Raw genomic sequence first — 230,686 nt, 5'->3', positions numbered from 1 at the left:
GTTTTCCATACCCAAAAGCAGGCTAATCAAAAATAAAAGTGTCCACATGGCGCAAGGATTAAATCCGTCCAAAGCCCCCATAATTATAGTTAAAATAGGTAGAGAAAAATTCACCGCATTGACCTCACCCAATAACGGTAATTTTATTAATTTATCTTTATTTTCTTGGCTAGGCGGCTCTTGCACGATTGGCGCTTCGATCGAATTTTTTATAGCTACATTTTCATTTTTGATTGGCTCGTGATTTTTATTTTCTTGAACTGCCGGCTGTTGAGGTTTAATAACCTTAATCCCGACAATAGCGGCGACTGAGTCTTGACATGATGCGACGGAACATTCTTTTACCCGCTGTTCTATCTGGCCGGAGGTTATGCCATTAGCAAACCCAACAAACTGTTTATCGCCGATAACCAAAAACGGCACGCCGCCGATACTGACGCCAAGCTTATCGGCTGTTTGTTGCAACAACAAAGCGTTATTTTTGTTGTTATAGATTTCATATTCATAGATTTGCAAGTTGGGATAATCATTTTTTAAATCATTAAATAAATACCGTCTCTCTTCAGCGCAATGGGGGCAACCGTCTCCGTAGAAAAAATAAGCGTTGATTGGAAAATTACTAGCAGAAACAACTTGTGTTGATACAACCAAACCTAACAAAAATATCACGATTATCTTTTTAAATGTTAATTTCATAATTTATTTTTCCTTGTTCTGATTGATAGTTTCGATCAATTTATTTTTATCTACTTCACCGTCTAAACGTAGAAATTCTTTACCATCTTTATCTAAAAAAACGAAAACCGGCAAAACATCAGTAATGTTGTACTTTTTAATGATTTCCTTGTCTTGGTCAAAATCATAATATTCAGTGCAAAGCCAAGGATTTTCTGCTTCAATCTGCTGCCACCTCGGCTTCATGACAAGACATCCCGCACACCATACTGCTCCAAATTTTAGCACTTTCATATTTTTATTTCTTATTAATTATTTTATCAGCTATTAATAAAAAATTCTTTGTGGTATCTGATTTTTTATTTATGACAATTGGACGACCACTGTCACTGGAAATAACTATTTCCGGATCAAGAGGAATGCGTCCCAAAAATGGTATTTTATATTTTTTAGCAATTTTTTCTCCACCACCTTTTTTGAATAAATTGATGACTTTATTGCAATGAGGGCATTGCAAACCGCTCATATTTTCAATCAGACCATAAATTTTTAATTTAAGTTTTTTGGCAAAATTTATCGCTTTCTTGGAATCAAGTAATGAGACGTCTTGAGGCGTAGTGACTATAATCGCTCCTGATTTTGGCAATAATTGAGCGATTGATAATGGTTCGTCCCCGGTACCTGGAGGGGCGTCAACTATCAGCCAATCAAGGTCGCCCCAACTTACTTCCTTGACAAATTTTTCAATAATTTTCATTTTTGCCGGACCACGCCAAATTATCGGAGTATCTTTTTGGGGTATAAAATAAGCAATGGAAATTAATGATAAATTTTTGCTCACTTCAATAGGCAAGATAAAATCTTCTCCGTAAGAGAAAACCGCTTTTTCCTGCACACCTAGCATTAAGGCCAAATTTGGACCGTGAATATCAGCATCAAGTAAACCGACCTTTAATCCTTTCTGGACAAAAGACATGGCCAGGTTTGTGGCTATGGTCGATTTGCCGACGCCACCTTTGCCGGAAAAAATCAATAAAGTGTTTTTTATTTTACCCGGCATGCTTTTAATGATTAATTAATTTGATTAAATACATCATTAATATACCCAGAAGAAAAACAAGAAATGTACCCATGGACTTACTTATGTTCGTCTCCTTCCTTATTTCCGGCATCAGATCGGAAGCGGCAATGTAAACGAAACCACCGGCCGCAAACGGTAGGAGATAAGGCAAGATATTCTGCAAGTGGGAAAAAGAAAAATATCCCGCTATACCGCCCAATACCACCGTGAGAGCGACGAGGTAGTTAAGGGTCAAAGCTTTTTTGTTGTTAAATCCGGCATGGATCAAAACGCCGTAATCGCCGATTTCCTGCGGTATTTCGTGAATAGCTACAGCTAATGTCGTCGCCATACCTAAACTAAAATCAACCATGAAGGTACTGGCGATTATCAGTCCGTCGATAAAATTATGAATGGCGTCACCGATTAAATTCATATGACCGAAAGTATGAACTGGGCAATCAGCTTTATGGCAATGTCGCCAGTGGAGTAGTTTTTCTATCAGAAAAAAGACGGCAAAAGAAATTAAAAAAATGGCAAACAATGTATCCGTCCTTATTTCTTCCGAGGCTTCAGGCATTAGATGCAAAAAAGCGCCGCCCATCAACGCTCCGGCGGACAGAGCAACCAGAAACATTGTAATTTTTGACAAAATATCTTTTTTCAAAAAAATAAACAATACCGCCACCCAGACACAGAGAGTAATGATAAATGTCGCGATAATTATTGTTAATAGCGTGAGCATATTATTGATGTTTAATTATTTTAATCGCCTTGCCGTTAATCAGGGCATCGGCAATTTTCCCATAAGCAGAATAGAGTATCCGCTGATAAGTGCTGGTCGAGGTATGCATTTTCTCGGCCGCCGCCTGTTGATCCATATCCTCAATATGGCGTAACCGATACGCCTCAATTTCTTCGAGCGAAAGTTCTATAACCTGCAGATTCCGCATCGGCACGCCTTGCGGTTTAAAATAGCTTATATCGGGTTCGAATTTTATTCCTTTACATAGACAACGTTGTGGTCTTGGCATAAATATTGAAAAATTATATTAAACTTGATATTCTTGGCTATAAGAGAAGGTTGCCCGGCCCCCTGTCTTACGACAGAAGGCCGGATTCCACACCTTCTCTTATTTTTGATCCTTAAGGGCCGCCTTTTCAGCTTTTACCGCTTCCAATTCTTCTGTCAGCATCTTTTCTTCCTCTTCTAATGATTGAAGCTGATTCTTAGGAGAACGAAAAAATCTCCCAAAACCCCAACCTCGCCCTTGACCTCGACCTCGACCGCACCAACCCATTCTCATTCCGCCACCGCAAGGACCCATTCCTCGACCAGTACCGGCGCCTTGGCCCACAGGACCTGTTCCGTCCATTCTTGGCATATGTTTTTTTGTTAAATTTAATAATCTTTGGCAATACGACCTTTGATTAATATTACCTATTATGAGTATATACCCATAACCATATATCTGTCAAACAGTTATCAACAACCAAAAAATCATCTAAATTACAGGTGATTTTTTAGTCTATCTAGTTATCAAGGCCAAAGGGCACTCGGGTCTAGAACCACGAGATACCCATCGGGTCTCGATACTTTTTTTCTTTGGTGAGCCGTGTCGGTCTGACACCACCAAATAGCAATCTTTAAGGGCTTCTTCGAGGGTCAATTTAGAGTGGTTAGAGACCCCCTTGGGGTAGGGGGGGTGTTTTAAGGGGATAAATTAAAAACTACTCAATATAGCCTAATTTACGCAACGCCTCTTCACCACGTTGGCTTAAAGCCATAGTGTTACCATTAAAATTTACATAAACTGCCATCCCTGGATGTTTTTCTGAATCAGGATGTTTTGATATATCACGGGCTTCAGTCCTGTCCCCCAAAGTAATCGCGTGTTTAAGTGGCTGTAATGTGCCAGAACCAATATTCCGTTGTATACTTTCTGCATTCTGGACATTGCCCCAAAAATCTTTAATTGCTTGCTCTGCCTCCTCGGGTGACTTAAAAAATATATTATAGATATAGCCATTTCCAATTGGAATTTTTTGAACTTCAAAGTTTTGCAAAGGAGGCATCTCTGACCTTTCTACGTTAGACATATTTTTTATTATAATATTTAGTACATTAATATCATAACAAAAAACCACCTAAATTCAATAGGTAGCTTTTTGTTCCAGGAAATCTAAGGATATTTCAATCCGTCCGAGTCTTATCTGAAGGTCCTAAGGACTCCTTTGTGAGGATACCCTTCAGCATCTCTCGAACAGCTCATCGGTATATGACGGCAAAGAGAATCGAACCCTTTCGGGTCGCCCCTAAGCGGTCATCTAATTTTAGCTAATATTTTTAGAGGATTTTATCTAGACCTAAAATTGCTTGACTGGTTATAAATAATCTACTATAATCTCATATAGTAAATACATAAGATTAACATATTTCAACTATATGAATAATTTTGAAAAGCGGATTAAAAACTTGTCATCTGATATTTGGCTACTCCTAAATCAAATTAATGAACTAAAAGGTCAGTGGATCGGCGGGGCGCAATTAAACCCTCAAGCACTAGGACGACTAAAACGTTCAGTTTTGGTTACTTCAACAGGCGCATCTACTAGAATTGAAGGAGCAAGGCTGACTGACAATGAAATTGAAAAACTGATGCGCGGGCTATCTTTGCAAAAATTGGCTGACCGAGATAAGCAGGAAGTCCAGGGCTACTACGAACTGTTGGATAATGTCTTTAGCTCTTGGAACAGTATCCCCTTTACTGAAAGTACTATTAAGCACTTACACAAGGAATTATTAAAGTATGCGGATAAGGATGAACGGCATCGAGGGAAATATAAAGCGATTGAGAATCAAGTGGAAATACTTGATGAAAGCGGAAAAACTATCAGCGTTTTGTTTGCTCCGACTCCGGCGTATTTAACGCCCAAGGCAATGCAAGAATTAATGAATTGGACCAACGAAGCTCTTGTTTTGCAGACAACCCATCCTTTACTGATAATCAGTAATTTTGTAGTTGAGTTTTTAAAAATCCACCCTTTCCAAGATGGCAATGGTCGGCTTTCTAGGATACTGGCCAATCTCTTGATGCTGAAATACGGCTATGCTTATATGCCTTATGTTTCGCATGAAAAATTGATTGAAGATAATAAGGCTGACTATTATCTGGCATTACGCCAAAGCCAAAAAACCTTTGGAGCAGCTAGGGAAGATATTTCGGTCTGGACAAAATTTTTCCTAAATATTTTACTGACTCAAGCTAAACAAGCTATAGATCTACTATCTGCAGAAAATATTAAAAAACTGTTATCGCCAAAACAGTTAGCGGTTTGGCGTTGTCTGGAATCGGGTGAAGAAATAACACCGGGAGAAATTGCCAAAGCGACCAAAGTGGCTAGGCCGACCGTTTCTCAAGCATTAGACAAACTATTACAACTGAAAAAAATAGAGCGGCTAGGGCAAGGTCGAACGACGAGGTACAAAAAAGTTTAGTTGCCAGAATAAAAAAGCCGGGAAATTTATTCTCGGTCTTTTTTATATAATAATTAACCCCCGCGGGAGATCGAGCCCCAATCACCAGAATGAGAACTCTGCATCCTAATCATTAGACGATGAGGTCTTAATAAAATCAAAGAATAACCAACCATAATTTACCTAAAAATGCACCAAAAGTCGCCTCCCAAACGTATTAATATATATGGAAATACGGTCGAGATGTGAAATATTTTTATACCTAGGTATCATTTTAATTTAAAAAACAACTTTCAAAAATTATGACTAAAAGAAAAACTCTAATTTTTTTGACGCTAGCGGGGATCTTAGCCGTCAGTGTCTTGACCGTAAATTTCACTCTGGCCGATACGGCGAATTCCGATCAAAATTTCGAACCACCCCAAGGAAAAGATCAAGCGCATCCCGCGCCCGGTGTTACCGGCACAGTGGCAGACATTAGCGGCACTACTATTACCTTGACCGGCAAGCAAGGATTTGGCGAGAACGCCACTGATGTTACTTACACCGTGGATGCCAGTAGCTCTACGGTGAAAAAAATATCTGCTCCTACCACTGACTCTAACACTAACGTCTCTAAGCCAACGGAAACCACTATCTCCGTTTCTGATATCCAAGTTGGTGACACCTTAATGATTACCGGCACTGTTTCCGGAACGACTGTTACGGCGACTGCCATTATGGATGGCAAAATGGGCGACCAAGGGCCAGGGATGAATGATAAACCCAATAACCGATCTAACACAAATACAGATTCTATAGCAAGCAATAAAAAATCAGAAAATAAAACTGTAGGAACGGCAAATTCAAACGGCTCAAGCAATTCAAACCCAAACAAAAAAGACAATAAGCAGTCGCGCGGCATCACTGGCACCGTCACAGCAATCAACGACACTACCATTACTCTAACTGGCAAGCAAGAATTTGGTGAGAACGCCACTGATGTTACTTACACCGTGGATACTAGTAGTGCTACCATAACTGAGGGTGTTGGTTCTAATGCTAAAACTTTAAGTATTTCTGATATTAACGTCGGCGATACTTTAAAAGTAGCTGGAACCATCTCCGACCAAACCATCACTGCTGCTTCTATCTCTAAGGGCATAAAATTACTTAACGACAACCAAGAACAGCCTGGCCTAAATGGTAGAAGCAATAATCAAGGTGATCATTCACAGTCAACTGGTTTCTTGTCTAAATTTTTCTCTTCAATTAGTAACTTTTTTAGCAGACTATTTAGTTTTGGTAAATAGTAAAAGGTCGAAATTAAAATAAACTAAAGGTCGAATTAACAAAAAAATAATCAAGCAAGCGAATTATGAAACACAAAAAATCACTGTTCATCCTAACCATTCTAGCTTTAACTCTTTTAACTCTAAGCGGAGCAAATTACGCCTTAGCTAGAACTAATACTGCCTCAGACGTCGGCCAACCTGGCCACGGACCAAACAAACCGATGGGTGAAAAAAGTCCAGATCGAAATCAACATCGGCCAGGTGTTATGGGTAAGATTTCCGCTATCAGCGGTACCACCATCACCATTACCGGTAAACAAGGTTTTGGTCCAGATGCCACCGAAGTTACTTACACCGTTGACACTTCCGGCACCACTGTGAAAGAAATGACTCGGGGCGAGGCTGGTGAAAAACCAACTGAAACCACCCTAGCCGTTTCCGATTTGAAAGTTGATGACATGATTATGGTGCACGGCGAAGTTGATGGTACGAATGTAACTGCCGCCGAGATCATGGTCGGCCAACCTGGCCACGGACCGATGAGAGGAGATAATAATTTTGACGGACCCGGCCCGATGGACGGATCAAACACCAATATTAATTCTTAAAAGTATGTCTGTCTAACAAAACTCCCTGGAGTATCTTCCAAGGGAGTTTTGGTTTCTAAATGAAAAATTTCAATCCTTCCGAGTCTCATCTGAAGGGATACCCTTTAACATCTCCCTGCCTACCGGCAGGCAGGTCGAACAGCTCATCGGTACATGACGCTACGGGGAATCGAACCCCGATTACCAGGATGAGAACCTGGCGTCCTAACCATTAGACGATAGCGCCATAATTTTACTAAACTTCTCCTTTAACTTTCTCCTGCCAGCCGCCGACTTCCAATATTTTTCTCTTTTTCTAGCTAGCTCTAAAGTTTCAACCCGCTCTAAAATATAAACCTTGGATATTTTAAATTTCCTCGTTGTTTTGGTTTTGCCATATTTATGATCGGCGATTCTCTTTTTTAAATCATCAGTAAAACCAACATAGGTTTTATTATTGTCAAAATCAATTAACCAATAAATTATATACATCATAGAGAACCTGGCGTCCCCGCCTCGCCTCGGCTTCGCCATCGGCGAGTCGAGGCGGGCTAACCATTAGACGATAGCGCCATAATTTTACTAAACTTCTCCTTTAACTTTCTCCTGCCAGCCGCCGACTTCCAATATTTTTCTCTTTTTCTAGCTAGCTCTAAAGTTTCAACCCGCTCTAAAATATAAACCTTGGATATTTTAAATTTCCTCGTTGTTTTGGTTTTGCCATATTTATGATCGGCGATTCTCTTTTTTAAATCATCAGTAAAACCAACATAGGTTTTATTATTGTCAAAATCAATTAACCAATAAATTATATACATCATAGAGAACCTGGCGTCCCCGCCTCGCCTCGGCTTCGCCATCGGCGAGTCGAGGCGGGCTAACCATTAGACGATGAGGCCGGAAAACAATTACGAATTATCCTCCCACCCTCCTCCCTGCCTAGCCAGCAACTCTTTGGCGCGCAGTGGCTCAGCCATCAGTTCTTTAACTATTTTTTCCATTCGCATACCTTGCGACCCTTTAACTAAAATCAAATCTCCCTGCTCAATCCGGTCCTGCAAAAATTTACCAGCTTCTGCAGAATTGTCAAATGTATAAACCCGATCTTCGGACATCCCCGCGCCAATAGCTGCATTAGCTACTTGCAGTGAACGCTCGCCCACTGTCAGTAAATAATCAATACCAAGTTCAGCCACTTTGCGTCCCACTTCCAAATGGGCGCGTTCAGTATAACTGCCTAGCTCCAACATGTCGCCCAAGACAGCATATTTGCGCCTAGCTTGCGGCAATTGCACTTTAGCCAGCACTTCTAACGCCGCTATCGCCGGCTTTGGCGAAGAATTATAAGTATCATCAATAATCAAAGTATATTTAATGCCGTCAATCAGATTCATCCTACCTTTTGGCGGACGATACTGCCCCAGACTTTCGGCAATGCGGACCAGATTCAAACCAAAAGCGACACCGACGGCGATTGCTGCGAGCGCCGCATTGACCGAATGTTTACCAACTACCGCCGGCAAAAACACTGGCACCACGTTGCCGTCGTATGATACTTTAAAACTAATACCGCGAATCGCTTCTACACCGTCTTTCCGCGAAATATTTTGACCGGATATTTTTTCTTCGTAGCCCTGCACTTCGGCACCTGCTTCAAAACCATAGGTAATCACTTTGCCAGCACGAAGTCCGTTTGCCATACCGCGCACCAGCTCATCGTCGTAGTTCAAAACTGCAATGCCGTTTTTATCCAAACTTTTTACCATAACGCTTTTTTCCTTAGCGATATTTTCCAAATCACCGAAAAATTCAATATGTACCGGAGCCACTCCAGTCACCACCCCGACATAACATTTTACAAAATCAGTCAGATATTTGATATCACCCGGATGATCGGCGCCCATTTCTAATACCAATACCGCTGGATAACTCTTATCGCGCCAAAATAAAAGCCTGGTCGCCCTACCAAAAACCAGCAACCATTTAAAAATATTTCTACCGCCGGTCTCAGTGCCGATAACAGTTAACGGTACGCCAAATTCGTTATTATAATTTTTATCGTTTTGTCTGGCACTAAACTCTGACGACAAAACCGTATAAATTGCTTCTTTACAAGAAGTCTTGCCGATACTGCCGGTAATACCGACTACCTGCGGCTTGTATCTCAATAAAATCCGCCGGGCAAAAAAACGTAAGATTTTTTGAATAAGTTTTTTCATATGAATTGGCTCTATTATATGAAATTAGCTAATTTTAAGCAAGTCAAAAATAGAATCAAATTAAAATTGACAAAAACCTACTTTATGTTAAGTTATAATATCTGAACGTTGACAAAAACAAAAAACCACAGGAGGTTTTAAAAAATGAGCAATTCCGCAGTAAGAAATCTCGCAGCAACTCCACCGGATATTTCAGCAAGCGACGTGGTACCTGATTCGTTTGAAAAATTGCAGACCGAATCTATCGCGCACCTGGCAAATCTGGACGAGAACGAACTGAACGGAGTAGATCTGACGGAAGAAGAAAAAAATATCCTAAAAGAAGGCAGCGTTGACTGCCCGGTGTGCAAAAAAGGAAAAATTCACGGCCGCTATCTTTTCTGCAAGATATTAACGCTTCTTGGCTTTCTGCTCACAACCGGAGTCTTTTCCCACTTTGAACTGCAGCAAATCATGTCTTCAAGCGACCAGTTTATTGCTACTGTTTTTTTTGGATTACTCGGTGGGTTAGCTGGATTATTGTTAGGACTTGGTCTTGATGAACACATTATCTCAAACAAAACACGCCTCGCCCACCGAATCTTAAAGCGAGAAAAAATACAAAAAGTTTTCGGTTCGGAAAAACCGATTGCCGTTTACGTCAAGAAAAAGATCGACGAACTGAAAAATCATTATCTCGGAGCGAACTCCACTTACAAAAAATTAGCAGATGAAACCGATCGCTTAGATCTGGAAATCGAAAAACTGCTAACCCGGCTAAAAAGCTTCGAGATAAAAAAATTCAACCGACAAGAAAACAGTCTATGCGGTTCGCGGATAGCCGAGCTGCAAAAAATAAAACGAGAAAATGACGAGAGCATAGAACTGCTTTCTCGCTGGAAACAAATCGTGGAAGGAAGGATTAACGAAATTGAAGCGAGGGCGAGCCAATACTATGAAAAAATCAGCGAGTTTGAAGCGCTACGCCTCGCCGACATGACCATCAGTAAAGAACGAAAAACCTCCGCTCAGGTTTTCGCGTTCATCATCGAGGAAACCAGAAACTTTCACACCAGCATTATGAATTTCGAGCAAGATCTGCGGATGCTGACCGCCGAAGCGGAAGTCAAAAAAGCCCTGGAAAAAATGTCTTTGACCGAAGAAAATCTAGGCAAAAATGTCGACATTATCAATCAAACGGTCACTGGAATTACTTCTCGCTTAGTTTCTTGATTCAACACCAAACCCCGTACCAACATGGAACGGGGTTTTTAGTTTAAAAAAATAGTTTTATACGTTTCCTATTCTCAATTTACAATCATTATTCCCCTGTCCTCTCCGCCTTCACTTCATAATAATTCAAAATAAATTTGGCGATTTCCGCAAAAGTCGGCGCCGCGGTACTATCCGCGTATTTCGCCGCCGTCGGATAATCCAGGCGAATCAAACCGACAAAAACAGGATTACTCACCGGACCAAAACCGATAAAAGTATGAATGGTTCTCGCGCCATAACCACCGGAGCTTGAAGCCACTTCTGCCGTACCGGTTTTTCCAGCCAAATAATAAGCTGGCACCCTGGCTCGAGGCGTATGCCCGGCTTCCAAAACCTGCACCATCATACCGGAAAGTAAACTGGCAGTCCGAGGGGTGATTACCCGACGTAATTCTTGCGGCTCATACTTTGTTACATTGCCCGAACTGTCAATTATTTTTTCTACAATATATGGCTTCATCATCTTGCCGCCATTAGCTATGGTCGAATAAGAATTAACCATTTGTAACGGCGTTGCCATAATACCCTGACCAAAAGAAGCGGTGGCGGGATAAATATCGCCTTTTTTGTTTAGTGAAGAAATATCTCCCGCCATTTCTCCTTTCAAAGTAATCCCGGTCAAATCGCCAAATCCGAATTTGCGAACATAATCACGAAAAGTATCGTAGCCGGTTTGGCGCATCGCCCAAATCGCTCCGGTGTTAAGTGACCATTTAAGAACATCGACCATTGTTTGTACGCCATGAGCTTTCAAGTCGGAATTTTTTATGGAATAAGAACCGATTTTTGCTTCACCAGTGTCTTCATAGGTGGTTTCCGGTTCTATTTTGCCAGCATCAAGCGCTGCTGCCATAGTAATAATTTTAAAAACCGACCCCGGTTCATAAGCCGAAAAAATCGCCGGATTAGTATAAACATTTGACCCTTTCACTTCACTGTAAGCGTTCGGATCAAAATCCGGACTACCACACATGGCTAATATCGCCCCGGTTTTAGGGTTCATAAATATTGCCGACCCGCCTTCAGCGTCATATTTTTCCACTGCTTCGTTAAGCTTCTGACAAGCGACATTTTGGATAGCATCGTCAATTGTCAAAACTATACTACTGCCGTTTACCGCTTTTTTAAAATTTTGCTCGCCAACACCGATGATTGTGCCTTGAGCATCTCGCTCCGAATGCCGCCAGCCATATTCGCCCCGCAGTTCTTCGTTGAAATATCCTTCAATACCGTATTGTCCTTCTAGCTTGTCATCAACCCAGCCGACAAACCCCAAAACATTACTACTGATATTTTTTTGCGGATAGTAACGCAGACTTTCTTTTTCCCATTTGATACCCGGCAAACCAAGCGCTTCTATTTTTTTTATTTTATCTTCGGTAACGCGATGCACCAACGGCTCGTAAGGATCATTAATTTTGGATAGTTGTGTAATAATCCGCTGCACCACGTCTTGCGGCAGATCTAAAACTTCGTTCATTTTGTTCGCTGTTTGCTCGGAGTTTTCCACCGCAAAAGTTTGACCGTATATCAAATAAAATTCCTGATTGATAGCTAAGGGGGAAAAATCAGCCCCCTGATTTTTGGTGTTTTGAGCGTAAATAATTCCTCTTTCCGGAGCGATATCCTGATAGATGTCGTGCTGCATTGCGGCAAGCTCCGCAAAATCGTCATACTTTATCACCTGCAACCAAAAAAGCCGACCAACAATTATCACGACAATAAAAACAAAAGTCAGCCAGAGAAATTTTATCCTGCCTGAATGAAAGAAATAAGTTGGCTTATTACTGATAATCCTTCGCACAATATAAAAATAAAGAAATTGGAAATTGGAAATTTTTGTAGCTGTAAACTTCTAATTTCTAATTTTCGCATTTATTATTCTCCAAACATACTGGCTTTGATTTCGTCCCAATCGCTAGTGGCATCGTTCCATTTATAAACCTGTAATTTATGAATAAAATCATCCTGCGAATAAACATAATCGACGGCAACACCGGCGCCGACACGTCGCGATGTCGTGGTTTTTTTATCAATCACCGCCGGTCGGGTAATAAAATCAAGGCGAATCTTACCCATTGGTCCGGTAAAACTCAAACGTTCAAAATCTCCTGGACCAAAGTCCAGCTCGCCGTTTTCTTCCTTAATATCAGAAAACTTATCTTTCAACTCCCCTTTTAGTTTTTCCCAACGTTCTGGAGACATAGGCAAAAAGTTAAAATTAAAAAAATAATACCAACTGCCAATTTCTAAAAAAACGTCCCCACCTTATCACTGCTGACCATCCTATTGCGATAAGTTTCTTCGGAAATGATTCCTCTATTGTACAAATTCTTCAACGCCGCGTTGGTTGTAACCATGCCGTCGATTTTGCCTGTTTGGATTACCGACGGTATTTGAGCGATTTTGTTATGACGAATTAGATTAGCAATCGCCGGCGTGTTAATCATAATTTCTCTAACCACCGTTACTTTGCCATCGATCGTCGGCACCAGCTGCTGAGTTACCACCGCTCTCAACGATGCCGCCAGTTGAACCAGGATTTGTTTCTGTCGAAAAGTGTCAAAAGAATCGATAATTCTTTCCATGGTTTCCGCCGCCGAATTGGTGTGCAAAGTAGAAAAAACTAAATGTCCGGTTTCGGCCGCGGTAAGCGCCGCCGCCATTGTTTCCGGATCACGCATTTCACCGACCAAAATAACATTGGGGTCTTGGCGCAAAACACGTTTGAGACCGGCGTGAAAAGACTTGGTGTCACGACCGATCTCACGCTGTTCCACTACGCTTTGCAGTGTCGGATAGATAAACTCAATCGGGTCCTCCAAAGTAATAATATGACACCGGCGTTCTTGGTTAATAATATTAATCATTGAAGCCAGGGTAGTGGACTTACCACAACCAGTAGGACCGGTAACTAAAATAAAACCTTGTTGTAAATGTGTCAGCTCGTAAAGAGTCGGCTCAAGATTGATTTCTTCCGGCGTCGGAATAACCGTCGGGATCAAACGCGCAGCCAGACCGATTTGCCCGCTTTGATAATGAAGATTGATACGAAAACGAGCTTCCTTTAATTCGTAAGCATAATCAAGCTCCCAGTCTTCTTCGAATTTCTCTATCTGTTCTTTGGTAAGCATTTTATAAACCTCAGCCATCAGCTCTTTATTATCCAAAAGACCGTCTTCTTTATCGATTCGCTCCAACTGACCATAAATTCGAATAGTTGGCGCGTCGCTAGATACTAGGTGGACATCCGAAGCGCCCCGCTCTATTGCCTTGCTGAGATAATAATCTACGCTTTGCATATTTTTGTTTTATTTTTAGAGTATTTGACAACTTTATTTTACCACAAAATTGAATAAAAGAAAAAACCGCGGGGTTATTCCGCGGTTTATACATGTTTCCTGTCAGGACGACCCAGCCAGACGGCCGACGCCGAGAGCAATCGGCTTGCCGGTCCGCTGGTGGAAGAACACAAGTTCTTCACGACCGTTGCCGGCGTCCACCCAACGTTCGCTATGAATATCAACGCCCTTGGGTAAAAATCGCCGCCGCTTTCAGCCTTTTTTGTCCCGACGACGCGGCTGACGGACCGAACGGTGCGCCGGAGAGTCAATACCGAAATACTCTTCTTCCATTTCCTTCATTCTCGAAAAACCTCCGTCTAAAAAACCGTGAATGTGACCTCAAACCGGTAGTCACCATCCCAGATGATGTCAATACCAACCACACCGTGCCAGGCGACCTTGAGCTCTTCGAACCGCTGTTCGAATTCATTGAGGTCGGTGTAGCCGTAAATGACGCCATCGTATTCGCGTCGATACTTACGACTGGATAACCCGTACTCGAGCAGATTTTCGATCACCGTCTCGCCGGCTTCCGCCAGCCACACGCTGAAACTCTGGGGAACGGCTGCTTTCAGCAGTGCCGCCAGCTCCTGCTCGCGTCTCTTAATCTCAGCCATTCGCCCTTCCTTCCACGTCCTGAAAGCCGAGATTGCCCCTTTTTCCAGATCATTACCCATCAGATTTCTCCTTTGTTTATTATATTATGTCAAACAACCAATGATTCCTCATTAATTTTATATAATAGCATATTTACACTATTTGTCAACATACCCCTTGACCTATCCCCAAACATCCTTTATAATTTAGCCAATAAATACTGCCTTCTGGGGCAGTTTTAAAAACCCTTAATTTTAAACGATTTAGCCCTTATGTCTAACAAAATTGTTGATTATTTCAAAGAATCAAAAGCCGAACTGAAAAAAGTTGCTTGGCCGACTAAAAAAGAAACTACCAAGCACACCCTGCTAGTAATCGGCATTAGCCTGGGTTTAGCTGCCATACTTGGCGCGCTCGACTATATTTTTTCCATTGGGTTTGAAAACATTATTAATCGTTAATTTTTTTTAAAACTAAGCCAGCAACTGCCAAAAGTTGACAGCTGCGTGCCGAAAACCATTTAATATGCCAAAACAAACATTAGATCTTGGTCGACGTTGGTACGTCATCCATACTTACTCCGGTTACGAAGAAAATGTTGCCGAAAATTTGAAACAAAGAATTGCCTCCATGGGAATGGATGATAAAATTTTTAACGTTTTAATCCCCACCGAAAAGAAGATTAAAATCAAAAACGGCAAAAGAAAAGTTGTTGAAGAAAAGATTTTTCCCGGATATGTCATGGTTGAAATGATTGTTACCGACGACTCTTGGTATGTTGTCCGCAATACACCAAGCGTTACCGGTTTTATCGGTTCCGGCACCATTCCCACCCCTATTTCCAAAAAAGAAATTGAATCGCTTAAAAAAAGAATGGGGGTCGAGGAGCCAACATACAAAATCGACCTTTCTTTGGGACAACCGATTCGTATTGTCGATGGACCGTTCAAAAACTTTGAAGGTCGAGTTTCTGAAATTGACGAAACCAGGGGTAAGGTAAAAGCCTTAGTATCAATGTTTGGTCGCGAAACGCCGGTAGAACTGGATTTTCTACAAGTTAAAAAAATATAAATAAACAGTAATTAGTAGCTAGGTTCCAAAAGCTTCTACCTAACCACTAAAGACTAACTACTATCTAATATGGCAAAAAAGATAAAAACAATAATCAAGCTACAAATAACCGGCGGTGCCGCCAATCCAGCGCCTCCAGTCGGTCCGGCTCTTGGTCAACATGGTCTTAATATTGGTGAATTTTGCTCCAAATTCAATGAAGCCACCAAACAAATGTCAGGCGATGTCATTCCTTGCGAAATAACTGTTTTTGAAGATCGCACTTACACTTTTATTCTCAAAACTCCGCCAGCTGCCGAGCTGCTTAAAAAAGCCGCGGGAATCAGCAAGGGATCGGGAAAACCGCTGCAGGAAAAAGTCGGTAGTGTTACCAAAAACCAAATACGAGAAATTGCTGAGAAAAAAATGCCCGACCTCAACGCTAATGACATTGACGCGGCTATGAAAATCATCGAAGGCACCGCTCGCCAAATGGGCATCACGGTCACACAATAAAAAACCTATCTTTTACTAACGTGGGAGTCCCGCGATGCGAGACGCTAGCACCACCTAAAAAATATTAATATGAAAAAACACGGAAAGCGTTATCAAGAAATCTTATCCCAGATCGACAAAACTAAAACTTACTCCCTGACCGAAGCCTTGGATTTGGTTTTATCCAGTGGCAAAGAAAAGTTCGATTCCAGTGTCGAGGTTCATCTTAACCTTGGTATTGATCCTAAAAAAAGCGACCAGCAACTCCGCAGTACTATCACCCTGCCTCACGGCACCGGCAAAACCAAAAAGATCGCCGCTTTTGTCCCGTCAGACAAGGAAGCTGACGCTCGCACCGCTGGCGCCGATATAGTTGGCGGCGAAGAACTGATCGCCGAAATCAAAAAGACGGAAAAAACTGATTTTGATGTCGCCATTGCCACTCCGGATATGATGCCAAAACTAGCCGCTATTGCCAAAATTCTCGGCACTCGAGGCTTGATGCCATCGCCAAAAAACGAAACTATTACCACTAATATCAAAAAAACAGTCGAGGAATTGAAAAAAGGGAAAATTACCTTCAAAAACGATGCTACTTCTAATATCCACCAAATAATCGGCAAAGTCTCTTTTGGCAAGGAAAAGCTGACTGAAAACTTCAACGCCTTTATCGAGTCGGTAAAAAAAGCCAAACCATCATCGTCTAAAGGTACTTACATAAAAAGTATTACTGTTTGCACAGCTATGGGTCCCGGCATTCGTATCAATGCCGCTTAAAACAACTTCTATAACCGATCTATAACTAAAAAATCCGCCGCAAAAGCGGATTTTTTAGTTATCCCCTTTCCCCGCCCGTTTCGTTCTGATAAAATAAACTAACTAGGAGGCTATAAACTAATCTCTTTTTTTATGTCAGAAAACACTTATACGCGACCATCATGGGATGAATACTTTATGGGTATTGCCCGCGCGGCGGCAGCTCGTGCTACTTGTGATCGAGGTAGAAGCGGTTGTTGCATTGCGAGAAACAAACAACTTTTGGTCACCGGCTATGTGGGTTCACCCTCTGGCTGCGATCACTGCGACGAAGTCGGTCACGAATTTCACGTCGTTCGTCATCCCGACGGTCATGAAAGTCAACATTGCATCCGCACTACTCACGCCGAACAAAATGCTATCTGCCAAGCAGCCCGTCTAGGCATCTCTTTAGAAAACGGCACTCTTTATTGTAAAATGACTCCTTGTTACACCTGCGCCAAAATGATTATTAATTCCGGTATCAAACGCGTGGTGTGCGAATTTGACTATCATGCCGGCGAACGTAGTAAAGATATTTTTTCCCAAGCTGGAGTGATTTATGAATTATTAAGTTCAGAAATGGTTCACTACGATAACATGTAAAATATGGCAAAAAAAATAATATTAGGTTTTGTCGGTGAGATGGTCAGCGGCAAAGGCACCGCCTGCAAATATCTAAAAGAAAAATACAACGCTCCGTCTTATCGTTTCTCAACCATCCTGCGAGATGTTTTAGATCGCCTATATCTTGAGATCAACCGTAAAAACATGCAAAATCTCTCGATGATCTTGCGGCAAAATTTTAACGAAAATATTTTTGCCAAAGTTATAGCTGAAGACGTAAAAAATGATCCAGCACAAATTATTACCGTCGACGGCGTTCGCCGTCTGGCCGATATAAGCTATCTCAAAGAAATTCCCGGATTTTACCTCATCTACCTAACGGCTGATGAAAAAATCCGCTACCAAAGAATTATTGACCGTGGCGAAAACACCGATGATAAAAACAAAACCTTTGCTGAGTTTCAAGTTGAACAACACGCCGAAGCCGAAAACGAAATCGGCCCCACTGGTCAAACCGCTAATCTTACCATCACCAACAACGGCACTCTAGCAGAATTGCAAGAACAAATCGAAAAGATATTAAAAAAAATCAATGAAAGTTAAAATAAAGAGAATCGAAAAAGATTTGCCACTACCCGACTATCAAACTCCCGGGTCGGTAGCTTTTGATTTATATAGCAGGACAGCCATGACTATACCTGCTAAAACCGTCTCCGTGATTCCCACCAACTTAATCATCGAAACACCTCCCGGCTATATGCTAGCAATAGTTCCTCGTTCCAGCACACCGAAAAGAAAAGGTCTACTAATTCCCCACGGCCTGGGTATAGTTGATCAAGACTATTGCGGTGAAAAAGACGAGATTCTTTTGCAAGTCTATAATTTCACGGACAATAAAGTAACGATTGACCGAGGCGAACGCATCGGGCAAGCCGTTTTTATCCGTATCGATAAAACCGAATGGGAAGAAACTGATCAAATGCAAAGCAACAGTCGCGGTGGCTACGGCTCAACCGGAAAATAAAATCGGTCCGGGATCCCAAGTCCAGAGCCCACAGTCCACAGTCCAGAGTAAAAATTATTTCTTAATTTCTGTCCCTTCGGGACATCTCCCGAAGGGAGACAATTTCTCAATTTCCTTATTTATTAGCATTCCTAGTTCCTAGATCCTAGTTCCCAACTCCTAATTCCTAGCCCCAATTTTATGTCTAATGTCCGCCGTATCTACACTCTTAGCCACGAACTTATGCCCGAAGTCCGCGCCGTGACTTTCGCCAAATGTTCACGTAGTCCAGAGTCTTTTGACGAAATTGCTAAAGAGCTAACCGAAGCCAAATCAGCGGAATTTCATGAAAAGTGGGTAGTCGGCTATGGCCATTCCTCTGTTGCCGAACATGCCTTCCTTTCCATTGCCATGGAAAACGTTTCTATTATTGCCACCAAAATCATCGAGGATTGCCGTCTCGCTTCTTTCACTGAAAAATCTACTCGCTATCAAATCTTTACCCGCGACCGATGTTATTACCCGGAAAACATAATGAACTCGGAATTTGCCGATTTATACAAAAATACTATCAATCTGCTTTTTGATACTTACGAAAAAATCATGGGTCCGTTAGGCGAGTTTATTAAAAATAAATATCCGCCAACTCCAGAACAAGGCGAAAAAATTTATGCCAGTGTTTGCAAATCTCGTACCTGCGATAACGCCCGTTACTTACTGCCGGCCGGTACACTAACTAATCTTGGCATGACAGTGAACGCCAGAACGCTCGAACACTTGATAGTCAAACTACTTTCTCATCCACTCCAGGAAATGAATAATATTGGCGAAGATATAAAAAATGCCGGCATTGCCGAAGTGCCGACATTGATCAAATTCGCCGATATTAACGAATACCAAAAAGCTACCGGCAAATCCCTGAAAAATATCGCTTCTGAAATATTTAATAGAAAACAAATCCAACCAACCGAAGAACCGGTAAATATCGTCGACTACGACACCGACGCTGAGAATAAACTGATTGCCGCCCTGCTTTACCGCTTCTCAGACATTCCCTATCAGCAAATAATCGAACAAGTAAAGCAAATGACAACGAATCAAAAAGAAAAAATCATCGACGAGGCGCTGAATCGCCGTGCTACCTTTGACGCGCCCTTACGTGAATTTGAACACATCTATTATACTTTTGACATCCTAATGGACTACGGTGCTTTCCGCGACGTCCAACGTCACCGTATGTGCACGCAAACTAACCAATTAGTCACCGCTGTTCACGGCTACGAAACTCCGGACGAAATTGTCGAGGCTGGATTTGGCGATGATTACAAAAAAGCCATGGATGCCGCTGCTGACGCTTACCAAAAAATCAGTACCAAGTTTCCTTTTGAAGCCGGATACTTGGTACCGCTAGCTTTTCGCCATCGGACGCTATTTACCTGGAACTTACGCGAACTACATCATTTTATCTCTCTACGTAGCGGCAAAAAAGGCCACGCTTCATACAGACGTATTGCTCAGCTCTGCTGGCAAAAATTGAACAGCGTCCAACCACTGCTAGCCAAATACATCCGCGTTGACATGGATCAAACCGGTATTTCCTGGGCAGCCACTATGGATCGTAAAGATTTTGTCTTCAATCCATACGCCGCTCGTCAAAACAACGAAAAAAAATCAGAATAATTTAAAAAAATATGGTTGGAAAATTAATAGTCATCGATGGCACTGACGGTTCAGGCAAAGCCACTCAGACGGAAATATTGGTTAATCGACTAAAAACCGACGGTTATAACGTTGAAGTAACCGACTTTCCGCGCTACGGCCAAAAATCAGCCGGATTGGTCGAAGAATATCTTAATGGTAAATATGGCGGAACAAATGATGTTGATCCAAAAGTAGCTTCTATTTTCTACGCTACCGACAGATATGCTGCTAGTTTTGATATGCGTCGATGGTTGGCTGAAGGAAAAATTATTGTTTCCAACCGCTACGTAGCGGCAAATATGGGTCATCAAGGAGCAAAATTTATTGATGCCCAAAAAAGAAAAGAATATCTCGACTGGTTGTATAACCTAGAATACGAAATTTTTAAAATACCAAAACCAGACATCAATATTATTCTCCATGTTGCCGCGGAAATATCCCAAAAAATGGTTGACGGCAAAGGACGACGTGAATACATCGGAGAAAAAAAACGCGACATCCATGAAAATGACATCAACCATCTAAAAGCTGCCGAACAAACTTATCTGGATATTGGAAAAAATTACCCAGGATTTGCTCTAATCGAATGCGTTGAAAATGGACAAATAATGACTAAAGAAAAAATTGCTGAGCTGGTTTGGCAAGAGGTCAAAAAAATAATTTAATAATTACTTACGAAAAAAGTCGGTTGCCAACAGACAATTTTTTTGATTTATTTCAAAATATTGGACTAAAAATCTTCTTCCCCGCGCGTTTTATTTATGCTAAAATTAAATAACTATGAAATATTTGCCTACAATTGGTCTGGAAATCCACTTCCACCTCAAAACCAAATCAAAAATGTTTTGTTCTTGCGCCAACGTCGATCTGGATGAGCCGAATAAAAATATCTGCCCGGTCTGCACCGCTCAACCCGGAGCCATGCCGGTAATCAATAAACAAGCAATTGAACGGACTGCCCTAGTTGGTTTAGCCTTAAACTGCAAGCTGGCATCAAAGTTTAATTTTGAAAGAAAAAACTACTTTTATCCGGATTTACCAAAAGGCTACCAAATCACTTCGACTGCCAATCCTCCGTGTCTAGGCGGATATCTTGTCATCAATGAAAAAAAAATCCGTATCAATCATATTCATCTCGAAGAAGATACTGGCTCGCTCAAACACAGTAGTGACAAGACATCCAGTCTGGTTGACCTCAACCGTGCCGGCGCGCCACTAGTAGAGCTCGTCACCGAACCGGATATGGAAAGTGGTCCGGAAACCAAAATGTTCTGCCAAGAGTTACAGCTGATTTTACGTACCCTAAACGTAGCTGACGCCGACATGGAAAAAGGTCAGATGCGCTGCGAAGTAAATATTTCCGTCCGACCAGAAAAAACTAAAAAACTTGGCACTAAAGTAGAAATAAAAAATCTTAATTCTTTCCGTACCGTCGAAAGATCTATAGATTATGAAATCAAACGTCAAACCGAGCTACTAGAAAAAGGTGAAAAAATAATCCAAGAAACTCGAGGTTGGGATGAGGCTAAACAACGGACCGTGTCTCAACGCCGTAAAGAAGAAAGCCATGATTACCGATACTTCCCCGAGCCAGATCTGCCGCCAATCACCTTTGACCAAAGCTTTTACGAAAATATAACGGCACAACTGCCAGAGCTACCGGTCAAAAAGCGCGAACGTTTTATTTTAGAATATGGTTTTAGTCATGAAGATGCAAAATTAATCACCGCCGATAAACATTTAGCTTCTTTTACTGAAAACACCGTCTCCGAATTGCGCGAATGGCTTAGCTCACTGGAAGGAGTCGAAGGAACCGACGAAGAAATTTGGAGTACAAACAAGAAAAAAATGACAAAGTTAGTTGGCGGTTGGGTTACCTCTGAACTTTTCAAACTAACCAATGAATCCAAGTCTGATTTTTCTAATCTAAAAATCACTCCGGAAAATTTTGCCGAGTTTATCACTTTGATTTACCAAAACAAGGTCAACTCTTCCTCTGCTCAAAAAATACTAAAAATCATGTTTAATACTGGTGGCGATCCCAGCCATATCATGGACGAACAAGATCTGTCGCAAAACGACAATGTTGATGAACTAAACGCGGTAATTGATAAAATTATAGAAAATAACCCTGAACAGGTACAACAATATCAAAGCGGCAAAAGCAGCGTTTTCCAGTATTTCGTTGGTCTGGCAATGAAAGAAACCAAAGGCAAAGCCAATCCTGAAACCGTACAAAAACTACTAAAAGAAAAATTAAGCTAAAAACTAAAATCTAAAATAACGCTTCGCCAAACGACGAAGCGTTATTTTTTGCTATTTTTTGCCTAAAAGTAAATCGTTATACGAAACCGCTATTTTTTTATATTTATCCAAACCAAGCATCTTAATAACCTTCTTATGTTCCTTTTGCGCAGCAGAATTACTTTGCCACAAAACAGTCTCTAGCTCCAGATATTTACCTAGCCCTGACACCTGATCAAAATGTATTCTCGTGTGCTCGTGAAGCCACAAATTCCTTTTCTTTTTTACCGTCACCCTTATCCCCAAAATCCTAGACAAAGCCTTTTTAAACAACATCGCCTGGTCTTTATTTAGATTAAATATTTCATAACTGGAAAGTTTTGAGCTCTTCTTATCGGAACGGAAATAATTTATCAGTTCAAAAACTTTGCCATTTATTTCTCGTAATTTTAGTCTGCCGGAAGCAACATTAAAATAAGTATCAGTTTGATATAAAACACTAATCTCTTTTACTCCGGCCGCTCTGGCAGAGCGCTTAACTCTGGCAAAGTCATTGAGCTTTAATTTTAATTCTATGTTTTTCATTTTAATTTAAAAATTCACTAACCGTTTTTTTAATTTTATCGTAATCATTGGTCCAAATAATATCTTTATCACGTTTAAACCAGATTATTTGCCTTTTGGAAAAATTTTTTATTTCTTGGGCGAGCCCCGCCACCATTTCCTGATAGCCAACTTTCTTTTGCAAATATCTTGCTAGCCATTTATATTCCAAACCGAATGCCTCCAGTCGCTTCCAACTAACACCATTTTTATGCAAACGCCTTACTTCACCGATCATATTTTCTTTTTCTAGCCTGTCTTCAAGTCTTTTATCGATTCGCCGAAAGATCACTTCACGTGGGTAAATAAGACCAATCTTCAAAAAATCATAAGGTGGTTTATTTTTACCCTCAACTTCAGATTTAGTTTTCCCCGTTTCATAAAATATTTCTAACGCCCTTTGCACACGCCGTCGATTTTTTTTATCAATAATTTTATACGTCTTAGGGTCAATCTTCTTTAATCGCACCAAAAGTTGTTTCAAGGTTAATGGTTCGAGACTTCGCCTCACTTTTTTACTTTTTACTTTCGACCTTTCACTTAATACATAACCTTCTGTAATTGCGCTAATATATAATCCTGTCCCGCCAACAATCATTGGTATCTTGCCTCGCTGCAAAATATCTTCAATCGCAGCATAACCCAATTTTTGAAATTTAGCCACGTTAAATTCGGTATTAGGACCAACCACGTCAATCAGATGGTAAGTAATTTTTCCCACCCTGTGCCCACTGCTTACCACCCTGTACTCTTTTAAATCCTTCCCCGTTCCCACATCCATACCTTTATACACTTGTCTTGAATCAGCCGAGATTATTTCGCCGTTAAATTTTTTGGCTAATTTAACACCAATCCTGGTTTTTCCAGATGATGTTGGACCCAAAACCACAATTATTTTTTTATCCACATTATTCATACTAGCTAAAAAAGATTAAATATTGTATTATAATAAACGTGGCGAAGTATTTCGCTGCAACGACAACGACGAATCTCTGTCCAACGAACCAGGTTCAGAGGGAACGCTTTTAGCGGGGTAACGGTTAAGTGGCAGTGCATTTCACACCAACAAGACCGTGTGTGGAATCGGTCACTCTATCCCAATAATCGTGTTTTGCTAGAAATCAATCTAGCTAATGTCCCAAAAGCTTCCCTTTACAAAACTTCAAACCGCGCCTCACCCATCTGGTCTGGCGCGCGCCCCCACAAAGGACCTTGATTACAAAGGTCCTTTATCTTTTTATCAAAATTTCTTCACGTCTCCACGATAACTTTTATTAATCTGCATTCTTTTTACCTGACCGGCTAGTGTACCGGATTTTTTATTAAATTTTTTAGCCTTCAGGCTCTTTTTCTCCCTTTTTTCGGCTTTTAGCTTTTTGCCATTCATAAAAAATTATTTTACTAAATGACCGCGCAAAATCCAAGTAAGCGTTTCATCTATTTTTACATCAACAATTTTACCAATCAGGTTTTTGTCACTGGAGAATTCTACTCTCTTCATCTCCGAACTATTACCACAATATCTACCTTTACTAAAACCGTCCACCAAGACCGAAACTACATTGCCTTTATATTTTTTATTTTTTTGTAAAGTATTTTTTTCCATCAATTTTTGCACCTCCAGCCAACGTCTTTTTTTCTCCGTCAGAGAAACATTATCTTTCATCTTTGCCGCCACCGTACCGGGACGAGCAGAGTATCGTGCCGGATAAGCAATGTCAAAATCAGCCTGACGATAAACCTTGAGAGTATTCAAAAATTGTTTTTTTGTCTCACCAGGAAAACCAACAATAATGTCCGTACCAAGAGCAATGCCTGGACACTTCCTGTTTATTTTTTTGATCAAGCCTAAATAATATTTTGCCGTATAGTGACGGTTCATCTGACGTAAAACATGATCGTCTCCAGACTGTAAAGGCAAATGCAAATAATTCACCATTTTTGGTAGCGCCAAAGCATCAATCACTTCGTCAGTCATATCTTTGGGGTGCGGTGCGGTAAAAAATATTCTTTCAGCTCCTTTTATCTTATCAATCTCCCAAAGTAATGCGGCAAAATTATGACGATAGGGATTTTTTTTGGAAAAATTCTTTTTATCCTTGGGCTGATAAGCATTCACGTTTTGTCCCAGCAAAGTTATTTCCAAAAATCCTTTTTTAGCCAGCTGCCTAATTTCGGTCAAAACATCGCGTAAAGACCGACTGCGTTCTCGACCACGGACATATGGCACCGCGCAATAAGCACAAAAATTGTTACAGCCCGTCATTATTGGTACAAAGGCCGAAAAATCACTATGATGATGCGGCATAATATCTAAATAATCATCGTACTCTCCTTTTATACTATTTTTTTTCAAACCGTATTTTTTCTTTACCGCCAATTTTACCTTGCTATATTCCCCAATACCGACAACAACGTCGTACTTACTTTCCAGTTCTTTGCGATCCGGCGGCAAAATACAACCAGTTAAAATCGTTAATATTTTACTATTTTTCTTTTGCCACTTTTTCCATTTACGCGCAAAGCCAAAAGAGCGATCTACTGGCGCACGTCTCACCGAACAAGTGTTTACCACTAAAATGTTGGCCTTAGCTTCACTATCGGTGGCAACACATCCTATTTTTTCAAAAAAACCAGCCATTCTTTCCGAATCGCTTTTATTCATCTGACAACCAAGTGTGACTATATAAAATTTAGGTTTCATAGGTAAGGTATACGGGGATAAGTATACAGTATACAGGAAATATACTTAGCCCCTGCATACCGTATACTGCTTCCTGCATACCAATTACTTCGAATTGATAAACTCGTTCATCAAATTATCATTTATAACCGAATCGCTCTTTTCTAATTCATTTTTTAGTTGCTCACGACTTTTTTCTAGTACCTGCTCAATAATAGATTTGGTGCTAGACACTGTCTTTTGCTCTAATTGCTTCAAGGTATCCAGATTGTAAGCGCGTTGTTCAACACTGCCAGTCCCCGCTGCCTCGGTCAAACTTTGTTCGATGGCTTTTGGATCCTGCATTAACGAAACTAAAGTAGCTAACCAGTTAGCCGAATCATCAATAACGCTACGAATCTCATTTTTTACTGAGTCTTGTAATCCACTTTTATCCTCCAATTTTTTTAGTATATATTCTCGACTCAACTCATCACTGGTATTTTTGCTAAGTAGCTCATTTACTTGGTCATTTTTTTTCAATTCTTCTTTGGCCTTAATTAGTCCAGCCTTAACTTTTTCGGATTCTTTCTGATATTTATCCAAAGCTTTTTTTATTACTTGCTGACTTTTGGGATCAGCCGGCTGGTTAAAAAGCTCCTCCACTTCACTCAAACGATCGTTCATCTGCTCTAAACGCAAATCTTGTTTTTTCACCTGATCAAAAGTAAAAAATATCTTTACTTTACGCCAAGCATCTTTAATAAAATATAAAGGATTTCCCGGTAAAACTATCGGCTCTCCTTTTACTAAACCAAAACTTGCCGGAATAATTTCTTTTTTCTTTTTTTCTTTTTCTCCCGATACCGGCTCATTTACCGATCCGCTATCAAACAATTCATTAATTAAAATCTCCTCGCCCGTCGACTCATTTATCGCGGGATTTCCCTGCGGATCACCAGTAGCGTCAGTGTTGACGTTACCATTACCCGCTACTTCACTACTAGCCGAATCATCTGACTGATTGACATCACTCTCGGCAAAAGACCCGATTGGAACAAAAAAGTTCAAAACCAAAAACAAACAAAGAAAAAATGTTAATGCTTTGGTCATATTTTTATTATTTTAATTCTTTATCGCGAGTAACGATTTTGCCCAAAATCATCTTTTTAAACTCGTCTTTACTGTATTCTACCACATCTTTTTGTCCGCGAACACGAACCTGTAGTTTATCACTAGCTATTTCTTTGTCACCGATCACTAGCATATACGGCACTTTTTCTCCCGTAGCCTTACGAATCTTGTTACCGACGGTCTCGTTGAGATCATCGACTTCTACGCGAATACCGAGTGCTTTAAATTCTCCGGCTAATTGCTCACAAAAATCAACGTGCGCCGAACCAACCGAAACGATCTTTATCTGTACCGGTGAGAGCCAAACCGGAAAAGCCCCTGCATAATTCTCAATCAATAACCCCATAAATCTTTCAAAAGAACCCATTAACGCTCGATGCAACATATAAGGTCTCTCCTCTTTACCCTCAGAATTAACAAAGGTCATGTCGAATCTTTCCGGTAAATTAAAATCGAACTGTAACGTTGAACACTGCCATTCACGACCAAGAACATCTTTAATCTTATAATCCAATTTTGGACCATAAAAAGCCGCCTCACCCTCTTCTTTGATGTAGTCAAGTTTTAAATCTTTAGCAACTTTTTCCAAGATTTCTTCGGTAAACTTCCAGCCTTCGTCATTACCGGCATATTTTTCTTTATTATTTGGATCGCGAACCGACAAATATACCTTATAGTCATAAAAACCAAACGCTTCAAAATATTCCCTAATAAACATAGCAACCATTTTCAACTCTTCTTCAATTTGATCCTTACGACATATAATATGAGCATCGTCTTGAGTAAAGCCACGAACGCGAGTCAACCCGGATAATTCCCCAGATTTTTCATATCTATATACCGTACCGCATTCAGCCCAACGACAAGGTAAATCTCGATAGGAGTGTGGCTCTGATTTGTAAATCTTTACATGAAAAGGACAATTCATTGGTTTTAACAAATATTCTTCTTTGTTCTTTTCAGCGACATGATCGTTATCTTGATAATCTTTCAGTGAACGACCAACCTCCAAAACCGGATACATACTATCGTTATAAAAATTCCAGTGGCCTGATGTTTCCCATAAAATACGACTGCCAATATGAGGACTACGAACCAAGTCATATCCGCTGTCTAAATGCTTCTTATACCAAAAATCTTCTATTATTCTCCAAAGCAGTGCTCCTTTTGGTTTCCACATAGCCAACCCCAGACCTACTACCGGATCAAAAAGGAAGTATTCTTTTCCAATAACACGATGATCTCTTTTTTCTGCTTCAGCTCGTAAATTTAAAAAATGATTAAGATCTTCAGCAGAAGTAAAAGCTAAAGCGTAAATACGGGTCAACATTTTATTTTTTTCGCTCCCCCGCCAATAAGCGCCAGCCAGTTTATCTAGCTTGAAAGCCACCCCTGCCAAATCTTTTTCCGAATCAACGTGCGGACCTTTACAAAGGTCGGTAAAATCTCCGGATTTGTAAATCGAAACGTTTTTCTCACCATTATTCTCCAGCTCATCAATCAACTCCAGCTTATAAGGCTGCTTTTCAAAAAACCGCCTAGCATCAGCAAAAGACATTTCGCTTTTTTCAAAACTAATACCAGATTTAATAATCTTTTTCATCTCCCATTCAATCTCTGGCAGCATTTCTTCTTTTAACCCCTCAACGTCAAAATCATAATAGAAACCATTTTCTATCATCGGACCAATAGCTATTTTGGCCTTGGGAAAACTTTTTAGTACCGCCATCGCCATGATGTGCGATAATGAGTGACGAATTTTATCGATTGATTGTTCTTGTTTCGACATAGGTTTTAAATAATAATTATAAAGTGCCGGCTTTGCCGGCATCCCGCCTAGGCGGGATTGGTTGTTAAAACAACCAAAAGTAAAAAGTTATAAAGTTCAATTAAATTTTTCTTTGAACTTTAAACTTTATAACTTTCTACTAAAAAGCCCCATCCCTAAAACACTCATTAACAACGAATGCTTTTGGGACGAGGCTTTTACTATCCCCGCGGTTCCACCCAATTTTTTCGCTCCAATGCGAAACACTTGGTTATTTAAAGGTTTAGCTATAGCTTTAAAGCGTTATAATGCCAAAAAATAGGCAGGATGTTTGGTGGACACCCCAATCACCTTTATTTATTTATTTTAATACTTATATTTTTTTTGTCAACATTTAAACGTTATTCGTTTTCTTGCACTCTAATATTGATATGGTCCATGAGTTGCGGCACTGTTTTTACCCAAAAAGGAAAAAACTTTACCTGAAAAGATTCGATGGTATTTTGACCAGAAAGATAATTTTCTAATTGTCCTTTATTCATACCCTTTAGTTTTTCTTTAGCAATGACCGGGCTATTAAGATGAATCACTGAGGTACCAGAAAACTGAACTTTTATCGAAGCAGCTTTCGCCTTGGTATCTAATTTTTCGATTGAATAAACCAAAGAATCATAATCCACTCCTATTAATTGTTCTTCGATTGGTACTCCACTTTTTAATTTATTTTCCGCTAAACGTAAAAGGCTGTCTTTATCAAAAAATACACCGCGAACCAAAGCTCTAACTTTTACCCTAAATCTTTCTTTTTCATCACCAGCTCTGGCATCTATTTCACTTTCTTTTTCTTCCAATACAACCGCCTTTGCTACTTTACTATCCAAACCTAGTTCGGCGAAACTTTGAGCTTCAAGTTGTTTTAAAAGTTCGTCTTTAGCACGAACGATATCATCATCGGTTACTATCAACACCTTTTTCTCACCTAAACCAATCGGGGAAACCGCTTCTGCATAAATTTTGTCTTGTAATGAAGGATGCAATCCGGGAATGGTAAATTTTGTTCCCGCCGGAATAGTCCTACCTTCTAATATCTTTGGATTGTCGGCGTAAACATCCACTTCAACAGATTTTCCCGGCGCAATATCCACTCGACTACTAATCCTTACCAACGTTTGGTCAGCTGAAAGCAATCTGGTAGTAGCAACTAATGGCTGAGAACGACGATAATTATTAGTAATTTTCACTCGTCCTATTTCTCCGGAAGCAACTGGTTTGCTGCCGCTAGCCATGAATTCTTTTTCTCCAGTCACCTCTTTTTCAAAAAATACGCCGTTGATTTGATCCGTTAATAATCCGTCCTCACCTTCCATAACCTCAACAGTAAAACTAATGTCATGTTTTTGCGGCCTAGGAATCAAGGATATTTCCGTGGAAACAAAAGAAAAATATAAAATAACTAAAATTAATATTGCGGTCAAAACTACGAAGCTTATCACCACCTTACGATAAAGACCTGCGGACGACTCACGTCCTTTACTTTTTACTCCTTTAATTTTTGGTATAGCCGGCTTTCTTGACATACAAAAAAATAAAAAGTTAGTTATATTGTGTTTCCGCCTAAATTATACAACAAAACCTTTTATTAGTCCAACTTGATATTACCCCAACCAACCATCTGTGCTATTTCATCACGAAAGTTTTCATTATAATTAACCCGATAAGGAGTTTCTAATCTCTGCCATCTACCGTTATTGTTAATCAAAAGATATACAATATAGTCACCAGGATATTTACTAAAAATCTCTTTCAGATTATCAGCCATTGCATGATTAGGCGGCTGATCAAATTTGATCACTACGCGGTCAGGAATACGGCTGGATGACTTAATTGCATTATTATTAGTATAACCATTATTATTACCGTTATAATAACCGCCATTACCGTTACCACTATAACCACCACCATTACCTCTAATTTTTATTGGACCGTTATACTCTGACACTATTTTGTCAATAATATCAAGTCTTACCTCTGCTGCTTTATTTACCACTATTTTAAGTTCTCCGTCTTTATCTGATATTCTGCCTTCAGTAATAACCGCCTTTTCTTCCTGCCATATATGACTGGTGGTCTGCAGAGTCTTGGGAAATACAATAAGCTCAGTAGCGCCAGAAGTGTCTTCAATTTTAACAAAAAGCATTGGATCGTTGCTGCGGGTAAATACTTTCTTCATCGTCGTGATAATACCGCCAACACGAACCACTTCCTCGCCTTTATTTTTTAAAATCTGCAAGTTGGCGCAAGGAGTAGTCAAATCGCGCAACTCTAGCTCATATTCTTTATACGGATGACCTGAGATATAAATTCCTAAATATTCCTTTTCCCAAGTCAGACGTTCTTTTTTTGTACTCTCCGGCGCTCGTTCAAGTTGTAATGATAATTTTGGTCCAATAGTGGAAGCGGCAAATAAACTAGCCTGCGAAGAATCTTGTTCTTGCTGAACATCTTTAATAAAAACCAAAATTTTCTCTATATTGTAAATAATTTGATTACGTTCGATCAGGTTATCTAAAGCTCCTGATTTCGCCAAACTTTCAATTGACTTCTTGTTCAAATCTTTTGACCGTACCCGGGACAACAAATCTTCAAAATTTTTATACTGACCGTTGGCTTTGCGTTCATGGATGATTGCTTTAGCGATTGCCTCGCCCAAATTTTTTACAGCATTAAGCCCGAAACGAATACGTGGTTTGTCGCTTTCCAAACTGGCTGCCACTGCGGTAAAAGTCGAGTAACTCTCATTAATATCTGGCGGTAAAACTTCAATGCCCATTCGTGAACATTCTTCAATTTCTATGGCGATTCTATCCATATTATCTTTATCGGAGGTCAATAATGAAGCCATAAATTCCGCCGGATAATTAGCCTTAAAATAAGCGGTTTGATAAGCAATCATGCCATAACAGGCAGCGTGAGCACGGTTAAATCCATAACGAGCAAACGGTTCGATAAAGTCGAATATCTTTTCTGCCGTAGTTTTATCCATACTGTTTTTGACGCAACCAGCAACAAACTTTTCTCGCTGCTCCTGCAAAAGACTGGCAATTTTTTTACCGACAGCTTTGCGCAATACATCTGCTTCGCCAAGAGTAAAACCGGCCAAATCCCGTGCCATACGCAACACTTGTTCCTGATAAACCGCCACACCGTAAGTACCAGCAAGTATCGGCTCTAGCTTAGGATGCAAATACTGAACCTTTTTCCTGCCGTGTTTACCATCAATAAAATCAGGAATAAACTCCATTGGTCCCGGACGATAAAGCGCCACCATAGCGATAATATCCTCCAGTTGGTTTGGTTTAAGCTGTTTAAGATAACGCTTCATGCCTCCGGACTCCAACTGAAACACGCCGGTAGTCTCACCGCGACGCAAAAGCTCAAAAGTTTTTACATCTTCCAAAGGTAAATTGTTCAAATCTTTTTTCTCGCCATGTATTTTTTCAACAATGTTGATGGTGTTTTCCAAAATAGTCAAATTTTTCAAACCTAAAAAATCCATTTTTAGCAGACCGAGATCTTCAACTGGATGAAGTGAATACTGCGAGATAATAACATCGTCGCCAGAACTAGAATATTGGATGGGAACATATTCGGTCAAAGGATCCGGCGTGATTAAAACACCACAAGCATGGGTGGATGAATGTCGAGCGACACCTTCCATTTTCTTGGCGGTATCGATGACTTTTTTTGCCTCCGGATCACTATCATAAAGTTTTTTCAGTTCTGGCTCTATTTCCAGCGCTTCATCCAAGGTAGAAAACATCGGAATTAACTTTGCCATTTTATCACAAAAGGCGTAAGGATAACCGAGTACTCTGCCAACATCGCGGACGGCAACACGCGCTGCCATTGTTCCAAAAGTAATAATCTGAGCAACATGATCCTTGCCGTATTTATTTTCCACATAACGAATAACTTCGTCACGACGGGTATCGGCAAAATCAAGATCAATATCGGGCATAGAGATTCTTTCTGGATTCAAAAACCTCTCAAAAAGTAAATCGTACTTGATCGGGTCTATATTAGTAATATTAATCAAATAAGATACTAATGAACCAGCGGCCGAACCACGACCAGGACCCACGACAATCCCGTTATCTTTTGCCCAGTTTACAAAATCAGCAACAATCAAAAAATAAGAAGCAAATCCCGTCCTACCGATAACTTCCAGTTCATAGCGCAGCCGCTCTTCTACCCTTGAATCAACATTATTGTCGCCAAATCTTTTTTTGATGCCATTTCTGGCCAGCTCTTCCAAATATTCCATGGCTGTTTTTCCTTCCGGCAGATCGTAACGCGGCAATTTGATTTTGCCAAGTTCAATCTCCAGATTACAGGAATCAGCGATTTTTTGGGTATTTTCTAACGCCTCCGGATAATCAGCAAAAGTATGAACCATTTCTTCTGGCGTACGCAAAGAAAAGTCATCACCTAGCATACACATACGATCGCTTTCTTCTTTTTTCCTTTTGGTTTGCAAACAAATCAAAACATCATGAGCTTCGTCGTCTTCTTTATTGAGATAATGAATGTCATTGGAAGCAATCATTGGTACATCAAGCTTTTTTGACCATTCAACTAAACCTTTATTTACTAACGCTTGCTCTGGAATACCGGGATTGCTCTGCAGCTCGAAATAAAAATTACCAGGACCAAAGAGATTTTTATACCGTAAAATAGTTTCTTCTATTTTTTTCTCATCGCCGCCAAGTATCGCCCGCGGTACTTCACCCTGAATGCAAGCCGAACAAGCGATAATTCCTTCGTGATATTTTTCTAGTAATTCCCAATCAATGCGTGGTTTGTAATAAAAACCCTCAAGATGAGCGATGGAAACTAATTTTAATAAATTTTTGTATCCCGTCTGATTTTTGGCAAGTAAAATGAGATGATAATTCACTTCGTCAATCCGCGATCTTTTATTTTGATGTCCGCCTGAAGCTAAATAGGCTTCAACACCGATAATCGGCTTGATACCGGCTTTTTTACATTTTTGATAAAACTCAATAGCACCATACATCACACCGTGATCGGTAAGCGCCAAAGCCGTCATGCCGTTATCTTTAGCCTTTTTGATTACATCATCAAGTTTAGCCAGACCGTCAAGCAAGCTATAGTGAGAATGGGTATGAAGATGGACAAAATTCATATATTAGGTAAAACATAAAACATGTAACGCACAACAAAAATTGATGCTTTTTGTTATATGTTACATGCTTTATAGCCCGTGTTATCAAAACTACTTTTTTTTATTTTTGGTTTTCGCCTCTTGTTTCTTATTGATTAGATATTTCACCAATTGCGCTACGCCTTCAGAAACTAAAGCCAAATGCGACGTAGATTTTTCTAATTTGCTCTTAGCTAGATCGATCAAACCTTCCACCTTTTCCACTTTTTGTCTAATACTTTTAGCCACATCATAACCCTGCTTAAGCAGCATCGCTATATAATAAATCATCCAGCATAAAAATGCCGTCAGCCACAAAACACAAAAAGAAATAACGATATAAAGAAGGTCTTTGGAGTTTTCTAGCATATTATTTTATTTTTATTTTAATTTTTTTATACAAACTGCTTTATCTCACCCTGGCTTTAAATTTGTTACCTAGTTCTGTAACAACCTTTTTTTCTACCTGCCCTACCTCTTCGGCTGTCAGAGTTCTGTCTGGCAAGGAAAAAACCAGATGGAAAGCAAGACTCTTATGCCCTGCCTCTATTTTATCACCTTGGTACACATCAAACAATTCGATATCCGAAACTAGTTCCCCACCGACTTTTTTTACAGCCTTTTTTACATCTTCCCAAGTCGTGCCGTCTGGCAAAACAATAGCTAAGTCGCGTAAAACCGACGGATATTTGGATATTTCTTCATAAACCTTGTTGTCGTCATAAACGTTTGCTATCATCTCGGCGTTTAGCTCAAATATCCCCACCGCTGGCTTTATATCAACCTTGTCTGCCACGGTTCGGGCTAGTTCACCAACCAAACCCAAGACCTTTCCTCGAACAACGACTTGCATAGCTCTGGTTTTTTCGCACCAAGCGGGAATATTCTTTGGAACCTGCCAAAAATAATCGAGACGCAACTGATCGAGCAAAGACTCAACTACTCCTTTGACGATATAGAATGGCTGATCGTTTCCAGCCTCAACAGCAACGCCGCTCAGATATTTTTCTTGAAAAGGTAATTTTTCTTCTTGACCGATAATTTTGATATACTGCCCTTCAAGATTTTTGATAAACACGCTGTCTAGCTCGAACAATTTGAAACTATCATAAAAACGTAAATTGTCGGCAACGTTTTTGACTAAATTGGGAATCAAGCTGTTGCGTAGTAAGCCTTGTTCTTCTGACAAAGAATTTGCTAACTCGATATGATCGGCAGCTAAAAGGCCAAGGTTACCAACTTTATTTTTATCAACAAAAGAATAGTTGTAGCTCTCAGTAAAAGCGAGCGGACCAACCAGGATATCTTTTATCTTTCGTTCTACTGTTCGTTCACGATTTTCTTGCGGTAGCGACATCGGTAACACCGGATCGTCAGATTTGATATTGTCGTAGCCGTAAATTCTCGCTACTTCTTCTAGTAAATCCTCAGTAATAGAAACGTCGCCGGTAGCGCGCCAAGAAGGAACAACGATGGTTAGTTGATCCTTTTTTTCTTTTATTTCAAAATTTAAACGCTGCAAAATATCCAGCACATCTTCTTTGGTAAGCGCGGTTCCTAGACGATTGTTTAACCAACCAAGATCCAAATCAATTTCCGGCGCTTTGAACTCATAATTATTTTCGTCAACTACCTTGCCGGAAATTTTTGCTTCAGGAATAAATTCTTTTACTAGTTCAACTGCTCTTTGCATTGCGGTTTCGGCTAGCAGCGGATCAAGGCCTTTTTCAAACCGAGCGCTGGACTCACTGCGGAGTCCTAGTTTCATCGATGTCTGACGAATATTGCTAGCTTTAAAATTTGCCGCTTCAAATAATACCGCCGTTGTATCATCTTTTATCTCACTATTTTCTCCGCCCATGATACCGGCAAGAGCTACGCCTTTTTTGGCGTCTTTGATTAGCAGCATGTCTTCGTCCAAATCACGCTCGACGCCGTCCAGAGTGACAAATTTTTCGCCTCTTTCTGCGGTTTCGACAACTATTGTCGCGCCGCTGACTTTGCGTAAATCAAAAGCGTGCATCGGTTGGCCTAGCTCCAACATTACGTAATTGGTAATATCGACAATGTTGTTGATCGGACGCACACCTGCTGCTTCGAGCAATTTTGCCATCCAGGCTGGCGATGGAGCGATCTTTATTCCTTCGATTATCACGCCGATATAGCGTGGACATTTATCTTTATCTTTTATTTCTACTTTGAGTTTTTTACCTCGACCGCCTTTTATTTCCGGAGTTTTGTATTCCTGTAAATCTATTTTGAGCAAAGCGGAAAGTTCTCGCGCTATGCCGTAATGACCCCAAAGATCCGGCCGATTGCTCATTGATTTATTATCTACTTCCAAAATCACATCATCTAGTCCAAGCGCTTCGGCTAACGGCTGACCAATCTCTAGATTGAGATTGGTTAGGTCAGCAACTTCCGCTTCACCACAAGGAACCGCACCATCAATACCAATCTCCTCGCTAGCGCAAATCATACCAGCAGATTCGACACCACGAATTTTGGCTGGTTTTAGTTCTGTTACCTCGGCCTCTCCGTGCCAGCGGACAAAAGCTCCGACGCGGGCAAAGGCAACGACCATTTCATTGCGCAGATTTATTCCGCCACAAACAACTTCAAGCTTATCGCTACCAGTATCAACTGTAACGATTTTTAGCTTATCGGCATTCGGGTGCGCTTTTATTTCCAAAATCTTGGCAACAACAACATTATCCAGTAGTTCACCTTGTTTTTTTATCCCCTCCACTTCCACCGTCGACATGGTCAGTTTGGCCGCTAGATCTTGCGGCGTAAAGCCCTTGGGAATATCGATAAATTTTTTCAACCAGTTAAGTGAAATCAACATACTATTATTGATTCTATATTCTTAATTTCCGGCGAAGCCGGACCCGGATCCGCCGGGCTTATCTCTTTTTTTTAAAATTGATCCAAAAATCTTTTATCTCCGCTCATAAACAAACGGATGTCGTTGATACCGTATTTAAGCATGACTAGTCTATTGAGGCCAAAACCAAAAGCAAATCCCGAGTATTCTTTGGGGTCCACGCCACCGGCAATCAGTACATTCGGATGCACCATGCCAGCGCCAAATATTTCTAGCCAGCCGGTATCTTTGCACAGACGGCAACCTTTGCCTTGGCATAAAAAGCAACTGACTTCGCCATTTACTCCCGGCTCGACAAAAGGATAAAATTTGGGACGGAAACGAACCTTGGTTCCCGGACCGTATAATTTTTTGGCAATAATTTCCAGCACGCTTTTCATATTGGCGATGCTGATATTTTTATCAATCATCAGACCTTCCAGCTGATAAAAAGTGTGCTCATGACGAACATCAGTGCTTTCGTTACGGAAACATCGACCAGGTACTATCACGCGAAGCGGCGCGCCGTGTTTTTTCATCGCTCTGATTTGTACTGGCGAAGTCTGACTGCGCAACAGTAATTTATTTTTGGGATCGTAATTTTTTTCTTCTTTAATATAAAAAGCGTCCTGCATGTCGCGCGCTGGATGATCAGGAGCAAAATTAAGCGCTTCGAAATTAAAAAAATCTGACTCTAGATCCGGGCCGTCTTCGACAATAAAGCCAAGCGAAGAAAAAATATCTTCCAGATGATACTGCACTTGCGATATCGGATGTAGATGACCAATATCAAATTTCTTACCCGGTAGCGTCAAGTCGATCTCACTTGCCTTCTTGTTACCGTCGATCTGATTTTTTATTTCAGTAAATCCAGCGACTAAGTCGTTTTTGATATCATTAGCTAGCTGACCAATGCTCTTACGTTCGTCTTCCGATAGATCTTTAAGCTGACGCAAAATGTTGGTTAGCTCGCCTTTACGACCAAGAATCCGAACTTCAAGATCGGCAAGTTCCTCTGAATTTTTTATTTTATTCAGCTGTTCTTTTACTTCGTCGGCTATTTTTTTCAGTTGGTCTAACATAAATTTACCCTATTTTATCCAAATATTTTGCTAAAAAATCCTCCACCCCATTTTATCACGTCACGAAAAGTAACAAAAATCATCAGGCCTATCAGTAACATAAAACCAATATTATGCACCACTGCCTCAACTTCTTGACGAATAGGACGGCGACGAATCTTTTCGACAATCAAAAACAGAATTCTTCCACCGTCAAGCGCTGGCAAAGGTAAAAAATTGATAATTGCTAGATTGACTGAAAGCAGTGCAGTGAATTGTAATAAATAAACAAAACCCATGCGCGCCACCTGACCAGTCATTACCGCAATACCCACCGGACCGGCGACATCGGCACCAACCGGAATACCAGTTACTAAATTTTTAATCAACGTATAAAAAGCAACGACAATCGCCCAAAATAAACTAAAAGTCGCTTCCGCTCCTTTTATCGGCGCCAAATACCAAGGGTAAGACACAATTCCGGTTCGAGCTAATGCAACACCAATACCAGCCTTGCCTATTTCCTCGCGAAAAACCGGAACAACTTTTACGTTTACATCTTCTTGCCCTCGCTGTAAAGCCAAATTTATTTCCTGACCGTCTTTACCGGCTATATAAGACTGAACGTCTTCAAGCTTATTTAAACTATTACCGTCAATACTAACCAAAGCATCACCGCTTTGAAGACCAGCTGTTGCTGCCGGCGAACCGTCCGATATGGCATAAATTTGAATTTTAGCATCCTTGACATGCGCTCGACCCAGATCGGATAAATCATCAGGTAGCGCTGAAGGTAGTCCAATACCAAAACCAATGGAAAGTAAAACTATTGCCAAAACAATATTCATCAGCACTCCCGAAGACAAAATAATCGCCCGCTGCCAAACCTTTTTACTGCCAAAGCTGTCGTTTTCTTGTCGATTTTCCCCGTCTTCGCCTTTAATTTTAACAAAACCGCCAAGAGGAATCCAGTTGAGAGAATAATTAATACCGGTTTTTTTGCTTTTCCATTTTTTTGCCTGCGGCGGAAAACCAATACCAAATTCTTCTACGGCGCAACCAAATTTACGCGCAGTAATAAAATGACCGATCTCGTGAACCAAAACCAATATCGCTAGGACGGCGACAAAAATTATTATCGTAAAAATCATAAAATAAAAATTATTTTGTTTCAAAATTTGTTTCTTCAAGGTCAACTTTTCCACCGAGCCATCTGGCGCTGATTTTACCCACTTGCTCGGTCAAATCGCTAAAATAAAACTTCGAATCACCCTCCTTATTCGTAATTCGTAATTCGTAATTCGTAATTTCCTTAACCACTTCTTCTGCTGAATCAACCAGTACCACTCTTTTTCCTATTTTAGCGGAAATCACCTCTTTTAACAAGGGATAATGCGTACAGCCAAGTATTAACGTATCAATACCAACATTCTTAAAATCAGTTAAATATCTGCGAGCTATCATTTTTGTTTCGGGTCGTGTCAGCCAGTTTTCTTCCACCAGCGGAACAAAGAGCGGACAAGCAGCGGAAAATACCTTAATACTGGAATCAATCTCCTGAATTTTCTTGGTATAAATCTGCGAAGCAATCGTTGCCCGAGTACCAATAACTCCAATTTTCTTGTTTTTAGTAACTGCAACCGCTCGACTGACAGCTGGCGTGATTACTTCCAAAATCGGCACGTCAGGATGCTTTTCCCGCAAAGCTTCAACAGCAACAGCTGATGCCGTGTTGCAACCAATAACAATAACACTGGCGCCCTTAGATAACAAAAAGTCGGTATTCTCTTGCGAATACCGGATAATAGTTTTGGGACCTTTGTTGCCATAAGGCGTCCGAGCCGTATCGCCAAAATAGATAATCGGCTGATTGGGCAGTTGTTTTAACACCTCTCTAACAACAGTCAACCCACCTACCCCAGAATCAAATATACCAATCATAACCCCTATATTGTAATGTAATTTTGGTAAAAGAAAAAGAGCAATAATTCCTAAAGTCTATCTAGTCATTTTTTGCTAATAAATCTAACAACTCTTGCTTTTTACTGATAACCAGTTCCTCGCTTTTCGCCTCGATATTGCATCGCAATAATGGCTCAGTATTAGAACCCCTGAGATTGAAACGCCAATCGTCATAAGCAATCGAAACTCCATCAGTAAAATCTTGCTGCCCGTCCGCATATCTTGCTGCTATTTGGCTAATTTTAGCATTAACGTCGCTAACCGTAGTATTAAATTCTCCGGAAACAAAAAAGCGTTTAGTGTAATTTTCCAGCAATTCGCCTAATTTCTTACCGCTAACAGAGACAGCCTGCCAGATCAAGAGTAGCGGTATCATGCCGTTATCTGAGTAATAATTATCTTTGAAATAATAATGACCGCTGGACTCACCGCAAAAAACAACGTCTTCCCGACGCATTATATCCATGATAAACGATCGACCAACACGTGTTGGCAGCGCCGTCCCGCCATGCTCCTCTGCCGCTGCCTTTACCGCCCAAACATAACGAATATCATAAAGTGTTTTGGCACCGGGGTACTGTTTCAGCATTTCTTCAACCAAAAATGCCGTAATATAACATGGCTCATAAAAATTACCATTGCCATCACAGAAGAAGCAACGATCACCGTCAGCATCCCAAGAAACACCAAAGTCGGCACCGCTGCTTTTAGCCAAGGCAGTAAACTCTCCCCTGTTTTCCGGCACCATTGGGTCGGGTCGGCCTTTAGGAAAATTGCCGTCCGGATTAAGATTTAGAGGAACAATCTCCAGCGGCAGACCGCGTTCCTTGGCTAATTTTTCTAATAGCTTGCCACTTGGACCAAAGTTACCGTTAGCAACAACTTTTTGTTGCTTTAAAACTTCCGGATCGATAAATGACAAGATGAAGTCAAAATATTCGCTGGTATAGTCTTTTTCCTCCACCTTTCCCGATAAACCTGGTGACGCAAGTGTTCCCGACATAACCAAATCGCGGATCTCCGGCATTTTGTGCTCGGCAAAAACCGGCTTAGAGTCTTTTTCCACCATCTTAATACCGCCGTAACCAACCGGATTATGTGAAGCCGAGGCAACTATACCGCCATCAAAACCAAATTTGCCAACAACAAAATAAATCATGTCAGTTGGTATTTGCCCGATATCTACCACATCGACTCCAGATTCTACTAAAGCGCGGATCAATTCTGCTTGCATCTTGGCATTGCAATCTCTAACGTCGCGACCGACCACCACTCGCCTGGGTTGGAAGACTTTGGCAAAGGCAAGTCCGATCAAAAAAGCTCCCTGCTCGTCAATCTCCTGAGGGTATAAACCTCGAATGTCGTAGGCCTTAAAAACGCTGGCAGAAATAGGCATATTTTTTTTGACTAAAAGTAAAAAATTCTCTATAATTTAAACAAAATCATTATAACAATTCTAACTAATAAAAGCTAACTTTTATGGATCTTTTAAGTATCATTTTAATCGTGATTATTGTACTAGTTGTTATTATCGCTCTTTATTTGATTTTGACCTACAACGGACTAATCCGTTTCAAAAATCGCACTGATGAAGCTTGGTCAGACATCGATGTCCAGCTCAAACGTCGTCACGACTTGATTCCGAATTTAGTCGAAGCAGTGAAAGGTTACTCCAAACATGAAAGTGAAACTTTTACCAAAGTTACCGAAGCACGAGCCGAAGCCCTTAACGCCGGCACTATAGAAGAAAAAGCAGCAGCTGAAAATGTTCTTTCCGGCGCGCTCAAATCTCTTTTTGCCGTGGCTGAAAGCTATCCAGAATTAAAAGCCTCACAAAACTTTTTACAACTGCAAGATGAACTCTCTGACACCGAAAACAAAATTCAGGCTTCCCGCCGCTTTTATAACGGCAACGTTAGAGACTTCAACACCAAACTGCAAGTTTTCCCTACCAACTTTTTTGGCAAAATGCTCGGATTCAAAGATTATCAATTCTTCCAAATCACTGATGAAAAAGAACGCCAAAACGTGGAAGTAAAATTTTAACTCCCAGCTCCTAGTTCCTGGTCCCTAATTTTTTATGTACTCCCAAATCGACTCCAACAAAAGAAAAACGGTTTTGCTGATAATTATTTTTATCGCCTTGATTTTAATTTTGGGCTTAGTCTTTGGTCAGCTTTATGATTATGGCTATTTTGGACTTGTAATTGCCGCCGTCATCTCTACAGCCATGAGTCTTTTTGGTTATTACAGTGGCGATTCGGTGGCACTTTGGAGTGCTGGCGCAACGCCGATTAAAAAAACCGACAATCCATATGTTTACCGCATGGTGGAAAATCTTTGCATCACTGCCGGTCTACCCGCACCAAAGGTTTACGTTATCAACGATCCGGCTATTAATGCCTTTGCCACTGGGCGCGATCCACAACACGCGACAATTGCTATCACCACTGGAGCGATACAAAAACTGGAAAACGAAGAACTGGAAGGCGTGATCGCTCACGAATTATCTCATATCAAAAATTACGATATCAGGCTAATGACGATAATTATTGTTCTGATAGGAATCATCAGTATCCTGGCTGACTTTTTTTGGCGCAGTAATATGTTTGGCAGAAGATCAAATGATCGAGATAGTAATGGCAACGGCGTACTCATGATTATCGGCTTGATACTCCTAATTTTGTCTCCAATTATCAGCGAACTGATAAAACTCGCTATCTCACGCAAACGAGAATATTTGGCTGACGCTTCAGGATCTCTTCTCACCCGCTACCCCGAAGGGTTAGCTCGAGCTCTGGAAAAAATAAAAAATGAAAATCTGCCAACAAAAAAAGCTGGCAGTGCTACCGCCCATCTTTACATTGCCAACCCTTTTGGCAGCGGTAAAAAATCTCTCACTAATGCTTTTTCCACCCACCCGCCGATTGACGACCGTATCGCCAAACTACGTTCTATGGCTTAAAAAAATTAACTAAATAACAAAGCCCTTAGGGCAAAAATAAAAATATGCCATCCCCAGATATTTCAATTAAAAAACCTCTTCACCCTACCAAAGAACTGCTTAAAAACAGTTGGATTTTTTTTAAAGACAATTCCGACAAACTAATCAGCATTTCCCTTATTATGCTTGGTCCGACTATTTTAAACCAGCTGATTGCCACTTTTTTTAGCGGAACACTAAATCCAATCCTAAGCGGACTTGCCTTAATTTTAGGTATTTTATCACTGATTTCCAGCGTTTGGGGCACTATTGCCATGATCACTTTTATCAACGGAAACGATCCCCAAATGTCAATCGCTGACGCCTTTAACCAAAACGCTTCTTTTTTCTGGTCATACCTTTGGGTTGGAATTCTCCTGTTTTTGATAGTTTTGGGCGGATTGATCCTGGTTATTATCCCCGGTATCATCTGGGGAATAATGTTTAGCCTTTTTGGCTATGTCATGATCTGCGAAAAAATTAAAGGCTTTGACGCCGCCAATAAAAGCCGCCAACTAATCAAGGGTTATTGGTGGTCTGTTTTTATACGCTTTTTAGTGATTGTTTTGCTTTATTTCATTATCGGAATAATCCTTTCACCGCTGGGAGAAAAAACCGCTCTTTATTCCCTAGCGACTATTTTGATCGGAATATTTTTATCCCCCTTTGCTTCCGTTTATGTCTACAACATTTATCGCAACCTGCAGGAAATAAAAAAATAAAACATGCTAAAAAATATTCAAGATAAATTTAGCGAACATCTCAGAAAGGCTTTGCTCGAAAGTCACGAACTAGCTTATGAACTGCGCCATCAACAGCTAAACCCTGAGCACCTGCTCTATGGCTTGACGGTTTTTCATGGCAGTCTAGGAGCGGAAATACTTAATAAATTCAAAATTGATACGGAATTTTTGCGCCAATTTATTGCTAAAAAAAATCCAGCGACAGTCGCCAACGCAGCGCCAAAACTATCAATTGAATCAAAAAAAATCATTCAACGGGCGATTCTCTTAGCTGGTCTATATCGCCATCAATACGTCAGCACTGAACATCTTTTAGCGGCAATCCTAGACTCAGGTAACCATGTTATCAAAGAAATTTTAAGTTTAAGCAATATTAATACTGCCAGCGTCCAACAACAGCTCAATCTAGTGTTACGCAGTACTTCCAAATTTCATGATATTGTCGAGCCGTTTGAAGGCACTGAAGAAAATAGTCAATTTTTTGGTCAAGATGATATGGAAAAAATGATGCTCGGCGGTTTAGGCGGACCAAACGGTAATGCTTTAGAACTTTTTACCACCGACCTGACCGCGGCTGAAACGCAAAAAAATATTGATCCGGTGGTCGGACGAGAAGAAGAAATTGAACGACTGATTCAGATTCTCTGTCGTCGGACAAAAAACAATCCGGTGCTACTAGGCGACCCGGGCGTGGGCAAAACCGCTATCGTCGAGGGTCTGGCGAAAAAAATCATGAATAACGACGTACCGGAAATATTACTCGAAAAAAAAATAATGTCGTTGGATCTAGGACTGATCTTAGCCGGTACGATGTACCGCGGGGAGTTTGAGCAAAGGTTGAAAAACATTATTGGCGAAATCAAAAAAGATCAAAATATTATTATTTTTATTGATGAAATCCATACCCTAACCGGTGCCGGAGCCGCTCCCGGCTCTATGGATGCCGCTAATATTTTAAAACCGGCCCTAGCGCGCGGTGAAATCCGCTGTATTGGCGCCACCACACTCGAAGAGTATCGCAAACATATTGAGTCCGATGCTGCACTGGAACGCCGATTCCAACCAATAGCAATCAAAGAACCATCACCAGAAAAAACTATTAAAATTCTCGAAGGAATAAAACAAAATTACGAAAAATTTCACCGTGTTATGATTACACCGGAAGCCATCAAAGCTGCGGTTAAGCTCAGTACGCGCTATATTACCGACAGGTTTTTACCCGACAAAGCCATTGATTTAATTGACGAGGCAGCTGCTAAAATCAAAATCAACACCAATAGCGGCGGTCTACTACAAAAAATCAAAAAAATAGAACGTGGTTTGGAATCGTTACGCAAAAATAAGCGTCAAGCAATCATGTCCGAAAAATACAGCGAAGCAATAGAGTACAAAAACCAAGAACAAACCATTCTGACCGAACTAAAAGAATTAAAAGATCAGTGGTCGCTTCAAGAACAAAAAATGGTGGGCAAAATCACGGATCGCGATATCGCACAACTGGTTGCCAAAATGACCGGCATTCCCCTGGCGGAAATGGTTACCTCGGAAAAAGACAAAATGCTTAATCTTGAATCAATATTGAAGAAAAAAATTATCGGTCAAGATGATGCGATAAAAGAACTGGCAAAAGCCATCCGCCGTTCTCGCGCCGGCATTTCTCCGGAACGCCGACCGATTGGCTCTTTCATCTTTCTCGGTCCTTCCGGTGTCGGTAAGACTGAGCTAGCCAAAACGCTTGCCATGGAACTTTTTGAAGACCAAAACGCACTAATAAAAATAGACATGTCGGAGTTTAAAGAAAGCTTTAACGTTTCCAAACTTATTGGTTCTCCTCCTGGATATGTCGGCTATAAAGAAAGCGGCCAGCTGACTGAAGCCGTCCGCCGCAAACCATACAGTGTAGTGCTTTTTGACGAAATCGAAAAAGCTCATCCGGAAATATTTAACATCCTGCTGCAAGTTATGGAAGACGGCGAGCTGACCGATGCTACTGGTAAAAAAATTAATTTCAAAAACACCGTCATTATTATGACCTCCAATATCGGGTTGAAAGATTTTGTCGCTGGCAAAAAAATCGGCTTTGACGACATTGGCGAAGATAAAAATCTCTATGAGGAAATGAAGGGTTATCTTGAAAAAAGTTTAACTGATTTCTTTCGACCAGAATTTGTTAATCGTCTTGATAAAATCATTGTCTTTAGACCCCTGCTCAATCAACACCTGAAAAAAATAGTACAACTACAACTAGCCGAATTGAACAAACGTCTGAGTGAACATAAAATAAAAATTAAAACCGGAGCAGGAGTAGTGGAATTTCTGGCACAAAAAAACTTTAATCCCCAAGAAGGAGCCCGCTTGATTCGTAAAAACGTTCAAGAATTAATCAGCAATCCTTTATCCAACCTGATGTTAGAGAATAAAATCAACAAAGGTGGTATAATTAAGCTACAGATAAAGAACAATCAGTTGATCCTGACATAGTTACTTTATTATTTAATTTATGACCGATTTCCAAACACCTGACAACCTAAAGGAACACGATTTTAGGCGTAGTTTATATACTCAAAAAAGAGCCGCTACCGGATCACCAACGCCATTGTTCGAACGCGTAAAAATAATTAATCAACAAATAGACAAAAAGACCGACGATATCGATCGCTTATTAGCTAGGAAAAGCAGTTACACCACCATGGAAACAGCCTACCAATCGCTAGTCGAAAGTCTGAGTGAAAAACTGATGTTGGAAATAGCAATACTTGAACGTTATGAAAGGGATGAAAATAGAAAAAAACAACTCAAAACACGCCTAGCCGAAGAATACAAAAAAGTTCTAGTTTTGGTCGCCGATAGCATTGATAAAACAATAGCTAGGTATTAAAAAATACCATGAATATAGATAAAAAAATAATAGATAGGCTAAAAGATCCAACATTTCTTCAAAATGTTTTTGCCTTTGTTAATAAGAAAAAATCACCTTTTTCCAACAAAAACGTTTTCAACGAATTTTCTCGCAGTCTGGCAATACAGCTTATTAACGACTTAAGAGATGAAAAAAAACAAAAAACGATAATAGCGGCAAACGAAGTAAAACCAAAAACAACAAATAGTGGTAAAAACGGAATAAAACAAGCAACTAATGATTTTAAAAATAACGCACCGTCCGCTCAAGGCAGAGTAAATATTCCCCCGTCGCCATCCCCGACCATGACAACGATAAATACTGAACCAATAACTGAAAAAAAAACCACTGGTGCTAACTCTGGTTTTTCCGAAAACGTTGGCTCGCCAGCAGAGCCGGAATCAAAAACCGCTACCTCTCCTATCAACCAAGCAGAGCAGGCAACCGAACAACCACAACTAAATACGCCTCCCACACCGACTGAAAAACAACCGGAAGAAAATGAGGAAAAACAAAATCCCAAGCAACCGACCGACGAACCAAGAGGTGAAGAAGGAGAAAAAGAAGGTGAAGAAGGAGAAAAAGAAGGTGAAGAAGGAGAAAAAGAAGGTGAAGAAGGAGAAAAAGAAGGTGAAGAAAACCAGAATAAAAGAGACCTAAAAGACCAAAAAAAACAAGATACTAATTCCCAAAAAAAAGAAGGCGACAAAGAAGATAATGATAAAGAAGGAATGGATGATGAACCAGGAAAAGGATTGGCTGGAACCCAAATCGTCACGTCATCGCTGCTCAAAAGCTGCTGGCTGCAGCTTATTCCGACGATCGGATTATCTTATGCCTATATCTTATTTCACAATATTGCTTATTTTTTTGGACATAGTAAAATTTTTGGATCACCAGGAGAAATTATTGTACCACCCACCATGAAGGCTAAGATGAAAAAGGTGCCGAAGGCACTGCGGGAAAAAGCTATCGGTGGAACGATAAATGCCTTTGCTATAGCCGAAGGCTGCGGTTGCGTCGTCGTCGGGATTCTGCTTTTACTGGCTTTGTTTGGAATTATTATTATTATTGCTATTATCGCCTCACCTTTTGACACCACCTGGTCGGCACTCAAAAACGCGATCGGATTATCTGAATAATTTGATAAAAATAATATTAAAAAATAAAAAATATGTCTGACCAAACAAAAAAAATAATTTATATTGTCGCGTTTGTTTTAATTACCGTTCTGCTTGGCTTTTTACTCTATTTTTTATTTTTACGACAGGCACCGACTGTCATTACTCCCAATGCCAACGAAATAATTACGGTCAACGGATTGCCGACGGCTAATATCAATACCGGTAAACCAACATATATAAATGTTAATGGTAAGCTAATACCGGCGGAAAACATCAACACTGCGGCGCCGGCAGCGACGTCCGAGGTGGCAAAAGGCGGTTTTACCCAAGTGCAAAAAATAAACGAAGATACTGTTGTCTCTCCCACTATGTCTGCTGACGGCAAAGCTTTATATGCCTACAATCCTTATGACGGAAAATTTTATCGCTACAACACTGATGGCAGTAAAACCGCTTTGTCTGACAAAGTATTCAAAGGAGTTGAAAACATATCTTGGTCACCAGATAAAAATAAGGTGATTATGAAGTTCGCCGACAACTCTACTGTTTATTTAAATTTTGGCACCCAAGAACAGATTAGTCTACCCAAACAGTGGGAGGAATTTGATTTTTCCTCCGATAGCACCAAAATAGCTTTTAAAAGCATGGGTGTTGATCGAGAAAACCGTTGGATTGCCGTTGCCAACGAAAATGGATCCGGAGTAAAACACATCACTTCCGTGGGCGACAACACTAAAAATATTTATATTAACTGGTCACCTGATCAACAAATAGTCGGTAACTATACCGAATCGATAGACATGGAAAGGCAGTACCTGATGTTTATCGGACAAAATAACGAAAATTTTCCCAGTACCATCGTTGAGGGACGCGGCTATCAGGGTAAATGGTCACCAGACGGAGAATTTCTTTTTTACAGTGTTTATTCTCAGGATTCCGACCTCAAACCAACTCTTTGGACAGTCACCGGCAAAGGTTCTGATATGGCAAGTTATCGCGTCAATCTTGAGCTAAACACTTGGGCGGACAAATGTACTTTCGCTGACAAAAGAACTGTTTATTGCGCCGTGCCACAAAATTTGCCTACCGGCGCCGGTCTAATGCCGGAAATTGCCAATAGTACTCCGGATGATTTTTATAAAATCGATATCTATACCAACACCAAAAGCCTAGTCGCGATTCCCAGCGGTCTTTATACGGCTACGGATCTACAAGTCAGTGACGATGGAAACTATCTTTATTTCAAAGATAATATCTCGGGAACAATCAATCAAATTAAATTAAAATAACGTCAAACAGTCGATTTATTAATTTTTTTAAAAAAAATGAAAAGGAATAAAAAAATAACAACAGTATTTGTTTTACTTTTATTATTTCTTATTTTTCCCTTAATCCCTTCTTCAGCCGCCGAACAATGCTGTGTCTGTCAGACAGCTGGCAGTGACAAACTAGAAGCGGTTGGAGCGCCGGATGCCAACGGCACTTGCACGCCTTACTTACAGGGAAGAACCTGTCCTAAACCATGGGACGGATCTTGCAGCAGCAAAGAAGTTCAAGACAAAATAAACGCTGCAAACAAAAGTGATGATAAGGAAGAAACCAAACCGCTAATAACCCCCAGCTTACCTACTATCGGCAATATCATCTCTCTTGATTCAAGTGTAGAAGTTGCGGGTGAAGCCCCTAATCGTTATTACTACATACCCTGGATCGCCCAGATGGTAGGTGGGTTATATAAATTCGGAGTGGGAGCAGCAGCGGTATTAGCCGTAGTAATGATAGTAATTGGCGGGTTTATCTGGATGACTTCAGGCGGGGATTCGGGAAGAATAACAGCGGCAAAAGGATATATTATTGGTTCAATCGTAGGACTAATACTGGCTTTAGGCAGTTATTCCATACTTTACCTGGTTAATCCCGAACTGGTGTATTTACGACCGATCAAAGTGCCGTACGTGGAACCGGTAGAACTATCGGGAATACTTTGTCCCACTGAAGCACCGAACGGAGAAAAAACATTTACTTACGAACAAACCTCTAAAGAAATACCAGCCGGAGAAAATTTAATTTGCGGTACACCATATATAATAGGCGCGAGCTTAACCAGTGGTGATCCTTGCGTTGGCAGTTATTGTACCGGAGGAAACCAAATGTGTTTACCCGCACCAAGCGCAGAAAAAAGCTATGCCTTAAAAATGAATCTGATTGCTTTTTCCTGCCAGGCTTCACCGGAACTTGCATGCAACCGCATCGATGACAGCGGTTCTGCTTCAAACTGGGTAAATTTACCGCCCCCTAATCCGACAATAACCGACGAAGAATCTCAAGAAGCTTGTGAAATAATAAATCAACTTGATAGCGCAAAAGCAAAAGGTATGTGCGTTTTTATGGATGCCAACGGCTCTGCCGATGGCTGCGCTTGGTGTAGTAATGAAGAATACGATAAGTTAGATCCAAACTGGATACCAACGCAAGATATGCAAGATAACGGCTGCCAAGATGTAGATATTGATGACTACCAACGTACGCGTGACAAAACAGCTGCCTGTCAAATAAGAAAATGTATTGAAATGGGTTATAGAATAGAATAATCATTCTATTAAAATATGAAAAAAAATATCTTATTTAAAATTATTTTACTAATCCTGATTTTAATCATCTTTTATCCGGCTATAAGTCTGGCAGCCGATCCGACTAATAGCTGCTGTGCTTGTCCTAAAGACCCAAATAAACCTACCGGGGAGCTGGAACTTAAAGCTCCAGACGAATCGGGTATTTGCCCTGCGACAAACTGCAAACTTCATAGTAAGCCATGCGGCGATGAGACGCTAAAAAAAGAAATCGAGGAATATAACAACAAAATAAATTCACAATCGACTAATGAAACCAAATCGCTAATAACCCCCAGCTTACCTACTATCGGCAATATCGTTACCCTTGATCAAGAAGTGGAAATTCAAGGCGAAACAAAAGGCAGCAGATATTACTACATACCCTGGATCGCCCAGATGGTAGGTGGGTTATATAAATTCGGAGTGGGAGCAGCAGCGGTATTAGCCGTAGTAATGATAGTAATTGGCGGGTTTATCTGGATGACTTCAGGCGGGGATTCGGGAAGAATAACAGCGGCAAAAGGATATATTATTGGTTCAATCGTAGGACTAATACTGGCTTTAGGCAGTTATTCCATACTTTACCTGGTTAATCCCGAACTGGTGTATTTACGACCGATCAAAGTGCCGTACGTGGAACCGGTAAATCTCGAAATGGATGAAGTCGGTGACGAGGTTGCTAATCAATATTTTCCCGAACAGAATCCAGATAATCCAGTTGATCCCAATGCCCCACCTCCAGCCAATGCACCAGCGGGAGTTTTTGCCGCCGGCTGCGCCCAAAGTTCTCAACTAACCGCCATACCAACTAATAGCAATCTTTCCGCCACATCTGGGGATAATAGACTGTTAACACAAGTCATCCCCTATCTTACAGCTGCGAGTAACAACGCCGCCGCTAAAGGCTATCGACTTAATATTGTTTCAGCCGTAAGAACGGTAGAACATCAAAATAAACTTTTTCAGCGTGCCATAATAAAATACGGCAACGAACAAGCGGCAAGAAAAAGAGTCGCTAAACCCAGCTGTAACGCCCCTCATGTTACTGGCGGAGCAGTAGATGTTAATTTATGCAAAGGCAACGAATGTTATTGCGAAGAAAAATGTACACGCCCGCCAAATTCCGCGGAAAAAAAGATATTGGAAGACATAATGCATGAAGCGGGTTGGGTAAGATATTGTGCGGAATGGTGGCATTTCGAATATGGCACCGCTCGCTGGAATTCCGCCGGTGGCGCAACTGGTACTGCCTGTAAATAATGCGAAATGAAAAAAAACATAACAAAATCTTTTTTTAATCGTGATACAAAAAAAGTTGCTCAAGAACTCTTGGGCAAATTTTTAATCAGAGAATATAACGACAAATATTATATTGGCATAATTACCGAAACCGAAGCTTACTGTGGTCCAAACGATTTGGCCTCACACGCCTCTCGAGGTAAAACGCCGCGAACCGAAATAATGTTTGGTCCACCCGGACATATCTATATTTATTTGATCTACGGCATGTATTATTGTCTAAATATCGTTACTGAAAAAAACAACTACCCGGCAGCGGTACTAATTCGTTCCATCCAAGCCTTTAAGCCGATAAAAGTCATCAGCAGTTCTATCAACTTTAAAAATCTTAAACCTCTCGACTATAAAATCACCAATGGTCCCGGCAAGCTTTGCAAATACTTTTACATCGACAAAAATCTTAATAAAAAATCTCTTGCGGTACCATATCTCTGGATCAAAGACAGTAATATAAAAGTAAAAAAAATAAAAAAACTCCCTCGGATAGGAGTAGACTATGCCGGATGTTACGCCAAAAAACCCTGGCGCTACCAAGCAGCTCTTTGATTTATTCCAAATGAATATCCTCCAAATCCCCTATTTTTTGTTTTAAATTAGGGTTTTTTTGCAAATCAGGATCCCAGGCTATTATTCTTTCAGACCATTCTCTAGCTTGTTTGATAATCGCAAAATCAAACAAATTCGCCAAATGCAAATCCGGCATTCCGCTTTGTACCGTACCAAGCGTTTCTCCCGGACCACGAAAACGCAAATCTTGCTCGGCTAATTTAAAACCGTCAGAACTAGACACAAGAGCTGCTAGACGCTCTTTGCTAAAATCGTTTTCTGTTTGACTAAATAAAAAACAATAAGATTGGTCTTGCCCCCTACCCACTCTTCCGCGAAATTGGTGTAGCTGCGCCAAGCCGAAACGATCAGCACCTTCGATCATCATTACCGTAGCATTTGGCACGTCAACGCCCACCTCCACCACGGAAGTCGAAACTAAAATATTGATCTTGCCCGCAGAAAAATCTCGCATAATCATTTCTTTTTCTTCCGACTTTAATCTGCCGTGAAGAACGGCTATTTTAAACTCGGGAAAAATCTTTTTATCTAACCGCACCGCTTCTTCCCTGACTGATTTAAAACCTAGTTTGTCCGATGGATCAATCAAGGGACAAATGACAAACACTTGCCGTCCGCGAACTATTTCTTGGCGGATGAATCTATAGGCTTTATCCCGCTGCGCCGACTGAACAATTTTTGTAATCACCTTTTTTCTACCCGCTGGCATCTGATCAATAATCGATATATCCAGATCACCATATATTGTCAGCGCTAATGATCGAGGAATCGGTGTCGCTGTCATTGACAGAAAATGAGGTAATACTTCCGGATGACCAGATTTTTGCTGTAATGCTTTACGTTGCTGAACGCCAAATCTGTGTTGCTCATCAACTATTGCCAAAGCGAGATTATAAAAATAAACTTTTTCTTGAATCAGAGCGTGAGTACCAATCACCACCTTTATTTTTCCAGATTTTATTTTTTTAATTAAATCTTTTTTATCCTGCCTGCCATCACCAAAAATCTCCCCTTGAGTTCTAGTCATTAAACCGATTTTAAAATCAAAATCGCTGAACAATTTGGTAATAGTGTGATAGTGCTGTTTAGCCAAAATTTCTGTTGGTGCCATTAACGCCACTTGCAAATTATTTTGAACTACGTCCAGCATCGCCATTGCCGCTACCACCGTTTTACCACTACCAACATCTCCCTCGAGCAATCGATTCATTGGTCGATCGCGTGACAAATCCTGGAGTATTTCCCAAGCCGACCGACGCTGCGCATCGGTCAATTTAAACGGCAATTTTGTTACCCATTTTTTTATCACCTCAGAAGCAAAAGGAACGCTAGTCGCTTTGCTGTTATTTAGTTTTTGCCGCGCCAACTGATTTTTTAGTTGAATAAGAAAAAATTCATCAAATTTCAGTCTTTTTTGCGCTTGATCTAATTTTGTTTTACTGTCAGGAAAATGAATTTGCTTGATAGCCTCCGCCAGACCGGGAAACTTTAATCCTCTGATAATCTGCCCTGGCAGATATTCTCGTATCGCGCTGACGTTAGACAAAACCATTTTGATCAAATAACGCAACTGTTTAGAAGTGATACCTTTAGTCAGGTTGTAAACTGGCACCAACCTTGCTGTATGCGTAGTACCAAATTCCTCCTTTGTTTGTGTTACCTTTTCGTAACTAGGTGAAGAAAAAAATAATCCCTTATTATAGTCCACTCGTCCGGAAATAAACACTTCATCACCGGATTTTAGTATTTTAGCGACATAGGGCTGACCAAACCAAATTACCTTAACCGAACCGGTAATATCATTAACAATACATTCAGTAATAAGTACCCGACGCCTCCAACTACGCTGATTTTCTATCAGCTGAACCTTGCCACGAATCGTCGCTATGGTCCCGGCAGTCAAATCCTTAATATCTAAAATTTGGCTAAAATCATCATAACGAAAAGGGTAATAAAAAAGCAGGTCTTCGATTGTTTCGATACCTAACTTTTTTAGTTTGGATGATAATTTTGCCGCAATCTGGTTAAACAAAGACACCGGCGAACGTAAATCTGCTATCATAAAATAAAAATCGGAAACCATGAGTTGGGATCAAATAATTTTTCTATCCCATCTCGCAATTTCCGATTCTACCTGCCACTACCCTCGCCCTCATGAGGAATCGAACCTCAATTACGGGATCCGCAATCCCGCGTCCTATCCGTTAAACGATGAGGGCACGGGTAATAGTAGGTAGCAACAGTTTAACAAATATTTTTCATCTTGTCCAGATCCCGAATGTTATTATATTTTAAATATTCTGCCAATACCATCAGAAAACGGCTCATCACTCCGATCCAAATCTTCTTCAATATAATCGCGCAAAATCTCCCTCACTTTCACAGGATCTTGTTCTAATAATGGTATCTGCAAACGTGGCTGAAGCAAACTATTAAAATTAAAATAAATATTTTTTGCTTCCGGCGGTTCATAGATAATGTAAAAGTCTTTTATTTCCTTAAAATCATAAAATTTATCCCCCACTCTGACTCCATCTTCATAAATAGAAAAAATAACGTTCATAGCCGTATTCGATGTTTTAAAAAACATAATCACCGCCACGATAATAACAATGATAGCAAACAAAAAATTAGCGGTAATAATGGCATAAAGCAACAATAACGCTGCGATGATTATCACTGCCACATACCAACCGCGAGTACGTTCATGCGGAATAAACTCGGGAAAATCCCAAGATATCATCTCTTTGCCATACTTTGTGTTCTCTGCCATATATTATTGACTTTTATTTATAAAAATATTATACTAAAACCGAATTTATTAGGAGAGGTGGCCGAGTGGCTGAAGGCGGCGGTTTGCTAAACCGTTGTAGGGGTGTTAAGCTCCTACCGAGGGTTCGAATCCCTCCCTCTCCGCCAGTTTTCCGTGAAGATTAAAGATTCGAATGGCAAAAGTGAACGCCACTACTATTTTAAATTTTAATACACTTGGAAGGGTGCCTGAGTGGTTTAAGGGAACGGTCTTGAAAACCGTCGTCCGTTTACGCGGACCGAGAGTTCGAATCTCTCCCCTTCCGTTTCTTTCAAATCAACTAAAAAATATCTTTTTTTACTCATCTCGCCCATAGCGAGTTTTTTTATCCATGACCAAGTACTATCGCCTCAACATTTTCTACACCATTTTTTTTCAAAACTTCTGCCGCTTCGTTTAAAGTAGCTCCCGTCGTAACCACGTCGTCAACCAAAACGACGTTTTTTATTCCGCAAAGATTGTCTTTATCTACAAAAAATATGTCTTTGATATTTTTTAACCTCTCGCTTCTACCTAAAGACATCTGCGGAACACGATATTTTATTCTACTCAAAATATCATTTCTATAATACAAACCAAAACGCTCGGATAAAAATATAGCAATAAGTTCAGCTTGGTTAAATCCTCGTAATCGTTCCCTTTTTTTGTGCAAAGGAATCGGCAATAAAACGCAGTGCTTCCAAGATAAAGGTATTTTATCTGCTGATACCAAAGAGACAAGTTCCTCTGCTACATCCGTAGCAAATTGATATTTTAGACAATGAATCGCTCGTTGTAAAATTTCATCATTATAATCAGCCGTTACCACTACTCGATCCAAAAATCTTTTTCCCGGAAAATCAATAAAATCGTTTCTGGCTATTTTGATCATGTTTCGGCACCGAGGACAAATATAGCACCCCTCTTTGGCACAACCCAGACAGTTTTTAGGAAAAACAATGTCTCGTAAAAAATTTGCTTTTAATCTGATTTTCTTCATATTCTAATCATAGAAAAAACCAGATTAAAAATTTCTAAAATTTCAAATTACTGCCAATAAACACCGCTGATCAGCCAATTACCGTCACTTTTTACATATTCTAACTTTAAATCCTGCTTATATATTTTGGCTTTATTAACGTCCCTGGAATACTCTTGCCGTTGAGTAGAAACAACGATCACCGCTGTATCCGCTTTAATATCTTGACTTTTAATAGCCAACGCTTTAGTAGTTACGCCCCAATATTGATCGCTGCTAATATTTCCCTGACTGATAAATTTTTCCGACCAACTTTTCACATCCTCGGTCATTAAATACTGTAAATCTTTTATATTCTCAAAATTACTTTGGTTTGAATAAGTACCAAACCTTTCAGCAAAAAACCGTGATACTATCTCTAGGCTTATCTCCTCTTTTTGCTCGACAGTTATTGTAGTAGCATTACCTTTTGTGGTTACCACGGCATTGTTATCATTAACAACAATATTTTTTGTTTCAGGCAGCCGATTATTTAACTGATTGGTGCTTTGATTTAAATTATTGACATCAGTCGTACCATTTCGCATTAGAAGCGCAATTACTAAAAGAATAAAAATTGCGGCACCACCAATCATTAAAGCTAGTTTAACTTTATTTGACATATATTTTTTCTATAAAATTACTGTAATGCGGTCTCTCCCGCTGCTTCAAACTCTTTTTTTGCCGCTTCAATTTCTAACAACTGCCGCGGGTCAGTAGTAATCAGTTGATCCTCAGCGTAAGAAGCGACCACCTGAATCGCCGCGTGTTTATTGCCAGCAAAAAATATTCCTTCACCTACACCACATTCTAATAATAAATATTTTTCACCGTCAGTTAATAAAAACGTATTTTTTACCCGATCAATCGCTGCCGGCGATTGTTTCATTAACAGTTGTAAAGCCGAATTATTGACTATTGCCTGACCGTATGGCGAGAGTAAAAAATCGTTCACATCCTGAGTAATAGTAGTTACTCCCAAATAATATTTGCGGCAACGTTTAACTAGAGCGAAAATAAATTTAGCCGAATCCTCGTTTTGCATCAACCACCAAGCTTCGTCGATAACTAAAATCCTCTTTTTTCTCTCTGAACGAACAACGTTCCAGATATAGTTTACTAAGTTATAGATGGCTATTGGTCGTAATTCATCCTCTAGGTCGCGAACCGAAAAACAAACCAACTGGTTATCCATATCAACATTAGTCGGATTGTTCAAAAACCCGGAAAAAGTGCCTTCGGTATATTTTTTCAATCTTTGAGCCAAATCGGCACCGCCTTCCATCCCCTCTAAAATATCCACTAAATCCTGCATAATCGGCGGCTCAACTTCAGCTAAATTAGCATCAGGAGTAATATCTTTTTTAGCATAAGTTTCTAGCAACGCCCGGTCCATCACCGAATCTTCCGAAGAATTTAGCTTGCTAATCATTAATTTGACTAAACCTTTCAAAGTGATAACCGCCGAACGAATAATGTCTTCGCCGCTAAACTCTTTTTCCATCGGTCGTGGCAAATCAAAAGGATTAACTTTACTTTTTGAAGCTAGGGAGATATTGATATAAGTGCCGCCCACAGCCTCGCAAAGATGCAGGTACTCTTTTTCCGGATCAATAATAATAACATCGATACCAAACATTAAGCTACGCAAAACCTCTAATTTTATCGTATAACTTTTACCAGCGCCAGAAGTGGCAAAAACGACCATGTTGGCATTCTGTAAAGAAAATCGATCAAAAATAATTAAACTATTATTATGGCGATTAATACCATACATGATGCCGTCGTTGGAAGAAAGTTCAAAAGAAATAAAAGGAAATGACGAGGCACAGGGAGAGGTATTCATGTTAAAAAATATTGCCAACTCATCTTGACCAAAAGGCAATGTCGAGTTAAAACCCTGCTCAGCTTGATATAAAACTTTTCGCGAATAAACCAGACGAGAACCAAAAACGTCTTCTATGTCTCCGGTTAAATCATCTAATTCCTCTTTTGTTTCCGCGTAAATAGTAACATACAAAGCAAATTGGAAAAAGTGTTCTATGCCTTGAGTTAAATCATCTCTTAACTTTTCTATATCCTGCAAAGCCGTTTCTTTTATCGGATCGCGCGGAGCCCCTTTGTCGCGATCAGCCATTATTTCCGCCTCCAGATTACCGACTCTTTTTTTCAGATCTTTTAAAATAGCAGCGGCCTTTATCGGATAAAAAAACATCGAAACATCCAGGGGATGGTTAAAGTTTATAATCGGAGAAAACCAACCAATACCGATATAACGAGGATAGCTAACAACAAAAATAGTTCTCGCGAACCTTGTTCCTAGACGCAAATAAGTAGGTTGAACATCCATTGCCGCCGGCGCTATTAAATCAATAACGGAAATGGTCCCCGCTCGATAGCGCTGCTCTTCTTGCAAGACTTCCTTACTGCTTTCCACCTCTTGGGAAAGTGTTTTTTTCTCTTTAATAATTGCCATGTTTTTTAGGTTATATTATCGAAACGAATCTTGTTCACATCGACCATTCTCTCATGCTCTGCCACGTCAGGATTGTATGAATTATAGAACAATTCTATTAAACCCTGCGTATCAACGCGAGTGACCGCTAAACCGATACTACCCAGACTTGAAGCGACATGAGATACACGCTGGGATAACTCCTTTTCCCTTTCGAAAAACTTTTTCTCACTTAAGCTGATAATAGTTTTTGGCGAAAGCAAATCTTTTGATCGAGAAAAAAAAGATTTTTGCTTATCTGAAAGTGGATTGTAAGGTATGACAATATAAAACTTTTTAGTCATAATATCGCCTAATTCGACCAACTCGGAAACATATTTGCGATAATCGACAATTTGAATCTTAAGTAATTCATTTACTTGCTCTTTTTCCATCTTCTGCAACTTTTCCAAATATTTATCGATATTAATCCGACGCGATTGGATCACTATCTGGATTGGATAAGTAATAGAGTTCAAAAATTGCATATAGGCAGAGATGATCGCCTGTTGCTCATCAGCTGATTTTAGAGCAAAATTAATACTCGAAACCATCAAAACGGCACGCAAAGTACCATCCTTCATTACTAAAGTATCGTTGCGGATTTCCCCGATCGGAACCGCTTTTCTGGTTGAAGCTTTTTTATTTTTCTTTTCTGGTGTCATAATTTAAATCTAATTCACTAGACTGATAGGCGCCGCCGGTATTAACAATCAAAGACAGTTCTTCCAAATGCGACTCTGCTAACGGCTCTTTTTTAGCTATTTGTTCAACCTTTTTTATTTGAGTCCCATAAGCCATTAATGCTTTTACTTCCTCCATATCCAATGTTTTGTCCCAAACCTTCAGTCGAGGACGCTTTAATGTTTCAACGATATTTAAAATAAAATAATGAAACGGTCGACCGTTAATTTTGGCAAAGGCCAAAACCCCAAACAATCCTAAAATCAAAACCGTAGCGATAATAAAAGTCCAAAAAGTGGAAAATTTATAAAATATAAAAATTATCACCATGGCGATTACCATCAAAATAAACTGCCGTACCGTTATCGGACCGATAATTTTTGGCTCGACGTCGATGAATTGTGGCACCAAAAACTGATGAGCCATACTAATCTTCTAAAATTTGATTTAATTTGACCAAGGCGATGAATTCTTCTGGTTTTAACGTCGGTTCTTGTTTTAAAGACCTTTCTTTTATAATATCAGCTAGCGACCTGCCTTGCTCGATACTTGCCTTTCCCAATGCCAAATAAAGACGGTTAACTTCACTTTGCTGCCAAGCATTTTTGCCCTCAATCCTCTTGCTAAAAGACTCTCTGCCGAGTAAATCAATTTTTTCTTTTATTTTTAAAATCGCTTTCTGCGGATCAAGGTCAAGCCGACGAAAATCGGCGACACGAAACCCCTGCAGCTCTTCCAGCGGACCAACTAATTTTTTTTGAGGAACTCTAATATCTGTTATTTTTTCCCCTCGATTTGGCATTACCACTCTTGCCTGCGGTGCGGACGCTAAACCGTCAAAATTACGACCCTTAGTTTTTACCCCAAAATCAATCTTAAAAGGCGGCTTACTGTCCATAAACGGTTTCGCTTTTGACGACAGATGGTGTTCGGCAGTTGGTTTTGGCGTATTACTGATACTTGCTTCTTTTTTTATCTCCTCTATCCTTGGTACTGATTTTTTTGGCAAAAAATTTTTTTCAACATAAGTGACAGACTGCACTGGCGGCTTCGGCGCAAGCGGCGATATTGGTCTAATCTGTTCTGCTTTTGTTGGAACTACAACAGTTGGTGGTGGTGGAGCAATCTCATGGTCTAGCTCCTGACGAGAAAAAACATGTGACGGTGTTTTTGCCGTTACCATGCTTAAAACTTTTCTGCCCATTTCTTTTACCTTAATTGGATGTCGCGCTGTTTTTTTTACCTCCGCAATCACCTGATCGGCAATGATAGGCTCCAAACCCAACCCGCCTACTTCAACACTTTTGACCATAACGTCTTTGGTCTGGATATCATTGCGTACTTCGCGCACCATGGCAATAATAATATTATACAAGCGTCGGTCCAACACTTCGTCTTTCCAGCCTAGATTAAACTGCCCCTTTATTTTATCAATTAATGCTGAAAAATCAAAATTGTCTTCGGTTAATACCGGAGTGATTGCCGACCCTCCAACAGCATCGTAACCGACATTTGATTGATCAACTAAAACAGAAAAATTACCGCCGCTGTCTTTGACCAAAATTTCATCTTGTATATTAGTTACTACCATAATAGCTTGTTTTTAAAAGACAAGAGCGCAAGAGCAAAAAAAGCAAGGGTAATAATAATGCCTTTTTGCGCCATTTACTCCGTCGTTTTCACGATCTAACACTGCAAACCTATTTTTGCCAACGAAAATCTCCTGCTTCCAAATCAAAATAAGCGATTTTTCCGTATTTTTCATTGCCGGATTTTTTCAAAATATTAACAATATGCAACCCCCACTTTGCCGCTTCACCCTCTGACAGCCTTAGTTTGTGCTGCAATAAAACTTCAAGAAAATATCGAATAGATTGGGGTGCTGTCGGATACATCTTAAAATCATTAAGTTGTTGTTTACCGCCTCGTCTGGTCAGATCCTGTTCAACCAGCTTGTAAAAACGATCATCATCTTTAATCAAATCTTCCATCGCATTTTTTTTCGCTAAAATATAAAGGATAGCGATAATATCTAGTTTATCTGGCGCAGCACCGGTCAAAAGCAAATTCAAACTATTTGCCAGTTCTCTTTGCTTACCGCCAGTTGTCTTGGTAAATTGAGTCATCCTGTCTTCAATACTTCTGTTTTCTTTAACATCACCTTCATATTTACGGATTATCTCATCACGATCAATAGCTGACGTTGCCGGTTTTGCTACTGCTGGTATCGGTGCCGAGATAACGGCTGGCTGTGACGGCGCGCCTGTTGGGGCGGATAATGATACTGGTTTGCCGCTTAAAACAGCTTCGATTTTTTTCAGTAAATCAATGTCTTCTTGCGGTGGCAGAGCCGATTCTATTTTACCGCGATAAAGCACCAAAGGAGTGTCAGTATCTTCATCGATAACAAAAGTTTCTTCGCAGCCTTCGACTGAAACGGAAGATAGTTTTAATTCTTCATATACTTCAAAAAGATATTTTATTCTCTCCTTTTCTTCTTCCGTTAACTGCTGAATATTTTGTTCTTGTGACAACCAACCCTGATAAGTCACGCGATTAACCAACTCAACTCCCAATGATCCCAAATACAATTTGAGCCAGTTGGCGACTGTCGGATCTTGAGTCTGATCACCTACTTTTAACGGTTTAAAGGTAATTCTTTCCCCGTTTTGTGTCAGCGCCCGACGCAAACGCATCCGATAGTTATCTCTCTCCTCTAACGTCGGAACAGTAACAAGTTTGCTGCGTATTTTATCGGTTAGATCAATAAATTCCTTGTTTTCCAGGGCAACCAAAAAATTATTCTTCAAAAAAGACAAAGCTTCGTTCCAGTCCAGTGAAGCAAAAGCAACTAAACGCAGTTTATTCAATATTTTATTATATTCAACCAGTATGTCAGGGTAATCCTTTATTTTTGTGTCATAAGCCATAGTCTTTTGCAGTGTGGTAAGGCAATTAACCGCATCGCGTAAATTATTGGTAACTAAAATCTCGTCTGTCTCGCGACGGAATTGTTCCAATATTTGATAATCTGTTAAGCTAAAATCTGTCATGATTTTTTATTTTAATCTTATTTTCTTCCCTTATTTAAAGCTTTCTCTATCGAATCATTAAACTCTCTGGAAAGTTTTATCACCGACTTTTGACCAGAAGCAGGAACTCTGGATTCTCTGATTATCTCAACAACCCTTGATGAATCTTTATGATCAATAACACCCTGTCTTACCAAAGACTGTATTCCGTCAACCATTGATTTTAGTTTTCCCATCATCTGAGAGCTGGCTGTTCCGGCTATAACTGCTTGAGCTAAAGTTTTGAAATTTTTAGCCACAATAGCATAACCAGCGGTGTCCGCCTCAAAACTACCGTCGGCGCGCGAATGACCCAGCTCGGAACCGTTGCTTTGGCGCCAAAAATTAACACTTTTACCCATGCCTTTTTCTGACTTCTGCGTGCGTATAGCCATTTGTTCTTCCTTGGTTCTGTCTCTATAATATCCTGCTTCGTTCACCACGCCAGCAGCATAATGATCGTGATCCTTTGTCCAAGCAAGGCGTTCCAATTCGCCAATGATTCTATTAGCTTCGGCCGATTTCATACCCATACCACCCTGATCTTTGGAAACCGTCATATATTTATCACGAAGCGCTTTTAATCCTTGGTCATCAGCACTAAATCCCTGATTCATCAAAACATCGTCCATTTGCCCGTTTTGCATCGCTTTATTGAGTAAAATTTCCAAAGCGCTGCCATCATGATCACCAATAGCATCGGCTACCGCTTGTTTAATCACGTCAACATCGTTCAGATCATCTGGCAAATTTTCTACTGACTTTTGCACCGCTTCTCTTCGAGCACGAGTATATTCTGACGGGGTTTTAATCGTTGCCGCCTCTTTACTCAAAGAATTAGTTTTTTGATTAAGACTGCTGATGTTACCCAAAACGCCGCGCTGACCAAGTAGCGCCGCTCTACTATCAACGGTCTTTTTGGTTTCTTCATAATCAGAAATTTTATCAAGAAAAGTTTGAGCGGCAGCGGCAGCGGCACTATCACCCCGAGCTTCAGCTTCGGCTTTAGTTTTAACGGCATCTTGCGCTTGTTTAGCTCTTCTATCATTATTTGCCGATATACCATAACCTTTCTCCAAACCATCCAACTGCTGCTCCATCACATCAATTTCTTTATTAATATTCAAACCGCTGAGTAATGATGCCTCTTCTGCTTTCAATTTAGTTTCTTCTTTCTCTAAATCACCGTTACGTAAAATAAGGTCCATTTTTTGCTTCTTAGCTTCCAGCGCCTTATCGGCAGACAATGCACCGCTCTTGATTTTTTCATCAATATCAGCTAGCTGACTCCTCACGGCTTCCCTTTGGCTTTGAACATTATTGATATCATTTCTTTTATTGGAAACATCTTGGTATTGTTTTTTCTGATCATTAGCATCATCAATGTCTTTCTGAATTTTTGCGGCACTGCGTTTAGCGACAAAAATATCTTTTACAGCCCCTTTTGTACCGGACCAAAAACCGTTAGTCGCAATCTGCCGAGCAAATGTTCCTGCCGGATCTTTCCATGCCTCAATGCGAGACTTTCCTTCTGAAAGGTTTTGTGCTGCTCTGCGATCCCGTTCTTTAGCTCCTCTACCCTCCAGCCTTTCACGCGCGCCCTCCAAGGCCTCGCTTGCCCTTTCTTTTAATTTACTTGGAGTAAATTGAGAAAGATCATAACCGGTTTTCGAATATCCGTATAAAGCGGCCGCACCGGCACCAATTTTAGTTGCCTGCCAACCGACTCCGACCGCACTTTTAGTAAGACCAATTCCAGCTTTAGCAGTCTTCAAACCCAAAGCTTTCGCCTTGCCGACAGCACGAAACGCTGCCGCACCGCCCGCACCGCCGATTTGTTGCGCCTGTATTACACCCGCTATCAGCATGATTGTCGCGACGCAAAAATTGGTAAAAAACCCGGGCGTTCCCGAAGCTCCATCGCCAGCCGAAAGCGTCGCCTCTATTGTGCTATCAGAAGTTGAATCAACCGATAAAGCGTCACCGCCATCACCGGCAGCGCTTACCATATAACCCATGCTTGCCATTGATAACCAGATAAAAAAAGCCAACACCGGACCGACTATTAACGCTTTAACAAACTCGTTAGACCATTCTTTGGCATAGCTTTCTCCATGAGGAAAGGATAGTAATAGAAAAAATATCGGCGAAATAACAATCAAAAACCAAAGTATTACGATGCGGAAAATCAATATCACTGCCATCACTAAAAGCACCGCCAATAAAGTCAGCAGGTACAATACGGCATAAAAATAAATAGCGAAAGTACTATCGCTAATATCAGCCGTTGCACTTGATCCACTTTCGGATTTGACCTGAACCGCCGTAGAACTAAAAGACAACATCCTGTCCACTCCCGCCATTTTCATCAGATTACCCGGACCCATGTCTTTGAAACCGTTAACAAACGTCAACATCACTATCTGGGCAATATCAACAGCAAAGCCACAAATGGTTTTGGAAAAATTGATTAATAACGCCAAAATCAACACTTTTGGCAGTAATGATTTATAATTATAACTATCGCGACGTAATATGGTCGCTAAAGCGATGATCAACAAAATCAAAATAAAAAACATGTTACAAATGTCACGAATAATCACCCAGCCGTATATCACTGGCGCGGAAATAACAAAAGAATCATAAGAAGCGATATAAACCACGGCATCAATTATCATCACACAGAGTTTACCCAAACCGTTAACAATGGATGCCATTAGTTCAGACATTGTTTCCGATATTGAAGAGGCGTGAGTTACTTGCGGCAAGACCAAAAAAATAACAACTAAAATCAAAACCGTAACCACCGCGGTCGTTGTTCTTTTTTGCAAAATTTTCTTTTTAAACCATTGCGTCATGATATTTTTGACTAAAGGTTTTTAGTTATTTTTGTGGCGGTAAAACTATAATATTTTTCGGATAAGCCGCCCAGCCATGATTGAGCGCACATTCGCTATCCAAACACGCTCCGCTACCGCAACCATCACCGCAAATTCCCCAGTTGTCGGTTACCTGGGCTTTTGGCTTATAAACATTGCACGGACCGGAATAAGTGCCGAAAACCGAATCGTCGACTATGTATTTTTGACCGGAACCATCAGTACAGCTTGATTTAAAGGTGGTATAGTCAGTCGGATCATAAGTATAAATATGTTCAAAAGAGAAAAAGTTTTCTTTACACGATACGCCCAAAACATCACCAAAATTATCCGCTGCATCAGAGTCGCCAGCACAATGCGGTTTATAATTAGCATAAGCTATGGCATCGTCTTCATTCAAAGCATAGATATCGCTGCCGTTACCCTTCCAATCAACTTTAATCTGTCGTAGCGGCATATGCTCGCCGCTTTTGTTATAAGCGTAAAAATTGATAAACGCCCAATACTGACCTCTGGATATCAGGTTGGAATTCTGAGAATAGTTAACACTGATCCAGTTATCGGCACTGCTACCTTCGTCACCGTCGCCGATAATAGCAAAATTACCGCTTGACTGTTCTGTGTCAGATAACAACACGCCACGAATTATCGGCGCGTCACCATGACCGTATTCCCTGCGTTTATCCCAACCATTTGTACTATTGTTTCCCTCGATCCATTCACCAAACTGATCATTATCGCGCTGCTCATAGAAAACACCGTATGAACGCGCGAAAATATCAGATAAACGATCCTTGGCGGTAGCGAGCGTGCCCTCGACGTAATTTTCCCCGGTTACCCGCGGTTTTGCACCGATACAAATACCAATCCAACTACTATTAGTGCAGTCGTCGGATGTCAGACAAACATCTCCGTTTTTCGAACCGCCGCCCAAACAATAAGACGACACCTTATTGCCGGTGGATAACGCTCCGCCATACGGCATACCGGCATCTATTGTATTACCATCTTCGATATTGTATTCCTGTTCTGCGGGGATAATACCCGAAGTATAGTAAGAACGACCAAACGGTTCGGTACGATTGCCGCTAAGACCGTATTTCAAATCTTTAACTTTGAAATTAGCTTTTGATTCTTGCCAAATTCTATCAGTCCAAACAGATGTCATTTTTACCGACGATGCCTGGGCAGTGTCAGGAGTGACTCTTACCAGCTCACGACAGTTTTCTTTGAAATACACTAATGGCTTCACTTGATAATAAGCGTTGTTATCATGTATTTCCGCAATCAATATGATTCGACTTAAATAACCGTTTTTATCCCACCAAACTTGTATTTGTCCGGATGGTCCGTGGTGACAACCGATCTTGAAAAGAGGATCAAAAATATTCCATCCGGGACACTCCGCATCGTTCCTAAATATACTAGTTGTGTAAATCCAGACCTCGCTATAGTTATTACCGGTTTGAAACTTGGCATAATGATAAACATGAAACGACCTGTTGGGCAAAATTTCCGGCTCTTGATCCTCGGGAAGAGTAGACTCGTGCTGATCCCAATAATATTCCAAAGATGCGTTTTGAGTCTTTATTATTTTATTAGGATAGTTATAAGTCATTGCCGCGCTTGCCCTGACTCCTCGTCCGTATAAATTCACTCCGTCAGCCTTTTGACGATAGAAAGTAGTGCGATCGTTTATATCATTAAAAAATACTACTTTTCTTCCAACACAACCGCCAGTACCTTGTTCACCGGTCAAAATATCTTGCGGCCAAGATTTAGTGGTTGAATCCTGGCAGCTCTCAACAGCATCTATTATCTCGAAAGACATCGCTTTGACGTCGTTTTTATTAAATGCCTGCGTATCAGTCGGCTGCCACTCCATAAAGGTTGAACCTTGTTCGCTGGTTGGCTGCACTTCTATTTTTAGACTGGATCCATTCGTTATATCGGTAACAATTCTTGCCTCGGGAAGAGTTTTAGTCGGAGAAAAAGTATTTCCGCTTATTTCGGTGCCGTACCAGGCAAAAGCACAATCCGGACTCGAATAGCCAGTGGCACAATTTTTTAGATTACTATAACTGCTGCCATAATTATTGATAATATTTTTGACATATGGCGCATTACCGTCGGCTGCCAAACAATAATAATGCTGATTATTAGCAATATCAGCCTCAGCTGTCGGCATATTACTGTACGAATCGGCCTCTCCCTGCAACAGATCTATCGGCATCCAGGTTAAACAAGGATGTTCGTTCGCCGCACCGTTAATTGCCACATTTTTTATTTTTTCCAAACAATACCCCTTCCAGCCCAGATATTTTAGTTCTTTGGTTGGTCTTTTACATACATCATACGGGCTGGGGGTTGCCGGCGCTGTCTGCCCACCATTAACCGGATCGACATAAGGAAGATAGGAAGTACCAGAATCAGAGCTAACATAATCCGGCTCGTCCTCCGGAGACATGCAGTCACTATCTACCCGGCACGGATCGCCAACAACTTTAGGACCATCTTTTACCGCTTGCGTGCAAATCCGATCATAGACGCCTCCATTAACTTCTTTTGGAGTATAATCAATCGGCAAAAAGGCGGTCGCCGCATCATTCACGTCCCATTTAATATAACTACAATCACAGTCTCCTGTAATGCTACATAGATTAGCTTTATTAAAAGCGCTATTGTCTGCCAAACCCTTGCGGAAAGGCGCGGCTTGATCAGGATAACCTCGACATTCTTTATTTATTTTAACGCCTCCGGCGTCAACACCATAAATATTAGTATTACCATTAATATCAATATCAACATACGCGAGTTCATAATCAGACCCGAAAACGCATTCTGCGCCGCCGCAGTCCTTGCTAAAATAGCAAACCTTGTTCGGATCGTTTTTACATGTTCCTTTGGCGATTTGGTGCAGCGACCAAGCCGGACGCAAATCAGCGATCGAATAACCGGAATATTCATAGCCGTCCCATTTAAGCGAACGATTCAGATATTTGTTAATATCAAGCGGTCCGTTAACGCTGTACGCGGATGCCATACCTTCGGATTTACTCAAAGGTCGAAACACTACCGGTTCTTTTTTACAATCAGAAGTACAACCATCACCATCAGTGTTATTGCCATCATCGCATTCTTCACCGGTATTTACAGATCCGTTGCCACAATTTTGACCTGGAGCCCAAAGCATAAACGTGGCGCCGTATTGCGGTTTTATCGCTTCTTGACTGCGACATTTCAAAACTCCGGACTCGCCTTCTCCAGGGTCTTTTTGAGTGCAAGGCATGGTTTTCAGACAAATCGGCACGAATTTACCGGTTTCATTGTCAAAAGTTTCGTAAGTACTTTCGCAATCAATCCATTCAGCGCAAACACGGTCGCGACGAACCTTGATTAAATCGTTGGCTTCGTTTTCTCCGCAATATTTCCAGTCGTTGCCAGCAGTAGCTTCATTAGCGCAGTTTACCGGAGACACTTTTCTGCCATTAGCTTCCTCGTCACTTTTTTGATAAGTAGCTGCCGCGCTTTTATTTAACGGCGGCGTCCAGGAAAGATTTTTTTCCGCTGATTTCCAGTCAATTGTGTTGTAATTATTGAAAAGCACGCAACCTTCTCGCTGAGAAGAACCGGCAGAACATTCATTACGGTTTAAATTATTATTATCCAAATAATAATAAACATTATTGTCTTGCTGGGAGCTACCGACCGGATCGACAAATTTGGTACAACTGGTGTATTTGCTCGGACACTGTTTTGCCCAACCTAAAGTGGTAGTCGGCGCAACACAATCTCCCACCTTGGTTGCCAGAGTAGTGGTGTTATAAACACAAAGAGTGTCGGTATCTTTGTTATACCACGCCGAGTTTTTGTACTCACAAACTTCATCATCTGTCAGATTTTTCTTCCAACCGCCGAGAATCGCGTCATAATGACAGGTTGTGGCTATTTCATATGCACTTTCCGGACACGCTTCATTTGTGCCTTTTTTATACCAACCATAAGAACCGTAAGTCGGATGCTGCTTGTACTCACACAGCTTGTCTCGCGGATCTTTGAAATAAATCGGGTTTAACCCTTCGACAGCCGCGCTAAACTCGTCGCAACCAAAAGCATCGGCGGTACAAAGATCAGTATCGTATTTATCGGGATTGTTACGGAAATATTTTGTTTCTTTAATCTTTATTCCACTACCATCCATAATCAACTGATCGTCTTGACCGACTTCCGGCTCAGCAACGACACTGCAACCACGATCGTCGGCAGTACAAGAATACTGAGATTTATTGACTACAAAAATAAATTTATCGTGCGCCACATTCACCTCGGCAGCGCCGCCAGAAGTCATCATCGCCGAAGGTTCAGTATAAGTATAAAGGCAATTGGTTGCGCCGGAGGCTACTTTACAGACCTCTACCGTACCACCGTCGCGACTAATCGAACAAGGACAGCTAGTATCTCCTTCCCACGGCGAACAAGCGGCGTCAAGAGAACAAGTACGATTAAATACCTGTTGATAGGGCAAAGAAGAATTATAGGTCTTAATCACCGCCTCGCAGCCGATTACCGATTGCTCACACAAACGAGTAAATGATTTGAAGTATTGCAAAGCGTTATTGCTGTCCTGATAGGCTTTGCAGCCCAACATATATTGCGGCGCGGCTGCCCCGGAGTGATTTTGATCGCAGGCAGTTGGGGTTTTCCAGCTATTACGAATCAAATAAGCCGTATCTTTTACCTCTTCCAGCTTAACATTGTCGATATAAAAATTACTGTTAATTTTTTCAAAAACCAAACTAGCGTTGTTCGCCGACCAATCAACAAACACCGGACCAAGCTGGTAATAACGCCACTCGTTACCAAAAACAGTCGCCTGATAACCAGCACCGGCATCATCACTGCCGTAGTCAAAATAGCTCCAAGGATCATTTTCTTGATCTGAACCGATGACTCCGGAAAGATATATTTTGATTTGACTGTTCTCCTGCATTGATTTTGCCCAAAAAGACAGAGTATAAAACTGACCCTGCCTTGCCTCATAATCAATTACATTACCGTCAGTATTTTTTACTTCTAATGAACGGGTGACCTCGGCGCTGCTTAAATCCAAATTACGATAAGAATGATAGCCAACCGAATAAGCTTCACTGACAACGATACCGCCAGACCATTTATCAACCAACTGGTCATTTACCTGCGCACCGTCAAACCCGTCCTCAAAAACCAAACGTTTGTTGCCGGCAAAATTACCTTTATACGCCTGACAGCCAGGAGCGGAACATTTAACGCTGCCGCTGGCGGTTGCCAAATATCGGCATTGGCTGGCATAATCTTCAAATCTATTACCTCCCACGCTAGTACAAGCACTAGCGCTATTTAAATTGTAGCAAATACCGTTGTAGTGAATACCTCCCTGAGCAATACAAGAAGTGGTGTTGATAGCGCCGTCAGCGCCGTTATATTCACATTGCGTTACCAATCCGCCGGAAGCGACGCAGTCAGCTTTATCAAAGAAATCAACGCCGTTTTGTACCGTAGTCAAACGATAAGGATGACAGTCGCTGGTACATAAAACCGTATCTGCTAAAAGCCGATAATAAAGCTGTCCTTTTTGGTCATAAAATTCTTTGCAGTTTCCAGATATAAAAGCATCATAGTTTTCATCTCCCGGCTGTTTTCCGTAATAAGCCTGACAATCCACCGGATGATCAACAACAGTAATGGTAAAAGGCGAACGCGATCCGGCAGTGCCGGTAGGATCGCCTTTGAGAGTATAAAGTTTTAACTGATAACCGGTCGCCTCGCTGCCTTCCCAGGTATAATAAGACTCGCAGTCACCGCTAAATGGTGCCGGTTTTTGACAACGGCGCAAAAATGAATAATCTTCCCTTTGCTCTCCGCCGGCAGCCAAATTGTCTAAATTGGTAAATTCTTCACAACCAGATTGTTTTGCCGAACAGCTGGTAGCGGTGCTGGCAATAAAATACACGGGAAATTTTTCTTTAAAGAAATTGGAAGCTGTTTGTTTGTAGGTTTTATAATCAGCGCACTCAGCAGGACAATAATCTTCGTCGGTTACTACACCGGGAATAACAGTACTGTCCGACAAATCGGTATAATTTTGGCAACCAACATCATCGGCAGAACATGTCGGGGCGTAATTATCGCATTCGCCAGGCTCTGTAGCGCTACCGTCACAGTTTAAATATTCCGGAGCTATTTTTAGATAGGCAATATTATTATTACCATATTCGCGATAACCACTGCTGATTTTACCTTCCTCTATTTGGATATTGTCAAAATGGCATGAATCGGAAACCGATAAAAATTTAAAATCCATGACGTGAGCGCTGGTATTTGCCGGGAAAGTATAAGTAATGGAATAAGAATTCCACTGCGTTAAATCCGCATCAGCGGCAATGGCTCCAAGAGTAGTATTGACCGCGGCAAACTGAATCGCCGTGTTACTGCCGCAATTTTGACCGTCAAAAGCCATAATGAACGTCCTGCCGCCAAGGTAATATCCGGCATCAACACTTTGTTCGATCCGACCGCCAGCAGGAATAATCACAGAACCTTTAGATGCCACGTCTCCTTCTTCTGGAACCAATTTTCCACTACCATTATAAGTCCAATCGTAAAAATGATAATTTTTTTCATCTCCGTCATTGGCGATATAATAATCGCTAAAACTGCCGTTGACTACCAGGTTGGTACCGGATCCGGAATAGCTGCGGATTACCGCGTTACAACCGGCATTTGATTCATTACATTCTTCGACATCACGATCGAAATAAATACCTGATGATTTCTGCCAATTATCACCGTCTTTTTGCACGGCATACCATTTGCAACCGGCGTTGGCAGAATTACACTGCGTATATTGCAAACTGTTTTTAAGATAACTAAATTTCTGACTATCAGAGGTGCGAGCAAATTCTTGACAGCTATCATATTGCGCCGGACAACTATCACCGTCAAACCACCAAATATTGCGTTCCCGCGTACATTGTCCCCAAGAACGACAACTGCCGTCGTCGTTTTCCAAAATACAATCTACCGTGTTGGCGCAATCTTCCTGACGCATCCCGCCGGTAATATGAATCGGTCCGTAAGCAAGGGCGGTACATTTTTGTTGCGGTGCTTTGAGCACCCATTCCGGGTCAACCAGACCGCAAAACGGACTTTCTTCTGAATCAACTAAACTGCCGTCATCGGCAAAACCGTCGCAAATTTTATTAGGACCGGTTTTATAAAAATCTTCCATTAGTGAACGTAAAGATTTGGTATTGTTTGATTTTTGCTCTTCTGAAATTTGCTTAATCAAATTTGCCGCCAGTTCCCAACCGGTTGGCACGATTCTATATTTTCGCAATTTTTTGATATTGCTCTGAGAAATACCGTCATCCGGACCGGGCTCCAGACCGGTCTGCGGGGAGCTATAACCAAAAGCCCAATTGCCGTCCACCAACCCCTGATCCACGGCTGACTGAAGAGTCATTTCTTGAAAAATTGCGTCAGCAAAACCCTGGTTAATAGTACAATTATTCAAATTTGGATATTGATTCGGACAAGCCGCGAGCTCGCTGACAATATCGTATTCACCGCCCAGTCTAACTTTGGTTACCAAAAGAGAAGATAGCGTATTTTGCGCTTCTTGCTCTGTCTGATTATAACTGCCGGCATAACCGGTACCCGTACCGCCCGGAGGACCCTGCTCGTGAGCGCCATCGTCGTCGCACCAAGAAATCACCGCCTGACCTTTTTTATCTTTTATATCACAAGGATCTTTCAGTCCCCATAAATCTTTGAGGGCTGTTTTCATCACTTCGGATATATAGGTTTGAGAAAACTGCTGAATGGCGGGAGCAAGAATCGAACCAACCGTAATAGCGGTAAGGCTTTTACCAACCGCTATATCCCTAGGCATGTCGACAAAAGACGTCTGGACAAACCACTCCAGATCTTTTCTGCTTTCTGTCAAAAATTTTCCGGCGTTAGTGTTATCCAGATAGCGACCGGAAAAATCCACTGACAGCGGAGTAAAATTAGCTTCAATTTTTTTATTTTTTTCCTTTTCCAGCTCATCAAGAGCGATCAAAAAAGCGCCGGCATCGCTCTGATTCGGTTCGAAAGAAGACTGTAAACGCGACAACCACTCTTTCGGGCTTTGTTCGGCAAGACCGGTATAGGCTTCTTGAATTTCACGCCAGTCGCATTTTGGCGTAGGTACTTCTGTTTCAAACAAAGAAATAGTAATAAAAAATCTGACGTAAGGATTGGGATTACATAATATCGAGGAATCGCCAAAAAAGTCTTCGGAAAAAGTGCCGATAAATTCACCGGCTCCCGACTGCCAAGTGTCGGTCCAGATTTGCTCCCAAGTTCTGGCATCTTTGAAAGACCGAAGTCCGTCGCGACCCTGAGCAACTTTAAGCGCTACTTCGTGAGCAAACATCCGCGACATTTGATCCAGTGAACTGACCAACGAAAACTTCAAAGAAGCTTCCAATTCTTGCACTATCTTTTGCCTTATTGAAGTTATTACCTCTTTAATATTCGCTGCCGTATTGTTAATAATATCAGTAACCATGACTGCGGCACCAGCCGGTGTTGCCGGAGTTATGGGGTTAGGATTATTTTCCGGTCCATAAACAACCTCTCCTCCACCCAAATCTTGCGCTAAAATACTATGCCAAGGTAAAAATAAAAACAAACAAAAAATCGCTAGCAATAAGCTAATAATTACTTTGTTCGCCTTTTTTTGCATAGCCTTATTATACTATATTTTACCAAAAAATAAAAACTTTTTTTGCCTCGATTATTATTCCTTGGCAGCCTGTTCTTCTAGAACCGCTTTTAATAGTTTTCGCAAAGTATCATCATTGCTTTTATCAATTACTGCCTGATCAAGACCGCTTTCGAGTAGCAGCCGTCGCAATTCCGTCCCGGCCATCGTGTCCACCGCGGCGATCATATCCTCCTTGCTCACCTCTTTGGTTTCGCTACTGGCAGCCGCGGTATTGGTGTTAGTTGTTGTCTGGCTGTTAGTATTAGCTGTCGCTCCGGTACCGCTATCCTGCCTCGCTACTTCCAAAAACTGCGCCAAAAGTTCTTCGTCGGATATTTGATCAAGAGCCGCTCTGTCCATACCGCCGTCAGCGACCAGTACGTCGCGAAGCTTAGCAGCCAAATCCTTGGTTTGCTGGGCGGTATAGCCAAGACTGTTAACCTCTTCCGAAGCAAAACTATCTTGCAATAAATCGCTTCCCGAAACATCGGTAGATATACCGACGGGGCGGCTATCGTTAGTATTTGTTGTTTGCGTATCGCTTTTTATTGATTCTTCGAAACTGCAATCCTGACCTTCGGGACAAAGAGGATTTTTACCCTGCAACACTTCTACTCCGTCATCAATACCGTCACTGTCAGTATCAGCGAGATAAATACTAGTGGTATAAATATTGGTTTCATCCCAGTCGTTTAAACCATCGCCGTCAGTATCGGTTTTTTTAGCTTCCTCATTCGAATCTTTATTTAAAGCCGATAGATCAACTTTCGGACTTTTTCTCAAAAGCGCTTCAAAAGGAGAACTAACATTGCGCTTGATCTGCCATAAACCTAAAATTATGGTCGCTATCACTACCACCACTATCAGAGTGACAAAACGTTTGTCGCTTTTAACCCCGATTTTTTGAGAAGGCAATGCTACAGGGATTTCATCGCCCGTACCAGCCGAGTAATCGTCTTTTTTTTCCACTAAAAATTTTTGTGGCATATACAATAAATAAACAAGTGGGGTAACCTGTTTTTTGACTTACCAAACTGTGATAATTATACAAACTTTTTCAAACTATGTCAAAACATTTTAACCAACCTAATCCAATCATTTAAGAACAACTCCTGCGCTCGAGCTTTTTCTGCTATTTTAGCTTTATTTAAAACCTTTATTATCTTATCTTTTTCTATTTTTAGACCGGCACTTAGATTGTTTTGCAATTGTTTGCGTCGAGAAGAAAAACCAATGCGCACTATCTGCCAAAATTTCTTGGCATCCACCCCTTGTTTAACGAAAAAATCCTCCGGTCGCCTGACTATTTTTATTATTGCCGACTTTACCTCCGGCTGCGGGTAAAAACTCTCGCTAGCCACCACCCGAACTATTTTTGGCTCGCCATAAATCTGCACGGCAACAGCCAGCAGACTCATTTTTCCGCTTCGTGCCACGATTCTTTCCGCCACCTCTTTTTGCAACATCAAAACCAAACTTTTTGGCAAAGGCGACATGGTCAAAAACTTACGCAAAAATTTTCCCGTAATATTGTACGGCAAATTAGCTACAATCTTGTAATCATCGCCCAACTTTTCACTAATATCTCCTGACGATAGTTGCAGCGCATCAGCAGCCATTATTTCCACGTTTAATATTTTTTTAAACTTTGGCACCAATATTTTACGCATCAACGGATCGGCTTCAATCGCCAAAATTTTTGCCGCGTCCGCCGCCAACCGTTCCGTCAAAACCCCCAAACCAGGACCGATTTCCAAAACCTTGTCGTTCTTTTTCAAATCAGCACTATTAACAATGTCGTCAAGAACTTCTTGATCAACTAAAAAATTCTGCCCATAGCCTTTACGCGGACGAATACCGTAGTGTTCTAAAACATCAAGGGTATTTTCCAAAAGCATATTATAATATTTTTACACTTCCCTGCCGCAAAACCTCAATCTTTTCGCCCCTGATCTTAACAATTGTCGATGGTGAAGTTTTCTTTAGTTTTCCGGAGTTTATTACTAAATCCGGCTGATTCTTTTGATTTTTAAACTCTTTAATTACTACTCTGCCGCTATAAGGCGCGGCATTACCCGACAAATTAGCCGAAGTGGCGATAAGCGGTCGCCCGGCAAGTTTAACCAATTTTTGCGTTAGCTTATTAGCCGGAACCCGAATCGAAAAGCTGGAACTAACAACAATACTCAAAGGACCGGGCCAATATTTTTTTGCCAACCGCGCAGCTAACTTATTCAACCGAAAAAATTTTTTCGCCTGGTTCAAATCGGCGCAAACAACGGTAAATTTGCGGTCTCGACGTTTTTTAATACGCAATACCCGGCGAACTACTGCCGGATTACCAATCACTCCACCCAAACCATAGGCCGTATCTGTGGGATAAACAATAACACCGCCAGCACGCAACCATCTTACTGCTTGATCAATTCCCTTTTTGCTTGGTTTAACGATTAACATAAATAAACGCTAGATACGTAAAAAAAAGATACTATTATTACTTATTATTATTTTTAAACCATTCCGCTGTCTTTTTTATCCCTTCATCTAACCTCATCTTCGGTTTCCAACCAAGATCTCTGCTCGCCAAATCATAACTCAGACAACTCCGGCGTTGCTCGCCGATTTTTGCCGAACCATGTTTGGCTCTGATTTTAGTCTTCAGCGCTTTGGTAATTTTGTTAAAAATTTGATTAACGTTAGTTTCTTTGGCAGTGCTAATATTATAGCTGCCGATTTTGCTTCTTTTCATTGCCAGCATCGCCGCGTCAACCACGTCACTGACATAAACATAGTCGCGGGTCTGAACACCGACACCATTGATTACCGGCTGCTTACCCCGGAGCAAACGATCGATAAATATTGCCACTACTCCAGCTTCGCCATGGCTGTTTTGTCGCGGGCCATAAACGTTGGAAAACCGCAACGCCACGTAACGTAATCCGAATATTTCATAATAATATTCAAGATAATGTTCAACGGAATATTTGGCAATACCGTATGGCGACTGCGGTTGCGGCGGATAACTTTCGCGTGTAGGAATAAATCTGCGCGGCGCTTCACCGTACATTGCCCCGCCTGTGGAGCTAAAAATCACCTTTTTTGTTCCATATTTACGGCAGTTTTCCAAAACATTAATAGCGCCGACAATATTAACACTAGCGTCAAATTTAGGATTTTCAACCGAATGACGAACGCTCATTTGCGCCGCCAGATGAAAAACCGCCTGCGGTTTTACCTTTTGCCAGACAGCCGACAATTTATCGCTAGTCACGCTTAATTTATAAAATTTGGCCTTGGGATTAAGATTCGCCTTTTTACCGGTCGACAAATCATCAACCACGGTAACATGATGACCGTCTTTAATCAGTCGATCGACAATGTGCGAGCCGATAAACCCGGCACCGCCGGTAACAATAATACGCATAAAATTAAATGAAAATTTTTTAAAATCAAATGTCTTTTATCTGCTTTTTTTGGTGCTTAATTTTTATCTTTTCTAATATCCCGTCGCTGTTATCAATGAAAGCGATATTACTCCGATTGCCGCCATTACCGCGCCGAGTATCTGATGATTTTTCAACCTTTCATGATTAACAAAGATACCAAGCATAACCGTCAAAACAATATAACTTTCGCTGATTGCCGTTGCCACGCCAATAGGTATGAGCACCATAGACCAGGCGTATGCCACCCAAGCAATATTATCAAAAAAGCATTGACCAAGAACTACTTTGGTATTACGACTAAGTTTTACAAAACAATCTTTGAGCTCACGCCGATAAATCAAATAGACCAAACAAACCAGCATCAAAAAAACATCCACAAACCACATCGACATAAAAGCCGAAGTCTTTCTGCTGCCTACACCGGTTAAAAAATTAGACAGCGCCATAGTAATTGCGCCCAAACCGGCAAATATGACACCTTTTTCCAGCAACCTACGGTGGTAAAAAAGATAAGTGTGATGAACAGTAGCCGCCATTACGATGCCAAGAAAAACAACTAAAATCAATAAAGCCTGAATTACGGTTAATTTTTCACCTATCAAAACCGCGCCTAAAGCCACAGTCAAAGGCAACTCCAACCCCATCAACGGCTCTATAACCGCTAATTTTCCTTGTTTCAAAGCTTCAAAATCAAATAGCGCGGCAAAAGTCAAAACCACGGAAAGTAAAAGCAAAATAAGCACGCTCCAAAGATTTAAATAACCTAGCTCACTAATTACAAAAGGAAAAGTAAATATGGCACCAAAAAGACAAATTAAAAATAGCGCCTGCCAAGTGCCCAGAGACCGGGCTGATTTTTGAATAAAAAAATCACCAAAACCCCAAGAAAATAAAGCAACGACCGCTAAAATAACTCCGATGAAAGACATAAATTAGTATAGAGAGGCGAGTATATAGTATGTAGGGAATTAACACCGACCCCTATATACTCTATACTCCGTTCTTTAGATGTTTAAGATAGCTCTCCACAAACGGTTGCAGATCCCCGTTCAAAACACTATCAGTGTCAGATGTTTCATAGCCAGTCCGATGATCTTTGACCATTTTATACGGATGGATAACGTAAGACCGGGCTTGATTACCCCAAGCAGCCTCGGTAAACTCGCCGCGCAGCACCTGACGCTCTTCTTCAATTTCAGTCTGGTAGTACTGATGTAATTTTGATTTTAAAACTTTCATGGCGGTTTCTTTGTTTTGCCGCTGACTGCGCTCATTTTGACAAGTAACAGTGATACCCGTGGGCAGATGAACAATCCGCACTGCCGAGTCGGTGGTATTAACACTTTGCCCACCATGACCACCGGCGCGATAAACATCAATCCGCAAATCTTCATCTTTTATCTCGATATCACCCACCTCTTCTAGCTCCGGTATTATTTCGACTAAAGCAAAAGAGGTGTGACGCATTTTTTCGGCGTCAAACGGAGAAATCCGCACCAGGCGATGAACGCCATTTTCTGATTTAAGATAACCATAGGCGTAACGCCCAATAACCTCAAAAAAAATGCTCTTGATCCCCGCTTCGGCACCACGTGATTCACTCAGTACTTTTACAGCAAAACCCTTATTTTCACAAAAACGCATCAACATTCGTAATAGTATTTCTACCCAGTCTTGAGCGTCCACTCCACCAGCGCGGGCGTGAATCGCTACCACTGCATTGGCAGTATCATATTTTCCATCAAACAAAACCAGAAATTCCATATCGACAAATTCTTTTTCTAACGCGGCGAGCCGTTCTTCGGTTTCAACCCGCAAACTGACCTCCTGATCTTTTTGATCCAGTCCAACAATTTCTCCTAGCTCCTCTATCGCTGCCGTCAAATCGTCCCATTTTTTGATTTCAGCGCCCAGTGCCGCTAGTCGCTGAGAAACGGTTTTGGCTCGATCCTGATCAGCCCAAAAATCCGGTGCAGACATTTGACTCTCCAGCTGTTTAATCTCAATTTTAGATTTATCCAAATTAATCAAACTCCGAGTTTTTTCTACTCGGTCTTTTAACTCTTTAATTTGGTTTGCTAGCTCTGCTTCTTTCATAAAAACTGTCTTTATTTTAGCAAAAAAGTAATAACTCCGCCAATTTTCTAGTTCCCAATTCCCAGATCCCAATTCCCAGTTCCTAATTTCTCCTTCTTGACCAATTCCTTCCCATAGTGTTAAGTTAAATAGCTGCCAACAGGCAGTGTTCACTGACAACCGCCCACCAGGGCAAAGGAGAATCAAGATGCCAATAAAGTTCAATGAAAAAGAGCCACCAGTACTTTTAGCTTCGCAACGATTTGCTAGTCTCATGGCTGACGCCAAAGAGGATTCTTTCTTAGACTTTCCCTTGAAACAATTACAAATCTTTGCCAGCTACTCTATCACCGAAGTCCGCCTCCAGTGCCTGGAAACGATCAAAACCTGCTCCAAGGGACACGAATATAAAATCGACGAATGGCTTGCCGACTGGTTGGAAAACATCATTTCCCAGTTACAAAAGCTTGAAAAAAATGCCTCCAATCGAATGTGGGAAGAGCTACTCGAGTGGTATGTTCTTTATGCCGACGCAGAAAGACAACGGAACGGAAAAGTAACGCTGCTGCGCGCCATTAAATTTACTATTGACACAAGTAACGACTTTGTCATCAATCGCGGTATCCGCCTGGCAACCAAAACCTTTCTCGCTCGCATCGCCGACCCGAACAAGGGTATCGATAGAAAAATAGTAAAAGAAGCAACCAAGCTCCTTTTCCCCTTCTTCACCAAGACTATCACAGCTGTCACCGAAGATGCGCTCCGCTTTTTAAGACCAGGAGAACAAGCCATGGTAGACTGGCCGATCGTCGAACGTATCGGAAAATGCATCGAGATTCTCGGCGTCTACGACCGTGAGTTGTATAGAGCACTCGGCAAACTTCTCGCTCCTTACAACCAAGGAAAAATGTCGACTCGTGGATCGCGCAGCACCATAGCCACCAACGCCGAAACCGTCGCCCAAAAAACGTTTTTGATCGACCTTCTTGCCCTGATGACACGTTTACGCAGGCAAGAACAGCTGACCAAAAAAGAGGCAGGGCAAGAAGCTGCTGCCGCAACGACCGAAGAATAATAATTCAAAAACCCCCACGAAACAACTCGTGGGGGTTTTATATTTTATCTATTTACCAGCCAAACGTCTTTAGATCAATTCGACCGCCAAAAACTTTAACTCCTTCTTTTTGCAAAAGTAGTCTTTTTTTCTTTAATCCCTCATTAAACCCACCGATTTTACCAGTAGCACAAACTACCCGGTGACAAGGAACGGCTATTTTTCGGTCACGACAAATAACAAAAGAATTTTTATTGTTTTTTAAAGCTGCGCCAACCGCCCTTGCTAGTCTCCGGTTTCCCAGTTTTTGCCCAATCTGGCTATAAGTCGCCACTTTCCCTGCCGGTATTTGCTTAATTATTTTGTAAACCCTATCTCTAAAATCCATATATTTTATCGCTCGCGTGCCGCGCGCTGCGTGCCTTTACCTCACCACTACCTTCTCAACCAAGCCTTCACAAACTACCGCCAATTCCTTCATTTCTTTATCCGTAAAACCACGCTTATCAGCGAAACTCTCGTCGAGCAGCTTACCACCGCTAGAGAAAAACTTTTGCAGAGCGTATTTTTTGGCGCCTTTTATCAGCCTAGCCATCGCTGCGACATCTTCCCTGGTGTGCAGCGCCGGTAGCAACGTGCTACGAAATTCATAGTCAATTCCGCTATTCATGATTAGCTTAATGCTTTTTTTGATATTATCCGTGCCTAGCTTGCTGTTTGTCACTTTGGCGTAAAGCCGCAGTGGCGCCTTGATATCCATAGCGATAAAATCAACCATCTTTTCTTTAATCAGTTTTTCCACCATTTTAGGATTAGTGCCGTTGGTATCGAGTTTCACCGCTAGACCAAAATTTTTAATTTTTCTGATAAATTCAGGTAAATCTTTGTGTAGCGTCGGCTCACCACCGGTAATCACTGCGCCGTCAAGCACTTTTTTTCTTTTTTCCAAAAAATCCAATATTTCCTTTTCAAGAAAAAAATCTTTGGTTAATTGATCCTTCTCTCCGGATAGCTCCGGATTGTGGCAAAAACCGCATTTAAAATTGCAGCGAGCGGTAAAAACAACCGCCGCTATTTTACCCGGATAGTCAATCAACGAAGTTTTTTGTAATCCGCCTATTAACATATGATTATTATAACAAAAAGTGGTCCTAAAGACAGACCAGCTTTTTGATTTTTGTTTTTGTAAAAAAGGTTTAGCAGTTGTCGCAAAGTTGCTTGTTATACTCCTGGCGATCATGGAACTCGGCTTGCTTACCCTTGTTCCATTGCTGAACCGGACGCAAGTATCCGACCACGCGGGAGTAAACCTCACATTCTTGACGCTGCAATTTGTTAGCTGTCATATTATTTGTAATTATTCTTTTTTATATTTTTATTATTTTTTTAATTTTGCGGAGTCAGCGACTCAATAGGCAAATCTGCTTTGGTCTGCTCGTTTACCAGACCGATTTCTTCATCGCATTTGGGGCAGAAAAAATGCTCACCGGCAATATATCCATGTTTAGGGCAAACCGAAAAAGTCGGAGTGATAGTATAATATGGCAAATGATAATTTTCAGCGATTTTACGGACCAAATTTTTAGTCGCTTCCGGTGACGGCATTTTTTCACCAATAAAACCGTGCAACACGGTACCGCCGGTATATTTAGACTGCAAGTCATCTTGTAAATCGAGGGCTTCAAAAATATCGTTGGTATAATTAACCGGCAAATGAGTCGAGTTAGTATAATAAGGGTCGGCGTTCTTTTCTTTATAAGCGTCTTCGTTGGCCACAAGAATATCAGGATAATGTTTTTTGTCATGCTTGGCAAAACGATAAGAAGTACCTTCAGCTGGCGTAGCTTCAAGATTAAACAAGCTATTAGATTCCTCCTGGTATTTACCAATTTTTTCTCTCATAAAATCCATCAATTCGGTGGCAAGCGCCTTTCCTTCTGGGGTAGCAATATTTTTATCCGGTCCTAAATAGTTAAGTAATAGTTCGTTCATACCATTAATACCAATGGTATTAAAATGGTTCTTCCAGTATTCGCCAAAACGCTCCCTGACACCACGAAGGTAAAAAGAAGAATAAGGATAAAGACCCTGCTCGGTAAAATTTTCCAGAGTTTTACGTTTAATATCCAGACTAGAGCGGGCTAAGTCCATAATTTCAGCCAGAGATGCCTTTAGTTCGTCTAAACTTTTTCCTTTAGCCAAATAACCAATCCGCGGCAAATTTATAGTAACTACTCCGATACTGCCAGTTAGCGGATTGGCGCCGAAAAGTCCGCCACCCCGACGACGTAAGTCTCTGTTATCCAGACGCAAACGGCAACACATTGAACGAGCATCTTCCGGATTCATGTCCGAGTTAACAAAATTGGCAAAATAAGGAATACCGTATTTGGCAGTCATTTCCCAAACTTTATCCAAGACTCTGTTTTCCCAGTTAAAATCCTTGGTGATATTGTAAGTTGGAATGGGAAAGGTAAAAACGCGTCCCTTAGCGTCACCTTCAGACAATACTTCGGCAAAGGCTTGGTTGAAAGTATCTAACTCTGCCTGAAACTCGCCATATTTTTCCGGCATTAACTTGCCCCCAATAATCACGGCTTCGTCGCGATAATAAGAAGGCACTTGTAAATCTAGAGTCACATTAGTAAATGGGGTTTGAAAACCAACTCGAGTCGGGACGTTCATGTTAAACAAAAATTCTTGCAATGCTTGCTTTACCTCTTTATAATCAAGTTTGTCGTAACGAATAAACGGAGCAAGTAGCGTGTCAAAGTTTGCCACCGCCTGTGCGCCAGCGGCTTCGCCCTGCAAAGTATAAAAAAAGTTAACTAGCTGACCAAGAGCGGTACGAAAATGCTTGGCTGGTTTACTTTCTACCTTACCGGCTGCACCAGCAAAACCTTTGACAAGCAAATCCTTAAGATCCCAACCACAGCAATAAGCAGCGAGCAGCTGCAGATCGTGAATATGAATACCTGCGCTAGAGTGAGCCTCGCGAATCTCTACAGGATAAACCCGGTTAAGCCAATAATGAGCTGATACGGCTGAAGCAACGTGGTTGTTAAGTCCCTGTAACGAATAACTCATGTTGCTATTTTCCTTGACCCGCCAATCAACTTGCCGCAAATACCCCTCTACTAGCTCGTTAGAATCAATCATCGTCTGAAAATCTCTGATTTGACGACGCTGGTCGCGATATAAAATATAGGCCTTGGCAGTCTTGATATGTCTATTGCGAATCAAAGCCTCTTCGACAATATCTTGAATCTCTTCAACAGCCGGAATTGATCTCTCGTGAAACTTTTTGCTGACTAAATCTACTACCTGATCTGACACCTTTCCGGCTATTTTTTTACTGCCTTCACCAGTGACCTGCATCGCCTTCCAAATAGCATTAGTGATTTTTTCTTGTTCGAAATCAACAATACGCCCATCCCGTTTGATGATTTGCTTGATGTGATTTTTACCCAAAACTGCTGCCGACATAATTATTTAGTGGTTAGCCCGCCTGCAACGCTTCCGCGCCCGCCTGCCATTGATATGGCATTTCGGACAGGTAGTATTACGGGCAGATGGTTAGTGGTTAGTGATTAGTGATTAGTGATTAGCTTGCCTCGCCGAAGTCCGCCGCGGCGAACGTAGACGGGTGGTTATAAAAATTTTCTAATCCCCAACTACCAGCTACCAACTACCAACTAGTCTTTCCCTAGTAACTTCCCCAACTCTTGCTGAAAAGCCTTAGCATCTTTGAAAGACTGGTACACGGAAGCAAATCTTATAAAACCAATTTTATCTACTTTTTTTAACCGCTTCATTACCAGTTCTCCAATTTGTACAGTGCTTATTTCATTGCCTTTTGATCTGACTTGAATATCACGTTCAATATTATTTACTAGTTTTAAAAAGTCATCACGACTAATCGGACGCTTTTCTAATGCCTTTTTCAGACCACCCTGGAGTTTTTCTCTAGAGTAAGACTCTTTATGACCGTCTTTTTTTATTACTGTTAAATCAAGAATTACCACTTCTTCTTGGGTTGAAAAACGAAAACCGCATTTGAGACATTCTCGACGACGACGAATAGAAATGTCATCAGCTCCGGTACGCGAGTCAACGACTTTAGTTTCTTCATGATAACAAGCAGGACATCTCATAAAATCTTAGAAATTTTGAGGGTTAAAAAAAGTCCCTAGAGTGGGTACTTTTTATCCCCCCAAATATTTTGGCTAATTTTACCCCTAAAAAATTCAGAAATATTTTTATTTTTGTTTTTTAGGGTGATTTAAAAAATGCTGCCGTGGTGAAATGCTATTTTTTCAATCAACCCAATATATTGTGTCTATGTTTTTAGTATAACACTAGATGTAGTACTGTCAAATATTTAGCAAAAGACAGCTTTCGTCGCCAAAATACTGTCTTTTTATAGTGTCGCTTTTTATCAAAAAAAACATTTTTCTCGACCCCCTGTGGATAAGAAAACAAGGTTAAAAAATAGACCTAAAATTTAAAAATTTTTTCCAAAAAATCATTGCTGTTATTTGGCGTAAACAGCCATCCGTCGACACCCTCTTTAACCATCTCCGGAATACCCCCAATTTTCGCGGCCAGCACTGGTATACCCAAACCCAAAGCAACCGAAATAATCGTTGGTGAATTTTCATAACACAATGACGGCACCACCACAAAATCGGTTTGTTTGATCAATTCATCCCGATCTCTCCCCTCAACTCGTCCATAGATTGTAACCCGCTTATCTTTTATAACCAGTTTTTTAATATCAGCTAATTTTGTTCCATCGCCAATAATGTCTAGTTTCCAATTTCTTAATTTATCAGTTTCTATTTTTTTTAAAATTTCCACCAACCAAACAACCCCTTTATGATCTTCGATCTGCCCGACATAAATTAACTTTATTGTTTCTTTTTGCGGTTCAAGATTTAACTGTTTTACTTCCGGCAGAGCGCCGAAAGCCAGATTGACTATTTTTTTAGAATCTTTAAAAAACCCTCTTTGAGTATAAAAATCCAGCAACCACCGAGACGGCGAAATCACCTCATCAGGAGAATTGATTAGCAAGCGACAAGTTGCGCTATAAATTTTATAAAAAATTCCATTAACTATCTTTTCCCTGCCAAACAACAAAAGCCCCGAGGGCACGACCAGCTGAACGTCGTGAATAATATGAGTATTTTTTATTTTCAAATCTTTGATTGCCCGCCAAACGGTATAACCGATACCTTTAAGGTTATGAGTTAAAACCAAATCAGTTTTTTCCCGTTGCAAGATCTTTTTGACCGTAAAATAAGAATGAATATTAAAAATATCAAAAAAATGCCATGGCAGGCGCAACCACATCGGTTTTTTATTTATATTAACAAAGGAAAACAAATTGAACGGATAAAAACGATAAATTTTAACTCCTTCAATTTCGTCTATTTTCGGTTTCATACTTTTCCGACCCTCCCAGGGACAAACCGTAATAACAAAAACTTCATGACCGTAGCTTTTTAGTCGATCAACATCTTTTTTAACCACCAACTCCGCCCCGCCACGATAATAAGGAGTGTATAAACTATTTATAATGCAAATTTTCACAAAAAATAATAATTATTTTTTACGCCAAAAACTACTCCACTTTAGACAAAAAACTTATAATTTTTAACTAACCACCTCTCGATAAACCCTGTCTATTTGTTTGGCTATTTCCGGCCAAGTATATTTTTCTTTTACTTTCTCCGCGCCAGCTTCCCCCATTTTTTGCGCCAAACTGTCGTTACTTAATATTCTATCTATTTTATCCGCCAGATCAGAAACATTTCTCGGTTCGACCAAAAACCCTGTTAGACCGTCGTCAACCACCGTGCGAACACCAGCTAAATTCGACGCAATTACCGGTGTTGCGCAAGCCATAGCCTCAACATAGACTAAGCCAAATGCTTCTGACTTATCAACTGAAGGCAAAACAAAAACGTTAGCGAAATTATAATATCTTGCCAAATCAAAATCACTGACATATCCGGCAAATAAAACCCGATCCGCCAAGCCCAATCTTTTTACCTGAGCTATATAACAATCATGCATTGACCCGCGGCCAACAATCACTAATTTGGCGGGAGTTTTAATCTTTGACATGGCTTCTAATAAATAATTCAACCCTTTAAAATAATGCGCGGCATCTAACGCGGCAACAAATAATATTATTTTTTCTCCGGTCTTTAATTGATATTTCTTTACCAGCGCGTCATCTTTTTTCTGCTTATGAAAAATACTAAGATTAGCACCTAGCGGTATTTCAACAAACTTTTTTTGATCTTTTTTTATTTCCTCAGCAATATTTGAATTTTTAGCATAGTCAAGAGAAGTAACAATCACTTTGTCCGCTATCCTGATAATTTTAGGCATTAATTTTTTGGTATGCCAGGAAAAATATTTACCCAGTAGGCCGCCACCAACCACATCCATATGATAAGTCAGCACCAATTTTTTTTCTGGATATTTTTTTTTGAGAAAATAAATCGGCAAAGCGCTACCAAAAAAAGGATAATGAAGGTGAATAATATCAAAATCTCGTAACGACCAAAAAAGTTGCGGCAAAAAAGCGGCATTACCATAACTCAACCAAGGAACAAAACTTTTTAACTTAAAATTTAAAAACTGATGCTCGCTTTTTTTATAATGAGGAATAAAGACAACAATCTCGTGTCCTATTTTAGACAATTCTAAACTATAGTGAAAGGCGACGTTGCCGATCCCGCCTTTATAGGGAGGAAAGGTACAAACAACTTGAGCTATTTTCATAATTACCAAATAATTATTTTTTTCGCTATCCACCAATATGCGGTCATGATCGGATTAGCTATATCGCGTAAAAGCGGATTGTCTATCTCCTGAAACTCTATTTTACTTACTAAATGTTTTATTAAATCCCTGTCTTTTAATTTTCTGATTTTTCTTATCTTTGCTCGCCGTAATTTGATATAGCGCCAATTATCCGCTTCGATAATCCATTGATAAACTTTTATTTTTTCTCCTAAAAATCCTCCCTTAATCGAAAAAAATATTAACCCGATTTCCATCACCATAAACATCGGCAAAAGTAGTATTATTGTTAATGGATGAAAGACGGTAAGAAAAAATATAAAACGATTCCGCTCCATCCAGTAATACTGCTTGATGCTCTTGGCAAACTCGTATTTGTGATACACCACCGAATCCGGCGCCAAATAAAGGTTATATCCAGCCAAACGTATTTTCCAGCTTAATTCCAAATCATCGTGATACATCCAAAATTCTTCGTCAAACATACCAACTTTTTCTAGGACGTCCCTGCGAAGCAAAACAGAAACTCCGGAGAAATACGTGATGACGATTGGTAGGTGGTAATTAGTAGTTGGGGCAATGTAATCGACTCCGCTGCCGGAGGAAAAACCAAAACCTAGATAATGCAAACTGTTTCCCAATGTGTTTATTTTATTTTTATCCGAGTACAGCATTGCTCGCGACTGTACCGCACCCCAATTATCCAACTTTGCGGCTGCATCGACTAGTTTTTGCAGCCAATCATTCTCTACTTCTGTATCCATGTTAAGCAAAACAAAATACTGAAAACCAAGCTCAATTGCTTTTTTAACACCATCGTTATTGCCCTTGGCAAAACCGTCATTATTTTTATTAACCACAATTTCCGCCTCTGGCGCCACGTTTTTGATATAATCAACCGTTTCCTGACTCGATTCGTTATCAACAATAATAACCTTAAAAGAACCGCTATACTTTTGCGCTCGCACGCTAGCAATACACTCCGCGAGGTATCTACGGGCATAGTCTTTATAGTTGATTAGTATAATTGCAACATCCATATTTTTCAGAGAAATAAAAAGTAAAAATATTTTTAACTTTTTACTTTTAATTTTTTACTTATCTTTCACCGCTATTTCCCGCACCACCCTGGTTATTTCCCGCTCGATCCTTTCCTGTCGTACTAAAATCCGAAAAACAATGTAAAATAAGACTAATACCGAAACATAAACCAATAGATCAGCACCACGACCGACGCCTAGTTTATTTGCCAGCACATCGGTCGTCTGCGGCAAAACTACCGCCGCACCAACTAATAGCCAAAAGATTAACCAAGCTAATAGCTCGCGTCCGCGGATTTCCTTTTTTACAAAACGAAAAACAGTGCGTAGTAAAACGAACAAGATAAAAATGAGTAACAAAATTTTAATCATCATATTTTTTTAACCAACTATACTTTTTTTTATTAAATCTTTAAAAATTTTTATAGCGGTTTTTACTCCCCTGCCGTATTGATTGTAAATAATTTCTACCGGCACTTCGCGATAACGCAAACGATGTTTAGCAATTTCACTTTGAATCTCTGAGTTATGCGCCATTTGATCTTGTGTGATTTTAATCATTTCCGCTGCTTCACGAGAGAGAACCCTAGTGCCATTATGCAAATCAGTTAAATGTAACCCGGTAAATAAATTATGCCAAGGAATAATAATTTTAAAAAGTATTTTTTTACTGAGTGGTAAATTCCTTGCCTTTTTACCCAAAAACTTTGATCCAAGCACAACATCGACTTCGCCGGAAACAATTGGTTTTATCCATTCGCTTATTTCTCTTGCCTGATGTTGACCGTCGGCATCAAAATGAACAATAACGTCAGCACCGTTATCCAACGCGTACTGTGTACCGGTACGAAGAGCCGCTCCTTGGCCACGATTAATTAAGTGGCGTAAAACTTTTACACCACTTAGTTTAGCCAAATCATAAGTTTTGTCTGGCGAGCCGTCGTCTACGACGATAATATTTTGTACCGGATAATATTTCTTCAGGTCATCGAGAGTAGCGACGATATTTTTTTCTTCCTTATACGCCGGAACAACTATAAAAATTTGAGACATAGTTTATATACTGACAACGCCTTTTTCCGCTTTGGTATAGTCAATAATCTTTTGCAATCCCTCTTCCAGTCTCACCACCGGCAACCAACCTAATTTTTCTTTAGCAAGAGTAATATCTGGTAATCCCAACTGGCTCATAAACAACAATGGATCTTCAAAAGTTACTTTTGACTTTGATCCAATCATTTTGATTATTGTCTCCGCTACCTGATAAAGGCTAAATTCATCGGGAGATCCCAAATTTATTGGACCGGACTCGGAAGACTCCATCATTTTAATCATTCCGTCAATAACGTCGGAAACGTAAACTAAAGACGTTTTGAAGTCTTTATCGCCATAAATCACCAAATCTTTATCGTCGAGAGCATTGGTAATAAAATCCGGAATCATTTGTCCGTCAAAAAGAGGCATGCGCGGACCATAGGTGCGAAATATTCTGCCAATCTTAGTATCAAGACTATATACCTGATGATAAGTATTAACAATTGACTCGGAGAATCTCTTCCCTTCGTCATAACAAGCCCGCGGAGACATCATATTAACGCTGCCAACAACATCTTCACTAAAAAACTTACTACCATTTATTCGCGGTCCATAAACCACGGAAGAAGAAGCATGAAAAAACTTCGCTTTGTATTTTAAAGCCACCTCTAAAGCATTATGTGTACCCCAGCTGCTAGTTTCTAAAGTTTTTATCCGCTGAGGTTCGAAATTTTTTACTGACGTTGGACAGGCAAGATTGTAAATCTCAGCTATACCAACAACCTTAACTTTAAACTTATCTAATTCGGGAAATTTTTCCAAATCAAGCGGTTCGACCATATCATGTTTAATAAATTCAAAATTAGGATTGCTTAAAAGATGATTGATATTGCTTTGTGATCCAGAAACAAAATTATCCACACAAACAACGTTGTGATATTGAACTAAATGGTCACACAAATGCGAACCCAAAAAACCGGCTCCTCCGGTAACTAAAATATTTTTACGATTAGCTGACATAAAGATACAAAAATTATCTCCGTCCAGGAGATGTCCCAAAGGGACAAAAAATTAAATTATTATTTCAATTATTACTTTTTAAAAGTCCAGACTCGATGCAAGGAAAAACTTACAAGTAATGACAACGCTATCCCAATTGCCTTTCCTGCTAAATCATACCAGCCAAACACGTCAACACTAATATACAAACACGTCTCTACTATACTAAGCGCCGCCAAACTAACCAATAAAAATTTCAAATATTGCCGCTGGTAACTTAAGCGCTTCTCGTCATGAAAAGTCCAGGTTTTATTAATAATAAAACTGAAAACATTAGCTGTAGCAAAAGCTACGATATTAGCAAACAAATATTGCTCGCCCCAAAAGTCCCAACCTCTGGTCAAATAAAGGTAAATCGTAAAATCTATGGCTGTATTGGCAACCCCTACCAGGCAAAACCTTATTAATTGAAATAACATAAGCACTAACTAATCTATTATAGCAACATTTACACCACCTTTGTAATCTTGACTAAAAGCGGAAAATTCGGTTTTGATAACACCGTTATTATCGAAAATTTTTACCGTCGGAAACACGTTCGTCTTGGTCGTGACGATCTCCAGTTGTCCGTCAAAGTCGTAGTCACCAACCGCGAGATTAATTCCGCTGGCGTATTCTGTGCCAAACGAAAAAAAACGATTTTTAAAACTTCCTGCTACGTCGTAAATATTCACCAAATATTCTCCGACTCCCAAACGACTAACTACTATTTCATCATGATAATCACCGTCAACATCTCCCGCCGCTACCTTGATCCCGCCGCGATATTTTTTATCATCAGCAAAAAATTGCCCCATCACTTTACCACTTTGATTAAAAATACGAATATGCGGTCCTCCGCCCTTACTCGGAGCAGTTACTATCTCGCTTGTACCATCTAGATTAACGTCGCTGGTAGTAACGCTTACGCCGCCATTAAATTTAACATCGTAAGCTAAAAAATTATTTTTTTCTTCACCTAGTAAATCAAAAATTTTTATTTCTGGCTGATACTGACCCATCGGGGCAGTAATAATATCTTCCACACCGTCAGCATCAACATCACCAACCGCTAAATTAACACCTCCGGAAAATTTGGTGCTATAAGCAAAAAATTGACTAATAATATTTCCCTCTTGATCAAAAATTCTGATATGCGGTCCTCCGCCATTACCCGGGGCCGTAATTATTTCTTTTTGCCCATCGCCGTTAACATCGCCTACGGCAACATTTACACCGCCTTTAAAATTTTCAGCATATGCAAGAAAGGTTTTAATATCTAGCGCAAAATTATTAAAAATCTTAACCCAGGGTTTATTACCGCTACTAGCGCCAAACACTAAACCATTCCTTAGATATGTCTTGACCGCTACCGCCGGATCGGTTGAAACCACTGGCTGCAAAACCGGCGTTAAGGCAGGTACGACAACAGTGCTAGAAAAATTTTTGGCGTTGTAATCATATGCCGCTTTTATCGACTTGCCGGCATCAACCAATCCATAACCAAGCTTGCCTGGCAACAAAGGATTTATTGAGTCAATGTTGGTTGCTCCTTGAATTAAAAAATTATAAATCTGCGCCGGAGTAAAATCTTTATTGATTGATTTAATTAACGCTGCCACGCCCGTTACCATTGGAGCCGCCATTGACGTTCCCTGCCAACCACCGCTATAGTAAACATTCAAAACATCTACATTGGAACCCAGGAAAAGCTGGGTGGAAAAAATATCTTCACCGGGAGCCATCAGGTCAATACACTCCTTGCCGTAGTTAGAAAAAGGAGCGATAACATTATTTTTGCCCAAAGCACCGACTCCGGTAACCATCTCGTCACTATTAAACGTACGATAACAAACCGGATAAAAAGGAAACCTGTCCATATCTATGCCGCGATTATAACCATTGCCGTTGCCGGCGGCGGCGGAGATAAAAATACCAGCATTATAAGCATCGTTTAAAGCTTTCTTAAATTCATCGCTCTGCTCTATTCCTTGGAAGCTAAGATTAATAACATCCGCTCCGTTTTTTATAGCATATTTTATCGCTTCAATCGTCGGTCTGATATCAGCGGTACCGTAATTATCTAAAACCCGTAATGGCATGATTTTAACATTCCAAGCGACACCACTTATACCAACATTGTTATTACCTACTGCCCCTAAAATACCAGCGACTATAGTACCGTGGGTAAAAGAATCAATGCTATATCCGTTATCAATCCTAGGCACCGGATCAGCATCACCGTCCAAAAAATCAAAACCGTTAATATCGTCGACATAACCATTACCATCATTATCTATACCATCTTCACCTATTTCATCCATGTTTACCCAAATATTTCGCGACAAATCAGGATGGGTAATATCCACCCCAGTATCGAGCACCGCCACCACTACTTGTTCCGATCCTTGCGTATAATCCCAAGCAGCTGGCAAATTCATTTGACCTAAATGCCACTGCTGATAATAATCAGGATCATTTGGCATCATGGCAGAGGCAGTAAAAGACATGGATAATAAAAACAAAGAAATAACCGCCAAAAAAACAATCCTTCTCTTCTTATAGCTATTCATATGTCTTACATTTTACCCCAAAATAAGATAAAAAACAATTTCTAAAACCCCCTTTTATCGGGGGTTTTAATTTTACTAGATCGTAGCTTCTGTCTAATAAGTAGTAATCTCCTCTCCGTCAGGATAATACTCTGTATCTGGCACAGTAATAATGTCATCCCAATGGTAGCCTAAACCAAGAAAAACCTGTTCATTAGCAATATGTCTGCGATATCCGGATTGAAGCAAAAAAACCTGCGGATAAGTCTTGTATTTAATCAGGGTGCCGTTTAAGTGAGTATAGGCTTTAATAACATCGCTGCCGGTTACCAAACTATTAAGCGTAATTGCGCTTACAGCTTTTATCTTACTCCACTGATAGCCGAGTCCCAAAAAAACCTCACCAGTAGTAATCCAGTGTTTCTGACCATCAGCAACCACGTAAACTTTGGGATCACCGCTGCCTTTTATCAGTTCACCATCATTTACCTTCTCGGCAACTTCAGTTGTTGGAGTAGTAACCACTGGCTGACTAACAACGGCAAGAACAGTTACCCCGTAACTTTTATCTAAGATGTTTCCCGCATAGTCCTCTGTTTTTAACTTAACAGTATAGGTGCCATCCGTAATATCGCTCCACTGATAATCCCAAGTGGCAAAAGCCGATCCATTATCAGTAATATTGATCCAGTTGTCAGTAGCACCAGATTTATTAATACTTATTTTTATCGTAGCAATGCCGGCCGTACCCTGGTCTTTGGCCTTACCGCTAATCTTATAAGCGGTCACACCTTCTAGCTTTTGACCTTCGACCAAATTGGTAGTAATTAGCTGTGGTTGCCAAACATCATGAGTATTTCGACTTACCTGCTCACTGGGAGTAGAGCCCCACTCACTGTTAGTCGGACCATTATTTTTTGAGGCAACAAAAACACCATATTCGCCAGCATCTCGAACTTTATTAGCGTTATCATCATTCAATTGAGGTATCACTGCGGATATACGCTGTCCATCAACGTAAAGAGTGCTCCGAATATCTACTGTAACAAAAACTCGCAAGCCATTTGTTGGTATTGGCTCTTTTAATCCCGACCAAATCCACATTGAATTTTCATAAGCGGCCTCGCCTAAATCCTTATCCGTTCCCCAACCCTGCCAACCAACAGCGCCGGCATCAATCCAAAGCTTTACATTTTCAAATTCCCTGCCAAAATCAGCCGAGCCGGTATTTTTGACTGAAAAAAAGTTTAGTTCATCAACGCTTTTGTCCTCTTTTTGATTTGGTATTAGCGCGTCCATCGCTAAATTGTCCCAAGTAGCGGGATAAACATTAACAGTCTGGGTCAAATAGCTGGTCAAATCCTCCGAAACAAAAGCAAAAGATCCGCTAGGTAAACAAAAAAACGCCGCTAGTAAAATTCCGACAAATAAAATTTTGTTTTTCATATTTTTTAAAAAAGAGTTAAGAACCGATAATTAATAACCAAAATATTATTAATTAGTAATTATTAATTATTTTATTTCCCTCCAAGACGCTTGAGCTGATCTCTGGCATCTTGATTATTTGGCTCGATTATCAAAAGCTGTTGATAATATTGTTTAGCAGTTTCAATGTCTCCCATATCGCTATAATACAGCGCGAGCATTTTTATAAATTCTGCCGGTCGATCGGAATTGTACTGCCAACCGCGTAATAAAATTTCCAATACCGACGGATATTTAGTTTTTATTTTATCTCGATATAAATCAAATAACCGACGATAAACCGGCATCTCCAGCGGATGATTGTTAATTATCCGACGGTACATTTCTTCTGTTTTACCATAGTCGCCTATCGAATAGTATACATCAGCTAAATTGTACAAAACTAAAGTATTGTCCGGCTCTTCAGCTAAAGCTTTTTGGTAAATTTTTATAGATCCTTCTGGATCACCGCCCTGATCACGAAGTCGCGCTAAATCAGAAAGTGCAGTCGGATTTTTTTTGTCGCCGTTACTGTCTTCCAACTTTTTCACTGTTTCTTCGTATTGCTGTTTTTGCTGATCAGTTAGATTAAGTCCCTCTACCGAACCCCACTCCAACTGACCTTCTTTGATATTTGATTTCCATAAAAAAGTACCGGCTAACACTACAAATATCACGGCAACAACTATCTTGGGCCAACGTTTTCTTATAAAATCAGTCATATTTTAAATAAAAAATCTCCTCGTAATAGATTAACTACTATATTATAGCATATTTCGACTTTCGCCAAGAGGGGTGGATAATGAACTACCGCCCCTCTATTTACTGGCTACTTCAGCCGAGACATTAATCTTATTTCAAAAATATTAAGTTGTTAAAACGTCGAGGGTCCGGGGGCGTAAGCTGCGCCGAGCCCCGACCCGTTTCGGTAATTATGGTCTGCAGGGGCGGGGCGGGGTAAGGAAACCTTAAGGTGGTAAGGACATGCGCTTGCTTGCGCCCCCGGAACTCTTTGGTTGCTTTCTAGTTACAGAAAGCAACTGCCCGCCCCTGCCTACCGGCAGGCAGGCGGCATGAGGGCAAAAGATGGGTAACAAGATAAAAATATTTGCTTTATCTATCCAAGGACTACACTTCCAAGAGCACTCTTCTCTTACATGCGGAGTTTTAACTAATTAAAACAAAAACCCCCCGCCATGCAAACTGCAGGACGGGAGGAAAAATAGTTAAATTAACAATTTTTTATCAAACCCGATTTGGTAAAGATTACCAAGTCAAAGTATGACTGTCTGAAGGTAGAGTCTTGACGAGATAACCATTGGTCCAGTCAGAAGACGAGGACGCAACAGTATCAGACCAAGCAGAGTCACCACCAGAGTAATCAGACCACACGAAGTAGTCGTTTTCGGTAGAGTTGGTAACCTGAGCGCGACCATGAGTAGCGCCGGCAGCCAAAGCACCGGTTGTAAGGACTTCACCAGTGGTATAGAGAGTAGTAGTAATGTTGTCGTAGAGAGCGGCATTGGCCACGGTTCCCTTCAAGACATAAGTCTTAGAAGAACCAGCGGCAATGGTCTCAGCCGAACCATCATCAAACTGCACCCATACTTTTTGGTTATTACCCTCAGCTAAGGTACCGCTTTCCAAATCGGTGGCGGTAGCATCAACGATAGTAACATTCAACGGAGTTGACATGTTAGCGGCGTTGTAGAGCTTGAACACACCGAGAGTCAAAGCAGAGGCACTGTCATCGTAAGTTGAGATGTTGAAGCATAGAGTCTTCAACGCAACAGAATGAGCAGCGTCAGCAGCTACCTTGAACTTGAAGACTTGGTTGTCACCAGTGGTCAAAGTAGTGCCAAGGGTTTCCTTGGTTACAGTCGGCTTGGTAGCACGAACAACCATACCACCCTTACCAGTGATATCAGCTGAACCGCTGTCATAGACAGCAGTACCAGAATCTTCACCGGAAGCAGCGAAGTATCCGTTGTCAGTGGCATTATCGTTGTCGATATCTAGCCTTGGCTGTTCACCGCTGTCAGCGCCAGCATTGATGGTGTTAAGGTTACCCTTAACAGTCAACACAGCTACGCCATCTTTAGGAACATACATCTCAAGACCAGAGAACTGGACAGCGCCGCTGGATAGATAACCAGTAGCAGTACCAGTAGTACCATCTTTCTTCGGATATTCGATAACAATGCTGTCAAAGTTATCATCGGTGTTAGCGTTATAAGCAGAAGCGCCTACGTTATAGACAATAATTCTTGCTTTAGTAACGTTGTAACCTTCGCGAGTAGCGGCAAATTTGAATTTGCTCATTACTACGCCAGCATTACCAGCAACGACGATATCAGCATCTGGGGAAGCTGAATCCTGACCAACGGTCAAAGAACCAGCGCTGTAAACGGTATGAGCAACAGTTGGGCTGTCATTATAAGTACCAGTGACATCAACAGTATTGCTGTCTTTGTCAGTAGCGCTAATGGCAGAACCAGCCATCTGAACATAATACATATCATTATCACCTGTACCGGCAGTAGAAGAAACGTCTGTTTTCACAGTTAATTTCTTGGAAGTGCCAGCTGGGACGGTCCAGTTGAGGTTGGTAAATGCTAATACGCCTGCGCTAGTTGGGGAGACAGTAGAACCAACTTGGGTAGTACCATCCCACAAAGAAGCGGACAAAACGACATCATCAAATTCACCAACAGTATAAGAAGCACCACCATCCAAATCGCCATAACCAGTCATGGTTATAGAGTTGACCTTAACAGCGCTCTGGGAACCAGCATCGAAGCTGAAAGCAACGGTGTTGACACCAGTAGCTCTCTTGACCAAGTTCGCAGAACTTGGGGTAGAAGCTAGAGCAACGGTCAAAGCAGATGATTTGACAGTCATGTTGTTACCAGTGTTAACTGCATACGGAACGATGTCAGTAGAGGCAGTTAGATACTGGTTGGTTGATACTTCGCGGATACTGGTGTCGCCAAAGGCAGACAAAGTGGCCTGGAAAGCATCATCAATGAAGTCACCGGAAGTATCCTCAGTGTTACGTACATCGGCTGTGAAGACCAAATTCTTAGTCTCGCCAGCATTAATGACAAAAGAATCAGTAAATGAAACTTCGCCAGTAGTGGTGGCATCAGCAGACACAACGTATTCCTTCGGACCCATAATGGTTTTACCAGCAGTCAAATCAGTGATCTTAAGATCGGTGAAAGTATTGTTGGTAGAACCTTTTACTTTACCATTACCAGTAGAAAGTTTGGCAATAGTGAAGCCGATAGTCTTGACTTCAACTGCTTGATCAGCAGCAGTCATACTAAACTTGTAGAACTCTACATCCTGGGTACCCTTGGCCACATCGGCTTTGAGCGGACCATTGAAAGCAACGGTCACCTTACCACCCTTGGAAGTAACTTCAATGTATTTGGTACCAGTGCTGGAACCATCAAAGGTACCAGAAGTGCTGATATCAACATAAGCACCGATGCCGTAAGTCTTATCAGAAATTACAACATCGATAGCATATTCAACATATGTTCTAACAGTGTAGCCCGAGCGACCAGAGATGTCGCCTTTGACCTGGAAAATTCGGGTAATACCCTGTGGAATAGTATAAGCGCTGTCCAAGACGAAAATCATCTTATCACCAGTCATGCTAGCAGAAGAAGCTACTAAAACATCGTTAGCATATAGCTTCAAATTAGCTAAATTGCTATTACTGGTAGAACCAGCCTGGGTCAAAGCGATTTGAGTCAATTCGAGGTCATGAGAACCAGCGGCAATCTTGAACTCGGATAGGGTTGCGCCAGTCTGTCCGATAATCGGAGAAGCTGGGGTAGTACCCTTGGTGATAGTAGCTGTGGAAACAGCCTGGTTACCAATAGTGATGGCATTACCCTTTACAGGGAAAGTGCCAGCTACGCTAGCGGCGCCAACTACAGCGGCAGCATTGCTGACCTCAAAGTAGTGAACGTCGGAAGCAGTAGGTGAAGTAGCAATATCACCTTTGACCATCAAAGTCTTGGTGGTATTAGCAGCAACAGCTACATTTAAATTGGTAAACACGGCATCATTGGTAGAAGAACCAATGCTGCGACCGCTAGTCAAACGAGTAGCACCATCATACAGATATAGGTTAGCAAAGTCAGATACAGAGCCAACGCCAGTTCTGTGGACGGTTAATTCGGTTAGAGCAGAAGCAGTGGATCCAGCAGTTAAATTAATGCGTAGAAGTTCAACGCCAGAAGCCTTGGTAGGAACAGTCATAGCGCCTGGATTACCAGAAGCTAATGATACAGTCAAAGCGCCAGTACCAACAGTAGCGGTACCACCAGCTTGAGCTGTATTAGTTAGACTACCAAGAGCACCAGTAATTTCAGTACCAGTGGTATAAACCAAAGTATCAGAAATTGTGATGACATCGCTTAATTTAAAGCGATTAGCATTGAAGGCATCCATAGAAGCAAATTTTTGCTTCTTGCCATCAGCATTAATATAGTAAATATCGCCAGAAGCGGCATATTTAACTAAAGAACCTGCTGGGTGAACATCGGAGGTAAAAGCTGCGCCTTCGGTGTAGTTGTTCCAAAAACCATCTGGAACATCTACGACTCTCTTGGCCCAGTTAGCGCCGAATAAAGTTGTAGCACGAGCTTCACTATCTATGTGGCGTAAAACGCCATTTGGGGCAACAGCATAAACCTTCGGATTGGTAGTAATCTTTGCAAGCTTGGTGCCTGGGCGGATTACAACGTTAGTACCGAGAGGAATAGCTTCTAGCTCAGACTGAGAAATAGTCTTAACGCCGGAGAAATCACTGTACCATGAAAAGTAAGTGGCTTCAGTCGGGAAGATATATCTCTTACTGGCGTAGTAGTAATACACAGTCGGGTTGCCGGCCTGCTTGATTAAGTCACCTTCGGCAACAGCAGCTGCAGCGCCAACAGGCAAAAATGCAGCTAAACCGATAGCCCAAAAAATGGTGGCTACAACAACAGAGACGGTGAAACCTTTTTTAATTAGTTTTGTCATAATAGACCTTTTTCTCCATTTGTGTCGTCCAGTACATATTAATGCCCAATTGGAATGCACTAACATATATCCAGACAAGCACATTTTATTAATATTAACCGTGAAAACTTCTCTTGCGAGAATCGACCTTGTTATTTTTCACATATCAATTAATTATGCAAAATCCACCTAAAGTGAACCCTACATATTAATCTTAACGTGAATTAATTAATTATTTTAAATCCTCCAATTGGCTATTTTTGCTGTCTCCCGTTTCTATCTCTTCGCCCTTAACCTCCGGCATTTCAACCTTTACTTTATTTCGTAAATCCTGAACAAAGCTATAAACATCGCCCTGCAAATCTTTTACTGTCGAAGAAATATTAACGATATCTTTCAGTGCCGTTATCGTTTCTCCGCTAGCAAAAGTTTCTTTTACTTTATTAAAGTCGTTTTTTGCAGTTTCTAATTTAACCAAAAATTTACCCAGAGCGTCTCCGGCTTCTTTTTGGACAGATTCTTTGTTCTCTCCGGTAGCACTAGCGGTCAGATCTTTACCCGCTTTGATAGTCACTTCTATATTTTCTATAAACTTACTAATTATTTCCGCTTTTTTATTAAAAATAATAGCGAGCTCCTGCGGAGAAACCGGCACGCTAGTACCGCCAACTTGCTGATATTTTTCCAAAACCACATCAATACTCTTATCAACTACCTGATCGGACGCAAGTATCGCCTCATTTATATCTGACGTTGGAACAGTAGCCTTGTTACCCAAGACCGTGGAATAATCACCAACTTGCTTACTTACCAAAGAGGCGAGTTCGGCTGCTTTTCCCGGTTCACTTTCCTTGTTTATCTTTTCCAAATCGTTCTTTACTTGTTGAATATTTTTCTTATAACCATTTAATGAAGTCTTTATCTTGTCGGCCTTATTAACATCTGACTCGTCTCCCAGACTAATCTGTTCAACTTCCTGCAGTCTTTTACCGGCAAACTCGACTTGCAATTTGGTTTCCGACTCTTGATCAAAAGTAAAAGCTAGCTGAACACGTTCGGATGTTAATTTTACCGGATACAAAAAATCCCCAGGCAAACTGCGATCAGCCCAAGTAGTGGTAACAGAACTACTGGCGATTAAAACCAACATCAAACAAACTACGGCAGTCAATCTATAGGCAAAGCTGGTTGGAAATAATAAACGAAATACGCTCCATGTATAATTAGCCCCGTCTTTGGAAAACATTTCGAAACGAGAACTCTGCTGGGCCTTAACTTGGTATAACAAAATATCCCGGTTCCGTTTGACCCACTCGGAGTCCGGTTGACCGGTTTTAATTTCTTTTAGCTTATTGATGAAATCTTTATTTTTCATCTCTTTCAACTAATTCTTTAAGTGTATTGAGTGCGCGATGAGCCAAAACCCTCACGCTACCGTTGCTTTTGCCAAGCACGCTGGCAATCTCACTAATGCTTAATTCGTCGAAAAACTTCAGGACGATCACCTCACGGTATTCGTCTTTCATCTGACGTAGATATTTTTCTAGCTTTTCTACATCAGAGGCTAGAGCTACCCGCTGGTCTACCGGCATAGTCTTAGTATCGGGTAACTGCTCCAAACTTTCATCGGAATCAGGAATCAATCTTTGCTGCGATCGCTTACGATAGAAATCAATCACGAGATTGCGCGCTACCTGATAAGTGAAAGCGTTTAGATTGTCAATTTTTTTATTCTCAAAAATGTATTCCCAGATCTTCAAAAAAGTTTCGGCGGTTAAGTCTTCAGCTTCCTCACGGGAAGAAACCTTAAAATAAATAAACTGATAAATACGACTGACATATAAATCATAAAAATGACCGAAGATTTCCGGATCTTTGGTCTTTAACTTCATTAACAAGATTTTCTGTGAAATACTGCTCATTTACTATGACGAAATAGCCGTCTTTTTGTTACACCTCGTGCTACATTTGAGGTAAAACAGTGGAATTATTGTAGCTTAAAAGGGCTATGGTAGCAAGGCGGTTATCCACTAAAATAGCCTTGGCACACAGCTCTTAACTGCTAACGACGGCCTTATCTACTATTTAATAACAGCGGCTAATTACTTATACGTATAATTAGACGTATCAGGCGCTAATTTGTTAACAGGAACTAACAAGCACGCCCCCCCCCTGCATACTGATACTTCATACTGTATACTTGTATTTGTCCACTCTATCCTGGACATATATCTTCAAAACATGCTATTATCCCTGTATTAATAACTAAATAAAATTATGAACAACTCTCCTATTCGTCTATCTGTTTCTGAAGCCGCTCGCCTTTTTGGCATTGATCAAAAAACTATTCGCCGAGCTATAAAAAATCAAGAGATAACGTACGTAGTTGTTCGCGGTCGCTACCGCCTTAACTTTGAAAATATTCTTAAGTGGTCACAAAAGAGACCAACGGTAAAAAATAAACTTTCAAAAGAAGGTCTCGGACAGTTTGTAGAAAAATGGAAAATTTCCTCCCCCTTGTATTCCCCTAACCCTAAAAGCTATCCACACACAGATAAAAAATAGTTTCTTGCCGGGAAAGCTTTTTAAAAAACCACTCCTCTTTGGAGCGGTTTTTTATCTTTTAAGTTATAATTTTTTAAGCCTGCACTTGAGACGGCGCTAAGCCTTTTTTAGCTCCGCTTTTTAAAGTTTGGTGATAAAGAACTATGGTCTTTTTTACTATGTCGTCCCAGTTATAATTTTGCATAACAAAATCCCGACTTTCTCTACCAATAGCTTCCACGTTTTTTTGGTTATCCAATAAATGTTTTAGCCTGCTTACTAAATCGTCAATTTGTTTATTACGAAAACTAAAACCATGACCGCGGACTACTTCCAGATTTTCAGTAATATCAGAAGCCAACACCGCCTTGCCGTAAGCCATGGCTTCCAGGATAACTATTGGCAAACCCTCTGATTCAGAAGGTAAAATAAAAGCGTAAGCATTAGCAAAAAGTTGATCTAAGACTTTACCGTTTTGATATCCGGTAAAAATAATGTTTTTACTGCCATAAGACAAGTCGTGCAACTCTTGAACATAATCATCGGTAAAAGCAGAATCACCGACAATAACCAGCTTTTTATCGGTTTTTAGACGATGAAAAGCATTAATCAAATAATGAATGCCTTTGTGCCGGACCAAACGAGAAACCACTAAAAGATAACCGTTTTCCTGCAAGCCAAATTTTTTAGCGATCAGGTCACTGCCGCAATTAACGTTTTTGCGACCAACGCCGTTGGGAATATAGACAGTATCGGTATTATAGATCTGAGAACAATAATATTGTAATGTTTTAGAAACCGTAATGGTTTGATGAGCGAACAAACAAGCCGCACGCTCTCCCAGCTTCAAAAAGGTACGGGCAAATAATCCCCATTTCTGATGTTTGCGATCAATACAATGAAAAGTCGCCACCACCCTGACTTGAGGTTTAAAAATTCGCGGAATAAAAGAAAGTAAAGCCGGACCGACTCCGTGATAATGAATAATGTCATAATCGGAAAACAATGCGTGTAAAGTGGCGATAAAAGTATGAGAAATCGCATCCAAATGTTTAGTTCTGATAGACGGCAGGCTAATTAATTTAATTCCACGAAAGGACTTTTTATCTACTGGCGCATACCAAGGGCGGCAATAAACAAAAACCTTCTGACCAGCCTTAACAAGACGGACAGCTAATTCTTCTACATGCCTTTCGATTCCACCAAATTTGGTAGGAATACCCTTTTGACCGATAAACGCTATTTTCATATATTAAAATTTTATCAATGCGATTAATCATCTTAACATATATAACAATTTTTGTCAACACAAAAAGACTAAAAAAAACAAGGGTATTTCCACCCATGTTTTTTATCTAATTTTAAACATTTTTACTAAAAATTAACTATTCTCCCACGATTAGAAGCTTTTTTATCTCCTGGCAGATTAGTTAATAAGCCCCTAGGGAACCCGCTCAATTAATACTAATCATTATATGTATTTTTGCCAAAAACCTAAAAGCCCTTTGATTTAAAAAAGAGTTGTTGTTATTATAATAAAAAGTGACAAATATTTAGTCTTTAATAATAAATTAATATGAAAAAGAAAAAAGTCGTAATTTGTTCCAGCGCATCTTTTGAAGAAAAAATACTGGAATGGAAAGATAGATTAGAAAAACACGGTTTTGAAGTGTTAAAATATCCTACAAAAATTAAAAACGATTTTCTAAATAGCTACAACAAAGAATTCTCCGAGCATTACAATGCCATAACTAAGGCAGATATCGTACTAGCCCTAAACTTTGAAAAAAAGGGTATTGCTGGCTATATAGGAGCTGGCGTATTTGCAGAAATGGCGTTCGCTTTAGGACTAAACAGAGCTTTAAATAAAAAAATAGAAGTATGTTACATAAACCATATTTCGAAAAATGAAATGCCCTATTCTGATGAATTAGCTTTATGGCAAGATCTCGGTTGGATAAAACCTTTTGAGCGATAAACTAAAAAAAAGTCGTGTTTTCAAGACACAACTTTTGAATTTTAAATTTATTACTGCCAATTGTCAGTAATAAATTTTTCGAGTTCGCTATAAGAAACTTCAACCTGATGAAAGTCTTCTGCGCTCCCCCACCAATGATAATTATTATGATAGATGTGGAATCTACTCCAGTCTTCAATATTTTCAGGAATTAACAAGCCGAACTTGCTTGCATTATTGAAAACATACGATCCTGGAAGAGGGGTGAAACGAAAAAGAGAAACCCTGTCAATCATACCACCGATGTCTTTAAGGAGCGAAATAGTCTCTTGGGTACTCGACATGTCTTCCCCGGGAAAACCATGTACTAGGAAAGCTTTTACCTTGATACCCAGGGAAAAAGACAGGGTGATGGCTCTACGTATTTGATTACAAGAGATGTTCTTACCCATGGCTTGGAGCATTCGCTCACTCCCGGACTCTATTCCAAATTTAAGTTCGAGACATCCAGCATCTTGCATGACCTCAAGCAATTCGTAGTCAACTGTATCAACTCGAGAGAGCGCAGACCAGGCTAGCCCGAGACCACCTATCTCCTTACACAAGACATTAACTGCCCTTTTGTCGACCACAAAATTGTCATCAACAATTGCAAACCCATTGATCTGATATTCACGCTTTAAGTACTCGAGTTCGGTTTTTGCATTAACACCAGAACGATATTGTAACTTCTTTTGCATTACAGCACAAAAGCGACAGGAGAAGGGGCAACCCCTACTTAACATTATATGTGTCATACGAATATCGGTGCCTGCCAACCGATTATTCATAATAAAGTCTGACTCGTCAAGCAAATGTCTGGCAGGAAAAGCAAGCCAATCAATATCTTTATCTAGAGGACCTGCCTGGTTTATGACCAAAGATTGACCACTAAAACAGCAGACGCCACTTACTCGAGAAAAATCTTTATCATGGCAAGCATTAACTATATCAACGATAGTTCTTTCACCACATCCGATCGCTACCACATCGGCTTTAAAATCAATAAAGGTTTTTTGGGGATAAAAACTAGGGTGAACACCGCCCACAGCGATTACAACATCTTTTGAATAGCGAGCTAAAAATCTTACATTTTTAAGAAGATTGTATGTCGCTGAAGCTGGTATACTAAAACCAACCACATCATAACCCCTAAAATCATATTGCTCATCCCCGCTAACGGTCTTAAATATCTTAACTTCAATATTATTTTTTTCAAGAAAAGAAGCGAGATACAATACCCCAAAAGGAGGAAATTCTTTTCTTTTTTCCTTGAAGTGAGCAAGGTCATAAACCTCTGGATACACTAACGCAACTCTTGCCGTCGTATTCATAGATGTCTCCTTTATTTGTTGTCAAAGACAGAAAAATTTTTCTGTTGTACTGACTAAAAAATATACTATAATAATATTTTTGTCAACACAAAAAGACTAAAAAAACAAGGGTATTTCCACCCATGTTTTTTATCTAATTTTAAACATTTTTACTAAAAATTAACTATTCTCCCACGATTAGAAGCTTTTTTATCTCCTGGTAGATTAGTTAATAAATCGCCCAAAAATAACTCAAGTTTTCTGCCACTTACCTCGTCGGTAGCGCTAATTTTCACATCTTTAGCAATAATAGCATTCTGCCCTAACTGACTAACTAACGGCGTTAGCTCCAAAGAAAAGTTGGCTATCGCCGGGATACTTTTTATTCCCACGGACGACTCGAGTCGAGGTAAACGCCAAATCATTTCTCGAGTCTTAGAATTAAATTCCAGCCCCGATCCAGTATTAACACTTTCTTGCCCCGTCCAAATAACATTATTTGGTAACACACAGCTAACCCAAACGTCTTTAACGGCATTAAAAGCATTGCTAATTTGCCAAAACATCCGATACTGAGTAGGAATGCCCACAACCGGTGGCAACGGACCGATGCCTAGCTGCTCCCCCTCTACCGTGTAATAGCGAGCAAAAGATTCCAGCTCTAAGTTAGCGCTAAACGACTGTTTGATCGCCGGCAGTTCTGCATCAACGGTCAGATGTTGACCCTGGTAATCTACCGCGTAGCTGACACGAGGAGTTATTTCCAAATCTCTGACGCTATTTTGTTTTTTTGTTTTAACACTAAAGGCAATCTCCCCTTTTTGTCCCATAGTAAGAGCGCCGATGTCTAAAGTTGCATTACTGCCGTCCCAAACTGCTTTTTGACCAGATTTCCAAGTGCTGACATCAAATACGGCGGGAGAAAAATCGAGTTTAACTTTAGCGTCAGCAATATCAAAGTCTTCTTGGTTTTGGTAATTGAGTAGATAGTTCACTTCTTCGCCCGGTATCGGCCAATATTTATCTGCTCCATTTACCTGGACGGCAAGAGAAAAATGAGGATGAAATATCTTAACCGTTGATTCTTTTTTATCCAAAAGCAAAGCCTTGCCATTATGAAAGCCGTAGAGCTGAAAACCAATATTTCCTTCTACAGCCTCGGCTGGCATATTAAAACTGGCACTACCAGACAAATCTTCTTTGACTCCGGTTGTCAAATCACCTAGTGTCCAAAAATTTTTGGATAGCTGTGGTTTGGTCGCCTTCACCGCTAGACCGTCACCAGGGACAATCAACAGTCTTGCCTTATTAATATCCGCGTCATAGTTATTTTGACAATTAAGCTGAAAATCAAAGTCACTACCGTTAGTAACCAACGGCGGCAAGATAAATCCGCAATCAAGCATTGAACCAGAAATTTTATAGATAGCAGAAGTAATATTTTCTTCCCGCCAACTAACCACCCGATCATTTATCGTTCGCTCTTGGGTATAATCAAGGCGAGCGTAAATTTTTTCTGTCGTATCGTAATTTCCCCAATTTTCACCTAATAATTCCAATTTTTCGCTGGTTCCGGGTTTGATCTCGCCAATTAACAAACTACTACTGACAACATCATACTGACCGTTAGAAGTTTCTTTAAGGACAAAATCCTCAGGTAACTGCAAAGACAACTTAGCGTCGACTAAACGACCATTTTTCCTGGAATTATCATAATTTATTACTATTTTAGTCTGAGCACCATTTAATACTTGTTTTTCTACTTTAATATTCATATCTACACCCAGAGACACCGCCCATTTTGTAAAAACTACGGTGATATAAATATTAAATACGATCAAAAACACCACCCCTAAAAACAATACCGTATCGGCGACAAGATGTTTTTTGTTAAATTTATAGCGAACCTGATAGCGTTTGCCTAGGCGGCGAAAAATCAAACGAAATGGTCCGAAAGTTAAATCAATTACGCCTTTCATATTTTTTACTATTTCAATATTTAAAATACATTGGGACTGGTGGGTATAATCTCTAAACTACCGTCATAATTAATATCGTTCAACAAAACCTCCACACCGTCTTTGTTGCTTGGATCAAAAGCCATAAAACTCTTACCTATTTGTTTACCCCTAGAATCCCAGACTTTTACCTCCGGACTGCCGCCAAATCCCGGCGCTGTTACTATTTCTGCTTTGCCATCACCGTTCAAATCACCGACTGACACATTTACTCCTCCGCGAAATTTTTTATCATAAGCAAACCAACCAGCAGAAAGTAGTTTTCCGTCTTTATTAAAAATTCTGATCTGCGGACCGCCGGACACACCCGCTCCGGCCACTATTTCATCTACACCATCGCCGTTGAGGTCTCCCAGGGCAACGTTTACTCCCCCGCGATAATCGGTGCCATAAGCAAAAAATCCAGGACTAAGCAGTCTGCCCTGATTATTAAAAATCCGAATATGCGGACCGCCGCCATTTTCCGTGCCGGTAATTATCTTTTTAGTACCGTCATCGCCAAAATCACCAACAGCGATGTTTACGCCCTTGTTGTATTTTTCACCATAAGGATAAAAAGTTCTCTCTTTTACTCCGTTGGAGCTATAAATATCAACGCCGGAACGACCAGCCACGATTGTTTCCATTTCCCCATCAGCATCAATATCAATAATTATTATCTGCGATAATCCAGGGTATTGTCTTTTGTAAGTATAAAATCCGCCGCGCAGACGCTCGCCGGTAGCGCTAAAAATACGAACAAAAGTGCCGTTGACAAAAGGACTGCCGATAATCTCTGACAACGGTCGATACATAATCACTCCGTCAGCGCCGGACAAGCTGACATAATTAACCCTTGAACCGTCATTAACTGTCGGGTCCTGTTTGCCGGATATTTTTTCAAACTCTTCGTCACCTAAAGTTATTATCCTGCCCTCTTTTCCCGAATTAAGAAACACTACGCCTTTTTCATAGTCTCGCCGCCACAATCCCGGCGCGATCTCTGATGAACCGGTGTCGGTATTATAAGCGGCTGATATCGGCTGACCCAAATCCACGTCATATTCGTCATACCACCACAATTCGCCGTGACTTTGCGTACCATAATCAAAACTATAATAACCATTATTCATCATAGTTGAAGCTAATCCGTAGCGCATCAAACGATAATTTTGCCAGTCACCGGTATTAGCCGTGTTATTATTGACTACCGTTGATTTGGGATTTTGACCATAAGACATATAGTCAGTATAAGCATATTGATCAGTCACCCAATCTTTCCAGGCGTAAGCGTTTTCGATTAATCGTCCGTTAAGAAAATCTTTATAATCATTAGTACCGTTACCAAGTATTATTTTATCCGGTCCTTCCAGCTGTCGAGATTTACCCAGCATTGTACGCATACCTTCATTCCAGGCAGTGTTGAGCCAAGTTGGGTTGTCCTTTGCCCCGTCACGGTTAATGTCCATGTCGCCGTCACCAACCCAAGAAGCGCTGCCCCAAACATTATCATAAAAAATACCATCCCACAGTCCGGTCGACATTACCTGGTCGTGCATAAACTGCGCTAAATAAGTATTCCAACGCTGTCCCGACGCATTTACCGGCGCTTGGTTAGTAACGTTGATCGACCAGTTGCCTGGCCAAGAAGAAAAATGTTCACCATTAGAACGCATCAGCCACCAGCCATCGCTCATACCCGCTAACAATTTGTGCCACGGACCGTTGACGCTTTCGATCTTGTCGTAATGACCGCGAGGAAATTCTTGACTGGCGACATAAGCTAAAATTTTTATCTCGGGATTAAGCTGTTTGATTTTTTTAATCTGTTCCGGAGAAGTTTCCTGAGCCTGCATACCCAATATTACTAAATCCCATTTGGCTAATTTAACCGCCTCATCATCGGTAATAGGAGTTTTGAGAAAATAATTGGCTAGCCTGGGATACTGACTGCTTTTTACCGACGCCGGATGCCAGGAGAAAAAAACAAAAACCATTACCAAAATCACCAATGGTATTAAAACATTGGTTAACTTTGCTAAAATTTTTCTACCTTTACCGCGGCGGCGTTTCATATTTTTCCCCACCTAATAATTGATTATAGACATCCATTATCCTTTGATAATGCTCTTGCGGTCCATATTTGATTCGCGCCAATTCTTGAGCGTTTTTTCCTATTTGCTCCAAATTAGGATCGTCTAGCATTGCCCGTAAGTTAGCACCAAGTGATCCTTTTTTCTGTGGATTGAATATCCTGCCCACCTGACCGATGATCAGTTCCGGCAAAGCACCTTGGGTGGATACCAACGCCGGCTTGCCATAGCTAAAAGCTTCCAACACGGTTAAGCCAAAAGCTTCGTATTGTATAGATGGCACAACAACGAACTTACAATGACGAATTTCTTCTTTTAATTGCTCTTCTCCGAGCTTGCCCAAAAACTGCACTCGATAGCCCAAATTATATTTATCAACCAATTTTTCCAAATTTTTACGATCCGACCCTTCACCGGCGACATGCAAATCGATATCTATTTTCTCACTATAAAGAGCACGAATTAACTCTTCTATTCCCTTGCCGCGCTCCAAAGCGCCAAAACAAAAAATATAATTTTTGGCCCTAGGTAAGACTAATTTTGGTTGTGGAAGAGTAAAATGCGGTATTACTTTTATTTTTTCTGTCGGCCATCCCCACTCGACGAGTTTGGTTTTGACAAACTGGCTGGGAGCAATAAAAATATCAACATTTTTCTGATAAGTTTTTAAAGCACTGTGAACATACATTTCCGCCGCCGCCACAGTCGAAGCGCCAAAAGAATTCTTGAGACAACGGTGCAAGACGCAATTGTAATAACGATGCACCTTGCACCGTTCACAAGTTTTGCCACCAATAAACAAACTGTAATTAGGACAAATCAACTTAAAATCATGAATCGTCATTACCACCGGCAGTTTAAAATGCTTAAAAACCGGCAAAATCGCCGGTGACAGCTGGTGATAAATATTATGGATATGAACAAGTTGCGGATGAGTTTTTATAATCAAACGCGCCACATCTTGTTGCGCCGCGCGGTTGTAAATAATATTTTTAGCCTTTCTCAACGAATCTAATGAATAATTTGGTCTTTTTAAATCGACATTCTTGGCAAAATAATCCTGATAAGGCGTAGCTTGGTTTCTGATATTAGCCATGGCAAAGGGAATCACTTCGTTGCCGTTATCTTCAAGCAATTTTTTGAGATCAAAATAATACCGCTCAGCGCCCCGAGCTAAATAATAAAATTTATTTACCTGTAAAACTCTCATAGATTTTTTAAAAAAATTATTTTCCGCCAACCCGGCTAACCGCTACCATACTGCCCAAAAATACCCAAAAAAACACCACTAACATATTGATGTCAAAATAAATGCCAAAATTGGCAGACCATAAAAACATTATAGCTAAGGTAAAAAATGTCAAGAGATGGCCTTTATATTCAGGTAACATTTTTCTGTAATGATTTTTGAAAAATCGCCACAAACCGTAAAACAAAGACAAAATAATCAATATACCAAAAAAACCCATTTGTACCGCCATGCCGACAAAATCGTTATGCAGGTCGCGCATTTCAATATTGTATTCCAAACCGCTAATATCAAAATTAAGTCGCTTGCCAAAACCAATACCCCAGAGCGGATTAGCACTGAATACCTGCCAGGCTGATTGCCAGGAGGCTAGCCGCCACATCGCGCTGGAATCCTGGCTTTCGGCAGTAAAAAAAGAAAACAGCCTGAATTGAAGAGAATGGGTCAACTCCGCGTCGGTCAAAAAATTAGTCGTCTGCCAGGAATAAAGCCAAAACGACAAAAGAGCGACAAAAAGCAAAACCAGTAAACCAAAGCCAATCATTTGAAAAAACTTTTTTCTCTGCTCCGCCTGATAATAAAAAAAGGTTATGGCTAAACCCAGAATCAGCGCCAGCCATAAATGTCTTTGCAGTGAAGCAAGCAATCCGACGAAAAAAACGCCAAGTAAAGTCAGGTAAAAATATTCGGTCTTGGTCCATTTACTGCGAAAAGCTAAAATATTAATCAAAATGATTATCAACGCTGTCAGGTAAAAACTGTGCGGTCCGCCGAGCAACCGCGTTCCCGGAGTTGATAACGGTACATATTCGACCCATATCCCCTGTCCGCTGACCAGTCCGTAGACGATGAAATAAACCAAAATCACACCGGCAGAAATCATGACTTTTATCATCCGGTCAAACTGTTCTTTGTTTTTTATAATATTAACTAACAATAAATAAACGACAAAGTACACGGCAAAATTTTTAAATGTCGAAAAAGAAGAAGAAAAATCAGCACTAACCTCTGAAAACGAACGAATAAAACTGCCGGTAATCACTGCCAGCCAAAGCCACAACGCCCAGCGCAAACCCTTGCCGGCAAAGACAAACCTTTGACCGACCTTCCAGTGTAAAAAAAGAGAGATGACAGTAAAAACGATAATTAAATCTAGGGGATAAAATTTTATCGCTTGATCCGCCCAAACTAAAGACTGCAAGGTAAACCAGCGCTCAAAAACCATGGTGCAAAATATAATCGCATAAACGCCGACTTGGGGAAATTTTAAAATAGCTAGTCCGGCAATAGCAAAACAAAATACATACAATAGCAGGTTAAAAGACCAAAAAATACTAACCACCGTAAAAAGACTGATCGCCAATATCGCGATAGCGGTAAATACGAACTCTTTAGAAAATTTATGCATATTTAAAGTAAAGCCAAAAAACAACAAAAAAGTAATTATTAATACCTTGTTTTAATTTTATTCTAACATTTTTTGCCTAATTTTTCAAATTTTTTTCAAAAAGAAAAGGGGCGGTCTTGGACCACCCCGATTGAGATTAATGAAACGACTATTTGAAACTGCAGTTCCAAAAGCCGTCATGGCGCTCGGCGATAGCGCAGTCGACCATGGCGTAATGCGAATTACACCACGTTAGTCGAGCGGCATCATCGTCGCCCTCCGGGAAAAACGAGCAGCCGTTAAACGGACCGCTCACCATCTTCCACAAATGTTCATCGATCGCTCCCTGATCGTAGATCACGAAGCGTTCGCCTTCATATCGCCGCCAAGCCATGCATTGCATAGTGTCAACCTCAACAGTGCAGACCGGCGCTACACACTCGTCAGTCGACTCGTCGCAGGTCTCCTCCGGCAAACAGGGAGACCCCGCACCCCCGCACATGTCAGTCGCTTCGTCGCACGAATCAATCGTGCAGAAATGACCGTCATCGCAAGGATCAATGGCGGATTCAAAACATGTCCCGCCAACGCATGTTTCCTGCCCGTTGCAGAAAACGCCATCGTCACAGTCGGAGTTGTCGTCGCAAGTCGGCGGCGGGATCACACACTGGGCGAGATTCTCGTCGCAAACCTCGCCACCGTTAGTATCGCAAGGATTGCCGGTGTGCGCGCAACTGTTTACCGACTCATTACATGTTTCCTGCCCGTTGCAGAAAACACCGTCGTCACCACACGGATAACCGCTGGAAGTGCAGTTATCCGTGTTTTCGTTACATCCTTCAACGCCGTTGCAGAAAACACTGTCGTCACCACAGGGGGTGTCGCCAGCGACACAACTACCGCCAACACATACTTCCTGCCCGTTGCAGAAAACGCCATCGTCACAGTCGGAGTTGTTATAACACTGGACCGGCGCGATAACATAAACGACTTTTTGGGTCGCATACGTATACACGCCATCGTAGATATCCAGATGTACGACATAGCTGCCGGCGGTGGCGTAAGTATGATTGACGTCCGCCCCAAACCCCGGAGTAGTACCGTCGCCGAAGGACCAATAATACTGCAAATCCACCGGATCAACCAGCGGCGAAGTGCACGACTGGTCGAAAAAATTCATTACTTCTCCCACCATACCGATCGTTGGCATGTAGGAGAAATCTACATCCACACCCTTGAAAACGCCGGGTGTGAAATCAACAATACCTCCGTCGCAGGTCGGCGTCCACGAGACTTCACCATAATATTCGCAAGCAGACAGATTAAAATACCCGCCTGCCAGCGTCTTCGGTCTCGCCGAGTCGTAATTCCCTGCCGGAACCACGACATGATAAATATGCCCGCCCTGAGGATTCAGTGTGACCGTCAGCAGGTCACACGCCGTACCCGGGTCATCACACCCGAAGTCAACCAAATCAATCGGTTGTTCCGGGTAGTAAATGAACAATTCGGTTCCGGCTAGCGTTACCGTGCAAACCGACGGCGGCGAAGTGTCGTCGTTATCATCGTCGTTGTTATCGTTGTCGTCGTTGTCATCGTCATTGTCATCGTCATTGTCATCGTCGTCATCATCGTCGACAGTGTCGTTATCGTTGTTATCGTTATCGTTGTTATCATCATTGTCATTATTGTCGTCGTTGTCATCGTCATCGTCATCATCATCGTCGACATCATCGTCGACAGTGTCGTTATCGTTGTTATCGTTATCGTTGTTATCATCGTCATCATCGATCGACGATGCCGACTCTTTATCCAACACCGTATCCTCCCCGGCACAGCCGAGAAAAAGCACGGCTAAAACAACCGCGGTTAACAAAAGAACTTTCTTCATTGTCGTACTCCCTCAAGATTGGAGGTGAGCGCCTCAAAATAGAGACGCTCACCGATTTACTGTTTACTGTGCCGCTGGTCCGCCGAAGCGGAGGTGTAGCCCTCCGCCCAGCCGCCAACGCATTTCATCGTTTTCGTCCTGACCGAGATATCCTTGCGGCAATGAAAGAAACACCGCAAAACGATCCGCGGCGTAAAGCCGCCAAGACATAGTGGCATATCCGCCATAAATATTGGCAGACGATTCATACCGGTTAGCGGTACGAGCGCCGTTTTGCCAATAACTATGACGAGCGATTCCGGGAAAATCCGCGAACGGACCAACCCGAATCTCCCACCAAGAAAAAGGATAAAATCGGACGTTGCCCAGTAGTCCCCATCCAGTTTGACGGGTACTGGGGTTTTCCGAGGCGTAAAGGAAGGTCGCCCCGGCTCCGATTTCCAGAAAATGAGTCAAGATCAGATCAGCATCGAACCCGGGAACAAACATTCCGGATTCATCGATGAGCTTTTGCTCATCGACTTTGTGCCAACCCTTAATCGGTCGGTACGCTGATCCGTAATTGCCGTAGCCGCCTTCCAGACGAAGGGACACTTTGAAGTTGTCCCAAAGCGAAACAGTGGGCTTTCCCACGTGCATCGTCACAACGACTTCCGCGTCGTTTTCGACAACATCAAAGTACCATTCCTCCGAACCCGGAGGCAGATCAAAAAGAACCTTTTCAAATTTGATCTTTTTGGCATTGCCATCACCGCCACCGCCATCACCGCCGCCCGTCATAACAGGTGGAACTTTAGGAATGGCTGGTGGTGATTTAACGGCTGCCGGAGGCGAAACAGCAACTACTTTCGTAGCTTGTCCCGGACCAACCAACTCGTCTTGGTGTAAACACCAAGTCGCCGCCGCGACGGCGCCAGGAACGACTGTTCTGGGCACAATAGCCCAAGAACCGTCCCAGTCCGGAGGCGCAATAGCTTCCACGCGTCGACGATCCAAATCGTCTTGCGCGACACGACCGCCTTTAATATGTCTGCCTGTGCCTAAGACACCGGGTGTCTCGCCGGCAGCACACATATTCTTGGTCGAAGTCGGTGACGGCAACAAACCGTCGTCCATAACCCAGTTATTAGCATGCTGGGGCAACCCCAGATAACTGGGATACGGCTTAGCCGTCTTGGTCGCCGCCTTTTCCTCCGGGAGAGGAACGGGCTCTTCAGTTTTATCTGCAGCGAGGCGCTGATCACTCTCCATGATCAGCCGTTTTGTTTCCGCCCAACATTCGGCGAGTGCCACTTGAGCATCGTCGTTGTCGGCGACCGACCCCTCCGGGTTGGTTAGAAACAGGCACCTGGCGGCTTTGTCCGTCTTGACCGGCAAACAACGGTTTTCACCGCATGCTTGACCGGATAAATCAGGCACATCAACTCCGCCCGGAACTGCCGCAGGCATGCGAATAAAAATTGTCTCGCTTTGGACGAGGAACACCTCGCCCAACTGATAGCCGGCATCAGTAAATTTTAGCTCCTTGGTACCGGCATCAACCCTGCTTTCCAAGCCGAGGCACTGGTAGCAAAACGCTACCCTTTTTCCGACCAACGATTGATCAATCCAGTTACTGGGTTGATCGACGGCAAAAGCCGTCGAAAAAAACATTGCGATCACCACCATGATGACCGCCCACAACATATACGTCTTCTTCATGCGTAGCTCCCTTCTCTCCAGGGCGATCACCCCGGTGTGGTTGTAGGTCGATAAAATTTTATTTATTTTTTCAAAGTTCTTACCGTTTCCAGCGCTTTAAGCACTGATTACGATCCCGTCGTCCAGACGGGACCGGCTATCAATGATTAATTATTTTTCGGGAAATAACATTTTATAAAAAGCGTCCGACTCCTCTTTTTCACGCAATACATCATCTGTCACTGCGATCGGCTGGTTATCGGTCTCCACCGGGATTAATACCGGAATCTGAGCAGAAGAAAAATCATCATTAAAACTTATGTATTGAGCCTCCGTCTCTTCCTCCGAATTTCTGGCAGTTTCGTTTTTCTCTTTAACCTCTGGATATTCTAAAGGACTGGAAACAAAAGAAATCATTTTTTCTGCCTGTGCTTCTTTTTCCGGATTATAACTGAATAAAACATAACCAACGGATAAAACCAAGCCTAAAGCAATCGAAGTAAAAATATTTAAGGCAATATTCGGTTTTACCGGATATTTGGAAGTAATCGGTTGGTCAACGGTTTTGACCACGATATTACTATTACCGGTATACTCAACGCTTCCGCCAGACAAAGCTGCGGCAATACTACCGGCTAAAGCAGCAGTTTGGTTTTTGTCAGTATGATAAACATCAATGCTCAAAATACCGGTATCAGGAACAACCCTGGTAACGATGGTTTTTTTCCATTCTTGTTTACGTGCAAACAAATCATTGGAGAACCCTTTTGTTGCGACACCACCCTGCAAAACCTTATCCATAAAAGAAGTGGAATAAACCAGATAGGCAAGATTATTACTCATCTTTTCCGCTGAACGAATAGCAGAATAAGCGTCCGACCCCTCACCTTGCTCAATCACTAATACCTGAACCGTAGAGCGATATTTAAAAGGCTGAAAAACAGTCGCGGTCAAACCGATAACCACCATTAACAAAACTACCGAGAGAATAAATCCGGCTTTATTTTTAAGTATATTTAAATATGTTAAATTGTTCATAAAAAATTAATCATCAAAAAAATGACTTGTTTATATTGTGTGTTTAAATCTCTAAAATTAAACAAAAAAATAGCTAAAAACACTCAATTTCTCCTTTTTAATATTGTAATATCCAACCTTATCATATTTTATTCATTATGTCAATAGATAAAGCTAATCTTACCAATAAAAAAACAGCTCGATATTCGAACTGCTTTTTAGATAAAAATAAAGCCAAAATGTTAAACAAATTCTTCAAGCGTAACATTTATCCTCTCTTCTCTCCCTTCTCGCCAAACAGTTAACTCGACAACCGTACCAACCCCATACTCTTGAATCATGCGGCTAAATATATTTTCACTATTTATTTCTTCTCCTTCAACTTTCAAAATCACATCACCTATTTGCAGGCCAGCTTTTTGCGCCGGACTGCCTTTTTCTACTCCGATAGCTCCCAAGGAAATGTTTTTATAAACCAATACTCCGCGACGCAATCCTTGGTATTTTTTTTCTACTTCGGGATTGATCATCATCTGACCTAAATCAAGATAACTAATTCCTATTTTCACGCGTGATATTTTTCCATTTTTCAGTGCTTCATCAATTTTATTACTAAAATTTAAAAGCGGCAAAACGACATTCTCTCCGTCCAAAGCATAAACTAAACCAATCAATTTACCGTTTTGATCAGTAACAGCTTCACCTAAAGCGACTTTTTCAAAATCTGATTCAGGCAAATAATAGCTATCTAAAATTTCTGCGCTCTCTATTAAATCTTTATTAGTTTTATTTGCTCGATAATTGATATTTTCCAGTAAAGAAGTTTTGATACCTTTATTTTTATCTAAAGCTAAAACTGTTTGCCCGGGTGAAACGTTTATTTTTTTATCAAAACCCAGAACAACCAAATTGCTTGCCGACACCTTTGCAAAGGCTACGGGAGTCATTGGATCGGTAATTATTTTTTCTATCTCATAAACATCTCCCTTTTCGCCGATCGCCACATATTGACCTTTAGTTTTGCTTAAAACTTGTTTAGTCGTGATTATCCAACCATCATTAGTCAGTATCACTCCACGACCCAGGCTATCCTCACTGCGATAAGCGCTGAGTAAAACGTCTTTGCTAGATACTTCCCGATACTGAAAAAAATTGACCGTGCTTTGTTTTAAGCCATCAAGCCAGCCACCTACTGTTACTTGCCGAGCGACACTATTTGCTTCCTGATTATTTTGCGATTGACGAATAACTATCTCTAAAGATTGATCGCTATTTTCCTGATTTAAAAAATTATATTTAGCAAGCAGATCGTAAAAATTGTTGTTTAGTTTTACCAACTCATCGCTCTCCCCCAGATAATTAAAAATAAATTTTTGAGCAAAAATCTGTCCAACAATACCCGCCGCCAAACCAAAAACCAAAGCTATGACCAGACTCAAAACTATTGTTCTCTTTAAACTCTTGTCATTAGGAATTATTTTTTTCCACATATATATTTATTGAAAATATTTGATTATTATAACCATTGGGCGGTACCCCAAATAAGCCCCAGCACAATAACACTGATTAACAAATACCGCAATACCATTTTACGGTTTAATAATCCGATCAACTGATTGCGCGCCAAATTAATCAAAGCATAATAAACCAAGGAAATAACCAAAGCTTTAACGTAATAAGTGTTTGGTAAAAAAACTAAAGACCAAAATGTTTCCAGTAACAACAAACCAATAACGATCAAATATAGCCAACTCTGTTTCACGGTAATGCCAGAAATCCACATTGTCTGATAAATCAACATGATTGCCAAAAATAAAAAAAATGTTGCCGAAAGCCAAACCGAAAAGTTTAAAAAAGCAATAAAACTATAAGCAACGGTGAGAAAAAGAAACAAGCTGATAATATTCACATTCCCCGAAATACTTTCAAATGATCGCGCCGGATAACCAGCGGGAAGATAAAAACGATCAAAAAGATTTTGCAAAATCAAAAGAAAGATAATATTAGCAAAAAATACCATAAACTGCTGCCAAAAACCACTTTCTAAAATCATTATAAAAAAATACACCGCCAAAATAAAAACTCCGGGAGTGATTAAAAAACGCCAAAATTCTTTGTAATGCAAAGATTTTTGCAGCTCACTCACTGCTACGAACCTATTAGTCAAATACCAAACAGAAAAAAATACTATCAAACAAGTCAAAATCCCTATTTCAACGGCAGCACGGCTATACAAAAGCCAGACTTCCCAAACCATTATCAGGATCAATGGCGCCAGAAAAACTGACATTTTTTTTAACAACAAATTATTTGATAACATCGTTTTTTAATTTAGACTGGTCAATATCAAACCTCATAATCATTTTACCTCGTTCCAAAACAACCTCTTTGATTACTATCGGTAAATTGCCAAATATTTTTTCCACTTCTTCATTGATTTTCTGGTCAAAAAAAACACTGCTAATACTGGTTGGTATCTTCAAAACACCAATTTTTAAGTCTTTAATTTTTAATTTGGGTTTGCCTGCTTCTACTTGAGGCAAAAAATCAATTGTTAAATATATTTCTTTTGGTTTTTGAATTTTTACGAAAACCTCAATTCTATCTTCTTCTATCGCCACTTGCGCGGAATCAAAAAACAAATTATTTTGTTGCTTGTTTAACTCTTGCAAGCTATTATTTAAAATTGCGGACAAATCATTTTCTTTAAAAATCAAATCTTTGTTCGCCTGTCCAGACACCAAACTGTTTACCGGTACAGAGGTTAAACCAGAGACTATTTCGATTGCCCTGACTGGTTGCGGCTGCTTATAAAAAATATCAGAAAAAACAGGAATTTTAATTAATCCCGTTTTGGCGGTAGCCGCCGCCCCGTAGCCGGCAACAACTAAAACAATAACCACAACCAAACCAAAACAATTACAGCAACCAAAAAATGGTCGCTTTTTAATCACTTTTGGACGCAAACTACCCGCCTCTTCTCTTATCATTTTCTGCAGTTCTTTACTATCAACGGATTGGCTCCCAAAATTATTTTCCACCCTGGTCATAAATTTTTTATGTTTTTATTTCAACCAATTATAAGTATCGGCTAGCTGGCTAATTTTTTTATTATAATCGACTATAGCCGTTGCATCGCCACGCTCAAAACCGTTCAGTAATCCGTCAATATCTAAAACAAAATTTAAATGTAGCTCGCGATATTGACCAGGTACAGTTAGCGCCAAGATTTGATTTTTAGCCTCTCCCAAAAACTCGATCCAATCATTTTTTTGTTCGGTTAAAATTTTGTCATCAAAAGCCCTCTCTTGCCATTTGTCTTGATACTTTTTATAAATAGCGCGCAACTCAACCTCGTAATCTCCTTGAATCTTTTTTTGTACCGCCGGATTAATCATTTCTCTTTTGTCTCCAGTTTTGTCGGCTGTAGTAAAACGATCGCTATTATTTACCTTGTATACAACAATACCGGTAATAATAACAGTAACCAAAACCACGATCGACACGAAAACAATTTTTTCTTTTTTCATATTTTATCGTTTTAGTTTATTGATTACCGCTATTCATCCTGTTCGTCAAATTGCCCGGAAATATCTTCCATTAATACCGCTATTGCCGTGGCTACCGGAATGGCAAGTACCATACCAATAATTCCGCCGATTTTAGCACCAATCATTAAAGCTGTAATAACAATAATAGGATTAAGACCGACTGCTCTTTTCATCACCTGCGGAACTAAAATATTGTTTTCCGACCATTGCATTAAACAATAAAAAGCTAAAATAAATCCGGCCAACGGCAGTGATTGGGCTAGACCAATAAAAATAGCCGGAATGGCGGCAAGTATTGGTCCTAGATAAGGTATAAATTCCAGTAAAAACGCCAGCATTGCCAAGACCAAAGCATACTTGCCAAAAACCGGATAAAAAATACCAAATATACTCAGACCGATAAAAACGATAATGCCGACGATAAAAGACAAAATTATCTGACCTCGCAGCCACAAACCAATTTTATTTTGCATCCGAAAAAGCAGGCGAGTTAAATATGGTTGATATTTAGCTGGAGTAACCAAACGCAGAGTTCTTTTAGCCGCGCTTTCTTCAAGTAACAAATAAAAGGTTAATACCAAAATAATAATAAAAGAGAATATTCCTCCGAAAATACCAGTCAAAGTGTCAAAAAGACCGCTACTGCGTTGAGTCAAAAAATTTTCTAATTGATCCAATGTCGTCTGAACCCCGTCGGAAACATTGTAACGATCTGAATAATCCTGCAAAAAAGAAAAACTTGAAGAAATTTTAGACCAATGAGCCGGAAAGTCAGCCGCTAGATTCTGAATCTGATGAATGGCTGGAGGCAAAATCAAAATGACCAACGAGCTGACAAAAGACGCTAAAATAATATAAATAACCAAAACCCCAAAAATTCTGGGAATCTTTTTTTTAGCGAACCAACTGACCGTCGGCTCTAGGGCTGAAGTTAAAATAATTGCCACAAACAAAATAGCGATAACCGCCCTGATGTCATACAAAAACCAAAACGCCAGAGCGACTGCCACTACTTTCAAAAGGGAAATTGTAGATATTGTAACCTTTACTGGTTTTGACATAAACTGATTACATTATAACCTATTATAGGGTAAAAGACAAAGTGGTTGACAAAAAATTATGGTTTTATTACATTTAGATAATTGTACTTAAACAAACGGCAAAGGAAGGGCAAAAATGAAAGTCGAATTTAATTTTAACACCATATTGACTCTTGTTTTTGTTCTTATTGCAATTCATTTTCTACTCGCCTTCAATTCTCAAACCAATCGGAGTAAAAAAAGTGCGGCGGAAAAAGCCAATCCGGAAAAAATGATTAACGGTTATATCAATTTTGCCGCGAACATTGATTATTGCCAGCCTCTTTATACCAATCTGTACGACAATTGTCCGATCGGAGACTTTACCAGACAAAGTGTTGACGAAATAATTGCACTTTGTGAGCAAGAGAGTCCGGTCTTTAGTCCATTGTCTCGTATATACGCTTGCGCTGATACAACGCGAAATAATTGCCAGGCGTTTATTTACTGTCTGGCAAACGATTGGTAAAAAGACAAACGATCTTATTTGCCGTGATCGCGATTCACGAAACCAGCGGGGAGAATATCCCCGCTTTTATCTTTATCCTTGTACTATAACACCTAACTGATATAATCTTTTTGTATGATATTAGCAGAAAATAACAAAGGAAGATTTGATTACGAAGTGCTAAAAACCTGGGAAGCAGGTATCGTTTTATTTGGTCATGAGGTCAAAAGCGTTCGCGCTAAACAAATCAAGTTGCGAGGATCTTTTGTTACTATAACCATTGACCCCAAAACCACTAAACCTCAGGTGTCTTTGCTTAATTGTCATATCTCCAAATACACAAAAGCCGGACCCTTGCCGACTTATAAACCCGACCGAACCAGAAGTCTGATACTCCACCAAAAGGAAATTAGCTCAATTTATGGTCAAATTGCCCAAAAAGGCTTGACATTAATCCCCCTTAAAGTGTATACTAGGGGCACTAAAATTAAAGTGGAAATTGCTTTAGTTAAAGGTAAAAAGAAGTTTGACAAAAAAGAAACCATCAAAAAACGTGATATCGACCGCGACGTCCGCAGGCAATTGAAATATAAATAAAGCTTGCCCCTACACCAACCCTAACTCCGGCAAAAGCTGCTGTTGGTGTGGGGGGATGCTGGGCTTCGACAGGAAGGTTACAACGTTATTTAGCAGGTTGAGCATTCTAGATTGTCTCATTAAACCATTCTAGAAAATTATAAGTGCAAACTTATTTAACAAGGCCAAAAACGCATTAGCGCAAGCTTTTGCCGTTCCGGCTTTTGCTTTGACTGCTGCTTAAAGCACCAGTCCATCGGTTCCCTGACACCCGATAGGGGCTCCACCGGTGTTATATTTCGGGCTGGTAGTTTTTTTGCCTAGGAAAGCTACGAGACTAAAGGCTATAGCGAAAAAGGATTTTGTTTGTTTATTACCTTGTTCGCCGAAAAAAAATTAAACAAACTAAACTTGTAGATTAAATGGCTTTGTCTTTCTGGACGCGGGTTCAACTCCCGCCATCTCCACCATAGATAAACGTTGATCCAAAAAAACGGTTTCGGATATGCGGGTTTCCCCCTTCGGGGGATGTCCCGTAGGGACACAACTCCCGCCATCTCCACCATTATTCGCACAGCGAAGAATGCCCTTCGAAGCCTTGGCGAAGAAGGGCGATAATTATCAAAAATTTGTAATGTTAATTGGAGCTGCGCTACGAATGGCGCGGTCAAAGATATTCTAATTTCCAATTTCTTAACTTCTAGTTTCTAAATTTCAAAACAATGCGAAAAAGTTACAAAAAAAGACCGGAAAAATTATTAGTCCCAGTTTTTTTAGTTAATGAAAGAATCCGCGTACCCCAAGTCAGGCTGATTGATGAAAATAGCGCAATGGTTGGAGTTGTTAGTACACAAGAAGCTTTACGCCTTGCGCAAGAAGCAGAGCTAGATTTAGTGGAAGTCTCCCCAAAAGCCGACCCCCCTGTCTGTCGTATAATGGATTTTAAATCTTTTAAATACCAAAAAGAAAAAGAAGCCAAAGCGCAAAAAGCTAAACAAAAATCAGTCGAAGTCAAAGGTATTCGTCTCTCTCTACGAATCAGCGAACATGATACCGAAATCCGCGTCATGCAAGCCAAAAAATTTTTAGACAACAACGATAAGGTAAAAATAGAAATAACGCTTAAAGGCAGGGAGAAACAATATCGCAATCAAGCCAGAGAAAATTTAAATAACTTTGTCAAAGGGCTGGGAGAAGATATTAACATTGAACAACCCATTACTCAGCAAGGCGACAAAATAAATGTCATTGTAGTAAAAAAATAATATGCCGAAACTAAAAACCCACAAAAGCATAGCCAAAAGAATTAAAGTGACAAAAAACAAAAAGTTACTCCAACGCAAAGGCGGTCAAGACCACTTTAATTCCCGTGAAACCGGTAAAACCCGCCGCAACAAACGACGCGATATCACCACCGCTAAAACCGAACAACGAAACTTACGTCGTCTAATGCCCTATTCTTAATTTAATTTATTTTAAACTTTTTGATATGCCTAGAGTAAAAAGAGCGATACTGCACCTCAAAAAACGTCGCACATTACGCAAAAGAACTAAAGGTTTTATCGCCGGACGTAAATCATCAATGCGCCTTGGCAGAACTGCCTCGGTTAAAGCCGGCGCTCATTCCTACGTCGGACGAAAAACAAAAAAACGCGACATGCGAGCTTTATGGAATCAACGGATCAGCGCCGGGTTAAAAGAATTTAACCTGTCTTACAGTAAATTTATCGGCGCGTTGAACAAAAATAAAATTATCATTGATCGTAAAATATTAGCCCAATTAGCCGCCGAACATCCAAAAGTTTTTGCCGCGATAGTAAATGAAATAAAAAAATAGATGCCTAGAAATATAAAACAACCCCGTAATTGCAGGGTTGTTTTATATTATACCTTTATTTAGGCGGCTATTTTTATATCATCTTTTTTTTCCGATTTTTTCCTAGCATGTTTCATCCTCTGCTCTAGTTCTCTGCGTAACCGTAAACCAACAGTAGTATAATCGTCCGCTTTGATCTTTTGAGTCTCTAGCATCTTTATCATATTACGATCCTTGTCTTTAACTTTTTGCTCAATTATTTCCTGCAAATAAGGCAACATTTCTAAAGCGGCTTTATATCTTTCTCCTTTTATAGCATCAGCAAATTGAATCCATTCTTTTTCTAAATACTGCTTTTTTTTATTATTTTCTTGATCTAAATTTTCCCATGCTTGTCGATAAAGATATTTAGCAATCTCTACTTCGTCGGTCGGATTGATTCCGTTACTTTTCAAATCATAATAGAGCTTTGAACGTACGTCTAATTTATCACCAAAACGACGCAAAGCCTCCTGAGAACTGGGCAGTAAATCGATTACTCGCTGCCAATTTTCACTTTCAAAAGCCTTGATGATATTTTTTGTTTCACCGGAAATCCTTTTCTCTTTGACTGCAGCGATTTTTATTCTCCTCGATTCTTTCTCAGTAAAATCATCGGCCGGCTCAGCTACTACTTTTTTACTTAATATATTATTAACCGCTTTTTGCTCCGGCTGCTCTCCAGAAGCACTGAACCAAGATTTAATTTTTTTTGTTGCACCATTGATCATTTGTCTTGCTTTGCCCCAAAAAGATATCGGCTCTTTTTTAGTATTCACAGGGTATATTTTTCTCGGCGGTTCAACGCTATAGTCATACTGATCTTCAATCTCTTGTCTGACATCAATAATCCTTTTTTGATCTAAGGCGCGATTAGCTTCCCGCAACTGTTCCAAATCCTTCCTTTCTTTTATTGCTTGCTCCGGATGTAATAAATCTCTACCCGCCCCCTCCTCAGTTGGCTCTTTTTTAGGATCAGCCACATTATTTAAAGCTTCTTTTCGCATAAATTTAGAAATAATTTTAATATTTTATTATCTTAAGGATAGGCTAAAAGACAACCATTGTCAAACCAAAAATATTGACACAATTTAACCGATGTAATATAATAAGCCGTAGTTTTATAGGTTTTGAATATTAATGGGCTCGTGGTGTAGCGGTTAACATGCCTCCCTGTCACGGAGGAGACCGAGGGTTCGATTCCCTTCGAGCCCGCCAAAATAACACGAATTAAAGACATTCGTGTTTTTTTGTTGAAAAAAATAATTTTAAAACCATTTTCGACGAAATTTGAAAAATAAAACAATACTAAGTGTTACAAAAAATACAACGCCCGATAAAACTTGCGCAAAGCGAAAACCAAAAATCAACGGCGAATAATCGGTACGCAAAAACTCCATAAAAAATCTAATTACCGAATAACCAATCAAAAAAAACAAAGTAATAATACCGTCCTGTCCTTCACTCCCCGCCTCTCGTCTCCTGCGTTTTTGCCAAATAAACAAAACCGTAAATAAGATTAAATCCAAAATAGATTCATATAAAAACGTCGGATGAAATTTGGTAAAATTACTATATTGTTCTGGACGATTAGCCGGTTCTATAGGGATGCTCCAGGGCAAGGTCGTGGGCTTGCCAAAAAGCTCTTGATTAAAATAATTTCCCCATCTTCCTATAGCCAAAGACAATGGGACACAAGTAGCGATAACATCTGCTATCATCCAAGGTGACCATTTTTTGCGCTTTGAATAAAAATAAATAGTAATTATAGCGGCGATAATAGCACCGTGAATAGCTAGTCCGCCATGCCAAATTTTAAAAACATCTAACAAATTTTGCGAATAATACTGCCAAGCATAAAAAACATAATAAAGACGCGCTCCGATTATCCCAAAAACAATAACATAAAAAAATAAATCATAAGCGTCATCGGATGATAAATTATTCTTTTTAAACAAAAAAAGCATAATTAAAAAACCAACAACAAAACCGACAACCACCAGCAATCCATACCAATGAATCGCCAGTGATCCTAGCTGTAATAAAATACTATTTGGTGCGGTGCTAAACATATTATTCCGCTAAAAAACGAATAATGTCGTTTTCCGGTCTTTGCCAAGATATCTCTTCTCCATTAGCAAAAATATGAGGAACGTCTTGCAATTTTAGCTCTGTTGCCCGATTCATGTCATACTCGATTGCCGGAACGGTTTGGTTGGAGTTTATACAATTATTAAATTCATTAATATCTATTTTTACCTGCGCCGCGTAATCTTGCAAAACACTGACGTTTGTCAGTTTTTCCTGATTGGCAAAAAGTAAATCATGATATTCCCAATACTTACCCTGTCGCTGTGCGCACTCAGCTGAAGCATTAATTAATATGGAACTTTTTTTAGTTGGCACATAGTGTGGCTCAATTCTTATTTCATCGCCGTACTTTTGATATATTTTAGTTAATGTCGCATCTGTTTCACGACAAACTGGACAAAGAAAATCAAAATAAACTTCTAGTACCACTTTTGCGTCAGCACCGCCTCTGGCCGGGCGATTCATGGTTCCCGCAGCGATGTCGCTGCCTTGGCTCGCCTTATCTGAAGCGGAAATAAAAAACCACAAAAAAAACACAAAAATTAATAAAATCACGATAAAAATAGAAAACTTGGTTTTTACATTTAACATATATTTAGTCTCATTATACTAAAAAACACGAATAAAGAAAAAGACCGTGATAACGCTGCGCGTTTCACGGTCTCGAAAAATGGCTGCTTAGTTTTCTTGCCGCTCGATGAGCGGCTGCTGCTGGTTTCGCTCAATGAGGTGAAGGCGAAACCGAATCTCATTTTTTTCTTCCTCGGTATAGTTCGGGTCAAGAAGCTGTCTATACAGCTCGTTAATGACCCGTAAGTATGAACCTTGGCGGTCTCTTTCTTGTCTTTTAACCACGAACAGTGCCGCGGCAAAGGCAATAACACCCCATAACCACCATAACGCCACTACCGGTGCCACAACTACATCGTAGATGGGCGCGCCGGCGGCATTGTACGCCGCTTCGTCGATCAATAGACCGATTGATAGCAGCGAACAAACCAGAACGAAAATAAAGATACCAACGAACTCGACGATAAAGTAACCGACGAGTTCCAACAAAAACGCCGTTTTCGTCATAGTCATATAAGCCTCCCAGGACTTTATTTCAAGTTTTCAACAATGATAATATAATAACAAAAAAAAGAAATATTGTCAATATCGCATTACTTCTTTATTTAAATTTAGCTAATTTATACTAAAATTCAACTACTTTTACAAAATTTATTTCACAAATCCCATGACGACGAACTGCTGAAACTATTATTGCCCTGCTTCCGCCAAGACGCTTTTTATGAGCATAAATCCAGCCTGTCATTTGTTCAGACAATTTGTCTTCCCGAGCTTTCAAATCTTTAAGTTCTGCCCTAACTCCCCAATTCAAACCTAGTTGTTGCTGTGTTGTTTTACTCCTGGTTAAAACTATTATATCCACCTCCGGCCGAAAACTGGAAATTGCTCGCACGGCTTCACCGGTACTATCAGAAACAACTAATACTTTAACTTTTAATTTATTTGCTAAAACTTTTATTGATTCAGCGACGGCAAACAACGTTGATTTAGCCAAAGAAGGCGACTGAATTGCCAAATCGTCATATGGTGATTTTTCTGTTTTGGAAATAATACTTGCCATCATCTCCACTACTTCAACAGGATATTTCCCGGTCGCTGTTTCGCCGGAAAGCATAACGGCATCGGCATGATCAATAACAGCATTGGCAACGTCAGAAACTTCAGCGCGAGTCGGACGCGGTTTTTCCATCATTGATTCTAACATTTGCGTTGCTACTATCACAGGCTTAGCCGCAGCTAAACATTTAGCCACTAATTCTTTTTGTAATATTGGCACTTGCGCTGGTGCTAGTTCAATTCCCAGATCTCCTCTTGCCACCATTATGCCATCGACAACCGCCAATATTTTATCAAAATTTTTTATTGCTTCTTGTCTTTCTATTTTTGCCATCACTTTCACCAAACTTTTAGGATGATAGCTCTGGATCAGTCTTTTGAGAGCTGACACGTCGCTTGCCTCTCGAACAAAAGACAGCGCTACCCAATCCATGCCTTGGCATAAACCAAATTTCAAATCTTCCTTGTCTTTAGCAGTAATCGACGGTGCTGATATTTTGGTCCCGGGTAAATTCATTCCCCGCAAAGCCAAAACAGTACCACCACGAATAACCCGAGCAAAAACTAACTCTTGTTTTTTATCAACCTTGGTAACTTTCAGTTCGATTATTCCATCGCTGATAAAAATCGTTGCTCCGATTTTTATTTCTTTTGCCAAACTTTGATACTGAATAGGCAAAAATTTATCTGCTTTGACTTTAGGCGGAGCAGTTGTTTCTTTTTCGACATACAGAGCCACTTTATCATTCACCGAAAGTTCAACTCCTTCTTTGACAATATTACCGGTACGAATCCGCGGTCCCTGCAAATCTTGCAATATAGCGACAGCGTGTCCCGCCCGAGCTGCAGCGATTCGAATATTTTTAATCAACATTTTATGATGGCGATATTTACCATGAGAAAAATTGAGCCTGGCAACATCCATTCCCGCATGAACCATAGATTCTAATACTTTTTTGTCTTCCGACGACGGACCAATAGTACAAACAATTTTTGTTCTTTTTTTCATAAACTTCCCTCCTTAAATATAAACTTATAGATTTATTTTTTTAGCATACTCGCCTAACACCGGTATTTCCCAGTATTGCCCGCCCAATGCTTTTAGAATTCCGACGACTGAAACTACCAACACTGCTAAAAATAACGCCCAACCGATCAGTGGTATCCAAAATACAAATCCACCAACCACTTCTACTAAAAACAACGCTAACCCTTGTTTGGCATGAAACTGACAAAATTTGTCTTCTCTTTTAGCTAACAACGGAATCAAAAATAAAACCCAAATATAAGACAAGGCGGCGATTGTTTTGTTGTCGCTAAGATTAATTTTGCTTGGTTGTTGAGTCTTCTGACTGTTTTCCATATTGTTTTATTTCTTCGGCAGGCGGCGCCGGCATTTTTTCAGTCATTGCCGTTGCAACCATGACCTTATTTTTTAATTGATAAAATTTTACTATTACAATGCCAATCAACCCTCCGATCAAAGCTATTATCAAGGGCTCTACAAAAATATCTACTAATCTCCACCACGACCAAAACCAAATAGTTTCTAGTACTACTTGCCACCAGCCAATAAGCAACGCCGCCATAAACCCAACCGTCACGGCATGAATTCCATCTTTAACCCGCGTCTTAGTTACTCGTAAAACCACTACTAATATTAAAATCAGAGATACGATCCAACTACAGTAACTTAAAGATTCTCTGGTCCACTGCAAAAAGCTAACCAAGCTTAAAAGATAAAAAAATAAAATAAACCCACTGCAGATAACAAACGGACGACGAATGGTACTAAAATAAAATTTTAGATCTTTTGACGTCTCGTCCTCCTGCCATAGATTTTTTTCTTCTACCATAACATTTCTATTATAACATATTTTAAAAAACTCCGGAAAGACCGGAGTTTTTTATTTATTTTTTACATTCCTAAATCCATTCCTCCATAACCACCACCAGCTCCTGTGTTACCACATTTGCAATCTTTTGGTTCTGGCTTATCAGTAACCACCGCTTCGGTGGTTAAAAATAACGAAGCAATCGAAGCGGCGTTTTGTAGTGCACAGCGCGTTACTTTGGCTGGATCAATAATACCGGATTTAATCATATCTTCATATTTATCCAGAGCGCCGTTGTAGCCATAATTACCATTTAATTTTTTTACCTCCTCAACCACTACAGCACCGTCTTTACCACCATTGTTTGCGATCTGACGCAACGGTTCCTCTAATGCTCGTCGCAAAATATTTACACCAATTTTTTCTTCTCCTTCTAAATTAAGACTTCCCAAAACCATGGCGGCCCGAATCAAGGCAACCCCGCCACCGGGAACAATACCTTCTTGCACGGCGGCCTTAGTGGCGTTGAGAGCGTCTTCGATTTTAAATTTAATTTCCTTCATTTCCGTTTCTGTGGCGGCGCCGACTTTGATAACCGCGACTCCACCGGATAATTTAGCCAAACGTTCTTTAAATTTTTCTTTATCAAATTCTGAATCACATTCATCTATTTCTTTTTTAATCCTAGCTATTCTGGATTGAATTTGCGTTTTATCACCAGCGCCACCAACAATAGTAGTGTTTTCTTTAGTTGAGATGATTTTACTTGCCGAACCTAATTGTTCTAAGGTTGTACTTTCTAGTTTCAAACCTATTTCTTCGGAAATCACCTTAGCGCCGGTTAATACTGCTATATCTTCAAGCATTTCTTTTCTACGATCACCATAACCAGGAGCTTTAATTGCGAGGGTATTGAACGTGCCACGAATTTTATTAACTACTAAAGTAGCTAGAGCCTCGCCGTCAACATCGTCTGCAATAATCACCAGCTCTTTTTTACCGGTTTGAGCGACTTTCTCCAGTAATGGCAAAATATCACTGATGGCAGAAATTTTACGATCGGTAACAAGCATCATCACATCGCTGTATTCCGCCTTCATAGTTTCAGGATTGGTCACCATATAAGGAGCGATAAAGCCTTTATCAAACTGCATTCCTTCAACAACCTCTTTCTCGATGCCAAAAGACTGTGCTTCCTCCACGGTAATTACGCCGTCATTGCCAACCTCTTCCATAGCCTGAGCAATCACTTTACCTATTTCTTCACTATTAGCGGAAATGGAAGCAACCTGAGTAATTTCTTCTTTACTAGAAATCGGTTTAGCTATCTTTTCTTTCAACTCTTTAACCACAGCGGCAACCGCTTTTTCTATTCCATGGCGAATCGCCAACGGATTAGCGCCGGCGGCAACGTTTTTGAAACCCTCGCCGATAATCGCTTGTGCTAAAACCGTCGCAGTAGTGGTACCATCGCCGGCAACATCATTGGTTTTTGATGCGACTTCCTTAATCAATTCCGCACCGACATTTTCGAACCTATCTTCTAATTCGATTTCTTTAGCAATAGTTACACCATCATTGGTAATCACTGGCGAACCATAGCCTTTATCCAAAATCACATTGCGACCGCGCGGTCCAAGAGATACTTTGACGGTATCAGCTAGTTTGTCGACTCCACGCTTGATGGCCGCGCGAGCTTTTTCATCAAATAAAATTTGTTTAGACATAAAAAATGGTTATAGTTATTAAAATAATTATAAAATAGCGATGATATCGCCTTCTTCGATAACTAATAGTTCTTCGCCGTCGACTTTAATTTCATCAGGAGAATATTTTTTAAACATTACTTTATCACCAATTTTAACTGACATTGGTGCCCGAGAACCGCTGTCCAGTAGTCGACCTGGTCCGATAGCTAAAACCTCACCCTGCTCGGGTTTTTCTTTATCCAAAGTATCGGGTAAAACAATTCCTGATTTAGTAGCCTCTTCTTTACGAACCGGTCGGACAATCACATTATTACGCAACGGTTTGATGTTCATATTGATTTTATTTTATTACTTAGAGGTATTAGCACTCTATTTTCTAGAGTGCTAATCGTGTTCATATTTTATGGCATCAGCAAGACCTTGTCAAGATAAAATAAATAGCTATTTTTCAACAAAAAAATCCCCTATCCACAACCAAATGAGGATTGAAAAAACTATTTAGTATCTTTCATGTGAAAGATAAAATATAATCCGCTCAAAAGTATCAAACTGGTAAAAATAAAAATATAGCCAATAGACAAAAAATGCAAAACCACAACACCTAAAACAGCTGCCGTTAAATAACCTAGATTGTTGGTATTGCGAAAAACATTCACATAATCAACGTCTTTGATATTCACCATTTTAAAAAAATAAGTTTCGCGCATTGCTTCAAAAAGTGCTGCTCCACAACGGTTGGTAAAAAGCAGCCCCGCCCAAAGCCAAGGATTTGTTGAATGAATAAAAAACATTGAAAATGTGGTTGCGGATAAAATAAGCAAACCACCAGTCATTATTTCTTTTTCACCAATATATTTATCCGCAATAATACCAGCCGGTATCTCAATCAAAACAAACGGTAATAACATAGCGGTAAAAATAATCCCGATGGTCGCCCAACTAAAACCGATATATTGATGCAAATAAATCGGAATATAAATAACCGCAACACCATAAAATAATTGCAACAAAAAAGAAATATTAAAAGCGCCGCGAAGATTTTTGTTCTGCCAAACCATCTTTATGGTGTCCAAAGTATTATGGTGTTCATACTCAGTATGATCTAAAAAAGTTTTCTTTTTTAAAGCCAAAACCACAAAAACCGGTACGACCAGCGCCGCAGAGATAGAATAAATATAAACATAATTATCTATTCCAACGAAACGACCAACTATAAAAGGTGAAATCAGCCATCCAGCGTTGATAAAAGTAAAATATACAGTCCGTACCCGTCCAGTCAGCCCTACCTTGGTAAAACGTTCAACAAATACATCCATATTAATAAAAAGTAAATTAGTAAAAGCAGTCATTAAAGAAAAATAAATAAAGGCACTGATCTTTGTCTGAGCATTAATTAATAAAAAAATACTTAAAAAGTATAAAATCAAAACGTAAAGAGTTATTTTGTAATTACTAAACCTTTTAATGTAATAAGGGAAAAAATTAACGGCAATCATGGCAACCAGCGCCGAACCAATAAAAAAAATACCGACATTGCCTATTCCGGAAAATTTCTCCAAAAAAGTCGAAGCAATATATGCCGGCAACGCCAGCGATACCGACAAAACAAAACCAAAAAAATACAGCATCGGTAGTCCCTTTTTAATTCCTAACATAATCATTTTTTTTACTTAAACTTGCGACTAACCACCAAAGAATTATACCAAAATATAGACTCCAAAGAAAGTGATCAAAAAGCCCGACTATCAATAACGACAAAAAGGCTAATTTGCCGCTTAAGTCGCCTTGACTAAAAAATAAAAATGAAATAATTAATACTGTATAAATAGCAACACCGACCACTCCAATTTCAATTAAGACTAAAACATAAATATTATGCACCGGCTGATAGAACCAAGATGGTTGCTTATTGTCAATTTCCTTATATACCGCCAAAGTCTGGTTGCCCGGACCAACGCCGTAATAAGCATATTTTTGCAGCAAAATGTCACTTTGCTTATAAAGACCAACCCTTTGTTGGTTAGACAACGTCTCCAATCTTTCTCCCCCAACCAAACGAGGTTTTATCGGCGACCAAAATATCGCTCCGATAATAATAACCAAAATCACGCTTAAAACTAAAATTTCGGCAGTAAATTTATTTTTGATTCTTTTTATTATCAAAAGAGTAATAAAAGACAAAAAACAAACGATCAATGATAACCATGCCGCTCGAGAAAAAGTGAAAATTAAAGCGGGTAAAATCAAGGATAATCCGGAAACGATAAACAGCTTTTGACGTGAACTATTAACATTTAAGCTAAGAAAAAATAAAAATATCAAAGCCACCACCAAGAAAGCAGCTAAAATATTGGGGTGCGGTAAAGAGCCATAAGCGCGCAGCCAACGCTGCCCGCCCGATTCAATCACAAATACGCCCAAATCATTGGCTGACTGGCTAGCCATCCCCAACCACTTGGAAGCAAAAATCGATTGAGTTAAAAACTGATACCAGGCAAGCGCTGCCTGAACTCCGGCGGCCATAACAAAACTAACCACCGCCTTTGTTCTGTCAACAGGTCCATAACTAATCAAAAAATAAAGCAGGAAGCCTTGGGCAAAAAAAGACCAATAATAAATCGCCAAATTACGGTCTAACGACCAGACGACAGAAACCAGCGACCAAACTAAAAAAACTAACGGCAAAACCACATCTTTACGTTGCACTTTTTGTCCGCCCGATTTTTTGCGCCAAACCAAAAATAGTATAACCAAAACGATTAAAAACGCTTCGCTGGCATAAAAACTGTTTGATCCGTATTCCCAGTATCCTCCATTTAAACTCGCCACTTTATAAATCAAACGCGTTTGCCAGGGCAACAAAAAAATCAACAGATAGACGCCGTACTCGACAATTTTAGCTAAACTTATTTTTTGCCACATAATAATTATTTTAGTTTGGTCACCAACTCATTAACCTTGATTATCCACTCATTGCGATAACCTTCCCGCCGGTCATTACTGATTAATTTGATTAAACCCTCTTCTATCGCCACGCCCACGTATTTATTTTTAAATTTTTCTTTTAGTAGCTGCGGTAAACGATACCACTGCATTTTTTGTGCCCATCTCTCCATTTTGTCTGATTGCCAAAAATATTCTTTAGATTTTTTCATAAACCCGCCGACCGATCCTAACACTATTGTTCGACGTAAATTCGGGTCAACACCGATACTATTGGCTAAATACTTTTTAATCCAAACATTTCTCTCTTGAAACTTTTTATAATAACACCCGTCAGCATCGTAAACCGGAAAAAGTTGATCAATCCAATAACAAAGATAAATATCGTTACGCGGCAAGGCTGTTTTTTCCAAATTCATGCTTTCTTCATCAACGAAAAAGCTAAGGCAAAATTTATCTTTTACATCATTCTCTTTGGGACGAAGACCAAAAAATTTCAAAAAAAACAGGCAAAAAAACCGTGTAGTCCAAGCTTTTTTACTTCTAGTGATAATAAATAAATCTATGTCGCTACCGTCCGCCGCGTTACTGTAAGCCAGAGTATTACATACGGCAATCATTCTGACAAAAGGCAAAAATGCCAAAAAGCGACAAACTTTCTTTACCTTACGATATTTTTTTTCAGCAATACCGTAGCGTTCTTTACGTAAAGTAACAATTTTATCATCACGTGATGATAAAAAATAATAACCCTGGCTTTGTCCAACCAAGGTTATTTGCGGTAAAACCGCAATTACTTCTTCAAGAGAATATTTTCTATCGCTATATAAATAGCGCCAAATTTCCACTGCGGTCAACGGAAAACTAAAAAGATCGAAGAAAGCCAAAGTTTTCACAATCGCTGAGATTAAAAATTGATCAGTCATTTTTTATTTTTGAGTAAAAGAATTAGACGTAACAACGGTTTCGCTTGTCTCCATGCCAATCTGTTTATCAATTAATGTTTCTTCTATTTTTTTAGCAACATTATCTTCAACAATTATTTTCTCATTACTAATAGACACTATCTGACTGCGATGAACCACTAAACTATCGACGACAAATAATTTTTTTATTACTCCGGCGCTACCGACAAAATAATTAATCACCATTTGTCCATCACTGTCAATCTCGATATCAGTCACCTCACCCAAAAACTGCCCGCTTTTAGTATAAACGGGTAACGTAATTATTTTTTTGGCATTAATAAGCACAACAATAAAATTTTTTATTTAATAATTTCTCCTTCAATCACTTTTACGTCTGGATGATTATTACCATCATTTTTTGGCTTTTCCCCTTTGTTCACCTTACGAAAAACGACATATTGCTGCAAAACAGTAAGCAAGGTCATAATCAACCAATAAAGAGTCAAACCACCGGGTAAACTAAAACCGATTATAATCGTTATTAATGGCATGGTATATTTCATTTGCTTATTCATCGTTGCCATAACGTTTTCATCTTTAGCTCCGGCAAGTACTTTGCCATCTTTAGTTTTCGGCGGCTGTTGCACCTGAACCATGGTGGTTTGCCAATATTGAGCTAAGCCAGCCAAGACAGCCAATACCATATTTGGTTTACTAAGATCAAGAAAGCCAAAAGCAATTAGACCGATTTGCCCGGGATTAGCGATAAAAGGATAAAGCAAGACAAAACTGCCGTTGCTTAATCCATTGCGTAAAACCTGGTAAACCGCAATCAAAATCGGAAGCTGCACTAAAACCGGCAAACACGAAGAAAACGGATTTACCTTTTCGTCCTTGTAAAGCTTCATCATTTCTTGCGATAGTTTTTCCTTGTCGTCTTTATACTTCTTCTTTAGCTCGTCGAGCTTGGGTTGCAGTGCCTGCATTGATTTTTGCGCACGGATCGATTGCAATGAAAAAGGATACAAAATTAGTTTGACCACAATAGTCAATAAAATAATAGCGATACCAACGTCATGACCAGGAATAACGTTGTAAAGCCAGACTAAGATATTGAATAATGGCTGATAAATAACCATTTGATATAATGCAACCATAAAAGTTTTTTATTTTTTGATTATAATTATTATCTACTCTTTAGTTTCTGATATATCCTCGCTTTTTACTTCCACCTCTCCTTCTGCAGCAACTAACCCTGCTTCACTGTCTTTTTTATTGGCAGTATCAATCAGACCTTGCTCGATTTCTTCGGCAGTCAGTTCACGTTTCTCTCCGCCCTTCACTTCAATAATACTGATACGATAGCCAGTCAACCTGGAAGCTAAACGGACGTTTTGACCTTGTTTGCCGATGGCAAGTGACAGTTGATCAGTATCCACTGTAGCAGCCGCTTCTTTGGTTTCTTCTCTTATTTCAATACTGATAATTTTTGCCGGCAATAAAGCATTGGCAATATATTCTGACGGGTTTTCTTTCCATTCAATAATATCTATTTTTTCACCGGACAGCTCGGAAATAATAGTCTGAACTCTGGCACCGCGCTGACCGACGCAAGAACCGATCGGATCAATATTTTCTTCCTCAGTATAAACCGCTACTTTACTGCGACCACCGGCTTCGCGGGCAATGCCCTTAATCTCAATAGAACCGTTAGCGATTTCCGGAATCTCCATGGTGAAAAGTTCGCGGATGATTTCCGGACTTTTGCGAGAAACGATGATTTCCGGACCACGAGAACCAAGAGCAACAGAAATAATATAAACCTTAATACGATTGCCGATATTGTAACGTTCTCTTTCTACTTGCTCTTCCGGCGGCATAATACCGACTACTTTTCCGATATCAATCAAAACATTGCGACCTTCACGGCGTTGAACAGTACCGGCAAGCACTTGACCTTGCTTGTCTTTAAACTCATCAAAGATAGTGCTGCGTTCGGCTTCACGCAAACGCTGGATAATCACCTGCTTAGCAGTCTGAGCCGCCATACGACCGTAATCAGCCGGCACTTGCAGCTCAACACGAATCTCGTCACCGACTTTGGCATCCGGTTTTATTTCCTTGGCATCAGTAAAAGAAATATGAAGCTTAGGATTGTAACGCAGCTCACCCTCTTCACCATCTTCTAACTCTGGGGTTGCTTCACGTACTGGCGGCTCTTCGCCACGATCAATAGCTGCCTGACGTTCGGCTGCTTCGGCTTCGGCTTTTTCTTTCAGCTCGTCTTCGACAACATTTTTCACATCAAAAACCCGAGACTCTCCGTTTTCCGGATCGTACTCGACTTTGATGTTCTGATTTTTTTGACCAAAATCCTTACGGTAAGCAGCGGCGAGAGCCGCTTCGATAGTCTCGATTACCGCTTCAGGACTGAGGTTTTTTTCCTGGCAGATCTGTTGGATCGCCGCCATTATTGGAGATTGTGCCATATTTTTCTAAAAATAAATTAGTGTTTTAATTATAATTTAAATTGGTTAATTAAACAAACCGATAAAAGGTAAAGAAAAAATCACTCTCTTTATAGGAGGTGACCTTAATAATATTATTATATATCAAACGATTATTTTTGTCAAATTTGCCAAAAAACAATCAATAAAGTAATCTTAAAACAACACAATTAAAACAAGGAGGTGAATGTGCATCCTCTCTTAATCGGCGGCATTTGCGTTTTGATCACTCTCGCTATTTGGGCTGCAATAATAATCGCGGTAATAACAATGCGCCAAGCCCAGGCAAACCGCTTTGCCAGTCGGGCGAAAGAACTGGGCGTACAAATTTTTTCTCCTGGTTCAGTTTCAAAAAAATGCCACCCCGCACAAACCTTTGCTCAAGAAGCTGTTTATTACTATTTAAAAGTACATTATTCGGCAACTCTGGCAGAACTGTCTGCCTGGCTGGGCGTTAACGACCACGACGACCACCTACTCCAAGCGACTCTTGACATTATGTCCAAAAACCAAAAAATAATCACTAAAGACCATCAGGATTATCCCGATCCCTATTTACAGTCATGGCATTTTGGTCACGACTAACAATAAAAATCTAAATCGCCGTTAGTATTAATGGCGATTTTTTTCTTTTACCACCAACGCTTGACATTATTGAGTTGATATAATAAGATATAAAATCTTCAAAAAACAACTAGAAAACCTAAAATACTTAACAAAAAAACAAACGAAGAAGGGAGAGGATTGATGTTTATTGTGGTATTTGAGTACACTGCTGCAGTCGAAGGCTACGCCGGGGTTCGCACTTATGCCGCCTACGAAGATGAAGAAAATTTTAACCGGCATTATACTGACGAACGTCAGGCGCGCGAAAAGGTCGTGGCCAAGGGCGTGACCAAAGAAGAAGCATTGATTCTGACCGCCGAAACTCCGCCGAGCGCTCGAGTGGCAACGGCAGTGGCAGAATCGACCGATCAGAACGGCAACGTCAACGCGTTCATACTCCAAATAAACATGGGCAACATCGTCTTTGCCATCATGTGTGATCGCGACACTCTGCGCGAAAACGGTCGCGAACTGCCGCCACTACGCTGGCGCGATCTGTACCCCGAGAAATATCATGAGATGACTCATGTCTTTGGAGTCGACCTCGATGAGATCGTAATTCCCTAAAACCCCATCAACCAAAATCGTTCCACTGTAAAGTGGGACGGTTTTTTTATTTACAAAAAAACCTTATTTTTACTCTATCTTTACCGCTAACTAATATACTGATCAGTCCCACCCGCCATTCTTCAATATCAAGACTTCGAAAAAAAATGTAGTCACCGATGGTTTCTTCTATCTTTTTTTGCTTGCGCCAATCAAAAGCTTCTTCGGGCTGGCCAAACTTTTCCGTGGTTCTGGTTTTTACTTCAATAAAATAAAAAATGTCGTCTTTACGCGCAACAATATCTATCTCGCCGTTGCGGGAATGAAAATTGCGCTCGACCATAAGATAACCGCGACGAAACAGAAAATCACAAGCAATTCCCTCCCCCCAACGACCGACGATTAGCTTATGGCGCGAGGCACGCAGCGCGCGGTCGACCATGAACTTCTTATTCATATCAGAAATCCTAACAGAACCTAGATTAAATATTTCTAAACTCTCCCCCGGCAGCGTGCCTCGTGCCATTCGCCTCGTGCCATCCAAAAAACCCACCTTTCGGCGGGCCTTTATTAAAACGCTTTGTATATAACTTCAGACTATTTCTTCCTTCTCGGAGGCAAGTATTTAAGCTTAGCTTCTTTTTCTTTTTCAGCTGCGACTATTTTTGGTGCTTCAAAAAATCCAAACTGACCCACAAATCCCGCCCAGATACATGCGACTAAAACCCAAACAATCAACCAAAATCGTGAAGATAAATAAGGCACTTGCTGCCAAAATAAAAATAAAATTATAAAACCAAAAATACCCATAGTGGTAAGCAAGCTTTTAATTTTACGGAAGATACGAAAAACTGCTTTATTACCACGCTTTGACCGGGAAACGAAATAAAGAATCACTGCCGTAACCAAACAAAGACCAAAAACAACCAATAAAAATTTGGTTATCGGACCAGCTAAAGCGCCCGGCTGACGGGCAAACCAAAAATTAAAAGTGAGTAAACCGCTCCAATCAATCATAAATAATTTTATTTATTTTTTATAAACAACAAACCAAAATGATAACTGCTTGGATTAAATTCTTTTTCCAACGTTAGACTAAATTTTTTACAAAACTGTAAAATACCTTGCTTATTAACCAAAGCATCTACTTGCGGACCAAAAGGGTTTTTTTCTCCCAACCAATCAATTACCGCTAAACGCCCTCCGGGTCGCAGAATACGAATTGCTTCGGTTAAAATTTCTTCGCGTTTTTTATTTTGAAATAAAACATTAAATAAAAAAGATAAATCGACACTGACATCGGCAATGCCGGTTGATTTGATGATTTCCAGGTTAGCCCAAATCGTTTCGATATTTGTCAAACCATCAATCCGAGCACGATTACGAATACCTTCCAAAACGATTTGTCTCACGTCTATCGCATAAATCAAACCGTTTTTACCCACTACTTTTGCCGCGGCAAAAGTAAAATAACCCAGAGCGCCACAACCCATATCAGCGATACGATCACCGGGTTTTACCCCTATTTCTTGCAACACCTTTTCTGATTTAATAAATTGTTTACCGCCACTAACTTCTTCCATATGCCCCTATTTTATCATAAAAATTTTACTAAAGATAGAAAGTATTATCCCCTGAATAAGACCAGTCATGGTTAAAATACCAACTAAAATAATAACCAAACCGATTAATTTATAAAATAATCTGCTGCCGCCTTCCGTACCCAAGGTTTTTTCTGCCCAAGCGTTTGCGCCAAAATTTTGGTAAAGCCACTCCGCCTTCCAAACCATTATCCCGCCTAAAACTATCGCCAAAAAACCGATGATAACTTTTGCCATATTTTTTATTTTATTTTTATTCTATAACCGTCGCTAGTATCTTCGATAATAAATCCAAGATCGAGAGCTTCTTTTCTCAGCTCGTCTGCCGCAGCATAATCTTTTTGCGCTCGCGCCTCTTCTCTTTTTATCAAAATTTCATGCAACTGCGGATTGTTTATTTTTTGACTGAGCAAAAAAACATGCTTGCTATAAAAAGAATTAACAAAGCCTAACACGCTGTCGAGCTTGTCGATAAAATCTTTCGCCAGTTCAGCATCACCTACCGTCATCTGATTAATAATTTTATTGACCTCGTTGATAAATTCATAAACCGCGGCAAGTGCCAAGCTGACGTTAAGATCGTCATCCATAGCCGCAATAAATTTTTCGTCGCAACTACCAATTATTTTTTTCAGTTCTTTTTTTACCCCGCCATCATTATTACCACCATCTTTAATTGTATCCAAAATAGTTAAAAGATTAATAAATTTTTCGACAATGCTTTTTGCCTCGTCAAAATCGGAAAAACTAAAATTTAATGTTTGACGATAATGGGTTTTGAGCAAAATAAACCGCAAAAGCAATGGATCATACCCTTTTTCTTTTAAATCTTTTAGGGTATAAAAGTTACCTAATGATTTCGCCATTTTTTGACCATCAACGGTCAAATGGGCATTATGCAACCAATAATTAACAAATTTTTTACCGGTTGCCGCCTCTGATTGAGCAATCTCATTGGTATGATGTGGGAAAATTAAATCAACACCACCGCAGTGAATATCAAAACTTTCACCTAAATTTTTCATTGACATTGCTGAACATTCGATATGCCAGCCCGGTCGTCCTTTACCGATACGCGTCTGCCAATAAACCTCTCCATCTTCCGGCTGCCAGGCTTTCCACAAAACAAAATCATTGACCTGCTCTTTTTCATATTCATCTTTGTCATTTAACCGACCAGAGGCGTTACTTTTAAGAATTTGCTTGTCTAGCTGCGCTAGCTCACCATAATTTTTGAATTGAGAAATTTTGTAATAAACAGAATCGCCGGAACGATAAGTGTAACCATTTTTTGTTAATTTTTCCACCAAATCAACGATTTCCGACATATGATCCGTTGCTTTTGGCATAACATCTGGCAACAAAATATTCATCACTTGTAAATCATCAATAAAGGCTTGTAGATAAAAATCGGTAAACTCTTTTAACGTTTTACCGCTTTTCTGACTGTCACGAATTGTTTTGTCATCAACATCGGTAATATTCATGACATGTTCAACTTTATACCCGCGATAACGCAAATATCTTTTCAGTAAATCAACAAAAACATAAGCGCGAATATTGCCCAAATGGACATAGTTATAAACGGTCGGACCGCAGCTATATATTTTGACACTATCCTTTTCCAATGGTTTGAACTTTTCAATTCTTCTGCCAAGGGTATTATAAAACGATATTTCGCTCATAAACATTTTCTAAAAATACTTTTATTACTACCTTAAGATTATCCAATTTTCAACAAAAAATCAAATGCGCTCTTGCGCCAAAACCGTTCTAAACAAAAACCCCGCCATTTGACGGAGCACCCAATATTACTATAAAACAATATAGAATCTAAATCCATTACCCGCTGCTTATAAAATAAAACACACCAACTTCACCTTAACGCCAATATGATTTTGAGGATATCTGAATTTATCATCAAAAAAGTTAAATGGTGGGCAACAAGGGATTCGAACCCCTGACCCTCTCGGTGTAAACGAGATGCTCTAACCAACTGAGCTAGTTGCCCAAAAAAATATTTTTCAATGCGCGGGAGAGGACTCGAACCTCCAAGCCTTGCGGCGCTACCACCTCAAGGTAGTGCGTCTACCAATTTCGCCACCCGCGCACAAAAGCAGACGGACAGCGCCGCCTGCAAAAGATCATTCTACCGAAATTGCTTGTACCGGACAAACATCAACTGCCTCTTGTACCTTATCCTTATGCGCTTCCAGATCAGCTCCTGTTTTTATCTCGGCTTTACCATTGGCACTAAGCTCGAATACTTCTGGACAAACGCTGACGCAGCTACCGCAGCCAATGCATTTGTCTTTGTCAACTAAAACTTTCATGTTTTTATTTTTTAGCTGTCCGTTTTTTTTAACAAAACAACCGGACAATATTTTTTAATCTCCCTAATTAACGTTGCGGGAGTAATATCTGATTTTATGAAATAATTTTCCGCACCCGCTGCTTTGGCTTCTTTCATATCACCTTCCTGAGCTGAGTTAGAAAAAACAAGCACCGGTATATTAGCAGTCTTTGAATTTTTTTTCAAGACCTTGATTGTCTCTAGACCATGCAATGCCGGCATAACCATATCTAATAAAATAATGTCATAAATTCCTTTTTCCGCCGCTTTCAGACCCCAGGCACCGTTTTTAGCCACCTCTACAATCACCCCTTCTTTTTCCAAACGTAGTTTATACATATCAATTATTGCCTCGTTGTCTTCTATCATTAACAACCGAACGCCCTTACAGCTTTGCACGCCCAACTCATCTTTTTTATCACCACTGACAATATTTTTATTTTCCTTTGTAATTGCCGACGATTGAATTCCAAGTTTTTCTTGCAAACGTAAAACCAAAGCGCTGGGAGTAAGGCTGGATTTAATAATATAACTTTCGGCTCCCAAGTCCATGCCGCGTTTTATTTCTTCGTCCTGACCCATATTAGTCAAAAAAAACACTCTCAAGTTTTTTGTCTTATTGTCGGATTTTAATTTTTCCAAAACTTCATAGCCGTCCATCTCCGGCATAACAATATCAAGCAAAATTAAATCCGGCTGTTCTTTTTTGGCAATCTCAATTCCCTGTTTACCGCGACTGGCGGTAAAAATCTGATAACCTTCTTTTTCAAGACGCAACCGATACATATCGGACAATGATTCTTCGTCTTCGATAATGAGAATTTTTGACATAGTATTTACCTTATTTATCCTAATTATAGCAAAGCTATGACAAAAATAAACCCCCAAAAGTCTTGGACTCTTGGGGGTATTTAGTGATGTGTGGATTGCTTTGGTTTAGCTTCCTTTCTTGTCATGGGTTGAAATTTAACCGTTACTTCCATTTAAACCACCCACCGTTTGCCGATCCACCCTGGACTTGCCACTTGGAGATATCGAACCAATGTTGTACATTGACCCGATCAAGAATGTAGAAAGTGCCTTGGGAGAAGGTAGACGGTAGGTTGAAGGTATTGCCTGCCGACAGATTAAAGTCTTGTCGATCGTAGACACCTCTGCCGTCGACAAAGAAAAATATCTGTATCGCACGAGAAGGGTCAATAGGATCAAAGATTCCTTCGATATTTCCCGTGGAACCGACGTTGTAAGTTACTTTCACTTGCGTGGAAGTGAAAGTAATTTTGGGTACGCTCAAGTTGTTAGACGGGATAATCTGGGAAAAATTCAACCAACCATTTTCATTGACGGCGCCGTTAATCTGCCAAGCCCAGGCGTTAAACCAGTTCTGACTGTTATTGGCGTTAACCAGGTAGAAAGCAGCTTTTTTGTAACGGCTGTCTACCGGCAAACGAATCAGGTTACCGTTGTTTAAATCGATGTTTTGGGTATCGTAAATACCGTAGCCATCGATAAATACAACGAGCTTTTGAGGACTGGGAGGAACGCCGTAAAAGCCGGGGATACTGGAACCTTGACCATAAATGACTTTGGCATAGGCCTTGGCACCATCATAGAAAAACCACACCGAAGTCTTCGGCAGACGGAGCGAAGACAATTCTTCGAGAGAAACATCGTCGAAGTAAACTTCACCTATTTTTTGACCAGAGGAAAACCGTATAGTGGTATCACTGGCGGTCTTGGTGGCAAAAAGATAGGTAGAGTATTCCAACCATTGATTGGTAATACTCAGTTGGTTTTCGTTGGAACGCGGTTCAACCAGATAGGTACGGCAAGAATCATTGAAGTTGAGCGAGAACTTGTCTGCCAGAGCGACGCCGACGTTACGCGTACTTTCCGTTCTGCCCGACCGCATAGCCCCGACGAGCAAGTAGTTTTTGTTAACGGTGGTTTGCAGAGTGAATTGCACGCCATAAAAAGCTTGGGCGTAGTAAGGAGACTTGTCCACACGAAGCGGTTCTTTGACATTGAGGTAAAAGACACAGTTGTCATCACCCAAAGTGTCGTCACCGCTGGCACAAATCATACCGGCGCCAGCGCGGCCATCGCATGAGGCGCTGCCCCAGTTGTATGACTCGCACAGATCAAAACTACCGTTGAGTAGCAAGTCGAGGTAGTATGATTCAAAATATGGATCATACAACAATACATCCATAGGGTAGTCGCACGGTAGGATAGGGCGACCACCGCCGGAATATTGATCGTCAGAAGTAGGAATCGACGCGATCTGGATTCGGTTAGAGATAACGTCAATCTCGCCATCCAACCCATCGTTGAAATAAAAATTGATGATATCCGGATATCCGCTATCCCAAGTCAACGTACCGCCATCAAATTCCTGAACAAACAAACCGTCGTTCGAATATTCATTGTTCAACGGCGCACCGAGTCTTCCTTGATACTGCGGCTGATAGTTAAGCCACTTGTACGCACCCCAAAAACCTTCTTTGACCAAATAGGCGTCCCGAGCTTCGAAGTTGAAAATCAACGCCGTATCACCCTCGCCATAACGAGGGGCGATTTCCTTGTAGAAATCTTGGAGATACACACCGAACCATTCGTGGACGTAAGCCGTACCACCGTTGTCTCTTGGAGTACCAAGAGAGGAGTAACCACCTTCACGATAGTAAGCCGACTCAATGAATGGAGAGACGGTTCCGTCCCAACCGGAGGCGGTGTAACCGACCGGTGAAGGGAAAATGAACCCCAAGAGACCACCATAAGAGCCGCGATTAACTTCTCTTGTTTTTACGCAGTTCCAAGAATTGTAACCCATTTCTGAGACCTGAAATTGGTCATCACTATAAACCCGTTCCACGTATGCGACGTGACCATAGTTAACACCACCAACCACGCTATTAAAGACAGCTATACTGCCAACAGCTGGGATATTCCCCGTAGGAATATTATGACTTCTGGCTTGCGCCAACCAATCAATAGCATTTCCAGTACATTTGCCAACAACTTCAGGCCTCTTGTAGGCAGCCCACCAAGTACAATTACCATGATCACCTTGATGCCCAAGAGCAGTATGAGTGGTACACATGAAAGGATTGTTCGGCGAATGATATGTGCAACAATCGCTGTCTCCAGCAAAAGATGCCGAACAAAGCCACAACAAACTTACAACCAAAAGCGTCACCATTATCACCTTTTTCATCTTACACCTCGATTCTTATTGTGTTTTGTCAAAGAACCATTCTTTGAACTATTTCAAGGATACAACATTGATTATTAAAAAATTCTAAACTATTTTCAGATAACCATTAAAGTTATAACAAAAAAATACCTAAATTTAGGTACTCTCTATAAAACCCTTATACCTACAACCATCCGATAAGAAGTTATCCACAAAAAATAAATCCATCTATCGTAATCTCATAGTACCTAGAACCTTTTCCGCTATAGGCATTTCCGAGATGTCAGCAAAATCTCTCTCATATTCAATATCGCTATTATCTTCAAAAGCCAATTCTGCTCTAAAAACATAGTGGTCGAATTCAATATTGTCATATGGAAGAAACGAAAAATTTTCACGAGAGTAGTAAACTTCTTTAATTTTATTATCAGATACAAAATAGTTAACCCGAGCCATTACCGGACCAAATTTTACTTCTCTATTAGCAAAAATAAAATCACCACTACTAAAGCCCGTTCTAGTGTTCAAATTATTCTGATGGTTATCTTTTGCAAAGAAAAATGACAATATGAACCTTCCTCTCAAAAATCTAAATGAAACATATCTAACGTCAATATTGGCCTCGCTAACAATAGATCTTCCGCTATTAACAACCACATCTTTTGGATACCTAAACTCAAACCCATATTCATTATTACGATAGATATTCCAACAAGCCGTATCTAGTTCATCGGTACAGTCGGTCTTCTCTGGTGGGATGATCTCGTAGGATTTATCTTCGGTAGGTTGGTTGGTATTAGCGACTTCGTTAACTACTGGCTGATTAACCGATGGTTGAGACTTACCCTTGGTGTACCAAAAAACCCCGATAGCACCTGCTGTCAGGATAAGTATGGATAATACGAGATAAATTGTAATAAACTTTTTAAACATATTTATATGGTCCGAAGTCCAAAATCTATAACAGACAACCCCAACATCCTGGTTCCCAGCTCCCAGCTCCTCGTTCTTAGCTTCTACTATAATACATCAATTCTAAAATATTTCTAAACTTTTTCCCGCTACCTCTCCGCCTTACGTCCTGCTTATCAAAAAACCCCCATAAAAACGGGGGCTAAATAAAAACGAATTTAAAAAAATACACCTAGCTTTTTTTTATTGGTATAGTTATGCAAAAAGCACTGCCAAGATCCTTGCCCTTACTTTCCGCCCAAATCTTACCGCCATGCGCTTCAAGCATTTGTTTGGCGACATAAAGACCCAGACCTACACCTTCAGTGTGCACTTTAGACATGCCCTGCCCGCGAGAAAACTTCTGGAAAAGATTTGGCAAATCCACCGGATCAATACCCATGCCGGTGTCAATTACTTTTAGCACCAAATTTCTTCCTTCCTGATAAACACTGACACGTATTCCGCCTTTGGTTGTATATTTGATTGCGTTGTCCACCATATTCATCAGCACCTGTCGCAATTTATCTGTATCCATTTTTACTTTGGGTAGCGGTTTATCCGGTTTATCCAGCTTGAGATAAAGTTTTTTATTCTTGGCGTTGTTGGCAAGTTCATCCACTACCGATGCCGCCAGATCGTCCAGACCATAGTCAGCCATATTATATTGTATTCTGCCGGACTCAATACGAGAAATATTGAGCAGGTCTTCGACCAGATTTATCAAACGTTGATTGCTTTCATACACTTTATGCAACGACTCCACTGCCTGATCAGTCAACTGACCGAAAGAACCCTCCAGCATCATCGAGATATAGCCCTTAATCACGGTCAGTGGTGTACGCAGTTGGTGCGAAGCAATAGAGATAAATTCGGATTTGGTTTCGTCGAGTTTTTTTAACCTTGTATTTGCTAAACGCAATTCTCTGGTTGCTTTTTCCACTTCTTTAGTAAGTGTGACATTAAAGTTTTTTGCCGCTTCATACATCAAAGAATTTTCAATCGCCACGGCAGCTTGAGACGCGCCAATTTCCAAAAGACGAATGTCTTCAGCTGTATAAACGTCACCGGATTTTTTGGCACCCAAAAAAGTTATACCGATTATGTTTTCCTTGGAAATCAACGGTAAAAATACCTCGCTAGCCGTAGCTTCCAGCGTACTGATCAACTTTTTTATTTTGTCAGTTTCCGCCAAATACCCTGTTTCCACCTTACGCCTCAACTCCTGCAAAACAATAACGTTTTTATCAACCTTAAAATAGGCAACCAAAGGATCTTTTGCGTCAAAATTCAACTTTTTTGCTACTTCGGGAGAAAAACCACTCTTATATGCTAGGATATAACCACCCTTTTTTTTATCAAGTAAGGATGTAGCCGCACTAATTGGGTGTAAAGTTTTATCAATTATACTATTCACCGAGCTAAATAAATGTTTTAGCTCCAAAGAGCTAGCCAAAACATCGGCTAATTCGGCCACTACCGACTGTGGATCATATTCTTCCTTAAAAAGAAACCTCTTTGTTACATTCTGGACAAATAGCTTTAATGGCTGAAAACCAACAACCACAAAAATCGAAACAATCAGAGAAATTACTAGCCGTGACTGTGTGCCAAAAGCATTTTCAAAAAGTCTACTAAACAAAAAGGCTAAAGATGAATAGATGCAAGCCAAAAAAACAACCAAGGCTGTAAAAATGGTTGATTTTCTCACCACTAGTCTTATGTCCATTAAACGATATCTTACTATTGCGTAAGCAAATATTATCAAAAAGGCTAAAATAAAAATAAAGCCCACTGGATAAAAACCATAACCATAATTAACTATAAAATCAGATGCCGACAAAACATAAAATAATAAAGCTAGGAGAACATACTTTATTTGATAATAACCATAGGATCCAATTGTTTTTTTATCCCTCAAATACAACAAGGAAAAATAAAAAACCCTACTAGCTAAAGTAGCAAGAAAAAACAAATAAACTATGTGAAAGAAACCTGCCTTTGGATAAAAACCCCAATGATAAATATAGAAACCTTTGACAAAAAAATCTGTAAACCAAATGGCTGCTTCAAAGGCTATGGTTATCAAATAAGAAAAATATAATAAGAATTTATCCACTCTTTTATTGCTTTTTAAAAGAAAAACAAAAAAATGAAAAAATATTACTGGTATTAATACTATCCCGCTATAACCAATTTTAACAATAAAATTTACTATATCAGTAGAGTATGACGCTGTATTAAAATTGAACAAAACAAACCAACTAAACTGCCACCAAAAAGTGACGAAACATAAAAAAAGAAAAGATATATTTATTTTAGATTTATTATTTTTTAAAAATACAAAAATGCCCAACAATATAAAGCAAATTGAGCTAAAAAGTGGAGGTATCGAATACGGAGATAATGCGGTCATATTCTCCTGTATTTTAACATATCTAAAATATAAAAAAAACCGGAAGCAATTACTCCTTGCCCCGGTTATTCAATTGTTATGATATTGCCAGAATCAACGCGGAAGGAATTTCTGCTAATTCTCCATTAGAATTAGCATAAACTATCTCCATAACGCCATCGGCATGAACATCTCCCGTGGTGTGGTTGGTGAATTCGACAAAAATAGTTATGGTCGAACTATTACTATCGACCACTCTAATTTTCACCAATACTTCGTCTGCAAAATAAAACGGTTTCTTATAGACATAAGAAGTCCTCCTTGCAAACAAAGTCGATATACCAAAATCAGTCCTACCTTCCCCAAAACGTTTGGCATCTTGACGAAAATCTGACCATTTTTTCACGAACATCATTTCCGCCGCCTTACTTAATAATACGGGATATTGGGTGTGAGTAAGCGTTCCTTCGGCGTTTGTGAGATGAAAGGTTATTGTTTCTTTGAGTTCAAAGACAACATTATGATCGCCATTAACTTCTTTAGTTGTCTCAAAAAGATCTTTTTTCTCAGTAGGCACACAAACGGAAAGTAGAATCTCACGAATATCCTCTGGCAACCTCCGTGGTCGACCGTCCAAACTGGCATAAACAATACTCATGGTTCCAGTCGCACAAACTTCTTGATTAACAGAATTAATGAATTCCGCAAAAAGAGTGAACGACAAATGATTGACCGATGACACATTTAAACTAACAATTACCTCGTCGTCTACAAAAAACGGCTTTATCATCCTGTAAACCGCCTTATGAGTCAACAAAGTAAAACCATTATCTGTATTTTTTTGTCTTGATATCATAAGAGCTGCGTTTTCCTTAAATCCCGGCCAAAGTTCAACAGCCATAAGCTCCCTTGCCTTACCCATTAATATGGCGTAAGAAGAATGGGCCATCCAGCCATTAGACGTGGCCAGACTTTCCGTCACCGTCTCCCTTATCTCAAAAAGGTTCATCTGCGTGCCTCCTTTTTTAAACCATTAAGATGTCAATAAACTTTTTATTCTAAATACAAATGTATTCTCTACTTACAATAAACTCAATAAAACTCAAAGTTATCCACAGGCAATACCTCAAAACACCCAATTTTTTAACAAAAGTCAAAAACAACCTCCTAATAATTTTACTTTTTTGATCAATAATTATACTATTTGACTACAAATATCTTTTAAAAAAATCAAGAAACCGCAAAGGAGGAAATGATGCATAATGATATGTGGTTGAAATTCTGCGAAAGCTGCCCAGGGCGATTTTTCCTGGTATCTTGCGTCGTTTTTCATGTAGCCAAAACGTTCTTGGTCGGCATGACCGAGGAATACTGGCTAAAAATAACTTCCTAACCCCCCGCACTCAAAAACCGCTATCCCACAGGAGCGGTTTTTTTCATACGGTATTTCTTGTAAAAAAATATAATAAAAAAATTATAATTCAACACCAAATATTACACCATCATTGCTGCTGTTTTTTGCCCAAATCCTTCCACCATGCTCATCAACTATCGTCTTGGCGATAGAAAGCCCGAGACCAGTACCGCTTTTTCCCTTATCCCCCCCGTCTTCTCGACGATAAAAGCGTTCAAAAATATGCGGTAAGTCGGCGTCTGAAATTCCTGGCCCGGAATTAAAAATCGTTACCCTTATTTTGTTAAGACGTTTCTTCACAATAACAGATACCGTGCCGCCTTCGTTAACATGCTTGAAGGCGTTGCTTAAAATATTAAGAAAAACGCTTTTGAGCTTTTCCCTATCGGCAAAAAATTCCGTGTCTTTAATATTTTGTAAAATATAATTAACATTTTTTTGTTCAGAAAAAATTTGTGTCGCTGCGTAAACTTCGTTTATCAACCGACCAAACTCAAAATTTTCTTTTTCTATTTTTAGCTTACCAAAATCAGATCGCGCTAAAAATAAAAGATTGTTAATCAGTCGAGACAAACGATCGGCTGATTGAGCAGAGCTGCTTATTGATTGAGGAGTACATCCCTCGGAGTCCATTAAACTAATATTACCTTTTAATATTGCGACTGGCGATTGTAATTCATGAGCAATGTCAGCTAAAAAACGCGACTGACGTTGATTTAACTCTTTCAGTTCTTTAGTTGCGCTTTCAACTTCGCGACGCAAATCAGCCGAGTAATTTTTTATTTTCTGGTAAGAACGGATATTTTCCAGCGCCACTGCCAGCTGATGCACCAAAGTTTCTAAAAATTGAATGTCCTGGCTGCTATATATTTCTTTTTTTTCTTTACCACCCAGAGCTAAAATGGCCGTTAATTTATTTTTATAACAAATCGGCGCGACCACCTCTGCCTGCACTCCTCGCAAAAATTCCATTACTTTGATCAAAGCGGCGTGTTCGTCACTATTAAGCGGCGACTCGATGATTCTTTGCGGCAGCTCCTGCAACAAAACTAACTCTTTATTTCTAGCGAAAAATCCAAAAATCTTTTCCTGGGATTTTTTCACTACCCCATCAACATCAAAAATAAAACCAAAAGACTTTAAACCGATAATTTTTTCTCCGTCACCGTTACTGCCATAAAGAATAAAAGCCATCTGATCGATTTGAAATATCTTTTTGAAAACTGTAAAAATTCTGGTAGTCAAACTGCCAAAATCTATGGTCGAACTGATAGCGCTACTAGCATCCCGCAAAGCGTCAGAATGATCGTATTGATCTTTAAAAAATAATTTATTTTTATTAAAGAATCTTTCAATACGAGGAAAAAGAAAAACGCTGATCAAAACAGTGGCGGCTCCCACAGCACCGTATTGAATAACCGCACTAGAGGTGTCCAAAAATTTCAAAATATACGATGAGAAAGTATAAACACCCATTATTACTGCGGCCAAAAACAAATAAAAAACCCATTTGCGGATAAATATTTTAATGTCCAAAAAACGGTATTTCAATATCGCATAAGCAGTGGCTATTGCTAATATTAAAGAAGCATCTTGTCCAAACCAGTTAAATCTAAAATCACCCCACCAAAGCATTAATAGATTAGTAAACATGGCGACCAAAGAAGATAAAAGCGATCCATAAAAAATATATTGCGATTGTCTTTTTATCACTCCGGTTTGTTTTTTTATTTTTTTATAAAGTAACGACAATCCCAAACAAAACAACCCCGCTATATAAATAACATAAATAAAATAAAAAGAACCCCAGATAATTTCTTTTTCTGTAGTCCCGGATATAACTTTTTCAATAATCACTCCCGGGATAATACTCAAAATTATAATAACGACGTTTAAACTAGAGAGCAACCAAACAAAATGTCGAGATGGTTTATCTTTTTGTGGAAAAATATAAACAAAATATACAAAAGCACTGGGAATAAAAGAAGCGGCTATATATAAAATGCGACACCAAAATAAACTTTGATCTAAAGAGACAAAGCGGTAAACGATCATCGCTGCTGTCCAAAAAAACAAGGTAGCTATAAGCCAAGCATAAATATAGTGGCTGGCGTTCCTTTCTTTTTTTAAAAAAACAAGCAAAAAAAGTATGGCGTAGATACTTAGGGAAACAAACAATGAAATGTTTATAAAATCCATATACTATATCCTTCCCTCTCCACTTTGCTATATAAATACTTTTTAGTCAACTGGTATTTTTCAAAAATCCAAATACCCCAAAAGCATTGATACCGTCTCACGATTTAATTCTACTTTAAAAAACCAAATAATACCCACTACGCCCAAAATGGCCAGAAACACCAATACAAGTAAAATAAATTTTGTTTTAATTGTCATGTTTTTATTTTATTTCTTAAGCTTACATATCATACACAATCAATTCTAAAATATTTCTAAACTTTTTCTCCCCCGCCCGACGAAAAAATAAACCCCCAAAAGTCTTGGACTTCTAGGAGTAATGAGCCAGCAAGTCTTTGGGCTCGATTCTTGCCATATAGACATCATCGATCCAAATAGGGGCGTAAGAATCACCCATAAAAAAACGCAACGCCCAGCCATTTCTTGACGTGTATCTCGCCTACGGCGGGTACAGTCAGTTTGGCCCCAACTTGGAACATTCCAAGTTCGAACGCTTTTTTTAATCCCCAACTACTAGCTACCACCTACCAGCTACTAAATATTCACCGTCTCGATCGCTACCTGCGGATCAGAGCCCAGTCCTAAATAACTGGTAACCGGTTTTGACACCATCATTATTGAACGAAACACTGCCAGTCTAATACGATCAAGTAATCGGCGAGGTCGGCTGGTAAAACGTTCAGCACCGACCAACACCAACCATTTGGACGGATCGGCTGGAATATGAATTTTCTTTTTTTCTTTTAGTTCCTCCAAAACATCCCTAATAAAAGGAGTTTGCATATAACCATAAAATACCTGAACAAAAGATACTGTTCCAATCTCAGGATCTTCGTGCAGTATAGTAATTTTGTAGCGATCAGTCCTGGAAACCCTAGGTTTGTTAACAAAGGAAACATTAAACAAAATAACGTGTTTAGGTATAGCTGATCCCCATTTATGACAAAAAGAGTCTAACGCTACTGGAATCCTGTCGCTTTTATCAAATATCGGTCGCGATGCCATAACCACCACCGAACGATGCAATAAATGTTCTTTATTGTTTTGCTTTGCTTCGATTAACTCATTAACAGTCAACCCCGGCAATTCGGCATAAGCGTGCGTAACTCTTTTTCTTCCCCATTGCCAAGCATGCATAATAAAAAATAAACAAACAGCAATCACTAAAGGAATATATCCACCTTTAGTAATTTTTAAAAGATTGGCGGCAAAAAATGTTATATCAATAATTAATAAAACTAGCCCGATCGGACCGACGATATAAATGGGCCAATGCCATTGATGGCGTGCTAATAAATAAAAAGCGGCGGTAGTGACCACCATGGCACCCGTAACAGCGACTCCGTAAGCAGCGGCAAGCGCGCCAGAAGTTTTGAAGTTTATAACAAGAAAAATACATCCAACCAAAAGAGTCAGATTGACAAAAGGCATATAAATCTGTCCTTCTACTTTAGCGTTAGTGTGTATTGTCTTCAATCGCGGAAGTACACCCAACGCTGTTGCTTGACTAGTCAGAGAAAAAGCGCCGGAAATTAATGCCTGGCTGGCGATAATTGTCGCCATCGTCGATAAAATCACTAAAGGAATTAATGCCCATGATGGAGCCAAAGAATAAAATAAATGTTCGTTGGGAATTTCACCGGCGGAAAGCAGTCTGGCTCCTTGACCAAAATAGTTAATAACCAGAGCCGGATAAACTAGAGTAAGCCACACAGCGGTAATCGACCGGCGACCAAAGTGTCCCATATCAGCATATAAAGCCTCGGCACCAGTCACGCACAATACCACTGCCCCCAAAAAAAACATCGTTTTCCAACCGTACATAAAAATAAAATTAATCGCCGGGAGCGGCGACAGTGCGCCGAGCACTTCGGGGTGCAAAAAAATTTGAGGCAATCCCAAGACTGCTAAAACCAAAAACCAAATAATCATAATCGGTCCAAACAAACTGCCTACCTTACCGCTACCCCTTCTTTGGATGGAAAATAAACCGATTAAAATCACAACAGTGATTGGAACAACGAATCCTGTCAAACTGGAAGTAACGACATTTAAACCCTCGACTGCCGATAAAACGGAAATCGCCGGAGTAATCACGCCGTCACTATAAAGCAGTGCCGCACCGATCAATATCGCCACACCAATACCAGCGGAAACAAATTTTTTTGCGCGACCCTGACGAATCAAAGCTAGTAACGCAAAAATTCCGCCTTCACCATGATTGTCCGCCCGCATAATCAATCCGATATATTTAATCGTGACTATAATCATTAAAGACCAAAAGAAAAGCGAAAGCAGCCCCAAAACGTTTCCCGGATTCCTTTCTAAATGGTAAATACCAAAAAAGGCCTCTTTGAGCGCATATAAAGGCGAAGTGCCGATATCTCCGTAAACAATACCTAGAGCGCCCACCATCAGGCCAAAAGAAAGGGTTTTATTTTTTCCATTTTGCATAAAATACTCCGCAATGATTATACAAAATCGTGACATTATTGACAACGTGTTGGTAGTTAGTAGATGGTAGTTGACAAATGGTATCTAGGGATCAACGGAACCATTTACTTCTTTTTTTACCCCAACTACTACCTACTAACTACCAGCTACCAGCGTAATTGACACAAACTTTTTACAATGCTATAATTGCGCTCATCAACAAGATTGGTTAACAACCAAAGGAGAGGTTTAATGTCAGTTTTAAAAACCGACGAAGAAGTAAACGCCTGGCTGATAAACATCAACGGCAGAACACTGCTAGCCGACGAGCGCGCTTTGCGCGAAATCGCTCAAAACGGCGGTAGGCTGCCGCTATGCTCCCGCGCTGAAGCGTTTCTTTTGTCAGAACAACCAACTGCGGTCGAAGCAATTTTTTTGCAAAACGAACATAACGATCTTCTCCATCGCGAACCAGTATTGGTTGGCGGCGCGACCTTTCAGTTGCCTGGCAATAGCCGGGTACCAACAAGATCATACCCGGGACTAAACATCCATTTGCTCAAACGCTGTCTTGCCGCAGCCATCACCGATCGCAAGTTAATGGTTAAAATCAAAACCACGCCGGAGCAACTGCTTGCCATTAAAAAGCAAGCTATGCCCTGGTAAAATCACGAAGCCGCCCTGCAAAAAAAGGGCGGTTTTTCCATTCTTGCGCTTTTTTGCTATAATAACCAAACTAAGATAAAAAATAAAAAAACATATGAACGACAACAACACCTCTTGTTGCGATCACGACTGGCGCAAACCAAAAACCATTATTTTGGTTTTAGTCGTCATGGCCCTGACCGCAATCGTCATCGTCGCCTTAGTCCGCGACCGAATTGTTAACAATAATCAATGGCAAATTTCAGTTACTGGTCAAGGAAAAGTTGCTTACCAACCCGATACCGCCAAAATAATCCTCGGTTATCAGGCAGACAAAGCGCCCCAAGCCGACGTTGCTCTTAAACAACTCAATGCCAAAATGAACGAAATCACCAAAGCCGTAGTCGCGTCCGGCATTGCCATGCAAGATATCCAAACTCAAAACTATTCCCTTTATCCGCAATACGATTATGTCGACAATGTTTCCAAGGTCGGCGGCTATAGCGCCAACCAAATGCTGATTATTAAAATCAAAGATATCCAAAGCAATCCCGAACTAACAACAAAAGTTTTGGCGGCGGCGACAACCGCCGGCGCCAACCAAGTAAACGGCGTTTATTTTGAAAGTTCCAAAATAAATGATTTGCGCCAAGAAGCGCGGCTCAAAGCGATTGCCGATGCTCAAACCAAATCCGGAGCAATAGCCAAAGAACTGCACGCTCGACTAGGCAAAGTCGTCGGCTGGTGGGAAAACACTGTTTATAGTCCGGAAACAAATAGTTATTATGCCGATGGCAAAGGCGGCGTCGGCGCCGGATATTCTGTTTCGCCAAACGTTCCGACTGGCACCCAAGAACTAATCATCGAAGCTAGTGTCAACTACAAATTAAAATAGTATATATCAAAAAAAACCGTCCCACTATCCCGTCACTCGACAGGATAATTATAGCGAGACGGTTTTTTTATTTTTATAAACACACTTATGCCAAATATTTTTTATTCTCAAAAACACAAAGATGCTAAACAGATGGGGGTTTGGGGGCGGAAGCTGCGCCAAAGCCGAAGCCCCAAGAGTCGAACGTAAGTGAACGAAAGGGGCGAGGCGAGTTTAGAGACGATAAGGTGCTAAGACAATCGCGCTTCTGTAGCCCCCAAAACTCTTTGGTTGCTTTCTGGTTACAGAAAGCAACTGCCCGCCCGGCATGAGGGCTAACTAATATAGCTAGTCAATAAAAAAGGCGCACAATCGTGCGCCAAATTTAATAGCCGAAGTATTTATTTAAAAGTATTTTACAAAATATCCTAAACCATGAATAATTCCAAGCAGTATTGCTATTCGCGCCAGCCAAACGTGCAATGAAATCGGCAAACGGTAAATCCCTTTGGTAATCAAAATAGCAACAACTGCGGCAGCTAGGACAAAAATAAATCCCAGCATACCAACTACGACAAAAAACGGCGCTCCGACGACAGGATAAAACAATATTTGTTTTAACATAGTGTTTTTATTTTACTATTATTTTTCCAGTCATTTCCGGGTGTAGACTGCATATATAATCATACTCACCCACCTTGGTAAAGGTATAGCTCCACTTTTGGTCGCGACCAAAAGATTCGGAAGTCACCAAATCCTTAATTACCACATCATGATAAGCCTTGTCCCGATTATTCCAGGTTACCGTGTCACCAACACTAATAGTTACCACTGATGGATTAAATACGAAACCTTGCATCTCTACATCGATATTTTTTGCTTCCGGCTTAAATTTCGCCGTAGCTTCCGTGCATTCTCCTCTCATAAAAGCCCACTCTTCACATTCTTTACCGCCAGTAAAAACACAATAGCCGGTTTGACTACCATCGGTTGACGTACGAATTTCTAGTTTACCATTGTTGTTTTCGCAGTAAACCGAAGCCGGATTAGCAATGCCGGTATTTTGACTGTCAGCTGGTTCATTGACCACCGACAAACCGCCTTCTTTTACAATATCAAGCGACGGCTGCGGTCCGCAACCAGCTAAAATCAAAACGGCCACGACAAGTATGAAAAAAATCGAATATTTTTTCATAATTCATTTTTTTATTTATTAAAAATATTTTAATAATTACATTTCTTCTACCACGTCAATACCAAGTAAATACAATCCTTGCTTTAATACTTCCGCTACCTTTTTTAACAATTCCAGCCGAACGAAACTCAAAGCCATGTGTTCCGGATCGACCACCTTGCACTCATGATAAAAATGATTAAATTCAGACGCAAGTTCGATCAAATAATTTGATATCACTGATGGCTGGTATGACTCAAAAGATTTTTCAACAGCCGTACCAAAACGACTCACCACCCTAATCAACCGCAGTTCGGCTACATTGACTAGCAAAGAATAATCTATTTTACCAGCTCTAATCTTTGATTTACCACGTTTAAACTTTCTCTCAATCGCCCTAATTCTGGCGTAAGAATATTGCAGGTACGGACCGGAGTTGCCCTCGAAAGACAGTGCCTGTTCCCAGTCAAAAACCACGTTGTGAGTTCGCTCGGCATGCAACATGGAAAACTTGAGAGCGCCTAGCGCCACGATTCGCGCCACTTTGTTTTTATTCTTCAAGTCGGGATTTTTGAGATTTATTGCCTCTAAAATCTTTTCCTGCGCCCTATCAAGCAATTCATCGAAAGAAATGACATTACCTAACCGCGAAGACATCTTGCCCTCTTTAAGACTAACCAATCCGTGTGACACGTGTTCGCATTTTCCGGCATCGGGATGCCCCAATATTTCAAGGGTTTTGAAAAGCTGACGGAAATAAAATTCTTGTTCACCACCAACAACAAACAAACACTTGTCATACTTACCAATTTTTTTCTGTCGCAACTGGGCTAAACCTAAATCTTTTGTCTGGTACAATGCCGTACCATCGGTTTTAATCAAAATAAATACACCCAGTTTGTATTGCTGCAAATCTATTACCCAAGCGCCTTGATCTTTTTTGACCGATCCTGACTTCATCTTAGCCTGAACAAATTTCTTACCAGGATCCTCGCAAATACTTTCAGGGAAACTATAATCGACTCGGCAATCAAGTATTTTGGCAATCTGCCAAGACGCTTTGTAGCTAGCGCGAGTCATTTTTTTCCAAAGTGAAACAATACTTTTATCACGCCGATCAATCAGACGATTGATTTCATTTATTTCTTTTTCGTAATCGGAATTTTCTGCCGCTTTGGCACAAGCCGCGGCGTAAACCTCACCGGCCCAGCGGTTAAATTCTTTTTTCGGCACGTTACCTTTATAAAAATTTTTGTAATACCACAACCATTTGGCAACGTGCACGCCAACGTCTCCAGAATAAGAATATGTTGCCGTTTTGTAGCCATTAAATTCAACAATGCGGCGCAACGAATCGCCTAAAGTCGCGTTGAGCAGATGACCAATATGAAACATCTTGAGAGGATTGGCCTGAAAGACGTCAAGGGCTATCTTCCCTCTTCCTTTTTTTGGCGCTACCTTCGTTTTTAGCGCCTCTGCCACTACCGCGGTTTTATCAACAAAAATATTTAGATACGGACCGACTGCCTGAACTTCGACGATCAAGTTTTTGTCACCAACATCTTGCATCAATTTTACCGCGAGCTGCGCTGCCAATTCGACCGGATTTTTCTTTTGTTCTTTAGCTAATTCAAAAAGGGCAAAGGAAAAATCACCCATTTCCAGTTTTGGAGGAATGGTTAAACTAATATCAATATCACCACCAATTGATTGACGTAAAATGTCTTTTATTTGCTGCCTGATCCTGACTGCCATAGTATCTTTATTTTATTATCACCTTGGCAAATTGTCGCTTGCCGCGTTTTAGCACGCTACCGTTTTTTACCTCAATCACTTCGTCGGCTGACGCGATTGCCACGTCATTAATAAACAGTCCACCTTGTTCGACAAGTCTTCTAGCTTCGGATTTACTACTAGCCAAACCAGCTTTTAGAAACAAATCAACAGCGTTGATACTGGCTTCTGCTGAGGCTAAAACTACTTCGGGCATATCAGCTGGCGCCTCTTTATCACGAAACATTTTATTAAACTCAATTTCTGCCTTATCTGCCGCGCTAGCACCGTGATAGAGCCTTACTATTTCTTTGGCTAGCTGCATTTTATATTCACGTGGATTATGCCCTTCACCAATTCCTCTTTTTACCTTTTCCACTTCCTCGTCCGGCACATCGGTTAAAATCTCAAAACCACCAACAATCATCTCGTCTGACCAGGACATTACCTTGCCACACATCTCCGTGGCACTGTCGGTCAACGTAATCATATTACCTTCGGTCTTACCCATTTTTTTGCCAGTCGGATCAGACAGTAGCTTAGTAGTCAAAACAAATTTTTCCCGACCACGATTTTTTTGCATAGTTCTACCGGCGAGCATGTTGAAAGTCTGATCATTACCGCCAACCTCAATATCAATGTCCAGCGCCACGCTGTCGTAACCCTGCATCAAAGGATACAAAAATTCGTGAAGATGCACGGGTTTACCCTCCTCTATTCTTTTTTCGAACATATCGCGTTCAAGCATTTGTTGGACGGTAAATTCGCTGGCTAGCTCGACGATGTCGGCAAATTTGAGCTTGCTAAGCCATTTGGAGTTGAACATTAGCTTCACGGCGTTGGCTCCGGAAAAACGCAAAATTTTGCTCGCCTGTTTTTTATACTTTTTGCAATTCACTAAAACCTGTTTGCGAGTCAATTTCACTCGCGTGGCTGACTTGTCAGTCGGGTCGCCAATCATACCGGTAAAGTCGCCGATCAGCATAATCACTTCATGCCCAAGATCTTGCAGTTCGCGCAGCTTACGGAGTACAACCGCATGACCCAAATGCAAATTTGGTCCGGTAGGATCAATACCATTATAGATACGAAGTCGCTTGCCGGATTTGAGAACTTTTTCCAAGTTATCGACGCTAGGATAGACGTTTTCCACGCCGCGCGTCAAAAGATGATGGATTAACTTTGGGTCGGTATTTACTTTCTTTGTCATATAGTGTATATTATTTTGTATATTACGCTTTCAAAACAAATGAAGGGAAGGTAAATAATGGAAAATTTAATCATGCTGGTTTTTTTGAGTGCCCTTTATTTAGCTGTTTCCAGCAAACCTTTCAAATAACCCTCGTCATCAACCCCCGCCGCATGGTGGGGATTTTCTTTTATTACAAACTTTCCCATTGTTTGGTTAGTTTTTCCAGTTTTTCTTTAGCTTGCTCTAACTTTTTCTTTTCACCATCCACCACTGCTTGCGGCGCGCGAGCGACAAAATCATCGTTAGATAGCTTAGCACCGACGTTATCACAATATTTTTTCGTCATTTCTATTTCTCCGGCGATTCTTTCTTTTTCTTTATCGATATCGAGCAGATCGGCCAGTGGCAAATATACTTCCACACCGCCAACCACTGCTACGGCAGATTTATCGGGTTTACCGTTTTCAATAAATTCCAATTCGCTTAGTCGCGCCAAGGTAGTGATAATTTCTTTCTGGCTGGAAACCAAATCCGCGTTGTCCCCCGCTTTGACAACCGCTTTTATTTTTTTACCCGGTTCAACTTTGTTTTCTGAGCGTAGGTTGCGGATAACGCTGACGACTTCTTGTACTAACAAAAAATCTTTACCAACTGATTCGTCAGCCAACTTTTTCTCTGCTTTCGGCCAAGGTGCTACCAAAATCATCCCGTCGTTAAATTTGGACCAAACTTCTTCCGTGACAAACGGCATTAGCGGATGCCAGAGCTTCAAAACAGTCCGTAAGATATAAGCTAAAATTTCTTTTTTCTCGCCTTCGATTTTGGCAATCTCCAAATACCAATCGGCTAACTCATTCCAAGTGAAGTCTCGCAAAATCTCACCGGCTAAAGATAAGTTAAATTTTTCAATATTAAAAGTAACAACCTCGATCACTTGCTGCAAACGGCTTAAAATCCAAGCATCCGCCAAAGTTTTCGGTTTGGGCGTTTTGTCGGCAATCTTTTCTTCACCAATCATCATCAAGATAAATCTCGAGATATTCCAGAATTTGTTGGTAAAGTTTCTAAAACCGGCAATTTTTTCCTCACCCAAGTTCATATCACTACCCGGCGCAGAACCAATAACCAAAGACAGCCGTACAGCGTCCGTACCATATTTGGAAATCATTTCTAGAGGCTCAATACCGTTACCTTTAGATTTGCTCATTTTCCTTCCCTGCTCGTCGCGAATCAATCCGGTGAAATACAAATTTTTAAAAGGCGCTTTGCCGGTTTTGTACAGACTCATTATAATCATTCGAAAAGCCCAGAAAAAAATCAGATCTCGTCCCATAATCATGCTGTCGGTAGGATAAAAATCTTTAAAATCTTTACCTTTGGGATAACCAAGCGTGGTGTAAACCCATTGACCGGAAGAAAACCAAGTATCCAAAGTATCTTCGTCTTGTTTCCAGCCTTCACCGGGAGAATCCAGGCTAACTTTTAGACCCTTACTCTGATGATACCAAGCTGGAATGCGCGGTCCCCACCAAATCTGTCGACTAATACACCAATCATGAACATTATCAATCCAATCAAGCATGGTCTTTTTAAATTTCTCTGGATAAATTTTGATATCACCTTTTTCGATCACACGCTTGGCCATTTTTTTCAAAGACTTTTTAGAATCATCCACATTAACAAACCACTGTTCAGAAATCAATTGCTCAACCGATGTTTTACAGCGCTCGCAGACTGATAGATTGTTTTTATATTCTTCTTCCTTGATCAATAAACCAGCCTGCCGTAAGTCGGCAACAACCTTTTCACGAGCTTCCAGCGCTGTTAAATCTTTAAAAGCCTTAAAATTATCATTACCCACGATAATTTTTCCTTGTTGATCAATCACTCTAATAATTTCCAGATCATGCTTCTGCGCCATTTCATAATCAACCATTGAATGCGCCGGCGTTACGCCAAGCGCACCGGTACCAAAGTTCATGTCAACGCCATCGTCAGCGATTATCTTTAGTTTTAATGGCACGCCCAAAAAATTGACCGAGATCGTCTGTCCGATATATTTTTGATAACGTTCATCTTTGGGATTAACTGCCACCGCCGTATCGCCCAGTTTAGTCTCCGGTCGTGTCGTAGAAATAGTAAACGGAAAATCGGCATCATACTTGAAAGTATAGAGCTTGCCATCTTGCTCTTCGTACTCCACCTCTATGTCGGACAAAGCAGTAAAACATCGTGGACACCAACTAATAATCCTCGGCCCGCGATAAATCAAGCCTTCTTCCGACATTTCAACAAAAGTTTCCGAAACAGTTTTGATCAGATCGGGATCAAGCGTAAATTTCTCACGCGACCAGTCAGCAGACAAACCAATCCTTCTTTCTTGGTTGCGCATATAGTTTGCCCGATCCAGACAAAACTCATAACACCCTTTATAAAACTCTTCCCGACCCAAATCATAACGAGTTTTTCCCTGCTCTTTTTTCAGCTTTTTCTCATAAACCACCTGCGTCTGAATGCCGGCGTGATCTTTTCCCGGTAAAAGCAAAACCTTTTTACCGAGCATTCTCTGGTAGCGACCAAAAAAATCCATCACTACATAGCCTGAAGCGTGACCAATATGCAGTTCGCCATTGGCATTAGGTGGTGGCAAAACATTACAATATTTATCTTTACCCTTTAAATTGTCGGGATTAAAAAAACCCGACTCTTCCCAAATCTGGTAAATCTTATCTTCAACCTGTTTGGCTTCATAGGCTTTATCCATAATATAAAAAAATAAGCGGAATTTTAGATAAATAACTGCTTATCCTATCTTACCAATATTAACGACGCTTTTCAATGGCTGGATACTCGGACTTTACAGTTCTGCCTTTTTTAATCTTAACAATCACCACCCTTGACCTTATCTTGCCACTTCTATATAATGAAAAGCTAACCACATTAACCTTATTATTAATTCGTAATTATTAATTCGTAATTATCTCCCATGGGTCTAACTATCGAACAGCAGGCTATTGCCGCACTAGTCAAAACGAACAAACCGTTAATTGTTTTCCGTAAACATTTTTCTGGCGACGCTTTGGCTGGCGCGCTAGCTCTAAATCTGATCCTGCAAAAAATGGGCAAACTCCCCGATGTGGTTTGTGATGGTTTTATTTTACCCAAAGGATACAAATTTTTGCCTGGAAATGAAAATGTCAAACCGACCCTGGAAACTCTTCGCCGGATGATTATCAGTATTGATAAAAACAAAATAAAACAAGACGAGTTTCACTATGATACAGACGGCGAACAGCTAAAAATATTTCTTTCTCCGCAAAATGAGTTTTTCGGGCCACAGGATGTACGAGCGAGTATTTCCGACTGGCGTTACGACCAAATTATCATCATTGACACTCCCGATCTGGAATCGCTTGGCGACGTGTTTTCCAAAAACAGGGAATTTTTCTTTCGCCGACCAATTTTGAATATCGATTATTCTCCGGCGAACGAACAATACGGTCAAATCAATTTTATAGATATGACATCATCATCGACCTGCGGCGTGCTTTATAACCTGATTAAATCCTGGAATGAAAAACTTTTCAGCCCGGATGTAAACACCTGCCTGCTGACCGGCATTATTGATAAAACCAAAAGTTTCAAAGCGGGAATGATTAATCCTTATACTTTGCAAATTTCCAGCGACTTGATCAAAAACGAAGCGCGCCGCGAAGAAATAGTGAAAAACCTTTATTATAGTCGTGATGTTGCCACGCTCAAACTATGGGGACAAACACTAACCAAACTCAAAGAGCACTACGGCGGCAAACTGATTACCGCTACTATCAGCGAACAAGATTTTGCCGATACCAAAACCGACGGCAGCGCGTTACCCGATATCATCGATGAACTGCTCAGCGCCGTACCAAATGTCGATGTAGCGATTTTGCTTTATCACCTTGATAATTTGAATATTGGCGTTTTTGCCAGATCCTTGGGTTCTACTGACTTGCAAAAAGCTTTGACCGAATTTATCCCGATTGGCGACAAAAACTTTGTCCGGTTCAAAATCGCCGGTAACGATCTGGTTCTAGCCGAAGAAAAAGTGGTTTCTGTATTCAAACAAAGCTACGAACCAAAGTTTTAATAAAGGAGGACAAAAAGTGAAAAATGTCATCGGTCCGATATTCCTCAGAAGTAACCTGGTTACCGTTACTCTAGTTGACGGCGAAAAGATCACCGGAGAAATCTTAAGACATATCGCATCGCAAGCGCAAATAGCGACCGCGCCGGACGGCAGCAGAACGCCCGCCATTGTGCCCGGCGGCATTCTTATCAAAAAGGGCTTTGCCGACGTAGTTTTTCTCACAAACAAAGACGTCGCCAGCATCACCTAGAAAACCAACCGTCCCGCTATACAGTAGGACGGTTTTTTAAATCGAAAAATTAAGGACGACAAATCTGCGCGAGGGCAGGTGTTTTAAAAAAATATTAAAATACTAAAATTACGGGGGTTCGGGGGTGGCATTGCCCCGAGCCGAAACCCTGAGAGTCGAGCCCCGCCTTGGCGGGGCGAGCGGAATGGGTTGAGGCGGGGTAAGAAAACCTTAAGGTGCTATAAACTCGGGTTTATGCCACCCCCGAAAATCTTTGGATACTTTCTGTTTGCAGAAAGTATCTGCCGGCCCGGCATGAGGGCAAAAAACTAATAGTAAAATAAAGGTGTTCGTTTCATTATCCAAGAACTTATTAACAAACGCCTTCACCGCACACAGAAGGGAGCAATTTTAAAACCCCCATTCGCCTAGACGAACGGGGGTTCTGACTTATTGTTTACGTATTACGTGCTAGCGCCCAGTGGTAGTGCGCCAGCATATCTTCGGCAGCCGGAGCGTCTGGTGCGATCGCCATCAGCCCGACTTTTTCCGGCAAACAGTTAGGAATATAAGGTAAGATCCCTTTCTCTCCGTCGAAAATATCGCTACCCAAAAACTTCACCAGTCCATCCCAATTCATCTGACTTGATGGATAGCAATTTCGCGCGGCAATACCGTATTCAACGATGCCGCGATCGGCAAGCTGTCGACCGACCGAAAAAGGATAAGTACTGGCAGTGACACGAGCATTGGATTCCAGCAGTAGCAAACGATGCCGACGTTCTTTCTTGGTTTTGATAAAATCAATTCCAAAGATACCGCGGTGTCCTTGCCGCCAAAACCAATCGATCAGTGGATAAGCGCGACCCTGCATCCGAGCAATTTCTCTTTCGGTAATACCGGGTAGTTGCCGTAAAGACGAAGACACGATATTACCTTCATGCACTTTACCGTGATGACTCATGATTTGAGCTGACGCACCGAGAAAGCGAAAATCGCGTGGGCGCAGCTCCCATTGCATACTATAACTGTCAGAGTCGTAGCCGGCTTCGACAATCACCTCTTTTTGACCATTGGCAAAAAGCTTGCGACCAAAGGCAATCGCCTTTTCTCTTTCACTGGTGAAAGTCATGCCTTCACCGCTGGCCAGATTGGTTGCTTTGACCACGATAAAGTCACTGTCATTGACACGAGACATCCTCTCCACCGCTCGGGCCAGACCGTCAACTGTTGCAACGATAACAAAGGGCGGAAAAATATTTCCGATTCCTTTTTCTACCGCCAGCCGGCGTAAAAATGCCTTGTCATTTGCCCGTAGCGAAAGCTGTAGCGGCGGAGCAAAAACCTCGGATTTTTTCTGCCAACCGGTCAACCGCAAAAATTTTTCATCATTTTCGGTGATGGCAAATAGTCGCAGTGTTCGATCTTCAACGCACAGCAAACGATCAATCTCGCGCTGTAAGTTACGATCGCCCAAAACAACGTCGTAAAGATGATCGTCATAAGCAGTTAGTACTTCCCCGCCATTACCAACCTTCACCTCCTTAAGAAAAGCAAGATAGTCGTTCAAACTGGGATGACGCCCGACAACCTTTGCTCCTTTGAGAAGTAGTGATCGCCAAGCGTAGCGTCCTAGCCCCGGCACTGTTTGCAGAGGGTAAGACGCAACAACGTCATGGATATGTACCGCAGCGTTAGCACCTCTCATTTATAGCCTCCTGTATAGCCTCCTGTATTTTTTTTCGCTTTGTTGTTTTTCAAAAAGCCTCGAATTTGTAATTTAACAGCTTTTTTTCTTACCGTCAATACTCCTTTTTATTTTTTATTATGTATAAAATAAAAATGCTTAGCATCGGGGGTTCGGGGGTGGCGTTGCCCCGAGCCGAACCCCGAGAGTCGAACGTAAGTGAGCGGAAGGGGCGAGGCGGGTTTAAAGAACCTTAAGGTGCTATAAAACTCGGGCTTATGCCACCCCCGAAAATCTTTGGTTACCCAGCTGCAGGGCTCTGCGGCTGGGTATCTGCCTACCCCTGCCTACCGGCAGGCAGGCGGCATGAGAGCAGTCGTGGAAAAAAGAAAAACCGTCCCACTGCGTAGCGAGACGGTTCATTGATTGTTAGCCTAGTTTAGCCAGTGCCCACTGTACTTGGGGCACTAGACGGTTCACGAATTCGTTTTGATTCGAACCGTAAATCACCAGATAGGTAAAATTCTGCTTGGGCAAAAAAGAGAAAGGCAGCGCGCCTTTTTTGGTCTTGGGGTTAAACAAAAGTTTTCCCAAGACTTTTTCCATTTTTGCAATCGTTGTCTTTGGATTAATCCGCAGACTTTTCATCCAAAATGGAACCGGCGCGCCCAAGTTGCGCCGAGCCGCTTCCCAAGGGTACCACGGAGCGGTAACTCGAGCGTTGACCTCACAGGGAAACAACCGATTGTTTTCCGTTAGCATAAAGTCTACGCTAAGCGGACCGTAGTATCCAAGCTCAGCGTAACGCGGCACGATACGACTGCCGATTTTTTCAATCTCGGCAATCACTTCCGGCGACAGATCAGTCGGCGGGAAAATATTTCCCACATGATGACGACCGTCCAAAATCTGCGTGGTCATGGAATTCAATTTCCAGTTACCGCCCGGTTTCAGGTAGTATTGCGCCGAGGGAGAAACAACGTGCGGAATAAATTCCTGCACCACCGCTTTTCCTTTCAGCGCCAAATCTTCCGGCAAGTCTGCAAGCGACATGATCAAGTGTTGCTGCAAACCGCTAGTTGAGTGCGCTGCTTTTAGTAGTAGCGACCCGTGACGAGAAAGCATTTCCTTGACCACTTCCTTCATCCTCTCTCGATCGCCGGTTACCACGATCCTACCAAACGGCCGCAGACGCAAATCATGAAGCACCGACTGAAAAAAAGCTTTGCTGTCAGCCTGACGACAAATCTCCAAAGACGGTGCGGCAAAGTCTAGTCCTGCCAACTCAACCATTTGTCGCTGCTGCACTGAGCAACCGGAAAACGGAAACACCTTGCCGTGCAAATCCGCCGAAGTCAAATTGCCATCAACGTAAACTACGTCTTCCGGTCGCGGACCAAAGCCGAGACGGTTAAGTAATTCCAACTCCAGCGGCTCGACGCCGATCGGTAGTACTACCTTGTCACCCTGCCGAGCCGCTATTAGCATCCGCAAAGGAAAACTAAACAGCAACTCGGGCATACCATCAACGACATCTCGAGTGTGATGAAAAAAGATACCCCTGTGCTGCATTTTTAGCACTCCTTTCTTTTCGTTTTTAACGAACTAAAAACCCCTATCGGGATTGATAGGGATTTATATCACTTTTGATCAGTTTTGTCAATCTTTAAGCAATATCAAATCCCCGCTTTCTAAAGAAAAATCCGAAAAAGAAAACAAAAGATTGATAAATACTATTCATACATCTTTATCGTAACTCTGGGTAGAACCGTTGTCAAACAGCTTTATTTGCTAAGCAAAAAGTCCTTGTAAATATCGTAAAATTTACCCAATGCTTTTATACTCACCCACTCATCACGAGAATGCATCCCACCACAGACGGGTTTGAAAACAATCGTCGGCACACCAATCCAACCAAACATCCGGGCGTCAGATGCGCCACAGGAAATCTGCTGTTCGATTTTTTTGCGACGTAAAACTTTGCAAGCGGAACGGGTAAATCTTTTGATCAGTTTATTATCCAGATCCACTGACCAAGCTGGCGACTCTTCCAAACTTTTCACCTTGGCATATAGCGGTAGTGCTGCTTTAATTTTTTTCTTGATTTCTGATAGTTTAATATTTTTGGGGTAACGGATATCCAGACCCATGGTCGCGCTAGGCATCACTTGGTTATAGTTCACTCCACCCTCGATTGCGCCAAGATTAATGGTCAACAAACTGTCTTTTTCTGATTTAGCTTGCCGAAAAGATTTCTTGATTTTTTCATAAGCCGCCATTAGTTCTTCACCAGCATTAACCCCCAGCCACGGCCGTGAACCGTGATCCGGTTTTCCTTCAAAAGCAATTTCTGTCCAGTGTACACCTTTTTCGCCGATCGACATTTTCCAATTGTCACCGCCGTCGGGAACCAAAATGCATCCCGGTCTAAAATTAAACTCGTCAGCAATTTTCTGTGCACCAAGCGCGCCGCCGATTTCTTCGTCGGTGACGACAAGCAAAGCAACCGAACCGGCATATCCCGACTTTATCAAATCTTTGAGTAGCACCATCTGCGCAGCAAGTACCGCTTTCATGTCGCTTGCTCCTCGGCCGAAAAGTTTGTCACCTTTGACCTTAGGAGAAAACTGTCTTTTTTCTGCTTTAACCACATCTACGTGACCGTAAAAACAAACGTCGGGATTTTTGACTGATTGATTATAAAACAGTAGTGAGCCGTGATCGCCAAACCGAAACCGCTTCACTTTTAATGCCGGCAATCCTTTGAAATATCTTTCTATAAAATCTAGACATTTTTGCTGTGCCGCAAAATCACCCACCACGCTGGGTATAGAGATAAGCCGTTTAGATAAGGCCAGGATTTCTTGTTGTTTGTTCATATGGAATAATTATAGCATACGGTAGTTGGTAGTTGGTAGTTGGGGATTGTCATTCTGAGCGGAGCGAAGAATCCCTCCAGAAAAGAAATGAAAGCGAATATTAAATAAAACTTAATCGTCGATGATTACGTGAATATTAGTATTTTTCCGTCGTGGGCAATCAAGAGGGATCCTTAACGGAGTTTATCCTGAGTCCCGCGACGCGGGACGAAGGGTTCAGGATGACAACAAAGGTGCTAAAAGCTATTTCGATAGCTCCCAAAGTTTCTTAAAAACTTCCTTGGTATTTTGAGCCAAAAACTGGTCATGAATCTCTATCAGATAATATGGGTGTTGCTGCGTCATAATCATAATCAAATAATCGCCACAAACCCAAGTGGTAGCAGTAAAACTGGTATTTTCTAAAAACCTAACTTGTCGTTTAGGATTGGCATATTTACGTTTCAGCTTGCTTTCGGTTTCCGACACATTACTAAAAACTTGCGCCTGATAATGACTATTTTTACTTTGAGTTGTTCGCCAAGTTTGGTCCAGCCACTTTTCAAAGCTAGCGGCAAAGGTATGATCTTGGTAGCCCCACCAGACACCATCGGAACCAATCACTTCATCCTGCCATTTTTCTAAATTATCAAAAAGAAATTTTTCTAAATTATTTTCTTCGATAAACCTAATTTTGGGTATAGGATATTGCTTGCCGCTAACTATTAAGTTAAGCTCGCTAACCGCCTCTTCGATTAAACTCGCCTTCTCCTCCAAATCTCTTTTAGCTGGAGCAAGAATCTTTTCTAAATCACTAGGTGGCAGTGGCGTAAAAACAAGCGACTTGCCACTCAAATCTCCGGAAACAATTCCTTTGGAAATTAACCCTTGAGCTACATTATATAAAGTGGCTCGATTTAACTTTGTCATCTTTGCCAAAACCGTCGGTTTGGTTGCCCCATTTTCAAATAAGGTTAAATAAACTTTAACCTCTTTGTCATTTAATCCTATTTTTTTGAGCATTGATTGTATTTCCATATAGACTCAGTGTAAACTGTTGTCAGGATTTCGTCAACATTTGTCCAACAATTATTGACATAATATTACTCCCCCGCTAAAATAGAATACTGTCTTGAAATACCAAAACTAAAAAAGGAGCAAACAGATGAAGCTGTCAAAACGTTGGATAACAGTCTCTAACCCCGGATGGTTTGGCGAAGCCAAAAATGACAGGCTGGCCGGTTACGACAAAGCCTACGGCGCTGGCAACTGGCGCATACGACATCGTCTCGGTCCACGACTGCTCGACCTGCCAGAAGCACTGCGGCTTTATGAACTTTGCTACGAGCTGCATTTTCTTAGCCCAAATACTCGCTATCTGTGGACAGATCTATTCAAACAGGCCAGCGAAGTTTGGACAGAGCTAGAATCAGACGTAGAGTCCGGACTGGATTACTCCATCCAAAAAGCTAAAGCGCCGCATTACGAAGACGTGTCGATCCGTATTATCATGAAACTCTATGGCCATACCTTTGATGGCAACAAATTAATACGGATACGCGCCGATAGCAACGATGTCACAGGCGTAGCTCTCAGCTCCATACACATTCCATTCCTTTGGCCAGAGTTCATTGAGCCAACAAAAGAAGTTGAGTGGTGGAATAGACACAAAGGATCTCTCGAACACTTCTGGCACGCCAACAAAGAACTACAGATCATCGACCCTCTCTATAGAACCACGCCTTAACACATCAACGCCGGTAACCAAAAATTACCGGCGTTATTTTTTTATCCCCTATCAGCTATGAGCCTGTACGCCGCAGCCTTGGCGAAGGAGGACTATCGGCTATGCGCTATTAAAAACCCCCGACATTGCTGCCAGGGGCTTTGGTTGATTGAACTATCTATTCTCGCAAATCACCGAGCTGTTGCAGCTCAACCAGATGTGAATAGAGTCCGTTTTGTTTCATCAGTTGTTGATGATCGCCTTGCTCGGTAATCGTCCCGCCGCTGATCACGCAGATTTTGTCAGCGCGCTGGATAGTTGACAGCCGGTGGGCAATAGCAATTACAGTAATACCTTGCCTGGAACGAAGTTTGTCAAGCATTGTCTGGATCGCCCTCTCTGCTTCACTATCCAGACTCGACGTTGCTTCGTCGAGGATCAGTATCCTTGCGCCGCAAAGTAGCGCTAGATAGGCGCGAGCAATACCGACACGCTGACGTTCACCGCCAGAAAGCCGTACTCCTCGCTCGCCTACTTGAGTTTGTAGGCCATCGGGAAAACGCTTGGCGTCTTTTAGTACCACTCCTAGGTGAGCGGCAGACAAAGCTTCCAGCACTTGCTCCTCAGTAGCGCCAGCGCACGGATAACTGATGTTGTAGAAAAGCGTACCGTCAAAAATGTCGACATCTTGCTGCACTACTGCAAACAGTCGGCGATACCAGTACAAATCTAGATCGCGAATGTCGTTGTGATCTAGGGTTATCTGCCCATTGATCGGATCATACATCCGAGACACTAGTCGCGCGATTGTGGTTTTGCCTTCACCGCTTTTTCCTACCAGAGCCACCATTTGTCCGGCAGCAATACTCAAGTTAAAGTCATCAAGCACCGGCTCGGTTTTGCCCGGATAAACAAAGTTTACTTGCTCGAAGGCGACATCGCCAACAAACTCGTCGAGTGTTTTGGCTTCAGCGCCGTTAACAATATCCACCGGTTCATCGATCAATTCTTTCATCCGGCGAACAGCCACTAGATTGCGCATGATTCGCATGTAGACGTTGATCGTCTCCCAAAGCGAATCGATAGTAACGGTGCCGGTGGCCACCAGATAAACCAATGTACCGACACTTGTCTGTTTGTTTATCACCAGATAAACGCCGAGAGCGATGGTCAGTACAAAACACAGGTGCAATATCGAACCAACGGCAAAAAGCCATTTTTGCAACCGACGATTAACTTTGATGTCCAATTTTTCCATGCTTTGACGCACTTCGCATAGACGGCTTTCTTCTTCTTTTTCCTGAACAAAACTCTGAACAGTGTTGACGTTGATTATCGACTGGCAGAAAAACCCGGTCGAGACTTCTTTTTTCCTTTCCCATTCTTCCCAGTCTGCGGAAAAACGATCAAAGGCTTTGATATTAATGATCGCTGCCGGGATAAACGGTAGAGCAAAAGCTAGTCCCAGTCGCCAATCAATAATTAACACGATAGCCAGGTTCACTACCAGAAAAAACAGCTGCGGCAAAAATCCCCAAAACAGATGCATGAGAATTTCTACCAGCTTGTCACAGCCTTTATTGATGCGAGCGATTTTTTTGCCGGTGTTTTCTTTTTCATGGTAACCAAGCGATAGATCAAGCAGTTTTTGTTGCGCCATTACCGGCCACCAGTTTTCCAGATAGATTACACTGTTGGCAAATCTTTTCTCCTTGGAAAAATGATGCAAAAATTGGGCGCAGGTTTTGATGACAAACATCGCTACTATCAGTTGAACAATATATCCAATCGAAGCAGTGCCGGCCAGTACCAGCGGTAACTGGTCAAAAACCAGTTTCAGTAAATAAGGAAAAAGCAGGGTAAGCGACGAAAGGAATACTTGCCAGCCGAGTAGCGCCGTCAGCCTTCCTTTTTCTTGCCCGAGCAAATCCCAAAGAGTTCTCATTCCGGTGACAAAAAAATGCAGATTCCTGTCTTTGCCTGCGGTTTGGTCTTCCCAGTCCGACATGGTCTACCTCCTTTAGGTAAGGTCTATATAATTGTTAAAGTTCGTGGCTTTTGAGAGGTGGTTAAAAAATATCCTGCGTTAGAGCAGGATATTTCGAGGTTTTTATATATAAGACAAATTAAGTCATTAGAAAATAAAAGCGCCAAAAATATTCTGCCCTCAGAGAGCTGCCAGCAGCAATTGCGGTTAGAAAAACCACAAGCATGCCAAAAGCTCCGCTAACAAAGCGGTTGGTGTAGGCGATTAGGTTGTATTTTGGCCAATTAATTTTCATAAAATTATATAAACTGTTAATTTTGTATCTTACTTAACTTTACCGATTATGTCAAGAAAGGGTTGTCCCCACGTTAGTAGCTGGTAGTTGGTAGCTGGGAACAGTATTTCCCCTTGCTGCGAGCCACGCAGCCGCGCGCCACCTAAAACAAAAAACCGACGAAATATTACATCTCACCGGTTTTGGTTGATTGTTTATTACTTAATATCCTTACTTAATATCCTCAGTCTTGCATATACTGACCAAGGCATCCCTCAAAAGTTTCAAACTTTCCCGTCCCTTCACGGAAATCGATCCACCGAAAGCGACGTTCGACCGAATACTCACTTCGTCACTACCAATAACGTGACTAATGCTACCGGGGTCAACTTCGCTTCCTTCAGGGCTTGCGGAAAAAACCTGAAGCTCTCCTTGCGTATCAGCTGCCGTGTCGATCGGCTTGGTTATTTCGAACATATTCTCTTCCTTTTTCACATATTGCGAATCGCTCTCAGTGCCCGCAAATAAAGCGCCGCGGACCAAAGCTGCTCTTTGGCGCCATAACCCTTGCCAGTCGCTGGGTCGTACCACTCGCGGAAACCGTCAAGCGCGACCAGTTTGTCGAACTGCGCCTTGGCCAACTTTTTCTCACCCATCTTGATCAAAGCCAAGACGGTGAACCCGAGAACAAATGGCCAGATCACCACGCCGTTGGTGCGGTTGATCACTTTGGCTTCTTCGGCAACCATCGGATTATGCCGACATTGAATGGTTACACCGCGATCGGTATCAACCGACCGGAACCCTTCGATGATACTGGCATAACGTTCCGGCAAAGCCACATCATACAGTACGGCCAACGCGCCACCGAGCGGATCAAAGCGCTCGCTATCCGGATAATCCAGATAGCGCTGCCCGTCCCACAACACTGAATTGATGTTCGCACGCAACCGATCGGCTTTTTCTTTTTCGCCCATCAGATTATAAGCGCGATACATCAAAGAATTGTTGGTCAGTAGCGGTTTGTCGCCAAGCTCACGCTCCATGGTGTCGCGCCAATCGCAACCGACGACCAGACCGTTTTCCATTAAAAATTTTTCAATGTAGGTCTGCGCTCGGTACAAACCGACATTGTGCTCGGCAACCAAACTGTTGTCGCCGGACTGCTTGGCATATTCATACATGCCGACAAGAAACATGATTTCCGAGTCCCTTGTCCCGGGAGTAAGATCCCACAGATGTCCGGTGAAGTACCGACGCAGCATAAAAGAAACTTTACGATTTTTGATACTGCGCTTGATTTTTTCCCAGAGCCAGCAAAACTCATTTTCCAAAAAAAGGATCGGAATTTGACCGTTTGGTTGTTGCCGAAAGGCAATGCCGTGAAGATGTTTTCGGATTAGGTCGTCTCGCTGCGATTGCAACAAAACTTCCAACACTGCCAATACAAAATCACGCGTCCAGCACTGATACTGGTAACGAGTCGAGTCGGCCCAGATACCTTCCTTGCCAATACAACGACGCAAAATCGCAGTTGCAGCAAATAATTTTTTTTCAATTTGCGACATAGTGCCCTCCCTTTCTATGTATTTCCGACAGTTATTTATTTTCAATGGACTATAAATATTAACAATGTTAAGCCTTTTTGTCAAAAATACCCATTTGCTATTCACACGACCTTTTGCTAGCATTTATTAACGCACCAAAAAAACACTGCTTATTTTAAAAACCAACCTCAAAAGGAGAAATGCAAATGCCACCGGAACCGGGAACGGCAAGATTAATCAAAGACGCCTATCGTGTTCTAAACAACCCCTTTTAGATTCCAGACCTATCGTCGAAAGAAACATTCGCCCGACTTCATGATGATAATGACGGAACGGCAAAAGGACAAATAATAGTCCAGTTTTCGGAAGACGGTGACGCCTGGGTATGCACAGACGGTCATCATGGACCAGTATTACGTTTCCGAACTTATTTCGGAGGCGGTCGCAGCCCCAGAACCAGAAACGCCTTGATGCTCCTAGCGCTAGCCATAAAACTAGACAATGAAGATCATCCAATAGAAATCTTTCCGCCCTCTGACGGGCTAGAAGACGATGACGAAGATTAGCATCAAAACAATAGCCGACGATGCACATAGCAATGTCGGCTTTTTTAAATAAACAAAAAAACACCATCACTGGTGTTCTTTTGGTGGGCATACGTGGACTCGAACCACGGACCTTTACAATGTCAATGTAACGCTCTAACCCCCGCCGAAGGCGGGTCTGCCTCTGGCAGAAACTGAGCTAATTTTATACAACAAAAAACAGAGACTTCTATAGTCTCTGCCTTTGGTGGGCGGTACAAGATTCGAACTTGTGACCTTTACAATGTCAATGTAACGCTCTAACCAGCTGAGCTAACCGCCCAAAATACTATCTAAAAATTTTCTGCCTTGGCCTGACTTCAAAAATCTTTCTCTTTTCAAAGCATCTTTATAGTCAGTAAAACCTTCTTTATAAATTAATTTAAAAGGTCCGTTTTGCCTAGTCCAAACATTTGACCCATAATTATGCTCTTTCAACCTTAAATCTACATCTTTACGAGTACTACCCACATATCTTTTACCGTTTTTTAAACTTTTTAAAACATATATTCCCGACATAAAAAAACAATCTAACCCCCGCCGAAGGCGGGTCTGCCTCTGGCAGAAACTGAGCTAACCGCCCCAATCTACACTCGCCATTACTGGCGAGCTTCGACTGGCAGGCAAATGGTGAAATACCAGATGCTTGTCCGCCGAAGCCCGAATGTAATGAGGGCGTAGGTGGAAGCTATACGCCCAAAAGATAATTTCAAATTACAAATTAATAACTACTAAATATTAGTGCTGCTGATTATAAAGCCAAAAACGACCATTGTCAATAATTTAATATACTGAAATCCTAATAAATAGAATATGGCCGCGCCATTCGAAGCTCGCGACGGAACTAAAAGAGACGAACAACGTTTCGTCCTCCTTCGCTCTTCGAGCTACGGAGGACATTCTTCACTCTAGCGAGCGAAGAATGGTGCGCGTGGATGGATTTGTCTCCCTACGGGAGATGTCCCGAAGGGACAAACCATCGATCGACATTATTAGGTAAAAACCGAGCTGCTAAACAAAACACACTGGTGCGCGTGGATGGATTTGAACCATCGACCCCCGCCTTATAAGGGCGATGCTCTAACCGCTGAGCTACACGCGCATAAATAAAAAGTAAAAAACCAAATTGTAAAATGCACCCCTCCCGCGAAGCAGGAGCATAACCGCTGCCTGTCCGCCTTGGGTGGAAGCTACCTGCCTGCCGGCAGGCAGGCATACGCAAATATCAATTCCCTCGCATTATATCACCTTTTTGTCTTAAATCAATGCTTTCCATTGTTAACAATAGTTATTAAAACGGTTAAACATAAATTAAGCAAACATGCGAAACAAGCAGCAAAAAGGAAACCGACGTGGAATTAGTTATATCGTTTACCGCCGAAGCGTAAGTGCAGCCCTTCGCCCCCAAGATTGCACCACACATAATTCATTACCACAAAGATTAATACAATTCAACCACAGGAGACCTGCACCATCAGGTCTCTTTTTGTGGATAAAATATTTCCCATATTTTTATCTAAATTTAAACAAATTAAACCAACTTTTACCGAATCTGCATCCAAAGTATTGACAAAAAAATACTACTGTGCAATAATACCTAATCAAGCTGAAGTATTAAATATTAACAATTTAAATTTTCCAGATTGACGCTATTAATTTGCGTCACTGGACCCAGGGACACTAATGCCAAAACCTCCTTTTCTCTGCCATTGGTTAATAAGATGGTCAGAATATTGAGGAGAGGCTGGAGTTGTCTCTGGGCTGTCAACTTGATTTGATTTTTTTCGCAACTACCGCCCAGTATAAATCTCGTGACCGAGGCGGCGTTGCGCGCGACGAACCCTGCGGAGATCTTGCCCTCCTCTTGATCATCAAGCAGACCCGTGGGGTTCTCGACCGCTGTGAGTATGGCGTGGCGATGCCCGTAGCAAGCCGAGGCAATTTATTTGCTAGCGGCTTTACGCCTACCAAAGCGACCAGGTGCCTGACGGTTCAGAGGAAAACCGTCAAAAATCGCCAAAAAATGGCACCACCATAGAGTACGCCAGAGGTTTATGGGTATCCTCACCATATTCCTCTGGCTCGGCCTTAAACTAACCGCAAAAATAGCCCGAGCCGCAACTGACTCGGGTCTTTTTATTACTTTAAAAATCAATATTGACATGTTCCTAAAAAAGAATAAAATAATAAATACCATCAGTGCACATGCCTAGTCCTGTTGTGTTCTGTAGTCACAACACTATTAACCATTCCATCAAATTTGGAACGACAGGACGCCAGAGGGTGTTTACATGGTTTTGGGGGGCAGAGAAAACCTAGCGACGCCTTCTCAACAGCAACCAAAAAAACAAAAACGCCATGTCGGTGTTTTTGCCCGCGGAGCAGGTCCCCCCCTGCTCTTTTCATTTATCAAACTATGATACAATAAAGGCAGTTATGCTAAATAAAATAGACAAATCAATAATCCAATTAGCTCAAAAGGTAACCCGCACTTTTCCTGCTGCGGAAGTATTTTTGGTTGGCGGAGCGGTCCGCGACCTGCTACTGAACAAAAAAATCAAAGACTACGATTTGCTCGTCCGCGGCGTACCCGCTAAACCCCTTGAAGCTTTTCTCAGAAAAAATGGCAAAGTTGACCTAGTCGGCAAATCTTTCGGTGTTTTTAAGTTCAACCCAAAACTACCAGATCCTAGTTCCCAGTTCCCATCTCCTATTGACATTGCTCTTCCCCGCACCGAATATTCCATCGACCGCAGCGGAGCTTATCGCGATTTCAAAGTCCAGACCAACTACCGACTGAAAATCGAAGAAGACCTTTCTCGGCGTGACTTCACTGTCAACGCCATGGCTCTAGACCTGATCAGCGGTAAAATCGTCGATCCTTTTGCCGGCCAAAAGGATTTGGTAAAAAAAATCATTCGCGCCGTTGGTAAACCCTCCGTCCGTTTTGCCGAAGATTATAGTCGGATGCTACGCGCTATCCGCTTTGCCTGCCAGCTAGATTTTGCTATTGAAAAAAATACCTGGGCAACCATAAAAAAACTGGCGCCAAAAATCAACAAAAAAAATGGCAATGATTTTGTGGTTCCTCGCGAAACTATTGCCAAAGATTTGCTCAAAGCTTTCTATGCCGCGCCAGTACTAGCACTAGGACTTTTCGACCAAGCTGGTTTTATCAAACAACTGATGCCAGAATTACTAAAAATAAAAAAATGTCCGCAGCCAAACAATTGGCATAGCGAAGGCGACGTCTGGCAGCACACTGTCTTAGCCCTAAAAACTTTGACTAGCAAAAGATTTCAAAAACTTTACCCTGGATATCCTTCGGTCAATCTTATTATTGGCCTACTTTTTCACGATATTGGTAAACCTTACACTATTCAGACTCCGGAAAAAAACGGCAGTGATCGTATTCGTTTTAACGAACACGACTTAGTCGGCGCCAAAAAAGCCAAAGAAATATGCGATCGGCTAAAGCTATCTGCCTACAAAGATGCTGATATTGATTGCGACCCGGATAAAGTTTTTTGGCTGATCGCCAAACACATGATCGCCGTTCATGGCCGCATTGCCGAAATGAAAAGCACTACCATAGAAAAATATTTTTTTATTGCTCCAGCGGGGCAGGATTTAATTAAACTGATTCACGCCGATGAAATGGCTACTGTTCCTGCCAAAGGTGAAAAATTTATCAGCTACTCCGCCGCTCTGCGTAGAAGAATAGCTGTTCTTGCCAAGCTAGCTAAAAACAAAAAAACATTGCCCGCTCCGATTCTCGACGGTAATGAGATTATTAAAATACTCAAAATCAAACCCGGGCCACACGTTGGTAGAGCAATTGCTAAGTTACGTGAGGAACAATTAAGAGGAAGGGTTAAGACAAAACAACAAGCGATGAAATTTATTAAAAAACTGACTTCTTAACAGTGTAGCGAGTATTGATTAGTGAGTAAAATTATTAAAAATATCACTACCCACTACCCACTACCCACTACTATAATGAAATCAATAACCGTAAAATCTAAAGATAACAATAACCGTCTTGATGTTTTGCTAACCACCAAACTTGACCTACCTCGCGCCCAAGTTCAGAAACTGATCAAATCAGGCGCGGTTTTAGTTAACGGCGAGATTCCATCAGTCCACGAATTTCTGAAAACCAACGACAAGATAACCATCGATAAAAAAATTGTTCCAATTTCCAAGTCCCCAACTACCAACTACCACCTACCAGCTCCAAACTCCCTCCCTTCAACCTAGACATCATCGCCAAAACCGACGATTATTTAGTAATCAATAAACCATCTGGTATTCCTGTTCATCCTGACAGCAAATACCTAACCGGAACACTAATCCAAAAGATAGCGACAAAATATCCCGAGGTAAAAAAAATAGGTGAGGACAAAAATCGCCCGGGCATTGTTCATCGTATCGACAAAGATGCTTCTGGCCTGCTAGTTGTCGCCCGTAACAAAAAAATGTTTATTTTTCTCAAAAGTCAATTTGCCGACCGCAAGGTAAAAAAAGAATATCTCGCTCTAGTCCGAGGCAAAATGGAAAAAGACTCTGGAACAATAAATTTTTCTATCGCTCGATCATCTGCTGGAACAATGGCGGCAAGACCACTAAGCCAAGAAGGGAAAAATGCGCTGACCGAATACCATGTAGTAAAATACTTTATCAACTATACTTTGGTTCGAGTTACGATTAAAACCGGTCGCACTCATCAGATCCGCGTTCATTTTAAAGCCCTGGGACACCCGCTGGCCGGCGACAAACTCTACACGATCAGAAAACAAAAAAAAGAAACCGCTCCTCCACCCAGACTATTTTTGCATTCTCACCTACTTGGATTTTACGACTCAGATAATCAATGGCAGGAGTTTTCCTCCGATTTACCTACGGATCTGAAAAATTACTTAAATACAACAAAATAAAAAATATGAAGCGGGGAATAATTTTTGTTATTGCCGGTCCCACTGGCGCCGGAGAAACATCGGTCAGCAAAGCTGTGTGTCAAAAAATACCAAACCTCAAGATGACCACCACTTATACCTCTCGAGATCCCCGCCCTGGAGAAAAAAACGGCGTTGACTACAAATTTCTTTCCGTTAAAGATTTTGAGAAAAAAATCAAAGCCGGTGGATTTTTGGAATATATCAAAGTTTTAAATCGCGGTCATTATTATGGCACTAATAAAAAGGATATTGAGGACAAGCTAAAAAATGGCATTAATATTGTTATCAACCTTGAGTTAAAAGGCAAAAAAGTTATAAAAAAACTCTATCCAAATTCTCTATCAATTTTTATCAAGCCTGACAGAATCTCTCGCATCAAAAATCGTCTGATTACCCGCGACCCTGGTATTGATCCGGAAGAGTTTAAAAAAAGACTACAAAATGCAAAGGATGAACTGGGAGAGGCCAAATTTTACGACTATACTGTAATCAACTACGAAGGCAAGATGAACGACACTGTCGAAAGAATAATTGGTATAATCCAGCGCCACCTCGCCAAAATCAATAATACTTCCCAATAATAAATCAGTGTATCGTGTTTTTCTTCTCGGGGGTCCGGGGGCGAAAGCCGCGCCAAGCCCCGAACCGTTTCGGTAATTATGGTCTGCAGGGGCGGGGCGGGGTAAGGAAACCTTAAGGTGATAAGGACACGCGCTTACTTGCGCCCCCGGAACTTTTTGCTTACTTTTTGGTTACAAAAAGTAAGTGCCCGCCCCTGCCTACCGGCAGGCAGGCGGCATGAGAGCGAAACGTATTGTCAATGAACCAACTTTAACTTCTTTTAAAAAGAGGCTATTTTGCCTCTTTTCCCATATCTTGACATTATATTAATATTCCGCTAAAATAGGGGCAATAAATAAAAAACCATATGACAGAAGAAAATACTCAAAATCAGGCTGCAACCGATAACGTTGCTCCACAGACTGCCGAACCAACACCGGAAACTACTCCAGTAGTAGAAACACCGGCGACAGAAACTCCAGTAGCAGAAGCCGCTCCAACTGCTAATGAAGAACCAACTCCAGAAGAGATCTCCCCTGCTGCCGTAGAAGAAGTTAAAGACTTCTCCGACATCCGTCCGGGTATGACCGTTCGCGTTCACCAAAAAATTAAAGAAACAAATACCAAGGGCGAAGAAAAAGAAAGAATCCAGATTTATGAAGGTATGATCATCGCTCATAAACATGGCAACGAAGCCGGCGCTACTATCACTGTTCGCAAGGTTTCCGACGGTATCGGAGTAGAAAAGATATTTCCTCTCCGTTCGCCAAATGTTGCCAAGCTAGAAGTGGTTAAACAAGCCAAAGTACGTCGCAGTAAACTCTATTTCCTCCGCAACTGGAGCAAAAGACTGAAAGAAACAATTATAAAGAAGTAAGTTCTAACCCCCCGCATTAATGCGGGGGGTTTTTGATAGCAACCGTGGTTCTTTTACAACCACCAAATCCCATCGAAAATAGCGGTGGGCTTTTTTTGCGGGAGCAAAGGAGTATAGAATGCAAACAAAAATTAACGGCATCACTCTATCAAACGACCACGAGCTCAAATTTATCGTTGCTTCTGGCGCACTCGGTTTTGACGGCCGCGGTTGGTCATGGGAGGCACCACTGCATTGGGTTAACCTGCTACAACCAAATCTCTTTACCGTCGTTCTCAAAACCATTACACAAAATCCGCGAGCCGGAAATGGCCAAGGCGTCGGGCTAGTCAAAACCGTAAGGGTTTTGCGACATGGTACAGTTAACGCTGTCGGCATGCGTAATCCCGGCATCAATGGTTGGCTAGCAAAACACGCGCCAAAAATTCCGAGCGACCTACCAGTCGTCATCTCGATTTTTGGTAGCAACCAAGAGCTAGAAAATATGGCGACGGTAATCAAACAAGAAATGGCTGACGGCAAGCTAAGCAGCAAGAAAATTGTTGGCATCGAGATCAATATTTCTTGTCCCAACGTCCAAGAATGCGGCTTGCCTACCGACCTTGTCGCCACCTGCCGAAAAGTAAAAGAACTAACTTGCCTGCCACTGCTGATCAAACTTGGCTATGACCCGCAAAAAAACTACCTACTTACGGCCACATCTCTATCTGGCATCGCCGAGGCAGTGCAAATCAATTCGGTCCCCTGGCGCTACGCTTTTCCTAGCAGAACTAGCCCGCTGGATCACTTCGGTGGTGGCGGTGTGTCGGGAAAAATTGTCCAGCATCTTACCTGGCAAATGGCGAGTGAACTCAGCCAAATCATGCCAACCGTTTGGCCGAGCATCTGGTCTTACCAAGACATCGCTAAGGCGGAAAAACAGGGCGCTAAGGCCGTGACCTTTGGCTCGATCTTTCTCCTGCGCCCCTGGGCGCCAACACTCTACGTGCGACGCTACAACCAACAATCGGTCTAAAAACCGATGCGGCGGAAAAACACCTTCCGCCGCTTCTACTTTTACAATATTGTTTTAAATCAAAAAATATTAAGTTGTTAAAACCGCGGGGGTCCGGGGTCCGCCCTGAGCGGATGCGCCGAGCTTCGACCCGTTTTGGCCGGGACAAGAGATGCCAAAAATAAAAACCCCGCACTACATGCGCAGGGTTTTTGGTTGATTGTTGTTATTTTTTGAACTCAATCTTTCTCCATAGAGAAAGATCTTCTGTCGCCGGCGCCCCAACAAAACATCTGGCGACAAACCCGTGAGTAAAAGAATATGTTTTGTCGGCATTTTTCTTGATCAGTCCGTTGGAGACAAAAAACCTTTCAAATTTCCCGGAGCGGCACTGAACGGTTAATTGCTTTAAATAGAAATCCCGCCAGTCACCGTTCTTTTGTGCCAACAAAATAAGGGCGGTGATAAATTTCTTTGACTCCTCGTTGCCGGAAAAAGCGAGCGGTAGACTCTCAGCGTTGATATCACTCGGCTTTATCGGGTAGGACACTTTTTTTTCCTCCTTTTTACTCGGCATAAAAGTCCCAGACAAAGATTTTTCGACCCGTGTCCTTTCTCACGTTCAAACGATTTGAGTTTGAACACACAAACGCCAAAGCGCTTTCTCTGCTTGAAAAAATTTTCCGCCAACAAATCATGCTACCGTCCATAATTCCACCTTTTAGTGGAATACTGGAACCTGCGCTAGCAGGACCAAGTCCGATGACTTGATATGAATAACGAAAGCTCCGAGCAAATCCCGGCGTCTTGAACATGAAACCGCACATGCCCCACATCGAAAGAAGCATGCCGATAATTATCGCCGCAACAAGGTAATCTTCTGCCTTGGTACCAGCCAGAAGATCTATAAGCAGTAAAGTTCCTCCTAGACCAACTAACAAAAGTACCAACGATCCACACCATCCTCCTCTGATATAACCATCGTCAGGAAGGACACCAAAATCAAGCCAATCCCATAGCCTCTTAATCATCTCAACCATTTTGTACTCCCTTCTTTTATATCATGGTTTTTATTGTCAAAAATCTAATTCCTATTTTTACCATATTAAAACAATAATGTCAATTATTAGAACGAACACGTCCAGCACCCCTCCTTGTTCCTCCCCTTAGCAGGGGAGGAGACTAGACGGAGTCTGTCTTATAATTCTCCCCCTGCCAAGGGGGAGGCAGAGGGGGTGCCGGACGTGTTTCCCCAACTAAAAAGCCGGCAGTCACCCACCAGCTTATAAAAATTCTAACCACTAACTACTAATCCAAAACGCTCTTCAGGTATTGTCCGGTAAAACTTCTTTTTTCTTTGGCAATATCTTCCGGCGTTCCCTGCGCTACTATTTCTCCGCCTTTGTCGCCACCCTCTGGTCCAAGATCAATCACCCAGTCGGCAGATTTTATCACTTCCAAATTATGCTCTATAACCAGTACGGTGTTTCCCTTATCTACCAAACGCTGCAAAACAGCGAGCAGTCTTTTAATATCATCAAAATGAAGACCGGTGGTCGGCTCGTCGAGAATATACAGAGTGTTACCAGTCGAACGGCGAGCTAGCTCGGTTGCCAGTTTGACACGCTGAGCTTCACCGCCAGACAGTGTAGTGGCTGACTGACCAAGCTTAACATAGCCCAGTCCGACTTCTGATAGCGTGCTGAGTTTTTCGGCAATAATCGGTTTATCGGAAAAAAAGTATTTAGCTTCTTCGACAGTCATGTCTAGGATATCAGCGATATTTTTATTGCGGAAATGTACTTCTAGTATTTCTTTTTGGTAACGCTGACCGTGACATTCGTCACAGAGAACATAAACGTCCGACAAAAACTGCATTTCGATACGAACGAGTCCGTCGCCACCACAGGATTCGCAACGTCCGCCCTTAACATTAAAACTAAATTTACCGGCATCATAACCACGAATCTTGGCTTCCGGTAATTGGGTAAACAAATCACGGATGTAAGTAAAAACACCGGTATAGGTAGCCGGATTACTGCGCGGTGTCCGACCAATTGGCGATTGATCGATGGAAATCACCTTGTCAATATTTTCTAAACCTTTTATTTCTTTATGCTCTCCCGGCAAATCTTTGGCGCGATAAAAATGTCGGGATAAAGCCTTGGCAAGGATCTCAGTCATTAGAGTTGATTTACCTGAACCGGAAACGCCGGTGAAGCAAACAAATTTGCCAAGCGGCAGTTTAACACTGATATTTTTGAGATTAAACGCCTTAGCACCGACAATCTCGATAGACTTGCCATTACCCTTACGGTATTCGCTAGGGGTATCAATTTTCTTCTTACCGGATAGATATTGTCCGGTTAAAGATTTTTTGTTGCTTAAAATTTCTTTGAGCGTGCCTTGGGCGATCACGTGTCCGCCATAAGTGCCGGCGCCGGGACCGATGTCTATAATTTCGTCAGCTTCGCGAATAATCATTTCGTCGTGTTCAACAACCACTACTGAATTGCCAATATTGCGCAGCTCTTTAAGGGTTTTAATTAGTTTAGCATTGTCTTTTTGGTGCAGACCAATCGACGGTTCATCGAGGATATAGATAACGCCGGATAATCCCGACCCCATTTGAGTAGCCAGACGAATCCTTTGCGCTTCACCACCGGATAGCGTACCAGCGCTACGATCAAGTGCCAAATAATCTAACCCGACACCCTTAATATAATCAATACGGGCTAATACCTCGCGGATAATCTGACTACCGATCTGTTTTTCTTTTTTATCAAATAATTTTTCCAATCCCTTAAAATAAACTCCTGCGTCATTAATATTAAGTGCCACCACTTGGGCGATATTCAGTCCACCGACTTTGACGGACAAACTTTCTTTTTTTAGACGCTGACCATGACAAGAAGGACAAATCATTGAACGCATATAACCTTCGATTTCCGAACGCATAAAATCAGAATCGCTTTCGCGATAGCGGCGTTCAAGCTGCGGGATCACTCCTTCATATACTTGCTCTTGCGACCCAATAAGATATTTTTTGGCGCCCGTACCATACAAAATAATATCGATTTGGTCAGCTTTTATTTTCTCCAAAGGTTGATGAATCGAAAAACCATTTTCCTTAGACATGGCTTCGAGTAGCTTATATTGACCGGTCTGACCACCAACCATGCGCACCCAAGGCTTAATCGCGCCTTCAGCAATAGTTAATTTACGATTAGGAATTATCAAATCAGGATCAACTTCCATTTTAACACCTAGACCGGCACAGGCAGCGCACGCTCCTTGCGGTGAGTTAAAAGAAAAAGATCGCGGCTCGATTTCCGAAAGAGTGATGCCACAACTGGGACAAGTATAATATTGAGAAAAATTATATTCTTTGCCGGTAAAATCTCCGCCATTTACCTTCTTTACTTTCAGCTCACCGTTACCAAGATCGAGCGCCACTTTTACTAGCTCGGAAATCTTTTGATTGTCACCGTTGATTTTTATTTTGGATAAAACTATATCAACATCGTGTTTTTCCGCTTTATCTATTTTAATGGTTGACAGCTGATCAACATGAAAAAACTGCCCATCGACGACTAGTCCAAGATACCCAGATTTGGTAATACCAGAAACCACTTTCTTTTGTTCCCCTTTTTGACTTTTTACCACCGGGGCGACCAAATAATATTCACCGGCTTCCAGCTTCAAAACCATGCTAGTTATTTCCTCTAAAGTCTGCTTAGTTACCTCACTGCCGCACTGATGACAAAATCGATGACCGAGTTTGGAAAACAACAAACGTAAATAATCATATATTTCAGTCACAGTACCAACGGTCGAGCGAGGATTATGGCTAACACTACGCTGATCGATAGCAATAGCAGGCGACAAACCTTCAATAGAGTCGACATCCGGCTTTTCTATCACTCCCATAAACTGCCGCGCATACGAAGAAAGAGAATCAACGTAACGACGCTGACCTTCGGCGTAAATCGTGTCAAAAGCAAGCGACGATTTACCAGATCCTGACAAACCGGTAATAATCACCAATTTATCTTTGGGAATATCAACATTAATATTTTTGAGGTTATTCACCCGAGCGCCACGAATCTTTATTTGGTTCGCCATAAAATAATAAATGTGGATAAAAACGTTAAAAAGAATTGTACAGTACTTTTTAACTTTTATCAATAGAGAGGCACGGTAGCAAAAAAGCACCCCCACTTACAGTAACAAAACGATCCGTCTCGGTGGTTTGGGGGTCTGCCAACTGGCGGACTTGCCCGACATGATGACAAAAACAAAAAAACCAAAGACTTCTCTATGGTTTTTAAAATTTCTTAATTATTCTTTCAACTTTACAAAGCTCTAGCGAAAAACCGCCGTATCATTTTTTACTTATCAAGTCCGTATTTATTGATATTCCGTTTCGCCAAACCTTGTACCCAGGCCAAACGTTCAGGATCTTTTATAATATGGATAAAACGTTTTTGGTGTTTTAGATATTCTTCCACTGGTTTTGGCTTTGTTACTTTCATTTTGTTTACCAAAGCACCGTCAATATATTCCAAAACAGGATATAGGCCGGTTTCGCTTGCCAGCTTACCAAGATCAACAGCCATATCTTCTTTGGTTCCCCAACCGGGAACGCAAGTGGTCAGGATCTGGATATATCGCGGTCCGGAAAAAGTCATGGCTTTTCTGACCTTATTTTCAATGTCATCAAGGTAACCGCAGGTTGTTGTCGCCATATAACGCAGTCCGTGAGCAAGCGCCACGTCAATCATATTTTTTTTATACTGCTGGCTGCCATGATTTTTTTTGCCGGCCGGAGTAGTTGTGGTATTCGCAAAATGCGGCGTGGAACCAGAAGACTGTACGCCCGTATTCATGTAAGCTTCGTTATCATAACAAATATAAAGAACGTCATCACCGCGTTCCCACATACCGGAGATCAAACCAAAACCAATGTCAAAAGTCGCGCCGTCTCCACCTTGGACCACCACACGAGTAGTTTTATTTCCCCTTTGATGTAACGCCGCTGCAATACCACTACCAAGCGGCGCAGAATTTTCAAAAAGACTATGTACCCAAGGTTGTCCCCACGCTGATTCGCCGTATTTTGACGAATATACTTCCGAACAACCAGTAGCATTAACAATCACAACATCGCTACCAAGAGCTTTGGTAATATGCTGTATTGTCATTGCCTGACCGCAACCAGCACAAGCCGTGTGACCGGGGTTAAACAAAGGATTGTGTTTTAATATTTTTTCTGGCACAAAATTATATTTTATTCTGGATAAACCCAGGCGATTTTGTCATCTGACTTTTTAACTTCTTTTACTATTTTTTCTATTACACCAATAGTAATATCTTTACCGCCCAAACCAACAACAAAACTTTTTATCCTACCTTTTAGCCTTCCACAGCTAACGCGCTTTAATTCCATAGCTAATATTCCTTCGGCTCCCATAGAAATCGACTTATCAACCACAGCGATGTATTTTGCCTTGCTTAGTTTTTTCAAAACTTCTTCGTCCGGAAACGGCCGAAAAGTTTTTATCTTTAATATTCCAAAATTAACCCCCTTCTTACTTTCCCGTAATGTCCCTACTATCGAACCCATCGCGACAAGCACCACGTCTTCGTTACCACTGCCAATATACTCAACCAAGCCATCGCCTTGTTTACGCCCAAATTTTTTTGCAAACTCGGCAGCAACTTTTTTTATCACCGTCTTACTCCCGATGAAATCTCCAAACATTTCTTGACGCTGCTCCATATATGTCGTCGGCGTAACAAACGGTCCAAAACTTGCGGGATTCTTCGAATCCAAATAAAAACCTCTCTTAGGTTTATAGGCGGGTAAAAAAGCATCAACTTCTTTTTGACCGGGCAAATCTACTGGTTCATAAGTATGCGTCAAAATAAAACCATCCATATTTACCATTACCGGAAATTTTACCGCTTCAGCTATTTTATACGCTTGAATATGCAAATCAATCGCTTCTTGATTGTCTTCGCAGTAAAGCATGATCCAACCGCTGTCGCGCATGGTTAATGCGTCTTGCTGGTCGTTCCAAATATTAATCGGCGACGATATCGCCCGATTGGCACAAGTCAGCACAATCGGCGCGCGCAGTCCGGCAATACTAAATAATACTTCAGTCATTAAAAGCAGTCCTTGTGAAGAAGAAGCCGTGTAAGACCGCACACCGCCAAGTGACGAACCCAACACTATCGAAGCAGCGGCAAATTCGCTTTCCGCTATTAAATATTGATAGTCGGCTTCACCGTCAGCTTTGAAACGCGCCAAATCTTCTACAATATGGGTTTGCGGAGTAATGGGATAAGCCGACACTACTCCCGGTTTACACATTTTGATTGTTAGAGCCACTGCTCGCGACCCTTCTATAATGTTTTTCATAAAACTATGTAAATATTGTAGCAAAAAATCGATAAAAGATAAATATCAATTTAACGGCTTTTGACCGGCTGATTATATTATAATACAATCAAAACAGACCGTGACAAAAACCAAAACAACGCAAGAAAGGAGGTAAAAAAATGAAAGCGAAGTTTTTTGTTTTTAACGGCGCTCCAACCGATGAACAGTTGAAAGAATTCAACAAATTTATCAATTCCATTCAGCTTATCACAGCCAGCCAAAGCTCAGCTGCGATTCCCGTCTCTTTTGGAAAGCAAGCCGTGCGCACCTATTTAACCGTTTTCTACGAAGAAAAAACACAGGAAAAAAATAATGCCAACTAATTATCGAGAACTAAAATCTGAACTTGAAATAAAACAAATTTAAAAGACCTCTTAAACAAAAGTTAAAGAGGTCTATTTTTTTCTTTTTAATTCTTTAAAACAGTGGAAATAACGTTAAAAAAAACGTTAACGTTATCTCTGCTGGTCAATTCTGATTTTAACGCGAGCAGATCATCGCGCTGAGAAATAAAAACAACCCAATAAGTATCCTGTAGCAAACGCTGCAAATACTGACCGTTATATTTTTTGATTGTTTTTTCAATCTCTCCCTTTTGGCTATCCAAAATTCCGCCAGATAAACGCACCACCAGCTGATTACAAATCGCTTCGATAAAATACTCGCTGTCTTCATACCGACAAATCCCCAGTTCGTCTTCACGCTCTTTTTCTTCCTTCTGCCAAACTAAATCACTTTCTGTCATAACCCGACACCATTTGTAGCTACCGGCACAATCCAACTGTTTTTCCCACTGTCCTTGCGGACAGCCTTCTTGCGGCACCAATAAAAATCCGGACTGGCGCATCTCTCCCACGGAAAGCAAGCAGCAAACTTGCTGATTTTCATCAACCGGACAACCCTCGGCTAAACTATCATAATAATCAGTCGATTGCTTATTAAGGCTTGTTTCTTCACGCTGATCATTAATAAAATAAATAAAAATAAAACCGGCGGCAAACACCGCTACTATTAAAACTGCCAATAAAACTAACTTTTTGACCATAGATCTATTATCCAGTATGGCAGCAAGAAAGTCAAAGACAAGAATACAACTCAAAATTAAAAAATATTCTTTGCTTTTCATTATTATTTAAATACTGACACCGATAATATTTTGATTTTAAGTTTCAAAGTTTAAATGATCATATTTTTTATTTTGATATTTTATTTTTTATCTTAATAATAATCGCGGTAACAACCGCCACGATAATCATTCCTCCGATCAGCGCCAATTTTACCCAATCGTCTCGCTGTTTCGTTGTTTCCGCACCCAGAATCTGCGGCTCATTGTTAATAAAAATAATATCATTTTTATCACGAGGACAAATCCGATATTCATCTTGATATTTTTTGACCACGCCGGTTACTTCCAACTTTTGACCGATACTAAAACTGGACATTTTGATTCCTAGAGTTTTGCTGATATAGACCAGACTTTCATCACCATTATCATCCAGCCAAATTTTTTGTCCGTTTTTTTCTATCACCTCACCGCTTGTTTTCATCGTCTTACCAATATTTGTAGCGCTCGCTTTTTCTACAACGCTGGACCTGCTACCAGCTATCTCGACATCAACTTCTTCTTTTTCTTCAACCGGCGCCGGATAAATAGTAATTTTCTTTTTCAGGATATCACTCTTACCGCGACCGTCATCAACAGTTAAAACTATCTCGTATTTTCCTGATGACGCATAAACATGTTCGGTCATTTCCCCACTGCCAAAATTTTCATCGCCAAAATTCCAACGATAGTCTAGCGCGTCTCCGTCCGGATCGGTTGAATCGGTTGCGTCAAAAATTATTTTCTCTCCTGTTTTGGGTCGAGAATTTTTTATTAGAACTAATGACGCCAACGGTGCTAAACTTATTTTTTCCAAAACATTTTCTTGTTCCGGAGTTATTTGTAGTGTCCACTGCCAACCATTAGCAAACAAAGAATAACTCCATTCTTCCTCTATTCCTCTGGCAGAATATTCCGCCTTATCAACCGTCATTTTTCTGGTATTTTCTAAAGAAACAACCTCTTTTCCGGTATTTTTTAGGGCAATATTGGTCACTTTTCGCGGCAAAACAAACAGTCCGCCAACCGGTATTACGGTGCTAAAAAAATCATCTTTTTTAATATGATAATCAAACCCGCCTTTACTCACTATCCAGCCGTCCAAATCAACGTCAATGATGTCAATATTTTTCAATTCGATAAACTCTTTTTCGCGATCAATACCGGCGGGGTTTGGAAAAATTTCATTAATAATAATTTTTTCTATCGGTGCGTCCAAACTATTTTCCATGATTGTAGCCGCCTCATCGTTTTCCATATCAGCATCATCTCCTGTTACCACGACGGTTCTTCCAGATGACGGCGGTGATGGTGGGGTAATAATAATATTTGCCGCTCCGCGAGTAATATTTGTTGTTACTTGCCAATCAATACTATCAACGTCACTATCTTGACCATCAACCGTACGCGCTGCCGAATATGGATCCTCTGGAGCCAATATGTTATTACTAATATCGCTGTCATTCCACTCACCGTAGGCAACTTGATCAATTATTTTTTGCGCGCAACGCAAAACGATCAAATCTCCATCGTTATTGAGAACGCCTTTTGGCTTATCTATAATGAAAAAACCTCCCGACTCTACTTCTCCGGTCAGCATCGTCACTCGTTTTGATCCATCCTCTACCGACCAATTGGTTAAATCAATTGCCTGAACACCATTATTATACAACTCGATAAACTCCTCTTGCTCGTCTGCCGGACTGGAAACAAACTCATTAATTTTTAAATCTAAATTTTGACAAACAGCGTTTTGCCCATCGTTTGGGTCAGTAGGAACAACCGGATCGGTATTACCTTCTTGATCGAACGATCCCGGATTAGTTGTCGCTGTTTTTGTCCGCCAATTGTTTGCCGTATAATCATCAATCATCGGATCAACTCTTTCTAAAATAAAACCGTTAACAGCGACATAAGTAAATAATTCTTGCGTTGTTCCGCTAGAATCTTTTAATCCGATTTCTTCTCCTTGTTCTGACAGACTACCCCACGAACTGTCTAGTATCGCACCGGTAAAATCCGGATAGTCACTAACAAAATTTTCCGCCGCTTGTGCTATTACGGCGTATTGTCCGGCATTGATTATAAAATTGTCGCCGCGAAACAATGTTAGTTTGTGATTAGTCTTGTCTTCATAAAATTTCCAATTATTTAAATCAACGTCTTCATTACTACGATTAAAAATCTTGACCCACTCGTGATCGGTTTTTTCGCTGGCTCCGATCTCTATGATCACTATCGAGCAACCATCGGCTAACGTAAAAATTGGCAATAATTGCCAAAACAACAAACTGCAAATAATCCCAAAAAGTGCTATTTTTTTCATAAAATTAGACTATTTATTATCTAGCCAAATATTAACGCGGCGAGGGTAAAATAATTCTAAAAAAACTATTAAATATTGTTAAACTGTTGACTATTTCACCTTTCTCCTATATTATATAGGCACTTTTTACCGTTTTAGGCGTACCCCCAGACCAACTTTGATAACAATATTCAAAGGACTAAAAAAGTCATTTTGTTAAAAACTTTATTTTCGACAAATTACCAGTGGTTTAAGGTTGGTGTGGGGGCCCGTAGCTCATTTGGTAGAGCACCTGCTTTGCAAGCAGGGGGTGACCGGTTCGAGCCCGGTCGGGTCCATATAAAAAAACACTTTTAAAAACAGTGTTTTTTTATATGGAACTTATCTTAGTCAACTGCAATGAAATTGCCTAAATTCAATTTATCTGTTAAATTCAGAGAGGATTTGTTATATGATATATTATCAAATTAACATAGAATTACCAAAATAATTTTATGGAAAAAGAAATAGTTCCAAATTTCACTAACGAAATATCCAAACTGGCAGAGGAAAGAATGCGGGTTTTATTTGAAATAGCGAAAGACTTAGGAGTGGAGGTTTTGTCTTTACAAGAAAGTAGAGAAAAAATATTGGAACATGTCAGACGAGAGTTACCACAAAGATATGAATTAGTCGTACAAAAACTACAAAAAGAAGGATTGAGTTTGTCCGACCTGTCAAACGAAACATTAACAGACCGACTGTTAGGCATCGATCTGCTTTTTAGATTTAACGGAAAAACATACGCTGTTGACGTGACTAGTGGTAAAAGTGTCGTGGTGATAAACAAACAAAAAAAATTCAAACAAATGGAAGATTTGTATAAAAAACTCGGTATTAACTATGCTTTAATTATCAGGTTAAAAGAAGATATTACGGAAAATACGGTATTTGACCTTTTATCCAGACTGGAAAATATTGATGCCAACGAATCAACATTCACTATAACCATCAGATATCCGGATACAAAAAATAAACAATAATCTCGATCGTCAGACGAGGAAAAAATATTTTAATGACGGCAAAAGATCTGAATATCAAAGAGGGCTTTTGATGTTTTTTAGTCCCAAGCTGGTCATATGCGTATAAATCTGAGTAGTCTTGATACTGTTATGACCGAGCAACTCCTGCACATAACGAATATCCACTCCGTTTTCCAGCAAATGTGTAGCAAAACTGTGCCGTAAAGAATGAAAAGTAACCGCTTTGGTAACCCCTGATTTTTCTAACGCCAGGTAAAAAATCGCCTGAGCGGTTCGACTAGACAGCGCTCCACCGCGTTCACTGGAAAAAAGATAGTCACTCGCCTCTCGACTCGCGATAAGGTTTTTTAAATCTAGCAATAAACTTTCCGGCAAAAGCGTCAAGCGATCTTTATTACCCTTGGCGTCTTTGAGATGAATAAGCATTCGATCAAAATCCAGATCACCGATTTTTAGACTAACCACTTCGCTGACGCGCAGTCCCGAACCATAAGTCAATGCCAAAAGACAACGATGCTTCGAGTTTTTCGGCGCGGTAATAATTTTTTGTACTTCCTCGCGAGACAAAACCACCGGCAATTTTTTGGATCGCTTGGCAAATTTAATCTCTACCCTGGCTGGCAGAGCCAAGACTTCGCGATAAAAAAAGTTAATCGCATTGAGATAAAAATTGACCGTTTGCGGCGCTTTGCCAGATGACTGTTTTTCCAGCAAAAATCTTTTGATCGCATCGGTGTTAACGCTTGGCGTTTCCGTACCAAGATAAGCCAAGTATTCCGCCAAACAACGAAGATAACTTTTCTCGGTCTTTGAGCTATAATTTTTTAATCTTAGCTCTGTTTTAGTTCTCTCTAGATAATTCTTGACATCTTGCATAAAATTTGGTTATTTGCTAAATTTAGATAAGATAAATCAATTTATCTTATTCTACTATCCACAGTACTTTAGTAAAGATTAAATCCTTCTAAACTCCGCGCACAACACACCAAAAACGGCACTTATCACCCAAACACTGCAGATAGTAGCTAGTTATGTGAAATTGCCGTGTGAATTATTTTTTTATCAATTTTTTATGCCGAGAAAAATCATAGTTATTGGCACTTTACACGCTGGCATAACGCCAAACAATGAACTTAAAGAGGTTATTGAAAGTTTTGAGCCTGACCAACTATTGGTTGAGATAGCTAACGATGATATTGTTAAAAAAGATTTAAGTTCATACCCTCCCGAAATGATATTTGCGTTTGAATGGGCTAAAAATAATAATGTGAACGTAGCGGGTTTCGATTCAAAAATAGATGTTTTTCGGGAGGGCGTTATGCCCGAGGATAATCAAGCGATGATTGAGAAACAAAAAAAATTGATAAAAAAGTTATCATGGAAGAACTTTAATAAAATCGAAAATGAAAAATTGCTAGATGTTGATGGCCTAGATAAACTAATTGACCAAGATAAAGAGAGGGCGCGCGAGAATGAGATGCTTAAAAACGTTGAGGCAAATATTATTGAAGGTGGTAATATTGTAATTATTACAGGAACGGCGCACCTTAATTTCTTTGAGCGCAATATCAAGGACGCAATTTTTCCTTTTCGAAATTCACACGGCAATATCGTCTAACACGGCATATCTGGTTGCGCTACGCTACACCCAAATTTTTCTTTAGCTATGCTCCGAAAACTTCTTTTATCCCTGACGTTATAGTTTGTCAATGCTCCCGCCTATACTAAAGCTGCGGTGGGCAGTCACAAGATTATGGCAAATTGCTTCAAACGAACTTCGCCTACGCCAAAACGTTATCAACAATAAATTTTTAAACATAACAGACAAAATAAATAATTTTATACTATGAAAAAAACAGCAAAAATTTTAAGTGGAGTTATCATCATTATCATAGTCTTTTTAGTTGCCTTTGTATTGTACGGCAGATTAAAATCGACTGACCCAATAGACCAATTTTCAAACGGAGGAAACAAAAGGAATATGATAGTCGTTCTCAGCGACCTTCATCTTGGTGCCGACATCGCTTATGCCGAGTGCAACAAAAACCTCTCCTCTCTCCAAAAACTACTCAAACAAATCAGCGCATCACCAAACATCAAGGAGTTAGTTATAGCCGGAGACCTGCTCGATGAATGGTTTGTGCCAGCAACAATAGATACTTATGCCGGAAAAGATCAACGTGATTTTGTACAGCGTATTGCGGCAACAAACAAAGACGTGATTGATGCTTTTAACGACATAATCAAATCCGGAAAAATTTTGGTCACCTATGTTCCCGGAAACCATGATCTGACAATAACTGCGGAAAATATTGACCTTATTCTCCCGGGAATAAATCAGGTACGAGACAAAGAGCAAGGCTTGGGCACTTATTCACCGACTGATTATCCGAAAATTGCTATTGAGCACGGTCATCGGTACAATTTTTTCTGCGCGCCAGATCCGATTTCCAACCAAGCTGTCGCACCGGGGACCATAATGCCTCCGGGATACTTTTTTACCAGAATAGCTGCTCTTCACGTGATACAAAAAAATCCACAACCGGGCGATACCATGCCAGTTGTTACACCAAATATTTCTGGTGACGCAAGCCAAAACTCGTTGTTTGCCTATTGGAAACTTTGGGAATGGGCGATAAATTATCTGCCGATAAAAGAGAGACTTAGCGAAAAAATTATCGTAACAAACGTTGATGGGTTCACCAAAACATATGCGGTTAACGACCTGCTACCCTATCAACTAACAGCCGGCGGAAAACTGGACGTTAATCTCTTCAAGGGAATCCAGGATACTTGGGACCAAAGACAAACTATCAACAAAGTGGCCGTCAATATTCCCGTAGATCAAGCTATTGCCAAGGCTTCTTCCGCGGAAGAAACGGATAATCAGGCAATAGTACAATATTTCATGAACCCTGATTCTGATAAGAGAATTGTTATTTTTGGACATACCCATGTTGCGAAAATCATTTCGTCTAATAATCACAATGGAAAAAAATCAATCTATGCAAACTCCGGCACCTGGATCGATCACAATCCCGATCTAACAACCATGAATTTCGTTGTTATAACCCCACAAAGTATTAATCCGTTTTCAAAGACTCAAGTAAAGCTTTACAACTTTGAAGGTGAAACTATAACGAAAATGGCCGAAGATTCCCTGCGTTATTAAAAATTTTTTCGTCCAAAAAATTAGCTGAAATACCACTCTAGAAGTAACAAAAAATACACAGGAGGACAAGATGGTTCATTTGATTATCATGATCGGAAGTTCAAGTGACGAACATTTTTTACATGATGGACTGGAGTATCTCAACCAACATAGCGTAAAACATGAAGTCATCGTAAGCTCAACCCACAGAGAACCTCAAAAAACCAACGCAAAAATCATCGAGTCGCTTAAAAACAAAAATCTCAAAGTGATTATTGGAGGCGCAGCAACAGCGACTGGACTACCGGGTGTTATCGCCGGTTATCTAAAAGAAAGGAGTATCCCAATTTTTGGAGTTCGTTTCACCAAAAATCCCGGTCAGTCCTTGATTGAGGATGCGACATTTAATCTGTCGTCCATGCCCAACGGCGTTCCTCTAGCTTACACCGGCTACAACGAAAAAGGCTTTCTCCACGCCTGTATACTGGCGGAAAGGATTATCAATTCTTAAACCTTGAAGGGACAACGTAGTCCCTTCTTTTATTTCAAATTGACTTAATTTATTATTTAATTTAAGCTAAGAACGCAGCCACTTATAAAAATTCGTATGATAAAAGAACCAAGTCCATCTAGTGAACAGACCAAAACCAGCCTCCAGGAAGCGCAAGATGCGATCATGAACTCATCAACTAAAATCGAGGAAGAATTTGCTAGGACTAGTAATTCCTGGATGGCGTGTTTTGGCACCCGTGTTTTTATTATTGAAACGTACTTAAGCAGCAAAGAGGTAAAAAATGAAGTTGGAATAGCAAAGTATACCGCTATCATAAAAAGGTTGGAAGATTTAAAACAAAGACTGTACGAACTGAAAGAACAGTATCCGAGCCAAGACACTGTTCCACCTAATAACATAAAACAAGAATTACTAGAAATGTTGGATGTTTTAAAATAAAAATTTCGGATAGCAAAAACCCCATCTTTCGACGGGGTTTTGTTGTTGAGTTTAGGCAGTAGCCGGAAACCGCCCAACGAAGTTGGGCAAATACCTGACGGCGGTTTCCTCGGAAATCGAGAAAAAAAACTCGCCCAAGGCGAAATCAACGACTGTATAAGCGCCGTTCCAGTTTATATCCGATGTCGCCAGGTGGATGTGAACACCACCTTCTCCCGGTTGCGACGGCTGATATTTACGTTCCGTCTCGGGAATCGAATCGATCACTTCCGGACTCAGAGCCGAAAATATTTTTCCGCCCGGCCGGGTCGCAGCCATCAACGTCTCGCCAAAAATGACATCCCTTCCATTCTCAATACAAATCAGAGACATTGCGCTCTCCTTTCCATAGCCTATGGCTATTTATAATACAGTAGGAACACAACGTGATCGTTTATAGATTGTTAAAGGACTAATTATTATAAAGCATAACCAGCCAGCTGTCAATCAGGCTGTGGATATTGCTTTTTCTGCCGAATTGCAGTAATCTAGGACGACCATCAAAACCAATTTTCAAAAAGGAGATAACCCATTGCCCCTCAAAACCAAATCAATTCTAGCACCAAAAGAGCAAAACGACGGTCTGCGCATCTCCATCATGAGTCGGCACACCTTATCCGACGGCACCACCCCTGACCCGCGTATTACCGAAGACCTCTTTAATCGAACAATGAAGGAATTAGCTCCCCCACCAAAACTGATCGGCGCCTATTACAAAAATGGGATGACCTGGTCGGAATTTTCCGCAAGGTTCGACGAACACCTGGCGCGCCCGATAACCCAAATGTGGCTCGAGCACCTAATTCGCATGGCGCGTGCCGGCGATGTCACTATTATGTGCATCGAGGACACGCCGGAACATTGTCACCGCCGACTCGTGGCCGAAGCCTGCTCCAAAATCGATCCAACACTTGAAATCATCATCAAATGATTCCCCCCTCGGGAATCATTTTTTATTTGTATAAAAAAAATAATAAAAAAATTTATTATTTTTCAAAATAAAAACTTTTAAAAAAAATTTTTCTTTAAAAAAATAAAGTTATCCACAGTTTTATTTAACTGAATTATTGTTAAGGTGGCAAAAAAATGCTATAATTATAGTCGTAGAGAAATATTTTTGCTTTTTTAGCAAAAAAACTTCTCACAAGTTATTTTTAAAAATAATTTGTAAGAGAGAAAAAATTTTAAAACTATTCTCTCAAAAACAAAAACTATGGCTAAAAAGAAAAAAGCAGCCAAAAAAGCCGTAAAAAAAGCCAAAAAGCCAGCAAAGAAGGCTAAAAAGGCAAAGAAGGCTAAAAAGGCTAAAAAGAGATAAGTATCTCTTTATCTCAAACAAAAAAATCCATTGTAGTTACAGTGGGTTTTTTTGATCAAGAATTATTTATCTAAAGTAGTTTTTTCTGAAAACTTTCTTCGCGCTCTGCCGGAGAAAAAATTTCTATTTTTCCGTACTGTCCGTCAAATCCGGGGCGGATAATCAGTTTTCCCTCACGAACACGGCGGATGCCTTCAACTATTTTTGAAGATGTAATTTTTTCTAGTTCCTTATAATCAAGGTTTAATAAAACATTCATTTCGTTTTTCCCCTTTTTCACCAAATTATCGTATTCACTCTGTACGCCTTTTGACTGACGAGATTTGATGTTTAAACTTTCGGCAATAATTTTGTCTAGTTCTACCAAGCTTTTGTAAGGTATCGCCTCTGGCGGCATAAACCCTTCCGGTCGATCAGCCAACTCTTCGATGCGACTTAACACCCCCACAGTTAAATATTTTTTGCACTTTGGACAAACACCTTTTTGTTTTCTAGTCTCGCTTGGCGGTAAACAAACGGCACAATCCCGATGACCGTCAAAGTGATACATCCCCTCTTCGGGGTAAAACTCTATGGTATAAAGAAATCTTTTTTTATCTTTATCTTTTATCGCATCGCAAATCTGGTCGTAAGTTAGTTCCGGCAAATCAAACACGTTAGCTTCGCGGCCGATATTAGGTAGTGAATGTGCGTCGGAGTTCGAAATCAGAGCGACATTATCAAGAGCTGACAGTCGCCAGTTCATTGGCGGGTCGGAAGATAGTCCTGTTTCAATCGCATAAATTTTATCCGTGTACTCTTCAAAACATTCTTGCAGCGAATCAAATCCGGACTTGCTACCAAATACCGCAAACCACGGTGTCCAGGCGTGCGCCGGGATTACCATACAGCGAGGTGAGATATCAAAAACTATTTGCGCTAGTCGCTTGGCGTCTAGGCCAAGTATCGGCCGACCATCGGAACGCAGGTTGCCGATTTTACCAAGAGTCTCATTTATCTTTCTTACCGTATCAATATCCGGCGCCAAAACAACAATATGCAGCCGACGAACTTTTTTTGATCCTTCTTTTTGGCCTGGAACACTCTTGGAATAAATACAGCTAATCTCCGTACTCAAAACAAAACGCGTTTTGTCATCGGCATTTCTCAGTTTATAGATTCCACTCCCGTCTTCGACCAGTTTAGTTTCTATTTCTTTAAACCAAATCGGGTGGGTAAAGTCCCCTGTTGCTACCACGTCAACGCCTTTGATGGCGCAGTACTTGCTGATATTTTCCAGCGTCAGCTGCGGGCTGCAGGCTCGAGAATATTTGGAGTGAATATGTAGATCGGCGATATATTGCATAGTGTTTAGTAGTTTAACATATCCTCGGAAATAAAAAAATTCCGCCACATCTTACCTTTAAAAATTTATCAAAAAAGAAAAGGCTCAACCGAAGTTGAGCCGTGATTGCGATTTTATCGCGACCGCCACTGCGTGGCGGAAGACCAAAAATCCAAAAGGGACAAGAAGCCGAGAACCGAAGTCCTACAACTTCCGGGCCGAAGCGACGCCGAGATCGCCAGAGCGATTGTCGTCGAAATAGTAGTCGACGCGCAGGCCGCTCGAGCCGAAATCGCCCAGATCGACGCGACCGCCGTCAGAGCCCACGGAAGAGGTGCGGGCGTAGAGACCCGGGAACAGGTAGATGCCACGAACGGCGTAGTACGTGGTGATGGCCCAGGCGAATTCACCGGCGTTCGGGACGTACTCGTCGGACGACAGAAGCACCGTTTGCTCTTCCCAGGTTTTGCTGGTGGAGTCGGGTACGATGTCCTTGCGGACAGCGAGCCATTTGACCGCCGCCTTGTCATCGCGCGAGAACTTCTCGCTGTCATTCGCGTACCAACCGCCTTCCTTGCTGTAGAAGTAAGTGGCGTTCATGACGCGAATGTCGAGTAACGCGATGGGGTTGGCCGGTCCGGGAACCAGCATGTAGCCGTGTTCGCGGAGCCACTGGAGCACTTCGACCTTGGGAAGGGTGTTGCTGAATTGACGGAGCTGTTCTTCGGTGTAGGTGATGCCGCGGGTCTTGGCCACCTCTTCGGGGGTGATGAAATCGTTCCCGAGAATGGCGCGGGCCAACTTGTACACCTGCTTTCCGGTGACGAAAGCCAGCATCAGATCCTTCACTTCTTGCTGGAACTCTCCGCCGGAAGTAATCAGGGTTTGCGCTTGGTCCTTCGTCAATCCGAGACCGATGAGAGCATCTTCGAAGAACCTCTTGATCTGCCTTTCCTGTTCGGACGTCATTGGCTGAGCCATGATCGCCCTCCTTTCCATAGATGCCGTCCCGGAATTGAGACGAGCGTTCTAAATACTAAAAATAGTATCCAAAACGCCCATCTCAAAAAATTTTTGGTTAATTGTATTGTAAATGACCTCCTGTAAATTAATATGTAATCATAGCATAAAACGCTATTCTTGTAAATCATTTAACCTATAATTTGCCTAAAATTAAACAATTTTTGTGCTATTATAAGCCAAGCTATGGACACAAAAAGGAGGGCTCTCGCCCCCCCTATATACTACATACTATATACTAACTCTATTTGTATAACTTCACCTTTCCCGAACAATACCACGCCTTTTTCATCATCTCTTTGACATGCTTTTTGATACCATCTACGGCTTTTTTTAGTACCGCTGGATCTAGCGCATCGATTTCTTTTTCATAATGTCCCAGTCCTTTTTTCCAATTTTCTTCGCCGCCCTCGGCAAAATTGTCCATCTTGTCTACCAACTTTTGCGGCAAATAGTCTTTAAAAATATCAGAAAGCATCGTTCCATAATTAAACTTGTGCATACCGCATTTGATTGCCTGGTGATACACCTTGATATGATCAAAGTCTTTGGTACGCAGATAACTGGTACCATGTAAAACTATCGGCACAGTCCAAACTCTTTTTTTGATCTGTTTATCAATTTGCTTGATCCGCGGCCAAACGATAGTTGCCTCTTTTTCGTACTTACCGTGATAGTTGCCAAAAAATCCGGCAAAAGCATCGACTCCCGTCTGGGAAATAAATTCAACCGCTTCATGCACCGACGGCGCATGCGTTAGAACATCTTTACCAACCAATTGACCTTTGCCAGACATTCCTTGACCGATCTGACCGATTTCACCTTCAATCGTAATACCGAGCGGGTGCGCTTTTTGGACAAAAGATCTGACCACTGAAATATTGTAGTCCAGCGGATAAGCTGACTGATCAATCAGCGCCGAGGAAAATCCGGCTTTCATCGCTCTTTCTGCTAGGAGTAAATCTTTTTGCATATGATCGGCATGCAGACAAACAGGAACGCGGTAGCCAAACTTTTTTTCCAATTTTGGCAGTCGCTCCAAAACCAGATCGATCATCCGCTCGGGAGGAATATTGCAATATCCCATCTCCGACTCGGCTATCTCGAGTATTACCGGAGAACGCTCTTCAAAAGCCGCTTGCAGTACAGCGTCCAAAATATATTTGGAACGAATGTTACAAGCCGGCACGCCAAATTTATTTCTTTGCGCCGGGCCAAGAATTTCTTTGAGGTTATGGAAAGGATAACGAAAATACGGATTGTTTTCCTTGGTAAAAGCAACAACCGGTTTTGGTCCGAGTCGCCAAAGCCTGATATTGTGCTGATTTTTTACCATTGCTTCGAGTACCGGCAGTTTTTTACCGGATAAAAATTCCAACATCGCTCCGCCACCGGTAGAAACATGAGAAAACTTGCCAGCGAGACCGTATTTGCCGATCAACTCTTCAGTGTCGCCACCGCCACCGATAGAAACAGCGTCGCTACCAGCTACGGCTTTAACCAAACTAGCAGTACCGGTTTCAAATTTCTTATTTTCATACATTCCCATCGGGCCGTTCCAGAGTACGGTTTTGCTGCGATTGATTTGTTTGGCAAACATTTTTACCGTTTCCGGACCGATATCAAAAAACGACCAACCCTTGGGAATGTCATCGGTAACCAAATCAACCACCTTGGTTTTCGTCCCCTTTTTATCACTGGCAGCAATCATGTCGAGTGGCAACATTATTTTGTTTGGATATTTTTTGAGCAAAAATTTGGCGATAGCAAAATAATCTTTTTTACCACCTTTTTTGGCTTGATTCACGAAAACATCGGCTAGATAAGACTGCCCCACATCTTGACCGCGAGCTTTGATAAAAACGCTAGCACAAACTCCGCCAATCAAAACCTTGTCGGCTTTGGAAATCAAATTAGCCGTCAGGCCGATTTTGTCGGAAACTTTGGCACCGCCAATGATCAAAGTCAATGGACGAGATGGCTGATGCAAGACTCCACCCAGTGCGTCCATTTCTTTTTGCAATAAAAACCCGGAAACCGTCGGCAAATAATCGAGTAATCCGGTAGTCGATGCATGAACGCGGTGACTTTGAGCAAAGCCGTCAAACACTTCAATATCAAAACCATCGGCTAGCCGACGAGTAAAATCAGGATCGGCGCTCATTTCCTCAGGATGAAAACGAGTATTTTCTAACATCAATATTTCTCCTGGTTCCAAATCAAAAACCGCTTTTTGCGATTCCGGACCGACACAATCATTTACTTTTTTTACAGGTCGACGGATCAGCTGCGACAAACGTTTTGCTACCGGGTCGAGCCGATATTCTTCCATCACTTTGCCATCAGGTCGACCGAGCCAAGTAACAATCACCGCGCTACAATTTTTTTTGAGCAAATAGGCAAGCGTTGGCAGTATCTGTCTAATGCGATAATCTTCGGCTACTTTGCCGTGCCGCAGCGGGATATCGAGCGCTACACGGAGTAAAACTTTTTTGTAAGAAATGTCGATGTCTTGAATAGTTTTAAAATGATACATAAAAAATCAATATTAAAGACACTTAACGTAGCTATATTATAGGCTAAAACACCTCTTTTGCCAAAAAGAAAAACACCCGGAAAAAACCGGATGTTTTTGTTGATCAGCCAAAAATTTTTTTCTTCTTGGCGGCGGTGTCGATCCCGCCTTCTTCGTCATTATTCATGTGCGGCGGTCGCCGGGTGAGCTCTTGACGAAACTTTGTTTCTTCCACGACTCGACGCTGTTCTTGCGTCAAGTTCGTTTGAGCATCAATGGCTGCCTCGAGACGAGCGAGTTCCAAAAGCCGTTGCTCTTGATCAAGCGCTGCAGCTTTGGTTTTCAGCTCGGCGATCTTTACTTGAAGATCGAAATCGTCAGGCAAAACAGCCCCGAGTCCTTCAACCCCTTCTAACACCGTCACCGTATCGTGACCTTTTTTTTGTTTCGACTTTTTTTCTTCTTTTTTTTCTTCCTTGGGACGGCTACCAAACAACCGCCGCCCGAGAGAAATAAGACCAAAACCGAAAATTCCCACGACCGATAATAGTGCCATGACTTCCACAGCGCGAACAACCAGACCCATCTTCCTACCCTCCTTTTTATGTTAAAAAATCTGTTTTTCATCTTGCTAAAGAACAAATCGATTACCACAACTTACCACTGTAACCCTTTTTTGTCAATGACGGGTATACAGGGAACAGCATACGTTATACGGGGAATAAACCAATCCCCTGCATACTTAAAACCCCGCCCAAGCATTGCGCTCAAGCGGGGGGGTTGTTGATTAACTCTTACTTTGCCAACTGATTTCGGATCGAACCGATGTTCATCCGAATGGCGTTGACATCAGTTTCGAGCTTGCTCCTATCGTTGGACAGCGTCCCTTTACCGTCAAATGTCCAGATAGGAATAGGCTTTGCCATTGCATTGCGGAAATTCATTTCCAGCTCCGCGTAATACGTTTCGCCTTCCTTGGTTCCCAAGGTGTTGGCAAATTCGACGTGAGCGGCTCTGGCCAATGCGCCGACGGCATAAACCACTCCCAGAGCACGGAAGTAAACATCATCCACTTCAGTGCTGACCATATCGGGATCCGACAAATCCTTGTGGACATCGCCAAGGAGCGTATACCAGACCTCAAGCAATCCGTCCAGCGTGACACTGTTAGTCAGGAATACTGAGCCATCCGCCGGATATTTTCCGGTTTTTTCCTTGACAGCTTTAGTCGCCTTCAACTGCTCGAGATAATCGTCGAGCAGATCACGACCGCTATCCAACTTCCATGCAGTCAAAAACCAATCGTCGAGATCCATATTCCACTTAGCCGACATCTTGGCGGCGCGCCGATCAAACCGATCGGCACCGCCACCGGAACGGCTGGTACGATCTTTAATTTCAATCGCGGTGCGTTGCAATACCTGCATTACACCCAACTGAAAGTTACAGACCTTATCATAAGGCCAAGCAAACCAAATCAGATTGTCGGGTCGATACCCACCCAGGGGACGATCAAACTCGACGTCATAAAGATTCATCATTACCGCGACAAAAATCGTGCCCTTCACGCCTTCATAGCCTTTGGGTGCAGCGAAAAACTTTTCCGCTTTGACCGAGTCGGTCAGTTTTTGCACGACCACGAATTCATCGACGATAGGCGCGACAATGCCGAAGGTAAAAACAACCGCCGCGACACTTACCATCCAAAAGATTTTGCTTCGCATCGCCAAAAATTTTCCGACAGTGCTGATCGCCCTGCCGAAAATGTTTTTGGACTTCGATGAAAGCTTACTCTCACCCTTCTTTTTCGACCACAATTTCATGAGACCCTCCTCGTTGGTAGGTTATTTTATTGTCAAAATTCGAATTATATATCATAGCATTTCAACATTAATTTGTCAACGTCTTATACTATAACAAAAAACAGCTATTTTTAGCTGTTTTTTTCTTAAAAATTTGAGGAAATAAAAAATGGTGACATTGTCCCGGCGCTGACCTACTTTCCCTTATTAAGTATCATCGGCGCTAAGAGGCTTAACTTCTGTGTTCGGAATGGAAACAGGTGTGGCCCTCTTGCTGGAAGCACCAGGACAATATCACCATTTTTCTATGGTAACGTACAAAATTTAAATATAATAATCTGAATTTATGTTCTTATAATTCTTGTGGTTAAACAATGACTTATTAGTACCGATCGGCTGAATCCCTTACGGGACTTACACCTTCGGCCTATCAACCTCCTAGTCTCGGAGGAGTCTATGAAATCTAATCTTGAGATGGGCTTCGCGCTTATATGCTTTCAGCGCTTATCCCGACTCAACGTGGCTACCCAACAGTGCCCTTGGCAGGACAGCTGGTACACCAGAGGTTGCTCCTTCTCGGTCCTCTCGTACTAGAGAAAGATTCTCGCAAATTTCCACGCCCACAGTAGATAGGAGACCGAACTGTCTCACGACGTTCTGAACCCAGCTCGCGTGCCGTTTTAATGGGCGAACAGCCCAACCCTTGGGACCTTCTCCAGCCCCAGGATACGACGAGCCGACATCGAGGTGCCGAACCTGGTCGTCGATGTGGACTCTTGGACCAGACTAGCCTGTTATCCCCGGAGTAGCTTTTATCCGTTGAGCTTCCGCCGTCCTATTTCGTACGGTCGGATCACTAACTTCTACTTTCGTAACTGCTCGACTGGCAAGTCTTGCAGTAAAGCTGGCTTATGGGTTTGCCCTATCAGCCCGATGTCCATCCGGGCCTAGCCAACCTTTGTAAACGCCTCCGTTACCTTTTGGGAGGCCACCGCCCCAGTCAAACTACCCACCAGATACTGTCTCTCGGACCTGATTCAAGGTCTGAAATTAGGATTAAAATCACACAAGGGTGGTATCTCACTGGCGCCTTGCGGCTCCCACCTATTCTGAACAGGTATAATCCTAATCCAATATCAAGCTGTAGTAAAGCTTCACGGGGTCTTTTCGTCTAACTGCGGGAAGCCGGCATCTTTACCGGCATTGTAATTTCGCCGAGTCCCTCGTTGAGACAGTTTTCAAGTCGTTATGCCATTCGTGCAGGTCGGAACTTACCCGACAAGGAATTTCGCTACCTTAGGACGGTTATAGTTACCGCCGGCGTTCATCAGCGCTTCGGATCAAAGCTTTGCCCCGAAGGACTAACCTCTCCCCTTAACGTTCTGACACTGGCCAGGCATCAGTCCCTATACATCATCTTGCGATTTAGCAGGGACCTGTGTTTTTGATAAACAGTCGCTTGAAATCTTTAGCTGCGGCCCCAATAAATTGGGGCAGTCCTTATTCCGAAGTTACGGACGCTGTATTGCCGAGTTCCTAAACGAGGGTTCTCTCGTACACCTTAGCACACTTATGCTCACCCACCTGTGTCGGTTTACGGTACAGATGCTGTTCGCTTAGCTCTAGAGGTTTTTCTTGGTGATCAAGTCAAATAAATCGGGTCTGTCCGAAGACTCCCCTGCGACCAATCTTGGAGTTTAATGATTTCCGGATTTGCCAAGAAATCACTCCGCTGACCAGCCACGCCTATAGCCAAAAGGCGCTTATTCTCTATGACCACGTCACCCCATCGAAAACGAACAGCAGGGCAGGAATATTAACCTGCTCTTCCATCGACTACCCTCCGCCATAGCGGAGACTCGCCTTAGGATTGCCTAACCCTGGGCCGATTCTCGTTGCCCAGGAAACCTTGGGTTTACGGTGTGAAGGACTTTCACCTTCATTTTTGCTACTTATGCCAACATTCTCACTTCCATAACCTCCACCCCACCTCGCGGTGTAGGCTTCAGTGGTTATAAAACGCTCCTCTACCACCCCCACTTTAAAAAGTGGGGGTCCGTGTCTTCGGTAATAGATTTTAGCCCCGATAAATTTTCGGCGCATAGTAACTTGACCAGTGAGCTGTTACGCTTTCTTTAAAGGATGGCTGCTTCTAAGCCAACCTCCTGGTTGTATAAGTCACTATACCACCTTTGACACTTAATCTATATTTAGGGACCTTAGACGACGATCTGGGCTGTTTCCCTTTCGACTATGGAGCTTAGCCCCCACAGTCTAACTCCACAAGTCTGGTACCATGGTATTCGGAGTTTGATTGGACAGAGTACCTTTCGGCCTCAAATCCATCCAGTGCTCTACCCCCATGGCCAGCTACTTGCAGGCCAACCCTAAAGTTGTTTCGAGGAGAACCAGCTATCGCCGAGTTCGATTGGAATTTCTCCGCTAATCACAGCTCATCCCCTAGTGTTGCACGGCTAGTGGGTTCGGTCCTTCCCCACCTGTTACGGTGGGTTCAACCTGGCCATGATTAGGTCACCCGGCTTCGGGTCTAATAAGTGCTGCACATTCACAAATTGTTAAACGCTAGTTTAAAGCGCTTAACAATAAGTGAATTAACGGGCGATTAACCCTCGCTTTCACTCTGCCTTCTCCGCCGCAGCGGATTAAACAAAGCAACACTCATTAACTCGTTGGCTCATTCTTCAATAGGCACGCTGTCACCCCTCACTTACCAGCCACCTTTTTGTATTAGAATAAACCTTGAAAAGCGAAACGGCTCCGCCTTTTTTTGGTTAATTCGAATCACTCAAAGATGTTCAGTAAGTGAGGGGCTCCAACTGTTTGTAAGCAAATGGTTTCAGATACTATTTCATTCCCCTTACCGGGGTGCTTTTCACCTTTCCCTCACGGTACTTGTTCACTATCGATCATCAAAAGTATTTAGCCTTAGCACATAGTCGTGCCGGATTCCTACGAGATTTCTCGAGTCTCGTAGTACTTGAGAATAGTCACCATAGAGCGTTAATCCCTTTTGCGTACAGGACTTTCACCTTCTTTAGTCGCCGTATTCCACGGCATTCTACTAGGGAAATAACTTTTATATACTCCATCTTAATTCTGCAAGAAATTAAACGTAACTATCTCGCTACTGTCCTCTAACATATGGACTTACATCCTTCTGGTAGCCAATCACCTGATTCAAAGAACCAAATAACCAAACTATCGCAGTTAGAAGACTCTAGGCTGTTCCCTTTTCGCTCGCCACTACTAAGGGAATACACTGAAATACGCTGAAGGTTCATGACAGGTAAAAACGTTTCGCGCGAAGCGAAACTCCCTGCAACGACCTTCAGAGTTTTCAGCAATTTTTTTACTCTCCTCCGGGTACTGAGATGTTTCAGTTCCCCAGGTTGTCTTCGTACACCTATGAATTCAGTGCACGATGCTAAGGGTTTACCTTAGCGGGTTTCCCCATTCGGAAATCTCCGGTTCAAAGGTTGCTTGCCACCTCGCCGAAGCTTATCGCAGGCTGCTGCGTCCTTCATAGTCTTTTGATGTCTAGGCATCCACCATTCGCCCTTGTTGCTTAACCACAAGAATTGTGAAAACACAATCCTTGCTTAGTATGTATTTTTTTAATTAGACTCTCTAATATTACTTCTTCGTAATTTGACGAAAATTATATTTTCATTTTGACGTTGGAATATTATTCCTCGATTCAATTGTTAAAGTTCGGTTTTTCCGTTTCTCTTTAGCCTTCACTGACCAAACGACTCTGAGTCATTTTCATTTAGTCACTAAAGGTTAAAATACTCGCTTTCTACTGCTGACTAAAAAAACCGCCTTCTAAGCGGTCCCATATAGCACAAAAATTTCCTTGCTAGCCGCCTAGAACGTTATTGATTAGGTTATTTTTACGCATATATTTAAAATCGTGGACAAGCTTTATTTTTAGCTCCTACATTATATACCTCCTAAAATATATGTCAAGAGTCGAAAAACCCACAGGCTGGGGGTAATTTTTTGCTTAATTTTAGGAAATAAGGGCTGGGAACCGGGGACTAGGAACTAGGAAAAGCTCTCTACTTATAGCTCGTCCCTTGTAACTTGTAACTAGATGCGGTAAAAGATAGGTATTGTCCTTAACGCGAACAACCGCAATTATCAAAAGGAGGTATTCGTGAATCACAAGACACTACTTGGTCAGGATTTGACCGGCTGGAAACTAGCAACGGCTTATTTACTTGAGCTCAAGCACGGACTGATGGGCTTTTTCCCCGCCGAAATGATCGACGTCGACGGCAAGGAAGACATGTTTCTTTGTCTGGACAAAGACTTGTTGCTGCAGGTAGCCAAACTGTTACCACCGCGACAAAGTGTTATGACAGAGTTCATGGTACTGGTCAATGAATCGCTTGGCCTTGCCTTTGACCTTGGCATACTCCAGCGAAAAATCTTTCGCGATGAGCCCGTCAAAGACAACCACATCAAAGTTCTGACCCGCCAAAGATTTGAGGAGTTGAAAGCCGGATCCAAAGACAAAAAACCTTTCAAGTGGACATCCGGTCTGATCGGCAACGACATGAGTTCCGAAGAATTTATTGAGACTCTGACAAAAGCGCTGGAAAAAGCAGGCTAAAAATCCCACTAAAAAACCCGGCATAAAAAGTCGGGTTTTCTTTTTTAAAAAAAAATGAAAAGCCCCCGACCTAAGCCGGGGGCATGATATGATCGCATTTTTTTCGACGTTCCGCGCTAACACCCAAAGGTCGCGGCGCGCGGTAACGTGATAATGTTTATACGCGCATAATAATCGAAAGCGCGTTAACGAAGTACATTGTGTTCCTTTTTTCTGCTGGTACCTAGCAGCTGCCAATCTCCCGCTCGTAAAGAGATAAAAATTGGGCAAAAGAACTTACTCCGGCAATTATTTTTTTACGACGCAACTGCACGTCGGGCTGTCTATTTATCCTAAAGCTGACAAACAATGCTTCAGGACGCCTTACTTCTTTTCAGGCTGTTATAGCGCCGAATCAACCTGGCGCTCACATAACATAGCGACCAATCATTTTTTCTCCCCGTATTGGTTTTTCAGACTCTCCGACTATGAGAGTCTGAATCTACGATGATGCGCCACCGCCCTATTAATCGACAGTAGCGCCACCAAAGGAGGCACAGATACTTAGTTATAGCGCCTGTGCCCAAGGCGCTTAAACCTACAATCCCATCGAGACAATCCTCCTATTTGGTGATGGCGGTTTGTTGGTTACATCCATGTTCATATTTTTAAATAATCCATGAACACAACATGATTGTTTATAATAGCACAGGTTATATTTTATGTCAACATTTTTTTCCTCAATCAACTGTTTTTATGCTAAATATAAACAAAAAATACACCTACGAAACGGTGTATTTTCACTTTAAGTTAAAATCAAATTGGTGGGCGGGAGAGGACTCGAACCTCCATGCCTTTTGGGCACCAGCTCCTAAGGCTAGCGTGTCTACCAATTTCACCACCCGCCCACAAGTTATTTCATATTCTAATCGTTAAAAGCTTATTTGTCAATAAAAACCTAATTTTAAACAAAAAAACAATATCTTATCACCACTTTTAAACACAACTATTGACAAAGATATTGGGATATGTTAAGCTACTCTATTACTCACGGAACAGAACTTATGTTTTATTTTGTGGGTAGTATCCCCTAATACCTGCGGTCACGACAAGCATGGAATTTTTCTAGCGGGTGTTCCGGCTCCGGCTGGATCATTACGCTAAAAAAATTTCTTGACTGCAGGTATTCGGGGATTTTTTTATTTGCTAGCAGCTAGCAACTAGCCGCTAGCTGCTAGTGGTATTATTGTCCACCGTGTTGACCTCGGTTGTCCCGTCTGCAGCAGGTGCTCCTTCTGCCGGTACTTCCGGCTCGGTCAATTTTTCCACGCCAACCAAACAAACTTCCTGCCATGGTCTATAAACACTGTTAAATACTTTTTCTTTTTTTTCGCCGCTGGAATAAGTTACCTGATAAGTAAATTCCGCCGTTGCCCCGACATGCGCTTTTTCAGTGCATTTTTTTGTACCTACGGCAATATCAACACTTTCAATCAGTTTGGTTGCCGCCGGTCGGACAAAACCCCAAATCTTTGGCGTCACGTCATAAAGATAATCACTTTCCTGCTGACCAATGAAATGAGTTTTGCGTCCGTCTTTTGTTCCCCAAAACTCAAAACGTAAATTATTACCAATCACCTTTGCTTGAATCAAAATATGGTTACCGGTGTCATTGGTAAAAACAACATCGGGATGAGGAATATAAATAGTGGCATCCATGCCGGCTGGCTCATAGTAAGACACGCGGTAAGAATGCGCCGCGCGTTCCAGTATCGGCAAACCCGAATCTAACGCCGCGCGAAAAACGGTCGTCCCGATCTGACACAGCCCGCCGCCGTATTCGGGAACGGTTTTATTTCCTTTGATTACTAATTCCGGCAGATATCCAGTCTCTTTTTCCACCGGACCAAGAGCAGTAATAAGCGAAAAATTTTCACCCGGTTTGATCAACACGCCGTTTAGAGCGCTCGACCCAGTGGCAATATTATGCCGACGATTGCTTGGACTGCCGGAAAAATCTGATTTACCAACACCGATAATCTCCTTGATTCCAAGATCATTAACATCTGCTGTCGCCACATCTGGCTCAACGGTCTTGACGGGTACTTCCAACCCTTTTGTTTCGCCATTTACGAACTTAGTATTTATCTCCGCTAAAAGCATGTCAACGTCAATAGCTCTTCCTTGCTGTCCCCCGACAAATTCCGCTACTCTGCCGTCGGTAATTTTGAACTTAGCATTTTGAACTTCTTGATTGATGTTTGGTCCGATTTTTTGGTTTAAATATTGAACAAATAATTCTTGACCAAATCCTAGCGCCGGCTGTCCGTCCAAAACTACAAAATCAAGCAACCCGGCAACAGCTTCTTTATTAATATCCCAATGGTCTTTTTCAAATTTCAAGGTTAATGGCGCTTTGTCCAAAACACTTACAGCAACGTCAGCCAAATCTTTGACCTGAAAAGACAATATTTCCGGCACGTCCTCACCAAGACCAAAACTGATATCGCTGGTATCCAAATTTTTTAAATTATTATCTAGTTTTGCCAATACTTGCTGATAATCAAAAGACATACCCGGTTTTTCTTGCTCCACTGTTGCGTCATAACCATTGTCGCCTTTGGTTAAAATTAGTCGAGCGTTTTGTCCGGGTTTTTCCAGATCATAAAAATTTTGTTTCAAAGCTTCAACTAGATTACCCTCTTTTATCTTGTATTGAAAGTTCAGCTTTTCACCGCCCAAAAGAACTCCTAATCTTTGTCGCCAACTATAAATAAAACCGCCATGTCGACCGATTTCCCAAGCATTGTCTAAAGATTTTTCTATATCAAAAGATACCAGGTCATAAGAAATGTCCAGATCTGAAGAAGAAACTACTCGTGGCAAAATATTCACCTTTCGCTCGCCGGAAATAAAGTTAAAACCAGAAATATTTATACCATCAACCTTGGATTCAAAAACACTCTTAGCTTCGTCGTAAGTCTGACCACCAACGTCAACTCCGGCCAAAACCACTCCGGGATAAAATTTCTCCGCATAAACCTGGCTATAAGCAAAACCTCCGCCAATAATCAGAATTACTACAGCCAAAAAACAACCAATGGCAATCTTGGTCCGGGTGGAAATATGAATTTCCGGCTTTGGTAAAACTTTTGGTATAATCCCTTTTTTCATATCGCCTGTTTTATTCCTCAAATCTAATTTTTACCGTCTTTTCCGGTTTTGCTTTAGGCAATGTTACGGTCATCACGCCGTTTTTCAAAACCGCTTCAATCTTGTCTTGTTGTACTTCTATAGGCAAAACTACCGACCGAGAAAAAGCCCCCCAATAACACTCTCGATAATAATAATCTTCGTCCTTTACTCCTTCGTGCGCCGATCTTTTGCCTCTAATAGTTAAAACATCGCCATTGATAGATATCTGAATATCTTCCGGTTTCACTCCGGCAATAGCAGTTTTAACTACAATATTGTTTTGATCTTGAAAAACATCAACAGCTAGCTGTCCTTCGACATCCGGCGACGACCAATCTGTCTTAGTGTGTTCTTCAAGTTGTTGTAAATCGTTTTCGGTAAAATCCTGAGGAGTAATAAAAAATTCTTTGAGATCCATAAAGTTAAAAATTAAGAAATAAATAAATTGCTATGAGCTACAGGCTACTGACTATGAGCTATTCTAATTGTACTCAAAATCCTGATTTTTCGCAATAAAAAGGGGTCGGATATGGTCCGAACCCCACGTTTTGAATGACTAAGATTTTTTGACTACCGACCCTTCCTTGTAAGAAGCAAAAAACACTTCCCATTCTGACCGGAAAATACCAAAGTATAGCACGTCGTGAAACTGACCATCGATAAATATTTCCTGACGAGCAGTGCCTTCCTGCACTCCGCCGCAGGAACGGTGCAGCGCCAAACTTCGCTGGTTTATCGAATAAACCTTGGAACGCACCTTTCGCAGATTCAACCGCATAAAGGCGTATTCCAGCAAAGCCATGACGGCATCTTTACCGTAGCCCTTGTGCCACTGGTCTTTGGCAAAGAGAGCAATGCCCATGGTCCCGACTTGGTTGCGCCAGTCAATTTCATGCAGACCAACACTACCAAGCAGCTCACCATCCGGAGTTTCGACCGCCAGTATTAGCCTATCGGTACGACCAACCATAGCGTCAAACCATTTTTCCTCATCTGCCTTGGTCTGTGGTAAATAACGTTGCAAATAATGATTAGCTTCCGGATTGTTAATCCCCCGATAAAAGAAATCTAAATCTGTTTCTTTGTTCATCGGCCGCAAAACAGTCCCACGCAAACCTTTCAAAAACACTACTCTGTCTTTTTCCATTTTCCTGTCTCCTTTAGTTGGAAAAATTAAACACCCCGGTTTTGGTCCGGGGTGCTTAGGAAAAAATATTGATAATCAAAGTTTGTTTACATATTTTTTCTCAAAAATCCCAGACCAAAAAAGTAGCGATCGCCGGTAGAAGCGTCGACATATTTTTCAATCTGATAATTTTTAAGAAATAGGTTGTTCATATCCTTTTATAGCTTATACTCTTACGTTATCATAAAACAGCTTTTTGTCAAGACAACAAAAGACCCGGCGAAATAGCCGGGGCAATCATTTTAGCGCTTGCGCAAGGAACCAATGGTTTTACCTCTTTTTTTCTGGTGTTTCCTCGCCGCTATAGCTTTCTTTTTATATGACATATGGTAATAGTATAGACGCAATTATCATTGTTGACAAGGCGACAATTTGGTATTATTATAAGGCACAGTTTAGTATATAGGTCTTAGTATCTGGTATTTAGGTGGCCGTTACTGCTTATTTTCAGCAGTGCGAATCAAACCTGACAACAGCTTACAACAGCCAACGGATACTAGGGAAATTCTTTGAAAAACTTCTTTGTCTAAATAATGAACATCAAGAGAAATAATAAGCTGATTTTGCAATTCTGTTAAAGAACTCTTGGCTATGGTGTAAAATTGTATTTTTTCCGCCCGTGATTTTCGAGAAAAACCCTCGGCTATATTAGAACAGACCGACACTGCCGCACGACGCATTTGACTAGTCAAACCATATATCTCATTTTTTGGAAATAAACTGGTCGCTTGATAAACGCTCAGTGTCAGCCTACGGGCCTCCTGCCAAGATATTAAACCAGTAAAAGACCTAACATGTTGTTTCATAAATATATGGATTATTAATAATAATCATATTATACTCAAGCCATATTAAAAAAATTCTAAAATAATCATTAAATATTTTTAAAGTACCCCCCAAGACCTACATACTAAGACCTATATACTAATTTCTGGCCCTATCGTCTAACGGTTAGGACACCAGGTTTTCATCCTGGCAATCGGGGTTCGATTCCCCGTGGGGTCACCAAAGAAAAAAAGTATCGAGACCCCATGGGTATCTCGTGGTTCTAGACCCGAGTGCTCTCAGGTTTCGAGAATTAAATAGACCAAAGAATCACCTATAATTTTAGGCGATTTTTTGGTATACTTTGAATAATTATGAAAAAACCAGTAAGTGACTTTCTCCATCGTCGTTTATTTGAAACCTGGGTCGGTCGTCTGGGTAATCGGTTTTTTAGTTTTGTCGAGTTATTATTAATGAAACCATATAAAGACAAGCGGGTTTTAAAAATGATTAAGGATTTAAGAAGGGAAGGTCATTTTTTATTTAAACCCAGTGAAATATTCCATATTTATTCTATTGCTAAAGCTTGTGTTAAATTAGAAGGTGATTTCGCCGAAGTCGGCGTCTATAATGGCACCTCAGCCAAAATTATTTGCGAAGTTAAAGGCGGCAAAAACTTATATCTTTTTGACACTTTTTCCGGCTTGCCAAAAGTCGGAACCAACGACAGTCGATTTCATCGAAACATGTTCATAGCCAGCAAAGTAGAGGTTGAGAAACGGCTACAGAGATATCCTAACGTAAAAATATATCAAGGGATATTTCCGGAAACTTCGAGTCCGATAGAAGATAAAAAGTTTGCTTTTGTCCATCTGGATGTAGACATTTATACTAGCACCAGGGCGGCTTTGGAATTCTTTTATGGCAAAATGGTAAGCGGAGGAGTTATTTTAACCCATGATTACGCCCAAGCCGAAGGCGTACGTCGAGCTTTTGACGAATTTATAAACAACAAGCCGGAAGGAATAATCGAACTATCGCTGACCCAAGCGATGATAATAAAAAGATAATATAAACAACGCATCTCTCTCAGGTACTGATTCTGCATTTTGGTGCCATTTTTAACAAAAAGTGGTATAATTATAAGGATAAAAAATCTTCGTTACCCCCCCCTCCCCTGGCTATCTTTAGTTTAAAGACTAAAGCATATCTTAATCCACCTGTAAAAATCGACGTTTAACAATATAAATATATAAAACCTATGACAACAAAACAAAAATTCGCTTATTTTTTAATGCCGGTTATTTTCTTAGTTTCATTATTTTTATTAAATCCTGCGGCAGAGGCAGCTACCGTACCTACTGTTTTGACACTAACACATGCCTCTGGCGATGCGGTGCAGGTAACTGTTAAAGGAGCTACCGAAAGCACCGTACAGCTGTCGTTTTTACCGCCAGGAGCACCGGCGTTAACCACTATTAGTCTTGGTAAAACTGATACGGCTGGTAACTTTTCTACTTCTATTTCTAGCGGCGGCTATGCCATTCCTCAGGGCTCACCGGTTTTTGCCACGATTTTGGGTGTACAGTCGTCCATGACCTTGTGGCCAGACTATGACAGTTCTCTGACTTTAAACAGAAACAGCGTACAGCTGGCAGCTGGTCAAAGCATTACTATCAACGGTTCTACTTCTTTGATCTTGGCGACCAACAGTCAAAGCAGCAATATCTCTACATCCATCAGCGGCAGCCAGCTGACTATTATTGGCCTTGCTTCTTGCTCAGGCACGGTCACTGTTTGCGGCACCAATGTCGGTTGTAGTTCTGTTGCTGTCGAGGTTGGAGCGACTGCCGGACAAACCCAGATTACTTTTAGTCCCGACAATCCGGTTATTAATGTCAGACAAACAAACAATGTTTCTATTTTCGGCGGTGGTAATAGCGGTATGACTGTTACTTACAACTCCAATCCTACAGCTCTAGACGCCAGAGCGGTTGGTGAGCGTTTGCCGGTATTGGTGCTTTTTGGCAACTCTGCCAGCTCGGTTACTCTTACTGTTTGTTCCAAAGAAGCCAGTACTAATTGTTCCAATATTACCGTCACCGTTTTAGACAACTCAGCGACAACCCTGTCTTTTTCGCCAAACAATCTAGTACTGGTTACCGGTCAGTCACAAAGTTCGGTTGTTTCCGGCGGAACTAGCAGCAGTTACTATGTTTCCTCAAATTCTGATTCCAGCGTTGCTCGAGCTACTGTTTCTGACAATATTGTTACTGTTGTCGGCGGTACCAACGCCGGATCGACCGTGGTGAAGGTTTGTTCGACAACAGTTAATGATAGCTGCGGTAACCTCAATGTCACCCTCAACACTTCGGCTACTTATTCTGCTAATACCGTTACCTTTAATCAAAATATTGTTTCTCTGGCTAAAGACGAAACTTCTTACGTTACTATTACCGGTGGTGGCGGTAGCTACTCGGTTTCCGGAGTTTCCAACCCCGGTATAGTCACAGCCACTATTAGCGGTTCTAGTAATATCGTCAGTCTTTATGGCAACGCTATTGGAACGTCCACTGTTACTATTTGTTCGTCTGCCAGCGGCACTACTTGCGCCAGCATGTACGTGACTGTTACCTCTGCTTTGACGACAATCGTTCTCAGTCCAAATAGTCTTTCTCTAGCCCCTGGCGCCAAAGGCATAGTTTCTATTACTGGCGGTGACGATCATACTACGATTTATTCCAATAGCAACCGTGACGTTGCCTCTGTTTATCTGGAAAAAAACGGTACAGGGCTAGTGGTAACTGGTGGTATATCCGGAGCTTCCAATATCATGATCTGTCCGTCAGATGTATATAGCAGCAAATGTTCTACTCTGACAGTGACTGTTACCGGCACTACTACAACAACCACCACTACTACGACCCCGGCGACAGTTTCTTCTACCTGCGTGAAACTTTTACGAGCAGATGGTGATAGTAAGGTATATGTTGTCCAAAATGGCACCAAACGCTGGATACAAACCGAAGCTGAATTTAACGCTGCCGGATATCATTGGTCTGATGTTATTGTTTCCACTAACGTATCTTTAGCTGCTTATACTGACGCAGCAACCAACACGCCATTACCGTCGGCATCAGTTTGCGCTATTCTTTTGCGCGCTGACGGCGATAATAAAGTTTATGTGGTCAAAAACGGCGTTAAACAGTGGGTAAAAACCGAAGCTGAATTTAACGCTGCCGGATATAGCTGGTCAGATATCGTGGTGACTCCTACCACTACTCTTGCCGCTTATCCCGATGCTACAACTGTTATTTTAAGGGTAAAGGTTACCGGCACTCCTACACTGCGAGTTCGGCAGACAAACAGCACCAAGGGTAATATTTTGGGCAGTGTTAATAAGGACGAAGTATTTACAGTGCTTGAACAAAACAATGGTTGGTACAAGATAAAAACAGCTACCGGTACGATTGGCTGGATTTCCTCGGCTTATACGATAAAACAATAAAATATGAAAAAAATATCAAATAGCAAAAACCCAACTGTCAAAAAGCTCCACGTTTTATTGGACGATCTAGTCGACCATTTTGAAGACCTAAAAGATAAATACGATGGTATTGATCCTCAAACCAAGAAAAAAATAGCCGGGGCTATCGCCGGCGCAGCTGTTTTTTTGGCAGGTGCCAGTATTGCCAAAAAGGCGTTAGGTAAAAAGAAAAAATAATTTTATCTAAAAAATCTCCGTGACTTCTGACGGAGATTTTTTATTTGAAGATAATAAAACACCCTTTTTTAAAAAACGGCAATCTTTTTCTTTATTAAAAGCCTCTTGATCATTGAATTTTTGTTTCCATTCCTCCGGATTGCCATAGTCGGCAAAATCTTTATACCAACCGTGATAAGCAGTCGGTTGATGGGCGGCTTTGATTGGACACCAATATCTTTCTGTGCGACCGGCTATTTCCGCTGCGTAAGCTAAAAATCCATTGGCGTAGCTACAATACAAACAATTAATTTTTTGAATAACGTTGAGATAGTCGAGAAACCTTCTATCATAAACTATATAACTTTTTCTCTCAACTTTTGGTATGCCGTATAAAGGAAAAGCCACTAAATGATAGATAGTAATAAATATGTCCAGTATCACTAGCGGAACAATCATCATGTAAATAAACGGCATAGAGAGAACGTGACAAATACTTTTGGGAACGGCATACTTCCAAGTAGGGATGCGAAATTTTTTATTTCTGGCTTTAAACTTTTCCAAAAACACAATTTTTCTCTGAGTGAAAGAAAAACCGTATTTTGTGGCGAGCTGCGAGTATTCCTCTTTTAAAGCCTCGTTCAAAACATCAATTTTTTTGATAAGTTCTTTTATTTTTGAATACATGCTGATGATCTTAATTTGGTTAATTAAACACGCCTTGATTATATCACGTTTAAACTCCGGCGTAATACACTTTCTTTTTAATATAATTTTAAAATCGCCGAATCGACGGTTTTTTGATATACTAAAAACATATATAAAAAATAAAAATTCCTCGATAATATCGGGAATTTTATGATAAATTTTAACAAACAAGATTATTTTATCCTGGCAAACAGCGGCTCGCCGCAAACTACCTGCCCGGACAGCCTTTTTTCTATTTCAACAGCAATGGTTGGTATTACCGGACTCAAATCATAGACAATTTGACGAATATTCGTGATACAACGATCAAGATCTTTTTCTAGAGCTTCGCCTGTTTTTTGCCATAATTTTTCATTTTCAATAAAACGATTTTCCGCTCCTATCCGCGCCTGAATATCTTCGATCACTTCATTAATTTTAAAATTTTCAATTTTAGTAGCAACCTCCGGTGAAAGGGTTAACCCTGCTGTATTTTTGTTGGCATAATCTATCGACTGGCAAATTTTTGATACTCGCTGCACTAAATTACCAAGACCGTTGGCCAAATCGGCATTATAGACTTCTTTAATTTTATCCAATGAAATATCGACATCATCATCAAGCGGTCCGCGCTTAAGAAAAAAATAACGAACCGCATCAGTACCAAATTCATCGACTAACTCAGTCGGTCTAATAATATTACCCAAAGTCTTACTTACTTTTTGACCATTAATATTGATAAAGCTATGCGCATAAACTATATCCGGCAGTTTTAGGTCGGCCGCTTGCAGCATCGCTGGCCAAAGCAACGCGTGCCAACGAAGGTTATCTTTGCCCAAAACATGAATAATCGTAACATCATCGTCCCAGAAACCTGTTTTAGTCCCAGCGGTATAATAACTGATTAGCGCGTCAAACCAAACATAAATTACCTGTGCCGGATCGTTTGGCACCGGAATCCCCCAGGAAACGTTTTGTCGGGAAATGGAAATATCTTCAACTCCGGCAGCAAGAAAACTTTTCATTTCTTTATATTTACCTTCCGGCAAAACAAACTGCGGATTTTTTTTAAACCATTCGGTCAAAAAACTTTGATATTTCGACCATTGGAAAAAATAATTATTTTCCTTATGCTCGACGAGTTTAAGATTTTTGTGGACGTCACAACAACCGTCAACTATTTCATCGCCGTTTTTGAAAGCCTCGCAGCTCATACAATACATACCCTCAAAAGATTTGGAATAGATTTCCCCTTTGGCGTAAATTTTATTCCAAAAATCTTTTACCACTTCTTTATGATCGGCATCTGTAGTGCGGATAAAACGGTCGGGGACAACGCCAAGCGCCGCGATTTGCTCTTTGTCTTGACCGGAAACCGAGTCAACATATTCCTGGACTTTCTTGTTGTTTTCTTTAGCTTTCTTTTCAATATTAGCTCCGTGTTCATCAGTACCGGTAAGAAAAAAAACTTCTCTGCCTGTGAGACGAAAAAATCTAGCCAAAGCGTCAGCTAAAACCTTTTGATAGGCATGACCGACGTGGATAACATCATTGGCGTAATCGATAGCAGTAGTAATAAAAATCTTATTTTTCATAAAACGCAATTATACTCATTGCCATAAAATAAAGATTAGCAAGAAAACACTCAACCGTCAAACAATTTTATATTTAAATTAATAATAAAATTAAACAATGACATCCTCCCCCACATTACCTTCACGCCCCGTTTTGAAATGTCCGGTCATGCAGTGAATAATTAAAAAAACCGCCGATCACTAGTATCAGCGGCTTCGTTTGTTGTTTATTTCAGACTAACAGACTAACATTGCTTTGGGAACAAAACGAAGATTAATACCGGCATTTTTTACGATTTGAATTCCGTTGTTAGGATAAACACCCTCCATCACTACCAGAGTATCGATGCCCGAGCCAGCGAGAGTCTTAGCGCAAACTTCGCAAGGCTCGGCAGTAACATACGCAGTGGCTCCCAACGTCGATGAGGCCACGCCGCTAACCAGCATTTTGAGAAATGCCATTTCTTCTGCGTGCACCGCCCGACAACGTTCAATCCGCATGCCTGAAGGAATGCCTTCAGCTTCACGCAAACAACCGACTTCAAGACAAGCTGGCATACCCGGTGCTTGAGCATTAAAGCCGAAAGAAACCACGTTGTCTTCTTTGACAATAACGCAACCAAATTTTCGAGTTTGACCGATTGGTCGACCTCGTTTATCAAGCAAATATCTTCCTTCGGCATCTTTAATGCAACCACGAACACAGGTAGAACGATCAGAAGCAGCGATCGCCATTTTCATATAGAAAACATCGCGTTCGATGACCGCCAGACGATACGCTTCGGTCCCTTCCGAAATATCCGATAAACCGGTAGAGCCAAACCCTCCGGCTCCTCGTCTAGTCGGCGGTAGATCACTGACTTCTTCAAAGACTGGAATTTGTACCTCGGAAAAAATCAGCTGAGCGATACGCATGCCTTTGGTCACGACAAATGGCGCATCGCTGCGGTTGCGCAGCAGCACTCCGACGTTGCCGCGAAAATCCGGATCAACAGTTCCCGGGGAGTTACCCAGTTCAATACCATACTTATTAGCAAGTCCGCTACGCGGTCGCACCTGACATTCAACCGGCCAAGGCGAAGCGAAGGCCACGCCAACACCGATCAAAATCTTCTGCCCGGGATCTAATACATAAGGCAATTCGCCACCGTACTCCTTGGTTTCAATATCCAAAACACCATAGGCATAAACGTCAAAACCAACCGCACCGTTGGTGGCGCGAGCCGGGATAATAGCGTCAGGAAAAAGTTTTTTTACCTGAATTGTTTTCATTTTTATCCCCCCCTTCAAATATTAGGTTGTTTATTGTCAATAATCTTGAATAGTTAAATTTAACATAGTAATAAATAATAATCAAGCCAATGATTAGGATAAACAAAAAGGTACCACGTACTCATAAACGTAATACCTTTTTGACTAATAATTACTGTTTTGGCTGCTCTGCCGGAAGATCGTTTATTGGCTGTGCCGTTGGTTGTGATTCTGCATCTGGACGAATCTGTATCGATTTTGCCGCCACGCTGCCGTCACTACCGGTTGTGCCGCTAACCATAACTGTTTTCCCCACTTCTAAATCAGCGACAGTACCGTCAGTAGTTTTTCCCACGGTTGTAGTTTCGGAAAAAAGAACTATTTTCGAACCACCATTTTTTAATTTTACTGTTATACTTTTATCATCTTTGGCGATTATTTCACCATCGACAAAACCACTACCCTGACCGTTCTGTTTTTCTAGACCAGTCCCCTGAATACCGTTGCGACTAAACTCTCCGACCGGACCAGCAAAATTTTTTCCGTTGCCCTTTTTGCCATAACTCATACCCAGATAAAAAGATCCGGCAGCAACGATAACGACGATCACAATAAAAATCACTAGATTTTTTTTCATAGTTTTTTGTTATTTATTATTTTTGTTCCGTGGAAAATAAATTTTTTGTCATTGTTGCCAACCATTTCCGATGTAAAAAAAGATGCGCCAAAAGCAAAATCGCAAACAAATAGCCGGTTAAACCATGCAACTCTTTGTCGTGCAAAAGAAGCGAAAGCAAATTAACGACAAAGACCAAAAACATAGTCGCGTCTAAAACGTAATTTATTTTTTGTCTATTCATATTTTTTCAAAAAAATATTTTATTCGTAACGTAAGGCTTCAATCGGATTTAGTTTTGACGCCCGCCGTGCCGGATAATAACCAAAAACTATACCAATAATAGCGGAAACGCCGAAAGCCAAAACTACGGATATCAACGATATTTCCGTAGCGATACCGCCGAATTTGTTTGCTACCAAAGCCGCCAACCAGCCTATAATCACGCCGATAACACCGCCGATGAAAGTCAGCATTATCGCTTCGGTTAAAAATTGAATATTAATATCCTTCCTTTTAGCACCAATGGCTTTACGCAAACCGATTTCGCGAGTTCTTTCCGTCACCGTGGTAAGCATCATATTCATAATACCGATGCCGCCAACCACCAAGGAAATACCGGCAATAGCCGCCAGCAACATGGTTAATGTTTCGGTGATTGAAGAAGCGCTTTCCAAAATATCAGTCTGGTTCATAATACGAAAATCTGCCAAAGTGGAATCGGTTATGCCGTGCCGCGAAAGCAATAAATTTGTAATGTCTTCTTGAACCGTGATCATGACCTCTTCGCTTTCCGCCTGAACATTAATAGAATTGACATAATCACCGCCAATAAAAAATTGCTGCGCGGTGGATAAGGGAATATAGATAACATCGTCTTGATTATTCATACCACTACCGCCTTTTTCTTTAGCTACACCGACTACTTTAAAAATAATCTTGTTAATACGAATTTCCTGACCCACCACATTTTCCGCATTTTCACCAAAAAGATCGTCTCTGGTAGTTGGTCCTAAAACAGCTACTTTTGAAATGCTTTTTACGTTTTGTTCCGTAATAAAAGAACCATCATCAATTTCTATATTTTTGATTGCAGCATAGTCAATCGTTGTGCCAATTACAGAAGTATTGGTATTAGTCCCTTTTGCCGTTATTTGATAACGACTGGATGTCGCCGGGGCGACAGCTTTAACTGAACCGACCTCGTTTCTAATAGCATCTACATCCCCCATAGTTAAGGTTTTAGCCGAACCCTGACCTTGACTCACTTGATATCCAGGACCACTTTGTTGACCGGGCATAATCTGGATCAAATTAGAACCAAGTGATTCGATGTTTGATTTTATAGATCCTTGAGCACCTTGACCCATAGCCACCATAGCAATCACCGAACCGATACCAATAACAATACCCAGTATAGTAAGACTAGACCGGGCTTTATTTGCCAGTAGAGCGATAGATATTTCTTCAAAGATATCAACTGTTTTCATAAATATTATTTTCTTTGATCGCTGACTATTAATCCGTCACGGATAGTAATAATCCGATCCGCATGATCTGCTACGTCTTTTTCATGAGTGATCAAAATCACGGTATGATTTTGTTTTTTATTTAATTCTTTAAATGTCTGTAAAACGACTTCTCCGGTTTTAGTGTCCAAATTACCAGTGGGTTCATCAGCAAGAATGAGAGCGGGGTTGTTAACTAAAGCTCTGGCAATAGCAACACGCTGCATTTGACCGCCGGAAAGCTGATTGGATAAATGATAAAAATGAGACTCACCGAGTCCCGCGTCTTCCAAAGCAGCTTTAGCTCTTTTTTCACGTTCAATTTTTGGCACATCGGCATATACCAACGGCAACATTACATTGCGTAAAACAGTCGACCTAGAAAGTAAATTAAAAGATTGAAAAACAAAACCAATTTTATTTTTTCTGATATCTGCCAGCTCGTCATCTGACAGCTCGGCAACGTTTTTACCATCTAAAATATATTCACCACTAGTCGGGGTGTCTAACGCACCGATAATGTTCATTAGCGTTGATTTACCAGATCCGGAAGGACCAATAATGGCAACAAACTCACCATCGTTGATGCTAAATGAAAGCCCTTTTAGAACAGTCGCTTCACCGGCATCAGTAATATAAGTCTTGGTAATATTTTTACATTCAATCATAAATCTGTTTACATTGGCGGCATACCGCCGGCATTAGAAACTCCACCGGTGGTTGATGTCGCTTTTTTGGTGCTGGTGCTAGTACTTGAAGAGGATCGCCCGCCGCTACTCGGACCGCCGAATTGAAACAAACTCGTTCCAGAACTGGTTTTTTTGTCAGAACTGGTCGTAACAACCGTTTTTAAAACAATCATATCTCCCTCATTCAAACCACTAATAATTTCGGTTGTGGAATCATCCGTAATCCCCACTTCTACCGTCTGTCTGCTAGGAGCGGTTACCAAGGTTACTCCGGTAGTTGTAGCGCTTTCATTGCCGCTCATATCTTCATTTGGCACTTCAACATAAGAAACATCATTGTTAGTTTTGATTGCGCTGCTGGGAACCGTCAAGACATCCTGTTTTGAATCAACAATAATCGAAGCGGAAACCGTCATACCCGGCTTAATCTTATCCGACTGAGTATCAAAGTTTATTTTTACCGTATAAGTTACGACACCGCTAGAAACAGTACCTAAAGTATCTACTTGGACCACCTGTCCGGTAATACTCAGATCCTCCACTGCGTCAAAAGTCATAGTGGCTTTTTGACCAACCTTCACTTTAGCGGCATCGACTTCGTTAAGAGACATCTCGGCTATTTGTTGTTTGCTAATCATTGTAATCGCGGCAGTACTGGCTGACACTGTATCACCCTTTTTAATATTAATAGCAGCAATAGAACCATCAAATGGCGCATAAATAGCATAATTGGCATACTGCTCACGAGCGTCGAGTAGAGCGTTTTCTTTTTGTTTAATACTGATTTGTTGTGCTTCAATATCGAGCTCATCAGTTCCAGCTTTAACACTGGCCAGAGACTCTGTTTTTTCCTTTATCGTACGATCAGAAGTAATAATAGTATCTTTATCACTTTGAATAGTTTGCTTAGTTGAAAGGAGGCTGGTTAAATGAGAATTTATTTCTCCGATGTAAGAATTGAGAGTGGTTAAATCAGTATCGGCTGTCGCGCTCGGAGTCAGGTTTCTTTCAGTCAACCTGTCTTCGTAATATTGAATTAAATTATTAGCGTTTTTTACCGCGTCAGAAATAATTTTAGCTGTTTCATACGTCTCATTAATTATGGTTTCGATAGTAAGAGAGTCGGAATATCTATTGACTAACTTGTAGTCGTCAAAGTTTTTATCGTAAGCCGCTCGAGCTTTTTTATAAGCAGCATCGGCATTGTCACGATAGACGAATACGCCTTCGTTATACTGTTTAACGCTATCGGCATAATAATTTAGATTATTTTGATTGGGCGTAAAATCAAAACCATACAATACCTCGTCCAAACCAGAAATAACCGTAGGAAAATCTATAAAAGCATTGGCTACAGTATTAAACCCGTCCTCGTAGGCTTTGACTAAATCTTTGTTGGCATTTTCTTTAGTCTTTTCGGCGCTGGCTAAAGCATTTTCAGCCTGAGTGATAGATAATGCCGTTGCCGGTTTTTGTAGTTTTTCCAAACTAATTTTAGCTGACCGTAAACTGTCTTGTGCATCACGCACGGCTTTCTGCGCATCTTGAGAATTAAGTTGTGCCAGCAACATTCCGGATTTTACTTCTTGTCCTTCTAAAACATTGACAGACACGACATCATCAGAAGCCTTAAAACTCAAATCAACCTGACTAGAAACAGATACTTGTCCGCTGCCGGAAACCGCCGTTACTATCGTTCCTTTTTGAACGGTTGTTAGAACATAAGAAGTTTGGCTGCTTTTACCGCTCAAACCATACCAATAATAACCGCCAACAACGATAATGATAACAACTACCGCAACGATGATTTTGTGGCTAAAGATCCATTTGTAAATTTTTTGCAGCATATTATTTATTTAACTGACATTTCTTGTGGTGGTGGCAATGGTTTACCACTGTTGCCTTGAGGCAAAAGCGGCATTACCCGAATTAAACGTGCCTCGATCTGCCCGGCATCGTTGGGCGAACCGATCACCACGATATTGTCATCGATTTTTAAATCACTAACTTTAATCGCGTCCCGCAAAAACCTGATATCGGTTTTGTCGGTTACCAAAATTATTTTTTCCACATTATCATTTCCTTTAATAATCAAGTTTGAACCGTCAATTTTGGCTATCTGACCGATCACGCCATGCGAGTCAATAAAATCACGACCTATCACGTCTTCCATAAAACCTCCGCGTGGTCCAGCGAAGTTACGATGATAATTTTCTCCCCACTGACGAGAAAATTCGGCTTTACGAAAACCAACAAACATTCCTGCCTGAAAAATCAGCAAAGCGATAACAAGTCCGCCAATGACCCAAAGAGTTATTTTTAGACTTTTTGATTGAAAAATTTTTCCGATATCCATATTTTTATTAAATATTAATAATTAAATTGTTGATTGAGAAATAAATCTGACATCACGCGCCAACAACCGGATAAACTCCAAAAAGAGTAACACGGAAACAAAAAGTGCTACCAGTTGTAATATTGGTAAAGACTCAAGCAGCGTCATGGCAAAACTCTGCCAAGACAAAACCACCGTCCCAAAGTCGGAAAAAACCAACGAGAAAAATTGAGCAAATCCAGTTTGGTAGATACCGGAAATAAAAAGCTTAGCAGCATAAACTAAAGCCACGGCAGACAAACTAACAGCAACGCCAAAAATAGCTATCCGCTGACGAATCGCCAAAATCCTCCTTTTGCTATGCAGTCGCAAAATCACTTCATCGGCAAAGCCCTCTCTTGGGCTAACCGACCGCAAGTAATGGAACAATTTTTGATAGTCTTGTGTCATAGTTTTGTGTCTATATATTAATACGAACCCAATAGTATTTTGGGTGCATTGTATAAATTTTTTGTTCAAATTAAGAAAATTTCTTGCGCAAAACAGCTAAAGCGCGATGGTGCCGACTTTTTACCGTGTTAACTGATTCGCCAAGCATTTCTGATATTTCGGCAAAGGTAAACTGTTGCTGATAATAAAGCGACAAAACAACGCGCTGCTTGGCAGATAAGTCGTCAAAAGATCTGTTAACCACGTCGGCGAGATCGGCTCTATCAAAAATTTCATCGGCTAACGGCTCAGGATCAACCAAGGTTTTTTCCAGATAATTATCGCCATCTTCGTCATCGAAAGCCGAAAAATTGATATTTTTTTTCTTGCGCAAAAAATCAATTGCCGCGTTTTTGGCAATACTAAAAATCCAAGTTTTAAAACTTTTTTCCAAGTCAAACTTTCTGATATTTTTCCAGACACGCAAAAACACTTCTTGGGCTACATCCTCGGCATCATGATGATTCCCGACATATTGATAAATAAAACCATAAATCGGTCCCATATACTCTTTAACCAAAACGTCAAGCGATTTTTCGGCACCGCCTAAATACTGAATTACTAAATTTTTATCATTGCTATTATCCATACGACTAGTATAGTACGTTACTATAAATAATAAAAAAGTGCCAGCACCAAGACGAACACCTGGCTCATACAGTTACTTTAAAGTAATAAAAATGATATAATAATGCCAGCAAGGTCGAGTTTTAATAAACAAACAAAAACCTTGAAAAATATGAACAAATTAAAAACTTTAGACTGGATTGCCTTGATTTTGGCGATCATCGGCGGTCTAAACTGGGGATTAGTCGGACTGTTCGACCTAGACCTGGTCGCTCTTATCTTTGGCGCCATGTCAGTACTCGCCCGTATCGTTTACATCATCGTCGGACTAGCAGCCATTTATTTGGCAATCGTTTCCCCAAAATTGGTCAGAAAATAATCTGATCTTTTTTAAAAACTTAAAAAGCGCCCCAAAAAATGGGGTGCTTTTTATAATCCTCGGTAATATTGACAAAAACCAGTATCCTTACTAAGGTTGAGACAAATCTTAGCTTTTTTCATCCAACAAGCAACCGCGGGAGGAAGATATTATGCCAGTTGTAATGGGAAGTTTTTTCCCGGTCCGCCCTCTAACCAAAGAAGTTTTTGGTCCGGATGGCAGTCGAGTCTTTCATAGCCGGATCGAACAAATCTATATGGAAGGTCAATCGGGAAAAGAGCTCTGCCTTGCCCCTAATGATCTGAACGAAGCTTTCGTTCATCCAACATTGCTTCAGGTCGAAAAGTTGCCAAAAGAATTTCAAGCGACTTTTGACTGGGTTGAGCTGCGCCTAGTGAACGACAAAATCGAAATGCGACCGCGCGGCAAATTCGACAAAGAACCAAAAGCCGACGCTCCCGTGGTCATCGCCGAACCGGTGGAGCTCGTAACCGTTCCGCTCGAAATCATCACACACATGCATCATTTGTGCGCCTGGGAACACCAGCACTGTGATGAAGGCGAACGCTGCACCGGCGCAAAAGGCAATGAGCTGGACGAACAGCGCTCTGTATTTTACGTCGATGAAACACAGATGCTATCCCGAGATCAGGCAAAAATGGTCTGCGGCAAATGCTGGGATCGCTTGGTCTCCGCCAATCCCGAAATGCTGCAATGGTCGCACGTCGACACCCGCAAACTACCGCCGCACGCCACGGTCAACGTCTACAAATAACATCCAACCAAAAAACGCCCCCGAGATACAAGGGCGTTTTTCATTTTAACCAGATAAACCACCCCGCATGTGCGGGGTGAGTGCGTTTAAAAGCGTAGTTTTCGGACAAAGAGAAGCAACACCTTTATTTTGTTGACCATCTTTCGCCCTTATACCGCCTGCCTGCCGGTAG

At 41.0% G+C, this 230,686-nt stretch carries 207 protein-coding genes, 12 tRNA genes, 2 rRNA genes and 1 other RNA gene (1 of these 222 cut by a window edge); 64 read left to right on the top strand and 158 right to left on the bottom strand.

What is annotated here, in order from left to right:
• The 7 genes from WC310_01110 to WC310_01080 form a co-directional block, all read right to left on the bottom strand.
• On the bottom strand, positions 1–696 hold the 5' portion of the coding sequence (locus WC310_01110) for a hypothetical protein (GenBank protein MFA5358402.1). The gene continues 594 nt to the left of window position 1, outside the view; 696 of the gene's 1,290 nt are visible here — the first part of the coding sequence; its start codon is at positions 694–696; the stop codon falls past the left edge of the window.
• A 3-nt stretch (positions 697–699) separates the two neighbouring features.
• A complete protein-coding gene (locus WC310_01105) occupies positions 700–969 on the bottom strand; it encodes a thioredoxin family protein (protein ID MFA5358401.1) in 270 nt (89 codons plus the stop codon).
• Between the two features lie 4 nt (positions 970–973).
• Complete coding sequence (locus WC310_01100; GenBank protein ID MFA5358400.1) at positions 974–1,735, bottom strand: Mrp/NBP35 family ATP-binding protein; 762 nt, start codon at positions 1,733–1,735, stop codon at positions 974–976.
• A gap of 4 nt (positions 1,736–1,739) precedes the next feature.
• Positions 1,740–2,480 carry a ZIP family metal transporter gene (locus WC310_01095; GenBank protein MFA5358399.1) on the bottom strand — a complete coding sequence of 247 codons (741 nt, stop codon included), beginning with the start codon at positions 2,478–2,480 and terminating at the stop codon, positions 1,740–1,742.
• A gap of 1 nt (position 2,481) precedes the next feature.
• Positions 2,482–2,769: a DUF134 domain-containing protein gene (locus WC310_01090; GenBank protein ID MFA5358398.1), complete on the bottom strand. Its 288-nt coding sequence runs from the start codon at positions 2,767–2,769 to the stop codon at positions 2,482–2,484.
• 99 nt (positions 2,770–2,868) lie between these two features.
• A complete protein-coding gene (locus tag WC310_01085) occupies positions 2,869–3,120 on the bottom strand; it encodes a DUF5320 family protein (GenBank protein MFA5358397.1) in 252 nt (83 codons plus the stop codon).
• Between the two features lie 346 nt (positions 3,121–3,466).
• A complete protein-coding gene (locus tag WC310_01080) occupies positions 3,467–3,835 on the bottom strand; it encodes a hypothetical protein (GenBank protein MFA5358396.1) in 369 nt (122 codons plus the stop codon).
• A gap of 346 nt (positions 3,836–4,181) precedes the next feature.
• Between WC310_01080 and WC310_01075 the strand changes: the two genes are divergently transcribed.
• The 3 genes from WC310_01075 (at position 4,182) to WC310_01065 (ending at position 7,095) form a co-directional block, all read left to right on the top strand.
• A complete protein-coding gene (locus WC310_01075) occupies positions 4,182–5,234 on the top strand; it encodes a Fic family protein (protein ID MFA5358395.1) in 1,053 nt (350 codons plus the stop codon).
• A gap of 281 nt (positions 5,235–5,515) precedes the next feature.
• The gene (locus WC310_01070; protein ID MFA5358394.1) at positions 5,516–6,505 is read left to right on the top strand and encodes a DUF5666 domain-containing protein; all 990 of its coding nucleotides are present in this window, start codon (positions 5,516–5,518) and stop codon (positions 6,503–6,505) included.
• A gap of 65 nt (positions 6,506–6,570) precedes the next feature.
• Positions 6,571–7,095 (top strand): hypothetical protein, encoded by a 525-nt coding sequence (locus WC310_01065; protein ID MFA5358393.1) that lies wholly within the window; start codon positions 6,571–6,573, stop codon positions 7,093–7,095.
• Positions 7,096–7,249: 154 nt separating this feature from the next.
• On the opposite strand, the gene WC310_01060 is transcribed toward WC310_01065, so the two are convergent.
• From WC310_01060 to murF, 4 genes are all read right to left on the bottom strand, one after another.
• Positions 7,250–7,321, bottom strand: a tRNA-Glu gene (locus WC310_01060).
• Positions 7,300–7,569: a GIY-YIG nuclease family protein gene (locus WC310_01055; GenBank protein MFA5358392.1), complete on the bottom strand. Its 270-nt coding sequence runs from the start codon at positions 7,567–7,569 to the stop codon at positions 7,300–7,302. The genes WC310_01060 and WC310_01055 overlap by 22 nt, the downstream gene beginning before the upstream one ends.
• 56 nt (positions 7,570–7,625) lie before the next feature.
• Positions 7,626–7,895, bottom strand: coding sequence for a GIY-YIG nuclease family protein (locus WC310_01050; protein ID MFA5358391.1), 270 nt, complete (start codon positions 7,893–7,895; stop codon positions 7,626–7,628).
• An 87-nt stretch (positions 7,896–7,982) separates the two neighbouring features.
• A complete protein-coding gene (murF, locus tag WC310_01045) occupies positions 7,983–9,293 on the bottom strand; it encodes a UDP-N-acetylmuramoyl-tripeptide--D-alanyl-D-alanine ligase (GenBank protein MFA5358390.1) in 1,311 nt (436 codons plus the stop codon).
• A 144-nt stretch (positions 9,294–9,437) separates the two neighbouring features.
• On the opposite strand from murF, the gene WC310_01040 reads away from it, so the two are divergent.
• A complete protein-coding gene (locus WC310_01040) occupies positions 9,438–10,505 on the top strand; it encodes a hypothetical protein (protein MFA5358389.1) in 1,068 nt (355 codons plus the stop codon).
• 88 nt (positions 10,506–10,593) lie between these two features.
• On the opposite strand, the gene WC310_01035 is transcribed toward WC310_01040, so the two are convergent.
• The 4 genes from WC310_01035 to WC310_01020 form a co-directional block, all read right to left on the bottom strand.
• The gene (locus WC310_01035) at positions 10,594–12,351 is read right to left on the bottom strand and encodes a penicillin-binding protein 2 (protein ID MFA5358388.1); all 1,758 of its coding nucleotides are present in this window, start codon (positions 12,349–12,351) and stop codon (positions 10,594–10,596) included.
• 74 nt (positions 12,352–12,425) lie between these two features.
• Positions 12,426–12,752, bottom strand: a complete 327-nt coding sequence (locus tag WC310_01030; GenBank protein MFA5358387.1) for a hypothetical protein — start codon at positions 12,750–12,752, stop codon at positions 12,426–12,428.
• Between the two features lie 44 nt (positions 12,753–12,796).
• A complete protein-coding gene (locus WC310_01025; GenBank protein ID MFA5358386.1) occupies positions 12,797–13,849 on the bottom strand; it encodes a PilT/PilU family type 4a pilus ATPase in 1,053 nt (350 codons plus the stop codon).
• Positions 13,850–14,208: 359 nt separating this feature from the next.
• Positions 14,209–14,568, bottom strand: a complete 360-nt coding sequence (locus WC310_01020) for a hypothetical protein (GenBank protein ID MFA5358385.1) — start codon at positions 14,566–14,568, stop codon at positions 14,209–14,211.
• A 192-nt stretch (positions 14,569–14,760) separates the two neighbouring features.
• Between WC310_01020 and secE the strand changes: the two genes are divergently transcribed.
• The 10 genes from secE (at position 14,761) to gatB (ending at position 22,364) form a co-directional block, all read left to right on the top strand.
• Positions 14,761–14,949, top strand: a complete 189-nt coding sequence (secE, locus tag WC310_01015) for a preprotein translocase subunit SecE (GenBank protein MFA5358384.1) — start codon at positions 14,761–14,763, stop codon at positions 14,947–14,949.
• A 64-nt stretch (positions 14,950–15,013) separates the two neighbouring features.
• Positions 15,014–15,559, top strand: a complete 546-nt coding sequence (gene nusG / locus WC310_01010) for a transcription termination/antitermination protein NusG (GenBank protein ID MFA5358383.1) — start codon at positions 15,014–15,016, stop codon at positions 15,557–15,559.
• 69 nt (positions 15,560–15,628) lie between these two features.
• Positions 15,629–16,054 carry a 50S ribosomal protein L11 gene (rplK, locus tag WC310_01005; GenBank protein MFA5358382.1) on the top strand — a complete coding sequence of 142 codons (426 nt, stop codon included), beginning with the start codon at positions 15,629–15,631 and terminating at the stop codon, positions 16,052–16,054.
• Positions 16,055–16,123: 69 nt separating this feature from the next.
• A complete protein-coding gene (gene rplA / locus WC310_01000; protein MFA5358381.1) occupies positions 16,124–16,810 on the top strand; it encodes a 50S ribosomal protein L1 in 687 nt (228 codons plus the stop codon).
• A gap of 132 nt (positions 16,811–16,942) precedes the next feature.
• Entirely contained in the window at positions 16,943–17,434 is a 492-nt protein-coding gene (locus WC310_00995; GenBank protein MFA5358380.1) for a cytidine/deoxycytidylate deaminase family protein, read from the top strand.
• 3 nt (positions 17,435–17,437) lie between these two features.
• Entirely contained in the window at positions 17,438–17,998 is a 561-nt protein-coding gene (locus WC310_00990) for an AAA family ATPase (GenBank protein ID MFA5358379.1), read from the top strand.
• A complete protein-coding gene (dut, locus tag WC310_00985) occupies positions 17,988–18,419 on the top strand; it encodes a dUTP diphosphatase (protein MFA5358378.1) in 432 nt (143 codons plus the stop codon). Before WC310_00990 ends, dut (WC310_00985) begins: the two co-directional genes overlap by 11 nt.
• A 180-nt stretch (positions 18,420–18,599) precedes the next feature.
• Complete coding sequence (locus tag WC310_00980) at positions 18,600–20,078, top strand: FAD-dependent thymidylate synthase (protein ID MFA5358377.1); 1,479 nt, start codon at positions 18,600–18,602, stop codon at positions 20,076–20,078.
• A gap of 11 nt (positions 20,079–20,089) precedes the next feature.
• Positions 20,090–20,764, top strand: a complete 675-nt coding sequence (locus WC310_00975) for a thymidylate kinase (protein ID MFA5358376.1) — start codon at positions 20,090–20,092, stop codon at positions 20,762–20,764.
• A 115-nt stretch (positions 20,765–20,879) separates the two neighbouring features.
• Positions 20,880–22,364 (top strand): Asp-tRNA(Asn)/Glu-tRNA(Gln) amidotransferase subunit GatB, encoded by a 1,485-nt coding sequence (gene gatB / locus WC310_00970; protein ID MFA5358375.1) that lies wholly within the window; start codon positions 20,880–20,882, stop codon positions 22,362–22,364.
• A 51-nt stretch (positions 22,365–22,415) separates the two neighbouring features.
• Here gatB and WC310_00965 read toward each other — a convergent pair whose 3' ends face one another.
• The 14 genes from WC310_00965 to WC310_00900 form a co-directional block, all read right to left on the bottom strand.
• The gene (locus WC310_00965) at positions 22,416–22,928 is read right to left on the bottom strand and encodes a class IV adenylate cyclase (protein ID MFA5358374.1); all 513 of its coding nucleotides are present in this window, start codon (positions 22,926–22,928) and stop codon (positions 22,416–22,418) included.
• 1 nt (position 22,929) lies between these two features.
• A complete protein-coding gene (gene miaA / locus WC310_00960; protein MFA5358373.1) occupies positions 22,930–23,862 on the bottom strand; it encodes a tRNA (adenosine(37)-N6)-dimethylallyltransferase MiaA in 933 nt (310 codons plus the stop codon).
• Between the two features lie 324 nt (positions 23,863–24,186).
• Complete coding sequence (locus WC310_00955) at positions 24,187–24,333, bottom strand: hypothetical protein (protein ID MFA5358372.1); 147 nt, start codon at positions 24,331–24,333, stop codon at positions 24,187–24,189.
• Positions 24,334–24,339: 6 nt separating this feature from the next.
• Positions 24,340–25,650, bottom strand: coding sequence for a tRNA (N6-isopentenyl adenosine(37)-C2)-methylthiotransferase MiaB (gene miaB, locus WC310_00950; protein MFA5358371.1), 1,311 nt, complete (start codon positions 25,648–25,650; stop codon positions 24,340–24,342).
• 84 nt (positions 25,651–25,734) lie between these two features.
• Complete coding sequence (locus tag WC310_00945) at positions 25,735–26,721, bottom strand: DUF5667 domain-containing protein (protein ID MFA5358370.1); 987 nt, start codon at positions 26,719–26,721, stop codon at positions 25,735–25,737.
• Between the two features lie 7 nt (positions 26,722–26,728).
• Complete coding sequence (thrS, locus tag WC310_00940) at positions 26,729–28,531, bottom strand: threonine--tRNA ligase (GenBank protein ID MFA5358369.1); 1,803 nt, start codon at positions 28,529–28,531, stop codon at positions 26,729–26,731.
• A 380-nt stretch (positions 28,532–28,911) separates the two neighbouring features.
• Positions 28,912–30,087 carry a hypothetical protein gene (locus tag WC310_00935; protein ID MFA5358368.1) on the bottom strand — a complete coding sequence of 392 codons (1,176 nt, stop codon included), beginning with the start codon at positions 30,085–30,087 and terminating at the stop codon, positions 28,912–28,914.
• A gap of 62 nt (positions 30,088–30,149) precedes the next feature.
• Positions 30,150–33,716, bottom strand: a complete 3,567-nt coding sequence (locus WC310_00930; GenBank protein ID MFA5358367.1) for a DNA polymerase III subunit alpha — start codon at positions 33,714–33,716, stop codon at positions 30,150–30,152.
• Between the two features lie 90 nt (positions 33,717–33,806).
• A complete protein-coding gene (locus tag WC310_00925) occupies positions 33,807–34,103 on the bottom strand; it encodes a hypothetical protein (protein MFA5358366.1) in 297 nt (98 codons plus the stop codon).
• Between the two features lie 40 nt (positions 34,104–34,143).
• Complete coding sequence (pheT, locus tag WC310_00920; GenBank protein MFA5358365.1) at positions 34,144–36,582, bottom strand: phenylalanine--tRNA ligase subunit beta; 2,439 nt, start codon at positions 36,580–36,582, stop codon at positions 34,144–34,146.
• A 71-nt stretch (positions 36,583–36,653) separates the two neighbouring features.
• The gene (pheS, locus tag WC310_00915; protein MFA5358364.1) at positions 36,654–37,682 is read right to left on the bottom strand and encodes a phenylalanine--tRNA ligase subunit alpha; all 1,029 of its coding nucleotides are present in this window, start codon (positions 37,680–37,682) and stop codon (positions 36,654–36,656) included.
• A 14-nt stretch (positions 37,683–37,696) separates the two neighbouring features.
• A complete protein-coding gene (gene rseP, locus WC310_00910) occupies positions 37,697–38,812 on the bottom strand; it encodes an RIP metalloprotease RseP (protein MFA5358363.1) in 1,116 nt (371 codons plus the stop codon).
• A gap of 10 nt (positions 38,813–38,822) precedes the next feature.
• Entirely contained in the window at positions 38,823–39,602 is a 780-nt protein-coding gene (murI, locus tag WC310_00905) for a glutamate racemase (GenBank protein MFA5358362.1), read from the bottom strand.
• A gap of 61 nt (positions 39,603–39,663) precedes the next feature.
• The gene (locus tag WC310_00900; protein MFA5358361.1) at positions 39,664–41,019 is read right to left on the bottom strand and encodes a phosphomannomutase/phosphoglucomutase; all 1,356 of its coding nucleotides are present in this window, start codon (positions 41,017–41,019) and stop codon (positions 39,664–39,666) included.
• 83 nt (positions 41,020–41,102) lie between these two features.
• Here WC310_00900 and WC310_00895 point away from each other — a divergent pair, with 83 nt between their 5' ends.
• From WC310_00895 to WC310_00850, 10 genes are read left to right on the top strand one after another with little or no spacing between them, the layout of a single operon-like run.
• Positions 41,103–41,669, top strand: a complete 567-nt coding sequence (locus tag WC310_00895; GenBank protein MFA5358360.1) for a LemA family protein — start codon at positions 41,103–41,105, stop codon at positions 41,667–41,669.
• Between the two features lie 34 nt (positions 41,670–41,703).
• Entirely contained in the window at positions 41,704–42,588 is an 885-nt protein-coding gene (locus WC310_00890) for a M48 family metallopeptidase (GenBank protein MFA5358359.1), read from the top strand.
• A gap of 44 nt (positions 42,589–42,632) precedes the next feature.
• Positions 42,633–43,328: a hypothetical protein gene (locus tag WC310_00885; protein MFA5358358.1), complete on the top strand. Its 696-nt coding sequence runs from the start codon at positions 42,633–42,635 to the stop codon at positions 43,326–43,328.
• Positions 43,329–43,331: 3 nt separating this feature from the next.
• Positions 43,332–45,830 (top strand): ATP-dependent Clp protease ATP-binding subunit, encoded by a 2,499-nt coding sequence (locus tag WC310_00880; protein ID MFA5358357.1) that lies wholly within the window; start codon positions 43,332–43,334, stop codon positions 45,828–45,830.
• A 19-nt stretch (positions 45,831–45,849) separates the two neighbouring features.
• A complete protein-coding gene (locus tag WC310_00875) occupies positions 45,850–46,227 on the top strand; it encodes a hypothetical protein (GenBank protein MFA5358356.1) in 378 nt (125 codons plus the stop codon).
• Between the two features lie 8 nt (positions 46,228–46,235).
• Entirely contained in the window at positions 46,236–47,390 is a 1,155-nt protein-coding gene (locus WC310_00870; protein ID MFA5358355.1) for a hypothetical protein, read from the top strand.
• Between the two features lie 32 nt (positions 47,391–47,422).
• Positions 47,423–48,661 (top strand): hypothetical protein, encoded by a 1,239-nt coding sequence (locus tag WC310_00865; GenBank protein MFA5358354.1) that lies wholly within the window; start codon positions 47,423–47,425, stop codon positions 48,659–48,661.
• Positions 48,662–48,697: 36 nt separating this feature from the next.
• Positions 48,698–49,963: a pilin gene (locus tag WC310_00860; GenBank protein ID MFA5358353.1), complete on the top strand. Its 1,266-nt coding sequence runs from the start codon at positions 48,698–48,700 to the stop codon at positions 49,961–49,963.
• 15 nt (positions 49,964–49,978) lie between these two features.
• A complete protein-coding gene (locus tag WC310_00855; protein ID MFA5358352.1) occupies positions 49,979–51,244 on the top strand; it encodes a D-alanyl-D-alanine carboxypeptidase family protein in 1,266 nt (421 codons plus the stop codon).
• Positions 51,245–51,250: 6 nt separating this feature from the next.
• Positions 51,251–51,829 (top strand): DNA-3-methyladenine glycosylase, encoded by a 579-nt coding sequence (locus tag WC310_00850; protein MFA5358351.1) that lies wholly within the window; start codon positions 51,251–51,253, stop codon positions 51,827–51,829.
• A gap of 1 nt (position 51,830) precedes the next feature.
• Here the strand turns inward: WC310_00850 and recG are convergent, their stop codons facing one another.
• The 3 genes from recG to WC310_00835 all read right to left on the bottom strand — a co-directional run bounded on the left by recG (position 51,831) and on the right by WC310_00835 (position 54,623).
• Complete coding sequence (gene recG / locus WC310_00845) at positions 51,831–53,912, bottom strand: ATP-dependent DNA helicase RecG (protein MFA5358350.1); 2,082 nt, start codon at positions 53,910–53,912, stop codon at positions 51,831–51,833.
• 85 nt (positions 53,913–53,997) lie between these two features.
• A tRNA-Arg gene (locus tag WC310_00840) sits at positions 53,998–54,069 on the bottom strand.
• A gap of 65 nt (positions 54,070–54,134) precedes the next feature.
• A complete protein-coding gene (locus WC310_00835; GenBank protein MFA5358349.1) occupies positions 54,135–54,623 on the bottom strand; it encodes a hypothetical protein in 489 nt (162 codons plus the stop codon).
• 51 nt (positions 54,624–54,674) lie between these two features.
• Between WC310_00835 and WC310_00830 the strand changes: the two genes are divergently transcribed.
• A tRNA-Ser gene (locus WC310_00830) sits at positions 54,675–54,769 on the top strand.
• A 71-nt stretch (positions 54,770–54,840) separates the two neighbouring features.
• Positions 54,841–54,927: transfer RNA gene (locus WC310_00825), tRNA-Ser, on the top strand.
• A 60-nt stretch (positions 54,928–54,987) separates the two neighbouring features.
• Here the strand turns inward: WC310_00825 and WC310_00820 are convergent.
• The 15 genes from WC310_00820 to prfB all read right to left on the bottom strand — a co-directional run bounded on the left by WC310_00820 (position 54,988) and on the right by prfB (position 79,121).
• Positions 54,988–55,641 (bottom strand): phosphoribosyltransferase family protein, encoded by a 654-nt coding sequence (locus tag WC310_00820; protein MFA5358348.1) that lies wholly within the window; start codon positions 55,639–55,641, stop codon positions 54,988–54,990.
• A gap of 47 nt (positions 55,642–55,688) precedes the next feature.
• Entirely contained in the window at positions 55,689–56,282 is a 594-nt protein-coding gene (locus WC310_00815; GenBank protein MFA5358347.1) for a hypothetical protein, read from the bottom strand.
• A 17-nt stretch (positions 56,283–56,299) separates the two neighbouring features.
• On the bottom strand, positions 56,300–58,135 hold the full coding sequence (locus WC310_00810) for a DUF87 domain-containing protein (protein ID MFA5358346.1): 1,836 nt from the start codon (positions 58,133–58,135) through the stop codon (positions 56,300–56,302).
• Positions 58,136–58,140: 5 nt separating this feature from the next.
• Complete coding sequence (locus WC310_00805; GenBank protein ID MFA5358345.1) at positions 58,141–58,818, bottom strand: TraC family protein; 678 nt, start codon at positions 58,816–58,818, stop codon at positions 58,141–58,143.
• Entirely contained in the window at positions 58,796–59,263 is a 468-nt protein-coding gene (locus tag WC310_00800; GenBank protein ID MFA5358344.1) for a PrgI family protein, read from the bottom strand. Before WC310_00800 ends, WC310_00805 begins: the two co-directional genes overlap by 23 nt.
• Position 59,264: 1 nt before the next feature.
• On the bottom strand, positions 59,265–60,428 hold the full coding sequence (locus WC310_00795) for a hypothetical protein (protein ID MFA5358343.1): 1,164 nt from the start codon (positions 60,426–60,428) through the stop codon (positions 59,265–59,267).
• Positions 60,429–60,537: 109 nt separating this feature from the next.
• A complete protein-coding gene (locus WC310_00790; GenBank protein ID MFA5358342.1) occupies positions 60,538–61,890 on the bottom strand; it encodes a hypothetical protein in 1,353 nt (450 codons plus the stop codon).
• A 17-nt stretch (positions 61,891–61,907) separates the two neighbouring features.
• Entirely contained in the window at positions 61,908–64,766 is a 2,859-nt protein-coding gene (locus WC310_00785) for a hypothetical protein (protein MFA5358341.1), read from the bottom strand.
• 25 nt (positions 64,767–64,791) lie between these two features.
• Positions 64,792–73,557 carry a myxococcus cysteine-rich repeat containing protein gene (locus WC310_00780; GenBank protein MFA5358340.1) on the bottom strand — a complete coding sequence of 2,922 codons (8,766 nt, stop codon included), beginning with the start codon at positions 73,555–73,557 and terminating at the stop codon, positions 64,792–64,794.
• A 54-nt stretch (positions 73,558–73,611) separates the two neighbouring features.
• Positions 73,612–74,565, bottom strand: a complete 954-nt coding sequence (locus WC310_00775) for a hypothetical protein (protein MFA5358339.1) — start codon at positions 74,563–74,565, stop codon at positions 73,612–73,614.
• Between the two features lie 80 nt (positions 74,566–74,645).
• A complete protein-coding gene (gene rsmA / locus WC310_00770) occupies positions 74,646–75,476 on the bottom strand; it encodes a 16S rRNA (adenine(1518)-N(6)/adenine(1519)-N(6))-dimethyltransferase RsmA (GenBank protein ID MFA5358338.1) in 831 nt (276 codons plus the stop codon).
• Position 75,477: 1 nt separating this feature from the next.
• A complete protein-coding gene (locus WC310_00765) occupies positions 75,478–76,035 on the bottom strand; it encodes an L-threonylcarbamoyladenylate synthase (protein MFA5358337.1) in 558 nt (185 codons plus the stop codon).
• Positions 76,036–76,072: 37 nt separating this feature from the next.
• Complete coding sequence (locus WC310_00760; protein ID MFA5358336.1) at positions 76,073–77,002, bottom strand: NAD-dependent epimerase/dehydratase family protein; 930 nt, start codon at positions 77,000–77,002, stop codon at positions 76,073–76,075.
• Between the two features lie 72 nt (positions 77,003–77,074).
• Positions 77,075–77,953 carry a DMT family transporter gene (locus tag WC310_00755; GenBank protein MFA5358335.1) on the bottom strand — a complete coding sequence of 293 codons (879 nt, stop codon included), beginning with the start codon at positions 77,951–77,953 and terminating at the stop codon, positions 77,075–77,077.
• A gap of 61 nt (positions 77,954–78,014) precedes the next feature.
• Positions 78,015–79,121 (bottom strand): peptide chain release factor 2, encoded by a 1,107-nt coding sequence (gene prfB, locus WC310_00750; GenBank protein ID MFA5358334.1) that lies wholly within the window; start codon positions 79,119–79,121, stop codon positions 78,015–78,017.
• 187 nt (positions 79,122–79,308) lie between these two features.
• On the opposite strand from prfB, the gene WC310_00745 reads away from it, so the two are divergent.
• A complete protein-coding gene (locus WC310_00745) occupies positions 79,309–80,175 on the top strand; it encodes a hypothetical protein (protein ID MFA5358333.1) in 867 nt (288 codons plus the stop codon).
• A 52-nt stretch (positions 80,176–80,227) separates the two neighbouring features.
• On the opposite strand, the gene WC310_00740 is transcribed toward WC310_00745, so the two are convergent.
• The 18 genes from WC310_00740 to WC310_00655 form a co-directional block, all read right to left on the bottom strand.
• The gene (locus WC310_00740; GenBank protein MFA5358332.1) at positions 80,228–80,542 is read right to left on the bottom strand and encodes an MGMT family protein; all 315 of its coding nucleotides are present in this window, start codon (positions 80,540–80,542) and stop codon (positions 80,228–80,230) included.
• A gap of 36 nt (positions 80,543–80,578) precedes the next feature.
• Positions 80,579–81,280, bottom strand: a complete 702-nt coding sequence (locus tag WC310_00735; protein MFA5358331.1) for an anaerobic ribonucleoside-triphosphate reductase activating protein — start codon at positions 81,278–81,280, stop codon at positions 80,579–80,581.
• 70 nt (positions 81,281–81,350) lie between these two features.
• Positions 81,351–81,500, bottom strand: a complete 150-nt coding sequence (gene nrdD / locus WC310_00730) for an anaerobic ribonucleoside-triphosphate reductase (protein MFA5358330.1) — start codon at positions 81,498–81,500, stop codon at positions 81,351–81,353.
• A gap of 40 nt (positions 81,501–81,540) precedes the next feature.
• Positions 81,541–83,640: a ribonucleoside triphosphate reductase gene (locus WC310_00725; protein ID MFA5358329.1), complete on the bottom strand. Its 2,100-nt coding sequence runs from the start codon at positions 83,638–83,640 to the stop codon at positions 81,541–81,543.
• Between the two features lie 209 nt (positions 83,641–83,849).
• Positions 83,850–84,308 (bottom strand): transcriptional regulator NrdR, encoded by a 459-nt coding sequence (gene nrdR, locus WC310_00720; GenBank protein MFA5358328.1) that lies wholly within the window; start codon positions 84,306–84,308, stop codon positions 83,850–83,852.
• Between the two features lie 343 nt (positions 84,309–84,651).
• Entirely contained in the window at positions 84,652–85,749 is a 1,098-nt protein-coding gene (locus tag WC310_00715) for a glycosyltransferase (protein ID MFA5358327.1), read from the bottom strand.
• A 63-nt stretch (positions 85,750–85,812) separates the two neighbouring features.
• Entirely contained in the window at positions 85,813–86,952 is a 1,140-nt protein-coding gene (locus tag WC310_00710; GenBank protein ID MFA5358326.1) for a glycosyltransferase family 4 protein, read from the bottom strand.
• A 2-nt stretch (positions 86,953–86,954) separates the two neighbouring features.
• Positions 86,955–88,013 (bottom strand): glycosyltransferase family 2 protein, encoded by a 1,059-nt coding sequence (locus WC310_00705; protein ID MFA5358325.1) that lies wholly within the window; start codon positions 88,011–88,013, stop codon positions 86,955–86,957.
• 54 nt (positions 88,014–88,067) lie between these two features.
• Entirely contained in the window at positions 88,068–88,388 is a 321-nt protein-coding gene (locus tag WC310_00700) for a DUF2304 family protein (GenBank protein ID MFA5358324.1), read from the bottom strand.
• A gap of 6 nt (positions 88,389–88,394) precedes the next feature.
• The gene (locus WC310_00695) at positions 88,395–89,066 is read right to left on the bottom strand and encodes a glycosyltransferase family 2 protein (GenBank protein ID MFA5358323.1); all 672 of its coding nucleotides are present in this window, start codon (positions 89,064–89,066) and stop codon (positions 88,395–88,397) included.
• Positions 89,067–89,069: 3 nt separating this feature from the next.
• Positions 89,070–90,068, bottom strand: a complete 999-nt coding sequence (locus WC310_00690; protein ID MFA5358322.1) for a GDP-mannose 4,6-dehydratase — start codon at positions 90,066–90,068, stop codon at positions 89,070–89,072.
• 71 nt (positions 90,069–90,139) lie between these two features.
• A complete protein-coding gene (locus WC310_00685; protein MFA5358321.1) occupies positions 90,140–90,526 on the bottom strand; it encodes a GtrA family protein in 387 nt (128 codons plus the stop codon).
• A gap of 9 nt (positions 90,527–90,535) precedes the next feature.
• Complete coding sequence (locus tag WC310_00680; protein ID MFA5358320.1) at positions 90,536–92,659, bottom strand: S8 family serine peptidase; 2,124 nt, start codon at positions 92,657–92,659, stop codon at positions 90,536–90,538.
• Positions 92,660–92,752: 93 nt separating this feature from the next.
• Positions 92,753–94,084, bottom strand: coding sequence for a hypothetical protein (locus tag WC310_00675; protein ID MFA5358319.1), 1,332 nt, complete (start codon positions 94,082–94,084; stop codon positions 92,753–92,755).
• Between the two features lie 71 nt (positions 94,085–94,155).
• Complete coding sequence (locus WC310_00670; protein ID MFA5358318.1) at positions 94,156–94,824, bottom strand: tetratricopeptide repeat protein; 669 nt, start codon at positions 94,822–94,824, stop codon at positions 94,156–94,158.
• Positions 94,825–95,368: 544 nt separating this feature from the next.
• A complete protein-coding gene (locus WC310_00665) occupies positions 95,369–99,142 on the bottom strand; it encodes a hypothetical protein (GenBank protein ID MFA5358317.1) in 3,774 nt (1,257 codons plus the stop codon).
• A 211-nt stretch (positions 99,143–99,353) separates the two neighbouring features.
• Complete coding sequence (locus WC310_00660; protein ID MFA5358316.1) at positions 99,354–100,496, bottom strand: DUF5667 domain-containing protein; 1,143 nt, start codon at positions 100,494–100,496, stop codon at positions 99,354–99,356.
• Entirely contained in the window at positions 100,486–101,043 is a 558-nt protein-coding gene (locus WC310_00655; GenBank protein ID MFA5358315.1) for an RNA polymerase sigma factor, read from the bottom strand. The genes WC310_00660 and WC310_00655 overlap by 11 nt, the downstream gene beginning before the upstream one ends.
• A gap of 355 nt (positions 101,044–101,398) precedes the next feature.
• On the opposite strand from WC310_00655, the gene WC310_00650 reads away from it, so the two are divergent.
• Entirely contained in the window at positions 101,399–101,686 is a 288-nt protein-coding gene (locus tag WC310_00650) for a helix-turn-helix domain-containing protein (GenBank protein ID MFA5358314.1), read from the top strand.
• A 73-nt stretch (positions 101,687–101,759) separates the two neighbouring features.
• Here the strand turns inward: WC310_00650 and WC310_00645 are convergent, their stop codons facing one another.
• Positions 101,760–102,914: a glycosyltransferase family 4 protein gene (locus WC310_00645; protein ID MFA5358313.1), complete on the bottom strand. Its 1,155-nt coding sequence runs from the start codon at positions 102,912–102,914 to the stop codon at positions 101,760–101,762.
• Positions 102,915–103,241: 327 nt separating this feature from the next.
• On the opposite strand from WC310_00645, the gene WC310_00640 reads away from it, so the two are divergent.
• Positions 103,242–103,643 (top strand): hypothetical protein, encoded by a 402-nt coding sequence (locus WC310_00640; GenBank protein MFA5358312.1) that lies wholly within the window; start codon positions 103,242–103,244, stop codon positions 103,641–103,643.
• A gap of 50 nt (positions 103,644–103,693) precedes the next feature.
• Here the strand turns inward: WC310_00640 and WC310_00635 are convergent, their stop codons facing one another.
• From WC310_00635 to WC310_00575, 13 genes are all read right to left on the bottom strand, one after another.
• Positions 103,694–104,995: a radical SAM protein gene (locus WC310_00635; GenBank protein ID MFA5358311.1), complete on the bottom strand. Its 1,302-nt coding sequence runs from the start codon at positions 104,993–104,995 to the stop codon at positions 103,694–103,696.
• Positions 104,996–105,147: 152 nt separating this feature from the next.
• Positions 105,148–106,953 (bottom strand): hypothetical protein, encoded by a 1,806-nt coding sequence (locus WC310_00630; protein ID MFA5358310.1) that lies wholly within the window; start codon positions 106,951–106,953, stop codon positions 105,148–105,150.
• A gap of 20 nt (positions 106,954–106,973) precedes the next feature.
• On the bottom strand, positions 106,974–109,046 hold the full coding sequence (locus WC310_00625) for a putative glycoside hydrolase (protein MFA5358309.1): 2,073 nt from the start codon (positions 109,044–109,046) through the stop codon (positions 106,974–106,976).
• A complete protein-coding gene (locus tag WC310_00620) occupies positions 109,027–110,274 on the bottom strand; it encodes a glycosyltransferase (protein MFA5358308.1) in 1,248 nt (415 codons plus the stop codon). The genes WC310_00625 and WC310_00620 overlap by 20 nt, the downstream gene beginning before the upstream one ends.
• Positions 110,275–110,290: 16 nt before the next feature.
• Positions 110,291–111,721 (bottom strand): O-antigen ligase family protein, encoded by a 1,431-nt coding sequence (locus tag WC310_00615; GenBank protein ID MFA5358307.1) that lies wholly within the window; start codon positions 111,719–111,721, stop codon positions 110,291–110,293.
• A 148-nt stretch (positions 111,722–111,869) separates the two neighbouring features.
• On the bottom strand, positions 111,870–113,591 hold the full coding sequence (locus WC310_00610; GenBank protein MFA5358306.1) for a PKD domain-containing protein: 1,722 nt from the start codon (positions 113,589–113,591) through the stop codon (positions 111,870–111,872).
• A gap of 63 nt (positions 113,592–113,654) precedes the next feature.
• On the bottom strand, positions 113,655–115,292 hold the full coding sequence (locus WC310_00605) for a hypothetical protein (GenBank protein ID MFA5358305.1): 1,638 nt from the start codon (positions 115,290–115,292) through the stop codon (positions 113,655–113,657).
• 150 nt (positions 115,293–115,442) lie between these two features.
• Entirely contained in the window at positions 115,443–116,309 is an 867-nt protein-coding gene (locus WC310_00600; protein ID MFA5358304.1) for a hypothetical protein, read from the bottom strand.
• Between the two features lie 221 nt (positions 116,310–116,530).
• On the bottom strand, positions 116,531–117,778 hold the full coding sequence (locus tag WC310_00595) for a PDZ domain-containing protein (protein ID MFA5358303.1): 1,248 nt from the start codon (positions 117,776–117,778) through the stop codon (positions 116,531–116,533).
• A 26-nt stretch (positions 117,779–117,804) separates the two neighbouring features.
• A complete protein-coding gene (locus tag WC310_00590; protein ID MFA5358302.1) occupies positions 117,805–118,608 on the bottom strand; it encodes a hypothetical protein in 804 nt (267 codons plus the stop codon).
• On the bottom strand, positions 118,595–119,338 hold the full coding sequence (locus tag WC310_00585; protein ID MFA5358301.1) for a hypothetical protein: 744 nt from the start codon (positions 119,336–119,338) through the stop codon (positions 118,595–118,597). The genes WC310_00590 and WC310_00585 overlap by 14 nt, the downstream gene beginning before the upstream one ends.
• 15 nt (positions 119,339–119,353) lie before the next feature.
• On the bottom strand, positions 119,354–119,818 hold the full coding sequence (locus WC310_00580) for a hypothetical protein (protein MFA5358300.1): 465 nt from the start codon (positions 119,816–119,818) through the stop codon (positions 119,354–119,356).
• 29 nt (positions 119,819–119,847) lie between these two features.
• The gene (locus WC310_00575) at positions 119,848–120,900 is read right to left on the bottom strand and encodes an AI-2E family transporter (protein MFA5358299.1); all 1,053 of its coding nucleotides are present in this window, start codon (positions 120,898–120,900) and stop codon (positions 119,848–119,850) included.
• 115 nt (positions 120,901–121,015) lie between these two features.
• On the opposite strand from WC310_00575, the gene WC310_00570 reads away from it, so the two are divergent.
• The 6 genes from WC310_00570 to rplT all read left to right on the top strand — a co-directional run bounded on the left by WC310_00570 (position 121,016) and on the right by rplT (position 123,779).
• Positions 121,016–121,387 (top strand): hypothetical protein, encoded by a 372-nt coding sequence (locus tag WC310_00570; protein MFA5358298.1) that lies wholly within the window; start codon positions 121,016–121,018, stop codon positions 121,385–121,387.
• Positions 121,388–121,501: 114 nt separating this feature from the next.
• Positions 121,502–121,963, top strand: coding sequence for an SsrA-binding protein SmpB (smpB, locus tag WC310_00565; protein ID MFA5358297.1), 462 nt, complete (start codon positions 121,502–121,504; stop codon positions 121,961–121,963).
• A 51-nt stretch (positions 121,964–122,014) separates the two neighbouring features.
• Positions 122,015–122,412, top strand: a transfer-messenger RNA (tmRNA) gene (ssrA, locus tag WC310_00560).
• Between the two features lie 252 nt (positions 122,413–122,664).
• The gene (infC, locus tag WC310_00555) at positions 122,665–123,207 is read left to right on the top strand and encodes a translation initiation factor IF-3 (protein ID MFA5358296.1); all 543 of its coding nucleotides are present in this window, start codon (positions 122,665–122,667) and stop codon (positions 123,205–123,207) included.
• Position 123,208: 1 nt separating this feature from the next.
• Positions 123,209–123,406, top strand: a complete 198-nt coding sequence (locus WC310_00550) for a 50S ribosomal protein L35 (GenBank protein ID MFA5358295.1) — start codon at positions 123,209–123,211, stop codon at positions 123,404–123,406.
• A 25-nt stretch (positions 123,407–123,431) separates the two neighbouring features.
• The gene (rplT, locus tag WC310_00545) at positions 123,432–123,779 is read left to right on the top strand and encodes a 50S ribosomal protein L20 (GenBank protein ID MFA5358294.1); all 348 of its coding nucleotides are present in this window, start codon (positions 123,432–123,434) and stop codon (positions 123,777–123,779) included.
• 59 nt (positions 123,780–123,838) lie between these two features.
• On the opposite strand, the gene WC310_00540 is transcribed toward rplT, so the two are convergent.
• Complete coding sequence (locus WC310_00540) at positions 123,839–124,804, bottom strand: hypothetical protein (GenBank protein MFA5358293.1); 966 nt, start codon at positions 124,802–124,804, stop codon at positions 123,839–123,841.
• 135 nt (positions 124,805–124,939) lie between these two features.
• On the opposite strand from WC310_00540, the gene WC310_00535 reads away from it, so the two are divergent.
• Positions 124,940–125,015: transfer RNA gene (locus WC310_00535), tRNA-Asp, on the top strand.
• A 50-nt stretch (positions 125,016–125,065) separates the two neighbouring features.
• Here the strand turns inward: WC310_00535 and lgt are convergent.
• From lgt to nusA, 14 genes are all read right to left on the bottom strand, one after another.
• A complete protein-coding gene (lgt, locus tag WC310_00530) occupies positions 125,066–125,869 on the bottom strand; it encodes a prolipoprotein diacylglyceryl transferase (protein ID MFA5358292.1) in 804 nt (267 codons plus the stop codon).
• A 1-nt stretch (position 125,870) separates the two neighbouring features.
• Positions 125,871–126,479 (bottom strand): thioredoxin domain-containing protein, encoded by a 609-nt coding sequence (locus tag WC310_00525; GenBank protein ID MFA5358291.1) that lies wholly within the window; start codon positions 126,477–126,479, stop codon positions 125,871–125,873.
• Between the two features lie 87 nt (positions 126,480–126,566).
• The gene (locus WC310_00520) at positions 126,567–126,971 is read right to left on the bottom strand and encodes a hypothetical protein (protein ID MFA5358290.1); all 405 of its coding nucleotides are present in this window, start codon (positions 126,969–126,971) and stop codon (positions 126,567–126,569) included.
• Between the two features lie 112 nt (positions 126,972–127,083).
• Positions 127,084–128,523, bottom strand: a complete 1,440-nt coding sequence (pyk, locus tag WC310_00515; GenBank protein MFA5358289.1) for a pyruvate kinase — start codon at positions 128,521–128,523, stop codon at positions 127,084–127,086.
• Positions 128,524–128,547: 24 nt separating this feature from the next.
• Positions 128,548–128,877 (bottom strand): hypothetical protein, encoded by a 330-nt coding sequence (locus WC310_00510; GenBank protein MFA5358288.1) that lies wholly within the window; start codon positions 128,875–128,877, stop codon positions 128,548–128,550.
• Positions 128,837–129,370: a hypothetical protein gene (locus WC310_00505; GenBank protein ID MFA5358287.1), complete on the bottom strand. Its 534-nt coding sequence runs from the start codon at positions 129,368–129,370 to the stop codon at positions 128,837–128,839. The genes WC310_00510 and WC310_00505 overlap by 41 nt, the downstream gene beginning before the upstream one ends.
• 62 nt (positions 129,371–129,432) lie before the next feature.
• Positions 129,433–131,076, bottom strand: coding sequence for a chaperonin GroEL (groL, locus tag WC310_00500; protein ID MFA5358286.1), 1,644 nt, complete (start codon positions 131,074–131,076; stop codon positions 129,433–129,435).
• A gap of 27 nt (positions 131,077–131,103) precedes the next feature.
• The gene (locus tag WC310_00495; protein ID MFA5358285.1) at positions 131,104–131,391 is read right to left on the bottom strand and encodes a co-chaperone GroES; all 288 of its coding nucleotides are present in this window, start codon (positions 131,389–131,391) and stop codon (positions 131,104–131,106) included.
• A gap of 161 nt (positions 131,392–131,552) precedes the next feature.
• On the bottom strand, positions 131,553–132,713 hold the full coding sequence (locus WC310_00490) for an MFS transporter (protein MFA5358284.1): 1,161 nt from the start codon (positions 132,711–132,713) through the stop codon (positions 131,553–131,555).
• Positions 132,700–133,980 carry an O-antigen ligase family protein gene (locus WC310_00485; protein ID MFA5358283.1) on the bottom strand — a complete coding sequence of 427 codons (1,281 nt, stop codon included), beginning with the start codon at positions 133,978–133,980 and terminating at the stop codon, positions 132,700–132,702. The genes WC310_00490 and WC310_00485 overlap by 14 nt, the downstream gene beginning before the upstream one ends.
• A 5-nt stretch (positions 133,981–133,985) precedes the next feature.
• Positions 133,986–134,927, bottom strand: coding sequence for a hypothetical protein (locus tag WC310_00480; protein MFA5358282.1), 942 nt, complete (start codon positions 134,925–134,927; stop codon positions 133,986–133,988).
• A gap of 3 nt (positions 134,928–134,930) precedes the next feature.
• Positions 134,931–135,254, bottom strand: a complete 324-nt coding sequence (locus tag WC310_00475; protein MFA5358281.1) for a PRC-barrel domain-containing protein — start codon at positions 135,252–135,254, stop codon at positions 134,931–134,933.
• Positions 135,255–135,268: 14 nt separating this feature from the next.
• On the bottom strand, positions 135,269–136,066 hold the full coding sequence (locus WC310_00470) for a YidC/Oxa1 family membrane protein insertase (protein MFA5358280.1): 798 nt from the start codon (positions 136,064–136,066) through the stop codon (positions 135,269–135,271).
• A 33-nt stretch (positions 136,067–136,099) separates the two neighbouring features.
• A complete protein-coding gene (nusA, locus tag WC310_00465) occupies positions 136,100–137,398 on the bottom strand; it encodes a transcription termination factor NusA (protein ID MFA5358279.1) in 1,299 nt (432 codons plus the stop codon).
• A 207-nt stretch (positions 137,399–137,605) separates the two neighbouring features.
• Between nusA and WC310_00460 the strand changes: the two genes are divergently transcribed.
• Together WC310_00460 and WC310_00455 are read left to right on the top strand one after the other, a co-directional pair.
• Positions 137,606–138,001 (top strand): hypothetical protein, encoded by a 396-nt coding sequence (locus tag WC310_00460; GenBank protein ID MFA5358278.1) that lies wholly within the window; start codon positions 137,606–137,608, stop codon positions 137,999–138,001.
• Between the two features lie 162 nt (positions 138,002–138,163).
• Positions 138,164–138,589: a hypothetical protein gene (locus tag WC310_00455; protein MFA5358277.1), complete on the top strand. Its 426-nt coding sequence runs from the start codon at positions 138,164–138,166 to the stop codon at positions 138,587–138,589.
• A gap of 46 nt (positions 138,590–138,635) precedes the next feature.
• Here the strand turns inward: WC310_00455 and WC310_00450 are convergent, their stop codons facing one another.
• The 16 genes from WC310_00450 to WC310_00375 all read right to left on the bottom strand — a co-directional run bounded on the left by WC310_00450 (position 138,636) and on the right by WC310_00375 (position 155,131).
• Positions 138,636–139,025, bottom strand: coding sequence for a YraN family protein (locus WC310_00450; protein ID MFA5358276.1), 390 nt, complete (start codon positions 139,023–139,025; stop codon positions 138,636–138,638).
• A 140-nt stretch (positions 139,026–139,165) separates the two neighbouring features.
• On the bottom strand, positions 139,166–139,585 hold the full coding sequence (locus WC310_00445) for a hypothetical protein (protein MFA5358275.1): 420 nt from the start codon (positions 139,583–139,585) through the stop codon (positions 139,166–139,168).
• Between the two features lie 8 nt (positions 139,586–139,593).
• Positions 139,594–140,151, bottom strand: coding sequence for a methyltransferase domain-containing protein (locus tag WC310_00440; GenBank protein ID MFA5358274.1), 558 nt, complete (start codon positions 140,149–140,151; stop codon positions 139,594–139,596).
• Positions 140,152–140,157: 6 nt separating this feature from the next.
• On the bottom strand, positions 140,158–140,406 hold the full coding sequence (locus WC310_00435) for a hypothetical protein (GenBank protein MFA5358273.1): 249 nt from the start codon (positions 140,404–140,406) through the stop codon (positions 140,158–140,160).
• A gap of 5 nt (positions 140,407–140,411) precedes the next feature.
• Positions 140,412–141,854, bottom strand: a complete 1,443-nt coding sequence (gene cysS / locus WC310_00430; GenBank protein ID MFA5358272.1) for a cysteine--tRNA ligase — start codon at positions 141,852–141,854, stop codon at positions 140,412–140,414.
• Positions 141,855–142,103: 249 nt separating this feature from the next.
• Positions 142,104–142,180: transfer RNA gene (locus WC310_00425), tRNA-Val, on the bottom strand.
• Between the two features lie 17 nt (positions 142,181–142,197).
• Positions 142,198–142,279: transfer RNA gene (locus tag WC310_00420), tRNA-Leu, on the bottom strand.
• 34 nt (positions 142,280–142,313) lie between these two features.
• The gene (locus WC310_00415) at positions 142,314–142,502 is read right to left on the bottom strand and encodes a ferredoxin (GenBank protein ID MFA5358271.1); all 189 of its coding nucleotides are present in this window, start codon (positions 142,500–142,502) and stop codon (positions 142,314–142,316) included.
• Between the two features lie 11 nt (positions 142,503–142,513).
• Positions 142,514–143,353 carry a response regulator gene (locus tag WC310_00410; protein MFA5358270.1) on the bottom strand — a complete coding sequence of 280 codons (840 nt, stop codon included), beginning with the start codon at positions 143,351–143,353 and terminating at the stop codon, positions 142,514–142,516.
• A gap of 142 nt (positions 143,354–143,495) precedes the next feature.
• The gene (locus WC310_00405) at positions 143,496–145,739 is read right to left on the bottom strand and encodes a CHAP domain-containing protein (protein MFA5358269.1); all 2,244 of its coding nucleotides are present in this window, start codon (positions 145,737–145,739) and stop codon (positions 143,496–143,498) included.
• A 207-nt stretch (positions 145,740–145,946) separates the two neighbouring features.
• Positions 145,947–146,651 (bottom strand): hypothetical protein, encoded by a 705-nt coding sequence (locus tag WC310_00400; protein MFA5358268.1) that lies wholly within the window; start codon positions 146,649–146,651, stop codon positions 145,947–145,949.
• Positions 146,652–146,862: 211 nt separating this feature from the next.
• On the bottom strand, positions 146,863–149,085 hold the full coding sequence (locus WC310_00395; GenBank protein ID MFA5358267.1) for an ATP-binding protein: 2,223 nt from the start codon (positions 149,083–149,085) through the stop codon (positions 146,863–146,865).
• 76 nt (positions 149,086–149,161) lie between these two features.
• Entirely contained in the window at positions 149,162–150,073 is a 912-nt protein-coding gene (locus tag WC310_00390) for a thioesterase family protein (protein MFA5358266.1), read from the bottom strand.
• Positions 150,074–150,538: 465 nt separating this feature from the next.
• On the bottom strand, positions 150,539–152,677 hold the full coding sequence (locus WC310_00385; GenBank protein ID MFA5358265.1) for an ATP-binding protein: 2,139 nt from the start codon (positions 152,675–152,677) through the stop codon (positions 150,539–150,541).
• A gap of 60 nt (positions 152,678–152,737) precedes the next feature.
• Positions 152,738–152,875: a hypothetical protein gene (locus WC310_00380; protein MFA5358264.1), complete on the bottom strand. Its 138-nt coding sequence runs from the start codon at positions 152,873–152,875 to the stop codon at positions 152,738–152,740.
• 336 nt (positions 152,876–153,211) lie between these two features.
• The gene (locus tag WC310_00375) at positions 153,212–155,131 is read right to left on the bottom strand and encodes a KUP/HAK/KT family potassium transporter (protein ID MFA5358263.1); all 1,920 of its coding nucleotides are present in this window, start codon (positions 155,129–155,131) and stop codon (positions 153,212–153,214) included.
• A gap of 231 nt (positions 155,132–155,362) precedes the next feature.
• Between WC310_00375 and WC310_00370 the strand changes: the two genes are divergently transcribed.
• Together WC310_00370 and WC310_00365 are read left to right on the top strand one after the other, a co-directional pair.
• Complete coding sequence (locus WC310_00370; GenBank protein ID MFA5358262.1) at positions 155,363–155,776, top strand: hypothetical protein; 414 nt, start codon at positions 155,363–155,365, stop codon at positions 155,774–155,776.
• Positions 155,777–155,870: 94 nt separating this feature from the next.
• Positions 155,871–156,650 carry an SIMPL domain-containing protein gene (locus WC310_00365; GenBank protein ID MFA5358261.1) on the top strand — a complete coding sequence of 260 codons (780 nt, stop codon included), beginning with the start codon at positions 155,871–155,873 and terminating at the stop codon, positions 156,648–156,650.
• Between the two features lie 384 nt (positions 156,651–157,034).
• Here the strand turns inward: WC310_00365 and WC310_00360 are convergent, their stop codons facing one another.
• From WC310_00360 to WC310_00340, 5 genes are all read right to left on the bottom strand, one after another.
• A complete protein-coding gene (locus WC310_00360) occupies positions 157,035–157,253 on the bottom strand; it encodes a hypothetical protein (GenBank protein MFA5358260.1) in 219 nt (72 codons plus the stop codon).
• 7 nt (positions 157,254–157,260) lie between these two features.
• Positions 157,261–157,824 carry a DUF333 domain-containing protein gene (locus WC310_00355; GenBank protein ID MFA5358259.1) on the bottom strand — a complete coding sequence of 188 codons (564 nt, stop codon included), beginning with the start codon at positions 157,822–157,824 and terminating at the stop codon, positions 157,261–157,263.
• 36 nt (positions 157,825–157,860) lie between these two features.
• Positions 157,861–159,558, bottom strand: a complete 1,698-nt coding sequence (gene argS / locus WC310_00350; protein ID MFA5358258.1) for an arginine--tRNA ligase — start codon at positions 159,556–159,558, stop codon at positions 157,861–157,863.
• A 7-nt stretch (positions 159,559–159,565) separates the two neighbouring features.
• Positions 159,566–160,786 carry a tyrosine--tRNA ligase gene (gene tyrS / locus WC310_00345; GenBank protein MFA5358257.1) on the bottom strand — a complete coding sequence of 407 codons (1,221 nt, stop codon included), beginning with the start codon at positions 160,784–160,786 and terminating at the stop codon, positions 159,566–159,568.
• 172 nt (positions 160,787–160,958) lie between these two features.
• Entirely contained in the window at positions 160,959–163,532 is a 2,574-nt protein-coding gene (locus WC310_00340) for a valine--tRNA ligase (protein ID MFA5358256.1), read from the bottom strand.
• 222 nt (positions 163,533–163,754) lie between these two features.
• Here WC310_00340 and WC310_00335 point away from each other — a divergent pair, with 222 nt between their 5' ends.
• Positions 163,755–164,897, top strand: a complete 1,143-nt coding sequence (locus WC310_00335; GenBank protein MFA5358255.1) for a hypothetical protein — start codon at positions 163,755–163,757, stop codon at positions 164,895–164,897.
• 16 nt (positions 164,898–164,913) lie between these two features.
• Positions 164,914–165,147 (top strand): hypothetical protein, encoded by a 234-nt coding sequence (locus WC310_00330; GenBank protein MFA5358254.1) that lies wholly within the window; start codon positions 164,914–164,916, stop codon positions 165,145–165,147.
• A 436-nt stretch (positions 165,148–165,583) separates the two neighbouring features.
• On the opposite strand, the gene WC310_00325 is transcribed toward WC310_00330, so the two are convergent.
• The 4 genes from WC310_00325 to WC310_00310 all read right to left on the bottom strand — a co-directional run bounded on the left by WC310_00325 (position 165,584) and on the right by WC310_00310 (position 170,709).
• Positions 165,584–166,834: a hypothetical protein gene (locus WC310_00325; GenBank protein ID MFA5358253.1), complete on the bottom strand. Its 1,251-nt coding sequence runs from the start codon at positions 166,832–166,834 to the stop codon at positions 165,584–165,586.
• A 408-nt stretch (positions 166,835–167,242) separates the two neighbouring features.
• Positions 167,243–168,385 carry a hypothetical protein gene (locus WC310_00320; GenBank protein ID MFA5358252.1) on the bottom strand — a complete coding sequence of 381 codons (1,143 nt, stop codon included), beginning with the start codon at positions 168,383–168,385 and terminating at the stop codon, positions 167,243–167,245.
• 212 nt (positions 168,386–168,597) lie between these two features.
• Positions 168,598–169,692, bottom strand: coding sequence for a M20/M25/M40 family metallo-hydrolase (locus WC310_00315; GenBank protein MFA5358251.1), 1,095 nt, complete (start codon positions 169,690–169,692; stop codon positions 168,598–168,600).
• 243 nt (positions 169,693–169,935) lie between these two features.
• A complete protein-coding gene (locus tag WC310_00310; protein MFA5358250.1) occupies positions 169,936–170,709 on the bottom strand; it encodes a helix-turn-helix domain-containing protein in 774 nt (257 codons plus the stop codon).
• Between the two features lie 127 nt (positions 170,710–170,836).
• On the opposite strand from WC310_00310, the gene WC310_00305 reads away from it, so the two are divergent.
• On the top strand, positions 170,837–171,418 hold the full coding sequence (locus WC310_00305) for a hypothetical protein (protein MFA5358249.1): 582 nt from the start codon (positions 170,837–170,839) through the stop codon (positions 171,416–171,418).
• 157 nt (positions 171,419–171,575) lie between these two features.
• On the opposite strand, the gene WC310_00300 is transcribed toward WC310_00305, so the two are convergent.
• From WC310_00300 to WC310_00270, 7 genes are all read right to left on the bottom strand, one after another.
• Positions 171,576–173,405 (bottom strand): ABC transporter ATP-binding protein, encoded by a 1,830-nt coding sequence (locus WC310_00300; GenBank protein MFA5358248.1) that lies wholly within the window; start codon positions 173,403–173,405, stop codon positions 171,576–171,578.
• Between the two features lie 118 nt (positions 173,406–173,523).
• Positions 173,524–173,679: a hypothetical protein gene (locus WC310_00295; protein MFA5358247.1), complete on the bottom strand. Its 156-nt coding sequence runs from the start codon at positions 173,677–173,679 to the stop codon at positions 173,524–173,526.
• Between the two features lie 210 nt (positions 173,680–173,889).
• On the bottom strand, positions 173,890–174,135 hold the full coding sequence (locus WC310_00290) for a hypothetical protein (protein ID MFA5358246.1): 246 nt from the start codon (positions 174,133–174,135) through the stop codon (positions 173,890–173,892).
• A gap of 14 nt (positions 174,136–174,149) precedes the next feature.
• Positions 174,150–175,226, bottom strand: a complete 1,077-nt coding sequence (locus tag WC310_00285) for a hypothetical protein (GenBank protein ID MFA5358245.1) — start codon at positions 175,224–175,226, stop codon at positions 174,150–174,152.
• A gap of 769 nt (positions 175,227–175,995) precedes the next feature.
• Positions 175,996–176,072 (bottom strand) — tRNA-Val (locus WC310_00280).
• Positions 176,063–176,308, bottom strand: a complete 246-nt coding sequence (locus tag WC310_00275; GenBank protein MFA5358244.1) for a GIY-YIG nuclease family protein — start codon at positions 176,306–176,308, stop codon at positions 176,063–176,065. Before WC310_00275 ends, WC310_00280 begins: the two co-directional genes overlap by 10 nt.
• A 507-nt stretch (positions 176,309–176,815) precedes the next feature.
• Positions 176,816–176,891 (bottom strand) — tRNA-Ile (locus WC310_00270).
• Between the two features lie 1,334 nt (positions 176,892–178,225).
• Between WC310_00270 and WC310_00265 the strand changes: the two genes are divergently transcribed.
• The 6 genes from WC310_00265 (at position 178,226) to WC310_00240 (ending at position 183,200) form a co-directional block, all read left to right on the top strand.
• Entirely contained in the window at positions 178,226–179,713 is a 1,488-nt protein-coding gene (locus tag WC310_00265; GenBank protein ID MFA5358243.1) for an HD domain-containing protein, read from the top strand.
• A gap of 75 nt (positions 179,714–179,788) precedes the next feature.
• Entirely contained in the window at positions 179,789–180,049 is a 261-nt protein-coding gene (locus WC310_00260) for a S4 domain-containing protein (protein ID MFA5358242.1), read from the top strand.
• 2 nt (positions 180,050–180,051) lie between these two features.
• Positions 180,052–180,726 (top strand): RNA pseudouridine synthase, encoded by a 675-nt coding sequence (locus tag WC310_00255; protein MFA5358241.1) that lies wholly within the window; start codon positions 180,052–180,054, stop codon positions 180,724–180,726.
• 5 nt (positions 180,727–180,731) lie between these two features.
• A complete protein-coding gene (gene gmk, locus WC310_00250; GenBank protein MFA5358240.1) occupies positions 180,732–181,328 on the top strand; it encodes a guanylate kinase in 597 nt (198 codons plus the stop codon).
• 509 nt (positions 181,329–181,837) lie between these two features.
• Entirely contained in the window at positions 181,838–182,185 is a 348-nt protein-coding gene (gene rplS / locus WC310_00245; protein ID MFA5358239.1) for a 50S ribosomal protein L19, read from the top strand.
• 118 nt (positions 182,186–182,303) lie between these two features.
• Positions 182,304–183,200 carry a hypothetical protein gene (locus WC310_00240; protein MFA5358238.1) on the top strand — a complete coding sequence of 299 codons (897 nt, stop codon included), beginning with the start codon at positions 182,304–182,306 and terminating at the stop codon, positions 183,198–183,200.
• Positions 183,201–183,405: 205 nt separating this feature from the next.
• Here WC310_00240 and WC310_00235 read toward each other — a convergent pair whose 3' ends face one another.
• The 5 genes from WC310_00235 to porA all read right to left on the bottom strand — a co-directional run bounded on the left by WC310_00235 (position 183,406) and on the right by porA (position 189,606).
• On the bottom strand, positions 183,406–183,756 hold the full coding sequence (locus tag WC310_00235; GenBank protein ID MFA5358237.1) for a hypothetical protein: 351 nt from the start codon (positions 183,754–183,756) through the stop codon (positions 183,406–183,408).
• The gene (locus WC310_00230) at positions 183,746–184,219 is read right to left on the bottom strand and encodes a hypothetical protein (protein ID MFA5358236.1); all 474 of its coding nucleotides are present in this window, start codon (positions 184,217–184,219) and stop codon (positions 183,746–183,748) included. Before WC310_00230 ends, WC310_00235 begins: the two co-directional genes overlap by 11 nt.
• A 268-nt stretch (positions 184,220–184,487) precedes the next feature.
• Complete coding sequence (gene uvrA / locus WC310_00225; GenBank protein MFA5358235.1) at positions 184,488–187,304, bottom strand: excinuclease ABC subunit UvrA; 2,817 nt, start codon at positions 187,302–187,304, stop codon at positions 184,488–184,490.
• A 266-nt stretch (positions 187,305–187,570) separates the two neighbouring features.
• Positions 187,571–188,458: a thiamine pyrophosphate-dependent enzyme gene (locus WC310_00220; protein MFA5358234.1), complete on the bottom strand. Its 888-nt coding sequence runs from the start codon at positions 188,456–188,458 to the stop codon at positions 187,571–187,573.
• Between the two features lie 11 nt (positions 188,459–188,469).
• Positions 188,470–189,606, bottom strand: coding sequence for a pyruvate ferredoxin oxidoreductase (porA, locus tag WC310_00215; protein MFA5358233.1), 1,137 nt, complete (start codon positions 189,604–189,606; stop codon positions 188,470–188,472).
• Between the two features lie 140 nt (positions 189,607–189,746).
• Here porA and WC310_00210 point away from each other — a divergent pair, with 140 nt between their 5' ends.
• Complete coding sequence (locus WC310_00210) at positions 189,747–189,950, top strand: hypothetical protein (GenBank protein MFA5358232.1); 204 nt, start codon at positions 189,747–189,749, stop codon at positions 189,948–189,950.
• A gap of 86 nt (positions 189,951–190,036) precedes the next feature.
• On the opposite strand, the gene WC310_00205 is transcribed toward WC310_00210, so the two are convergent.
• Both WC310_00205 and WC310_00200 read right to left on the bottom strand, forming a co-directional pair.
• Entirely contained in the window at positions 190,037–190,753 is a 717-nt protein-coding gene (locus WC310_00205) for a hypothetical protein (protein ID MFA5358231.1), read from the bottom strand.
• A 67-nt stretch (positions 190,754–190,820) separates the two neighbouring features.
• Positions 190,821–193,055, bottom strand: a complete 2,235-nt coding sequence (locus tag WC310_00200; protein MFA5358230.1) for a lamin tail domain-containing protein — start codon at positions 193,053–193,055, stop codon at positions 190,821–190,823.
• Positions 193,056–193,299: 244 nt separating this feature from the next.
• Here WC310_00200 and WC310_00195 point away from each other — a divergent pair.
• Both WC310_00195 and WC310_00190 read left to right on the top strand, forming a co-directional pair.
• A tRNA-Ala gene (locus tag WC310_00195) sits at positions 193,300–193,372 on the top strand.
• Between the two features lie 156 nt (positions 193,373–193,528).
• The gene (locus tag WC310_00190; protein ID MFA5358229.1) at positions 193,529–194,056 is read left to right on the top strand and encodes a hypothetical protein; all 528 of its coding nucleotides are present in this window, start codon (positions 193,529–193,531) and stop codon (positions 194,054–194,056) included.
• 54 nt (positions 194,057–194,110) lie between these two features.
• Here the strand turns inward: WC310_00190 and xerA are convergent, their stop codons facing one another.
• A complete protein-coding gene (gene xerA / locus WC310_00185) occupies positions 194,111–194,932 on the bottom strand; it encodes a site-specific tyrosine recombinase/integron integrase (protein ID MFA5358228.1) in 822 nt (273 codons plus the stop codon).
• Between the two features lie 196 nt (positions 194,933–195,128).
• Between xerA and WC310_00180 the strand changes: the two genes are divergently transcribed.
• From WC310_00180 to WC310_00165, 4 genes are all read left to right on the top strand, one after another.
• Positions 195,129–195,674 (top strand): hypothetical protein, encoded by a 546-nt coding sequence (locus WC310_00180; protein ID MFA5358227.1) that lies wholly within the window; start codon positions 195,129–195,131, stop codon positions 195,672–195,674.
• Positions 195,675–195,902: 228 nt separating this feature from the next.
• Positions 195,903–197,228, top strand: coding sequence for a metallophosphoesterase (locus WC310_00175; GenBank protein MFA5358226.1), 1,326 nt, complete (start codon positions 195,903–195,905; stop codon positions 197,226–197,228).
• 70 nt (positions 197,229–197,298) lie between these two features.
• Positions 197,299–197,718, top strand: a complete 420-nt coding sequence (locus WC310_00170) for an AIR carboxylase family protein (protein ID MFA5358225.1) — start codon at positions 197,299–197,301, stop codon at positions 197,716–197,718.
• Between the two features lie 96 nt (positions 197,719–197,814).
• Complete coding sequence (locus WC310_00165; GenBank protein MFA5358224.1) at positions 197,815–198,159, top strand: hypothetical protein; 345 nt, start codon at positions 197,815–197,817, stop codon at positions 198,157–198,159.
• A 51-nt stretch (positions 198,160–198,210) separates the two neighbouring features.
• Here the strand turns inward: WC310_00165 and WC310_00160 are convergent, their stop codons facing one another.
• The gene (locus WC310_00160; GenBank protein MFA5358223.1) at positions 198,211–198,531 is read right to left on the bottom strand and encodes a hypothetical protein; all 321 of its coding nucleotides are present in this window, start codon (positions 198,529–198,531) and stop codon (positions 198,211–198,213) included.
• A 199-nt stretch (positions 198,532–198,730) separates the two neighbouring features.
• Between WC310_00160 and WC310_00155 the strand changes: the two genes are divergently transcribed.
• Positions 198,731–199,129: a DUF488 domain-containing protein gene (locus WC310_00155; protein MFA5358222.1), complete on the top strand. Its 399-nt coding sequence runs from the start codon at positions 198,731–198,733 to the stop codon at positions 199,127–199,129.
• A 457-nt stretch (positions 199,130–199,586) separates the two neighbouring features.
• Here the strand turns inward: WC310_00155 and WC310_00150 are convergent, their stop codons facing one another.
• From WC310_00150 to WC310_00120, 7 genes are all read right to left on the bottom strand, one after another.
• Entirely contained in the window at positions 199,587–200,861 is a 1,275-nt protein-coding gene (locus tag WC310_00150; protein ID MFA5358221.1) for an endonuclease Q family protein, read from the bottom strand.
• A gap of 183 nt (positions 200,862–201,044) precedes the next feature.
• On the bottom strand, positions 201,045–201,821 hold the full coding sequence (locus WC310_00145) for a hypothetical protein (protein MFA5358220.1): 777 nt from the start codon (positions 201,819–201,821) through the stop codon (positions 201,045–201,047).
• A gap of 283 nt (positions 201,822–202,104) precedes the next feature.
• On the bottom strand, positions 202,105–204,396 hold the full coding sequence (pgk, locus tag WC310_00140; protein ID MFA5358219.1) for a phosphoglycerate kinase: 2,292 nt from the start codon (positions 204,394–204,396) through the stop codon (positions 202,105–202,107).
• 103 nt (positions 204,397–204,499) lie between these two features.
• Positions 204,500–204,961 (bottom strand): hypothetical protein, encoded by a 462-nt coding sequence (locus tag WC310_00135; GenBank protein ID MFA5358218.1) that lies wholly within the window; start codon positions 204,959–204,961, stop codon positions 204,500–204,502.
• A gap of 208 nt (positions 204,962–205,169) precedes the next feature.
• Positions 205,170–206,198 (bottom strand): hypothetical protein, encoded by a 1,029-nt coding sequence (locus tag WC310_00130; GenBank protein MFA5358217.1) that lies wholly within the window; start codon positions 206,196–206,198, stop codon positions 205,170–205,172.
• A gap of 160 nt (positions 206,199–206,358) precedes the next feature.
• Positions 206,359–206,465: ribosomal RNA gene (rrf, locus tag WC310_00125) — 5S ribosomal RNA — on the bottom strand.
• A gap of 74 nt (positions 206,466–206,539) precedes the next feature.
• A 23S ribosomal RNA gene (locus WC310_00120) occupies positions 206,540–209,770 on the bottom strand.
• A gap of 587 nt (positions 209,771–210,357) precedes the next feature.
• Between WC310_00120 and WC310_00115 the strand changes: the two genes are divergently transcribed.
• Complete coding sequence (locus tag WC310_00115; protein ID MFA5358216.1) at positions 210,358–210,816, top strand: hypothetical protein; 459 nt, start codon at positions 210,358–210,360, stop codon at positions 210,814–210,816.
• An 801-nt stretch (positions 210,817–211,617) separates the two neighbouring features.
• On the opposite strand, the gene WC310_00110 is transcribed toward WC310_00115, so the two are convergent.
• From WC310_00110 to WC310_00090, 5 genes are all read right to left on the bottom strand, one after another.
• Positions 211,618–211,703: transfer RNA gene (locus WC310_00110), tRNA-Leu, on the bottom strand.
• 319 nt (positions 211,704–212,022) lie between these two features.
• Positions 212,023–213,969 (bottom strand): VanW family protein, encoded by a 1,947-nt coding sequence (locus WC310_00105; GenBank protein MFA5358215.1) that lies wholly within the window; start codon positions 213,967–213,969, stop codon positions 212,023–212,025.
• A gap of 10 nt (positions 213,970–213,979) precedes the next feature.
• Positions 213,980–214,408 (bottom strand): Hsp20/alpha crystallin family protein, encoded by a 429-nt coding sequence (locus WC310_00100; protein MFA5358214.1) that lies wholly within the window; start codon positions 214,406–214,408, stop codon positions 213,980–213,982.
• A gap of 138 nt (positions 214,409–214,546) precedes the next feature.
• Positions 214,547–215,137 carry a GNAT family protein gene (locus WC310_00095; protein MFA5358213.1) on the bottom strand — a complete coding sequence of 197 codons (591 nt, stop codon included), beginning with the start codon at positions 215,135–215,137 and terminating at the stop codon, positions 214,547–214,549.
• A gap of 473 nt (positions 215,138–215,610) precedes the next feature.
• The gene (locus WC310_00090; protein MFA5358212.1) at positions 215,611–215,982 is read right to left on the bottom strand and encodes a four helix bundle protein; all 372 of its coding nucleotides are present in this window, start codon (positions 215,980–215,982) and stop codon (positions 215,611–215,613) included.
• A 127-nt stretch (positions 215,983–216,109) separates the two neighbouring features.
• Between WC310_00090 and WC310_00085 the strand changes: the two genes are divergently transcribed.
• The 4 genes from WC310_00085 (at position 216,110) to WC310_00070 (ending at position 219,665) form a co-directional block, all read left to right on the top strand.
• Positions 216,110–216,184: transfer RNA gene (locus WC310_00085), tRNA-Glu, on the top strand.
• A gap of 131 nt (positions 216,185–216,315) precedes the next feature.
• Entirely contained in the window at positions 216,316–217,011 is a 696-nt protein-coding gene (locus WC310_00080; GenBank protein MFA5358211.1) for a TylF/MycF/NovP-related O-methyltransferase, read from the top strand.
• Positions 217,012–217,202: 191 nt separating this feature from the next.
• Positions 217,203–219,449 (top strand): SH3 domain-containing protein, encoded by a 2,247-nt coding sequence (locus WC310_00075; GenBank protein ID MFA5358210.1) that lies wholly within the window; start codon positions 217,203–217,205, stop codon positions 219,447–219,449.
• A gap of 3 nt (positions 219,450–219,452) precedes the next feature.
• Positions 219,453–219,665 carry a hypothetical protein gene (locus WC310_00070; GenBank protein MFA5358209.1) on the top strand — a complete coding sequence of 71 codons (213 nt, stop codon included), beginning with the start codon at positions 219,453–219,455 and terminating at the stop codon, positions 219,663–219,665.
• A 6-nt stretch (positions 219,666–219,671) separates the two neighbouring features.
• Here the strand turns inward: WC310_00070 and WC310_00065 are convergent, their stop codons facing one another.
• The 11 genes from WC310_00065 to WC310_00015 form a co-directional block, all read right to left on the bottom strand.
• Positions 219,672–220,523: a hypothetical protein gene (locus WC310_00065; protein MFA5358208.1), complete on the bottom strand. Its 852-nt coding sequence runs from the start codon at positions 220,521–220,523 to the stop codon at positions 219,672–219,674.
• Between the two features lie 2 nt (positions 220,524–220,525).
• Positions 220,526–221,926 (bottom strand): methionine--tRNA ligase, encoded by a 1,401-nt coding sequence (gene metG, locus WC310_00060; protein ID MFA5358207.1) that lies wholly within the window; start codon positions 221,924–221,926, stop codon positions 220,526–220,528.
• 216 nt (positions 221,927–222,142) lie between these two features.
• Positions 222,143–223,177, bottom strand: a complete 1,035-nt coding sequence (dut, locus tag WC310_00055) for a dUTP diphosphatase (GenBank protein MFA5358206.1) — start codon at positions 223,175–223,177, stop codon at positions 222,143–222,145.
• Between the two features lie 151 nt (positions 223,178–223,328).
• Complete coding sequence (locus WC310_00050) at positions 223,329–223,793, bottom strand: hypothetical protein (GenBank protein ID MFA5358205.1); 465 nt, start codon at positions 223,791–223,793, stop codon at positions 223,329–223,331.
• A gap of 16 nt (positions 223,794–223,809) precedes the next feature.
• Entirely contained in the window at positions 223,810–224,016 is a 207-nt protein-coding gene (locus tag WC310_00045) for a hypothetical protein (protein MFA5358204.1), read from the bottom strand.
• A gap of 19 nt (positions 224,017–224,035) precedes the next feature.
• Positions 224,036–225,262: an ABC transporter permease gene (locus WC310_00040; protein MFA5358203.1), complete on the bottom strand. Its 1,227-nt coding sequence runs from the start codon at positions 225,260–225,262 to the stop codon at positions 224,036–224,038.
• Positions 225,263–225,267: 5 nt separating this feature from the next.
• Positions 225,268–225,948 carry an ABC transporter ATP-binding protein gene (locus WC310_00035; protein ID MFA5358202.1) on the bottom strand — a complete coding sequence of 227 codons (681 nt, stop codon included), beginning with the start codon at positions 225,946–225,948 and terminating at the stop codon, positions 225,268–225,270.
• Positions 225,949–225,956: 8 nt separating this feature from the next.
• Positions 225,957–227,816, bottom strand: a complete 1,860-nt coding sequence (locus WC310_00030) for an efflux RND transporter periplasmic adaptor subunit (GenBank protein ID MFA5358201.1) — start codon at positions 227,814–227,816, stop codon at positions 225,957–225,959.
• 5 nt (positions 227,817–227,821) lie between these two features.
• Positions 227,822–228,325, bottom strand: coding sequence for a hypothetical protein (locus tag WC310_00025; protein MFA5358200.1), 504 nt, complete (start codon positions 228,323–228,325; stop codon positions 227,822–227,824).
• A 21-nt stretch (positions 228,326–228,346) separates the two neighbouring features.
• Positions 228,347–228,754 (bottom strand): hypothetical protein, encoded by a 408-nt coding sequence (locus WC310_00020; protein ID MFA5358199.1) that lies wholly within the window; start codon positions 228,752–228,754, stop codon positions 228,347–228,349.
• 70 nt (positions 228,755–228,824) lie between these two features.
• On the bottom strand, positions 228,825–229,382 hold the full coding sequence (locus WC310_00015) for a sigma-70 family RNA polymerase sigma factor (protein MFA5358198.1): 558 nt from the start codon (positions 229,380–229,382) through the stop codon (positions 228,825–228,827).
• Between the two features lie 150 nt (positions 229,383–229,532).
• Here WC310_00015 and WC310_00010 point away from each other — a divergent pair, with 150 nt between their 5' ends.
• On the top strand, positions 229,533–229,739 hold the full coding sequence (locus WC310_00010; protein ID MFA5358197.1) for a DUF378 domain-containing protein: 207 nt from the start codon (positions 229,533–229,535) through the stop codon (positions 229,737–229,739).
• A 151-nt stretch (positions 229,740–229,890) separates the two neighbouring features.
• Positions 229,891–230,514: a hypothetical protein gene (locus WC310_00005; protein ID MFA5358196.1), complete on the top strand. Its 624-nt coding sequence runs from the start codon at positions 229,891–229,893 to the stop codon at positions 230,512–230,514.
• Positions 230,515–230,686: the final 172 nt, after the last annotated feature.

The organism is Patescibacteria group bacterium (assembly GCA_041653535.1).
Classification (GTDB): Bacteria; Patescibacteriota; Patescibacteriia; order JACRDY01; family JACRDY01; genus JBAZFH01.
Note: the sequence above shows the minus strand (reverse complement) of the source record. Positions and strands in the feature narration are given on the sequence as shown.

Excerpts from the sequence above, each read along its gene's own strand:
- WC310_01105 (MFA5358401.1), bottom strand. The coding sequence starts at position 969 with ATGAAAGTGCTAAAATTTGGAGCAGTATGGTGTGCGGGATGTCTTGTC.
- WC310_01100 (MFA5358400.1), bottom strand. The coding sequence starts at position 1,735 with ATGCCGGGTAAAATAAAAAACACTTTATTGATTTTTTCCGGCAAAGGT.
- WC310_01095 (MFA5358399.1), bottom strand. The coding sequence starts at position 2,480 with ATGCTCACGCTATTAACAATAATTATCGCGACATTTATCATTACTCTC.
- WC310_01090 (MFA5358398.1), bottom strand. The coding sequence starts at position 2,769 with ATGCCAAGACCACAACGTTGTCTATGTAAAGGAATAAAATTCGAACCC.
- WC310_01085 (MFA5358397.1), bottom strand. The coding sequence starts at position 3,120 with ATGCCAAGAATGGACGGAACAGGTCCTGTGGGCCAAGGCGCCGGTACT.
- WC310_01080 (MFA5358396.1), bottom strand. The coding sequence starts at position 3,835 with ATGTCTAACGTAGAAAGGTCAGAGATGCCTCCTTTGCAAAACTTTGAA.
- WC310_01075 (MFA5358395.1), top strand. The coding sequence starts at position 4,182 with ATGAATAATTTTGAAAAGCGGATTAAAAACTTGTCATCTGATATTTGG.
- WC310_01070 (MFA5358394.1), top strand. The coding sequence starts at position 5,516 with ATGACTAAAAGAAAAACTCTAATTTTTTTGACGCTAGCGGGGATCTTA.
- WC310_01065 (MFA5358393.1), top strand. The coding sequence starts at position 6,571 with ATGAAACACAAAAAATCACTGTTCATCCTAACCATTCTAGCTTTAACT.
- WC310_01055 (MFA5358392.1), bottom strand. The coding sequence starts at position 7,569 with ATGATGTATATAATTTATTGGTTAATTGATTTTGACAATAATAAAACC.
- WC310_01050 (MFA5358391.1), bottom strand. The coding sequence starts at position 7,895 with ATGATGTATATAATTTATTGGTTAATTGATTTTGACAATAATAAAACC.
- murF (MFA5358390.1), bottom strand. The coding sequence starts at position 9,293 with ATGAAAAAACTTATTCAAAAAATCTTACGTTTTTTTGCCCGGCGGATT.
- WC310_01040 (MFA5358389.1), top strand. The coding sequence starts at position 9,438 with ATGAGCAATTCCGCAGTAAGAAATCTCGCAGCAACTCCACCGGATATT.
- WC310_01030 (MFA5358387.1), bottom strand. The coding sequence starts at position 12,752 with ATGTCTCCAGAACGTTGGGAAAAACTAAAAGGGGAGTTGAAAGATAAG.
- WC310_01025 (MFA5358386.1), bottom strand. The coding sequence starts at position 13,849 with ATGCAAAGCGTAGATTATTATCTCAGCAAGGCAATAGAGCGGGGCGCT.
- WC310_01020 (MFA5358385.1), bottom strand. The coding sequence starts at position 14,568 with ATGGGTAATGATCTGGAAAAAGGGGCAATCTCGGCTTTCAGGACGTGG.
- secE (MFA5358384.1), top strand. The coding sequence starts at position 14,761 with ATGTCTAACAAAATTGTTGATTATTTCAAAGAATCAAAAGCCGAACTG.
- nusG (MFA5358383.1), top strand. The coding sequence starts at position 15,014 with ATGCCAAAACAAACATTAGATCTTGGTCGACGTTGGTACGTCATCCAT.
- rplK (MFA5358382.1), top strand. The coding sequence starts at position 15,629 with ATGGCAAAAAAGATAAAAACAATAATCAAGCTACAAATAACCGGCGGT.
- rplA (MFA5358381.1), top strand. The coding sequence starts at position 16,124 with ATGAAAAAACACGGAAAGCGTTATCAAGAAATCTTATCCCAGATCGAC.
- WC310_00995 (MFA5358380.1), top strand. The coding sequence starts at position 16,943 with ATGTCAGAAAACACTTATACGCGACCATCATGGGATGAATACTTTATG.
- WC310_00990 (MFA5358379.1), top strand. The coding sequence starts at position 17,438 with ATGGCAAAAAAAATAATATTAGGTTTTGTCGGTGAGATGGTCAGCGGC.
- dut (MFA5358378.1), top strand. The coding sequence starts at position 17,988 with ATGAAAGTTAAAATAAAGAGAATCGAAAAAGATTTGCCACTACCCGAC.
- WC310_00980 (MFA5358377.1), top strand. The coding sequence starts at position 18,600 with ATGTCTAATGTCCGCCGTATCTACACTCTTAGCCACGAACTTATGCCC.
- WC310_00975 (MFA5358376.1), top strand. The coding sequence starts at position 20,090 with ATGGTTGGAAAATTAATAGTCATCGATGGCACTGACGGTTCAGGCAAA.
- gatB (MFA5358375.1), top strand. The coding sequence starts at position 20,880 with ATGAAATATTTGCCTACAATTGGTCTGGAAATCCACTTCCACCTCAAA.
- WC310_00965 (MFA5358374.1), bottom strand. The coding sequence starts at position 22,928 with ATGAAAAACATAGAATTAAAATTAAAGCTCAATGACTTTGCCAGAGTT.
- miaA (MFA5358373.1), bottom strand. The coding sequence starts at position 23,862 with ATGAATAATGTGGATAAAAAAATAATTGTGGTTTTGGGTCCAACATCA.
- WC310_00955 (MFA5358372.1), bottom strand. The coding sequence starts at position 24,333 with ATGAATGGCAAAAAGCTAAAAGCCGAAAAAAGGGAGAAAAAGAGCCTG.
- miaB (MFA5358371.1), bottom strand. The coding sequence starts at position 25,650 with ATGAAACCTAAATTTTATATAGTCACACTTGGTTGTCAGATGAATAAA.
- WC310_00945 (MFA5358370.1), bottom strand. The coding sequence starts at position 26,721 with ATGACCAAAGCATTAACATTTTTTCTTTGTTTGTTTTTGGTTTTGAAC.
- thrS (MFA5358369.1), bottom strand. The coding sequence starts at position 28,531 with ATGTCGAAACAAGAACAATCAATCGATAAAATTCGTCACTCATTATCG.
- WC310_00935 (MFA5358368.1), bottom strand. The coding sequence starts at position 30,087 with ATGTCAAGAAAGCCGGCTATACCAAAAATTAAAGGAGTAAAAAGTAAA.
- WC310_00930 (MFA5358367.1), bottom strand. The coding sequence starts at position 33,716 with ATGAATTTTGTCCATCTTCATACCCATTCTCACTATAGCTTGCTTGAC.
- WC310_00925 (MFA5358366.1), bottom strand. The coding sequence starts at position 34,103 with ATGCTAGAAAACTCCAAAGACCTTCTTTATATCGTTATTTCTTTTTGT.
- pheT (MFA5358365.1), bottom strand. The coding sequence starts at position 36,582 with ATGTTGATTTCACTTAACTGGTTGAAAAAATTTATCGATATTCCCAAG.
- pheS (MFA5358364.1), bottom strand. The coding sequence starts at position 37,682 with ATGTTAGACCAACTGAAAAAAATAGCCGACGAAGTAAAAGAACAGCTG.
- rseP (MFA5358363.1), bottom strand. The coding sequence starts at position 38,812 with ATGATTTTTACGATAATAATTTTTGTCGCCGTCCTAGCGATATTGGTT.
- murI (MFA5358362.1), bottom strand. The coding sequence starts at position 39,602 with ATGATTGGTATATTTGATTCTGGGGTAGGTGGGTTGACTGTTGTTAGA.
- WC310_00900 (MFA5358361.1), bottom strand. The coding sequence starts at position 41,019 with ATGCCTATTTCTGCCAGCGTTTTTAAGGCCTACGACATTCGAGGTTTA.
- WC310_00895 (MFA5358360.1), top strand. The coding sequence starts at position 41,103 with ATGGATCTTTTAAGTATCATTTTAATCGTGATTATTGTACTAGTTGTT.
- WC310_00890 (MFA5358359.1), top strand. The coding sequence starts at position 41,704 with ATGTACTCCCAAATCGACTCCAACAAAAGAAAAACGGTTTTGCTGATA.
- WC310_00885 (MFA5358358.1), top strand. The coding sequence starts at position 42,633 with ATGCCATCCCCAGATATTTCAATTAAAAAACCTCTTCACCCTACCAAA.
- WC310_00880 (MFA5358357.1), top strand. The coding sequence starts at position 43,332 with ATGCTAAAAAATATTCAAGATAAATTTAGCGAACATCTCAGAAAGGCT.
- WC310_00875 (MFA5358356.1), top strand. The coding sequence starts at position 45,850 with ATGACCGATTTCCAAACACCTGACAACCTAAAGGAACACGATTTTAGG.
- WC310_00870 (MFA5358355.1), top strand. The coding sequence starts at position 46,236 with ATGAATATAGATAAAAAAATAATAGATAGGCTAAAAGATCCAACATTT.
- WC310_00865 (MFA5358354.1), top strand. The coding sequence starts at position 47,423 with ATGTCTGACCAAACAAAAAAAATAATTTATATTGTCGCGTTTGTTTTA.
- WC310_00860 (MFA5358353.1), top strand. The coding sequence starts at position 48,698 with ATGAAAAGGAATAAAAAAATAACAACAGTATTTGTTTTACTTTTATTA.
- WC310_00855 (MFA5358352.1), top strand. The coding sequence starts at position 49,979 with ATGAAAAAAAATATCTTATTTAAAATTATTTTACTAATCCTGATTTTA.
- WC310_00850 (MFA5358351.1), top strand. The coding sequence starts at position 51,251 with ATGAAAAAAAACATAACAAAATCTTTTTTTAATCGTGATACAAAAAAA.
- recG (MFA5358350.1), bottom strand. The coding sequence starts at position 53,912 with ATGATAGCAGATTTACGTTCGCCGGTGTCTTTGTTTAACCAGATTGCG.
- WC310_00835 (MFA5358349.1), bottom strand. The coding sequence starts at position 54,623 with ATGGCAGAGAACACAAAGTATGGCAAAGAGATGATATCTTGGGATTTT.
- WC310_00820 (MFA5358348.1), bottom strand. The coding sequence starts at position 55,641 with ATGAAGAAAATCAGATTAAAAGCAAATTTTTTACGAGACATTGTTTTT.
- WC310_00815 (MFA5358347.1), bottom strand. The coding sequence starts at position 56,282 with ATGTCAAATAAAGTTAAACTAGCTTTAATGATTGGTGGTGCCGCAATT.
- WC310_00810 (MFA5358346.1), bottom strand. The coding sequence starts at position 58,135 with ATGGCAATTATTAAAGAGAAAAAAACACTTTCCCAAGAGGTGGAAAGC.
- WC310_00805 (MFA5358345.1), bottom strand. The coding sequence starts at position 58,818 with ATGACACCAGAAAAGAAAAATAAAAAAGCTTCAACCAGAAAAGCGGTT.
- WC310_00800 (MFA5358344.1), bottom strand. The coding sequence starts at position 59,263 with ATGGCTCATCAGTTTTTGGTGCCACAATTCATCGACGTCGAGCCAAAA.
- WC310_00795 (MFA5358343.1), bottom strand. The coding sequence starts at position 60,428 with ATGGTAGTAACTAATATACAAGATGAAATTTTGGTCAAAGACAGCGGC.
- WC310_00790 (MFA5358342.1), bottom strand. The coding sequence starts at position 61,890 with ATGACAGATTTTAGCTTAACAGATTATCAAATATTGGAACAATTCCGT.
- WC310_00785 (MFA5358341.1), bottom strand. The coding sequence starts at position 64,766 with ATGACGCAATGGTTTAAAAAGAAAATTTTGCAAAAAAGAACAACGACC.
- WC310_00780 (MFA5358340.1), bottom strand. The coding sequence starts at position 73,557 with ATGCAAAAAAAGGCGAACAAAGTAATTATTAGCTTATTGCTAGCGATT.
- WC310_00775 (MFA5358339.1), bottom strand. The coding sequence starts at position 74,565 with ATGCCACAAAAATTTTTAGTGGAAAAAAAAGACGATTACTCGGCTGGT.
- rsmA (MFA5358338.1), bottom strand. The coding sequence starts at position 75,476 with ATGCTTTTGGAAAATACCCTTGATGTTTTAGAACACTACGGTATTCGT.
- WC310_00765 (MFA5358337.1), bottom strand. The coding sequence starts at position 76,035 with ATGTTAATCGTTAAACCAAGCAAAAAGGGAATTGATCAAGCAGTAAGA.
- WC310_00760 (MFA5358336.1), bottom strand. The coding sequence starts at position 77,002 with ATGCGTATTATTGTTACCGGCGGTGCCGGGTTTATCGGCTCGCACATT.
- WC310_00755 (MFA5358335.1), bottom strand. The coding sequence starts at position 77,953 with ATGTCTTTCATCGGAGTTATTTTAGCGGTCGTTGCTTTATTTTCTTGG.
- prfB (MFA5358334.1), bottom strand. The coding sequence starts at position 79,121 with ATGAAAGAAGCAGAGCTAGCAAACCAAATTAAAGAGTTAAAAGACCGA.
- WC310_00745 (MFA5358333.1), top strand. The coding sequence starts at position 79,309 with ATGCCAATAAAGTTCAATGAAAAAGAGCCACCAGTACTTTTAGCTTCG.
- WC310_00740 (MFA5358332.1), bottom strand. The coding sequence starts at position 80,542 with ATGGATTTTAGAGATAGGGTTTACAAAATAATTAAGCAAATACCGGCA.
- WC310_00735 (MFA5358331.1), bottom strand. The coding sequence starts at position 81,280 with ATGTTAATAGGCGGATTACAAAAAACTTCGTTGATTGACTATCCGGGT.
- nrdD (MFA5358330.1), bottom strand. The coding sequence starts at position 81,500 with ATGACAGCTAACAAATTGCAGCGTCAAGAATGTGAGGTTTACTCCCGC.
- WC310_00725 (MFA5358329.1), bottom strand. The coding sequence starts at position 83,640 with ATGTCGGCAGCAGTTTTGGGTAAAAATCACATCAAGCAAATCATCAAA.
- nrdR (MFA5358328.1), bottom strand. The coding sequence starts at position 84,308 with ATGAGATGTCCTGCTTGTTATCATGAAGAAACTAAAGTCGTTGACTCG.
- WC310_00710 (MFA5358326.1), bottom strand. The coding sequence starts at position 86,952 with ATGAAAATAGCTCAAGTTGTTTGTACCTTTCCTCCCTATAAAGGCGGG.
- WC310_00705 (MFA5358325.1), bottom strand. The coding sequence starts at position 88,013 with ATGGATGTTGCAATTATACTAATCAACTATAAAGACTATGCCCGTAGA.
- WC310_00700 (MFA5358324.1), bottom strand. The coding sequence starts at position 88,388 with ATGATGATTAAAATTTTGTTACTCATTTTTATCTTGTTCGTTTTACTA.
- WC310_00695 (MFA5358323.1), bottom strand. The coding sequence starts at position 89,066 with ATGTCTCAAATTTTTATAGTTGTTCCGGCGTATAAGGAAGAAAAAAAT.
- WC310_00690 (MFA5358322.1), bottom strand. The coding sequence starts at position 90,068 with ATGTCAGCTAATCGTAAAAATATTTTAGTTACCGGAGGAGCCGGTTTT.
- WC310_00685 (MFA5358321.1), bottom strand. The coding sequence starts at position 90,526 with ATGTTATTTCAATTAATAAGGTTTTGCCTGGTAGGGGTTGCCAATACA.
- WC310_00680 (MFA5358320.1), bottom strand. The coding sequence starts at position 92,659 with ATGAATAGCTATAAGAAGAGAAGGATTGTTTTTTTGGCGGTTATTTCT.
- WC310_00675 (MFA5358319.1), bottom strand. The coding sequence starts at position 94,084 with ATGAAAAACAAAATTTTATTTGTCGGAATTTTACTAGCGGCGTTTTTT.
- WC310_00670 (MFA5358318.1), bottom strand. The coding sequence starts at position 94,824 with ATGACTGATTTTATAAGAAAACGTTGGCCCAAGATAGTTGTTGCCGTG.
- WC310_00665 (MFA5358317.1), bottom strand. The coding sequence starts at position 99,142 with ATGACAAAACTAATTAAAAAAGGTTTCACCGTCTCTGTTGTTGTAGCC.
- WC310_00660 (MFA5358316.1), bottom strand. The coding sequence starts at position 100,496 with ATGAAAAATAAAGATTTCATCAATAAGCTAAAAGAAATTAAAACCGGT.
- WC310_00655 (MFA5358315.1), bottom strand. The coding sequence starts at position 101,043 with ATGAGCAGTATTTCACAGAAAATCTTGTTAATGAAGTTAAAGACCAAA.
- WC310_00650 (MFA5358314.1), top strand. The coding sequence starts at position 101,399 with ATGAACAACTCTCCTATTCGTCTATCTGTTTCTGAAGCCGCTCGCCTT.
- WC310_00645 (MFA5358313.1), bottom strand. The coding sequence starts at position 102,914 with ATGAAAATAGCGTTTATCGGTCAAAAGGGTATTCCTACCAAATTTGGT.
- WC310_00640 (MFA5358312.1), top strand. The coding sequence starts at position 103,242 with ATGAAAAAGAAAAAAGTCGTAATTTGTTCCAGCGCATCTTTTGAAGAA.
- WC310_00635 (MFA5358311.1), bottom strand. The coding sequence starts at position 104,995 with ATGAATACGACGGCAAGAGTTGCGTTAGTGTATCCAGAGGTTTATGAC.
- WC310_00630 (MFA5358310.1), bottom strand. The coding sequence starts at position 106,953 with ATGAAAGGCGTAATTGATTTAACTTTCGGACCATTTCGTTTGATTTTT.
- WC310_00625 (MFA5358309.1), bottom strand. The coding sequence starts at position 109,046 with ATGAAACGCCGCCGCGGTAAAGGTAGAAAAATTTTAGCAAAGTTAACC.
- WC310_00620 (MFA5358308.1), bottom strand. The coding sequence starts at position 110,274 with ATGAGAGTTTTACAGGTAAATAAATTTTATTATTTAGCTCGGGGCGCT.
- WC310_00615 (MFA5358307.1), bottom strand. The coding sequence starts at position 111,721 with ATGCATAAATTTTCTAAAGAGTTCGTATTTACCGCTATCGCGATATTG.
- WC310_00610 (MFA5358306.1), bottom strand. The coding sequence starts at position 113,591 with ATGAAGAAAGTTCTTTTGTTAACCGCGGTTGTTTTAGCCGTGCTTTTT.
- WC310_00605 (MFA5358305.1), bottom strand. The coding sequence starts at position 115,292 with ATGAAGAAGACGTATATGTTGTGGGCGGTCATCATGGTGGTGATCGCA.
- WC310_00600 (MFA5358304.1), bottom strand. The coding sequence starts at position 116,309 with ATGAACAATTTAACATATTTAAATATACTTAAAAATAAAGCCGGATTT.
- WC310_00595 (MFA5358303.1), bottom strand. The coding sequence starts at position 117,778 with ATGTGGAAAAAAATAATTCCTAATGACAAGAGTTTAAAGAGAACAATA.
- WC310_00590 (MFA5358302.1), bottom strand. The coding sequence starts at position 118,608 with ATGTTATCAAATAATTTGTTGTTAAAAAAAATGTCAGTTTTTCTGGCG.
- WC310_00585 (MFA5358301.1), bottom strand. The coding sequence starts at position 119,338 with ATGACCAGGGTGGAAAATAATTTTGGGAGCCAATCCGTTGATAGTAAA.
- WC310_00580 (MFA5358300.1), bottom strand. The coding sequence starts at position 119,818 with ATGAAAAAAGAAAAAATTGTTTTCGTGTCGATCGTGGTTTTGGTTACT.
- WC310_00575 (MFA5358299.1), bottom strand. The coding sequence starts at position 120,900 with ATGTCAAAACCAGTAAAGGTTACAATATCTACAATTTCCCTTTTGAAA.
- WC310_00570 (MFA5358298.1), top strand. The coding sequence starts at position 121,016 with ATGAAAGTCGAATTTAATTTTAACACCATATTGACTCTTGTTTTTGTT.
- smpB (MFA5358297.1), top strand. The coding sequence starts at position 121,502 with ATGATATTAGCAGAAAATAACAAAGGAAGATTTGATTACGAAGTGCTA.
- infC (MFA5358296.1), top strand. The coding sequence starts at position 122,665 with ATGCGAAAAAGTTACAAAAAAAGACCGGAAAAATTATTAGTCCCAGTT.
- WC310_00550 (MFA5358295.1), top strand. The coding sequence starts at position 123,209 with ATGCCGAAACTAAAAACCCACAAAAGCATAGCCAAAAGAATTAAAGTG.
- rplT (MFA5358294.1), top strand. The coding sequence starts at position 123,432 with ATGCCTAGAGTAAAAAGAGCGATACTGCACCTCAAAAAACGTCGCACA.
- WC310_00540 (MFA5358293.1), bottom strand. The coding sequence starts at position 124,804 with ATGCGAAAAGAAGCTTTAAATAATGTGGCTGATCCTAAAAAAGAGCCA.
- lgt (MFA5358292.1), bottom strand. The coding sequence starts at position 125,869 with ATGTTTAGCACCGCACCAAATAGTATTTTATTACAGCTAGGATCACTG.
- WC310_00525 (MFA5358291.1), bottom strand. The coding sequence starts at position 126,479 with ATGTTAAATGTAAAAACCAAGTTTTCTATTTTTATCGTGATTTTATTA.
- WC310_00520 (MFA5358290.1), bottom strand. The coding sequence starts at position 126,971 with ATGACTATGACGAAAACGGCGTTTTTGTTGGAACTCGTCGGTTACTTT.
- pyk (MFA5358289.1), bottom strand. The coding sequence starts at position 128,523 with ATGAAAAAAAGAACAAAAATTGTTTGTACTATTGGTCCGTCGTCGGAA.
- WC310_00510 (MFA5358288.1), bottom strand. The coding sequence starts at position 128,877 with ATGGAAAACAGTCAGAAGACTCAACAACCAAGCAAAATTAATCTTAGC.
- WC310_00505 (MFA5358287.1), bottom strand. The coding sequence starts at position 129,370 with ATGGTAGAAGAAAAAAATCTATGGCAGGAGGACGAGACGTCAAAAGAT.
- groL (MFA5358286.1), bottom strand. The coding sequence starts at position 131,076 with ATGTCTAAACAAATTTTATTTGATGAAAAAGCTCGCGCGGCCATCAAG.
- WC310_00495 (MFA5358285.1), bottom strand. The coding sequence starts at position 131,391 with ATGAACATCAAACCGTTGCGTAATAATGTGATTGTCCGACCGGTTCGT.
- WC310_00490 (MFA5358284.1), bottom strand. The coding sequence starts at position 132,713 with ATGTTAGGAATTAAAAAGGGACTACCGATGCTGTATTTTTTTGGTTTT.
- WC310_00485 (MFA5358283.1), bottom strand. The coding sequence starts at position 133,980 with ATGTGGCAAAAAATAAGTTTAGCTAAAATTGTCGAGTACGGCGTCTAT.
- WC310_00480 (MFA5358282.1), bottom strand. The coding sequence starts at position 134,927 with ATGACTGATCAATTTTTAATCTCAGCGATTGTGAAAACTTTGGCTTTC.
- WC310_00470 (MFA5358280.1), bottom strand. The coding sequence starts at position 136,066 with ATGGTTGCATTATATCAAATGGTTATTTATCAGCCATTATTCAATATC.
- nusA (MFA5358279.1), bottom strand. The coding sequence starts at position 137,398 with ATGGCACAATCTCCAATAATGGCGGCGATCCAACAGATCTGCCAGGAA.
- WC310_00455 (MFA5358277.1), top strand. The coding sequence starts at position 138,164 with ATGTTTATTGTGGTATTTGAGTACACTGCTGCAGTCGAAGGCTACGCC.
- WC310_00450 (MFA5358276.1), bottom strand. The coding sequence starts at position 139,025 with ATGAATAAGAAGTTCATGGTCGACCGCGCGCTGCGTGCCTCGCGCCAT.
- WC310_00445 (MFA5358275.1), bottom strand. The coding sequence starts at position 139,585 with ATGATTGATTGGAGCGGTTTACTCACTTTTAATTTTTGGTTTGCCCGT.
- WC310_00440 (MFA5358274.1), bottom strand. The coding sequence starts at position 140,151 with ATGGAAGAAGTTAGTGGCGGTAAACAATTTATTAAATCAGAAAAGGTG.
- WC310_00435 (MFA5358273.1), bottom strand. The coding sequence starts at position 140,406 with ATGGCAAAAGTTATCATCGGTTTTTTGGCGATAGTTTTAGGCGGGATA.
- cysS (MFA5358272.1), bottom strand. The coding sequence starts at position 141,854 with ATGAGCGAAATATCGTTTTATAATACCCTTGGCAGAAGAATTGAAAAG.
- WC310_00415 (MFA5358271.1), bottom strand. The coding sequence starts at position 142,502 with ATGAAAGTTTTAGTTGACAAAGACAAATGCATTGGCTGCGGTAGCTGC.
- WC310_00410 (MFA5358270.1), bottom strand. The coding sequence starts at position 143,353 with ATGTCAAAAATTCTCATTATCGAAGACGAAGAATCATTGTCCGATATG.
- WC310_00405 (MFA5358269.1), bottom strand. The coding sequence starts at position 145,739 with ATGAAAAAGGTGATAATGGTGACGCTTTTGGTTGTAAGTTTGTTGTGG.
- WC310_00400 (MFA5358268.1), bottom strand. The coding sequence starts at position 146,651 with ATGTTTAAAAAGTTTATTACAATTTATCTCGTATTATCCATACTTATC.
- WC310_00395 (MFA5358267.1), bottom strand. The coding sequence starts at position 149,085 with ATGACCGCATTATCTCCGTATTCGATACCTCCACTTTTTAGCTCAATT.
- WC310_00390 (MFA5358266.1), bottom strand. The coding sequence starts at position 150,073 with ATGAACCTTTTTGAGATAAGGGAGACGGTGACGGAAAGTCTGGCCACG.
- WC310_00385 (MFA5358265.1), bottom strand. The coding sequence starts at position 152,677 with ATGGATTTTATAAACATTTCATTGTTTGTTTCCCTAAGTATCTACGCC.
- WC310_00380 (MFA5358264.1), bottom strand. The coding sequence starts at position 152,875 with ATGACAATTAAAACAAAATTTATTTTACTTGTATTGGTGTTTCTGGCC.
- WC310_00375 (MFA5358263.1), bottom strand. The coding sequence starts at position 155,131 with ATGCAAAATGGAAAAAATAAAACCCTTTCTTTTGGCCTGATGGTGGGC.
- WC310_00370 (MFA5358262.1), top strand. The coding sequence starts at position 155,363 with ATGTCAGTTTTAAAAACCGACGAAGAAGTAAACGCCTGGCTGATAAAC.
- WC310_00365 (MFA5358261.1), top strand. The coding sequence starts at position 155,871 with ATGAACGACAACAACACCTCTTGTTGCGATCACGACTGGCGCAAACCA.
- WC310_00360 (MFA5358260.1), bottom strand. The coding sequence starts at position 157,253 with ATGTTAAAACAAATATTGTTTTATCCTGTCGTCGGAGCGCCGTTTTTT.
- WC310_00355 (MFA5358259.1), bottom strand. The coding sequence starts at position 157,824 with ATGAAAAAATATTCGATTTTTTTCATACTTGTCGTGGCCGTTTTGATT.
- argS (MFA5358258.1), bottom strand. The coding sequence starts at position 159,558 with ATGGCAGTCAGGATCAGGCAGCAAATAAAAGACATTTTACGTCAATCA.
- tyrS (MFA5358257.1), bottom strand. The coding sequence starts at position 160,786 with ATGACAAAGAAAGTAAATACCGACCCAAAGTTAATCCATCATCTTTTG.
- WC310_00340 (MFA5358256.1), bottom strand. The coding sequence starts at position 163,532 with ATGGATAAAGCCTATGAAGCCAAACAGGTTGAAGATAAGATTTACCAG.
- WC310_00335 (MFA5358255.1), top strand. The coding sequence starts at position 163,755 with ATGGGTCTAACTATCGAACAGCAGGCTATTGCCGCACTAGTCAAAACG.
- WC310_00325 (MFA5358253.1), bottom strand. The coding sequence starts at position 166,834 with ATGAGAGGTGCTAACGCTGCGGTACATATCCATGACGTTGTTGCGTCT.
- WC310_00320 (MFA5358252.1), bottom strand. The coding sequence starts at position 168,385 with ATGCAGCACAGGGGTATCTTTTTTCATCACACTCGAGATGTCGTTGAT.
- WC310_00315 (MFA5358251.1), bottom strand. The coding sequence starts at position 169,692 with ATGAACAAACAACAAGAAATCCTGGCCTTATCTAAACGGCTTATCTCT.
- WC310_00310 (MFA5358250.1), bottom strand. The coding sequence starts at position 170,709 with ATGGAAATACAATCAATGCTCAAAAAAATAGGATTAAATGACAAAGAG.
- WC310_00305 (MFA5358249.1), top strand. The coding sequence starts at position 170,837 with ATGAAGCTGTCAAAACGTTGGATAACAGTCTCTAACCCCGGATGGTTT.
- WC310_00300 (MFA5358248.1), bottom strand. The coding sequence starts at position 173,405 with ATGTCGGACTGGGAAGACCAAACCGCAGGCAAAGACAGGAATCTGCAT.
- WC310_00295 (MFA5358247.1), bottom strand. The coding sequence starts at position 173,679 with ATGAAAATTAATTGGCCAAAATACAACCTAATCGCCTACACCAACCGC.
- WC310_00290 (MFA5358246.1), bottom strand. The coding sequence starts at position 174,135 with ATGTTCGAAATAACCAAGCCGATCGACACGGCAGCTGATACGCAAGGA.
- WC310_00285 (MFA5358245.1), bottom strand. The coding sequence starts at position 175,226 with ATGTCGCAAATTGAAAAAAAATTATTTGCTGCAACTGCGATTTTGCGT.
- WC310_00275 (MFA5358244.1), bottom strand. The coding sequence starts at position 176,308 with ATGTCGGGAATATATGTTTTAAAAAGTTTAAAAAACGGTAAAAGATAT.
- WC310_00265 (MFA5358243.1), top strand. The coding sequence starts at position 178,226 with ATGCTAAATAAAATAGACAAATCAATAATCCAATTAGCTCAAAAGGTA.
- WC310_00260 (MFA5358242.1), top strand. The coding sequence starts at position 179,789 with ATGAAATCAATAACCGTAAAATCTAAAGATAACAATAACCGTCTTGAT.
- gmk (MFA5358240.1), top strand. The coding sequence starts at position 180,732 with ATGAAGCGGGGAATAATTTTTGTTATTGCCGGTCCCACTGGCGCCGGA.
- WC310_00240 (MFA5358238.1), top strand. The coding sequence starts at position 182,304 with ATGCAAACAAAAATTAACGGCATCACTCTATCAAACGACCACGAGCTC.
- WC310_00235 (MFA5358237.1), bottom strand. The coding sequence starts at position 183,756 with ATGCCGAGTAAAAAGGAGGAAAAAAAAGTGTCCTACCCGATAAAGCCG.
- WC310_00230 (MFA5358236.1), bottom strand. The coding sequence starts at position 184,219 with ATGGTTGAGATGATTAAGAGGCTATGGGATTGGCTTGATTTTGGTGTC.
- uvrA (MFA5358235.1), bottom strand. The coding sequence starts at position 187,304 with ATGGCGAACCAAATAAAGATTCGTGGCGCTCGGGTGAATAACCTCAAA.
- porA (MFA5358233.1), bottom strand. The coding sequence starts at position 189,606 with ATGAAAAACATTATAGAAGGGTCGCGAGCAGTGGCTCTAACAATCAAA.
- WC310_00210 (MFA5358232.1), top strand. The coding sequence starts at position 189,747 with ATGAAAGCGAAGTTTTTTGTTTTTAACGGCGCTCCAACCGATGAACAG.
- WC310_00205 (MFA5358231.1), bottom strand. The coding sequence starts at position 190,753 with ATGAAAAGCAAAGAATATTTTTTAATTTTGAGTTGTATTCTTGTCTTT.
- WC310_00200 (MFA5358230.1), bottom strand. The coding sequence starts at position 193,055 with ATGAAAAAAATAGCACTTTTTGGGATTATTTGCAGTTTGTTGTTTTGG.
- WC310_00190 (MFA5358229.1), top strand. The coding sequence starts at position 193,529 with ATGGAAAAAGAAATAGTTCCAAATTTCACTAACGAAATATCCAAACTG.
- xerA (MFA5358228.1), bottom strand. The coding sequence starts at position 194,932 with ATGCAAGATGTCAAGAATTATCTAGAGAGAACTAAAACAGAGCTAAGA.
- WC310_00180 (MFA5358227.1), top strand. The coding sequence starts at position 195,129 with ATGCCGAGAAAAATCATAGTTATTGGCACTTTACACGCTGGCATAACG.
- WC310_00175 (MFA5358226.1), top strand. The coding sequence starts at position 195,903 with ATGAAAAAAACAGCAAAAATTTTAAGTGGAGTTATCATCATTATCATA.
- WC310_00170 (MFA5358225.1), top strand. The coding sequence starts at position 197,299 with ATGGTTCATTTGATTATCATGATCGGAAGTTCAAGTGACGAACATTTT.
- WC310_00165 (MFA5358224.1), top strand. The coding sequence starts at position 197,815 with ATGATAAAAGAACCAAGTCCATCTAGTGAACAGACCAAAACCAGCCTC.
- WC310_00160 (MFA5358223.1), bottom strand. The coding sequence starts at position 198,531 with ATGTCTCTGATTTGTATTGAGAATGGAAGGGATGTCATTTTTGGCGAG.
- WC310_00150 (MFA5358221.1), bottom strand. The coding sequence starts at position 200,861 with ATGCAATATATCGCCGATCTACATATTCACTCCAAATATTCTCGAGCC.
- WC310_00145 (MFA5358220.1), bottom strand. The coding sequence starts at position 201,821 with ATGGCTCAGCCAATGACGTCCGAACAGGAAAGGCAGATCAAGAGGTTC.
- pgk (MFA5358219.1), bottom strand. The coding sequence starts at position 204,396 with ATGTATCATTTTAAAACTATTCAAGACATCGACATTTCTTACAAAAAA.
- WC310_00135 (MFA5358218.1), bottom strand. The coding sequence starts at position 204,961 with ATGGGTCTGGTTGTTCGCGCTGTGGAAGTCATGGCACTATTATCGGTC.
- WC310_00130 (MFA5358217.1), bottom strand. The coding sequence starts at position 206,198 with ATGAAATTGTGGTCGAAAAAGAAGGGTGAGAGTAAGCTTTCATCGAAG.
- WC310_00105 (MFA5358215.1), bottom strand. The coding sequence starts at position 213,969 with ATGAAAAAAGGGATTATACCAAAAGTTTTACCAAAGCCGGAAATTCAT.
- WC310_00100 (MFA5358214.1), bottom strand. The coding sequence starts at position 214,408 with ATGGATCTCAAAGAATTTTTTATTACTCCTCAGGATTTTACCGAAAAC.
- WC310_00095 (MFA5358213.1), bottom strand. The coding sequence starts at position 215,137 with ATGGAAAAAGACAGAGTAGTGTTTTTGAAAGGTTTGCGTGGGACTGTT.
- WC310_00090 (MFA5358212.1), bottom strand. The coding sequence starts at position 215,982 with ATGAAACAACATGTTAGGTCTTTTACTGGTTTAATATCTTGGCAGGAG.
- WC310_00080 (MFA5358211.1), top strand. The coding sequence starts at position 216,316 with ATGAAAAAACCAGTAAGTGACTTTCTCCATCGTCGTTTATTTGAAACC.
- WC310_00075 (MFA5358210.1), top strand. The coding sequence starts at position 217,203 with ATGACAACAAAACAAAAATTCGCTTATTTTTTAATGCCGGTTATTTTC.
- WC310_00070 (MFA5358209.1), top strand. The coding sequence starts at position 219,453 with ATGAAAAAAATATCAAATAGCAAAAACCCAACTGTCAAAAAGCTCCAC.
- metG (MFA5358207.1), bottom strand. The coding sequence starts at position 221,926 with ATGAAAAATAAGATTTTTATTACTACTGCTATCGATTACGCCAATGAT.
- dut (MFA5358206.1), bottom strand. The coding sequence starts at position 223,177 with ATGAAAACAATTCAGGTAAAAAAACTTTTTCCTGACGCTATTATCCCG.
- WC310_00050 (MFA5358205.1), bottom strand. The coding sequence starts at position 223,793 with ATGAAAAAAAATCTAGTGATTTTTATTGTGATCGTCGTTATCGTTGCT.
- WC310_00045 (MFA5358204.1), bottom strand. The coding sequence starts at position 224,016 with ATGAATAGACAAAAAATAAATTACGTTTTAGACGCGACTATGTTTTTG.
- WC310_00040 (MFA5358203.1), bottom strand. The coding sequence starts at position 225,262 with ATGAAAACAGTTGATATCTTTGAAGAAATATCTATCGCTCTACTGGCA.
- WC310_00035 (MFA5358202.1), bottom strand. The coding sequence starts at position 225,948 with ATGATTGAATGTAAAAATATTACCAAGACTTATATTACTGATGCCGGT.
- WC310_00030 (MFA5358201.1), bottom strand. The coding sequence starts at position 227,816 with ATGCTGCAAAAAATTTACAAATGGATCTTTAGCCACAAAATCATCGTT.
- WC310_00025 (MFA5358200.1), bottom strand. The coding sequence starts at position 228,325 with ATGGATATCGGAAAAATTTTTCAATCAAAAAGTCTAAAAATAACTCTT.
- WC310_00020 (MFA5358199.1), bottom strand. The coding sequence starts at position 228,754 with ATGACACAAGACTATCAAAAATTGTTCCATTACTTGCGGTCGGTTAGC.
- WC310_00015 (MFA5358198.1), bottom strand. The coding sequence starts at position 229,382 with ATGGATAATAGCAATGATAAAAATTTAGTAATTCAGTATTTAGGCGGT.
- WC310_00010 (MFA5358197.1), top strand. The coding sequence starts at position 229,533 with ATGAACAAATTAAAAACTTTAGACTGGATTGCCTTGATTTTGGCGATC.
- WC310_00005 (MFA5358196.1), top strand. The coding sequence starts at position 229,891 with ATGCCAGTTGTAATGGGAAGTTTTTTCCCGGTCCGCCCTCTAACCAAA.